Source organism: Hyphomicrobium sp. (assembly GCF_036262015.1).
Lineage (GTDB): Bacteria > Pseudomonadota > Alphaproteobacteria > Rhizobiales > Hyphomicrobiaceae > Hyphomicrobium_C.
Genome location: NZ_DATAJR010000009.1, coordinates 173,015 through 398,769 on the forward strand (window position 1 = coordinate 173,015; position 225,755 = coordinate 398,769).

A 225,755-nucleotide genomic window follows, 5' to 3' on the forward strand; every position below is an offset into this window, starting at 1 on the left:
AGCGTGAAGGCGAACTCCTTGAAGAGCACGCCGGTCAAGCCATCCAGGAAGCCGATCGGCGCGTAGACCGCGGCGAGCGTAATCGTCATCGCGATGATCGGGCTGAACAGCTGGCGCGTGCTGAGCAGTGCAGCTTGAAAGCGGCTCATGCCGGTCTGCATTAGTCGCGTCACGTTCTCGACCACGACAATGGCGTCGTCGACGACGATGCCGACCGATAGCACGACCGCGAGCAGGGTTAGGAGGTTGAGCGAGAAGCCCATCGCCATCATTGCGGCCGCCGCGCCGATCAGAGAGATCGGAATGGTGACGAGAGGCACGAGGGCGCTGCGCCAGGAGCCGAGGAACAGGAATACGATCAGACCGACGATGAGGACGGTCTCGGTGAAGGTCTTGCCGATCTCCTTCAGCGAGTTCTCCATGTAGACCGTGCCGTCGTAGGCGAGGTCGATTTCCGTCCCGGGCGGCAGGTCGGGTTGGATGGCGGCAAGCTCGGCGCGCAGGGCGTAGGCGACCGAGATTTCGTTCGTGCCGGGGAGAGGCCAGACGGAGAGATAGACGGCGTCCTTGCCGTTGTGGCGCACGTTGGCCGTTTCTTCCTCCGAGCCAAGCTCGACGCGACCGAGATCCGCAATGCGGACGATCCGGTCGCCGTCTTCGCGGACGATCAGGCGCTCGAACTCCTCGACGCTCTTGAGATCGGTGTTGGCCAGGAGATCGACCTGAACCTCGGCGCCCTTGGTGCGGCCGACAGCGGCCAGGAAGTTGTTGCGTGTGAGCGCGGCTTCGACCTCATTGGCGCCAAGACCGAATGCAGCGAGGCGGTCGGCATCGAGCCAGATGCGCATGGCCTGCGGCCGCGCGCCTTCGAGACCGACACGCTGCACGTTTGCAATGGTACTGAGCCGCGGCTGGATATTGCGCGAGAGATAGTCGGTAATCTCGGGTGGCGTCATTGTCGTCGAGGTGACGCTCACGTAGAACGTGGCGTAGGGGCGGTCAGCGCGTTGAACTTCGACGACAGGACTTTCGATCTCCTGCGGCAGCTCGCTGCGGATCTGATCGAGACGATTACCGACTTCGGCAAGCGCGACCGTGCTCGGATGGTTGAGCTTGAGACGCGCCGTGACCGTGCTGAGCCCGGCAACGCTGCTCGATTCCACGTAGTCGATGCCGGTGATCGAGGAGACAGCGCGTTCGATGGGCGTGGTGACGAACCCGCGGATGCTTTCTGCCGATGCCCCGACGTAGACCGTCGTGATCATGATCGACGAGCTTTCGATGCGCGGATACTGCTGGATCGGCAGTTGTGAGACGGCGCGCAGGCCGATCAGGACCAACGCCAAGTTGACGACGATGGCGATCACCGGGCGCCGGACGAAGATTTCAATGGCGCGCATGGCGATCCTCAATTGACGCTGACGGCGCCCGTTTCGGGCGTGGACGTGACCTCGGCGTCGACCAGCAGGCCCTCGCGCAGCTTGAACGAGCCGGAGGCGGCGATCAGTTCGCCAATTTCGAGGCCCTTCACGATTGCGATTTCGTCGCCTTGAACCATGCCGGTCTGGACGGGGCGCTGACGGGCGCGGAGCTTTCCGGCCTCGTCGACCAGTACAAAGACGTGCTGTCCGCTCGGGGAGCGTCGCACGGAGGCGAGCGGCACCATAACCGCGGATTGCGGTTTCGAGGTTTCGACGGTTACGTCGACGAATGTACCTGGACGAAGCGCCGATCCCAGGCCCTTCGCCACAGCGCGGAAGCGCACGGCCCGGCTGGTTCCGTCGGCACTGTTGTCTTCGGCGATGATCTCGGCCGTCGCCTCGCCGCCAGGGATGGCGGGATCCGAAATCTTGACCAGAGTTCCGGCGCGGATGGCCGCAGCATCGTCTTGCGCAAGCGAGAAATCGACGTAGGCGTCAGGATCTACGCCCTGAAGCGTGACGATCCTGGTGCCGACGTCGAGGTAGGCTCCAGGCTGCCAATCGATGATGCCGACGCGCGCGCGGAAGGGCGCCGTGATGCGCTTTTTGTCGACGATGACCTGAAGGTTCTGCGCGCGCGCGTTCGCAGCGGCATGCTCCTCACGCGATTTGTCCGTCTCTTGCTCGTTGAACGCAGCGCTGTTGCGGAGGGCTTCGCGGCGCTCGAGCGTGAGCTTCGATAGCCGTGTATCGGCTTGCGCGGCGGACAGCGCCGCCAGTTCCTGGCGGACGTCGAACTGAACGAGAAGGGCACCTTTGTCGACGACTTCGCCGGATTTGAACCCGATCTCCGAGATCATTCCCGCGATCTCGTTTTTGATTTCGACTTGCCGGATCGCCACGACCGAACCGATCGCGCGCGTGGTTGCTCTCCATTGACCCTCGCGGGCGCGAATGGACCGCACGGATTCCATCGGCTCTGGCGTCGTTTGAGAGGCCGCGATGGCATTTTGGATCTCGCTATATTTGTAGAAGCCTAAGCCGCCGCCAATTCCGGCGATGGCGAGGATCACAAATAACCAAGCTAGGGCACGCCTAAGCATGTTTTTCCTCGGGCAATCTGCTCGTCATCAAATCATCGATGCGTTGGTGGAAACGCGCAGGCGAAAGTGTCGTATATACGTTGACCGCACGTATGCGGATCGCCCGGCTTTTTGCCTTGGCCGTACTTAAGACGGCCGGCTCTCCCCGCATCCGACATCGCTATCGGATAATTTTTATGCGTATTTGTGGCGTTTCTTTTGACCTGAGGCAGGGCAAAGGTCAAGCACTAAGTCCGGCATGGGTTTTCCATCCGGCATACCGAAGTATTTTGCGGGGGATATCTGTTGCAGGTTTGCCGCGATTTGGAATCCCGCAGCAGAAAATTAATCCAGTTTCGACTGCGGGCTGATCAATCTTTTAAAGCTGATGTCTGTTCCGACGGCGGTCAATCTGCTGCCGGGCGGATGGCGATCTTTATCGTGTCTGTCGGTGCGCTATTGATCTGGATCGAAAACGGCCCGGAGCCGATTTCGAAGCGGACGCTTTTGCGGATGCTATCGCAGTTCTTGGCACCGGTGTGACCGGTCGTTTCCAAGGGCACTCCGTTCTGCACGACATCGATCCATGCGTGTGTGGAGATCGTCACCTGGTAGTGGCCGGGGGCCGTTGGCGCCTCGAACGTGACCACGCCCGCGAACTTTTCCGCATCGTCGGGTTGCGGTGTGCTGGTGGGTTTGGCGGATAGCGATACCTGCGAAGCGGGAAGTAGCTTCAACGCAATGGCTTTGTCGGTTGGCGGCTTGGGGAGCGTAGCTCCGGACGCGGTCGCCTCGCTGTCCGACGCCTTCATCCAGGAAAGTTCGGTGGCGAGCGGCCACAGGAAGCCCTCGCATCCCGTGGCGTCCGCTGCGGTCGCGCCTGGTACATGCGCCGAGAGCAACGCGCCCGAGCTCGCGATCACGATCAGAAGTTTGCGCATCTTATTTCGCCTGCCCAATTTCTATTCCACTCCGACCATAACATCGGAGGCCTTGATGATTGCCGATGCGGTCATGCCGGCCTTCAGGCCCAATTCGTCGACAGCTTCGTTGGTGATCGACGCCGTTACGATCGCGCCACCGCCGATATCAATCGAGACGTGCGAGGTGGTGGCACCCTTTTTCACGTCGACGATTTTGCCCTTGAGAATGTTGCGTGCACTGATCCGCATGACGGCGTCTCCTCTCCGGTATGGGTGAAATCGCTTCGGGCACCGGGTACCCGAAGCGATCATCCACTAGTAGGTGACGACCGTCTAGAACTTCAACCTCGCGTTGGCGAAGAACTGCCGGCCCGCCTCGGGAAAGCCTTCGGCAAGAGCGTAGTTCTGGTCCGTGAGGTTCGTACCGCCGATGGCGGCAGAGAAGTTGTCGGTGAACTGGTACTCGGCCTGGATGTTCAGCAGGGCATAGGAGCCTGCATGAACGTAGCGCGGAATGAAGGCATTGGCGGGTAACGCCTCGCTCGTCACCACGCTGTAGCGGTCGCTGGCCAGCTCGAGGCTCGGCGTGATCGTGAGGGCTTCGATCGGGCTCCAAGCAACGTAGAGGAATGCCTGGTGCTGCGGGGTGCCCTCCGGTTTGGCGCCTGCGGTTTCGAAGTCCAGATCTCGTTGGAGATAAGTGTAGTTGCCGCCGACGCGGACGCCGGGTGCGATGTCCCAGTCGACGCTCGCTTCGAAGCCGTAGTGTTCGGCGTCGATGTTCTCATACCGATTGATCTGCGCCTTCGTGACCGGATCGCGGGTCGTGATGAACTGGATCGAGTCCTTGAGATCGCTGTAGAACACGGCGGCAGACACCTTCGCTTGCCGGAAAATCGTGTCCGAGAAGCCGATCTCGTAGTTGCGAGCGCGCTCGGGTGCGAGATCCGGATTGGGTGTCACGGTTCCGAAGCGCGTGCTGTAACGCTCGAAGACGGTGGCAAAGCGTGCGCGGTCTGAGACCGAGGCGTGTGCTTTGCCCGTTTCGGAGTAGCTGTAGATTGCGGCCGTCTGCCAGTTCCAGGCGTCATTCGTGTTGACGTCGTTTTGTACGACGCCGGGGCCGCCGAGCGGATTATTTTGCGGCCCGGCCACAAAGTCTTCAGCTTCCTTCACGTCCTGGTAATCGTAGCTCACGCCTGCGACGACATCGAGACGCTTCGTTGCGTGGAAGGTGTTTTCAAAGGCGACCGACCACGTGTCCTCGATGTTGTGCTGCCACGGCTCAACGTAGGGCGGTGCGTTTGGGTTGGTGCTGTCGGGTCGTTGGAAGTTGCGCTCGGCGTGGTTGTCGCGCCGGTAGTGAACCGCAGCCTTGGTCGTGTTCATCGGGATGAGTTCGGTGCCGAACTCCAGGAACCCGCCGTAGGAATAGTCCTCGTAGTCACTATTGAAAGCCGCGTTAGTGGCTTGCTTCGTGTACGGGTCGACAGTCACCGACGGATTGTCGAACGAGCTCAGCCGATTTTCGAAGGTATTGTAGTAGGCGTTGCTCTTGAAATAGGAGGCGTCGCCAATCTGGGTTTTCGACAGAAACGAGAGGCTCGTGATGTCCCAATAGGGCCAATTCCAGTAGCGCTGAGTGATCAGCCGCTCCTTCTCGACGTGGAGCGGAGCGTTCTTCTCGCCGCTCTGCGTCGTGTAGTTGATGCTGTACTCGTCCGTTGCGTTCGGCGTGATGCCGACCTTCGCGTTGACCTTCCAATCGCGGAAATCGGAGAAGTCGCGCGCGCCGCCGTCTTCATATGGGAACAACGGATCGTAGCCAGGCGAACCTGGTTGAGTGGGCTTGAAGTCCTCGGACAGGTTGAAGGAATCCTGGTCGACGATGGTGCCGCTGATCTGCGCGTAATAGCCCTTCTGGCGCGTGCCGGCGTAGGCGTAGCTGCTCCACTGGTTCATGTCGCTCACGTCGCCGTTCATGACGAGACCGGAGCGAGCTTCAAATTCGAACTCTTTCGTCGGCTTGCGGCTGACCATGTTGATCGCGCCACCGAGACCACCAGGGCCATTCAGCACGGACACATAGCCCTTCTGGATCTGGACTTCGGAAAGGTCCGGGGTCAGGAAGCGCGCCATGTCGAGGCGGTTGTCGGCGGGCAAGTACACGCGCACGCCGTCGATGGAGAGCGGTACGCGGAAGCGGTCGAAACCGCGCACGAAGATGTCGCGCTCGTTGCGGCGACCGCCAGCGGAATGGGATGTGACGCCCGGCGCCATCTGCAAGGCTTTATCGAGCGACTGCTTGTTGAAGGTCCACATCGCTTCGTTCGTGATCGTCGAGCCGCCGATCAGGTCGAGCTGGCCGAGCGTGAAGACGCCAATCGCCGGACCTTCGTATCCGACGGCACCATCCCCTTCACTGTCAGAAGAAACGACCGCTCCGCCGCCGCCCGATGACGGTGCGGCTTGGCTTTTAGGCCTTTTGCGGATGGGCTCGGATGGAGCTTGAACGAGAACAGGAGGAAGCGGCGTGGCTTCATCTGCTGTGACGTCTCCGCCTGCGGTGGCGGCACTTGGATCTTGTGCGATGGCTGATGATGCGGCAACGCAAAGACTTACCGCCGAAACGGCGGCTAACACGCACTTCGACATAGAGTTTCCCCCAACTTCTTCGGCCGAGCCTGACGGTAAGCTCGTCCCCCAGTTGACGATATATTCTTAAGAATACAGCGACGGCAATAGAAAATTTACCGTTGAGCGATTGACGCAATCAATGCTGCAAACGCACAAGCGCCGCGCGGGGATCATCCGCGCGGCGCTTGCACTCGGTGTTTCTATTGGGTTCGTGAACTCAGAAGTTCATCTTCGCACCCGTGATCACCATGTCGAAGGGATCGAGTGATGTGACGGTTGCGCCCTCGGTGATGTCGCCTGAGAAGTGACGATACTGCGCGTACAGCGTGAGTTCGGCGTTCTCGAAGTTCTGAATGGCGCCTGCTGCCCAGTAGCTCAGATCGGATGTGTCCGCCGCCTGTGAGAGTCCGACGTCGTCATGGCGGTATTCGACGAAAAAGTTAGTCTTTCCAAGCGAAATCCACTGCCGTTCGATGCCGCCCTGAATGAAGAGCATCGTGCTATCGTCCTGGGCTCCAATCTCCGCGGGTGTCAGGTCGATGTGGTTTTCAGAGTATGCCCCGTAGAGGAAGAGGCCCGTGGGGTTGTGCATGATGACGGCTGCTGCGCCCCACCATTGGCAGTCGCCATTGCCGACGGTGCACTGGGCCGCGTTTGTGACGGAGTCGGTGCTCTCGCCATAGCCGATCTTGGCGGAAACTTTGAAATCGCGAATGTTGTCGTTCTTGTAGGCGAGCGCGATGTCCCACATGTCATCTTCGCCCCAGGCCGCGCTTCCGGTGAAGCCTGCGAAGGTGGGCGTCTCGTATGCGACGATATTGCGAAGACCTGGCTGGCCCGGTGTGCGGTTGTTGAAACCGCCCATGACATTGCCCCAAAGCGTGTTCGCGCCCACGGGCTCCCCGTCGCTACGGAGCTGAAAATTTGCGATGTAGACGCCCGTCGCTTCAGCGTCGGAGACGTTACGTGTGAGTGTGAAGTCGACGTTGTCGAGGAGGTGGTACGTTGCGCTGGCGTCTCTGCCGACGACCAGCTTGCCGACGTCCTTGCTTTTCAGGAACCAGCTCGCGCGACGAATATTTAGCGCGCCCACGGTGCCCGCGGAATTCTGGCTGAAAGTCTTCGAGTCGGCGCCGTTGATGCCCAGCTCGAGTTGGTAGCCTGCGCTCCAGTCGGGAGTGATTTTCGCTTCACCGACGAAGCGGAAGCGATCCTGCTCAAGGCCGTTTGTGCCGACGTAGGCGTTGCTCTCCACGCCGTCGTCCCAGAAGAAGACCGCTTGGTTGACCCAGCCCGAGATCGTGAGGCTGACTTTGCGATTTCCTTTGCGCGCCGTCGTTGCTTCAAGCTCTGCGATGCGCTCTTCGAGATCCGTGCAGCAGCTCCCGCCGAGATCGGCGGCGACACCGGATGCAGAGCATGCGGTTAGACCGGCAAAGATGGAGACAAGGGCTTTTGCAGCTGGCCGAGACATCAGAATCACCCCGCAGAATCAGATGCGGCAAGGATATTTCCTTAGGTATACAGCGCAAGGGACGCTTGAAATTGGCACAGGGTCGACGCGCTCAATTGTGCGCACGCGTGCTATATTTGCAGCGAAACTTGTTTTGGTGCTGTTTCAGCAGGCAGTTTTTGGCAATAATCTTGGACGAGAGCCGCCGTTTTATTGGAGGTCGCGACTCTCCAGCCGTGGTCCGTTCAAGGTTGACTGAAGCGTTGAGGGTTGCCAGCTCCGGATCGCTGGTGGCGTACGCAAAGACTGTCCTCATGCCATGCAGATCCCGGTCGACACGCCGAATGGCACTGCACGGGTTAGGTCGCGAACAAATTGCTACAGTTCCGGTCACCCACCCCGCCGCTCGCAACTCTGACGCTCAATGAATTCAATAAGTTATATGTCACCCAGCCTTGCTTTCTCTTAAGGTTGGCTTAAGGAAGCGGGGCTCGTATCGCCGCAAAACTCCTCTATATGTCTTGCGACGATCCGGGCATCCGGGTTTGGAGGTTTTCTATGAGAGGCAGAGGCGAAGAGACTGTTATCGTCATCGACCGCCATGCACAGGCGACGGAACTCAAGGGCTGGCGGCGGTGGCTCGCAGCGGGCGCAGGCTATCTGATCGTTGCGCTCGTGATGCTGGTTGGGTTGGCGCTTATTGTTGGGCTCGCAATGACAGCGGCCATGGTGCTGATGGTGGCGGTGCCGCTGGCCATCGTGTTGGCGCTGATTGCCTACGCGACAGGCTATCTGAAATTCAACGCCCGCCGCGACCGCTTCTAAGTGCGGGCCGGGTAGGTGTGGCCGGTGACGAGCCGGTGATAGCTCAGCGCCGCGACGACGATGATGGCGCTTCCAACAAGAACCGGTGTGAGCAGGAACATGGGCGTCGCTTGTAATGCGAGCACCACCAGCGGGTCTGCGCCGGCGGGGGGATGTACGGTGCGCGTCACGATCATGGCAGCGATGGCGAGGCCGACACCGATGCCAGCGGCCGCTACGCCGGGACCCAAGATCACGTAGGCCAAGAGGCCTGCTGCAGCGGCAACGAAATGACCGCCGATAACATTGCGGGGTTGCGCGAGCGGGCTTCCCGGCAATGCGAACACCAACACGCAGGATGCGCCGAAGGGTGGGATGAGCAGGGCCAAGTGCCCAAGCGTGGTGAGGGCTGCGAGGCCTGCAATCGTCAAGCCACCGCCGATGCCGGCTGCTGCCGCAGTGAGCCACGGATGTTCGCGCAGCTCACGCAGGCCAGGAATGATCGTGCCGTCGAGCAGGGCTCGCCTGCGTCTGTCGCTCATGGCGCGTCCGTTCTGATGAGAGGGAAACCAGCTAGACGGAAGGAGACGCGGCCGAATTGATCCAGCCGCGTCTCTTGGAGACTTAGCGCTTGAACTTCGCCGCTTCTTCCGAGCCGCCGGTGGCATTGCCGGCGCTGTAGGAGTGGGCACCGACGCCTGCGAGCTTGCCGCCCTGGACGATGAGGTACTCGTTACGGATCGGCTTGTTCGCGAAGTAGCACTCAAGGATCTCACGCACGCCGGCGGCGTAACGCGTTTGCGCGGAGAGCGACGTGCCGGAGATGTGCGGGGTCATGCCGTGATGCGGCATCGTCCGCCAGGGATGGTCCTGCGGTGCCGGCTGCGGGAACCAGACGTCTCCGGCATAGCCAGCGAGCTGGCCGCTTTCGAGTGCGCGCACGACGGCATCACGATCGCAGAGCTTGCCGCGCGCGGTGTTCACGAGATACGCGCCACGCTTGAAGAGCTTGAGCGTCTTGTCGTTGATCATGTGCTCCGTTTCGGGATGGAGCGGACAGTTGAGCGTCACGACATCGCAAGCCGGGTACATGTCTTCGGGCGTCTTGTGATACGTGAGGTTCAACTCCTTCTCGACCGACTCCGGAAGCCGGTGGCGGTCCGTGTAGTGGAGGTGGACGTCGTGCGGCTTGAGGAGGCGCAGAACGCGCAGTCCGATGCGGCCTGCGGCTACCGTGCCGATATGCATGCCTTCAAGATCGTAGGAGCGCTCCACGCAATCGGCGATATTCCAGCCGCCTTTGATGACCCAGTTGTAGGATGGGATGTAGTTGCGGACGAGCGCGAGCATCATCATCACGACGTGCTCGGCGACGCTGTTCGAGTTGCAGTACGTGACCTCGGCAACGGTGATACCGCGGTCCATGGCGGCCTGGAGGTCCGTGTGGTCGGATCCAATACCGGCCGTCACGATCATCTTGAGCTTCGGCGCCTTCGCGATGCGCTCGGCCGTCATGTAGGCGGGCCAGAACGGCTGCGAAATCACGATCTCGGCGTCATGCAGCTCTTGATCGAGCTTTGAGTTCTTGCCGTCCTTATCGGACGTGACAACGAGCGTGTGGCCGGCCTTCTCGAGGAACTTGCGCAGGCCCAGTTCGCCCGAGACGCTGCCGAGCAGCTCGCCGGGCTTGAAGTCGATCGCCGACGGAGTGGGAGCGGTCTGGCCGTCCGGATACTTGGTGATCTTCGGAATGTCGTCGCGAGCGTAGGATTTCGGATATCCGTCGATCGGGTCGTCATAGAGAACACATACGATTTTTGCCATTGGTCTGCTCCTTCATGGAATTGGCCAAGAGGCAGCGCGCGGCCGGCGTGAGCCGGTCGTTGTGCATTCGAATTGTGGCTTGCCGGGCGGCGCTGTTGGTCCGCTTCAGCTCGCTCCTCGCGCTTCCTCGCCGGACATTGTCGTGCCCTTTCCTGGGCTCTTATCTCGGCGCGCGAACACTGAGTTTTAAGGGCCTGTGCGTCAAATTAATGCGCTTCAACGCCTGATCGATCCTGTCTATGACGCAAGTGCGAGATTGGCCTCGCCGAGCGCAAGATCGAGATTCAGTCGTGTCGCGCAGGACATGAGGGCGCGCGCGAGTGGAGGCAGCGGATCTCTGTCGGATGCGACGAGGCCGATGGTCTGGCTGTGAACCGGATCGACGAGGTCGATCAGTGCAAGCTCTTCGCAGCCAGCAAAAATATAGGCAAACGTATGCGGGATGATGCTTGCCCATTCGCCGCTGCAGACGTGTGAACAGACTGCGAGATATGAGTTGGTCGTGACCGTCGGTGCGAGTTTCAAGCCTATCGATTGGGCGAGATTGTTGAGTACGCGGCGGTTCTGCATGCCTTCGTTGAGAAGGCAGAGGTTGGTACTCGCTGCGTCGCGCCAGGAAATCGATTGAGCTCGGCTCCATTGTCCGCCTTTGCTGGTCACGAACAGGTAGCGCTCCTTGTAGAGTGCGGCCTTGCGGACATGCGCGAGCGGCTCGTTTTCGAGATAAGTCAGGCCCGCATCGATCTCGAACTTGTCGAGGCCGCGTTGAATTTCGACGGACGTCATGGCCTGTACGTCGATCGTTACATGCGGATGCTTGGCAGAGAACGGTGCGGTAAGTTTGGAGACTGCCGGCATTGCGGCCGGGATGACGCCGAGACGTAGCATGCCTCTCAGCCCGCCGCGGAACACCTCCACGTCCTGTTTCAGGCTCTCGTAGTCGGCAAGGATCTGAGACGCCCATTCTACGACGCGCTCGCCTTCGGGTGTGAGTCCGATGAAGCGCGGCTCGCGAATGACGAGGCGCATGTCGAGTTCGCGTTCGAGGGCCTTGAGGCCGGACGAGAGGGTTGGCTGCGTGACGTTGCACACCTCGGCGGCTCGTCCGAAGTGCTTCTCGCGCGCGAGAGCGACAAGATAGGTCATCTGGCGAATGAACATGGTCCGGCCTGCCCGATTGCTTGTCGCACACTGCAATTGACTTCAATAATAACCTGATTAAAATAATCAAGTTATGTTGTCGTGATGTCCGCCGACTGTTGCCGCTAGTGGGCAACGATGGCGCTGGGGCTCGTGCCACCTTTCGACATGGAGTAGCCGAGCTCTTCGGCTTTGCCGCGTGCCATGGAAAAGCTCACGCCGAACCCGTCCTTGGTGCGAAGGGTGACGATGAGAGACGTGGGGTCGGACGCCTCCTCGATAGACCAGGAGCCGATGGGGTAGGCGTAGCGAAGAGAGGTATCGCGGAACTGCCGGCGCAGGGCCGCCTCGATGAGGCTCGGCAGCGTCATGACGAGGTTGCCGAGCTCAGCGATCTTGAAGCTGAGGGAGGTTAGTCTGCCGGCTTCGTCCACCAGATTGAGAACGACGGATTTTCCGTCGTCGCTAATATGGTAGGTGGTCAGCTCTCGAACGTCGATATCCATCGACAGTTTCTCCGCGTTATATATATTATGATATAGCGTAAAGCCGTGGGCGGGTCGGCGCAAGGGTAGAACGCCATAGTTTTTACTAGAAAATGGGGCACGTCCGTTTCGCTTCGAGCGAATGGGAGATTGCACTATGTTCAACAGTGATGATCGCTCAGTAGTTAAGATTGGTGGGGCCAGCGCCGCCTTGCACGGAATTGAAGCCGATCGAATCGTCGCTGTTCAGGGCGGTGAAACCGCGGATATCCAAGCCTTGCTGAGCTCTCTGGCAGAGCAATGGTGCGCAAACGGACTGAAAGTGGTCGGCGTGGTCGAGGACATCACGCCTGGTGTGCGCAAGGCCTGTGGAGGCTCTGTCCTACGGAATGTCTGCTCCGGCGCGCGCTATGCCCTCTATCAAGACCTTGGGTCGAATTCCACGGCCTGCTGCCTCGATCCGGCTGGCGTCGCCGACGCGTGTCAGGATGTCATCCGTGAGATGGACGCGTGTGACGTCGTCGTTCTCAGCAAATTCGGGAAACTTGAAGCCGAGCGTTCGGGTTTGCTCGATGCGTTTGTGCGCGCTGGCTTCCTGAGCAAGCCGGTTCTGACGTCTGCCTCGCCCGCGTTCAGCCCGAGTTATCTCGGCTTCGTCGGGCAATTCGGGGCACTCGTTCCCGCGGACGAGAGCTATCTCAAGGCGTGGATGTCTCGCCACCGGCATTAGGCAGGAGCGACGTTCAAGCGTTGCGCGTTTCGCTTATCACGGGGCCGGAGGTTCCGGAGCGTCGGGCTCGGCTGGCTCGGCGTCTTTTTCCGATGCGGGGGCGCGCGGCAACTGGGCGACCCACGGAACCGCGTCCGCGAGGACTTTGCCGAATGCCGTATCCAATGCGGCAACGGCGGACGGTGCATCCACGGCTGATAGCAGCGCCCTCTGATCGAAGACGCGCGAGCCGAGGATCTTTCCGCCAGCGCTGACCAGCTTAACGGTGATCTCCACGTCAGCGGTCGGTTGGGGCTTCATCAGAATTGCAAACTGGCGGATCTCAGTCTGCAGCTGGTCGCTCTGCTCGAGGTTGTCGATTGGGCGCGTTACTGCATCGAAGCAGCCGGAATTCTCGAAGCTTTCAATCACTTTTGCTTGGACGACTGCCGGGATGTTGTCGGTGAACTGGGCCTTCTCGAACGGCGCGCCATCGGGCGGAGCTCCCAGCACGACAACCTTATCCGAGTTGAAGGCCATGGGGGCTGCGGGTTCCGGGACTACGAGCTGCGGACGCGTCGCGCCGGGGCATACGGGCGATCCGCTCCGTGCAGAGAGATTGTAGATTCCGGGTTTGGTCTTCGCGCCGCCGGCGAAGCGTTCCAGGCCGGCTAAGATGCCGTCGATGCGTTCGGAGTTGCGCGAGAGAACGCCAGCAAACGTGCTGATGCCAGCGATGGCATCGTGGAGTGCTGCGCTGTTGTCGTCGATGACCTTGTCCAGGCGGGTCAGGGTGCCGCGCGCCGATTGCGTGAGTGTCTCCGTGCTTTCGGGACCGGCGGTCAGCAGCGGAATGGCGCCGTTGCTCGCGGCGAGGGGGGAGGCTCCGGGCGCGCCGCCAGACAGCTCGATCACCGGCGCGCCGGTCAGGCCCTGGAAGTCCACGTTGACGACGGTATCGGAGCGAACGGGTGCGGACTTATCAACCGCGAGCGTGACAAGCACGTCCTTGGGGGCATCCGGCGAAAGCTCGATGTCCGTTACTTCGCCGACGCGGATGCCGTTGAAGAGAACGCTCGCGCCTTTGACCAGACCGGACACGGAGCTTTGGAACCGGACTTGGAACATTTGCCTGTCGCCGAGACCACCGGTGTTGTGCAGCCAGTAGACGAATGCGAACAGCGCCAGCGTGACCGCGAGGACGAAGGACCCGATCAGGGTGTATCGCGCGTTGGTTTCCATGTTCGGCCTCAGGACTCCGAGTTGGCAAGGCGAGAGTTGAGCGCCGTCGCGCGACGGCCGCGGAAGTACGAGCGGACCCACGGATGCTCGCAGTCGAGCATGGAGGCAACGGATCCGGTGGCGACGACGCGCCCGTCGGCAAGGGCGCCGACGCGGTCGCAGATCGTATTGAGGCTTTCGAGGTCGTGCGTGATCATGAAGACCGTGAGCCCGAGCGTCTGTTGCAACGTTTTAATGAGGGCATCGAAGTCGCCGGCGGCGATGGGATCGAGGCCCGAGGTTGGTTCGTCCAGAAAGACGAGCGCCGGATCGAGTGCGAGCGCGCGAGCGAGCGCCACGCGTTTCGTCATGCCGCCGGAGAGCTCCGACGGCATCTTGTTGTGATCGGCTTTGCGCAGGCCCACCATCTCGAGCTTGGCGGCGGCCATCTCGTCCATGAGGCGCTGGGGCAGGTCGAGGTACTCGACCATTGGAAACTGGACGTTCTGCAGCACGGTCAGCGACGAGAAGAGCGCGCCTTGCTGGAAGAGAATACCCCAGTGGCGTTCGACGCGCTGACGCTCCTCGCGGGTCGCCGTGTCGAGGCGAGTGCCGAGCACCTCGATGGAGCCAGCGCGGCTCGGAATGAGGCCGATGATCGTGCGCAGGAGCACGGATTTGCCGCTGCCGGAGCCGCCGACGAAGCCGAACACTTCACCACGCCGCACGTCGAAGGTGACGCGATCGAGAACCGTCCGGCTGCCAAAGCCGACGACCAGGTCCCGCACGGAGATGACGGTATCTTGGGTCATGGGCTACATGTCTACGGCGGCGAAGAAGACGGCGAACAATCCATCCAGCACGATGACGAGGAAGATGGATTTGACGACAGAGGCGGTGGTCTCGCGGCCGAGCGATTCCGCGCTGCCTTGAACGGCGAGACCTTGCGTGCAGGCGACGATACCGATCACGAGCGCCATGAAGGGCGCCTTGATCATCCCTACCTCGAAGTGGGTCAGCGAAATGGCCTCGCGCAGTCGCTCGATGTAGATGGCTGGGCTCATGCCGCCATAAAACCAGGCGACGAGGCCGCCGCCATAGAGTGCGGCGAGCGATCCGAGGAAAGCGAGCATCGGAAGCGCGATGACCAGAGCGACTATGCGGGGAAGGATCAAGACTTCGACCGGGTCGCGGCCCATGGTTCGAAGAGCATCGATCTCCTCGCGCATCTTCATCGAGCCGAGCTCGGCGGTATAGGCGCTGCCCGAGCGGCCGGCCATCATGATGGCGATGATGAGCACGCCGATCTCGCGCACGACGAGGATGCCGACCATGTCGACGACATAGGCGTCGGCGCCGAACTTGCGGAAATGGAAAAAGCCCTGCTGGGCGATGATGCAGCCAATCAGAAAGGTGATCAGCAGCATGATCGGCACCGCTTGCCAGCCGACGCGATCCAAGTGGTGCAGCGTGGGGGTCAGGCGGAACGTTCGCGGGTTTCGGATCGCGCGCCCAAGGGCCAGGACGACGGCTCCGAGCATGGCAGCGAAGGAGAGAAGCTCGTGACCGAAGCGCACGGTCTGTTCGCCGAGCCATGCGATCCGTTCTTTGAGCGGGGTGATCGATGGCGGCGGGACGGCGCCGTCATGCTCAGTGCGGCGGATCTGCTCGAAAAGGCTCTGATAGCGCTCAGGGAGCCCGACAACGCGGACGGAACCGGTTAGTGCCTCGCGGGCGCGTACCAGGCGTTCAATGAGCCAAGCGCCATAGGTGTCGAGGGCGGTGAGTTGGTGCAAATCGACGGTAACGGGCTTGCCGGCTGGTGTGTTGCGCACGGCCTCGTCGATCAAACCATCCAGATCACGGGCTTGTACAACAGTCCAGGCGCCTCCTGCCGCGAACTCGATTCCATCTGCCCCGGGCCGTGCGATTAGAGAGGGTGGCGAACCCATCTGACTTTCGTCTCCGTCCTGAGGTTGGGAAGGAACGCGCACCACCTACTTCCGAGAAAGACTCACTGTTACGCTTTTAAGCGGGATACCCTCTGTCGCGATAGCCACGTTTTGCTTCGTGCGATCATAGGTGACGATCATGCTGCCGGCGACGCCGCCTGCGATCACGAGCGAGAGTTTCGTGTCTGTGAGCTTACCGGTGACGTTGCCGCCGGCATTGTATGTGCGCTCTTCCCAGTTCCCACTCAAGGCCGTGCCGCTCGCGCTGAGCTTGGAGCGCATCTCGATCTTGTTCTTCTGGCCCTGGCAGCGAACGGCTATGCCGAGCTGAGATCCGCTGCCTGTATAATAGGCGTCGCACTTCAGCTTTTCTGATGTTCCATCCTGGAGCTTGTAAGTTCCGCTGCCGCCCCACGATCCGAGCAAGGGTTCAAAGGTTGGGTCCGCGAAACTTGGCGTCGCGAGGCTCGAGAGAAATGCCGCGGCCGCAAACGCGCTAACGCGCCACCGGTGATAAAGGTGAGCAGGCTTCATGTGTGTCCCTCGGTTTTCCCTCGCAGGCCGGCGCTGTAGCCGACGCTGGCGCACCAAAAGACACTGAATATAGGCGCTACGCAACACGGCATCACGACAAGATCCAGCCTGTCTGTGCCCTTGCCGCGGCCATCTTGCCTCGCGTTGCGTTCGGCGATGCCAAATTCGTCCGAATCAAGATCAACAGCTGTAGGTCACCCATATGTTGGGTTCCTCGTAGCGGCCGATACCGCGTTCGCGATCGATCATGAGGGGAACAAGTGCTCCGTCAATGACATAGGAGCCGGATTCGGGGTATTCCTTCCGGGACCACGTCTCCCAGAATGCAATCGGCTCTTCGACGACCATAGAGCGCTTGCATGGGCCCACGAGCTTTCCCCCCGAGGCGAGGTGGCTGCGAAGCCAGGGGTCGAACGCCTTTCCGTTGTCGTCGGTCCAGGTGATGTAGTCGTCGATGCTGACCCAGGGATGGCGCGCCTTCGACGACGGCCTTACTGCGGCGAGCACGCCGCCCAGGCCCTTGGACTCCGCAAGCTCACGCATGGCTTGCAGCATTCTGCGTCCGTAGCCCTTCGCGCGATGAACGGCCGGGATCGACATAGCGAGGCCTCCCAGCACGGTATGGGAGCCTTTGGCGCGCGCGCCTGTTTCTACAACCCAGTCCCAACCTTCTTGCGGGAGCCCTTCGGCTCCAGACCAGCTCAGGGGAACGCTGTTGAAGACGGCTACGGGATAATCCGTTTCTTCATCGACCAGGCAGAGCTGGTATTCGGGGTATTGTTCGAGAAGGTCCGTGTAAAGCTCGTAGTGAGCGCGAGTATAACTTAGGTATCCCAGGTCGCTCCATGCGGCCTGTTCTATCGAGCTCGCAGCTTTCTTTAGCTCATCGCTGTAGGCGCGGGTACGAATTACAAGACTGGACGCCATGATGCACTCACGCGAGATGACAAGTACAAACTCACAGGCCGATGGATCGACCGCTCGAGTAGCATTGTTAATAAAGCGTTAAATGATTAAAGGCAACGGAAAATAAGTTAACGGATGAGCGCGAGCGACCGATGTTCGTACGGAAATCAACCGTTCATTCACGACATGTTGAAATGGGCGGTTTCATTAAACAATGACTTAGCTCTTCCGGGCGATGCTGCCCTTGAACGGCCATGGTGGGTTTGCAGGGCACATGCTGTTGGGAGATACAACTGGGCTCTACGCGGGCGATCTTCGTCGATTGACGAAGATTATTCGCTCGGCCATCGCGTTTTTCGGAGTGGTTCTGCTCGCGATTATTGCCTTTGCAGGCTGGTCGGCGAACAAATCCGCGACGGACATCGAGCGCACTCTGCTCGAAAACGCCCTCAATCAGAGCATTGCGGCCGTCCTTGATGGCCAGAAGAGTGTCGCCTGGTGGGATGAGGCGGTGACCAACACTGCGGATGGCGCCCTCAATCTCCAATTCGCGGATGACGAATTCGGGATTTTCCTCACCGAGACCTACGGCAACAACGAAATCTACATCCTCGACGCGAACGATACGCCGATCTACGCGTACGTGGATGGCGCACGGAGCAGTCCGGACGCCTACGAAGCGCGGCGTCCTTCTCTCTCGGCGGTGGTCGCGGAGGCGCGTCAGGGCGGACAAGGATCGCCTCTGAAAACGCGTCCCGATGAGTTCGGGCGTGCGCAGACCACGTACAAGATTCTTTCAAGGGCCGTGAAGTCGGCGCAGTGGGCGGGGCATATCGTGTCCGTCGGCGGCAAGCCGGCGGTCGTCGGCGCCATCACGATTATTCCGAACGTCGATTTGAGCCTGCTCCCCGGCAAGCCGAAACTTCTGGTTGGCGTCAACTACATCAACGACGAGTTCATTTCGAAGATCGCACGCACACTTCTGCTGCCCGATTTGAAGCTGACACCGGAGCCGGTAGAGGCCGGTGGCGTGATGTCGGATCCTTTTGTTGCGGATGATGGAGCGCAGGCGGGATATCTGTCCTGGACGACGCGACGCCCGGGTCAGGTGCTTCTTACGATCATCCTGCCGCTCGTTGCCTGCGCGGCGTTTGCGACCGGACTATTGTCGAACCACATGTTCCGGCGTCTGAAGCGTGCTTCAGACGAGTTGACCCAGAGGGAAGCGAAGTCACGCCATGCGGCGAAGCACGATGCGCTCTCCGGGCTGCCCAACCGAACGCACATGGTCGAGGTACTCGAGGAGCGGATTTGCGCGCCTGGCTTTGGCGCGCACGGCGAGCGAGCCATTGCGGCTTATGTTGATATCGATCGGTTCAAGGACATCAACGACACTCTTGGTCACGAGGTGGGCGACAAGCTCATTAAAGCCGTCTCCAAGCGCTTTGCGGCGCATCTGCGGACCGACGATTTCCTGGCTCGCTTCGGCGGTGACGAATTCGCCGTCCTTTGTGTGTCGTCCGATCGCGACGCCGACACGCAGCTGGCTCAGCGCATCGCGGTGGCCCTCGATGAGCCATTCGCTCTTGATGGGCAGACCATTCGCGTAACTGCATCGGTGGGTATGGCCAAGGCTCCGGATCACGGCCGGACCGCGGACGAACTGATGCGGCATGCTGATATCGCACTTTACGAAGCGAAGTCGCAGGGTCGCGACCGTGCGATTTCGTTCTCTTCCGAAATGGCCCGGCAGGTCGAGACGCGGCGCTCGATCGAGGTCGATCTGCGTACAGCGATCGATCGCGAGGAGCTTCGTATCCACTATCAGCCGATCGTGTCCTGCCGGACGGGCGCAATTGTTGGCGCCGAGGCATTGGTGCGCTGGCGCCATCCGTTGAGGGGTGAGATCTCTCCTGCTGTCTTCATCCCGATCGCAGAGGCATCGGGCCTCATGCCGGCGGTAGGAAACTGGGTGCTCGGGCAGGTCTTCAAGGACGCCAAGAAGTGGCCCGACCTCGAAATCGCGCTTAATCTGTCGCCTATCCAGTTCAGCCAGGCGGACCTGGAGGGGACGCTACGCCAGCTTTCGATCGAGCACGGTGTTTCGCCGAGCCGGTTTGTCCTCGAGATCACCGAGGGCGTTCTGCTGGAGGCGACCGAAGAAACGAAATCGGTGCTGCAGTCGCTGCAGGCGATGGGCTTCAAGACTGCGCTCGACGATTTCGGCACCGGTTACTCGAGCTTGGCCTACCTCTGCAACTTCAAGTTCGACAAGATCAAGATCGACCGCTCGTTCGTCAGCAACGTGTCGAATGCCCTCACATCGCGCACGATTGTGCAGTCCGTCGTCTCGCTCGGGCGGGGCCTCGGCATGCAGATCGTGGCGGAAGGCGTAGAGACCGAGTACGAAGCGCTGATGATGAGCCACTTCGGCTGTACGGAGCTGCAAGGCTACTACTTCTCGAAGCCCATCGACTCGAATGCGCTCGAGGCTCTGCTCGAAAATTTCGAGCCGCGGCGTGTTTCGCCCGTGTCGGGTCCGCTGGAACTTGAGCCGCTCGAACTCGGCCGCACGCGCGGCGCGACGGCTTGATTTTTCCCCTGCGTTGAGATTTCTGTGAGCCGCAGAATGCGGAATGCAGGAGCCGGCGCTGGACATGGCGGAAAAGAACGACGCGACTATCCCCACCGGCAACGCCGACTTCCAGTGGTCCGCCTTCGACTCGGAAGCATACTTCCAGCAATACTACGGTGAGCCGCATCCCGACGATGATCGCATCACCCGTTTGGCGGCAAATGCCCTGAAGCATGCATTGCCGGAAGGCCGAGATCTCGAGATCGTCGATGTCGGGACCGGGCCCAACCTCATCCCCTTCCTTTGTGCGCTCCCTCGCGCACGGCGACTCACGGCCTGGGAATTCTCCCGATCCAATATTGATTGGTTGAAAGCAGAGCTCCAACAAGACGCGCTGCGTTCGCAGTGGTTGCATTTCTGGGAAGAGGTCCGCGGGACCTATGAGGCGGACGCTGCATTGCCCGACAATCCGTTGCCGGCACTCCGCGGCAAGTACGACATCACCCAGGGTTCGATCTTCGATCTCCCGCGGGGGGCGTGGGATGCGGCGACGATGTTTTTCTGCGCGGAGTCGATTACGGCGCGGCAAGACGAGTTTGAAGCTGCGTGTGCCGCTTTCGCGGGCGCGGTACGCAGGGGCGGTACGCTCGCAGCGGCGTTTCTGGTGCGCTCGGAAGTCTATGTTGTGGCCGACCGGCCATTCCCGGTGCTGAAGCTGTCTCCGGAAGCGATCGAGAATGCATTCCGGGGGTTGGCAACCAACGTGCGCGCCGACTTGATCGGGATCGTCGATCGCGAGATTCGGAGTGGGTATTCCGGTTGCCTCTTCCTCACCGGAGAGGCTGTCTAGCCTTCCGTTTGCGCCCGTGATCGGGAGAGGTCCGCCCGGACGGACCGGATCATCGCCCGCGCCAGCTCCAGCTTGCGCTCCAGCTCAGCAATCTGTTGAGCTCGCTGCATCGCTTCCGGGCCTGTCTTGTCTGGAAGCGTCGCGCACACCCGGGCCAGGTTCCGCTCGAGGTCGTCGACGATCGTTTCGATCTTCGTTCCGAGCACAAGGCACGCAACGAACGCTTCGTTGAGGGATTGGTCGTTCAGGGTCACCGGCAGTGGTCGAGTTCCGCTCCGGCGTGGGAATGCGATGACGTTGGTCATTGGGGGCGCCTTCGGACGTTGACCTTATCCGTCAACGCCGCGAAGAACGGAAAAGATCCCGCCGTTCGCGTTCGTGGCTCGATCCGTAAGCAAATCGTTAAGAGCTTGATCAGGGCGTGATGTGCTTGCGGCGCAGAAGTCCGCTTTGGGGCGCAAAGAGGAAGGCGGTCAGGAATAGGGCGGCCTGGATGAGGACGATGCAGGGACCCGTCGCGCCGTCGATGTGAAAACTGATGAGCGTGCCGAGGACGCTTGAGCCGACAGCGACTGCCGTGGCTATGGCTAGCATACGCTCGAAGCGATCCGTCAGCAGGTAGGCCGTCGCACCGGGCGTTACGAGCATGGCGACGACCAGGATCACGCCGACCGCCTTGAGTGCGGCGACGATGGTGAGCGCCAAGAGCACGAGCAGACCGTAGTGAATGACGCGGACCGGGAGGCCGATGGCGCGGGCGTGCTGGGGATCGAAGCAATAGAGGAGAAGATCACGCCGTTTGGCGAGCACGACGAGCAGTGTGCCGCCGGCGATGAGGCCAGTTTCGATGGCATCGCGCCAGGTCACACCCAGCATGTTGCCGAACAGAATGTGGTTCAAGTGCTGGTCGGTTTCGATCTTGGTCATGAGCACGAGCCCGAGGCCGAACATGCCTGAGAACACGATGCCCATTACCGTGTCTTCCTTCACGCGGCTGTTTTCCTTGAGGTAGCCTGTGAGGACCGCGCAGGAGAGCCCGGCCGCGAAGGCGCCGACTGACAGCGGAAGCCCCAGGACGAAGGCGATCACGATTCCCGGCAGCACCGCGTGCGAGATGGCGTCTCCCATCAACGACCAGCCGCGCAGGACGAGGTAGCACGAGAGAACCGCGCATACTGCGCCGATCAGAATGGCGATGACGACGGCCCGCTGCATGAACGGGTAGGAGAGGGGCACCACGAAGAAATCGAGGAGCATCTGCATCAGGCGGGTCCTTGCGCCTGGCGGCTCTGCCTACGTGCGGCGAGCACGCCATGTTTCGGGGCGAAGACAAATGCAGCGAGAAACAGCAGCGTTTGCAGCGTGACGATGACGCCACCCGTGGCGCCGTCCAGGAAGTAGCTGATGTAGGCGCCGAGCATGCTCGTGCCCGCACCGAAGGCGACACTCAATATGAGCAGCCGCTCGAAGCGGTCAGTCAGCAGGTAGGCGGTCGCACCCGGTGTCACCACCATCGCGATGACGAGGCAGGCCCCGACGGTTTGCAGGGCGGCCACCGCGGATGCACTCAGCAGCGTGAAGAAGAGCAACTTGAGCGCAACGGGGTTGAGGCCGACCGAGCGGGCATGGCTTTCATCGAAGAACACGACCATCAGGTCCTTCCATTTCAGAACCAGGATCGTGAGCGTGATGGTTGCGGTGATGACGACCTGCAAGGCGTCCTCGTCGGAAATGCCGAGGATGTTTCCGAGGACGATCGACTGCACATTTACGGCTGTGGGGTTGATCGAGACCAGGAGCAGACCCATCGCGAAAAACGACGTGAACACGATGCCAATGACGGCATCTTCGCGCAGCTTCGATTGCTGGCGTACGAACCACATGCCGATGGCGGCCAGGAACCCGGCGAAGAAGGCGCCGAGCGCGAACGGGATCTTGAGCAGATAAGCACCTGCCACGCCCGGTACGATGGAATGGGCAAGCGCATCGCCCATCAGCGACCACCCTTTCAGCATGAGGTAGGCGGAAAGGAACGCACATGTCGCGCCGACCAAGCCGCTGACCCAGATGGCCTTCAGCATGTAGTCGTAGCCGAATGGGACGAGGAGTTCGCTCACGACTCCGCCTCCTCCTTCGTGGCGGGTTTGCGTGTGGCGGTGCCGTTTTGCTCTCCGTAGAAGACGAGTGCGCGCTCGTCGTCGGTCAGAACCGTAACGGAGCGTGGATCGTCGTCGGCGTGGAGTGCGGAACCGGCCAGTCTGAAGTGGCGCAGCACGCCGCCAAAGGCTTTTTCAAGGTTGGCCTGTGTGAACGTCTGTGCGGTGGGGCCAGCGGCCAACAGCGTGCGGTTGATCAGCACAACCTGGTCGCAGAAATCGGGCACGCTGCCGAGATTGTGCGTCGAGACGAGCATGAGGTGGTTGCGCTTCCGAAGATCCCGTAGCAGCTCAATGATTGCGGTTTCGGTTTTTACATCGACGCCGGTGAACGGCTCGTCTAGCAGGATGATCGGACTTTCCTGGGCGAGGGCGCGTGCAAGGAAAACGCGCTTCTTCTGGCCGCCCGAGAGTTCACCGATCTGGCGGGAGCGGAAGGCGGTCATGCCGACACGCTCGAGCGCTTGGTCGACCTTGCGGCGGTCTTCCGGTCCCGGAATGCGCAAGAAACCCATGTGGCCGTAGCGGCCCATCATGACAACGTCCTCGACGAGGACGGGGAAGTTCCAGTCGACGTCCTCGCTCTGGGGAACATAGGCGACTAGATTGCGCTTCAGCGCATCGTTGACCGGCAGCCCGGCGATACGGACCTCGCCTTGCGAGGGGCGCACGAAACCCATGATGGTTTTGAACAGGGTGGATTTGCCGCTGCCGTTGACACCGACCAGGCCGCAGATAGTCCCTGCTTTCAGCTCAAAAGACACATCTTTCAGGGCGGTGTGGCCGTTGCTGTAGATGGCGGTAACGTCCCGAGCAATAATCGAGGGCAGTGTGCCCGGCGTTTCGCGGCCATCTTTCACGAGGTGAAGCCTTCGGCGATCGTTTCAACCGTCGTCTTCAGGAGGTCGATGTATGTCGGCACGGGACCATCTGCGGCGCTGAGGCTGTCGACGTAAAGCACGCCACCGTACTGCGCGCCGGTTTCCTTCGCCACCTGTTTGGCCGCGCGGTCCGAAATCGTGCTCTCGCTGAACACGACGGGGATGTTGTGGGCGCGAACGAGGTCAATGACGCGTTTGACCTGCTGCGGGGTACCCTGCTCGTCGGCATTGATGGGCCAGAGGAAGGCTTCGTGCATGTCGTAGTCGCGTGCGAGGTAGCTGAAAGCGCCTTCGCTGGTGACAAGCCAACGTTGTGCCTCGGGCACCGACGCAATGCGAGCGCGCAGCGGCGCGTCCAGGCCTTTGATCTTGGCCGTGTAGGCTATGGCGTTGGCGTTGTACGTGTTCGCGTTGGCGGGATCGTGCGCGACAAGGGCCTTGCGGATGTTCTCGATGTAGATGAGGGCGTTCGACGGCGACATCCAGGCGTGCGGGTTGGGCTTCCCGGTGTAGGGGCCTTCGGTGATCCCCATCGGCGCGATGCCCTCGCTCACGACCACGCTTGGGACGTCACTGACGTTGTCGAAAAACTTCTCGAACCAGCGTTCGAGGTTCATGCCGTTCCACAGCACCAGATCTGCATCTTGAGCCTTGACGATGTCGTGCGGGGTTGGCTGGTAGTCGTGGATCTCGGCGCCGGGCTTGGTGATGGAGTCCACGACAGCGGCATCGCCGGCGATGTTCTGGGCGATGTCCTTGATGATCGTGAACGTGGTGACGACCCGGAATTTCTTCGGGCCTTCGGCCTTGTCGCCCGGGCTAGGCGTTCCGGAGAGGGCTGCGAGCGCGAGAGCCAGAATGCCGATAACCGCGCTGCCGAGAATTATTCGGCGCGTGCGGCGGTTTTCTGAGTGCGGCATTCAAGGCTCCTGGCGGAACTTACCATTACATGCTTATGCGAATGATTTGCAACTGTCAATGAGGCTCTCCGCGTGGGGTCCGTAGGTTGGACGACGATTCATGTCATAGTCCCCAGTTGGTAAGACGGATCGGGAGAGAACGTTGCATTCCCCGGGCCTTGCGTGCCATGAGCGACATCGGCGGGTCGGAAGAGAGAGGCATGGATGGCCGAGCGTGTTGTGCTTGTTACGGGATCGCTGGCGGAGCCGCGCGTCAAGCGTGTGGCGGAGCAGGTGGCTAGCGACGCGCTCGACCCTGTAGTCGCGAATGTCGGCGTCAAGGTCGCCGCGCTGATGACGACGGATATCGTGGAGCGGCGTCTGACGCTCCCGGAAGGCGCCGACCGCGTCGTGATGCCGGGCCGTTTTCGGGGTGACCTGGAGCGTCTGTCCGATCACTTCGGGACACGTTTCGAGCGCGGGCCCGATGAGGTGGCCGATCTTCCGGAATACCTGGGACACGCGAAAGAGAAGGTCGATCTCTCGCAATACAACATGACGATCTTCGCGGAGATCGTCGATGCAACCCTGATGACCCCCGCGCAAATCGTGGAGCGCTCGCGTATTCTGCGGGCAGACGGCGCGGATGTCATCGATCTCGGGTGCCTGCCGGACAGTCCATTTCCGCATCTCGAAGAGTCCATCGCGGCGCTGCATGCCGATGGCGTGCGGGTCAGCGTCGACTCCTTCAATGCCGAGGAGCTTTCGCGTGCGACCAAGGCCGGAGCCGACTTTCTGCTGAGCCTGTCCGAGAAGACCATCGACATTGCGGACGAAGGCCCGGCGGTTCCGATCCTGGTTTCGGCGGGGGCCGCGGACGCCGCCTCGCTCGACCGCGCGATCGACATGATGATCGCGAAGGGCAAGCCATTCTATGCGGATCCCATCCTCGATCCCATCCATTACGGGTTTGCGGCTTCCGTCGCTCGCTACATCGATCTCAGGAAACGGCGGCCGGATGTGCCGATACTCATGGGCATCGGCAACGTGACGGAACTGACGGACGCGGATACCACCGGCATCAATGCGATCCTGATGGGTCTCTGCTCGGAGCTCGACATTACGGCGGTGCTGGCGGTGCAAGTGAGCCCCCACTGCCGTACGGCGGTGCGCGAGTTCGACCGCGCGCGGCGGGAGTTTTTCGCGGCGCGCAAAGCCAACTCCCTGCCGCAGGGGTTTGGCGGCGGTCTGATGGCGCTGCGCGACCGGAAGGGTTTCGCGACGACGTCCGATGAGATCAAGACGCTGGCGTTGCAGATCCGCGATGCGAACTATCGCATCGAGGTCGCCGAGGATGGCATCCACATCTACAACAAGAACGGGCATCACGTTGCCGACGATCCGTTCAAGCTTTTCCCGCATTTGGATGTCCGGACCGATGCCGCGCACGCGTTCTATCTCGGCGTCGAGACGGCGCGCGCGGAGATCGCGTACCGCCTTGGGAAGCGCTATGCGCAGGACGAGCCCCTGGAGTTCGGGGTGGTGGCGGAGACCAAGGGTTCGGCCGACGACGCGCACCTCATGAAATTCAAGGAAGCGGGGGCGACGCTTCAGAAGGGTGCGAAGTCCGAGCAGGACTGAAGCGACGCTGCGGCAGGGGGAAGCGCAGATGGATCAGGCCAAGGAGCAGGAGCGCGACGGCTCGACGGTGCTCGGTGTGCTGCGGCGAGCCGTCGACATTCGCGCTTCCGAATTCGCGGTCACGCTCGGGTCGTTCATGACCTTCGCGCTCGTGCTGTGTGGCTACTACCTCATCCGTCCCATACGCGAGAATGTCAGCGCGGAGGCCACGGCGGATCAACGGCAGTTCTGGTTTCTTCTGGTGTTCCTCGTGATGCTGGCCGCAGTGCCGGTCTTCGCGTGGATCGTCGCGCGTCTTCCGCGTTCCGCTGTGCTTCCCGCCCTCTACTGGCTGTTCGTCGGGTTGATGCTGTTTTTCTGGGCTACGTTGCGCGGCGACGGTGGAGCAACGCTGGGCGGCGCGTTCTTCGTGTTCGGCAGCGTGTTCAACCTGTTTGTGGTGTCGCTGTTCTGGATTCTGATGTCCGATATCTACGACAGTGGACAAGCCAAGAGGCTCTACGGGTTCATTGCTGCGGGCGGTACAGTCGGTGCGATTGCTGGGCCATTTGCAGCCAATGGGCTGGTCCCGATCGTTGGGCAGGACAATCTCCTGCTGATGGCCGCGCTCGTTTTTGTCGTCGCGGCTGCGTTGTCGGTCGGGCTGAGAACCGTTGCGGGGGGCGTGCGCGATGGGACGGCTTCCGAGCAGCCACCAACACTGCGGACGCTTCTGTCCGGTGCGGAACGCGTGTTTCGCGATCCCTACATATTGCGGATCGCGGTCTACATCCTGATTGCCAATCTGCTGTCGACCTTCTTCTATCTCGAGCAGTCGCGTCTGGCGGGCGAGACAATACGCGACGCTGGCGCGCGCGTTCAGTTCTTCGCCGAGCGTGATCTCATCACGAGCGTTCTGAGCGCATTGGTGCAGGTGTTCGTTACGGGTCGTGTGATGGCGCGGTGGGGCGTGGGCGTTGCCGCGTCCGTGCTTCCGGTCTTGACCGTCGTTGGGCTAGCCGTTTACGCGGCTTGGCCGGAACTGCACGTCGTCGCGGCGATCATGGTCGCCGAGCGGGTGGCTGCGTTCGCGCTCTCGAATCCCGCGACTAAGGTTCTCTACACGGCGGTCGATGTGGACGAGCGCTACAAGGCGCAGAACTTCATTGATACTGTCGTGTATCGGGGAGGGGATGCGCTGTCGGGCGCGGTGTTCAACGGTCTGACGAAAGCGCTGGGTTTGCCGTTGGGCGCTGTGGCGCTCGCGTCCATTCCTGTTGCAGGTCTTTGGTTTGCGCTCTCGCGGCAGTTCGATCGCGCGTTGAAATCACGGCTTCTAGAGCGGGGCGAGGGTTAGTCGTCATCGTCGTCGCACGGCACCGGGTATTCGATATCCGGCTCGATGCAGCTTTCTTCCTGGACAGTTGCCTGCGCGCGATGCGCCACGAGAGTGGCGGCCATGCCGCTCAGCAGGACGATCAGCGCGCATGTGATTTTCAAATTCGCCACGGCGAGCTCCGTTGCGACTTGGGCAGCGAAGAAGCTACGCCTCATCGAGCGCGGGGGAAAGTTTCCGTCGGGAGGCGTTCCGTAGTTGTAAGGTCGTAGGAACCATAGGCGCGGTCAGCGAAGGATCTTCTCGATCTGCTCGCGTGACGGAAGAGAGGGGCTCGGGCCTTTGCTTGGTCCTGGAGCGTTTTTCTTTTTCCGAACCGGCTTCACCGGCTGACCGATATCGGAGCCAATTTTTTGGTTGGGACGTCTGCGCTTAGGGGGTGTCGAGGGCGCCTGCCTCGCATGTGCATTCTTTGCCATCGCTGTCTCACCCGGTCTTGACGGATCCACCCCCCATTTGTTGGCAAGAACGTGAGCCGATTGTGAACGTTCCCTCATGCACGCCCAGCCTGGGGTGTGGGGTGCAGCTGGATTGTCGATCAATGACCAGGGACGGAAAGAGGGAAGGCAATGTTGAGAAGACCCATATCTCCCTCTGCCCGGTTTTCGACGTCGAACTCGTGCATGTACTCGAGTTGTGTTGTGACCGGTATCTTGCCGCACTCGAACGTATAGGTCAGGATGGGGCCAAGCGCAGTGACGCGACCTTCGAAGGGGCCCAACGTGGCGCCCACGCCGCTGTCTCCTGAGATCTGCTGATAGTGATAACCCGCCAGGCCGAGCGTAAATGTCTTGGAGAAGTGCTGGATCAGCGCCCACTCGACGTGGAACTCGGTTCCGGTCTTGTAGTCGGTATCCGGGTTTTCCCAATTGAACGTAAACCCAGTCGCGACCGATATCTCGTGTCCGCGGGCCGGATCGAGCCACGTGACAGCTCCCGTTGTGTCCACGCCCCAATGGTGGAACGACAGATTGGTGATGCTGTCCCTTTCCCACGGTCCGATCGGGACATTGATCAATGCTCCTACCGTCCAGTGCCAATTGCCCTGATGCCAGCCAATTAGAGCGTTCAGAACGGGATCGCCGAGGTTGAAGGTATCGTCGTCGATGTCGAAATGTCTGCCGGGACCGATGATCGTTTGGTTCGGCAGGGTCACGGTTGCGAGCGTATCAATGCCGATGTCGACCTTCTTGGAACCGAAGGGCACCATGATGCCAAAGCCAACGTTGCCGCCGAGGACCTTCTCAGGTGCAATCCACGTCACGATAGGCGCGTTTATGTAGGCTGCGGCGTCGATGCTGACGTCGGCTTCAAGAGTAATGTTGCCGGTCTGGCGCAACGCGATGCCGACGGCGGCTTGGCCGCTCGCATCTCCCGCGTACGCATAATTGAGGTCGGTTAGGTAGGTGCCGGGCGGCGGCACGTAACCGGCCATCGCCGTTTTGGCGCCCAGCAAGTAGAAGCCGGCGGCGTTTTCTGCCGCTTCCACGCTTGTCGTTTGAGCTCCGCAGGCGAATGCGATCACGGGCAATACAGAACGTTTCAACCTCATGGTCGCTCCCATGCAAATGTCCTGCTTACCGGCAATCAGCGAATCAAGGTCGTGTGGGAATTTACTCTGATTTGGACGGCTGGCGGTGGCGCGGCTGCCAGGTGCACCGGGTAATGCTTGAATGCGTTCAAATATACCCACTTGCGAGATAAGCGCGGAACGCTGCGGGTTCTGAGTTTACGTTGCACCAAAGAATGGAACTGGCCGTACTAAATTGCGTTGCAAAACATGGGTTTCAGAGTCAAGAGTTGAACCAACGGGATACGGGAGCTGCCATAACCGGCTTGGAGGCTGGTATGGAACTGTGTTTGTTTCGACCCAAGTGTCGATCGCCCGATTTTTCTTATTTCTCCGAATTCTCAATCGCTTCCTCGCGCCTCCGCGAGACTTTTCATTAATTCATACTCGTAGTGTCTGCTTCGGGAGGATCGGCTATGCTTATGCGCGACCTCGCCACTTCGTCGATGTTGGCGGCATTGGCCCCTGCGCTTGGGGTGGCTTTGTTTTTCCTATTCATTGCATTCACGGGCACTTGATCGGTTAAGGCCGGTTGGGTGCGTGGCTACGATTTCGAGACCATGATTTTCGAAATTGCACAGCGTTGATGAGCGGGACGTTACTTTGTCTGATCACTAGTTTGCATTCGAATTGTCGGCATACACAGAATGCACTTGAAGCTGCGCCTGCAGGCGTCTGGAAGACTGGAGTCAGCGTTTTGCTCTGAGGTTCGCAATGACTGTCCTGCCGGAAGCCCCCACAAGGCCATCCCCTGCTGAAGGTCGCGCTCCAGACGGAATGGTTTTTATTTCCGGAGGAACCTTTCGCATGGGGTCCGACCGGCACTATGCGGAAGAAGCGCCGGTTCACCGGGTAACGGTGGATGGATTTTGGATCGACGTGACACCGGTCACGAATGCCGAATTCCGGCGATTTGTTGATGCTACCGGGTATGTGACGTTCGCCGAGATCGCTCCCAAGGCCGAAGACTATCCCGGAGCGCTTCCGCACATGCTGAAGGCCGGGTCTCTGGTGTTTCAGCCTCCTGGTAGTCAGGTGAACCTGCGGGACTGGAGCCAGTGGTGGGAGTTCCGCTTCGGCGCGAACTGGCGCCATCCCTATGGTCGCGGGAGCTGGACGAAAGGTCTCGACGATCATCCCGTCGTTCATGTCGCCTACAAGGACGCTGAGGCGTACGCCGCCTGGGCGGGCAAGGAGCTTCCGACGGAGGCAGAGTGGGAATTTGCAGCGCGCGGCGGGCTGGACGGCGCCGAGTTTGCCTGGGGCGATGAATTTGCTCCGGAAGGCAAGCATCTGGCGAACACCTGGCAGGGCGCCTTTCCTCACGAGAACCTGAAGCTCGATGGATACGAGCGCACCTCACCCGTGAAGGCGTTTCCGCCGAACGGTTACGGCCTCTACGACATGGTCGGCAACGTCTGGGAGTGGACGACTGACTGGTATGCGCCGAAGCACCCGGCAGATGCTCCCAAGGCTTGCTGCATTCCCGAGAACCCGCGCGGCCCTTCGCGCGACGCCAGCTACGATCCCTGTCAGCCCACCATTCGAATTCCACGCAAGGTTCTGAAGGGTGGCTCTCATCTTTGTGCGCCGAATTATTGCCGACGCTATCGGCCGGCTGCCCGGCATCCCGAACCGATCGACACGTCCACAAGCCACGTTGGGTTCCGATGCGTCGTTCGACGGGCGTGACTGACCCAAGCCGGTAACACAAGGAGAGAGCGCTATGACTTCGAGAGCTTCCCTCGTCCTTACGATAGGCGTTCTTCTTTTATCGCTCGCTGCGGTCCCCGATGCGGATGCACGAAGGATCGGTGGCGTTCACGTCCGGTCGCATGTCGGTCACGTTCACGTTCGTCCGGGTCGTGTCGTCGGGCGCAACTATTGGCGTCGTGGCCGGTGGGTGAATGGTGTGTGGGTTGCGGCTGGAGTCGCTGCGACGGCTGCAGCGGTCGGGACGGCCGGCAACTGCAATTACTACTACCGCAAATGGAAGGGCACCGGCAGCGCGTACTGGCGCAACCGGTACTACGACTATTGCCGCTGATGTGCTCGGAGTGGATCATGTTTCAAAACATTAGATTTGCGCGATTTAGGACCGCACTCGTCGCGTCCGGAATGGTGCTTGTGTTCGGCGGAAGCGCCATGGCGCAGGTGGAGCCGGCGCCTCAACAGCACGTGCCGCTTCAGAAGACCATCGGGCAAGCCAAGACGGAGATCGTACCGTCATTGATTGTGATCAACGCCAACGGTGTGACGCTGCAGGGTCAGAAACTGACGCTGATTGGGGTGTCGCCAAACTCGATCGTGTTCGCGGATCGTCCCGTCCGGGCGGCCGGCCACGATACGACGGCTCATCTCATCGAGGATTGGAACTCGGGTCACGACAACTTTGCGCAAGATCCGCCCAACGCAACGGTGTCAGGGTTCAGCAAGGATGGGGCCAGCATTCGCGATGCGGTTGTCGTTCTCAAGTCACCGAAGCTCGAGGGCGACAAGCTCACATTCGACGTGGATGTGCTGGAAGGCGACTTGGCCGGTGCCGACGGTGCCGCCGCTGTGTTCATCGACATTATCGGGCGGCCCCTGACGCCGCGTTCATTTGCCGGCGCGGCGCGCCGTGGCTATCGCGGTGCGTGGTACGCGGGTGCCGTCGCGGCTCCCATCTACGGCGTGCGCTGCGGCTATTACCCCTTCCCGCCGTGCCGTTGAGGAGTCGCATGTTCGTGCAACGAAGCGAGAAGCCATGATGGCAGGCGGGACGACAAGCAGCTCCAGCGTTCTGGCAGAAGCAGTCGTGCTGCTTGCAGTCATACTGCTTGCGCTGGGTGGCATCTGGTACGGCGCTTCAACCGAAAGCCTGCAGCGGATGTGGCACGACCTCACCGGCCGGCCCGCCGGGCCAATGTCCTTCCGCTTCATCCTGCAGCCGATCATGGCGACTGTTGCGGCCATTGGTGACGGACTCAACGATGCGCGGCTCGGCCGTTCTCCGTACTTCTGGACTGTGCTCAGCAATCCCACGAAGCGCGGTGCACGCCTTCAAGAAGGTCTGGTCTCGACAGCACGGATCATCCTGCTCGGATTGGGCATGGACGCGATCTACCAGATGAAAGTCTTCGGCACATTCTATCCCGTCGAGGCCCTCATCGTCGCGCTCGTGTTGGCCTTCGTTCCCTATCTCCTCATTCGCGGGCCAGTCGAGCGATTGGCAAGCCGATGGATGCAACACTCATCGACCGGGAGCGCGACATGACCGACGGCAAGAAAGTTGGTTCCGGTGGGGTTGAGACGGTCGTCACGCGCGCCTCGAATCCCGATCAGATATCTGTTGAGCTGTCGTCGCGTCGCACGGGCATGTCGTTCCAGCGGACGCGCATGAGCGCCGACCGCACGTTGATGTCGGTGATCCGCACGTCGCTATCGCTGATTTCCTTCGGCTTCACGATCTTCCAGGTGTTCGAGAAATTGCGGGATCAGAGCGTCATCACGCATGCGGGCGCGGCGCGCAACTTCGGCGTCACGCTGGTGCTGCTGGGTATCATCATGCTGATCGGCGGCATCATTTATCACCTGCAGTTCATGGTGCATTTGCGCGAGCAACGGGTGGCGATGGTTGAAGAAGGTCTTGTACACGGTGAAAGCAAATTCCCGCCGTCACTCACACTGATCACCGCGATTATTCTGCTGCTGATCGGGATCTTCGCCATTGTCAGTATGGTGTTTCATTCTGGGCCGTTTGGCTGAGGGAGGAGCGTGCAGATGCCGAGTGGATAGAAGGAGAGCCGGGCGTAGCTGGGGGAAACGAACATCGGGGGGAGGAACGGTCGCATGAGGTAAGGAGTAAGCGTAATGGCTAAAGCACCTAAGGGCGGAAAGTCGGCCAAGCCAAACATCCTCGTCATCTGGGGCGACGACATCGGGCAATCGAACCTGAGTTGTTACACCCATGGATTGATGGGCTATCAGACGCCCAATATCGACCGCATCGCCAAGGAGGGCATGCTGTTCACTGACAGCTACGGCGAGCAGAGTTGCACCGCAGGCCGTTCGTCCTTCATCACCGGACAGAGTGTGCTTCGCACTGGATTATCGAAGGTTGGCATTCCTGCTGCACCGGTCGGCATGTCGGACAAGCTTGTTACCATCGCTGCGTTGCTTAAGGAGCAAGGCTACGCCACAGGCCAGTTCGGCAAGAACCATCTCGGCGACTTGAATCACATGCTGCCGACCAATCACGGCTTCGATGAATTTTTCGGCAACCTCTACCACCTCAACGCTGAGGAAGAGCCGGAGATGTATGATTATCCGAGCGAGAAGGACTTTCCGAATTTCCGCAAGACCTTCGGCCCGCGCGGAGTCATCCATTCCTGGGCGACCGACAAGGACGATCCGACCGAGATGCCTCGTTGGGGCAAAGTCGGGAAACAAAAGATCGAGGATACCGGGCCGCTCAACAAGAAGCGCATGGAAACGTGTGACGACGAGTTTGTGGCAGCGGCATCCGATTTCATCAAGCGGCAGGAAAAGGACGGCAAGCCTTGGTTCGTGTGGCTGAACACGACGCATATGCACTTCATTACGCACACGAAGCCGAAAAGTTACGGACAGGCGGGACGCTGGCAGTCGCCTTACCATGACACCATGATCGACCACGACAACAACGTCGGTCAGATGCTCGATCTGCTCGACGAGCTCGGCATTGCCGATGATACGATGGTTGTTTACTCGACCGACAACGGGCCGCATCGCAATTCATGGCCGGACGGCGGCATGACGCCGTTCCGCAGCGAGAAGAACACCAATTGGGAAGGCGCTTTCCGTGTTCCGCAGCTCGTCCGTTGGCCGGGCAAGATCAAGGCTGGCTCTATCGCTAACGGTATTGTGCAGCACCATGACTGGTTGCCGACATTCCTCGCCGCAGCGGGTGCGTCCGACGTCATCGAGAAGTTGAAGACTGGATACAAGGCGGTCGGCCGCACCTACAAGAACCACATCGATGGCTTCAACCTGTTGCCGTACCTCACCGGCGAGATCAAAGAAAGCCCGCGCCCGTTCTTCTTCTATGTCAGTGACGACGGCGACGTCCTTGGCTTGCGCTATGACAACTGGAAAGTTGTTTTTATGGAGCAGCGCTGCAAGGGCACGATGCAAGTGTGGGCCGAGCCGTTCACGCGGTTGCGCCTGCCGAAGATCTTCAATCTTCGCACCGATCCCTACGAGTTCGCCGACATTACGTCGAACTCATACTGGGATTGGATGATCCACAACGCCTACTTCATCTACGCGGCACAGGCCGCGATGGCGAAGTTTGTGGAGACCTTCAAAGAATTTCCGGCCGTGCAGCGCCCGAACACCTTCACCGTCGATGATGCGATGAGGAAGATGACGGAATCAGCAAGCGGCGACTGAGCTCGATCAGGGCGGCGGGAGCGATCTCGCCGCCACCACTGTTGATGGGTCCAGCAATGACCAGCTGCTCAAAATCTTCGGAACGAAAGCATGTCGAGGGCGTGGGCCATCGACGCGAAGGGTTTACTGCACTCTTCGTGGTACTCGCCGGTCAGCCCGCGAAACCCATGCGGATCATTCGCAAACCGGATGCGCACTGTGCGCTGGTGCTCGGTTATCGGCGCCTTGCAGCTCGTGCACCACGGACCGTGCGGTTCCTCACCGTGAGGCATTCCATCAAGTGGCATGAGACTTTCCCCCGAAAGACCCGTTTTACCCGGTCACGGTTGCATGGGCGGGGTTTCCTTCCAAGGCAAATTTGGTCGCAGCCGGTCGGGTGTGCACGGTTCTTTTCGCGTTCAGCGTGCGCGACCAGGGCGGGCGCCGTTTTGCGGGAGAAATCCGCATGAGTGATATCCGGTCCTCGGCTGACGGTTTGACTTGGAAGCCATTAAGCGACTGGCGCGTCGTGTTCGACGATCGGGCGGCAGCTCGCAAACGAGTCGGCGGGTAGGAGAGGGCTGATGGAAGGCTGGCTGGTGGACATCACAAAAGCAGTCATTCCGGTCATCGACATGATGGCCTTGCTCATCATCGTCGCCGGCACCATCGAGGCGTTTTTTTCGGGCTTGGTTGTTCTGTTGACGTCACGCGCGGGGCATGAGCGGCGGGACGTTTGGCTGCGCTACGGGCGCTGGCTCGTTGCGGGGCTCACCTTTCAGCTCGCAGCCGACATCATCGAAACGTCGATCACAACCGACTGGGAGTCCGTCGCACGGGTCGGCGCGATCGCTGTGATCCGGACGTTCCTCAACTACTTCCTCGAACGTGATCTGGAGGACGTGCGGCGGCGCCAGGACGCGGATGGCGGACGCATTGGCTTTTCACACGCGGCCCAGGCCGCGCCAATAACAGGAGACTAAACATGCAAGCTTCCCCTGCCGTTTTCCCCCCGGGCTCGGTTAGAATGCGTCCGATGCTGGACGCCCTCGCGCGGAACTGGGGGCTGATCCTGCTGCGCGGGATCCTGGCCATCATTTTTGGCATCCTCACCTTCATCTGGCCCGGCATTACGCTCTTGACGCTCGTGCTTCTCTACGGCGCGTTTGCGTTTGCGGACGGCATTCTTTCGATTGTGGCCGCAATTCGCGGCGGTGCACCGGCTCCGCGCTGGTGGCTCGCTCTCGTCGGAATATTCGGCATCGCTGCCGGTGTTCTGACACTGCTCTGGCCGCAGATCACGGGGCTCGTTCTGCTTTACTTCATTGCTGGATGGGCCATCGCGAGCGGGATCTTCGAGATCGTCGGTGCGATCAAGCTGCGCAAAGAAATCGACGACGAATGGCTTCTGATTGCGAGCGGCGTTCTCGCGGTCGCGTTCGGATGCATGCTGATCGCCTGGCCCGGCGCTGGCGCATTGGCCCTTGTGCTGGTTATCGGCAGCTTCGCGATCTTCTACGGCATTCTTTTGGTCGCCTTTGCGATGCGGCTTCGGAAGCACGCGGAGGTGAAGATTTAGGCTGCTGGCTCAGGACCTAGATGCGTGCGGGACGTCCCATTCGGTCCGCCGCGCAGTTGAGCGAGCAGGTTGGTGGAGCGTCTTAGGCAGAGCTGAGGCGCGACGCGACACGCGGATAACCCGCGTGGAGGACGTTGGACCTGTTGCCAGTGTGTACGGGGCAATTGAACTGGAAGCATTGGAGGCGAGGGCAGACAACCTGGAAAGGATCACGCCATGCCGAACACAGAAGATGACGATCAATTAGTTTCTCACACGGATTTCCAACTCGATCGGAGAAGCGTTCTGCTAAGCAGCGGATCGCTGCTCGCGCTTGCAGCGACGGGCACTGCGACTGCCGAGGCGCAAGCCCCGAAACCCGCAGCAACTCCGGGGGGCGCCGGTGGCAAGCCAAACATCCTCGTCATCATGGGAGACGACGTCGGCTGGTTCAACGTGGGTGCCTATCATCGGGGCATCATGTCCGGCAAGACGCCAAACCTCGACAAGCTTGCCTCCGAAGGCATGCTCTTCACCGACTACTATGCCGAGGCCAGCTGCACGGCGGGCCGCGCGAGCTTCATTACCGGAGAGATTCCATTACGGACAGGTCTGACGACGGTTGGCCAAGCCGGCGCTGACGTCGGTATGCCGGACAAAGCCTGCACCATCGCGACGGCGCTCAAAGAACTGGGTTACGCCACTGGCCAATTCGGGAAAAATCATCTGGGTGACCTCAACAAGTACCTTCCGACGTTGCATGGCTTCGACGAGTTCTTCGGTTACCTTTATCACTTGGACGCCATGTCGGACCCCTACTGGTACTCGTTCCCGAACGATCAGGCGTATCGAGACAAAGTCGGGCCGCGCAATATCGTCCATTCGTTTGCATCAGACACCGACGACACGACCGAGCAGCCGCGTTGGGGCAAAATCGGCCAACAAAAGATCCTGGATGAAGGCCCGCTGGCGCCCTATCCCGACATGTCCAACATTCAGAACATGCACGACATCAAGCCCAAGGCCAAATACGACATGGGCACGTTCGACGAGGTGCTGGTTAAGGCGTCGAGCGACTTCATGGACAAGGCCAAGAGGGACGGCAAGCCGTTCTTCGTCTGGCACAATGCGACGCGCATGCATGTGTGGACGTTCCTGGCGCCGAAGTATCAGGCGCTGATGAACAGCGAGACCAACTATGGTCTCGAGGAAGCAGGAATGGCGCAGATCGACGACAGTGTCGGCGCCCTCTTGAAGCACCTGGAAGATATAGGTGAAGCCGACAATACCATCGTTGTCTTCACGACCGATAACGGTGCGGAAGTGTTCACATGGCCAGACGGAGGAATGACCCCGTTCAAAGGCACCAAGGGAACGGTTATGGAAGGCGGCTTCCGCGCGCCGTGTATCGCCCGCTGGCCGGGACACATCAAGCAGGGCACTATCGAGAACGGCATCTACTCTGCCCTGGATTGGTTCCCCACTCTCGTGGCAGCTGCCGGAAATCCCGGCATCACCGACCAACTCCTGAAAGGTGTGAAGCTCGGCGAGCGTAGCTACAAAAATCACCTCGATGGCTACAACCAGCTCGACCTTCTCGAAGGCAAAGGACCGTCTGCGCGCCATGAATTCTTCTATTTCGGCGGGCCGCATCTCGGTGCAATTCGCATCGACAACTTCAAATACCAGTTCTACCAGCAGCCCCAAGGTTGGCCCGGCGCCAAGATCACGACCGACATGCCTGTCATGGTCAACATTCGTCAGGATCCGTTCGAGCGAACGCCTTCGATCGGAGAGCAAAGCCTCAACGATCTCGGCGGCGGGTACATGAATGACTTCTACGCCCGAGAATTCTGGCGCTTCGTGAGCGTTCAGCAGGAGGTCGAGAAATTGGCCAAAACTGCGATCGAATATCCGCCGATGCAAGACCCAGCTTCCTTCAACCTCGATGCGGTGAAGAAGATGGTCGATGCAGCGGTCAAGAACAGGATGGGTCAGTAGGAACGGCACAATGCCGGGCGGTCCGGAGCGGCCGCCCGGTGTGCAGCGAAGTGCAAACTGCAATTGTTGCCTGGGAAGTGCTTATAATTCGGAGACCTGAATGGACGTTCTCAACTGGTCCCTGGCTCGACGGACACTCTTCGCTGCATTTTTCGCCGTTGTCACGGCGTTTGGGTCCGGTGTCGTCTCGGCGGAAGATGCGAAGCGCGACACGCTGCCGTCCTGGAACGATACGGCACCGAAACAGGCCATCGTCGACTTCGTGTCACGAGTCACAAAGGAGGGAGGCGCGGACTATGTGCCTCCCCCGGAACGTATCGCGGTTTTCGACAACGACGGGACACTTTGGGCGGAACAGCCGGTCTACTTTCAACTCGCGTTTGCCATAGACCGCATTGCGGCCCTGGCACCGGAGCATCCGGATTGGGAAAAAACGCCGCCGTTCGAAGATATCCTGAAAGGTGATCTCAAAGCTGTTGCGGCCTCGGGCGAGCATGGGTTGCTTGAGATTATTGCGGCGACGCACTCAGGAATGACGACGGAAAAGTTCGCGGCGATCGTCGACGGGTGGCTCGCTCGCGCGCAGCATCCACGCTTTCATCGGCTCTACACGGACCTCGTTTATCAACCGATGCTGGAGCTGCTCGTGTATTTGCGGGCGAATGGCTTCAAGACCTTCATCGTTTCTGGCGGCGGCGTCGAGTTCATGCGCTCCTTCGCCGATCGCGTCTACGGTATTCCTCCCGAGCAGGTCGTCGGCTCGTCTGGCGTCGTGAAGTTCGAGATGCCTGCCGACGGCAAGCCCGTCCTCATGAAAGAGCCCAAGGTTGAGTTCGTCGATGACGGGCCTGGGAAGCCGGTTGGCATCAACAGGTTTATCGGGCGGCGGCCGATCTTCGCCTTCGGCAACTCAGACGGCGACCTTCAGATGCTTCAATGGACGGCTGCGGGTGGTGGATTGCGCTTCATGGGGCTCGTTCACCACACCGATGCAGAACGCGAGTGGGCCTACGACCGGCATTCGGCCGTCGGCAAGCTCGACAAGGCACTCGACGAGGCGACAGCCAAGGGCTGGACGGTCGTCGATATGAAGACGGACTGGAACGTAGTGTTTCCGCCCGAACGTTAATGAGTGAGGACGTGTAATGGCCTTTTTCCCCACAATGAGATTGAGTAGCACTTCGTTGATTGCAACAGCTTGTATTGCCTCTTTCGCGTTCCCTGGCGCACTGCGTGCGCAATCCGTGACGGCTGAGGAAGCGCGTGCCATTGCAGCAGATGCGTACGTTTACTTCTACCCGATCGTCACGATGGACGTGACGCGCAAGCAGCTTACCAACGTCGAGGCCGGACAATCGGAAATCGGTGGTCCGATGAACGAGTTCGCAAACGTAAAGACGTTTCCGACCGCGGATATGAAGGCCGTTGTACGGCCCAACTTCGATACGCTTTATTCAAGCGGATGGGTCGATCTCACGAAAGAGCCGGTCGTCGTATCAGCTCCCGATACGGGTGGCCGGTACTACCTACTTCCGATGCTCGACATGTGGACCAACGTGTTTGCATCACCCGGTTGGCGGACCACCGGTACTCAAGCGGCCAACTTCCTGGTTACGCCGCCGGGCTGGGACCCGAGCCTTAGACAGAAAATGATCGAGAAGTTCCGCCTTCCCGCGGATATCCAATACATTGACGCGCCGACGCCCTACGTATGGATCATCGGCCGCACCAAGACGGACGGACCCGCTGACTACGACGCCGTGCACAAGATCCAGGCCGGCTACAAAATCACGCCGCTCTCCGAGTGGGGCAAGACGCCCAAGCCGGCTGTTGTGAAGATCGATCCGTCAGTCGACATGAAGACGCCTCCCAAAAAGCAGGTCGATACCATGTCCGGGTCGCAATTTTTCGCCTACGCCGCCGAACTCCTGAAGCTTCATCCTCCGCACATCACCGATCAGCCGATCGTCGCCCAGATGCGCCACATCGGTATCGAGCCCGGGAAGGCATTCGACTTTGCTAAGCTCGATCCAGACGTTCAGAAGGCGCTCGAGAGCGCACCCCAAGACGGCCAAAAACTGATGGCGTGGAAGGTTCCGACGCTTGCCCGCGTCGAGAACGGCTGGTCCATGAACACGGATACGATGGGCGTTTATGGGAACTACTATCTGAAGCGCGCTATCGTCGCCCAGGAGGGGCTGGGCGCCAACCTTCCTGAGGATGCAATCTATCCGCTCAACCTCGCCGATAAAGCGGGCAAGCCGCTCGATGGAGCGAACGCCTATACGATCCACTTCGACAAGGAGACTATCCCACCAGTGAAGGCCTTCTGGTCCGTTACACTTTACGACCCTGAGGGCTTCCAAGTCGCGAATTCTCTGAATCGCTTTGCCGTGTCGAGCTGGATGCCATTCCAAAAGAACGCGGACGGTTCACTCGATCTCTACATTCAAAACGAGAACCCCGGCGCAGGCAAGGAAGCGAACTGGCTGCCTTCACCGAAGGGGCCATTCAATCTCACCATGCGCCTTTATGCGCCGGAGTCCGATGCCCTCACCGGTAGATGGAATCCTCCGCCGGTAGTCCGTGGAGAGACGGCCGCGGTTGGCGCGGGCACCGGGACGGAAGGGCGTCAATAATATCCGAAGAGATGTGAGCCTGAGAGGTGCTGTCATGAAAACGAAGGCCAATGCTTCTCCTGCTGCCGCAAAAGTGCAAACCGGAACGCCCGAGGTTCTTCCTCGGGCGGATTTCCACTTTCCGGGCGAGATCGGGCGCACCTACTTGGAGTCCGATCCCGCGCAGTTTCCGCAGCCTGTGTCCGCACCAAAGGGCGCGCCCAACATTCTGTTGATCCTCATTGATGATTGCGGGTTCGGGCAATTCGGCACGTTCGGGGGCGGGATTCCGTCGCCGACGATGGACAAGCTGGCGGCGGAAGGGTTGCGCTACAACCACTTCCACACCACGGCGCTCTGCAGTCCCACGCGTGCGGCACTGATCACGGGCCGCAATCATCACTCGGCGTCCTTCGCCGGTATCACGGAGCTCGCAACCGGATATGACGGCTATACGTGCATCCTGCCGCGAAGCTGCGGCACGGTGGGCGAGGTCTTACGCCAGAACGGATACATGACGGCGTGGATCGGCAAGAACCACAACACGCCGCCGTGGGAGACGAGCGTGGCCGGACCGTTCGATCGCTGGGCCAATGGTCTCGGCTTCGACTACTTCTACGGGTTCAACGCCGGCGACATGAACCACTGGAATCCGGTTCTGTTCGAGAACCGCAATCTCGTTCCGGCTTCCAGCGATCCCAACTATCACCTGACCACCGATCTTGCCGACAAGTCGATCGCATGGGTGCGCCAGGCCAAGAGCATAGCGCCGGATCGGCCCTATTTCCTCTACGTGGCGACGGGCGCGACGCATGCGCCTCATCACACCCCTGACGATTGGATCGCGAAGTTCAAGGGCAAGTTCGACGGCGGCTGGGACGCGTATCGTGAGGCGACCCTGGCACGGCAGAAGAAGCTTGGCGTGGTGCCGAAGGACGCGAAGCTGACGGAGCGCTCCAAGGGCCTGCCGGCTTGGGATAGCTTGAATGCGGACCAAAAGCGCCTGTACGCGCGCATGATGGAAGTGTTCGCGGGCTATGCCGCCCACTGCGACTATGAGTTGGGCCGCGTCGTGGAGGCCTGCAAGGCGCTGCCCGACGCCGACAACACGCTTATCATCTACATTGCCGGAGACAATGGTGCGAGCGCGGAGGGCGGTCTCGAAGGCTCGCTCTGCGAAAACATGTTCTTCAATGGATTTGCGGAAAAGTGGCAAGACAACATCAAGGTCATCGACGAGCTAGGCGGGCCGAAGCATTTCAATCACTTCCCGTCCGCTTGGGCGCACGCCATGAACACGCCGTTCCAGTGGACGAAACAGGTGGCCAGTCACTTCGGCGGCACGCGCAATCCGCTGATCATCTCGTGGCCCGCACGCATCAAGGAAAAGGGCGGTCTGCGCGAGCAGTTCCTGCATACGATCGACATCGTGCCCACGATCTATGAGGTGTGCGGCATCACCGCTCCCACTGAGCTCAACGGCGTGCAGCAGAAACCAATCGAAGGCATCAGTTTCGCGTTCACATTCGAGGATGCGAAGGCTGAGAGCAAACGGAAGACTCAGTATTTCGAGCTGGCCTGCAACCGTGGGCTCTATCACGATGGATGGATGGCTTCGTCGCCATCCTTTGTCCCGTGGGATCCGAACCGTCAGGATTGGGATCCCGACAAGGCGCCGTGGGAGCTTTATAATGTCGACGAGGACTTCTCGCAGGCGAACGATCTTGCCAAGAAGTTTCCCGAGAAGCTGCGGCAGCTCCAGGACATGTGGTGGGTGCAGGCAGCGAAGTACCAGGTGCTGCCTCTTGATTGGCGCGGCACCATCCGCATGAATGCCGAAGCGATGGGCCGCCCGAGCCTTATTCGCGGTCGTACGACGATGACGTACTACCCTGGCACTATCGGGCTACCCGACGCTGCATCGCCGTCGATGTGCAACAAGTCCTGGACGATCACCGCCGACATCGAGGTGCCGGACGGCAAGGCCGAGGGCATGATCGTGACGCATGGGGGGCTGGAAGGTGGCTACGGGCTCTACCTGCGCGACGGAAAGCCTGTGTTTGTCTACAACTTCCTCAGCGTCGAGCGAACGACGTTCGCTGCGGAGAAGCCACTGCCCAAAGGCAAGACGGCGCTCGCCGTCAACTTCGACTACGACGGCGGCGGCATGGGCAAGGGCGGCACCATCACGATGACCGCCAATGGCAAGAGCATCGCGCAAGGTCGGCTTGCGCGCACCATCCCAATCCAGTTCTCGCTGGGTGAAGGGCTCGATGTCGGGATGGATATCGGCTCGCCGATCGATTTCACCTACACGCTGCCGTTCGCGTTCACCGGAAAGATCGAGAAGGTGACGATCGAGCTTCGGCCGGAGAAGGAGGCTGCGACGAAGCCGAAGAAAGCTGCTTGAAGCATCGCGCATCCGAGGCGCGATTTCGATCGCGCCTCAAGGCACTCAACGGGAGGCATTGATATGAAGCTGGGTTCTGTCGCAGTTGCGGTGACTGTTCTACTCGCGTCCGCCGTGGCCGCTCGCGCCGAAGCGCCTGCCGTGCCAGTCACCGTCGACAATTTCGTTCGGGCGGAGTCGGACGTCTATCTCCAAAACATCAGCAAAGAATACGGCTTCGGCAAGATTGCGCACACGCGCGAGCCTGCGCCGATCGACAATCAGACCGTCATCCGGCTGAACCGCGACACGCTCTATTCCGCCGGAGTGTTCGACCTCGACGCCGGCCCGGTGACGATTACGCTACCTGATGCCGGCGATCGCTTCATGTCCCTGCAGGTTATCAATCAGGATCACTACGTGGTTGGCGTGTACTACGGTGCCGGCTCCCACACGTTCGATAAGGAAAACGCGGGCACACGTTACATCGCGACGGCATTCCGCACGCTGGTCGACCCGAACAATCCCGAAGATCTGGAGAAGGTGCACACCCTTCAGGACGCCATCAAGGTTGAGCAGACCGGCGGCCCTGGCAAGGTCGAGATGCCGAACTGGGACCCAGTCAGCCAGAAAAAAGTACGTGACGCGCTTCTCGTTCTTGCAACGACGATGCCCGATTTCAAGGGCGCGTTCGGTGCAAAGGGGCAGGTCGATCCGGTTCGTCATCTGATCGGCAGTGCCGCCGCTTGGGGTGGGAATCCAGACAAGGACGCGACCTACCTCAACATCACGCCGAAGCAGAACGACGGCAGCACCATCTACGCGCTCGATGTGAAGGACGTGCCGGTCGACGGCTTCTGGTCTGTCAGCCTCTACGACGCCAAGGGCTACTATGAGAAGAATGCGTACAACGCCTACACCCTGAACAACATCACCGCGAAGAAGAGCGAAGACGGTTCGATCAAGATTCAGTTTGGCGGCTGCGACGGGAAGATCCCGAATTGCCTGCCGACCATGCCGGGCTGGAACTACACGGTGCGCCTCTATCGCCCGCGTGCTGAAATTCTGGACGGCTCTTGGAAATTCCCCGAGCCGAAGCCGATGCTCGGCACCGCGGCGGAGGGAACCGGGGGCGGCGAAGGGAAGTGAGCCATGTCCTTCATCGACTACTTTGCGTGCTTCGTTCTGATCTTCCTCCTGGCGACGGGTGTTGCGATCTTCGTCGCGATGGGCATGGCACCCGGCTACATCGCCAGACAACGCAATCATCCTTGGGCCACCGGAGTTGAGGTGGCAGGCTGGGTTACGCTGATCTGTGGATTCGTTCTTTGGCCACTGTCGCTCATCTGGGCCTTCGTCGACGTGCCGCGGCGGGAGGCCCAGAAATGATCGTCTTCCTGTTCAACATCTATCTGCTGATCCTCTTTCTGCTGGTGCACTTCAAGGTCATCTCTTTCAATCTTTTCTGGAAGCTGTCGCCGGTCCTGGTGTTCGTACTGCTCAACATCGGGCTCTTCATTCCGATGGGGTGGGGCGCTCCGTCCGGGCCGTTGCTGTTGACGCGACACTCCGTGCAGATCGTGCCTGACGTGGCTGGAGAGGTGATCGACGTTCCCATCCAGCCCAATGTCGCCATCAAAGCAAACGATGTGCTGTTCCGCATCGACCCCGCTCCGTTCAAGGCCCAGGTCGATGCGCTCGATGCCCAGCTCAAATTTGCCGAGCTGCGGCGCGAGCAGTTCACAACGCTTCAGCGTGGCGACGCCGGGCGCGCTTTCGACGTGCAACAGCGTGAGTCCGAAGTGCAGCAGCTGAAAGCGCAACTCGACGGCGCGCGCTGGAACCTCGACAAGACGACGGTTCGCGCTCCGACCGACGGCTACGTGACAAACCTGGCACTGCGCAAAGGCGCGCGTGTCGCGAATTTTCCGCTGTCGCCTGTGATGGCATTTATCGATACGTCGGAGTCAATTGTCTCCGCTGAGATCGCGCAAAATCACGCGCGCTACATCGAGCCGGGGCAGTCCGTCGAGGTGACGTTCAAGATGTTCCCAGGTCACATCTACAAAGGCCGCGTCGAGAGCGTGCTGCAAGCGATTTCTACCGGCCAGGTAAAGCCCTCCGGTTTTGCGGTAACGCCGCCGAGTGAAGTTGTGTCGGCGCCGTTCATCGTTCGCATCGCGCTGGATGACGCAGATGTTGCAAAGCGTCTCCCCGCTGGCAGCACCGGAGCCGCTGCGATCTTTACCGAGCATGTGAAGGTCACACACGTAATTCGAAAAGTCATGCTGCGCATGCAGGCGATCTTCAACTACATCAATCCGTTTTGATGCTCGGGGGCGAGCCAACGTAGGGAAGGGGGAGAACGAGAAGGAGCCAAGTGATGGCTAAGAGATTTGCGATTGGTTTCCTGGCAGCGCTCCTGGTTTTGACGCAGGCAGCGCTCACGCCGGGCTTTGCCGACGATGACAAGTACTCCAAGCAGCAGCTGGATCAGATGCTGGCGCCGATCGCGCTCTATCCCGACGACCTTCTGACGAATGTGCTGATGGCTTCGACCTATCCCCTGGATATCGTCGCGGCAGATCGCTGGCGGCGCGATCCCCAGAATGCCAAGCTCAAGGGCGAGGCTCTGACAAAGGCGCTCGAGAGCAAGGATTGGGATCCGAGCATCAAGGCGCTCGTGCAGTTCCCCGACGTTCTTAAAATGATGAGCGACAAGCTCGACTGGACGCAGACGCTTGGTGAAGCGTTTCTGGCGCAGCAGAGCGATGTCATGGATGAGATCCAACTTCTGCGTGGAAAAGCCGACGAAGCCGGAAACCTCAAGAGCACGAAGCAGCAGAAGGTTGTGAAGGAGAGTGGCTCCAACGCGCAGCCGATCTACATCATTGAACCAGCCAATCCCGAGACAGTTTATGTGCCGGCGTATGAGCCGAGCGTCTACGGGTCGTGGTGGTATCCCGACTATCCACCCTATTACTGGGGTTATCCGGGGGCCCGTTACGTCGATGGCTGGTTCTGGGGAGCGGGCGTCGCAATCGCAGGCGGCATATGGGGTTGGAACCACTGCGACTGGCACCATCGCGACATCGATATCGATGTGAACAAGTGGAACAACATCAACGTCAACAAGAACAGGGTCATTTCCAACAAGTGGCAACACGATCCTGGGCACCGCGGGCCGGCGCCGTACAAAAACAAGGACGTGCGCGACAAGTTCCAGCAGGCGGATCGTGGCAAGATCGGCAAGGACGACTTTCGCGGGCGTGACCGGCAGGAGGTTCAAGATCGGCTAAAGGACACCGATCATTCGCGCATCGACAACCGAGCGGGACAGGGTGCGCGAGACAAGGTCGGTGATCGCGGGAGTGGCGGTGGGCCGGGAGACAAGGTCAAGGACCGTTCGCCCGGTGGCAACGCCAAGGATCGTGCGGACAATCGTCCGCAGCAGAAGGGCGGCGCCAAGAACGTCAATCGCAAAGCCGACCGTCCTCAGGCAAAAAAGCCATCGCCGGGCGCGCTGAATGTGAAACGCGGAACGGATGTGCGGCGCGACGCTGCGCGTGGGCACGCGAGCCGGGTTTCGATGGCAAGCCGGCCAAATGTCAGCCGCGGTGGCGGCGGGCCTCGCGGGGGAGGCGGACGCGGAGGTGGCGGCCGCCGCCGCTAAGTTCGTGTGGTGCGCAATCAAGGTCTGTTGGAGGTCTCCATGCTCCTCAAGATGAAAAATTCAAATCAACGTCATCCGGTTCTGGTCACGACAGCGGCTCTGGCGCTTGCGCTTTCGTTGTCCGGGGCCGCGTCGGCTCAGGGCACCTATTCTTCGCCGCAGGAGGCGGTCGATGCACTGGTGGCCTCGGTGAAATCGGGGAGCGTAGCGGATATTGTTGCGGTGCTAGGTCCGGAAGGGCAAGGGCTTGCGAGCTCCGGCGACCCGGTGGCGGATGCGTCGGTGCGCGAGCGCTTCGTTTCTGCCTACGATGAGGCGCATCAGTTGCATAAGTTTGGTGATGAGCCGCTAACACTCTACATCGGCCACGAGGACTTTCCGTTTCCGATCCCGCTCGTCGAGGAAGCTGGAAAATGGCACTTCGATACCGCGGCGGGAGCGGAGGAGATTTTAGACCGGCGCATTGGTGAGAATGAGCTTGCTGCGATACAGGTGTTGCGCTCCTCGGTTGATGCGCAGCGTGAGTACGCAGAAACCGATCATGACGGGAAGGGTGTCCAGTACGCGCGGCGCCTTCTCAGCAGTGAGGGCAAGATGGACGGACTCTACTGGCCGACGGCTGAAGGGGAGCCGGAAAGTCCGCTCGGTCCGCTCGTCGCTGAGGCGCGCTCCGAGGGGTACAAGGCCCGGCAAGGTGGCCCGACGCCCTACCACGGCTATTTCTTCCGCGTCCTTTCCGGGCAAGGTAAGGATGCGGCCGGTGGTGCACGAGACTACATCGTGCACGGGCGCATGATCGGCGGGTTCGGTTTGATTGCCGTCCCGGCGGAGTATGCCAATTCTGGCGTGATGACCTTCATAGTCAATCAGGATGGCGTCGTGTACCAGAAGGATCTCGGGCCTCGCACGGGTGCGATCGCTTCTGGCATCACAGCATTTGATCCCGATACCTCATGGTCCCAAGTGCTGGACTAGAAGGTTAGCTCTCGTTCAGAAGCCAGTTGCGATAGGTCTCCGATGGAGTCGCGCTATCTCCGAAGATGGTCGAGGTCGTGCGGGGGGCTGAGGACTCGATCTCGCTGAATTGTTTCGTCTTTCTAGTGTCTTGCAATTGGTGTCTTGGCAAACGGCAAATTGTGATCACATTATGCGCTTCTCTTTCTGCAATGGCCTGGGTCGGTCGACGTGGATGGAAGGGCAGGTGATTTGAAATGGATACGGCAACACTCGAGTCCGGGTCGATGAGCGCGGCGGCGTTTTCCGCTTTCGCATGGGACGATCCTCTCCTGCTCGACGATCAACTCTCCGATGACGAGCGGCTCATTCGCGACACGGCGCGTGCCTATGCTCAGGACAAGCTTCAGCCGCGCGTGATCGAAGACTTTGCGAAGGAAGCCGCCGATCGCTCGATCTTTCGGGACATGGGCGAACTCGGACTTCTCGCATCGACGACGCCGGTCGAATATGGTGGCTCGGGTGCGAGCAATGTGGCGTACGGGTTGATTGCGCGCGAGGTCGAGCGTGTCGATAGCGGCTATCGGTCGATGCTGTCCGTGCAATGCTCGCTCGTCATCTATCCGATCTTTGCGTACGGCTCGGACAGCCAGCGCCGCAAGTATCTCCCGAAGCTGGCCTCCGGGGAATGGATTGGCTGCTTTGGCTTGACCGAGCCCAATGCGGGTTCGGATCCCGGGGGCATGACGGCGCGTGCCGAGAAGGTGGATGGTGGTTACCGTCTGACCGGCACCAAGACCTGGATTTCCAATGCGCCGATTGCCGATGTGTTCATCGTTTGGGCGAAGTCGGAGGCGCATGGGGGACGAGTGCGCGGTTTCGTGCTCGAGAAAGGCATGCCGGGCCTCAGCGCGCCAAAGATCGCCGGCAAGCTCTCGCTGCGGACGTCGGTGACCGGCGAGATCGTGATGGAGGGCGTGGAGGTTGGCGAAGACGCGCTACTGCCCAACATCGAGGGACTGAAAGGGCCGTTCGGATGCCTCAATCGGGCCCGCTATGGCATTTCGTGGGGCGTGTTGGGGGCGGCGGAGCTTTGCTGGCATGCGGCGCGCCAGTACGGCCTCGATCGCGTGCAGTTCGGGCGACCGCTTGCGCAAACCCAACTCTTTCAGAAGAAGCTTGCGGATATGCAGACCGAAATCGCCCTGGGACTTCAGGCGAGTTTGCGCGTCGGACGCCTCATGGACGAGGGCAAAGCCGCGCCCGAAATGATCTCGCTCATCAAGCGCAACAATTGCGGAAAGGCGCTGGACATCGCGCGGCAGGCTCGCGACATGCACGGGGGCAATGGAATTTCCGAGGACTTTCACGTGATGCGGCACATGCTCAATCTGGAGACTGTGAACACGTATGAGGGCACGCATGATGTGCACGCGCTCATCCTGGGGCGCGCACAAACCGGCTTGCAGGCCTTTTCCTGATGGCGGGACCGCTCGAGGGACTGCGCGTCCTGGAACTTGCCCGTATCCTTGCCGGGCCGTGGATCGGGCAGACGCTCGCTGATCTCGGCGCCGACGTGATCAAGGTGGAAGCGCCTGGCGGCGACGATACCCGCGGTTGGGGGCCGCCGTTTATCGCGCGCGACGACGACCGTTCGGCGGCCTATTTTTATGCCTGCAATCGCGGCAAGCGCTCGGTGGTGCTCGATTTTCGAACGGCGGAGGGGCAGGACGCCGCTCGCAAGCTTGCGGCCCGGTCGGACATTCTGATCGAGAATTTCAAAGTCGGCGGACTCAAAAAGTTCGGTCTCGACTACGAAAGCTTGCGGGCTATCAATCCGCGTCTCATCTACTGCTCGGTGACCGGGTTCGGTCAGGACGGCCCGTACGCACCTCGCGCGGGCTACGACTTCATTATCCAAGGGATGAGCGGCTTCATGGACCTCACCGGCGAGCCGGACCGTGAGCCGCAAAAGATTGGCGTAGCATTGGCGGACATCATTACGGGGCTCTATGGCGTGATCGCTATCGAGGCGGCCGTTGCGCAGCGTGAGCGGACCGGCATGGGTCAGCACATCGATCTGTCGCTCTTGGACTGCATGACGGGTGTGCTCGCCAATCAGGCCATGAATTACTTGGCAAGTGGCGTTGCTCCGAGACGTCTTGGCAATGCGCATCCCAACATTGTGCCGTATCAGGTGTTCTCCGCATCAGATGGCCGGATCATCATTGCGTGTGGCAACGATGGCCAGTTTGCGAACCTCTGCGCCACCCTCGATCTCGCACTCAAGGACGACACGCGTTTCGTTACGAATGCCGACCGCGTGGCCCATCGCGATGACCTGATCCCGCTCATTGAAGCGAAGACACGCAAGCGCACGCGCGCGGATCTTTTGGCGGCCTTCGAGCGGGCCGGGGTTCCAGCAGGCCCGATCAATAGTGTTGCCGATATATTTGCCGATCCTCAGATTGAGCATCGACAACTTGAAATCGCTCCGGGTGGCGTTGCAGGCGTTCGCACGCCGCTTAGCTTTTCGGATGCGACGCTCGTTCTGGATCGTGCGGCGCCGAAACTCGGCGAGCATACGTCGGAGATACTGGCTGAGATCGCGAACTTGTAACGCTGAGCGTCGGAAGTGCGCGCTACCGTGTCCCGCTGATGTATTGCTCGAGCTGCTCGATCACGAACTTCTGGTCGCTGATCGTACTCTTCACGAGATCGCCGATCGATACGAGACCTAGAAGGACGCCGTCATCGACAATCGGCAGGTGTCGAACGAGTTTTGACGTCATCAGTGCCATGCACTGTTCGACGGTATAGTCCGGGCGCGCGCAGATGACGTTCGTCTGCATAATGTCGCGGACGCGTGTCTTCGGAGAGGTCCTGCCCTTCAGGACGATATTGCGGGCATAGTGGCGTTCGGTGATGAGGCCGATGAGCTGATCGTCTTCTATGACGACAAGCGCGCCAATATTCTTTTCGGCCATCTCTTTGACAGCATCGAAGACGCTGGCGTCGGGATGGATGGACCAGATGCTGTTGCCCTTTTGGAGCAAGAGATGGCGCAGTGTGGTCATCGAGCGCGTCCGTTGGCTGCTTCCTAGTTTAGTGGATGCGGAGCCGTTCCGCCAGGGAGCGAGGAGCAAGGTCGATGTCTTGAGGGATAGATCGACCGCCGGCAAAGGACTATGGTCGCCGCCCGGTTCAGTTCGTTCGAAAAGGTCGACTCAGATGGCAAGTTTGCAGGGCAAAGTGGCAGTCGTGACAGGTGTAAGTCATGAGGGGCAGGTTGGGCAGGTCGTCGCCAAGGCACTCGCCGATAGCGGTGCCGCCCTTGCGATATGTGCGCGGACCCAAGCCAACGTGGATGCGCGTGCGGCTGAGCTGCGCCAAGGCGGAGCGCGTGTGCTCGGGATCGCCGGTTCGTTGACCGATGAGAGTGCGGTGCAGCAACTCGTTGAGCGTGTCTTGAAGGAGTACGGGAGGATCGACGTTCTGATCAATCTCGCGGGCGGTCTCACACGCTATAAGCCAGCGGTCGATACGACGCTCGAGGACTGGACGAGCGAGATGAACAACAATCTCCTTACTGCATTCCTGACGTCGCGCGCGGTCTTCCCGCACATGAGCAAGGCGGGCGGTGGCGCTATCGTGAACTTCGCACGTTCTGGTTTGGCGCAAGCGAATATGGTTGCCTACAACTGTGCCAAGGCTGGTGTCGAAGCGCTCACCAGGACATTGGCTTTGGAAGGGCGCGATGCAGGCATTCGGGTCAACGCCGTCGCGCCGGGTCTTGTAGACACGGCGTCAAACGTTGCTGTCATGAAACCAACAGATCTGAAGCACTGGACCAAGCGCGAAGACATCGCGGAGACCGTCGTGTTTCTCGCGTCCGCGGAGAGCGCCGGCGTCACAGGCCAGACCATCGCAGTCACGGGGTGGGGGCTGTAGACGCAGTGCAGCGCGTGCAACCTTAATCATCGCAACAATTTAATAGAGCCGCCTTCTGGCACTCTTGGTTGTGGCTCCTTACCTCGGAGGTATGGGACTGCGAGCCCGTGCTGGGCTCGCGACGTCAACCCGAAGGAGGTTGGCAATGGCAAATGGCACAAAGTTGTCTGCCTACTGGCAGGATGTTCTCAATTGTCTGCTCGGCATCGGGCTCTTCTTTTCCCCTTGGGCGCTTGGATTTGCGGGTGAGCATTTCGCCGCGATGAATGCTCACGTTATTGGAGCGATCATTGCGGTGCTGGCTATCGCCGCCATCCTTGCGTTTCAGGACTGGGAGGAATGGATCAGTGTGGTGCTGGGTGCATGGCTGATCGTTTCACCATGGGTGATGAGTTTCAGCACCGTACGCCCCGCGATGCTCACTCATGTTCTGATCGGCATTGCGACTGTCGTGCTGGCGATCTGGTCGTCGACCGAGCATGGGTCGCATCTGCCTGCCCGTTGACAAGGGTATGAGGGGAAGGTTCCCCTCTCTGCGCGGGGCTAAGCTGTGCATTGGGCTCGCCCGGTGAACCGCTCTGTTGGCGTGTTGACCTGGCGCACGGCCTGTTGCCGACGCGGGAGGCAGTGTGATGCGGCTTGAAGAGACCAAGGGCAGGTTCGGATTCCATCTCACCGGCGGGGTAGACGAACCGCCAGCGGCAAGCGCTAACGTCCAGATCTTCGTAAAATCGAGTGCGCTTAGCCGCTCGGCTGACCTTGCGATTTCGCCTCATCTCATGAGCGCGGTTGAAATCGATCAGTTCGTGGACGAGGCTATTGCGTCTCTTCAAGAAATTCGCCTGGACGCGAAGGCTGCGCTCGCAGGAGCCGCTCCGTCCTGATGCTGCGTTGCGGGCGCCAACGTATCGAGAATATCGAGGAGTGCTGTCATGGATGCGAACACATGGGTGGTTGTCGCGAATGTCGGCGCGTCCGCTCCAGCGGCACGCTCAGACAGCTCCGGCGACATGGAGCAGCTCGAGATGATGGAGTTCGTTTTGATGTCGGAGCATGTGAGCCGGGAGGCCGCGGAGGAGGATGCGATGACACGGCGGGCACAACAGGACGGCTGGACCTACTTGGTGTTGCCGAAGCGTGAATATGGCGCGAGCATGCACGTGCCCGAGCGCGCTGTGTAGCAATCATCGCCTCTGTCGTGATGAGAAGGCTGGCCATGGAGGCGGCATCTCCACCCTTCCATGAGGGGAGCACGTGAGTTGGAAACGGCTCGTTCGGGGCAGAGCCCGCCTCAAGGTAGCGTGTCGAAAAAGAGGTAAAGGGCGGCAATCCGGCCGTCCCGGGCAATGATGAAATCAGTCCCGGCGTATGCCGGCGCTTTTCCAGGGCTACCCGACACCCACCGGATCCGTCCGGCATCGCCCAACTCCTCCGGCGGGGCGATCGGCTGATATCGAAAGTCAGGATGAGCAGCCTTGATCATGCCTGCGATGCGGTGGATCTCGTCGCGGCCTCGATATGCCCCGCTGTTGGGGTCGTGGAAGACTGCGTCTTCGTGGAAGATCGCGTCGACTGCTGCGCGTCGACGCGCCGGGTCGTTTTCACCGAATACATCTTCTAGATTGCGGATCATTAGGGTCGATATGCTGTGGGACATGGTTTATTTCCCTTCGGCATCGCGTATGGCATTGCAATGCCTCGGCCCGAAGCTCGGTTGCAGACTTGGGATGGCGCGCCACAGAGGTGCGCTTGGGGGCCAGGCGCCGGCGCTTCTTGCGGTTCCGATTGGAGCGCAGGAATGCTAGTCAGCTGATTGGAGACATGAAACTCAGTCGCCCGAAGACATGAGCGGGTCGGCGGAGTCGAAAAAATATAGCTGGATGAGCAACTTAAATCATAAATTCTGTGTCGCGCCGATGATGGAGTGGACAGACCGGCATTGCCGGACCTTCCATCGCGTCCTGTCGCGGCATGCGCTGCTTTACACCGAGATGGTGACGGCTGAGGCCGTTTTGCATGGTGATCGGGACCGGCTGCTCGGGTTCGGTGCCGAAGAGCATCCGATCGCGCTGCAGCTCGGCGGGTCGGATCCGGCCAAGCTTGCCGAAGCCGCCACAATCGGTGAGGCGTTCGGCTACGACGAAATCAATCTCAACGTCGGCTGTCCGTCGAGCCGCGTGCAGGAGGGCCGGTTTGGGGCTTGTCTGATGGCGGAGCCGGAACTGGTCGCGGCGTGCGCGCGGGCCATGGCGGACCGCGTGCGGATTCCCGTTACGGTGAAGTGCCGCATTGGCATCGACGACCAGGACAGCGAAGCCGATCTTACGCGCTTCATCGCGACTGTCGCCGACGCCGGCATCACGACCTTTATCGTGCACGCGCGCAAAGCGTGGCTCAGCGGACTGTCACCGAAAGAGAACCGCGAGATTCCGCCGCTCGACTACGGCCGCGTTTACCGGCTCAAGTCCGCTCGGCCCCAGCTCACGATTGCCATCAACGGCGGGATCGAAACGCTCGAGGCGTGCGAAGAGCATCTCAAGCATGTGGATGGCGTGATGGTTGGCCGCGCCGCGTATCAAACCCCTTACATGTTGGCAGAGGTCGATCAGCGCCTGTTCGGCTCGGATGCGCCCGTTCTGTCGCGCGGTGAGGCGCTTCAAAAGTTGCTGCCTTACGTGCGCACGCATCTCGCGCAGGGCGGCCGGTTGAATTCCGTCGTGCGGCATATCCTTGGGCTCTATCACGGACAGCCGCGCGCGCGTTTGTTCCGGCGCCATTTGAGCGAGCACGGGGTGGGCGAAGGGCCGGGACTCGACGTTCTGGAGCATGCCATCGCGCTGGCCGAAGGGCGCGCGCAGATGTCCGGTGCGGTCGCCGCCGAGTAGGAGCTTCCGCACATGCTGCTCGGACTGGCCAACGGTGACCTCGCATGGCTTGTGCTCGCCCTGTTGGTGGGTGGCGTGGTGACGGGCTTCCTGGCCGGGCTGCTCGGTATCGGCGGCGGCGGCATTCTGGTTCCGGTGCTCTACGAGACGTTCACGTTCCTGCAGGTGCCGGACGACATCCGCATGCAAATGGTGCTCGGGACGTCGTTCGCCGTCATTGTGCCGACGGCCATCTCGTCATTCCGGGGGCATCTGGCCAAGGGGGCCGTGGACACCGCGGTGTTGAAACGCCTGGGGCCGTTTGTCGTTGCCGGCGTGCTTGCCGGTGTCGTGCTGGTCTCAAGCGTCAGCGGTGCCGCGCTCAAGTGGGTGTGGGTCGTTTGCGGCAGCCTGCTGGCCATCAAGATGGCGCTGGGGCGCGAGGATTGGCGGATTGCCGACGACGTGCCGGACAATGCGCTCGTGCGGCTTACGGCATTTGTGATCGGTGTCATCTCGACGCTCATGAGCATCGGCGGGGGCATGTTCCTCGTGACGTTGTTCACGCTTTGCGGATGGTCGATCCTCAAAGCCGTCGCGACGTCGAGCGGCTTTGGACCGCTCATCGCGGTGCCGGGCCTGCTCGGGTACATTTACGCCGGGTGGGGTAATTCGGAATTGCCGCCTTTTTCGCTCGGCTACATCAGCGTGCTTGGCGCGGCGATCATCATTCCCATGAGCGTGCTCGCAGCGCCGCTCGGTGTGCGCCTCGCGCATGGACTGCCCCGCCGCAAGCTGGAGTTGGCATTCGCGGCCTTTCTCGCGATCGTGGCAACGCGGCTTTTGATTTCGCTGCTGTAGGCGGCCTCAGGTGAGGTGGTCGTAAGCCTGGTCGAAGGCGGCGGCCGAGCCGGATGACGTTCCTGGATAGCCTTGCGCGCGCCAGAAGGCGAAACCGCCGATGAAACCTCCCGCCGTCATGGCGAGCCCCATCATCATCGATTTTCCGGTGTCCGGTCCGCTGCTCATGGCTGTGGCGATGCCGAGACCCATTCCCAGCGTGAGGCCGATGCCGAGATCGGCCCAGCCGCGTGGAATGGAGAGGAGGCGCGCTATGTCTGACAGCACCACGGTCGGAATGTAGAGGATGAGGGCGAGCGTGGGCAGCACCGGGATCGCGAGGAAGATCAGCATCGGTCCCGCTTGGAAGAGTTTGTTATCGACGCCGGTCAGCGCAAAGAGCGCGGCGATGAAGGCGGCGGTACCTGCGAGGCAGGCCTTGAAGTAGGCTTTGCCGCGCGAGGCTTGAACGGCCACTTGCTCGCCGGCCGACTGCGCGGCTTCTTGGATCGCGTCCTGCGCACGCTGCTCGGGACGGGGTGAGATCGTCGGCTTCCGCTGCGTGGCTGGCCCTTTGGCCGGTGTTGTTTTGACCCCGCGGCGGCCGAAGGTTGCCGCCGCTTGTTGTCCCGCAGGCTTGTTCAATGTCATGATCGCCCGTTCCTCTGGAGCGGGCGATCATGAGCAAAATCTGCATCCGCAGGATTAATGCGGTCCGAGGAGCGGCGAGATCCTGGCGGAAGGATTTCCGATTGCTTTATTTAGTCCGTCAAATTTTCTGATTGTATTCGCCGACCTCGGGGAACTTGGCGAGGCGGGCTTCGATGTCGCGGAACATGGCGATCTTGTTCTCCTCCGACACCGGGCTTTCGACGACGATCACGAGCTCGGGCTTGTTGGAGGAGGCGCGCACGAGGCCCCAGGTGCCGTCTTCCAGCGTCACGCGCACGCCGTTGACGGTGACGAGATCGCGGATCTTCTGGCCGGCGACCGTGCCGCCGTTCTTGGCGATGCCTTCGTAGTCCGCAACCACCTTCTCGACGATGCCGTACTTCTTCTCGTCGTCGCAGTGGGGCGACATGGTGGGCGACTGATAGGTCTTCGGAAGTGCGCGGCGGAGATCGGCGATGGTCTTGCCTTCGGCGCGATCGAGCATGTCGCAGACGGCGAGCGCCGCGACGATGCCGTCGTCGTAACCGCGGCCGAGCGGCGGCTGGAAGAAGAAGTGTCCGCTCTTTTCGAAGCCGGCGAGCGCCTTCTGCTCGAAGGTGTAGCGCTTCATGTAGGAATGGCCGGTCTTCCAGTAGAGCGCCTTGGCACCCAGAGACTGAAGCACGGGGTCGGTCATGAAGAGGCCGGTCGACTTCACGTCGGCGACGAAGACCGCGTTCTTGTGGAGGGCTGCGATATCGCGGGCAAGCATGACGCCCACCGTGTCGGCGAAGATCTCGTGGCCTTCGTTGTCGACGACACCGCAGCGGTCGCCGTCACCGTCGAAGCCGAGGCCGACGTCCGCCTTATGCTTCACCACCGCCTCCGCGATGGCATGAAGCATCTTCATGTCCTCGGGGTTCGGATTGTAACGCGGGAAGCTGTGATCGAGCGTGGCGTCGAGAGGGACAACCTCGCAGCCGACCGCTTCGAGAATTTGAGGTGCGAATGCGCTCGCCGTGCCGTTGCCGCATGCGGCCACCACCTTCAGGCGGCGCTTCAGCTTGGGACGGTTCGTCATCGCTTTGGTGTAACGCTCGGCGAGATCGGGCACGAAGATGTATTTGCCGCCGCCTTGCGGCTTGAATGCGCCCGCGAGCACGATTTCCTTCAGGCGGCTCATCTCGTCCGGGCCGAAGGTGAGGGGGCGCGAGAGGCCCATCTTGATACCGGTCCAGCCGTTGTCGTTGTGAGACGCGGTGACCATGGCGACGCCTTCGACGTCGAGCTCGAACTGGGCGAAGTAGGCCATGGGCGAGAGCGCGAGACCGATGTCGTGTACTTCGAAGCCGCCAGCGAGGAGACCGGTCATCAGCGCTTGCTTCACCGAGGCGGAGTACCAGCGGTAGTCATGCCCGACGACGATGCGCTTCTTGACGCCGCGCTCATCGAACAACGCCGCCATGCCAAGGCCGACGGCGTTGAGCCCCATCAGGTTGATCTCTTGCGGGAACAGCCACCGCGCGTCGTACTCGCGGAAGCCGGTGGGCTTCACGAGCGGGAAGCGTTCGAAATCGGCGGTATTGGGGACGAGATCGGCGCGGGGTTTCGGAAACATCGAAAGGCCTTTTCGGGGTTGCCTGCTGGTGGAGGGCGGGAGCATGACGGGGTGTCATGCCGGGTTGCGTCATGCGTCCGGATTGCGGCGAAAACCGGTCCGGAGCCAAGTGCACCGTGTACGGCGCCGTTTATGCACCACGTGCTGCGTTTGCCCCAGCCAGCGGCGCATTAAAACGTTTGGTGAGCTTAATGGTTCACAGGGAAACGCGGTTGCGTCACTCCACCAGCACAAGGCGGCCTTGGCTGATGCCAACGCGTTCGAGGCGGGATAGAAAACTCATGCCGAGCAGGGTCTTCTCCAAGCGACCCCGCTCGCAGACGGCCGCGCGCACGTTGCGCACGGTGATGTGGCCGATGCTGATGCGGTCGAGCATGACGGGTGCGACCGCGGCGACGCCGTTGGCGGTGCTAACCTGGTTGGTGAAGTCGGATGGCTTCAGGCGAAGACCGGCGCGCTCGGCATCTTCATATGTCAATGCAACCATGGATGCCCCGGTGTCGACCATGACGTCGATCGGGCGGCCGTTGATCTCGGCGCGGGCGTAGTAATGGCCGTCGGCGAAGGCTTTCAGCTCTTCGGTGCCGCTCTTTGTGGAGGCTGACTGGATGGCGGGTTCGCCGCTTGCCTCGGCTGCCACGGGAGAGGTGTCCGCAATGCCGAGGACGTTGCCCAGGCCGGTGCGCAAGGTGTCATAGTGCATGACACCGGCAACGAGGATGGCCGCCGCTGCGCCCCAGCTTGCCAGCTCACCCAGTAACGTTCGCGTGCCCGACGAGAGGGCCATGAGACATACGCTCCGGATCAAATTCCGGCGAGATCAGCCCCGCAGGGTCAGGAAATCGCCCGAAAATTCATAGGAGCGCAAACGCTTTAAGAAACTCATACCAAGAAGGTTCTCACTCAACGCACCGGGTTGAGCGACCAGTGCCTCGACGTCCCGGACCTCGAGGGGGCCGACCGACACGGACTTCAAGCGGACGGGTGCGGCGAATGTCGTGCCGTTGGCGGTGGAAACGGGGGTCGTATACGACAACTGCTTGATGTCGATCCCGATGCGCTCGGCATCGGCCGGCTTGAGGACGACAGTCGAGGCGCCGGTGTCCACGAGAAGAGCGATGCTGACACCATTGGCCGCCCCGCGGGCCACGAAGTGGCCGTTGTCATGACGACGGAGGCGGACAGCCTGTTCGCCCGATGGAGCCGTGTCGACCAGAAGCGTGTGACCCGGTGGCAGGACTTCGCCGGCCACGCGGTAGGCTATCGTTTTGAGTTCCGCCCGGTAGGTGTAGGCAACAACGAGAGCGAGACCGATCGCGAGCCAAGTCGCCAGGTGGCGGACTGCGTCCCGCTTGCGGCCCTGATAGTCGCCGCTGACCGTCGCAAGGTAGAGGGCTAGGAGCGCGAGAGCGCCAATGATGTAGATGGCGTTGTCGCCCGCCACAGCGGCCAGTTGATCGGTGTCGCCGTCCAGGCTCCAGAACAGGACGACCAATCCGGCGAGAATGGCGACGAGAATGGCGAGCATTGCACCTATCGTTGTGCGCTGGGTGTGCGGAGCTTGAGCTCCTGCATGATCGTGCGGCGCTCGGCATCGGTATAGGACGACCAGCGGGCGATCTCGTGGCGTGAGCGCCGGCACCCCTCGCAGAGGCCATCTCGCGGATCAATCACACAAATTTTGATGCAGGGCGATTCCATGGGAGCAATTTAAGGGGTCCGGCGGGTGGGCTCAATGGCGCCAGTCCGCGGCAAACGCGCCGGAACGGCCCATTATGCCACACGCGGCGGGCGAGATGTCGGATTGGTCGGCTTGGGCGCGATCCGAAGCCGTGGTTGGCGGTTCGAAGGAGGTGGGGGCACCTGGCGGTGGCGCTCGGCGCCGAGCGGCTGGAGAGGGGCGACGCTTGCCATCACGCGCTTCGGCGGCAGCATGACGCGAACCTCGGTGCCCTTTCGCAGTTCGGAGGTGAGATCGAAAGTTCCGTCATGAAGCTCGATGAGACTCTTCACGATGGGAAGGCCCAGACCTGTTCCGCCCTCGGCCGTTTCGTGGGCCAGTGAGCCCTGTCCGAAGGCCTGGAGAACTTTTGGGATCTCGTCGGCGGGGATGCCGGGTCCGGTGTCGCGGACGGACATGAACTGTCCGCCATCCGAAGTCGGCGCGACCGTTATGCAGATGGAGCCGCCTTTGGGTGTGAACTTGATCGCGTTCGACAGCAGGTTGAGGCAGATCTGGCGCATGGCGCGCACGTCGATCCAGACTTGCGCCAGGTCCGGCGCGACCTCGAGATGGACCTGGAGGCCTTTGCTGCTCGCGCGGAGCGCAAGCAGACGCTGGCTGTCCTCTGCGATATCGCCCAGGTGAGCCCGCTCCTCGACGAGCTCATACCGCCCGGCTTCGATGCGCGAGAGATCGAGGATCTCATTGATAAGCTGCAGAAGGTGGCGGCCGCTTTCGTAGATGTCCTTCGAGTATTCGCGATAGACCGGTGCCGCGTGCTCGCCGAACATCTCGTCCTTCATGACTTCCGAGAAGCCCATGATGGCGTTGAGGGGAGTTCGCAGTTCGTGACTCATGGTGGCGAGGAAGCGTGATTTCGCTTTGCTGCCTGCCTCGGCACGCTTTCTCGCTTCGTCGCTGACGAATTTCTCCTCGTCGAGCTCGGCGATCAGAATGTCTTTCTGGGCGCGGAACGCCAGCATCTGCAGAGTGGTCTGCTGCAATCCCTTGGCGAGGAAAAGGAAGTAGATGTGGACGCCTACGGCCATGGTTGCGAGCGCATAGTAGAAGGGCTCGTGGAGCATGATGAGGCGCGCGGAAACCGCAATCGTCATCGGGACGGTGCCTACGTAGAGCAGGCTCGTCATCGTCGATGTGAAGGTCGTGCGTACTGCGAGCAGCACGATGAGCGAAGCAAAGATGAAGACGTGGGACGAGAAGACGGTTGTCTGTATAGCCGGCGTGCTGTCGATGCCGACAAGCGCAAATCCGGCCCAAACGACGCCGGAGAACAACTCAGCCAGCATGAACTTGCGACGCCAGGGACGCAGGTCAGAGTCGGGACGCGCCTGCGCAACAAAACGGCGGCAAAGCTCGAGCAGGACGACTTTCGACGTGATGACGAGGAGCAGCCATACACACCCTTCCGTCCACGGCGCCCAGAACATCGATGCGAGGGAAAAGATGGCGGCAAGCGCCCAGATCGTGACGGCGGCCGACAGCTCATTGCGGGCGAACATCGCCATGAGCTCATATTCGAACTCAGGCTTGATCTCGCTGCCGCGCGTGAGACGGTCGCGTGCAGCCCTTACGTCCTCGCCGTGGCGCTTGCGAGCCGCGTGACGCTGCCTCAAGTCGACGAGAATCTGTGTTCTTGTCTCTTTATCCATAACTCCGCCGTGCAGGGCTCACGACGGCCCGGCACCCCATTCCCTCCCTGATCGATCCAGGAGCTTGTCGCGGGCCTAGAGGGGGTGATACGTCGTGGGGTCTGCCCACCGTTAATCTCTCCAGAATTCGCTAACGATGGGTTTATCTGCGGCCCGGCGGCTCCCGGCAGCCCTACGTCTGTTCCCGAGGGAACAGGCCGGGGACGGACAGCACGGCAGAATTGAACTTTGTGGCAAATGCGCGTGCGGGAGCGGGCATGAAGCTAACTATCATTGGTTCCAGCGACGCTTTCGGCTCCGGCGGCAAGCTGCAGACCTGCTTTCACGTGGCCTCCAGCAAGGGCGCGTTTCTGATCGACTGCGGTGCGACCTCTCTTACGGGTCTATTTCGGCAAAATATTGATCCGAATAGTATTTCTACGATTTTCATCACCCATCTACATGGCGATCATTTCGGCGGGCTCATCTGGTGGCTGATTCATGCCGTCCACGTCAGCGGACGGACCACGCCTCTGACGGTTGTTGGCCCTTTGGGGCTTGAGGAGCGTTTCAAAGTGGCGGCGGAGGCCCTTTTTCCCGGGTCCACCAAGGGGGAGAGACGGTTCGACCTCATTTTCCGGGCCTACACCGATTTCGAGCCGCTCGAGGAGGGCGGGATCAAAGTGATCCCCTTCGTGGTCAGCCATCCCTCCGGAGCTACGCCCTATGCCCTGCGCTTCGAGGTCGACGGCAAGGTATTGACGTTCTCGGGCGATACGGAGTGGGTGGATACGCTGATCCCAGCGGCAGACGGGGCGGATCTCTTCATCTGCGAGTGCTTTGCGTTCGAGCGCGAGGCACGCTTCCATCTCAACTGGCGAACGATTGAAGCTCATTTGCCCCGCCTCGGCGCGAAGCGTGTGCTGCTGACTCATCTAGGCCCCGAGGCTCTCGCCAATACGCAGTCGATGCGCCATCCCGCGGTGCGTATTGCGGAAGACGGCGCCACACACGACATTTAGCCCGGCAAATAGGGAGAGTTTATCGCGTGACGCGTGCGCTCGGCCGGCTCGTTCGTGAAATCCGGCGCTGTCGGCTTTGCGTCGAAGCGCCTCTTGGAAAGCCGTTGCCTCATGAGCCGCGACCAGTGCTGCGGGTCAGTACGACGGCGCGGCTTGCGATCGTCGGACAGGCGCCGGGAACGCGGGTTCATGCTTCGGGCATCCCATACTCCGATCCATCGGGTCGTCGTCTGCGGGATTGGATGGGTGTCTCTGAAGACGAGTTCTACGATGAAGCCCGCATTGCCATCATCCCGATGGGGTTCTGCTTCCCGGGACTGGATGCAGCCGGCGGAGACCTGCCGCCGCGGCGAGAGTGTGCGCCTCATTGGAGGCCGCGTCTGTTCGCGCTCCTGCCGCAGGTCGAGCTTGTCTTGCTGGTCGGTCTCTATGCGCAGCGCTGGCATCTCGGATCCGATGCCAGACGTTCGATGCACGAGACTGTGCGAGACTTTCGCAGCCTGATGGAGCGCCCCGGCTTGCCGCGCGTCATCCCGTTGCCCCATCCCTCCTGGCGCAACAATTCCTGGCTCAACAAGAATCCGTGGTTCGAAGCCGTGCTGCTTCCTGAGTTGCGACGGAAGGTCGGAGGCCTGATCCGTGATCAGAGTAAAAATAAACCGTTCACACCTGTCGACCATAGCAGTAGAACAAACTGATGTTGCAAGATTCAAATATTCAGGAATTCTATTCCAGCTGAACGGTCCCCATGCTCGACGAAATGGACGTCAAAATTCTCGCGATCCTGCAGGAGGATTGCACCCGGCCGGTGGCGGAGGTCGGCAAAGAGGTCGGTCTTTCGACCACCCCCTGCTGGCGGCGGATTCAGAAGCTCGAAGAGCTTGGGGTCATCAAGCGGCGCGTCGCGGTGCTTGACCCGGTGAAAGTCAACGCCGGAGTTACGGTCTTCATCTCGATCAAGACCGATAAGCACAGCTTGGCTTGGCTCGAGCGGTTTCATGCGGCTGTCGCCGATTTTCCGGAGGTGGTCGAGTTCTACCGGATGTCCGGCGACGTCGATTACCTGCTTCGTGTGGCCGTGCCGGACATTGCCGCCTACGACGTCTTCTACAAGAAGCTCATCTCGAATGTGGAGATCGCCAAGGTCTCGTCCGCATTCGCGATGGAAGAAATCAAGCACACGACCGCGCTGCCGCTGACGTTCGCGCGCCCGCCGTCAGAAAAGCGGTAGACGCGCGACAGCCCGTGCTTGTCATATGACGAGATTGATCCCAGCGAGCGCGAAGCAAAGGAACGCGGCGAGCCCGATGGTCACCAGTGTCAGCGACATGCCGGCGACGCGCAGGTTCAGAATGTGGGGCGTTTGCGAAAGCGCGTATGCGTGCATATAGCGGCCGATCACCAGTGCGAGGCCGAGACTGTGCAACACGATTGATGGCGCCTTCAGGCTCTCGGCAAAGCCGATGAGCAGCAATGCCATCGGCACATACTCAGCGAAGTTGGCGTGTACGCGAGATCGCCGCAGCAACTCCACGCTTTCGCCGACGCCAATCTCGACGCGAGCTTCGCGGCGTTGCGTGATGACGCGGGCTGAAAGCAAAATGAAGAGAAAGGCCAACAGAGAGGCGTAGAAGGCTGTGATCGGCATGGCGTCACCATCCAGACAGCTGGAACCGGAACGAGCTCAACGCGTCGATTCTATCACGGTACGAGAGCTTTCCCGGACCATCCAGCACGGGTTGGTGGCAATCCCACGACAAATCTTCGGTACACGGGTCTCAGGTTTTCGCGGCTGGTGACGGGAGCCGGGTAATGAGGCTCGACGTGTCCCAGCGGCTGCCCCCGTTGGCCTGCACGTCGCCGTAGTAGCGGTCGACCAACTCGGCAACAGAGAGAGACGATCCATTTCGCTTTGCTTCGGCAAGGCAAATCCCGAGATCCTTGCGCATCCAGTCGACGGCGAAGCCGAAGTCGAAACGGCGCTCGTGCATCGTCTTCCAGCGGTTCTCCATCTGCCAGGACTGCGCGGCTCCTTTGGAAATTGTGTCGATGACGGCTGCCACATCGAGGCCAGCGTTTTCGGCGAAGGCGATGGCTTCGGAGAGGCTTTGAACCAAACCCGCAATGGCGATCTGGTTCACCATTTTCGTGAGCTGACCCGCTCCCGCCGGACCTAAGAGGCGGGCCGCTTTGGCAAAGCAGCGGATCAACGGCTCGGCGCTGCGGAAGGCCTCTTCGTCGCCGCCGCACATGACGGTGAGCTGGCCAGCTTCGGCGCCGGCCTGACCGCCCGACACGGGCGCATCGATAAAGGAAATACCACGCTTCGTGCCTTCTGCGTGCAACTCGCGTGCGACGTCGGCAGAGGCGGTGGTGTGATCGATGAAGACAGCGCCCGGCTTCATCGCGGCGAACGCACCCTCGGCGCCGAGCGTGACTTGGCGGAGATCGTCATCGTTGCCGACGCAGGAGAAGACGAAGTCGGCGTTTTTCGCGGCGGAGGCGGGCGTGGCGTGGCGCTCCCCCGCGCCATACGACGAAACCCAGGCTTCGGCCTTGGCGGGATTGCGATTGTAAACCGCAAGCGTCTGGCTGCCTCTGGTCAGGAGATGTCCGGCCATGGGATAGCCCATGACGCCCAAGCCGATCCATGCCACTTTGGCCATGTTTTTCGATCCTTTACTTCGCTCCGGGCAGGGTTGTAACGAATTCCGCCCGGGGCTCAAACATGGAATGCTTGGGTTCGACTTCTCAAGGCTGACCTGAATGGCTGACAGTATGGACCCACAAGCAACCGTCACTCTCGCGGACATCGAGCGCGCCGCCGAGATTCTGAAGGGTGCGGTGGTGAATACGCCTTGCGACCGCAGCTACACGCTGAGCCGCGATCTCGGCGTGGATCTCTGGCTCAAGTTCGAGAATTTGCAGTTCACGGCCTCCTACAAGGAACGGGGCGCGCTGGTCCGGCTTTCGGCGTTGTCCGAAGATGAGCGCTCGCGGGGCGTCATCGCCATGTCGGCGGGGAACCATGCACAAGGCGTTTCGTATCACGCCGGCCGTCTCGGCATTCCGGCGACCATCGTCATGCCGGAAGGTACCCCGGCCGTTAAGGCGGAGAACACGAAGCGCTGGGGCGCGCACGTCATTCTCGAAGGTAAGACGCTGGAGGACGCGGCAATCTTTGCACGCGCGTACGGCGCCGAGCATGGGCTCACGTTCGTGCACCCCTACAACGATCCGCTGATTATCTCGGGGCAAGGAACGGTTGCGCTCGAGATGCTCAATGCCGCTCCGGATCTCGAGGTTCTGATCGTTCCGGTCGGCGGCGGCGGTTTGATTGCGGGCATGGCCACAGCGGCCAAAGCGATCAAGCCGGATATCGAGGTGATCGGTGTCGAGGCTGCGCTTTATCCGTCGATGTACAACAAGATCAAGGGTACGCATCTGCCGACGCGGGGCGATACGCTTGCCGAAGGCATTGCCGTCGCGGAGCCGGGGCCAATTCCGGCCGCACTCGTCAGCAAATACGTCGACGACATCGTGCTCGTCAGCGAGACGGATCTCGAACGGGCGACGTTTGCGTTGCTCATGATTGAGAAGACGGTCGTTGAAGGCGCGGGCTCGGCGGGACTCGCTGCCGTAATGGCTGACCGACAGCGGTGGAAGGGACGGAAGGTTGGCATCGTGCTGACGGGCGGCAACATCGATCCGCGACTGCTCGCCAGCGTGCTTACGCGCGAGATTGCACGGGAAGGGCGTCTCTCGCGTCTTACCATCGATATTCCCGATAGGCCGGGAGAACTGTCGCGCGTTTCGGGCGTGCTCGGGCAGGCCGGCGCGAACATCGTCGAGGTCTATCACCAGCGCGTGTTCACGGATCTTCCGGCGCGCGGCACGGAACTCAATCTCGTTATCGAGACGCGGGATCGTTCGCATCTCGAAGCCGTTCTGGCACGGCTGGAAGCGTCCGGCTATCGCGTGGTGGTCAAGACCGGACAGGTGGGGAGCTAGTTGTCATTCCAGCCGAAGCGGCGACAGCGCACGTCCGGGATGACAACGGGTGCGAGACGTTAGCAGGCGCGATCAGCGGCCTTCGCGCCACCAGGCCATGGCCATCAGCGCGAGGAGCGCGGCGAGGGCGAGGAAGCCGGTGAACATCGGTGTCAGCTTGACGCCCTTGGTCACGAAAGCTTCGCGGTCGCGCAGGCCGATCCAGCCAGAGCCCGCCAGCACGCGGGCGCCCGACATCAGTGACACGCGGGGAAGCGAAACATCCGTGCCGTCCGTCGTGGCGTCGGTGCGGGTCCAATAGATCCCGCCGCCCGTGCCTTCGATCAACGGTTTCAGTTTCTGGTCAGTCGCGACGACCTCGCTCATCTCTCGCGGGTCGACCACGCCGGCGTGGGCAACGGCCGTCAGCATGCCGGACGGCGCCTGCGTCTCGGCCTTGTAGAGGCCTGGCAGTTTCACATCGATGGTCGTCTTCCAGACGCCGGGACGCTCCTTTTCGAGCTGCACGTCCGTGCGCTCGCCGCCGGGCGCCGAAATGGTGACCGGCGAAACGGTGTCCTCGAGCGTGCGGCGCTCGACGGTGAGCTTCAAGCCGCGGGCGGACGCGATCAGGCGCTCCTCTTCGAGATCGGGTTCTTTCATGAGCCAGTGCGAGAGGCGGCGCAGCAGATCGGTATGCGGTCCGCCGCCTTCGTAGCCGCGCGCCCAGAGCCACGCGTGATCCGACGTGAGCAGTGCCACGCGGCCTTTGCCTTTGCGATCGAGCACGAGCAGCGGCTGGTTCTCGGCCCCTTCCATCACGACTCGGCCGCGATCCGGCCGCACCTCGGCCTGGCGGAACCAGTGGCCCCAGGTGGCGGGGCGGTCGGGGCCGATGGCGTTCGCGCCGGCAAGGCCCTGCGTGACCGGATGGCGGAAGCCCTCTTCGGTGATCTTGGCACGGAACGGCTCTTCCAGTACGCGGCCGGTCGGTGCGGCGGGCAGGATCGGAGACAGCGGCGTCCGATAGAGGCTCGTCATTCCAGCGTAGTCGTCGCCGGCTGCGACGAGCACCGCACCGCCGTGGCCTTCCACGTAGCGAGCGATGTTGTCGTAGTAGGCGAGCTGCAGGATGCCGCGATGCTCGTAGCGATCGAAGATGATGAGATCGAAATCCTTGATCTTGTCCGAGAACAGCTCCTTGGTCGGGAAGGCGATCAGCGAGAGCTGGTTGATCGGCGTGCCATCCTGCTTCTCGGGCGGGCGCAGAATGGTGAAGTGGACGAGGTCGACCGCAGCGTCCGACTTCAGGAGGTTGCGCCACGTCCGTTCGCCCGCGTGCGGCTCGCCCGACACCAGCAGCACGCGCAGGTTCTCGCGCACGCCTTCGGCGACGATCACGGCGCGGTTGTTGGCAGGTGTGAGTTCGCCCGGTGCCGTTTCGAGCTCGACCTCGAGAATGTTCGTGCCCGCGTGCGGGAACGGCATTTCGATTGAGACCGGCTCGTCGAGCGCGGCGGCGCGGACCTCGTCGGGGCGGCCTTCGCGGCGGATTTTCAAGTTTACCGGCGCATTGCCGCTCGGGCTCTTGCCGGATTGGCGGACGGCGATCTTGATGTCGCGGGACTGGCCGACGAGGCCGTAGCGTGGCGCTTCGAGCGTTTCGATGCGGCGGTCGAACTCGTGCGGCGTGCCGGTCAACAGCGCGTGAACGGGTGCATCGAAGCCGAGTGCGGAGGCCTGCTTCGGCACGTCGTGCACCTGCCCATCCGTGATCAGGACGACGCCTGCGAGGCGATCAGGCGGTGTGCTCGTGAGCGCCTGGTTCAGGGCGGCGAAGAGCTGCGTGCCCTGTCCCGTCGAGGCTTCGTCCTTGGCGGCGCTCACCCATTTGACTTCGAGGTTCTTGATGCCGCCGAGGCGTTTTTCGAGGTCCGCGCGGATTGCTGCTTTCTGCTCCGGCCGTTTGTCGAGCGCCTGGCTCGTGCTCTCGTCCACGATGACGAGGGCGATGTTGGCGAGGCTTTCGCGCTCTTCCTCGCGTAGCGTCGGGTTGGTGAGCGCAGCGATCAGGGCGGCGAGGGCCAGGCCACGCCAGATGGCGCCGCGGCTACGGCGGAACAGGAGCACGGCGATGAGCACAGCCGCGATGATGCCGGCCGCCCACAGAAGGGGGACCGGAACCAACGGCGCAAACTCGATCGACCAACTCATTCCTGCTTCTTGCTCCTTAGCGGCACCGCGGCCTCACGCTTGGCTCTCGCGGCGCTTCACTCACTGCCCGAGCCGCTCCAGTAGCGCCGGGACGTGCACCTGATCGGCTTTGTAGTTTCCGGTCAGTGCATGCATGACGATGTTGATGCCGGTGCGCAGCGCCATCTCGCGCTGGCTTTCTCCGCCGGGCACCACGGGATAGAGGGGGCGGCCGGTCTTATCGAGGGCCCACGCCGAGGCAAAATCGTTCGACGTGATCATGATGGAGGTCACGCCGTCGGCGCGGCGGGCCTTGCGGCTTTCGCCTTCTCCTTCTGCACTCGCCTCGACCCAAAGCTGACCGCCTTCCCAGCGGCCCGGAAACGAGCGCAGAAGATAGAACGACTTCGTGAGCACGTGATCTTCCGGCACGGGCTCCAGACGGGGCACGTCGAGCGAGCCCAGCACGCGCTTCAGCGCCATGCCGTTCTTGCCCTCGAGCGTCGATCCGGTCGGTAGCCCCGTGCCGTAGTCGCGGGTGTCGAAGATGATCATGCCGCCTTGCTTCATGTAGGCGTCGATCTTCGCGAGGGCGGGCGGCGGCAGCGCTTCGGCGGTATCGAGGATCGGCCAATAGAGAACCGGGAAGAACGAGATTTCGTCCTTCACAATGTCGACGGCGATGGGCTCGCCCGGCTCGACGGCGGTCCGAACAGCCAGGATGCGCGAGAGGCCTTCGAGACCAGCGCGGCTCGTGGCGTCGGCGCTTGTATCGCCCGTCAGCACGTAGCCGAGCGTAACGTTGTCGGTTGCCTTCTGCGCGGTCATCCCGCCCGGAACCTGGGAGATGTCGTCTTGGGGAGACTGAGCGCGCGCGTTCCCTGGGGCTAGTACGGAGGCGGCAATGGCCGCGAGCAACAGCGCACCGGCGGTTACTCCGCGCTGGCGGGGTTTTATCCAGGATGTCAGCGCGCCCAATACGCCGAGGAGCGCCAGCACGGCGAGGATGTCGGCAAAGACGAGGGCTAGAGCTGCCGTCAGGAGCGCGGGGCCCAAGGGCGTCGAAGGCTGGCTTTCGTAGAGCATGCGCGAGGCCCCGGTCAGACGCGGAAGCGGTGCGAGCGTACTCTTGGCGTCGAGTACATTGATCGCGCGCGGACTTCCCTGAGCACCATAGTAACCGGGCGGATGGGTAAGGCCAGCCTGGACTGTCGCGAACTTGTTGGCGGGGATCGCCTCGGCTGTGGGCGGCGGGGGACGGAGGATGCCGAAGCCGTCCAACGTCTGTACCGGCGCGAACGCATCCTGCGCGGCGGACTGGTCGCCCGCGATCGCCTTATCGGCGGCCGTGACCTCCGTGCCGCCCGCCGGTGCCAGACTGCCGAGGGCCGTGATGCGCCGTAACATTTCAACGAAAAGACCGGAGATAGGAAGATTGGACCAGTCGGAATTGGCTGTGACGTGGAACAGCACGATCTGGCCGTTGCCTAGTGTGCTTGCGGTCACGAGCGGCGTGCCGTCGCCGAGGCGCGCCCAAACCTTCACGGCCGGTGTGAGCTGGGCCGGATCCGCAAGCACTTGACGGCTCACGGTCACGTCCTTGGGCACGGGAATACCGGTAAAGAGGCTCGCGTCGTCGAAATCGGCCAGCGGCTGCGGATTGGACCAGGAGAGCGCGCCGCCAAGTGTGCGACCGCCCATGCGGAGCGCCACAGGAAGCAGGTCGTCGCCGCCGCTTTCAAGACGCGGGCCCGCGAAGCGCACGAGAACGCCGCCGCTCTCGACCCAGGCCTTCATCTGCTCTTTCACGTCGCCTGAAAGGGTGCCGATGTCGGCGAGCATCAGGACGCTCGCCTTCTGCTTCAGGACGTTGTCGATGCCTTGCGCGAGGTTGTGGTCCTTGGGGCGGATGATCTCGGCGTAGGGCTGAACGGCCTTTTCGAGATAGTAGAGCGGCGCGAGCAGGGGCTGCGACTGTTCCTGGCTCTCGCCCGAGATCATGCCGACCCGCTGCCATTGAGAGCGTCCGTCGAGGAGGCTCACGGCTCCTGCCGAGTGATCGGATGCGAGTTCCAAGCGCGTGACCTGATTGCGGAGCTCCAGAGGCAGGTCGAACGCAACTTCTGTTCGGGTGGCCCCGGAGGACAGCGTGAAGGACACTTCGCCCAAGCGCTGGCTCCGCGCAGAGAAGGCATCGATGCGGCCGCTGCGGGCCGGTCCGCCCGTGCGCAGCACGGTCGCGACAAGTTTGCCGTTGACGCCGACGCCCGCGGTCAGGCCGAGCGGTTCCTCGCCACCCGTTTCGTCGACGACTGCAAAGGTTCCTTGTCCGGCTGCTTTCTGCAATCCCTCGGCAAATGTCGTCGCATCATGCTGATGGTCGATGCCGTCGGCGAGCCACAGGATATTGGGGGCGCCCGAGTTCATAGACGAAAGGCTCGACATGAGCGTGGCCAGCGTATCCTTGCGATCCGGTGCAAAGGGCTGCGGCTGAAGGGCGGCCAGCGTTGCGCGTGCTTCGCCAGGTGTTTCGAGCTTGAGCGTTCGCGACTTGGTGGCGGGCGCCGTGTCGACGATCATCGCAGGACGGTTCTGGCGCTGGGCTTCGCTCAAAACGTGCTCGGCGAGCGCGGTGCGGCGCGTCCAGCCCGACGCAGCCGACCAGCCGTTGTCGATCACGATGACAACAGGACCGGTGCCGGTCAGCGCGCGGTCGCGCACGGGATTGAGGACCGGTTCGGCCAGCGCGAAGATGACAAGAGCTGCGGCAAGCAAGCGAATGAGGAGGAGCCACCACGGCGTTTTAGCGGGTGTCTTCTCTTCGTTTTCCAGGCCCACGAGAATGCGTGTCGCCGGAAATTCGACCTGTTTCGGACGCGGCGGAACCGTCTTCAATAGCCAATAGATGAGCGGCAGGGTTGCAAGCCCCGCAAGCAGCCATGGATTGAGGAATGCGAGGGCGCCTAAGCTCATGAGCCCTCTGCGGCGCCGGACGCGCTCTCGTTTGAAGCCGAAGCGGGCGACGCCTGCCAGCGATAGCCGCCTTCCTTGCCTTCGAGACGCATGATCAGTGTCAGCAGCGGCTCGGTCGGCGGACGGTCGGTGTGGTGCACCATGAAGGACCAGCCGAGGCGCGTGGCGAGCGCCTGCAGCTCATCACGATGCGCTTTGAGGCGCGACTGATACCGCGCGCGAAGGCTTTCCGCGCGATCGGCGATCCATGTCTCGCCTCCTTCGAGACCAAGGAATTCGGTGCGGCCTTCGTAGGGCAGTGTTTCCTCGGCGGGATCGAGAATTTGAACGAGATGTCCAGTCGCGCCGCTGGCCGCCAGCGTCTCGATGCTTTCGCGCACATGCTCGATGGGGTCGAGGAAGTCGCTGAACAAGAGCAAACCCGAGAAGCGGCTGACGCGCGTTTGCGTCGGCTTGCCGGAGGTGAGTTGCGGTGCGCCGGCATGTGAAGCAATGGCTTCGGCAAGGCGTGTCGAGGCGCGGCGGCTGGATGTGGGCTGGGTCAGGCCGAGGAGGCCGACGCGCTCGCCGCTGCGAACGAGAAGCTCGGCCGATGCGAGCATCAGAACCAACGCGCGGTCACGCTTCGTGACTTGGGCGAGGTGGCTGCGGAAATTCATTGACGGGGAGAGATCGGGCCAGAGCCAGAGCGTATGGGCGGCTTCCCACTCGCGTTCGCGCACGTAGAGATGATCTGAGCTGGCGGAGCGGCGCCAATCGATGAGTTGTGCTGAATCCTGTTGCTCGTAGGTGCGGAATTGCCAGAACGTTTCGCCCGGGCCTGCACGGCGGCGGCCGTGAATGCCGTGCGCGACGGTCTGCGCGATGCGATCCGCTTCGAGCAGAAGATCCGGCAGGCGGTCCGCCACGCTATGCGCGTCACGTTCGAGCGTGAACACGCGCGTGTCGCCGTCGGATGCTGCTTGTCCCGGGAGGTGCGCCTTGAGCGCCATCTCCAGTTACTCCACTGCGCGGGCGAGGCGGGCGATGAGGGGACCCAGCTCCTGGCCCTCGGCGCGGGCTGCGAACGATAGCGCCATACGGTGTTTCAGGACGGGTTCCGCCAGTTCGATGACGTCGTCGATCGATGGGGCGAGGCGTCCGTCGATCAGCGCCTTCGCGCGGACCGCAAGCATCAGTGCCTGGCTGGCGCGCGGGCCGGGACCCCAGGCGATGAAGCGATCGGTTTCGGGATTAGCGCCGGTTCCGGGACGGGCAGAGCGGACGAGCTTCAGGATTGCTTCGACGACCTTGTCGGGCACGGGGATCTGACGCACGAGACGCTGGATCGCCATCAGATCGCCAGCCGTCAGCACCGTCTCGACGTTGCGGTCGTCCGTGCCGGTGGTGGCGTAGAGCATGCGCCGTTCGGCGGCGAGATCGGGGTAGGTCACGTCGATCTCGAGAAGGAAGCGGTCAAGCTGGGCTTCGGGAAGCGGGTAGGTGCCTTCCTGCTCGAGCGGGTTCTGGGTCGCGAGGACATGGAATGGCTGGGGGACGTCGTGCCGGTTGCCGGCGACAGTCACGTGATGCTCCTGCATGGCCTGCAGCAGTGCCGACTGCGTCTTCGGGGAGGCGCGGTTGATTTCGTCCGCCATCAAAAGCTGGGTGAAGATCGGCCCTTTGATGAAGCGGAAAGAGCGGCGCTGGTTGCCCGTGGAGCCATCCTCGAGCACTTCCGAGCCGATGATGTCCGACGGCATCAAGTCCGGCGTGAATTGGATGCGTTTGGCATCCATGCCCAGCACGCGACCCAGGGTTTCGACGAGAAGCGTCTTGGCGAGGCCGGGCACGCCGATCAGGAGGGCATGGCCGCCGGAGAGGATGGTGATCAGCGTGCGCTCGATCACGACGTCCTGGCCGAAAATCACCAATGCGGCCGCTTTGTGGGCGCGCTTTACGCGTTCGGCTGCTGCTTCGAGCCTCGGAACGATTGCTTCGTCAGTCTGGATAACGGTGCTCATGGATTGAGAACGTCCCGGCTCGCAGGTTGAAGGGTGCGCCGCCAGCCTCGACCTGACGCGCATTTCCGGTGATGTGACGGGCTCGCGGGGGCAGCGGTCAAGTTAATACTCGGTAATTGCCTCGGGATACTACCGCCGCGACTGAAAGCTTTGTGCATTACGCCCGATAGTGCTTACTCGATCAACAGCTCGAACACCGCGATGTTCCGGCAATCGATTTTGCTCAAGGCCGCGAGGCTGTTTGATGAACCTCTGCAATTTGGGCTAAATACCTGACGATAACAGCGATTTGACGGCCGAAGGTTTCGAGCGCACTCGATGAACAGGTTAGAGGAGCTTTTGAAACAGGCCGACCCCAAGGGGCCGGCTCCGGTGGAGCGCTGGAATCCCCCCTATTGTGGCGACATCGGCCTGGCCATCTTGCGGGACGGACAGTGGCACTACCAAGGGAGTGCCATCGCAAGGCTGGCCATGGTCAAGTTGTTCGCTCGCGTCCTGCGGCGGGATGAGGACGGGCGCTACTACCTCGTGACGCCGGTCGAGAAGGTAGACGTAGCGGTTGCGGACGCTCCGTTTCTGGCGGTGGAGATGCAAGCCGAGGGAGCCGGGCGCGGACAGTCGCTCCTTTTTCGGACCAACGTCGACGATGTCGTGCGTTGCGGAGCGGATCATCCGCTTCGGTTTGTGACGGGCGATCCCCAGGGGTTCAAACCCTATCTGCATGTGCGGGGACGCCTGGAAGCGTTGGTCACGCGCCCGCTTGTCTATGATCTCGTGGAGCTTGCAGTAGAAGGCGACAACGGCGCTCTCGGCATCTGGAGCGGTGGTGCGTTCTTTCCACTGCCAACGTGATGGCCTAGGGCGCTGATGCGGCCGCTTTTGCTGCCGGAGGAGTCGTGGCAGCGGCTTCCGTGGCCTTGGCCGGAGTTTGCGCGGTGCTGTCCTTGGCCGGCGATGACGGTGGCTTCGCTTTGGCCTTGTCTTTGGGATCGGCCTTCTTGTCGGCCTTGGCTTCCGCCCCCGGGCCGTAACGCTTCGGGCACTGGCGATAGAGGAATTTGTTGATCGATTTGATCATGGGGCGGTGAAAGATCCCGAGCGAATCTTCGAGCTTCGCCGCAGTCCAGATGGTCGATTTGACGTCCGCCGGGCCTTCGATGGTTTCGAGGTTGATCCAAACCTTGTCGGCCTTGCCGTCCTTGAATGTCAGCTTGGGTGCGAGCTTGATGACAACTGGCTTGATCTCGCCCTCGCGGTCGAGGACGCAGTTCACTTCCTGCGCGGGGATGCGCACCGTGTGCTTCGGCTTCGTCAGCGCTGCGATGATATCGGCGCGCTCCAGCTTGATGTTGGCCTTGCAGCGTGCGTCACCGAAGCCCCAGGAAACGCCCTTGCTCTCGCCGCCTTCGAGCGTGGACTTGGCCCACGTTTTCTGCGCATCGCATTTGAAGTCGTCGCCCTTTTCGGACTTTTCCATCACCATCATGCAGAGACGCTTTTCGCAGGCCTTGAGGGCGGGCAATTCCTCGGGCGGCTCTTCGAGCGCGCGTCCAGGCGCGGCTGACATGGTCAGTGCACACAAGAGCGCGGTCAGCCGCTGTGTCCATCTGCGGCGCTGGGCGGAGAACGACCGGGTGCCCATCTTGGCTCCTGACACGAAGGCTTGGACTTTGGTGGAATTGGAAAAGCTTGCCGGTACTGGCATCCGATTGAGCCGAGATTTAGGCCCCTCGCTGAGGTTCCGTCGTCTACCGATGGGACCAAGTGGGACAACCGCCGGGCTTGAAGCGCCGGAAAGCTTGGGTTACCAAGCTTTGTCAACGAACCGAAACACTGGGAGGTTTCTTATGGGGGTCAATACTTCGGGCGGTCATCCGGCAATGGACTACGCCGAGCACACCCGCACGTATGCCAATTTTCTTGCTTGGTCGAAGGTTTTGATCGTTTTCCTGGTCGTCCTCCTGTCGGGCATGGCTTACTTCCTCGTCTAAGCCAACCTCCCCAACTCGCGTTTCCGGCTTCGGACGGCGCCGACTTGTGATTCTGGCGCTGCTCGCCGTCCCGGAATGCCGGTCTCCCTTTGTTGGGAGATTCCACCGGGCCGGTTTTCTGCTGGCCCTTCGCTTCCGCGCCTCTTGGCGCATGCGTGTCAACGGATGGTTCGATGGTTACCATTGCTGTGACGGCCGAGGGGCCGGAAGAACCTCGCGTCGCCGTCTCGCCCGAGACGGTGAAGAAGCTCACGGCACTGGGCGCCAAAGTGCGCGTACAGTCCGGAGCTGGAGCGCGCTCGCGTTTCTCCGATGAGGCTTTGAAAGCCCAAGGCGCGGAGATTGCGGCCACGGCGGCTGAGACGCTGGCCGGGGCCGACATCCTCCTCAAGGTGCGTCGGCCGTCCGCCGATGAAATCAAACAGCTGAAATCCGGCGCCATGGTGGCGGCGATTCTCGACCCTTATGACAGGGCGGGGATCGAGCCGCTGGCAGGGTCCGGCGTGAACCTCTTTTCCATGGAGTTCATGCCGCGCATCAGCCGTGCGCAGTCCATGGACGTGCTGTCGAGCCAGGCAAACCTCGCCGGCTACAAGGCGGTGGTCGATGCCGCTTCGCTGTTCGGACAAGCGCTGCCGATGATGATGACGGCAGCGGGTACGGTGCCGGCTGCCAAGGCGTTTATCATGGGCGTCGGCGTCGCGGGCCTGCAGGCCATCGCCACCGCGCGCCGCATGGGCGCGGTCGTCTCGGCGACGGACGTGCGACCCGCCACGAAGGAACAGGTGCAGTCGCTCGGCGCCAAGTTCGTCGCCGTCGAGGACGAGGAATTCAAGCAGGCCCAGACAGCGGCCGGCTACGCAAAGCCGATGTCGCCCGAGTATCAGGCCAAGCAGGCCGAGCTCGTCGCCAATCATATCAAGGTGCAGGACATCGTCATTACGACGGCGCTCATTCCGGGCCGTCCGGCGCCGAAGCTCGTCTCGGCTGCAATGCTCGCGGCCATGAAGCCCGGTTCGGTGATCGTCGATCTGGCGGCTGAGCGCGGCGGCAACGTCGAGGGCACCGTGCCGGGTCAGGCGGTCGAGGTCTCCGGCGTCAAGATCGTGGGACCGATCAATCTCGCGGGTTCCGTGCCGGTCAACGCCTCGAGCCTCTACGCCAAGAACCTCTACGCGTTCCTCGAGCTGTTCTTCGACAAGAAAGACAAGTCGTTCAAGGTCAACTGGGACGACGAGATCGTGAAGGGCACGCTGGTCGCGAAAGACGGCAAGATCGTGCATCCCAGCCTCGCTCCGCAACCGGCCTGAGGGATCCAGCCATGAAAGCGAAAGTGATTGCACTAGCCGCTGCGATGGCGCTGCTGCCGTCTTTGGCGTGGGCCTCGGGTGAAGGGATCGGCGGGCCGGTGGATCCGTCGATCTATCGTCTCATGGTGTTCGTGATGGCGATCTTCGTCGGCTACTACGTGGTGTGGAGCGTCACGCCCGCCCTGCATACGCCGCTCATGAGCGTCACCAACGCCATCTCCTCGGTCATCGTCGTCGGTGCGCTGTTGGCCGTCGGGCTCGAGCTCGTCGCCGAAGGCACGACGCTGGCGCGGATCTTCGGTTTCCTGGCGCTCGTCATGGCGTCGGTGAACATCTTCGGCGGCTTCCTCGTCACGAGCCGCATGCTCGCCATGTACAAGAAAAAAGATAAAGCCGGGAAGTAGAGGGACAGCAGATGACTGCCAATATCGCCGCTTCTCTCTACCTCGTCTCGGGGGTTCTGTTCATCCTGGCGCTGCGCGGACTTTCGCATCCGGAGACCTCGCGCAAGGGCAATATGTTCGGCATGGTCGGCATGACCATCGCCGTCCTTACGACGCTTGCGGTTTCCAATCCGCAAGACACGGTGACGTGGATTCTGATCTTCGCGGGGCTTGGCATCGGTGCCGCTATCGGTGCGGTGATCGCCAAGAAGATCCCGATGACGCAGATGCCGGAGCTGGTCGCGGCGTTTCACTCGCTTGTCGGTCTCGCGGCGGTGTTCGTGGCCGCGGCCGCGCTCTACGCGCCGGAAGCGTTCGGCATCGGCCATCCGGGTAGCATCGCGGCGGCAAGCCTCGTTGAGATGGGGCTCGGTCTCGCCATCGGTGCCATTACCTTCACCGGCTCGGTGATTGCTTTCGCAAAGCTCTCGGGCCGCATGTCGGGCGCGCCGATTATCCTGCCGATGCGGCATGTGGTGAACCTTGGCCTGTTCCTTGGGCTGGCGTTCCTCATCTACAAGTTCTGCCTATCCGGTGGCGACACGACGCTGTTCTGGGCGATCACGCTTCTCGCGCTCGTGTTCGGCGTTCTCATCATCATCCCGATCGGCGGCGCGGACATGCCGGTCGTCGTGTCTATGCTGAACTCCTATTCGGGCTGGGCGGCTGCCGGCATCGGCTTCACGCTCGGCAACATCGCGCTCATCATCACCGGCGCGCTGGTTGGCTCTTCGGGCGCGATCCTCTCGTACATCATGTGCAAGGGCATGAATCGCAGCTTCTTCTCGGTCATCGCCGGCGGTTTCGGTGGCGAGACGGCTGGACCCGGTGGGGGCGGCGGCGAGCAGAAGCCGGTGAAGCTCGGATCCGCCGAGGATGCGGCCTACGTTCTGAAGAACGCCTCCAAAGTCATCATCGTGCCTGGCTACGGCATGGCCGTGGCCCAGGCTCAGCACGCGCTGCGCGAGATGGGTGACGCCATGAAGAAGGCTGGCGTCGAGGTGAAGTACGCGATCCATCCGGTTGCCGGGCGCATGCCGGGCCACATGAACGTGCTGCTCGCCGAAGCCAACGTCCCCTACGACGAAGTGTTCGAGCTCGAGGACATCAACTCCGAGTTCGCGCAGGCCGACGCCGTCTATGTCATCGGTGCCAACGACGTCGTGAACCCTGCAGCTGAGGACGATAAAACCTCGCCTATCTACGGCATGCCCGTGCTTCAGGTGTGGAAGGCCGCGACCGTGTTCTTCAACAAGCGGTCGCTCGCATCCGGCTACGCCGGCATCGACAATCCCGTGTTCTATCGCGACAACACGGTCATGGTGCTTGGCGATGCCAAGAAGATGACCGAGGAGATCGCCAAGGCGATGGCGCACTAGTGCCATCGCGGCTGCCACGATGAAAATCGGCTATCGGGACCTGCTCGACCGAGCGAACGCGCAGATCACCACTCTCAGTGTGTCCGAAGTGAGTGATCTGCACGGTCGCGGTGAGATTCAGCTCGTCGATCTACGGGACAGGCGCGAATTGGAGCGTGACGGCAGGATCCCGGGCGCGTTTCATTGCCCGCGCGGGATGCTCGAATTCTGGATCGATCCCGAGAGCCCCTATCACAAGCCGATTTTCGCGGAACCTCGTCGCTTCGTGTTCTACTGCGCGAGCGGATGGAGGTCGGCTCTGGCGACAAAGACCGCGCAAGAGATGGGTCTGGCGCCTGTTGCGCATCTAGGCGGCGGGTTCGCGGCTTGGCGAGATGCGGGGCGTCCCATCGAGAGTGTTTCCAAGGGCTAGATCTACCGTGGCGTGCGTGTTTGATCGCGCCGGTCAATGGTCCTCGCGCGCATCAGTCGGCTGATGATTAATGCTGCGCCTGCCAAATGGGATTTATGGCCAGAGGTTTGGGGGCTTCGGAACCCACAAGCGATTGACTGCGGCAACTTTATCCCCTTGCGGCGGAGATCGAGAAGACTCTAGCCTTCGTACTTGGCCTCATCTGAGGGCATCGCTCTATCGAAGGATTTGCGCATGAGGGCCTCGGCACTCCTCATCGGTCTTATCCTGCTTGCGGCCAGTCCGCAGGCCGCGCCCGCGGCCGGTCTTGAGGTCGAGCCGGTCATCGGCGGCAACCCGATGCGCTGCTACGATTATCGCGGCGCCATCGTGCGCACGCTGCAAATGACGGAACTGGGCGACGTGGGGCGCGCCTCCATCATCGCGCGCATGCCCATCATCTCCCTCGATCCAGATCGCTTGGCCGTGCTGCCGCCCAAGATGCAGATCTTCTTCTACATGCACGAGTGCGCGCATCACGTGCTGGGGCACGTGATCAAGCCGACGCTGCAGAGCGAGCGCGATGCGGACTGCTGGTCCATCAACTATGGACGCTGGGCGGGCCTGTTCTCGCGTGCCGACGTGGAGGGATTTGCGCCCTACCTCGCCAGGAGCAACGGATCGAAGTTCGGACACCTGCCGGGCCCGGAGCGGCAGGCTTATCTGCTCAATTGCTTCGATAAGCCTGAAACCGAGCCGGCTCAAAAGCTCGCAAGGCCCTTCAATGTTCCTAGCGATAGCGGGTCGGGATCACGAGCCGCTGGCCAATAGCAATGCGTTCGTTGGTCAGGCGGTTGGCAGCGACGATGTCGCCGACTGGAACGTTGTGACGCCGCGACAGACTATAAAGCGTGTCGCCCTCGCGCACCTCGACGACGTTCGGGGAGAAGCGTTCCGAGCCAACTGAACCGGTCGTGACGCGCTGTGGCTGTGGCTGCGGCCAGTTGTTTCGTGCAGGCTGTTGCCAGCGATTGTTTGGGGCGCTCGCTGAATTGAGGCTGCCGGTCTGGATGTTCTGAGACGCGTAAGGACCGTGGCCGCTGTTGTACGAGGCGTATTCGCGCGGCGTGGGCTGTCCGGGATCGACATAGCGGCGTGGAGCCTCGGCATAAGGACGGCCATACGTGCCGTCGGAGTAGGTGTTGCCGGGGGATGAGCCGTCCGGATAGGCGCGCGGCGCGTCCCGGCGCATGCCTTCGTCAGGACGGGGCGAAAGGTTCGCTGAGGTGGAGAAGCTGTCCTGGGAGCCGGTGCTGCAACCGGCGAGCGCTATCGTGAGGACGGACAGGACCGGCCAAATGGTGCCGATCGAGCGGGACGGGGAACGCATGACCAAAAACTCCGCAAACGCATACAACCTTGAGAAGCGCAGCTTTTGGTTAATGGAGACTTAAGGTCCGGGATCCATTGGGGCGTGCTAAGGGTTTCGATGGGCACGCTGGTGATGTTCGCAACGTGAATTTTTGGAGCGTGAGGGTTGGGGACGATCTTCAAAATCGCAGCGGGAGTGCTTCTGGCAATGGGTCTTCTGGCGACGATCGTTCCGATCATTCAGCGCAAACTCATGTATCATCCCGACACGACCTACTTCACGCCGCAGAGGGCGGGGCTTTCGGTCGGGGTCGAAGAACGCGTCATCCAGACGCCAGACGGCGAGCGCGTGCTCGCCTGGTATGCCCGCGCCAAGCCGGGACTGCCGACCATCCTCTATTTCCATGGCAATGCGGGCTCGCTCGAAACGCGTATCGAGCGTATCCGCAAGTACATGGCGCGCGGCTTGGGCGTGTTCATGATGACGTACCGGGGTTTCGGCGGAAGCACGGGCCAGCCGTCGGAAGTGGCGAATGTGGCGGATGCAAAGCTTGCGTACGATCAGCTAGCCGCGCTTGGTGTCGATCCGGTCGACATCATCATCTACGGCGAGTCGCTCGGAACGGGGGTTGCCGTTCAAGTGGCTGCGGCGCGATCGGCTGCAGGGCTCGTCCTCGATGCGCCGTACACCTCCATGGTGGACCTTGCCGCCTTGCATTACCCCTACATTCCGGGCCGCTGGTTCATGACGGACCGCTACGACACGCGCACGCACATCAAGGATGTCAAAGCGCCGCTTCTCATTCTGCACGGCGAGCTTGATGACATCGTCCCGGTGACGATGGGGCGTGAGATTTTCAATCTCGCGCAACCGCCGAAGGTGATCCGAACGTTCCAGGGTGCCGGACACGCCGACCACTATCTGTTCGGCTCGTACGATGCGCTTTATGGATGGATCGACGATCTAAGACGCGGGCGATACCCGCTTCAGCGTCAAGGTTAGGTGCCCAATCCGATGGTTATGGCGCCGATCAGCAGCAGAGTGCCGTAGACGGCGAGCGGCACGAGAACACCGACGAGATAGGGATAGGCCTTCAAACGGCCCGCCGTCGTCTTGAGGTCGCTCATGATGACGTACCCGCCCATGCTGCGGCGGAACCAGCCCGTTACCTCGCCCTTTTGCCCGATGTGTTTTTTCACCCGCCGCCAGCCGGTGAAGAGGTCGCCGAGCGGTCCCCAGAGCGAGCGGAAGTCGACCGCTATGCGGCCCGTCGGGTCGGCAAAGATCGTGTCCTCGCCGATGACGGAGCCGGCATTCGCGCGCCCGATCACCTGACCTTCGAGACGGACCGGACGGCCGATGACCGGCGAGGCGGCCACGTCGCCCATGAGGGTGACGATGTCGGTGCTGGCCGGTTGCGAGAACGGATACGTGATTGGGATCAGTAGCGCCCAGACAAGTATTGCAGCGGGTACTGCAAGCAGCCCGAGGGTTGCCCATCCGCTGGCCAAGCTGAGGCCCACGCCCGCCACGAGGGTGGCTGCTGGCAAAGCGGGTAGCGCGAGTTCGCGGAGGAATTTTCGCCAGAGGTAAGCCCCATCGACCTTTGCGCGTCGCGCGGCGGCTTCGATGTCGATGTCTTGAAACGGCTGGCGTTTTGCTGCGGCGATGTCGGAGAGGGCTTGGATGCGCTTTCCGGTCAGCGGATGTGTGGAGTTGAGTTCAACGAATTTGGCCCAGGGATTGTAGATATCGAACAGCATGGCATTGGCGGTCGCCTCGGGATGCTGCTTCGAGGCTTCGACGACGAGGCCGAGCGGCGCGGCTCCCTTGAAGTCGACGACGCCCATGTGGCGGGTGGACGCGAGGAGTTGGCGCGTTTGATCCGTGTCGTCGACCTGGGCGATACCGTACGCAATCTTAATCAGGGCATTGGCAAGGTGCCGCGCTTCGACGCGTTCGGCCGCGAAGCTGTCGGCGAGGTATTCGCGCGTCCGGCTCAGGTACAGAAGGATGTACGTTCCGAGCAGGTACATCACGTAGGCCGCGATGCCGATAATGGCGAGGTTGTTCTTGTCCTTCGAGCTCGAGCCGCCGGATTGGCGGCGCGTCAGGCTCGAATACATGACGTACAGCATTTGCACGAGCGTGCCGGCAACCGTCATGACGAGAAAGTCGCGATTGACGATGTGGCCGAGCTCGTGGGCGACGACTGCGCGTGTTTCATCCTCGTTCAGGAACTCGAAAATGCCGTCGGTCAGGACGATGCGCGCTCCAGACCGGAAAACACCATAGGTGAACGCGGTTGGATTACGGTCCGGTATGATGCCGATTGAGGGGACTTCGAACCGGTATTGATCCGCCACCTGGTGCACGATGGCGTGGACGTGCGGATAGCGCTGCTTGAGCTCAGCATCATCGAGGAAGGTGATCTTGTTCACCCACCTCAGCATCAGGTCGGTGAGCCAGGGGCTGACGAAGAAGATTACCGCATTGATGATGATGACGAGGATCAGGGCAAAGCCCGTATCCAGCGATCCCGTTGCGACGAGAGCCGCGATGACAACGCCCGCGACCATTGCGGTCAGGAGCGAGAGCGTTACGAGAGATGCGAAGAAGAGCTTGGCCATGTGCGGACGTTAGTTGAGCCGCGGACCCTCTGCCTAGGCAAGCCAGGACACTGCACAAAAAAATTCGCCGCCGGATTTTCAGCCGACGGCGAATGAAATTCGTTATGTCGCTTGGACGCGCTTAGCGGTTGCCGAAACCGCCGCCGCTGCTGCTGCCACCAGCGCCCGGACCACGGCCGCCGCCACCGGGACCGCCACGGCCGGGACCCTTGGCACCGGGGCCGCCGCGCGTCGCTGCGGGCTTGCCAGGAAGGAGACCCTCGCGCTGCAGCTTCTTGCGCGCGAGCTTACGGGCGCGGCGAACGGCCTCAGCCTTCTCGCGCGCCTTCTTCTCGGAGGGCTTCTCAAAGTAGTTCCGGAGCTTCATCTCACGGAAAATACCCTCGCGCTGCATCTTTTTCTTGAGCGCCTTGAGGGCCTGGTCGACGTTGTTGTCGCGAACGAGTACCTGCAAGCGGTGACCTCTGGTATCTGAATTAGCTGGAAAAAATAGACAGCTCGCGGCCCCGGGGCTCAGCTCCGGCGCTTCGAGCGGAATTGATTTGGCTGGCTTCTATCAAACACCAAGCCAGTTGTCCACGGGCTCCGCTTCCGGATTCTGTGCTTTTCTGCGCCTATGACCGCGGTTTCAGGCGGTTCACGTGGCCCATTTTGCGGCCGGGACGGGCTTCGGGCTTGCCGTAAAGGTGTAGTGCGGCATCCGGCTCGGCGGCCAAAGCCTGCCAATGGTTGACGTCGGCGCCAATCAGGTTGGTCATTGTCACGTCGGCATGACGGGTGGTCGGGCCGAGCGGCCAGCCGGCCACAGCGCGCATATGGTTCTCGAACTGGCTGACGAGGCAGGCGTCCATCGTCCAGTGCCCGGAATTGTGCACGCGGGGCGCAATCTCGTTGACCATCAGCGGTTCGGGCGCGTCCGGTCCGAGATAGAACATCTCGACGCCGAGAACGCCCACATAGTCGAGGGCCTTGGCGATGCCCGCTGCCATTTCGCAGGCCCGTCCGGCGTGGAGGGCCGAAAGCGGGGACGGGACGGTCGAGGTGTCCAGGATGCCGTCCTTGTGCGTGTTGAGCGGCAGATCGTAAAAGCGGATCTCTCCGGACAGGCTGCGGACGACGAGAACCGAGACTTCGTACGCGAACGGTACGAACCCTTCGAGCACCGACGGGGCGCCTTTTAACATCTCGAAGGCGGCGGGTAGCTCGGCCGCGGATTTGATGCGGATCTGGCCTTTGCCGTCGTAGCCGAGGCGGCGGGTTTTCAGGATTCCGGTCTCGCCGACGGCGCGTGCAGCGGGTGCGAGATCCGCAGCGCTGCTCACGGACGCAAACGGTGCAACCGCAATGCCGAGGGCGCTGATGAACGTTTTTTCCTCGAGGCGGTCCTGCGCCACGGCGAGAGCCTTCGGGCCGGGTCGGACCGGCGCTACGGACTCAGCGGCGGCTGCCGCCTCCAGCGGAACGTTCTCGAATTCGTAGGTGACGACATCGACGGTCTCGGCGAACGCGCGGATCTTGTCGGTGTCCTCAAAGGGGCCGACGGTCGCGGAAGCCGCCACATCACACGCGCCGCCCGGGACGTCCGTGTAGATATGGCACTTGAGGCCCAGCTGCGCGGCTGAAAGCGCGAGCATGCGGCCGAGTTGGCCGCCGCCCAAGATGCCGATGGTCGATCCGGGGGGCAGTGCCGTCATCATTCGCTCTTCGGTTCTTCGGCAACGCTCGCAGTCTGGCGTTCGCGGAAGGCCGAGACACGGGCAGCCAGTTCGGGATCGTTCAACGCCAGGATCTGCGCGGCGAGCAGGCCGGCATTGGTGGCACCGGCATCGCCAATGGCCAGTGTGCCGACCGGAATTCCGCCCGGCATCTGCACGATGGAATAGAGGCTATCGAGGCCGGAGAGGCACTTCGACTGGATCGGCACTCCCAGAACGGGAAGCGCTGTCATGGAAGCGGTCATGCCAGGGAGGTGGGCTGCGCCTCCGGCGCCCGCGATGATGACCTTGAGCCCGCGTTCGGCGGCCGAACGGGCATAGGTCACGAGCCGGTCCGGCGTGCGGTGGGCGGAGACAATCTTGGTCTCATAAGGGACCGCAAGCTCGCCCAGGACAGCGGCGGCCAGTTTCATGGTCGGCCAGTCGGACTGGCTGCCCATGATAATTCCCACGTCGGCACGGCGTTTGGTCATTGGTCCGCTACTTCCGAAGCGGGGGCGCATCCCATGACGTCAACGGGTGGCCCCTCGGGAAAACGGGCCTTTTATGGGAGGTCGGGCCGCCTTGCAAGGCGCAAGGCATGGTTTGGTTGGTTCCATGCACCGGCATTTGGTTAATCCAGACACCCTGAGGTCGGATTGAGGGCGGAAGTCCCGACGGGGCCCACCTTTTTCACGGCGCGGCTCGAATCGCCTACTGTTCCGGCGTCCGAGCGTCGGCTCGGCGGGGTGCGGCGTCGACGACGGCAGAGAGACCAATGACATCCCCCTCTTGGACATCCGGCTACGTTGCGGAGCTGGACTACACCCACGGCTACTATCGTGAGATGTGCCCGCGCAATCTTGAACTGGCCATGCTGTCGCGGCAGCAGGCCCACAGCGTCAACCGGCCTCTTCGCTACCTGGAACTGGGGTTCGGACAGGGGCTCTCGCTCAACATTCACGCCGCCGCCAACGAGGGCGAATTCTGGGGCACCGACTTCAATCCAACGCAGGCTGCCAACGCGCGTGAGCTGGCCGCGGCGTCCGGCGCCAACCTCAAGGCCTTCGACCAGTCATTCGCCGAGTTCGCCGCGCGCGACGACCTGCCGGAATTCGACATCATCGTTCTGCACGGCATCTGGAGCTGGATCTCTGACGAGAACCGGCGTGTGATTGTCGATATCGCGCGAAACAAGCTCAAGGTCGGCGGCCTTTTTTATGTGAGCTACAACACCACGCCGGGATGGTCGCCCGCCATGCCGCTGCGCCATCTCATGTCGCTGCACGTCAATCTGGCGACCGGCGAAGCGAACGGTCTCGGCTCGCGGATCGATGCCGCATTGGATTTTGCGGAGCGCGTGATCGATAGCAATGCGCTCTATTTTAGGGCCAACCCCGCGGTGGCGGAGCGGCTCAAAAGCATGAAGAGCCACAATCGCAACTACCTGGCACACGAATTCTTCAATGCCGACTGGCATCCAATGCCGTTCTCCGAGGTCGCGCAGCATCTCGAGCACGCCAAGCTTTCGTTTGCCGCTTCGTCCAACCTCGTCGCCCACATTGACGCGCTGCACCTGACGGCGCAGCAGCAACAGCTTTTGGCTTCGATCTCGCACCCTCTGCTGAGAGAGTCGGTCCGCGACTATTGCGAGAACCAGCAGTTCCGCCGCGACGTTTTCGTGAAAGGGCCGCGCGGGCTCACACCGCAACGACAGCTCGAAACGCTCAAGAGCCAGCGTTTCATGCTGCTGGTTCCTGAGAGCGAGATCACGTTCAAACTCACCGGGCCGGTGGGTGAGGCGCAGCTCCAGACCGAAGTTTATGGTCCGGTGGTGGCCGCGTTGGCGGAGGGCCGGTATGCGCCGAAAGGCTTCACTGAACTTCTTGCTAATCCTTTGCTGAAAGCAGTGGCACCGGCCCAGTTGGCACAGGCGCTTTTTGTCTTGTCTGGCCTTGGACATGCGAGCGCGGCGCACGACGAGCGGGAAATCTCGGCGGTGCGAGGCCGTGCTCAGGCACTCAACCGGCACATCATCGAGCGGGCCGTCCTCGGCGGCGAACTCGGCTTCCTCGCCAGCTCTGTCACGGGTGCTGGCGTGCACCTCGGACGCATCCAACAGCTCTTCTTGCGCTCGCTCGCGAGGGGCAAGCGGACTCCCCAGGAATGGGCGGTCGACATTTGGCCGATCATGGAAGCGCAAAATCAGAGACTTATCCGGGACGGCAAGTCGATCGCGACTGCGGCGGAGAACATCTCGGAGCTTGCGACCTTGGGCCAGGACTTCGCCGGCAAGCGGCTGCCTATCCTCGAAGCCGCGGGCGTAACCCTCCCGGTCAGTGCCGAGGGGGGCGTTGCGCCGAACCTGAGCATTGCTGCGGCCTGACCACACTGGGCGCAGAACCGTCGGCATCCCGGGGGCCACGCCATAGTTTCGGGCCGGGGATAGCTCTAAGTGGTGTCGAACAAACTGGAGACGCGTGATGAGCCGCTTGGCTGTTCAAGCAATGCTGTCGGCGCTGCTTTTGGCGGCTACGACGCCGGGGCTGGCTGAGACCGGGCTGCCGTCCGCGGCGACGGGGGCGCTGAAGACTGATCTGCAGCCGCAATCCGAGCCGGCCAAGGCCGGAAGCACGGCGGCTCCCTCACCGGAGGCCGATGCGACCAGCGCAACGCCTGAGGCCACTCCTGCCGAACCTGCTCCGGATACGAAGGCGGAGGCCGCTCCGGCGTCCGTGATCGAGCCGACAACGCCTGTCGCTGTGGCGGTCAAGTCGCGTCTCAACGCGATTCCGGACGAGGGAACTGACGAAGAAAAGAAGGAGCGCGCGGCCCTTATCGCGTTCTATGGCGCGCGGGCCTATGCGCCGCTGTGGGTCGATGCGAAGGGGTTCACGGCGGACGGCACCGCCGTGCTCGGCGTGTTTCCGGCGGCTGGCGAGTGGGGGCTGGATGCCGCCGATTTCGTGCTGCCAAAGCTCGACGCTCCGAAGGATGGGGAGCTCACTGCGGACGCGCAAGCCGCCGCGGAAACGGACCTCTCGCTCGCCGTCATGAAGTATGCGCGCTACGCCCGGGGCGGCCGCATCATGGATCCGGCCGGACAACTCAACTCCAACCTCGACCGCAAGCCGCAGCTCATCGCGCCGGACAAAGTGCTCGAAGAGTTAGGCGCGGCGACGGATAAGGCGGCCTATCTCGTCGGTACACACCCGCAGCAACCACAGTTCCAGCGGTTGAAGGAAAAGTACGTCGAGGCACTCGCGAAGAACGGCGGCAAGCCGAATGCCGCTACCAAGAAGATCCAGGCCAACATGGAAATGTGGCGCTGGATGTGGGCCGATCTCGGCGACCTGCATTTGATGGCCAACGTGCCGAGCTACATGATCGAGGTGGTCAAGAACGGCGAGACGATCCACACCGAGCGCATTGTGGTCGGCGAGATCGGAAAACAGAGTTCGATCTTCACGCGGCGCCTGCAAGACATCACGTTCCGGCCGATGTGGCGGGTACCCGAGAGCATCAAGGTCAACGAACTCTGGCCCAGCCTGCTGCGCGGCGGCGGGCTGATGCGCCAGTACGGGCTCGAGGTTGAGACCAAGGACGGACGGCGTCTCGATTGGCGCACGATGGATTGGCGCACGCTCGACATCCGCAACTACGAGGTCGTGCAGCCGCCGCAGCGCAACAGCGCGATGGGTGTCGTGAAGTTCTCTTTCCCGAGCCAGCATACGATCTTCATGCACGATACGCCCGACAAGTGGATGTTCAATTCCAAGCAGCGCACGTTGAGTCACGGGTGCCTGCGTCTGCGCAATCCGCTGCGGGTGGCGGAGTTGGTGCTGGAGAATGACAAGGGTTGGGACGCGGCCAAGGTGGCCGAGCTGGCGAAGAGCGGTCCTCTCAACAACCAAGTTTTGATTGAGAAACGCATCCCGATGCACATCGCCTACTTCACGGCGTGGGTGGATGACACTGGCGCGCTCAAGGCCTACAGCGACATTTACGGGCACGAAAAGCGCGTGACCCAGGCGCTGGACGGCAAATGGCAGCAGATTGCCAAGGGGCGCGATCACTTGGCCCCTGTCGAGCCGGATCGCGCGCATCTCGAACCACGCTCCGTCAAGCAGGCCTCAAGCAGATCGAAGTCGGCGAACGACGACTTCCTCGGGTCGTTTTTCGGCGGCGGACTTTAAGGAGCTGGCGCCGCAGGACTACGCGGCGCGCAGCGTGGCGAGGAAGCGGGCGACCTCGGCCTTCAGCGCATTGCTTTCGCTGGACAGCGTGACCGTCGATGACAGTACGGCGGACGAAGCGTTGCCCGTTTCATTCGCGCTTTCATTGACCTCGCCGATGTTTGCCGTGACCTCGGATGTGCCTTTCGCGGCTTCCATGACGTTGTGGCTGATGTCCTGCGTTGCAGTCGCCTGCTCGGCGACAGCGGCCGAGATCGCGTTCGTGATGTCGGATATTTTGCCGATCGTTTCGACGACGCCCCCGATGGTGTCCACGGCATCTTGCGTCGCCGACTGCATGCCCTGAATCTGACTTGCGATGTCGCTTGTCGCCTTGGCGGTCTGAGTGGCGAGGGCTTTGACCTCCTGAGCCACGACTGCAAATCCCTTTCCGGCTTCGCCGGCGCGGGCTGCTTCGATGGTGGCATTCAAAGCCAGCAGGTTGGTCTGCGAGGCGATGCTGTTGATGAGCCCGATGACATCGCCAACGCGCGTTGCCGCGGCCAGAAGCTCCGTCACACGCGTGTTGCTGGCGTTTGCCTTGGCCACAGCGTGAGACGCGGCCTGTGCGCTCTCTGAGATCTGCCGTTCTATTTCTCCGACGGCGGCCGAAAGCTGTTCGGTGGCAGTGGCGACGCTGCCGACATTCCCGGAGGTCACTTCCGACGCGGTGCCGACCATTGTCGACAATTGCTTCGTGGCATCGGCGGAACGGGTCAACTGCTTGGCGATACCCTCGAGTGAGCCAACCGCCGCGGCAACTTTCTCGATGATAGCGCCCACCGTCCCTTCGAATTCCGCTGCCAGGTTGTGCCGTGCGGTGCGGCGCGCCTCGGATGCCTTGCGTTCGGCGTCGGCGTGTTCCACACGAAGGCGTTCGTTCTCTGCTATTCCGTGCGCGAATATGCCGACGGAGCGAGACATGCTGCCAATCTCGTCGGCCCGGTCTGCGCCGGGTACGACACCAATGCCATGGCCTTGAGACAAGCGGGCCATCGCAGTTTCCAGTGCAGCCAACGGGCTCAGGATTCCACGCAGCATGAAGACGAGGGCCATCAGGACGCCTGAGATGGAGAACACGATCGCAGCGTTGGTGATCCAGGCGGTTGTGGTGGCAAACTCCTTTGAGCCTTCGTTGATTTTCTTGGCTTCGTTTTCTATCTGCTGGCCCACGGCCTCCAGCGATTTTTCCAGCTCTTCAAAGCGTGCATTGAACTCGGGCATTGCCGCCAAGGCCTGCTGGCGATCGGTAAACGCAATTGCGACGGTTGCCTGAGCCTTCTCCAGATAGCTCGCGAGCGGGGCGTCTACGCTTTCGAGCGCCTGCTTGATATTGGTCGCAAGTGGAAGCTCTTTGTTCGCCGCAACGATGGCCGCGAAGTCGGCGCTCATGTCCGCAAGGTTTGCTTTGACGTCCTGTTCGGAGGTGCCGAGCTCGCTCGCGGTGAGTGCCGAAAGCACGATGGCGCGCAGGCCGTCGTGGTACATGTCGAGCGTGGTGTGGTTCCGTACGGCCGTAGTGAGGACGACTGAATTGTCCAAGCTATCGATCAAGCGTGAGCGCACGAGAATGCTGGATCCTGACGCGACGAAGGTGGCCAGAAGGCAAAGTCCACAGACAAGGTGTGCGCGGCTCGATAGGGTTTTCGGCAGGAAGGGTAGCGACAACATAATGCGCTCCGTCGCGTGCTATAAACTTTTGTTAGTCAATATCTTACGTCTGATTGTTTAATTTGAAATTGAGTTTTGTTTACCAAAGTCTTTCAGAGCGGAGGCGAAAGCTTGTCTGCTGGGGTCGTCATGAGTTTCTGGGCCGTTTCCAGGGTGTCCGCTTCCTGGGCCGGCTTATCCCAGCGAATGCGATGAATGCGCGGAAAGCGCATGGCCAAGCCGGACTTGTGACGCGACGACGCGAAGATGGCGTCAAAGGCCACCTCCAGCACGAGGCGCGGCTCGACGGCCCGCACGGGGCCGAATTGCTCCGTTGTGTGGGTGCGCACGAAACGATCGATCTCGGCAAGCTCGGCGTCCGTAAAGCCCGAGTAGGCCTTGCCGACAGGGACCAGTTCATGGCCGGGGTAAATGTCTCCGCGCGGAGACCCCTCAAGGGTGGCCTCGGCGATCTCGCGCCAAACGCCGAATGTGTAGTCCGAATAGTAGGACGAGCGTTTGCCCGAGCCGCGCTGAGCGTACATCAGCACGCAGTCGAGCGTCTGGGCGGCGCGCTTCCACTTGAACCAATGGCCGCGCGGGCGCCCCGAGAGGTAGGGACTGGTCCAGCGCTTGAGCATCAGCCCTTCGATCCCACTCTGGCGCGCTTCGCTCCAAAGCGTGTCGAGGTCTTCGCGTGTCGCGAACGGAACGAGAGGGCTGATGTCCGAAAGTGGCGGCCGCTCTTTGGCGTACCACGCTTCGAGGCGTTCGCGCCGGTCCCGGAAACTCAACTCCCGCAGGTCTTCACTGCCGTCGATCAGAATGTCGTAGAGACGCACGTGCGCGGGATGGTCTTTCAGCATCTTCCCGGTCACGGCTTTCCGGTTCAGGCGCTGCTGGAGGTCGTTGAACGGCGCAACGATGCCGCGGCGCGCAACGAGCAGCTCGCCATCGAGCAGAACGTCCAGCCCTTCGAACGCGGCAACGATGTCCGGAAAGGAGCGGGAGATGTCGTCGCCGGTGCGCGAGAAGATGCGTACATGCTCGCCGTGCGCTGCGATCTGCACGCGGATGCCGTCCCATTTCCATTCGGCAGAGAAGTCTTCAGCTGCGAAGTTTGCCCAGTCCTGCTCCTCAATGGCGTGTGCGAGCATGAGCGGCCGGAAGAGAGGTTTGCCGGCGGCATCCGGGAGTGGCCCTTTTCCTTCGAGCCATTGGAAGAGGTTTGTGTAGGGCGGCGCAAGTGCGTGCCAGATCTCCTCGATCTCGGATACGTCGTGTCCGCTCATCTCCGCGAGCGCGGTCTTGGCGAGGCGCGCAGAAACGCCGACGCGCGGCGCGCCGCCGACGAGCTTGAGCAATGCCCAGCGGCCTCGGGCATCGAGGCCATCGAGCAGGTGGCCCAGCGTTGTGGCGATGTCGGCCGGCCCTGCCATCGCCAATGCCGCAACAGTTTCGGAAAGACGAGGCGCCGGCCCGCGTTCTGCTTGTTCCGGCCACATCAACGCAACGGTCTCGGCCGTGTCGCCGACGTAATCCCGCGAGAGGGCGTAGAGAACGGGATCGACGCGCGTTTCGAGAAGCGTCGCAAGGCTGCGCCGCAACGGCAGGCGCGGAAAAAGACCGTCGGTCAGGGCGGCCAGCGCAAAGCCTCGGTCGGGATCCGGCGCCGAGCGGAAGTAGTCGGTGAGAAGAGACAGTTTGCCTTTCCGGGATGGCGTTGTGGTCAAGGTGTCGAGCAGAAGGGCGAACGACTCCACGCGCTACTCTCCCTCGTCCTCGAAGCCGACGAGAGCGAGTGCGCGCGCCTTGAGCCCGCGGCGTCCCAATTCGTAGACGAGGGCGTCATCACGTCCGTGCGTGACCCAAATATCCTCGGCGCCGGTTTCGACCACGGTGTCGATGAGCTCAGGCCAGTCGGCGTGATCGGAAATGATGAGCGGTAACTCGACACCGCTCTGGCGCACGCGTCCTTTGATGCGCATCCAGCCGGATGCGAACGATGTCACCGGGTCTGGGAAGCGGCGGGACCAGCGATCGGATACGGCCGACGGTGGGCACAGGATGAGGGCGCCGGCGAGTTCGGAAGGTTTCCCATCCGGCACGGGGCGAAGGTCACCGAGGTGGACGCCCAAGGTCTGATAGAGCTCGGTCAAGGCGATCATCGCGCCGTGCAGGTAGATGGGCGCGTCGTAGCCAGCGTCGCGGGCGAGCCGGATAACCCGCTGGCATTTGCCGAGACCATATGCGCCGACGAGATGTGCGCGATCCGGATTGCGATGCATCGACGCCAGTAGACGCGAGACTTCGCGGATGGCCGGCTCGTGATGGAATACGGGCAGGGCAAAGGTGGCTTCGGTGACAAAGACATCGCAGGCGATAGGTTCGAATGGCGCGCACGTCGGGTCACTCGCGCGCTTGTAGTCGCCGGATACGACGGCGCGCTGACCTTTCCACTCTAGCACGATCTGCGCTGACCCTAGAATGTGTCCGGCAGGAACGAGGCGAACGGAGACGCCGCCAAGCGTGAGGACCGTACCAAGCGGTGCCGCCTCAAAACGCCCTGCCGCATCGGGTCCGATGCGGGTCTTCATGATTTCGATGGTTTCGGCCGTCGCCAGGACTGCCCCGTGGCCTGGGCGCGCGTGATCGCTATGGCCGTGAGTAATGATCGCGCGATCGACTGGACGCGCAGGATCGATGTAGACGCCGGCGGGCTCGCAATAGAGGCCACGCTCGGTTGGATAAAGCCACTGGTCAATTCCGGCTGCAGGCATTCAACGCAACGCGTATCCGAGGTTCATGCGCGATCTTGCGTGTGAAAACGCAAACTCTCTCTCGCCGGTTTCATCGCTCCGGCGCGATAGCGGGAACCTTCGATATGATGCCGATCTCAACTAATCGCAATCAGGCGATAATGTCGGGCAGAAGCTGATCCTCGACCTTGGTGATCTGGTCTTTGAGGGCGAGCTTCTTTTTCTTCAAACGGCGGACGAGAAGCTGATCGGCTGTCCCGTTGGATTCGAGCGCAAGAATCTCGTCATCGAGCAGGCGGTGCTCGGAGCGAAGTTTAACCAACTCCTCTCGAAGCTCCCTGTCGTTCTGACGTTGCATGTCGCTGCTCGTTCCACATTCGGCTCGCCGCGGTGCGCAAGGTAAATGCGCGCGTCCCGAACCGGCGGGACTATCCTCTCATTTTCCCCCGTACGCAAGCCGGACGAGGCGGCGGCAGAATAAAATCCCTGCTCAAACCGGTGCTTAGCAAATGGTTTACTCTGAAAAGGTGCTTAATCTGCTGTTTGTTCATATGGCGTTACGGATGGACAATCAGTGGCATTTCTGTAACAATCCCCCTGTCTTCAAATCTGCAAAAGGAGGTCAAGGATGGCGCTGTCGGCTCATCTTCAGGAACTCTCAGAGAAGCACCGGCAACTCGAGCGTCGGATTGAAGAGGAGACGTTAAGGCCAGGATCGGACGACCAAGCGATCCGCCGCCTCAAACAAGAAAAACTGAAACTGAAGGACGAGATCGTCAGGCTAGAAACCAATACTCGGCACTGACGCGATTCTGCGGGAGGCTGCGAATAGGTAGCTGAACTGCAGCTACTCTCGCAGTGCTCCCGGTAACCGCTATCCGTTGCCGGACTTGGAACGCGACCAGCGCGTAACGGTTTGCTTGTTCCGCTTATTGCCAAATCCAGCGCTAGAGCATCTTGCGATCCGATGGAATCGGATCGGATGCTCTAGGTTTTTTGATTTGTCGCATTTTCTCGCGACGAACAGGCCTCCACTTCGTCGGAAAATGCTCAGGCCTGTTTGGCCATTTCACGTAGCTTGAATTTCTGCACCTTCCCGGTGGACGTCTTCGGCACATCGGTGAAGACCACGAGCCTGGGCGCTTTGAAGTGCGCGAGCCGCTCGCGGCACCAGATGATCATCTCTTCCTGAGTCGCGCTGGCGCCGGGCTTCAATTCGACGAAGGCGCACGGCGTCTCGCCCCACCTCTCATCCGGTTTCGCAACGACGGCGCACACGGCCACTGACGGGTGTTTGTAGAGAACGTCCTCGACCTCGATCGAGGAGATGTTCTCGCCGCCCGAAATGATGATGTCCTTCGAGCGATCCTTGAGCTGGATGTATCCGTCGGGGTGAAGCACGCCGAGATCGCCCGAGTGGAACCAGCCGCCTTCGAAAGCTTCGGCCGTTGCCTCAGGGTTCTTGAGGTAGCCTTTCATGACGATGTTTCCGCGGAACATGACTTCGCCAATGGTTTCGCCATCGGCGGGGACCTGCTCCATGGTTTGCGGATCCATCACGGTCAGCCCCTCGAGCGCGGGATAGCGAACGCCTTGCCGGGCGCGGCGTGCATCCTTCTCGGGCTTCGGGAGGCCATCCCACACGCTGTGCCATTCATTGAGGGTCGCAGGGCCGTATGTTTCGGTGAGGCCGTAGAGATGCGTGAGGGCGAAGCCTGCTTCGTTCATGTGGGCCATGACGCTTTCGGGCGGCGGCGCCGCGGCGTGATTGAACGCTACGCGATGTGTGAACTCGCGGCGCTCGTCGTCCTTCGCGTTGAGCAGCGTGGCCATGACGATCGGAGCGCCAGAGAGGTTCGTGACCTTATGATCGACGATGGCGTCATACATGGCTTTCGCGCGGACCCAACGAAGGCACACGTGAGTCCCGGCGACGAGTGAAAGCGTCCACGGGAAACACCAGCCGTTGCAGTGGAACATCGGCAACGTCCAGAGATAGACCGGATGCCTGCCCATGCCGGTGGCAATGGTGTTCGCGTAGCACATGAGTGCCGCGCCGCGATGATGGTAGACCACGCCCTTCGGATTGCCGGTGGTGCCCGACGTGTAATTCAGGCTGATCGCATCCCATTCGTCGTCCGGCATACGCCAGGCAAACTCCGGATCGCCTGCAGAGAGGAAGGCTTCGTAGTCAATGTCGGAAAGCGGCGGGCCGAGATCGGGAAACTCGGCGTCGTTGTAATCGATGATCAAAGGGCGCGCCTTCGCGAGGTCGAGCGCCTCTTTCATGAGCAGGGAGAACTCGCGATCCGAGATCAGAAGCTTGCTGTTCGCGTGATCGAGTTGAAAGGCAATGATCGGTGCATCGAGACGCGTATTCAGGCAGTGCAGCACGGCGCCGGTCATCGGTACGGCGTAGTGCGCTTCCAACATGGCCGGCGTGTTGGAGAGCATGACTGTGACGGTGTCGCCGGGCCTGATCCCTCGGTCCACCAGCGCCGATGCAAGCTTGCGCGCGCGCGCGTAGAACGTCGCGTAGTCGGCACGCTGCTTGCCATGGATGATGGCGGTGTGATGCGGATAGACCTTGGCTGCTCGCTCGAATAGGCCGATCGGGGTGAGGGGCTGATAATTCGCCGGGTTTTTGTCGAGGCCGATGGAGTAGGGGTTTTCGCTCATCAGGACTGTCGGTTCTTGTTGGCTGTGTATCGCCCAACGCTACCGAAGCAGCCCGCTGGCGGCAACGCTGTTCCTCGGGCTGATTGTACTTAGTGACGCGTCATTCGTTGCCAGTGCTTTGGGCAGAAGCGACCGGGCTCGCGGATGCCACATTCTGGCAAATATGTGGGTGGGATCGCAAATTGGCTATGAAACGAACCTGACGCCCGGTAGATTCGGGTCGTGTTTCGTCGGGCTCTCTTGGTAGGGGAGGCGGTGGTGACGGATCCCCATTTCGAGACGATCGCGTTGTGGATTGTCGCTATCTTGGTGTTGATGGCGCCATGGGCGTTGCTCTGAGGCGCGCGACAGGTTGCGAGCCGGGCCGGAAGCCCCAAAAAAGCTTGCGGCGCGGACTGGTCCCGCCAGCCGCGCCGATGCCTCAAAACCCTGTGGACTTCCGAGCTGCCGTCTTACGCGGCCATATCCAAAGTATGGCACGGCAAGTTGGAGATCCCCTTAAAAAGTCTGCTTAATAAGCGGTGTGAGCGTAGATCTTTTCTGGAAAATGCCGGATGTGACGGCGGGAGTGCCTCCGATTTCCGGTCGCGGGCGTGAAAAGGTTGCGGCAACTCGTAAGGTTTGGCGGCCTTGAACCCGGTTAGAGGATCGGGCAGGAAATAGTCTGGTCCGGCTCCGCGGGGGAGCGGGGCGGCGTGGGAGGAGGATCTCCAGGTATGAGCGATCGTGAAACGGCCCCCAAGCAGCTCCTGCATTTGGTATTCGGGGGCGAGCTTCGCGATCTCGAGGGAATCGAATTCCGCGACCTGCATGGCCTTGACATCGTTGGTATCTTTCCGAACTACGCGGAAGCGCTGGTGGCCTGGAAGGCCGCCTCCCAAAAGTCCGTCGACAATGCGTCGATGCGCTACTTCATCGTGCACATGCATCGGTTGCTCGAGCCGCTGGCCGGCTCGAAAGTGGATGCCTAAGGCGTTCGACTGAGGGCCGGTGGGGCCCCCAGTGCCGTTAAATCAGGATCCCGCTGGCGATGGCGACTGCACACAATAAACCGCTTCCGGAAGAGCCGCGCGCCCAGCGTAAGAAGGAGACGCGGGCGCTCGATACGCAGTCGCGTCAGCTTTTGAGCCGGTTCCTCGCCGATTGGGTGCGTCCGCGCTGGCGTGAGCTGCTGATCGCGCTCGCTCTGACCGGAGGGCTGGCCGCCGCGACCGGCGCCTATCCGATGGTCATCAAGTTCTCTTTCGACAACCTGCTCGACGGCAATGTCACGTGGCTGCCGTGGGTCCTCGTGGCGATCATTGCGATTACGCTTGCTCGGAGCGTGTTGCTCTATCTGCAGACGGTATCCACGCAGCGCATCGTGCTGCGGCTCACGGCCGACATGCAGAACGTAACCTTCCGGCATTTGATCAACGCCGATTACGCGCGGTTGACGCGGGACACGCCCGGCCGGCTGATGTCGAAGCTCACCAACGACATCCAGTTCATTCAACAAGCCTCGCTTGCGTCGATGAACTCGGTCATGCGCGACACACTCTCGGTCGTCGCGCTGGTCGGGTCGATGTTTTATCTCGACTGGTTGATTTCGCTCGTCGTGCTCGGCGTTTATCCGTTCGCGGTTGTGCCGATCGCCACTATTGCGCGACGTGTGCGTCGTAACTCGACGCGCACGCAGGCCGAGCTTGGCGGGATGACGTCGCTGCTGGCCGAGCACCTTGGTGCAACGCGCCTCATCAAGACGTTCCGCCTCGAGGACTATGCTTCGGAGCGTGTGAACCGCAGCTTTGAAGAGGTGTTTCGCCATCGTCTCAAGGGCGTGGCCGTCAAGGCGCGTCTGGAGTCGCTGCTGGAAGCGCTGGGGGGCGCCGCTGTCGCGGGCGTGATCTGGGTCGCGTACTGGCGCATTTCGAGCGGCGCGTCCACGGTCGGCGATTTCATGGGGTTGACGGCGGCCCTGCTGATGGCCGGGCAGCCGCTAAGGGCCGTCGGCGGCCTTATGGCGCGTGTGCAAGAGGGCCTGGCGGCCATCGAGAGCATTTACGGCATTCTCGACGAGAAGCCCACGAACAAGGATCTGCCGGGTGCCAAGCCTCTGCAGATCGCGCGCGGCTCGATCAACTTCGATCATGTCGCCTTTCACTATGGCGATGAGTCCATTCCTGCCATCATCGATTTCAACCTGGACGTAGAAGGCGGGCACACGGTGGCCTTGGTCGGCCGTTCGGGAGCGGGTAAATCGACGATCGTCAACCTTGTGCCGCGTCTGTTCGACGTGACGGGTGGCGCCATTCGCATTGACGGTCAGGACATCCGCGAGGTCACGCTGGCGTCGCTCCGCTCGTCGATTGCCCTGGTAAGTCAGGATGTTACTCTGTTCGATGACACGATCCGTTCGAATATCGCGCTCGGAAAGCTCGATGCAACGGACGAGGAGATCGTGGCGGCGGCAAAGGCGGCGGCCGCTCACGAGTTCATCCTCAGCCAGCCGCAGGGGTATGCCACGGTGATCGGGGATCGCGGCGTCAGGCTTTCCGGCGGTCAGCGCCAGCGTCTCGCTCTTGCGGCTGCGATCCTCAAAAACGCACCGATCCTTCTGCTGGACGAGGCGACGAGTGCGCTGGATACGCATTCCGAGCGCTTGGTGCAGCAGGCTCTGGCGGATTTCACACGCAACCGGACTTCGATCGTCATCGCCCACCGCCTTTCGACGGTGCAAAATGCCGACCTCATTTGCGTGATGGAGGCGGGAACTATCGTCGAGACCGGCACGCACAGCGAACTCCTCGCGCGGGGGGGAGCCTATGCCCGTCTGGTTCGCGCCCAGCTCCTGTCCGATGTCGACGAGGATACTGCGCCGCTCGGGCTGCCGTTGAATTGAGCCGCTATTCCCGGCGGAAAATCTTGTCGACGATGCGGTTTGCCCAGCGGTGCGAATGCACCCGCGTGGAGATCTCTTTCGGATCGTAGACGGTGGCGACCCACTCATAGAACTCGATCGGAGATTTGGCCGCGTCGGCCAAATAGGCGTCGAACACGAGATCGAGAACACCGGTATCGGCTTGACGGATATGGCCATATCGCAGGGACAGCTGCCGGCGGGCTTTTTTTATCGGTACGCCCCGACGCGTATAAAGGTAGAGCGCGCTCATCAGGCCTACGCGGTCGGCGCCGGACTTACAGTGCATGAGCATGGGATATTCGACGTTCGCGAACAGGTCCCGTGCGGCCAGGAGTTCGGCACGGGTCGGTGCGGCGCGTGAACGGATTCTGAAGTCGACCAGCTTGAGTCCCGCTTCCTTGCAAGCGGCTTGCTCGTAGGCGTAGGTCGAGGAATCGACCTGCCCCCGCAGATTGACGACGGTACGTATTCCGCGACGCGGCAGATCATGAACCTGATGAGGGAGCGGCTGTGCGGCTCGCCAGGCTTCGTCTGACAGGCGATGGCGGTTGGGGAACACGAGCCTGACCAAAAGATGGTCGAGAAGCAGCATGTCCATGTAGCGGGCATAAGGCTCGGCACGCCTGACGAGCGGAGCTGGAAGTGTCGCGGTCACGGCTCGCACTCCCGCCCACGCCGAGCGACGAAGCGCACGTCTTGCCCGTTTCGCGAGAGATGACATCTGTGCCTGGGGTTCCCGCCGATCTGCTCGCGTTTCGGGCAGTGAAGCTGCCAACGACCCGAAAAACGGGCCACTTCCGGGGCTGCGTAGCACTATCTGGCCAGATCTGTCGAACCCCTAATTGACGCCGGGGGCAGATGGTTGCTTTGATGTTGCTTTCCCGATAGGAAATTGGCCGGAACAGGCGCCGGTACGCGGCTCGAGCACGGAGAGGCGAAAGAGCCTGATCGATGGCACAATCGCCAAAGCAAGAGTCGAAGATTGGCCGCTTCGTGGGGCTTCTGGGGGCGCGTTACACGCGCTTTGTGCGCTCGACCTCGACGGCTGTCTACGATCCGCCCGATACGCGGGAGCGCGCCGGTCAACTACACCCCTACATTTTTGCCATGTGGCACGGCCAGTTCGTGCTCATGCCGACGCTGCATCAGGGCGCCTTCAAAGTCTCGGCCATCGCGGCACGGCACAAGGATGCGACCGCCATCCGTGCTCTGCTCGGCGAGTTCGACATCGAAGTCGTGCAAGGGGCCGGAGCGAATGAACGCAAGAAGGACAAGGGCGGTGTCTACGCGCTGAGAACGGCTACCAAGCTCCTGAAAGGGGGCAGTACGTTCTCGATGACAGCGGATATCCCGCCAGGGCCGGCACGAAAATCCGGAACCGGCATTGTCACGCTCGCCAAATTTTCCGAGCGGCCGATCGTCCCGTTCGCCGTCGCCACGTCTCGCTTCATTGCCTTGCCGACATGGAGCCGGATGACGATCAATCTGCCGTTCTCCAAAATGGCGTACGTGATGGGCGATCCGATCTGGGTTCCGGCAGACGCAGATATAGAGGCGCTGGAGCAGCACCGCAAAACCGTGGAAGCCGAGCTCAATCGTGTCACGGAGCGCGCTTACGCGCTCGTCGGGGCCGACATCAAACGGGTGACACCTCCGGCGGCGGGCGAGGGATCAAAAGGCCCCGCTCCGGAGGGGCTCACACTCAAGGGCTATCGCGCAGGAACGCAGCTGTTCGGGTTGGTTGCGCCGCTTTTGCTGGCCGTGCGAGGACGGCAAGGCAAAGAGGATCCCGCGCGGCGCGGCGAACGCTACGGCAAAGCCAGCTTGCCACGTCCCGAGGGGCTGCTTGTGTGGATGCATGCGGCCAGCGTCGGTGAGGCCAATGCCGTGATGCCCGTGATCGATCGCCTGCTCGCGGAGCGGCCGGATATCTCGATCCTTCTGACGACGGGCACGCTCACGTCGGCCGCGCTGGCAAAGCGCAGGCTTCCTCCTCGCGCCATTCATCAGTTCATCGTGCTCGATGTACCAGAGTACGTGCGTGCATTTCTCGATCATTGGCAACCGGATCTCGCCGTATTTGCGGAAAGCGAGATCTGGCCCAACCTCATCATGGAAGCATCGAAGCGCAGTATCCCGCTTGCACTGGTGAATGCACGGATGTCTGCGCGCAGTGCGCGGCGCTGGAAGCGGCTGAAAGGCGTGTCTCAGCCGCTGTTTTCCCGCTTCGATCTCATTCTTGCGCAGAACGATGTTCTCGCTCGAGCCGTTAGCCGTCTGGGCGCTCCGCACGTGGAACCCGTGGGCAATCTCAAAGTCGATGCACCGCCACCAGTGGTCGATGCAGGCGAACTTGATCGCTTGCGTCACGCGTTGAACGGTCGTCCGATCTTCGTAGCAGCCAGCACGCACGATCCGGAAGAGGCTGTCATCGCAGATGCGCACCGAATTCTAGCGGCCAAGCTGCCTGGTTTTTGCACCATCATTGCGCCGCGCCATCCCCGGCGCGGGAAAGCGATCGCGGAGATGCTGCGCTCGAAAGGGCTCGCAGTGTCGATCCGCTCGGCGGGTGAGCTGCCGAGTGCTGGGACCGACGTTTACATTGCCGATACGATCGGCGAGCTCGGTACGCTGTACGCACTGACGGAAGTGGCCTTCGTTGGCGGCTCGCTGATCCCGCACGGCGGGCAGAACCCCGTCGAGGCTATCGGACATCATGCCGTGGTGCTGACTGGTCCGCATTGGAGCAACTTCAGCGACTTTTATCGCGCCTTACTGCGCCACAAGGGTGCCCTTGAAGTTAGGTCGGCGGAGGAACTCGCCGACGCCGTCGTGCTGCTGCATGACAAAGAGGGCGAGCTGCAGAAGATGCGCGCAGGCGCTGCAACGGCGCTGCAATCGCTTGCCGGTGCGCTCGACAGGACGGTTTCCGCCCTGATCGAGATGCTGCCGGAAAGCTCGCGAGTGCGTCGTGCCTCTTGAGGAGCCCAGCTGGTGGTATGCCGGCGAAGGCGAACGTGCGCATTTGGCCGAGCGGCTGCTTGCTCCCGTCGGCGACATCTATGGCGCTGCAGTCGAGCGGCGTTTTAGGAAATCCACGCCCTACCGCTCCGCGCTTCCCGTCGTCTGCGTTGGCAACTTCACGGCCGGAGGCACCGGCAAGACACCGCTCACGCGCTTCCTGATCGAGATGCTGGCGGAGCGGCAGATCTCAGCGGTTTGCCTTTCACGCGGGTATGGCGGTTCGCTTGCGGGGCCCGTTTGGGTTGATCCCGTCCAGCACGGGGCTCATGAGGTCGGGGATGAGCCGCTTCTTATCGCGCGCGGCTTCGGCGGCGTGGCGGCGCGTGTCATGATCTCGCGCGATCGCAAGGCCGGTTGTGCCGCCATTGAAGCCGCCGGGGACGCGCACGCCATCATCATGGATGATGGGCTGCAAAACCCGTCGCTGGTCAAAGACCTCTCCATAGCGGTCGTGGATGCGCGGCGGGGCTTCGGCAACGGGCGCGTCATTCCCGCCGGGCCGCTCAGGGCGCGGCTCGCGTTTCAGCTTGGCCTCGTCGACTGTATCGTCGTCATGGGGACCGATCCCGCGGCGGGCGCGCATTCGATCTTCGAGGGGCTCAAGAAGCAGTTCCAGGGGCCTGTTCTCCGCGGTTCAGTCGAGCCCACCGGTGAGGTGGACTGGCTTGCAGACCGTCCTGTGCTTGCCTACGCCGGCATCGCCAATCCCGGACGCTTCTTCGGGATGCTCGAAGGTTTAGGGCCGCGCTCGCTCGCGACGCGCGCGTTTGCCGATCACCATGCCTTTACGGATCGCGAAGCGTCGGACCTGATCTCGGCGGCGCAGACGACGGGGGCAGTTCTGGTCACGACGGAAAAGGACGCCGCGCGTCTCGTGGGTGCAGTCGGCGCGCGCGCGGAACTTGCTGCACTTTCGCGAACAGTGCCGATCACGGTGAAATTCGAGGAGCGAGATCTCGTGCGCCTGCACGCGCTGATCGACGGCGCGCTCAAGGCGCCGCCGCGAAGCTGAGATTGTCAGGCCTGCCGCTCGCGATTGCGCACGGCTTCGAGATAGCGATTGAGGGAGATGTCGGCCGTCGCGTAAGCTTCCTGTAGCTCAACGCTCCAGTAGCGTAGATCCGCGAGGTCGATCTTCTGGCCGGTCACGGCGCAGCGCACGAAGTCGCCCGGTGCGAGCACCTGGAACTCGCCGTCTAAGTAACGCACCTGGGCTTCGCCCCGAATGCCGAACAGCTTGTCGAAGCGGTTCATGGAACCTCTGGTCTGCAATGCGGCTGGGTCGGGGCCGTAATGGGCGGCTGCCCGAAAGCCCACCCCGTTGACATCGCTGTTTGGCGGGGCGGCGTCAAGGCACGGCCGCGTGAAATTGTTATCAGAAAAGGGAGCCCTGGTCCTTAACGGCGCGTTTGGACGCAGGTGCCGTGGATTTCGGTTGAGAAGGCTTCCCGGACGTCTCCTTTTTGACGGGCTCGGATTTCCCCTGTGCTTCAGCCTGGATACGGCCATCGGCGAACTCGATGTCCAGCCCCTGACCGATGGTTACGGATTGGGCGGAGCGCACCATGGCACCGTCAGCACTGCGCACCAGGGCAAATCCGCGCGCCAGGACGCTGTGGTAGCCGAGTGACCCCAAAAGCTTGGCCTGTCCGTCCAAGACTTGGCGGCGTTGCGTAATTTGCCCGGCGAAGGCGCGGGCCATACGCCGCTCGAGTGTTTCGAGGCGCTCGCCGTATCGCTCAACGCGGAGGCGGATCGGTGCGGGCCGCAGGCGGCCAGCCGCATGCTGAAGGCGTGCGCGACGCACGGATGCGATCTTTCCGAGACAGTCGCGGGCGCGACGCTCGAGGCCGTCCAAGCGATCGGCTGCGCGCGTCAGGCGGTTCTCCAGCAATCGCGGATGGAGACGTGAGGTGATGCGAACGTGGCGCGTATGATGGGCTTGTGTGTTGGCGGATAGGGCCCGGCCGAGGCGCATCGCGGTTGCGTCGGTGCGCTGGCGATGGTGAACGACGAGCGAGCGTGGGCTCGGCAGCCGTCCTGCTATCTGGAAGAAGCGCGTGTGGCAACGCTGGACCCGTGTGCGCAGCGCGCCATCAAGCCGATGGGCAACGCTGTCCAGGCGCTGGCGCGGGAGCGCGGCCAGATCTTCGGCGCGTGGCAAGCCGCGCACCGCCGAGCGCAGATCGCGCCGCAACGCTTCCAGGAGGCGGCGGACGGCGACGCCGAGGCGCAAGCCCAGCTTGCCGGTTTCCTGCAGCAGGTCGGAATGCTTGGGAACGGCCCATTCGGCGGCTTTTGTCGGCGTCGGCGCGCGTGCGTCGGCGACGAGGTCGATCAACGTCCAGTCGGTCTCATGGCCGACCGCGGAGATGACGGGAATGGTGCTCGCCGCCACGGCGCGGACGACGGCTTCATCGTTGAAGCCCCAGAGGTCTTCCAGGCTGCCGCCGCCACGGGCGACGATGAGGACGTCCGGGCGCGGGATGGCGCCGCCGGGTGCAATTGCGTTGAAGCCGCGAATGGCGTTCGCGACTTCCGCCGCGCTGCCATCGCCCTGCACGCGAACCGGCCAGACGATGACGCGCGTCGGAAAGCGTTCCTGGAATCCGTGGAGCATGTCGCGGATCACGGCGCCGGTCGGGCTTGTGACGATACCGACGACCTTGGGCAGGAAAGGCAGGGGGCGTTTGCGCTCTTCTGCGAACAGACCTTCGGCCGCGAAGCGGCGCTTGCGCTCCTCGAGCTGCGCCATGAGCGCGCCGAGGCCGGCAGGCTCCAAAGATTCGATGACGATCTGATACTTCGATGAGCCGGGGAAGGACGAGATCTTGCCGGTGGCGATGACCTCCATACCCTCTTCGGGCTTGATCCGCAGGCGGTTCCAACTGCCGCGCCAGATCACGGCGTCGATCTTCGCCTTGTCGTCCTTGAGCGAAAAATAGCAATGGCCGGAGGCGTGGGGGCCGCGGTAGCCAGACACCTCGCCGCGTAGCCGGACGTGGCCGAATCCCTCCTCGAGCGCGCGTTTGACCGCGTTCGAGAGCTCGGAGACCGTAAATTCTGCGACATTTCCGGCAGGAGACGGGGGGCTGGTCAAAAGAATCGGTCCTCGCTTGTTTCAAGAGCGATAGATGATACACGGTGTGCGAAAAACAATCCGCTTGGTCGATATACAATCCACCGCTAGGGCTTTGACAACATGAACGTTCTTCTGATCGGCGGTGGCGGGCGCGAGCACGCGCTGGCCTGGGCTCTGTCCGCGAGCCCGCTGCTGACCAAGCTCTATGCGGCTCCGGGGAACGCCGGCATTGCCGAGCTTGCGGAGTGCGTGGCGCTCAATGTGGCCGACCATGGGGCGGTGCAACGGTTCGTTGCCGACAAGTCCATCGCATTCGTCGTCATCGGACCCGAGGCTCCGCTCGTGGGCGGATTGAGCGATGCGCTCGCAGCCGCTGGCATCAAGCACTTCGGGCCGTCGCAGGCCGCGAGCCAGCTCGAAGGCTCGAAGGGTTTCACCAAGGATCTCTGCCGCGAGGCCAACATTCCGACGGGCGCTTATGGGCGCTTCAAGGATGCCGCGTCGGCCACTGCGTATCTTGCGGCCCAACCTGTGCCGATCGTTGTCAAGGCGGATGGGCTTGCGGCGGGCAAGGGCGTGGTTGTGGCGACGACACGCGCCGAAGCCGAAGCCGCGGTCGATGCGTGTTTCGCCGGCGCGTTCGGGGCGGCTGGTGCGGAAGTGGTCATCGAGGAGTTCCTGGAGGGCGAAGAGGCGAGCTTCTTCGCGCTTTGCGACGGCACAACCGCGCTTGCTCTGGCGACGGCGCAGGATCACAAGCGCGTTGGCGACGACGACACCGGCCCGAACACGGGCGGCATGGGGGCCTATTCACCCGCGCCGGTGATGACGCCTCAACTTGTCTCGCGAACCATGGACGAGATTATCCGCCCGACCGTCGCGGCGATGGCGGCGCGCGGAACTCCGTTCAAGGGTGTGCTGTTCGCAGGCCTCATGATCACGAAGGATGGGCCGAAGCTCATCGAATACAACGTGCGCTTCGGCGATCCGGAGACGCAGGTGCTGATGATGCGCCTGACATCGGATTTGCTCGCAGCGATGCTGGCAACGGCGGAGGGGACGCTTGATCGCGCCTCGGTTACCTGGCGCGACGATGCGGCGTTGACGGTGGTGCTGGCGGCGAAGGGGTATCCCGGCACGCCGGAGAAAGGGACCGAGATCCGCGGCCTCGATGTGGCGCGCTCTCTTGCTGGCGTTCAGATCTTTCACGCCGGAACGCGGCGTGACGGGGATCGCTTGCTTGCGGATGGCGGTCGCGTCCTGAACGTCACGGCGCTGGGCGCGACGGTCGGTGAGGCACAGGAGCGCGCCTATCATGCGATAGCGAAAATCGATTGGCCCGGCGGCTTCTGCCGCAGCGATATCGGCTGGCGCGCGGTGCTGCGGGAAAAGGCGGGCGGGTGATAGGCGCTGATTTCGTGCATCGCGGATAACAATCGAGCGAAACGCGCAAATCGCGAACGCTCGCTTCGGGGCTTTCAACGCTGTTCAAGGTTTTCGAGGAGTTTCCGGCTGCATTTCCCTAGCGAGCAGTAGCGCGAGGACGAAATGAATGCCGACGGCTGGCCATAAGAGGATGCCGGTCATGCCCCCGGTGATCCCGAGGTAAGCAAGGTAGAGTGCGACGGCGGCACTATAGATCAACATGCCAACGATCGGCGGCCCCGGCCAGCAGGCGACTCCTAGTCCAATCAGAGCGATGCCGGCGACGCGTGCGACAGCGACTGCAATCCCGGCGAGTTCGTCGCCGAGCAACACATGTCCCACGAGAGACGGAGCGAGCAGCAGGGCCACTCCTGTCACGGACTCAGCGATTGCCGCAAAAACGAGTGCCTTCTTCATCGCACGATGTCCACGCACGAATATGGAGTCGTACTCGAACCAGAGCTAGGGACTTGCGTCCGTGTGTTGTTCCGGCCCGAGCTTAAAGGTCAGCTTGTCGATCTTCCCGGTGAACTTGAATGGAACGTCATAGCGATATTCCAACATCGCGACTCCGGTGCGCGTGTCCTCGCCGATGTCGAAGGTTTCGTCCTCCGCGAACGTGACCGGCGTGGAGTGCTCCATGGAATTTCTGGCGGCCTCCTTGCCGTCGACGGAGAGCACTCCCGTGCCGCCTTTGCCGAGACCGGGACTATCGGGCTTGTAGTCGAAGACGATGGTGTGCTTGCCGGGCTCCAGCTCGGGTCCCTCCCAGACGGTGCGCTTGAGGTCGAGTAGATTGTAGAGGAACACGACCTTGCCGCGCCCGACTCCGAACTCTCCCTTGCTGAGGAACAGGCCGTAGCCGCCGAAGCGGCCACCCTGGGTGACGATCATACCTTCGGCACCGCCATCGGGGATCTCGACCTCGGCCGTGATGGTGTAGGGCTTGTTCAGGATGCTTGGTGCGGTGCTGCCTGGCACTCCGCTTAATGTGCCCGAATAGGTGAATTCATTTCGTCCTGCCGTGAGGCTCGGGCGTGGCGTGTTCCAGCGCGCGAGCGTCGAGTTGTCGAGAGGCAGCACATTGTACTTTTTCGCCTCTGCGTAGAAGACGTCCTGCAACTCCTTGAGCTTCTCAGGCATCTTGCCGGCCAAGTCATTGGATTGCGTCGGGTCCTCGTTCACGTTGTAAAGCTCCCAACTGTAACCGGTGATGACGTCCGGCGGCGTGGCGGTTGAAAGCTCCCATGGTAGCGTTGCCGGCGTCGTGCACGCGACCCAATCGTCGTGATAGATCGCGCGATTGCCGAGCATCTCAAAGTACTGCGTGGTGTGCGTCGTCGGCGCGTCGGCATTGGCCTTCTTGAATGTGTAGGCCATGCTCACACCCTCGATGGGCCGCTGCTTGATGCCGTCGATCATGTCTGGCGCCGCGACGCCTGACGCTTCGAGGATGGTCGGCACGATGTCGATGAGGTGATGGAACTGGCGGCGGATGCCGCCGCTATCGTCGATGTGCCCGGGCCAGGAGATGGCGACGCCTTGGGCTGTTCCGCCGAAATGAGACGCCACCTGCTTGACCCACTTGAAGGGCGTGTCCATCGCCCAGGCCCAGCCTGCCGCGAAGTGCGGGAATGTGCGTTCCGAGCCCCAGAACGGGTACCAGAGGAATTGATCTTTGACCGGCACGGCGATGCCGTTGAAGGTCGTGAACTCGTTCGGGGTCCCGTTGATCATGCCTTCGGCGCTCGCGCCGTTGTCGCCACCGATGTAGATAATCAACGTGTTGTCGAGCTCGCCCTGGTCCTCGACCGCCTGAATGACGCGGCCGATCTCATGGTCGGCGTAGGCGAGGTAGGCCCCATACACGTCGGCCTGCCTGATGAAGAGCTTCTTCTCGTCCCAGCTAAGGGAATCCCATTCCGGCAGTCCCTTCGACCACGGCGTGAGCTGGGCATTTTCGGGCATGATGCCGAGACGCTTCTGATTGGCGAAGATGCGCTCGCGCAGCTTGTTCCAGCCCTCGTCGAAGAGGTGCATGTCGCCGATTTTTTTGATCCACTCGGGCGTGGGATGATGCGGCGCATGGGTGGCGCCCGGAACGTAATAGACGAGCCAGGGCTTTGCGGGCGCGAGTTCCTTGTTCTGTTTGATGTACTGGATGGCCTCGTCCGCCATCGCCGTCTCGAGGTTCCAACTTGGATTGTCGCGGAAGGGGAAGATGGCGGTCGTATTGCGATAGAGGTTCGGTTGCCACTGGCTGGCATCGCCGTCGACGAAACCATAAAAGTACTCGAAGCCCAGCCCGTTCGGCCACTGCTCGAAAGGCCCGGCTTGGCTGTTCTGGAAGAAGGGTACGTTGTGGTTTTTTCCGAACCACGAGGTGGCGTAGCCGTTGTCCCTCAGAATGCGGCCGATGGTGCCGGCATCCTTTTTGATGATCGTGTCGTAGCCAGGGAAGCCCGTCGCGATTTCGCCGACGACGCCATAGCCGGAAGAATGATGGTTGCGGCCGGTAATGATGGCCGCGCGCGAGGGCGAGCACAGCGACGTTGAATGAAAATTCGTGAAGCGAAGTCCATTGCGGGCGATGCGATCCATCGTCGGCGTGGGGATCACGCCTCCGAATGTACTCGGTGCGCCGAACCCTTGATCGTCCGTCATGATCAAAAGCACGTTGGGCGCACCCTTGGGCGGCACGACGCGTGGTGGCCACCACGGCTTTGACTGGGAGGCCTTCTCCTCGATCACGCCGCCGAAATTTGGATCGGGGGGCGGGAGCTGTTTGCCGGTGATGGTTGTGGTGGCGCCGGGGGAGCCGGGCTCGCCCGTGATCTGCTGGGCTGTTGCTCGTGTGTCGGTAAGCACGGACAGAGCAATGATGGAGACAGACAAGGCCAGTGCGGTCGTTTTCATGACGCGAACTCCGGCGTTTGCTTCCTTTCGACCTCTCTCCCTCTTAGCCCCCAAAAACTCCCGAAGCTGATCGTCAGCTACCTACGCTGATGCTCATCAGGCGATACTCAACTAAAGTCAGCAATGTTCGTAGACATCAGCACCTGTCCAGATATCCGCACCGGTCGGAGCCGGCGACATCGTAGGGTGACTACGTGCGCACGGTTGCGGCCCAGTCGAGCCAGAGGCGCACGCGGGCTTCGGGATGCGGGGAGGTCATGAAATCGGTGATGACGGCAACGCTATCGGCGCCGGCGGCGAGGATAGGGCCGGCGCGCTCCGGCGTGATGCCGCCGATGGCGACAAGGGGACGTTCGCCGATGCGGCGCTTCCATTCGCCGATCCGCTCAAGGCCTTGCGGTGCCCATTTCATAGCCTTGAGTTTGGTTTCGTAGATGGGGCCCAAGGCGACGTAAGCCGGGTCAGCGCGCAGTGCGATCTCCAGTTCCTCGTCGTCATGCGTCGAGACGCCGAGGGTGATCCCGGCGCACTTGATTGCAGCGAGATCTGCACCCGCCAGGTCTTCCTGGCCGAGGTGCAGATCGGTTGCGCCGAGATCGATGGCGGCCTGCCAATAGTCGTTGACGATCAGGCGACAGCGCGAGGCGCGCGTAGCGTCGAGCGCGGCCGCGATTTCCTCGCGGACTTCGCCGGCCGGCTTGTCCTTGATGCGGAGTTGGATCGTGCGCACGCCGAGCGGAACGAGACGCGCCACCCAGGCCGCGCCGGGAACGATAGGATAAAAGACGTCGGGGGCGCTCGTCGCGATCATCGCAGCCTCACGCGCGATGGCCGCCGGGCTTCGGCGGCTCGAAATCGAAGAAGGGTGTGCCGACCACGGGCGTGGAGGGGCTCGCGCGGTCGCTTGGCTCGATGAGGCCGGCTTCGAATGCGGTGCGGCCCGCTTCGATTGCGTCGGCGAAAGCCGCGGCCATGCGGACGGGGTCGTGAGCCTTTGCGACGGCCGTGTTGAGGAGGATGGCGTCGTAGCCCATTTCCATGGCAGCCGCGGCGTGCGAGGGCGCCCCGATCCCTGCGTCGACGACGAGCGGTAAATCCGGGAAATAAGCGCGCAGCGTTTTCAGAGCCTGCGGGTTGGCGAGGCCGCGCCCGGTGCCGATCGGCGAGCCCCAGGGCATCAGCACGCGGCATCCAGCGGCGACGAGGCGCTCGGCAGCGGAGAGATCTTCGGTCGTGTACGGGAAGACCTTGAAGCCGCGCTTGTTGAGCTCGGTCGCTGCTTCGACGAGGCCGAAGAGGTCGGGCTGGAGCGTGTCGTCGTTGGCGATCACCTCGAGCTTGATCCAGTCTGTTTCCAGAAGCTCGCGCGCCATCTCGGCGGTGGTGATCGCTTCCTTGGCCGTGCGGCAGCCTGCCGTGTTGGGCAGCAGGTGGACGGGAAGAGCACGAATGAGGTCGAGGAAGCGCGCACCGGTGCGGCCGCGCGCCTGCTCGCGGCGCAGCGATACGGTCACGATGCCCGCTCGCGCAGCGCGGATGGCTTCGGTCATGACCTGCGGCGACGGATAGAGCGCCGTACCGAGGAGCAGACGTGACGACACGGTGACGCCGTAGAGCGACAGAGCGGAAGGCGCGGCGGCCTTGGAAAGGGCTTTGAAGGGCTCGTTCTGGTTCATGGCTCAGCCGCCTTGACGGACGGACAGGATCTCGATGCGGTCGGCGCTCATAAGCTTGGTCGACGCACGCAAGCGCTCGGCGACGAATTCGCCGTTTACGGCAGTCGCAACCTTGGTGCCGCCGAAGCCCTGCTCCACGACAAGATCGGCCAGCGTCTCTGCGGCTGTCGCAAGCGCGGCGCCATTGACGGCAATCTGAAGAAGGCTGGTCGTGCTCGTGGTCATGTGTTGTTGTCGTGCCTTCGGCTCTAGGGACGCGTCCCCTGAGGTAAGGGTTTGCGGGCGCTCATGCTAGACGGCAATCTGTTGCTTTCTGCATCTCTGGTCCGCAGGTGGTTCCGTGCCGAAGACATGACTCCCGTGGCGCCCGGGTGTCAATTGGCGGATCTATGCGTATTGGGAGCAGTGATTTTTTACCGGCTGAAACCGGGCGAGCGCAGGCATGCTCGCTCATGCAACTCGGATCGCTTGCTTTTTTGGCTTCGGCGGCGTTTACCACATGCCGAGAGCTTCCTATCGTCCCCTATAAACAGCCGCCGTTTGACCATGATCCGGCCCTAGGCCTCCGGCTTGTTTTCTTTCCAGGATGGCCTTCTCCGGGCCGCTTGTCCGAGGATCCGTTTCCGATGTTCCAAGCGCTGATTACGAGCCGCCGGTTCGCACCACTCTTCTGGTGTCAGTTCCTGTCGGCGTTGAACGACAATTTCGTCAAGAACGCGCTCGTGATCCTGATCCTGTTCAAGGCGGCGTCGGATCAGGGTGGCGCCCTCGTGGCGCTGGCTGGCGCCGTGTTGGTGGCGCCATTCTTCATCCTTTCCGGAATCGGCGGCGAGCTGGCCGACCGCTACGACAAGGCCGTGGTGGCGGAGAAGCTCAAGCGCGCCGAGATTCCCGTGGCGCTTATTGCAGCGGTGGGCTTCATCCTGAACTCGATCCCGGTGCTGTTCGCCGCGCTTTTCTGCTATGGCGTCATCGCCGCGTTGTTCGGGCCTATCAAGTACGGCATCCTGCCGGCGCTGCTCGCGCCGCGCGAGCTACCGGCCGGAAACGCCTTCGTCGAGAGCGCGACATTCGCCGCCATTCTGTTCGGCACGATTGGCGGAGGGATGGCCGCGTCGGATACAAACGGCGTTTGGGTTCTCGCCGGGCTGGTCGTGGGTCTTGCAGTGTTGTGCTGGTTCTCGGCCTCCTTGATCCCGAAGATGGGCGCTGCCGCGCCGGGTCTTACCATCGATTTCAATCCGTGGACGTCGACCGTCGCGTTGATCCAGCATTTGCGCAGTGACCGGCGGCTGTGGGTCGGCGGCCTTATCACGTCCTGGTTCTGGCTTGTCGGCACAGTCGTGCTGTCGCTTCTGCCGGTGCTGATCAAGGACGCCATGGGTGGAGGCGAGAGCGTTACGATCCTCGCTCTGGTCGTGTTCACGATCGGTATCGCAATCGGGTCGGCCATTGCCGCCCGGGCGAGCAAGACGCGCCCCAACCTCGCGCTCGTGCCGATCGGCGCCCTGCTTATGGGCTGCTTCGCGCTCGATCTGGCGCTGACGGCATCGACGCTACAAAAATCGGCCGATGTGGTGACCGTCGGCGCGCTCCTCAGCCGGCTCACGGGGTGGCACATCCTGCTCGACCTCGCGGGGCTTGCCATCGCCGGCGGCTTTTTCATCGTGCCGGCCTTTGCGGCGGTGCAGCTGTGGGCACCAGAAACGGAGCGCGCGCGGACTATTGGCGCGTGCAACGTGCTCTCGGCGTTGTTTATGACGGTCGCTAGTCTCGGGATCGCGCTGCTGCAGTGGGCCGGCGCGGGCCTGGCGCTGCTTCTCGCCGTACTCGGCGCGGCGAACATTGCCGTTATGGTGCTGATCCTTCGGGCCTGGGGCAAGGAAGGTATTCAGGACGTCGGTGCGTTCCTATTCAAAACGTTCATGGGCCTCGAAGTGAAGGGCTATGAAAACTTGCCGCCCGCCGGGACGCGCGCGATCATTGCGCCCAACCACGTGAGCCTGCTCGACGCGCCGATCATGCATTCGATCCTGCCGTCCCATGCGGCGTTCGCGATCGACACGGGCATGGCGCAGAAGAGCTGGATCAAGCCGTTCCTCAAAGTCGTGAAAGCACATTCCATCGATCCGACCAAACCGCTGGGCACGCGCCATCTGATCCAGGCGGTGAAGGGCGGCGAAACGCTCGTGATCTTCCCCGAAGGCCGTCTCACCGTGACTGGCGGTCTGATGAAGGTCTACGACGGTACAGCGATGATCGCGGACAAGGCGGATGCCGTGATCGTACCCGTGCGCATCGACGGGCCGGAGCGCAGCTACTTCGGATACCTCAATCGCTTCCAGTGCAAGAAGGCGCTGTTTCCGAAGACGACAGTGACCATTCTTCCGCCCCTCAAGCTCGCCGTTTCCGAAGGGCTCAAGGGCAAGGCGCGGCGACAGGCTGCGGGCATGGCGCTGCAGGATGTTATGGTCGAGGCGGCGGTTAAAACCGCCAATCTCGATCAGACGCTTTTCTCGGCTCTCGTCGAGGCCAAGGCGACCCGCGATACGGGCAAACCTGCCATCGAAGATCCGCTGGGGACGAAGCTCAGCTACGGCAAACTCATTCTCGGCGCGCAGGTTCTGGGGACGAAGCTCGCTCCGCTCGCGCCTGAGGGTGCGGCCGTCGGCGTCATGCTGCCGAACTCGGCCGGTGTGGCCGTGTGCTTCTTTGCGCTGCAGACCATCGGACGTGTGCCGGCGATGCTGAACTTTACGGCCGGCCCGCAAAACATCGAGGCGGCGTGCACGGCCGCCAACGTCGACGTCGTCCTTACGAGTCGCGTGTTCGTGGAGAAAGCGCATCTCGAAGCGGTGGTGGATAAGCTCTCGGAGAAGCGCAAGGTCGTCTATCTCGAAGACGTGAAGGCGTCGATTAGGCTCGCGGACAAGCTGCGGGGGCTTCTTGTCGGGAGCCGTGCACAGGTCGCACGGGCACCGAACGATCCGGCTGCGATCTTGTTTACGTCAGGTTCCGAAGGCCTACCCAAGGGCGTCGTGCTCTCGCACCGGAACATGCTCGCGAATGCGATGCAGAGCCTGACGCGCGTGGCCGTCAACGGTCAGGACAAGGTTTTCAACGTGCTGCCCGTGTTCCATTCCTTTGGCCTCACGGCTGGACTGGTCATGCCTCTGGTCGCGGGCGTGCCCGTTTATCTCTATCCGACGCCGCTGCACTACCGCATCGTGCCGGAGCTCGTTTACGGCTCCAATGCGACGATCCTGTTCGGTACGGATACGTTCCTCAACGGCTATGCGCGTTGTGCGCATCCCTACGATTTTGCGCGCGTGCGGCTCATTCTCGCCGGGGCAGAAGCGGTCAAAGAGCGGACGCGGCAGATCTACATGGAGAAGTTCGGTGTCCGTATCCTCGAAGGCTACGGCGTTACCGAGACCGCACCTGTGCTGGCAATCAATACGCCGCTCGCCAACAAGGCCGGTACGGTTGGGCGTCTGTCGCCGCTCATGGAGGCGCGCCTCGAGCCGGTTCCGGGCATCGAGGGCGCGGGACGGCTCTATGTGCGTGGGCCGAACGTGATGCTCGGCTACATGCGTGTGGAGAATCCAGGCGTTCTGGAGCCGCCCGCGGACGGCTGGCACGACACGGGCGATATCGTCGCCATCGACGACCAGGGGTTCATTACCATCAAGGGCCGCGCGAAACGGTTCGCAAAGATCGCGGGCGAAATGGTCTCGCTGTCTGCGGTGGAAGCACTGGCGACGGAACTGTGGCCGACCGTCACGAGTGTCGTCGTCGCGTTGCCGGACGCGCGCAAGGGCGAGCGCTTGGTGCTGATGACGACGGACACGAAAGCGACGCGGGATGCGTTCGCGCGGTTCGCACGGCAGAAGGGTGCGAACGAGCTGATGGTTCCGGCGGACATCCTGATCGTGCCGAGCGTGCCACTGCTCGGAAGCGGCAAGCCCGATTACGTTGCCTCGCTCGCGCTCGCCAAGGACCGCATGGCCTCAGCGCCCCGGAAGGCCGAGGCGCTGGTCCCGGAACCTATAGTCGGTCCGTCGGTGTGAAGGGCGGCTTCCGAGCGCCGTTCTAGCGGCGCTCCTTGTCGCGCTGCCAATAAAGGAACGCTGTCGTTACCAGCGCCGTCAGGATGATGGTGCCGATGATATCGCTGCGCTTGATGAACGCGAGCCAGACATCGATGCCGCCGAGCGAGCCGCCGCGGCCGACGAGGAACCCATTGAGCATCATGACGAACAGCACGACACCAGCCGTCAGCAGCGCGGCAGTCACGACCTGAAGCGAGCGCTTCATAGGCCGCGGCATTGCAACCTTATGGCGGCCCACGGCGAACTGCGTGCGATCAGACATGGCGGACTCCCTGCGTTCAAAGCTGCGTTCTGGCTGCGACATACGTTCAATTCTCAAGGCGAATCAGACTGATGACCATGCTACTGCGCCTCGCCAGCGGCGCAACGCTCGCGCTGAGTATAAGAAAGCTTCGGACAAGCTACTTTCTGATCCGAGCGCCGACTCGAACCTCATCGATCTCGTAGTCACCATCGAGGTCGTGTGAGGCAAAATCGAGATGCTGATAGCGCGCAAACAGGACCAGCTCGGGGCTCGCGTAGTACTCGATCCCGGCGAACGAGGTGAGCGTGCTCTCCGTGACGGGCGTGTGGTCGTAGTCGTTGAACGTGTAGATCAAGCCCGCGGACGCGATTAGGAAGCGGCGCAGCGCGTGCCGTCCCTCGAGTCCGACCGTGTGAGCAATGACGCCGCCTGAGTCTTGAGTGGTCGTGTCGTCGATATCGCTCTGGGCCGTCAGCAGAAACGATGTGATTTCGGTTGGACGCCAGGCGAGGTTGGCGTCGAAGAGGAACGCGTCGACGGGTTGCAGGCGTTTGTCGTTGGGTGTCTGGCGGCCATAGCCTACGCTGATGGTGCCGCGCAGAATGGCGCCCGTCGATCCGAAATCCAAGCCTACGCGTGTGCGTGTTCCTTCTGAATCGCGCGGGATGCCATCCGGCGGCAGAACCGCCGCCTTATCGCGTTGATTGAACTCCTGCTCAGCGTAAACCGAGAGCGTGGGCTTGAACTCCCATGCGGCGCGAACAGCCTGCTGCGTTTCGACCGTATCGCGGTCGGCGTTGCTGATGTCGTCGGTTTCTGAATAGGTGCTGTCCGCGACCGATCCTCTCAAGCGGACGGAGAGGCGGTTGAAGCGATGGTTCAGGGCCAGCTCCGCCACATCAACCGTCACGTTTGCGCGTGGACCAATGAGGTTGGCGTCGATCGCGGAGCGATCTTCCTGGCTGTAGCTGTGGCTCGCGAGGCCCTGGATGTTCGTGCGGCTCGAAATGTCGAGGCGGCCGCGCGCTTCGACCGCCCAGGCGCGGTCATCCTCCGACGGGAACTCGTCATAGAAGCTTGAGACGGTGGTGCCCTTGAGCTCGACGGCATGCCGCGACCAATTGGAGACGAGGCGCGCCGTGGTGTTGATCGATGCTGCGATGTCGGAGCGCGCGTCCGGAGAGCTCAGGACGTTGTTGGTCCAGAGGCCGCCGATCTCGGCTTCCGGAAAGAAGACGAAGCTACCGATACGAATGCCGATTGGATCGTATGGCTCGAAGAAGGCCAGGCGCGCCGGACGGCGATCGGTGCGAACGGTATCGTCGATGTCCTCGATCTGGAACAGCAGGGGATCCGGGCCAGCAGGGGGATTGTCGAAGACGTCCCGGTCTTCCGGAGGGCGTGCATCGCGGAGAGGGTCGCCTCCGTCCTCGGGGGCGACCGGCTCGCTGATATCAATGATGCCGTCGTCTGATGCACCGTCGGCCGAAATGTCTCCGTCGACGGCGCCACCGTCTTGCGGGCTTGCGCGGTCATCCTGGGGCGGGGTTCCGGAGGCGTCATCCTCGGTTGTCTGGGGCTCGCCCGGGTCGATATCCACGGCGTCCGAATCTTCGATGGCGCCGCGCAGACGCCGCGGAGGGGTTTCGAAGGCGGTGGCAGGGTCGCTCGTGGTGGCGGCGATGGAACGGCTTCCGGCCCTGGGCGTAGCCGATGGGTAGTCTTGGGCGTTGGCTGATGGCGCGTGCAGGACGGCTGCCACGAGCGTTGCCGCCGCGAAGCCGAACAGGATCAAGCCAAGCCGCCAGACCACTGTCAAAGTGGCGCCCTCATGTGGATCGAACCGCACGCGACGCACACTGAAAAAGCCGGACTGCGAGAGCCCGGCAAACCTGTGGATTCGACAGTAGGGAGCGGCGGTTAACGAGGCCTTAAATAAGCCCTCAGACGGGCTCGACCCTGAAAACCGTGCCGTTGGCGCCGGTGATGCGCACGCGTGTTCCTTTGGGAGCGTCGTCGCCGGTAGCCATCCAGAGCGTGTCGCCGACACGTACTCGGCCGCGACCGCCGGTGATGTCGTCTTCAACGGTTACGATCTGGCCGAAGTACTGCGCGCTGCGCTGGTTGAGGTCCTTGTCCTCACTCTCGACGTTCTGGGCGTTCGTAAAGCGGCGAACCCAGAAAACCGTTGCGACCGAGATCACCGCGAACAGCACGAGTTGCCAAGGGAAGCTCAGGGCTTCCCCTAGACCCACCGCGGTGAGCAGGAACACGAGCACGCCAACGACTGCGGCTGACAGGCCGAACCACAGGAAATGTACGCCGGGAACGAGTGTTTCCAGCGCCATCAGCGCGACACCGGCAATGAACCAGTTCCAGGTGCCGAGGCTGGCGATGAGATCAGAGAGGGCGGACATTGGGATCACCGCGTTTCATGAGGTGTCCGGTATGACCAAGCAGCTCGATCATACCGGATTTGAGATTGGCGAACCAGTTTACGAGCGTGACGAGGGGACGCTCGTCGTGCGGCCTGCCGGGGGCGTCGCGGGAGCCTGAGGTGACGACGCTCCGCCGAATGCTTCGCTTGTGATCTGCGCCAACCCGCCGAGCGAGCCGATGATGGACGACGCTTCGAGCGGCATCATGATCACCTTCTGGTTCGGCGCCTTGGCCAGGGCTTCGAGCGCCTTCATGTAGTTGTTGGCGACAAAGTAGTTGATGGCCTGGACGTTGCCGGACGCGATGGCGTCGGAGACGAGGGAGGTAGCCTTGGCTTCGGCTTCCGCGGCACGCTCGCGGGCTTCGGCATCCTTGAAGGCGGCTTCGCGGCGGCCTTCGGCTTCCAGCACGACAGCCTGCTTTTCGCCTTCGGCCTTGAGAATGGCAGCCTGGCGGAGACCCTCGCTCTCCAGGATCTGGGCGCGCTTCTCGCGCTCGGCCTTCATCTGGCGGGCCATGCTGTCGATGAGATCGCGCGGGGGCGCGATGTCCTTGATCTCGATGCGGGTGACCTTGACGCCCCAGGATTCCGTCGCGGCATCGACAACGTGCAGGAGCTGCGCATTGATCTTGTCGCGGTTGGAGAGCAGCTCGTCGAGATCCATCGAGCCCATGACGGTGCGGATGTTGGTCATGGTCAGGTTGACGATGGCGTGCTCGAGGTTGTCCACCTCATAGGCCGACTTTGCCGCGTTCAGCACCTGGAAGAAGGCGACGCCGTCGACGCGCACCATGGCGTTGTCACGCGTAATGACATCCTGGCTCGGGATGTCGATCACCTGTTCCTTGACGTTTACGTGATGGCCGACGCGCTCGACGATCGGGACGAGAAAGTGGAGACCCGGCATAAGCGTGCGCGTGAAGCGGCCGAAGCTCTCGACCGTGTAGTTGAAACCCTGCGGCACGACTTTCACGGTCGACCACAGCACCGCTGCCGCCAGCACGATCAAGAGAAGGCCGAAGAGCTCGAAGCCGCCAAACATTCCTAAAGTCCTTTCCCGACGAACGATCCGTTCGAATCTATCAGAGCACTGCTTTCTTGCCCTCAAACTAAGAATGTTTGAAGGCGCAGTCAGCGACGATCTAAGGGGATGCTTACTGATTGCAGTGCCGGGGGGAACTGACAGTCCTTAGGGTGTCAGGTTGACGGCACAATCAGATCCAGCCGGACAGTTCGCGCCGTACGACGGCCTCGATGACGTCGATTCCGGCCTGGCTGTCATTGAGCGCGGGGAGATAGGCGAACTTCTCGCCGCCTCCCGCCTCGAAAATGTGGCGGTTCTCGCCGTCCAGCTCTTCCAGGGTCTCCAGGCAGTCGGCGGAAAAGCCGGGGGCTACAAGGGCCAAACGCTTCACGCCTTCGCTCGCCAGACGCTCGACCGTTTTGTCGGTGTAGGGCTGGAGCCACGGATCGTTGCCGAAGCGCGACTGGAAGGTGGTGAGCCAGCGGTCGGCAGGCCAGCCGAGCTTTTCCCGCAGAAGGCGGGAGGTCTTCTGGCATTGGCAGTGATAGGGGTCGCCCTTCGCGAAGTACTTCTCCGGCATGCCGTGGAACGTGGCGATGATGCGCTCCGGTTCGAAGTCGAGCTTTGCGAGGCTCTGCGTCATGGATGCGGCGAGGCGATCGATATAGACCGGATCGTCGTGGTAGGCGGGTGCAACTCGGACTGCAGGCTGCCAACGCATTTTCATAAGGGCACGAAACGCGTGGTCGGCGGCGGTGGCCGTCGTTGCGGCGGCGTATTGCGGATAGAGTGGCACGAGCAGGACGCGCTCGCAGCCGGCCTCCTGAAGGGCCTTGATGCGGCTCTCGGTCGTGGGATTCGCATAGCGCATCGCCCAATCGACGATGACTTGCGGATGATCCGAGAGACGGTCCTTGAGCTTTTCCGATTGTGACCGGCTGATCGTCTTGAGAGGGCCTTCGTCGCGCTCGTTGTTCCAGATGGTCGCGTAGTCGCGGCCTTTGCGGCCGGGACGGACCGTGAGGATGATGAGGTTGAGGATCGGCCACCACTTCCACTTCGGTTCCTCGATGACGCGGTCGTCGGAGAGGAATTCCTTCAGGTAGCGGCGCATGGACCAGTAGTCGGTGCCGTCCGGTGTGCCGAGGTTGAGCAGCAGCACGCCGATACGTCCGTACTTGATATCGGGATGGTTCTTCGGCCAGTTGCTGCGATCCGGCTCGAAGGTGTCCTCCACTTTCCTCAACATTCTAAAGTCGGCTCCCGATTCTCTGCTGCTCGTAAGGGTTGCGCACGCCTTGCTGGATGGCATCCTGTGCGGTTTCAACCGCGGGCCGGAGCTGCGGTTTTGGCCCTTGGACGCTTCTGGACCTCGGGTTCTTCTGCGAGATCGTCGGTCGGATCCCTTTCAACCGCGGCTTTCCACACGGTTGCAATCCTGCGGCCATGGGCCTTGGGACGTTCGGAGAAGAGCATGTCCCCACGCGGCTTGGTGGCGAGCCGAAGGGCCTGTTGGCGCGTCTCTAGCAGGCTTTCGATTTCTTGTCTGTCTTCCAGGGAAAGGGCGGACGGTGGCAGCGCCCTCATTTTCTCCCTCAGTATCGCCAGGTCGTGGTCGTCGCCGAGGATCTGCGACAGCTCGCGAGCCAACGCGACGTGTGCGTCGAAGTGCGCGGGCCACGCCTTCGATACGAGCGACATGTGGCGCCAGAGGGCCTGAACGGATTTGCGCCAGTCGTGAAAGGCTTCGTCGGTGTTTTCTTGGTACGCCCGCTGGCGACGCGCGAGGCCGCGTCGATAATTGCGTACGAGCCCGCGTTCGAGTGTCGAAAAGCAATCCGGCGTGATCTGCCAACGGCGAACACGGCGCAGGGCGCGCTCGAGCTCGGTATCGGTTTCGGCGAGGCCAGTGCCGATGGAGATAGCATTTTGTGCGCGTTGGACGAGGATGGCTGCTTTAAGACGCGCCAATGCATGCGTCGCGTGTCCGACCTCTTCGCTCGTCATAAGCTTGACGATCGTTTCGATCATGACGTGATCGTCGCGCGCGGGCGCTAAGGCCAATCCGATCAAGCGAAAGCGCGCGTTTTCGGCGCGGAATACGTCGTCGCCCAATCCCTCTCGTCCGAGCCGGAGGAGGGCCCGGATCCGCTTCATGCATTTGCGGGCTTCGTGCACTTCAGCGGCGGGATCTTTTTTGGCGCGGATCTGGCTTTGTGCGCGCTCGATCTGCTCAACGGCAATACGGCGGAAGCCTTGTTCGATCGGCTCGCCGAGCTTTAATCGGAAGGCCATAGGGCGGTCCGCTCTCTGCCAGTTCTGGTTCTGGCGGTTATAGCGGGTGTGGCATCCACTTTGCCATGGGGCCAATTGGAAAGGTTGGCAAATATTTTGACTGAGCTCTCAGTCGTCGAGCTGCACAATGGAGATGCAACCTTTTGGCGTCGTTGGAGAATTCTCGGCTGCGCCAGGCGTGACCGGTTTCCATTTGAGATCGGAATCAAAACCGTGGCCCGAGCAAGCTTGCGGCTGGACGTCGGCCTTTTGCGGGGCTGGCTGGCTGCTTATTGTCCGTCCGCCAACGAGGGTCGCTTCGCCGTCTTCTCGGCGGGCTTTCCGCCATTGGTCGAGACTTTGGCGCGCAGTGCACGGAAGGGCGTTGGTACTGCAGGCAGACGGAAGCGCTACCGATGCAAGCCAGAACGTGCGGCCACGTGGATCGACGAGGCGGATCGCGGTTGCTGCCGCCGGCGGTCCGGACGCGATCTGCGGCGGTTCAGTGTCTGCGAGGTGGAGGGCCAGCGTGCGCGCCGTCACGCGGAGATTTTCGTCGGCTCTTACAGCAATGGCTGTCGCGGGTGGCAATGCGGCGGTGTTGGTTGCGACGCCATCTGAGACGTCGGTGGAAATGAGCCGGCGCGAAACAATCAGGCGCCAAGAGCGCGGCGGGAAGATGCGGCGAAGCGGTGCGGCAGCCTTCACGCCCTGGATCAGAACCGCATCGATGCCGGCGAGCGCCGCCAGGGAGCCTTCGCCAGCTACGATCCTCGGCTTTGGTTTTTCGGTCTGTCGCTCGGAGCCGAAGGACGTGCGCCAAGCTGTGTGTAGCGTTTCCACCGACTGTGACGGCACGAGGTCCGGAACTTCGGCGAGATCGAGGATGGCGATTTTCAAGCCGCTCGCTTGGGTTGCGTGGAGTTCTTCCGCTTTGGCGGAGACGGCCGCCAGCCCCGTGACCAAGGCGGTGATTTGGGCTAAGCACAGGATCTTGGCCGACGAGCGGTGCGGTCGTGTCTTGCGGGTTGGGGTGTGCGTCACGGGCACGCGGCATCTCCTCAGAAGCCAAACGGCGACGGCGGCGCTACATTCACGTCCGATTCTGGGGCTATCCTCGAACGAGTCCCCCTAACTGGCAAGGCATTCGAGATCCATGCTCGCAGTCCCCGAGAGAGAGCCATCTGCAAGCCGGTGGGCCTCGCGCACCGCGCTGTTCTCCTTCGGCCTCATCGTTGCTGCCGCGTTCCTGCATCGGCTGTTCGGCATGCCGACGCCGGTTGCGTTCAATTTACTCGTCGTGGCGCTGGGCGTTGCCGTGCTGGCCATTTTGAGCGCGGTTATTGCTGCCGCCATCATTTGGAATACCGGCCGGCCAGGTACGGCACGCGTTCTGTTCGCGGTGTGCTTCAGCCTCGTGCTTCTCGCGGCACCCGTCCTTTACCTGGCCTGGGTCCGCAATTACCCGCTGCTGAGTGACATCACCACGGACTTCGACAATCCGCCCGCGTTCGCAGCGCTCGCCCGGCTTCGCGGCCCGGGCGACAATCCGGTGGGCTATGATCGTGCGTTCGCCGAAGAACAGATGCGGGCTTATTCCGACATCCGGCCGATGACCATCGCGCGTTCGAGCGAGGAAGCTTATGCCCTGGTGGTCGACGCCGTGAAGCGGCTGAGGATGGAGCGCGAGCGCGAGGACCCGCCTGATTTGGAGAAGGGAACGCCTGGGATCATCGAGGCCGTGGATCGCACGTTGATCCTGGGGCTCTATCAAGACGTGGCGATCCGCATCACGGGCGGAGAGGAGAGCGCGCGTGTGGACATCCGTTCGGCCTCACGCTTCGGCCACAGTGACATGGGCCGGAATGCAGAGCGCGTTCGTGAGCTTATGAAAGAAATCCGGGCGCGAGTCGATGCGACGATGCCCACCGCCGAGGATGCGCGAGAAGAGGGTGCCAAGCGCGGTGCTAAGCCGGAGAGAGCTGGCGGTCCCAAGTCGGAAAACCGTCGCAAATCACGAGTCCGCGAGCAATAAGATGCTCGACGTGGGCCTGGACGGAGAGCGCGGCTGCACTCGTTAGCTTCTGGTCGATCGTCGGATAGATGACAGGCACGATGGATTGGATCGTGCCGATGCCGCCGCGTATGGCTTCCAGGATCGACTCCTCGCGCCAGCGGCGATGAAGGAGATAGGCGCGAATGGTTCGCTGTGGCCCATCGAGGCGTCCGCCGTGGCCCGGCAAATAGACATTTTCGGATCGCGCGAGCAACAGCTGTAGCGAGGCGACATAGTCCGACATGGAGCCTTCGGGCGGCGCGACGAGTGTCGTATTCCAGGCCATGACGTGGTCGCCTGAGAAGAGCGTCGACCGTCCGAGGAGCGCGAAGCAGAGGTGGTCGGGTGCGTGGCCCGGAGTATAGAGCGCTTCAAGCCGCCACTCCGGGCCTTCGATCAGCTCGCCGTGAGTTACCTTCACGTCGGGGATGAACACGTAATCGATGAACTCCGCGCCTTGCGGGTTTGTGCTTGGACCGACCGGGGCAAAATCCTCACGCCCATAGCCATAGATCGGCGCATCCGTGGCGGCTTTCAGAGCTGCCGCTCCATCCACGTGGTCGCGATGGGCGTGTGTGATGATGATCTGTCGGATCGGCCGGCCGGCTGCTGCCTTTAGGATCGCAGCGAGATGGGCTTCGTCGTTCGGGCCAGGATCGATAACGGCCAGCTCCGTCATGCCGACAAGATACGTGTTCGTGCCCTTGAAGGTTAATGGGCTCGGATTGTTGGCAACGATGCGCACAATGCCGGGGCTTACGGGGGCAGGCTCGCCGTAAGCGAAGTTCATCGTTGTCTTGAAAGACAGTTCGTGGCTCATCGGCCGGGACCTTAGTCGATCCCAGCCGTTGCGCATAGGTGGCGCCCGGTCGCTCGTCGCGAGAGAGTTTACGAGCGGTTCAGGCTATCCGTTCAGCTGGTAGGTATGCGCGAGCCAGCGATAGGCGGTCGGGCTCTGGCGTTCGACATAGCCGACCGACGGGAACGGCATGTGATAGCCGATGACCGGAATGCGTTCCGCGGCCAGCATGTCGAAGACGCGCTTGCGCGTGGCCGCGCCTTGCTCTTTGTCGACGTCGAACACGCAGTGCCAATCAGGCCGGGTGAGGGACGCCACTTGGTGATGGGCGCAATCGCCCCAGAAGTAGATCGACTGGCCTTCGCTTTCGATGTGGAAGTTCAGATGTCCCGGCGTGTGTCCGTAGGCTTCGATGGCGCGGATGCCTGACACGACATCGTCACCCGGCTTCAGGAACGTGAAGCGGTCGGCGATGGATTTCGTGTTGGCGCGGAACACGGCCGCCAGTTTCTCCAATTCGCCGGTGTGCTTTCCTTCGGGCGCCCAGAAGTCGTACTCGATTTGGCCGATCACGTAGCGCGCATTGGGAAACTGCGGTTTGCCACCCTCCATAAGGCCGCCGACATGATCGGGATGGCCGTGGCTGAGCACGACCACATCGATGTCTTCACGTTTAAAGCCTGCCGGTGCGAGTTCTGCAGCCAGCCACCCCCCGTTTGGGCGCGGCACGAAGCCATTCTCGCCATTGCCGGTGTCGAACAGCACGAGCTCGCGGCCGGTATTGATGATGGTGGGAGTAAAACCCGGCTGATACTTGCCCTCCGGCAGAAGATTGTCGCGCATCAGGGTCCGGACGTTGGCTTCTTCATCGTTGGCGCCAATGATCGGATAGGGGCCGTCGATGAAGACTTCGGAGTCGGCGATCGTCGTCATCTCGAAGTTGCCGAGCTTGAAACGCCAGTGTTTAGGCTGCCACGGACCGAGTTTGGATGCGGCTGCATACGCCGGAACCGACGCTCCGCGCATTGCCAGTGGCGCCGTCGCGAGGGCGGCGGCCGAAGTCAGGATTTGCCGGCGGTCTAGTGCCGCCCTCCTGCTGTCGCCATGATCCGAAATCAACATTGAGGTAGGCTCTCCGAATTGCTATGCGCGATTTACAGAACCTAGCGACGCGGGGGCGGATGCACTTGAACGAACGTGCTGCGAGTTTGTCCCGGAACGAGGAACTGCTGCCGATCTGGCATCTCGATCCGCGCCGCGCGCTGTTCGTCGGGCCGCTCACCTACAACGCTCCGCACGCGCACAGCGTGCCGGTTTATCTGGCTGGCTTGTACGAGCGCTTTCGGCTGCGGATCGAAGGGCGGGCTTGGCAGCACTGTCGTACGGCCGTCATTCCTGCTGGCGTTTCGTACGAGTTCGATGTCGCCGGGCAGCCGTTGGCGGTGCTTTATCTCGAACCTTGTGAAGCGGGATTCGATGCGCTTGTTCCGCTGATGGGTACCTGCCGCGCGGATGGGCGCGCGTTGCTGGGGAGCAGCGGAGAACTCTCGATTTTGCGCGCGCTCTATGAAACGCGCGACAGTGCGCGCTGGACAGATGCTGCTCTCGATAGCTTGCTGGGTTTTTCCAGCTCGCGGGCGAGGCGCGCGATGGATCCGCGCGTTTCTCACGTTGTGGCGGCGCTCGCGAGGAACGATCGAGATACGTCGAGCGCCGCGGTCGCTGCACGTGACGTGGGGCTTTCGTCCTCGCGCTTTCAACATCTCTTCGCGCAGGACGTCGGCGTGCCGTTCCGGCGTTTCCGGGTCTGGCAGCGCTTGCGCAGTGCCATTGGCGAGATCGTTGCCGGCAGCAGCTTTACCGATGCGGCGCATGCTGCGGGTTTCGCGGATCAGGCGCACTTTTCGCGCGCGTTTCGGCGGACTTTCGGCGCGCCGGCCTCTCCGAGCTTGCGCCATGTTCGGCGCGCCTAGCCGTTAAGGCCCGCAGCTTCGAGCGCGGCAGCGACGCGCAGGCAATGATCCTCGCGCCAGGGTGCCGCGATGACCTGGATGCCATAGGGTAGCGCACCCGTCTCACGGACCGGCACGGCAGCGACAGGCAGGCCAACGAATGAAATCGGCTGCGTGTAGATGCCCATATTGGCGCGGAGCGGAACCTCGCGTCCTCCGAGAACAATCGTTTTCTGTCCGAGGCGCGGCGCACTACAGGGCGCGGAGGGTGCCAAGATCACGTCGTGTCGCGCGAAGATGTCCGTCATCGTGTTCTCGAACATGCGGCGGAAGCGCTGTGCGGAGACGTACCAGCTCGCGGGCAGGAGCGCGCCAGCAATGAAGCGATCCCGCGTGTCGGGATCGAAGTCGGCCGGGCATTTCCGTAAGCGTTCGAGGTGGAGGGCACTGCCTTCGGCGTTGGTGATCAGGAACGCGGCCGCGCGGGCTTCGGCGGCGCGTGGAATGTCGATCTCATCCGAAACATCGAGTGCTTTCGCGGCGCGCTCCAATGCGGCCAGCGCGCCCGGTTCGGCATCGGTGCGGAAATAGCCCGTGGCGATGGCAATACGGAGACCGTCTCGTCCCTTCGCAATGTCTGATTGTACGCGAGCAACGGGGCGCCGCGCGCATACGGGGTCGGATGCGTCTTGGCCCTGGAGCGCGTCGTAGGTGACGGCGAGATCCTGGACAGAGCGCGCGAATGGGCCGAGGTGGTCGAGGCTGTCGCAGAAGGGAAAGGTTCCCGTGCGCGGCAGGCGGCCGTACGTCGGCTTCAGGCCATAGAGTCCGCAGAAGGCCGCAGGCACGCGGATCGACCCGTTCGTATCGGAGCCGAGTGAGACCGGCACAAATCCGGCCGCAACCGCCGCCGCCGATCCGCCCGACGATCCGCCCGTCATGCGGGTCGTATCGAGCGGATTGCGTGACGGGCCGTAGTGGGCGTTCTCACCCGTAAAGTCGTACGCGTACTCGCCCATGTTGAGCGCGCCGAGAAGGACGGCTCCTGCAGCCTGCATTCGCTGGACCAATAGCGCGTCGGTCGTCGCCGGGGGATAGGCGGCGTTGATCTTCGAGCCTGCGCGGGTCGGAATGCCGGCGACGGCGTAAAGGTTCTTGACGGCGTAGGGCACGCCCGCCAGCGGGCCGAGTTTGTGGCCGGCGGCACGGCTGCGATCCACCGCTCGCGCTTCCGCTAGGGCACGTTCCGCTGTGATGTCGGTAAAGGCGCCGATCTCTGCATCGCGCGCGGAAATGCGCTCGAGTGCGGCGCGGGTGATCTCCTCGGCGGAGACTTCGCCGCGTGCGAGCGCACAGGTGATCGCTTGGGCGCTTTGAGCCAGGGAAGCGGTCATTCTGATGCGTGCGGTGAAAAGACAGCGGCGGCCTCGGCCGACGTTGCGGCTTCCGTTGCTTCGATCATCTTGGCCATTCCGCGGGCAACCTCGAAGAACATGGCGACGTTGGGTTTCCATTCCGGACGGACCGATATACCCAAATTCTCGGTGGCTCGATCAATGTAATCATTGAGGAATTCGGTCGTCATCACAGGTTTCCTAGGGGTGTGTCGGGCGGATGATAGCGATGCCGACCTCGGTGCCATAGCCTGAACGGCGATTTACCTTCAAGGCTACGTTGCGGGGGCAGACGTGCGACTAAGTTTTCTTGACGGCCTTCGGGGCTGGGGGGCAGTTTTTGTCCTGAACTATCACGTGTTCTGCAGTGGCCTCGCGCCCTATCCTCCGGTTGCCCACGAGTTGCGCTCCTTCATTCCATTCAGTGGGCTCGTGGCGGTCCTGACGTTTTTTCTCGTGTCCGGCTTCGCGCTGTCGGTGAAATTTCTCTCGAAGAACGATCCGCTCGATCTCGTCCGCATCGCAGCCGGGCGATATCCCCGCCTGGTGTTACCGATCTTCGCCATCTGCGCCGTCGTCCACGTTGTATGGATGCTTGGTTTCTTGGCCCCGCCCGTGGAACGCCTTGAAGCGTTCCAGCGCGCGCTGACGGTTGAACCGACCCTCGGCCATCTGCTTCGGTTTTCATTCTGGGATGTCTTCGCGAACTATTCCTCGGCCAAGACCTATGTCGGTCCATTGTGGACGATGCAGACGGAGCTGATGGGATCGTTCCTAGTCGTGGGCGCTCTCCTTGTCGTGGGACGGCTTCCCATGCGCATGGCTGTCATGGGCGTACTGTCTGCCGTTCTCATGGGGTTCGACAATCCGCTTGCACTTTTTGCGCTCGGAGTCGTGTTTGCCGACGCGTTTCAGCGCGGATGGTTCGAAGGCCGGCCCGCGTGGATTGGTGTTGTGCTGATCCTCGTCGGGTTTGCCGCGCCATTGGTATTGGAACCGCACATCAATGCCGCGAACATGATCGGGGTCTCGGCGCTGTTTCTGGGCTGCGTTCTCTTGGCGCCAGTGGCGCGTGCGCTGTCAGGCAAGCTTTCGCGTCACCTGGGCTACATCTCTTTTCCGCTCTATCTCGTGCACGGACCGGTCATGATGATCGTCGGCGCGCCGCTCATGCTGCATTACGGCGTAACCGTCGGTGACAAGATCGCGATCGATCTGTTCGTCGTTGTGTTGTCATTTGCGGCGGCCTATGCCTTCGCGCCAATCAACGACAGGGCCATCGTTATTTCGCGCTGGATCGGCGATGCGATTGGGGGTTTGATGCCTGCTAGAGCCGAGGCGACAAGAGCTTAGCGTATCGCGCTGCCGGATGCTCGGGCTCGCCTCGGTCGGATTACGAGGAAAGGAGCATCGGATGAGCTGGCAACCTTGTGACGACCCGAAGCCCGGCGATGCAGCGTCGTGCGATGCCATCGAGCACATCATCGTGCCGCGGGTGCGTGATCTCGGTGGGTTCGAAGTGCGGCGTGCGCTTCCGGCGGCGGCAAAGCAGATGGTCGGGCCGTTCATTTTCTTCGATCAGATGGGGCCGGCGGAATTCCTGATCGGCAGCGGCATCGATGTGCGGCCGCACCCTCACATCGGCTTGGCAACCGTAACCTATCTGTTCGAGGGCGAGCTGATGCACCGGGACAGCCTCGGCACGGAGCTTGCCATCAAGCCTGGCGAGCTCAACCTCATGTCGGCAGGCCGGGGCATCGTGCATTCCGAGCGGTCGAGTGCCGAGGCGCGGACGCACGAGAGCCGCGTGTACGGCATTCAGGCGTGGGCTGCTCTGCCGAAATCGCATGAGGAGGATCAGCCGGCCTTTGCGCACTACGATGCTCCTTCGCTGCCGCGCATTGCGGGCGAGGGCAAGACCGTCCGCCTCATCATGGGCTCGCTTTACGGAGCGCGCTCCCCGGCTGTGTTTCCGCATCCGTGCTTCTACGCCGAAGCCGTGCTCGCGCCGGGGGCCGTGCTGCCGCTCGATGCCGACTATGATGAACGCGCAGTCTATATCGTTTCGGGCGAAATCGATGTCGCGGGCCAGTCGTTCGGCTCAGGGCGGCTGCTCGTATTCCGGCCTGGCGACCGGATCTCGATCCTCGCTACGTCGATGGCACGTCTGATGCTGGTTGGCGGCGAGCCGATGGACGGGCCGCGGCACATTTGGTGGAACTTCGTTTCGTCGTCGAAAGACCGTATTGATGCCGCCAAGGCGGATTGGAAGGCGCGGCGATTTTCACCCGTTCCGACAGACGTCCAAGAGTTTATCCCGCTCCCGGAGTGACTTGCTGGCGCGGCAGGAAATTTTAGGGCACCGCAGCGAAGAAACACGGTATGCGGCGGGCGTGTTAGGCGCTACTGATAGACCTACCCCCAGGTGGGCCACCAAGCCGGAGAAAATTATGTCCCAGAATCCGTTCGAAATCCCCCAGCAGATGCGCGATCTCGCGGAAAAGAATGTCGATCAGGCCCGGGCGGCGTATGGTCAGTTCATGGATGCGATGACCCAGGCCATGAGTTTCTGGACGAAGACGCTTCCTGCCAATGACATGTCATCTGGCTTCAGAGCTGTGCAGGACCGGGCGACGAAGTTCGCCAAGCAGAATGCGGAAGCCGCGTTCGCTCTCGCAAGCGACCTCGCTAGCGCCAAGGACATTCAGGAAGTGCTCGCGCATCAGAGCCGCTTCGCACAGTCGCAGATGCAAGCCTATGCTCTGCAGGCGCAAGAGCTCGGCCGACTCGTCACTGACGCCATGCAGGGAATGCAGAAGAAGTAAGCTCTCGTCTTGGGCGTGTGACTAGAGAACGCCGACGCATAATTTTGCTTAGAAATATTTTTGGATCGGTGGGCAGGGGAGGGGCACGTAGACGCTCCAAGACTACGGCTGCCCACCTAAGGATCGTACCGAAGACGGACGGTCTTTTTTGATGTTGACATGAACCCCCTTCCCCAATGCACACTCGCGCCGTGATGGTTCCACCGCTCACCCGAGCGTTGGATTAATAGGGAACGCGGTGAGACGAAGTGTCGATGCCGCGGCTGCGCCCGCAACTGTAGACGGCAAGCTTCGAGGGAACTGCCACTGGTGACCCTGTCGCTGGGAAGGCCACTCGAAGCGCTTGAGCCGTAAGCCAGGAGACCTGCCCTCACAAGTCGCCCACCGTGATCCTGCTTCAACAGCAGAGCCCGATACCCGGCTCAAACGTGCGGCGCTACGCAACGCGCTTCGCCAAAGCGCGCGACGAGCGGATGCATCCGGCGATACGGAAACGGCAAGACGCGTTGCGTCATGGCGCGCATGCTTTGACAAAGCCGATGAGCTTGCGGATGAGGATCCGGCTTAGCTAGGGAGCCTGCGTCAGAATCTCAACGTCCGATTTCCAGGTCGCGATGCCGTCGGCTGTTGCGCGGTATGTGGCGTTGCCTACCGCTTCTCCGATCGCAGTATGGAGACCTGCGAACGGTGCGCCGTTGCTTCCGTGAGGTGCCGCAACGACGATGCAGTCCGTTCCCGTTCCCGTGACGAGAACGCCGCCTCGGCGGACCTTCGCATCCATGACGGCCGCAGTCCGGGCTTGCGTAACGATCGACATCGTTTCGAGCAAGGCGGCCTCGGTCAGAGGCTCAGCGATATGAACGAGTGTGTTGATCGTGCCTGGGACGCGAACCTTTTCGAGGCTGCGCTGGCCGACACGTTCGCCATTGGACAGTCCCAAGGTCGTAACGCATGTGGCGACGGCGCCATCGATACGAGCTTGCGATATCTGATGGCGATCGACGTTTCGCGACGTGACCAGCGCCACTGCGTCCATGAGCTTCGCTTCGGAGATGCGCTGTTCAATGTATCTCGTTGCGTCGACGTCTTCGCTCAAATCCGCGTTGCGAACCTCGATCCACGCGACACGCGTGGCGCTACGCAGACCGGGATGCGTCAGCGACCAGCTCAGCATCTGCTGTGGCTTGGGAAACGTCGCGACAAGCAGTCGCGGCTGGCATTCGATCGTGAAGGGAAGGGTCAAGAAAGGAGCCTCGGCAAACGCAGATGGATCAAACGTAAGCGGATAGTCTTGTCGCCCAAGAGTATCGCGATGGACGGTGGGTCGCACAGCGAAACAAAAATTCGCGTTGACAGAGTCTACCTCGGAATGCGTTTCTAGAAGCGTGACGGTGTTGCCATGCGCGCGAGCGCATGGATGACGAAGAGGGAACACGGTGAGACGCGATGAACGTCGATCCCGTGGCTGCGCCCGCAACTGTTAGCGGCAAGTCCTCTCCAAACTATGCCACTGACGCTTCGCTTGAAGCGTCGGGAAGGCTGGAGAGCGACGCTTGAGCCGTGAGCCAGGAGACCTGCCGGCACAAGTCGCCCATCCTCCGTGCGGGACGCTCGGTGGAACGGTTACCCGTAGTGGCGGCTGATGTGCAACCGATTGGGAGCGACGTCAGGTATGGCCGGGGTTTTCTTCACTTCGTGAAAAGATAGAAATCGGGCTCGTTGAGGAGAGCTGCGCCGCGTCGTGGATTATCCGCGGCTCTTCGGCGTTGCGTGTGCCTGTCGCGTCCATCCAGCTGAGCTTGTCGAAGCTCCCGTCCATCATTCGTGACGGGGGAATACTTGTTGTATCGAATTCGCATTGGCGCCACGCAGAGACTGGCGTTCTTGACGCGTGGGCTCCTGTCGAGCAGCGCGGTGCTTCTTGTGCTGATTTCCACAGCTCATGCCCAGCAGACGGCGCTTGCTCTTGAACCGGAAGAGCTTCCACCCGTCGTCGTCGAAGGCGCGACTGTCGAGAAGCCGAAGGTGAGCGTGAAGAAAGGGGACGGTGCGCAGTCCGCTCCCGTTCGGGGGCCGCTGGAGGCAAGTGAAGCCGCCGCGCTGACGTCGGACGCGAACGTTTCAACCGGTGGGAAAACCGTAACCGGTGTACCCGCGCACCAGATCGGCTCTGCGGTTACGGTGGTGACAGGGACGCAGCTTCGCGCACAGCAAGTTCGGAACGCTGCAGATGCGCTGCGCAGCTTGCCGGGCGTGCATGTGAGCCAATCCGGCAGCGGCGGAGGCCTGACGCAAGTTCGCATTCGCGGCGCAGAGGCGAACCACACGCTGGTTCTCATCGACGGGATCGAAGCGAGCGATCCCAACAACGGAGAGCTCGATTGGTCGAACCTGATGGCGGAAGACATCGAGCGCATCGAGGTCATCAGGGGCGCGCAAAGCGGCATCTACGGATCGCGCGCAATCGGCGGTGTCATCAACATCATCACGCGCGGCGGCAAGGGGCCGCTGACGCTGTCCAGCCGGGTGGAGTTCGGCTCCTACGGCACGCGCGATGTGTCTGCGCGAGCGTCGGGAGGAACCGATAGTTTTTGGCTTTCGGTCGCTGGAAACTATCGGGAGCAGAACGACTTCAACTGGTCTATCTATGGCGACGAGGATGATCCGTGGGACAACGGAACCATCAACGTCAAGGGTGGTTTCAAGATCATTGAGGGAATGACCCTCGATTTCGTCGTTCGAGACACGACAAAGAACGTCGACTCGGACAACGAGAGTTTCATTCCGCAAACAGGCCTGAACGGTGCGGTGGACACCGCTGACTCCAGCGTCGCTGATCTGTTCCTCGGGGGTGCGACTCTTCGGTGGGACATGCTAGGCGGAGCTCTGACCCACGTCGCCAAAGCAAATCGTAATACCACCGAAGTGGACTACGAAAGCGAATGGTATGGACCGAGCGCTTTCGACGCCAAGGCGGACACGTTCTCGTATTTGGCCACCTATCGCTTCGCGACACCGTCAGTTTCAGCGAAGCATGCTCTGAGCGGGTTCGTCGAGAATAAGCGCGAAGACTTCACTCCGTTTGCAAGCTATGCCGACCCTCTTACGCGCAAGCGGGAAGCCATCTCCACTGTGGGTGAGTATCGCGGCGAGTATTTCGATCGCGTATTCGTGGACGCATCCGTTCGCCATGACGACAACGATACATTCCGCGATTTCACGACTTGGCGCTCCGGCGTTTCGGTCGTCTTGCCGGAAGTCAACATGCGTCCGCATGCGAGCGTCGGCACCGGCGTTGCACTTCCCGGCATGTTCGAGCAGTTCGGCTATGTCGCGGGGTCTTTCATCGGCAATCCGAATTTGAAGCCGGAAGAGTCGTTCAGCTGGGACGTTGGCGTTGAGTTTTCGGCACTGCGCGGCAAGGCGCTCCTGGACATCACATATTTCAACGCGGATCTGAGCAATAAAATCCAGGGGACGGGAAATTCGATGATCAATCTCGAAGGCGAAAGCCAACGTGATGGCATCGAAATCTCGGGGCGCATTCTTGTGACACGCGCACTCAGCCTCGGAGCGAGCTACACATACCTGAATGCCAAGGACCCGAATGGTCTCGAGGAGATCCGACGTGCGCCTCACTCTGGCCGCGCTGACCTCAACTACTCGTTCGATGAGGGCAGGGGCAATTTCAATCTCGCGGCGATCTACAACGGTGACACTATCGACAACAACTTCGGGACATGGCCCGCGACCCGTGTTCTGCTCGACGAATACCTGCTCGTGAATGCGGCCATTTCCTACGACGTGCAGCCTGGTTTTCAGGTCTTCGGCCGTGTCGAAAACATTCTCGACGAGCGGTATGAGGAGATCTCGGGTTACAACACGCTTGGTGTCGCGGCCTATGCAGGCGTCAAGATCACGCTCGAAGATCCGAACACTGCGGCTTGGGCAAAGTACCGTTAACCCTGGCCGGCACTCGCACCGCATAGGCTTTGCGCGAGAATGCCACTCTTGTACGCCGAAGGATGTCAGCCCTCGGCGTAGCACCCTCCAGAAGATCAATCGGATGCTCGAATGCGACACTTAATATTGCGGATGATCGGATGTCTGGCCGCCTGTATCGGTTTGACGGCGTCCGCGCTTTCGGCTCCTGCAGGCGGTGCGCCGCAGCGTGTCGTTTCCATGAACCTGTGCACGGACCAGCTTGCAATGCTGGTCGCCGGTGAGGGGCAGCTTCACTCCGTGTCCTATCTCGCGATCGATCCGGAGGGTTCCGTTCTGGCGGAGGAGGCCCGGCGCTTCCCGATCAACCACGGGCGTGCGGAAGAAATTTTCATGATGCACCCGGACCTCGTTCTGTCCGGCACGTTCACAGGCCGTGCAACGGTTGCCCTACTAAAGCGCCTGGGCTTCCACGTCGAAGAATTTCCCCCGTCGTACTCGTTTCCGGAGATCAGGGAGCAGGTCCGCCGGATGGGCCGTCTCCTCGGTCGCGAGTCGAGGGCTGAGGAGCTGGTGCAGGAGCTGGATACGCGCCTCACGCAGTTTCCGGATTCGGATCGGAAGAACTGGCGTCCTTTAGCGGCGCTGCACTACGCCAACAGCTACACATCGGGCTCCGGGACGTTGGCCAGCGCCGTCGTCGAGCGCTCCGGATTGGAGAACCTCGGAACGAAGCTTGGGCTGGTTGGGACGATCCGGCTTCCTCTGGAGGTTCTTGTCGCCTCGGCTCCCGATTTGATCATCGGGGGTGTCCGTCCCAGCAAGGCACCGGCACTTGCCTACCAGACGTTTGAGCATCCGGCTCTCAGGGCTGTCCTCGAAGGGGGAGAGCTGACGTCTATTCCCGACAAGTATTGGGTTTGCGGGGCACCGTTCACGGCGCAAGCCGTGGGGCTGCTGTCTGCGCAAGCGCAAGCCTTGCGGGCGAAGCGGGGCACCGGGAAATGAGTCACCGCAGCCTTCTGGCGATCTTAGGCAGCGTCGTCGCGGCGCTGTTTCTTGCGTCCCTGCTGGTCGGGCCAGCTGGGTTGGATCTCGCGACATCGATTGGCGGTCTGTTCAACGGCGACAACGAAGCGGCTCGACTCGTGATGCAGGAGATCAGGCTGCCGCGCGCCATTCTCGGCCTCATGATAGGCGCGACGCTCGGTTTGTCGGGCGCGGTGCTCCAGGGCTATCTGCGTAATCCGTTGGCCGATCCCGGTGTGCTCGGGATCAGCTCGTCTGCATCGTTCGGTGCGGTGATCGCCATCTATACCGGGCTCTCTGCGGCGTTCTCGCTCGCGCTCCCGCTGATGGCGATGGCTGGGGCGGTGGGAGCCGTCGTGCTGATCCAACTCCTCTCCGGCGCCTACGCTGGGACGCTGACGCTGATCCTGTCAGGGGTTGCGATCACGAGTCTTGCCGGGGCGATGACGTCGCTCGCGCTCAACCTTTCTCCTAATCCGTTTGCTGCGCTCGAAATCCTATTCTGGATGCTTGGCTCGCTCGCCGACAGGTCCATGCTGCATGTCTGGATGTCCGCGCCGTTCATGGTTGCCGGATGGGTGATGCTGCTCGCGCTCGGTCGCGCACTGGATGCGCTGACGTTGGGGCGGGATGTGGCTTCCAGCATGGGCATCCGGCTTGCGCGCACGCAATGGCTGGCCGTGCTCGGTACAGCCGCATCCGTTGGCGCGGCGACGGCAGTTGCGGGAGCGATCAGCTTTGTAGGCTTGATCGTGCCGCACATGCTCCGGCCGCTGGTCGGCGCCCAGCCAAGCCGCCTTCTCACCGCCAGCGCATTGGGAGGAGCGGCCCTCATCCTGGCGTCCGACATCGCAACGCGGATCATCGCGCCGGGCCGGGATCTCAAGCTCGGCGTCCTAACGGCGATTGTCGGCGCGCCATTCTTCCTTTGGCTCGTGATCAAGAACCGGAGGAACGTGCTGTGACCATGCTAACGGTTGAGGCTCTGTCGGTCACGCTTGGCACGCGGCAAATCCTGCGGGACGTGTCGCTGTCGATCCGCGGTGGCGAGCTGATTGGATTGATCGGACCCAATGGGGCCGGCAAGTCGACCTTGATCAAAGGCATCCTTGGGCTGCTGCCGGCATCCGGAAACGTTTTGATCGACGGTCAGCCCGTCACAAGCCTGGAGGGTGCCGAGCGTGCCCGGCAGATGAGCTACCTCCCGCAGGATCGGGATGTCGCCTGGCAGCTCACGGCCGCCAAAGTCGTCGAACTCGGACGGACGCCTTATCTGCAACCCATGCGAGGGCCGACCGAAATCGATGCCGCAAAGGTCGCGGAAGCGATGGGCGAAGCCGATGTGCTTCCGCTGCGCGACCGGCCTTTGTCTGAGCTTTCCGGAGGTGAACGGGCGAGGGTGCTGATCGCCCGCGCGCTTGCGCAGGACACGCCTGTTTTCCTCGCCGATGAACCGACGGCGGGTCTCGATCCGGCGCACCAAATCAGCCTTATGCGGGTCTTGTCGCAGCTGGCGCAGCGCGGCCGGATCGTGGTGGCTTCGCTTCACGAGCTTTCGCTCGCCGCCCGATGGTGCACACGGCTAATCCTTCTCGACGGCGGTTCAATCGCTGCGGACGGGGCGCCTGAGGTTGTCCTGACGGAACAGAACCTGGCGGCGGTATACGGTATCTCCGCGTATCTGCGTCACGGCGAGAACGGCCTGATCGTCCAACCGCTCGATACGATCGCGATGGCCTGAGGTGACCGGCGAGGCAAGCGCGGACGCCCCGGTGCGGAGCTGCGCCAGCGAAGTCTTGCTGATTATTGGTGGCGTCGTGGGTCGAGCCGTACCGGCTCTCACCCAACGTTTTGAAGACATTGGTCGGAGCGGGGAGATTCGAACTCCCGACCCCTTGCTCCCGAAGCAAGTGCGCTACCAGGCTGCGCTACGCTCCGCCCGACCTCAATGTCTTGACGTGCTTGAAAAACACTCTTCGCCTGCTCGAGGCGAGCGGAAGAGCGAGGCGGCTTTATAGCGACAGGTCCGGGCTTGGGCAAGCCGGTCTTGCATGTGAATTTTTTCCTTTTCCGGCGGTTGCCCCCGCTCGCGACGCTCACTATGGTGCGGCGCTCAGCTCCCAGCCTCTGGCGATGTGAGCCGACAAGTGGTGGGACGTAGCCAAGTGGTAAGGCAGCGGATTTTGATTCCGCCATTCGGAGGTTCGAACCCTCCCGTCCCAGCCAATCTTTTCAATGGGTTGCATGGTTTTTCCGGTTCTGTTCCCGTGCCGGATACAGGGCGACGCTCCTCCCGTCTCGAACGACACAATCCAGCGCATGGAGCAGCCGCATGGAATTGATGGGCTATGCTGTCGCAAGCTTCCTGGTTGCGTTTCCAGCCTTGTTCTCGATCGTCAATCCGATCGGCGGCGCTCTGATCTACAACCAAGTGACCTCCGGACGATCCGGCAGTGAGCGGTCCGCGCTCGCGTGGCGGGTGGCCGCCTATGCGGCCATCGTCATGCTCGTGTCGCTGTGGGTTGGTGCTTCGCTCATGAGCTTCTTTGGAGTGAGCGTCGAAGCCCTGCGGATCGCCGGTGGCTTTGTCGTTGCCGCTACGGCTTGGGGGATGTTGTCCAATTCCACAGAAAGCGAAATCCGCAAGCATGAGCAGGCCGCGCCTGCGGCCGGTGCGGAGGATGTCGCCTTCTTTCCTCTCACCATGCCATTCACCACCGGTCCCGGGACGATTTCGGTCGCGATTGCCTTGAGCGCGAGCCGGCCGTCGTCGGCTGCGGAGCTCGTGCCGTTCTTTGCGGGATTGTCAGCGGCGGCCTTCGCCGTCGCGATCTTGGTCGGCATCTGCTATGCGTCGGCGGATCGGGTCGTCTCCTTGCTCGGACCGGCGCGCGCGCGCGTGTTGACGCGCTTGGCCGCTTTCCTGCTCCTCTGCATCGGTGTGCAAATTCTGCTCACAGGCGCTCAAGGCGCGATCACGGTCGCACTCGAAGCGGCGCGGATGAACGTTGTGCCCTAATAGCCGCGTGTCTCAGCGCACCTTCGAGGTCTTGCGGGCGTGGGTCGCAACCAGATTGTCGGCGGCCCTGCGATCGCGAAGCGCGACCCAACGACGGCAACTCGCGAGTGCCATAGCGCACGGAGGGGGCGGCAGCGTTTCGTTCGCCTGACTTCCAGGAGATTTGTCGGGCAGTTGGAGGTGATCCGGGATCAGATTGCGGTCCTGATCACACAGCTCAATGCCTTCGGCATCGCGGCCACCGCGCATCGCATCCTCGATGTGGTACCGCTTCCCGCAGACCGATACGTGAGGCGGCAAGTGGGTGCGCTCGAACGAGTCGTAACCTTGCTTGAGATCGGCCCAGAAGTCTTTCCACTGGCTTGTGGCATTGACCGTGACGTTCGCATCGGTCATCCGGAACGGAAATACGTGCACTTGAACGTGTGCCACGCCTCTCCGTAGCGTTGCGGAGACCAACTCATACAGTTCCGCGTTCACGGCGTTGGTCATCGCGAAGCAGCCGATCGAGTCACAGCCACCGTGCACAAGGATGAGGGACCCGTTGCGGCCATTCACACGGTCGAACACGTTCGGATATCCGATGTCCAGAGAGCGGCGCCAGCGATCGCCGTGATGCAGCTGCCGTTCCGTGATGGTGTAGAAGCCCTCCGGTGCCTGGCGGTCTCCTTCGCGCAGCTTGGGACCCAGTGTTCCGGACCAGAAGCAAATGGGGTAGGTCGCAAACGGCACGAAGACGCCGTCTTTTTCAAACCACACCTCGAGCTCGGACTCCGCCTTGAACACGCGGATGATCATGCGCGAGCCAAGGGTGATGCCGCTGGCAGTGAGCCGCGAGAGCAGTGTTTGCGTGTCGGGTGTGCCGGGTAGGGGAAGAAGAAGCCGGCCTTGGCGGGCGGCGCTGCGGCGCTCAAGCCGTTCGGCGGCGGCGGGATCGAACGAGGGGGGAGCGGCTCGCGCCTCGACAAGGGCGAGCGTCTGAATGGCGCTAAGGAGTGCCAGGAAAAGTAAGCGTGCTCCCCCTGATGTCGCCAAATTGCATCCTCCGGTTACGTGTCCTCACCAGAAGCTGAAGAACGGAGTATAGCTCGGCGCGCGCCGATTGCGACGGTCATAGTAGTAATAGTCGTCGCCGTAGTAGCGGTAGTAATCAGGCGCAGGTTGACGCGGACGCTTCTTGATCCCGCCCTGCGGTTCGCCGCTGATAAGAACGACAAAATCCGTGGCTTTTCCGGTTTCCTTGCTCACATCCTCGTCGGAGACGATGATTGACGAGCCCGGCCACACGTATTCCGAGAGGCGTGGCGCGACATCCGGCGGGAGCGTGATGCGATCCAGAGCGGCGGTGGCTGCGCTCAGATCCGTCGGTGGTGGTGTGTGGTCTTTCTTACCGTTCTTGTGCTCAGTACGGTCGTAGTAGTCGTCAAGCTCGCGCGGGCCGGTCGATACGGCCATCCAACGAACGTCGTTTCCGGAGCCCGTATAGTCCACAGCCGTATACACAAACGTGCCGATAGGTTTCTCGGGTTCGGCAATGGTGACGGGCGTATCGAAGACGGGCTCATGACCCTGACGCACGTAGAGATGCTGCTTCTTCAGACTGATGAACACTGAGACGGGGAGCGTCTTGCGTTTTGCCTCCTGAGCGACGTTGACGGCCGCCGTCTTGGCTGCATTTGCCGCAGCCAATTCCGCCGTCGCTGCGGCCAGAGCTTCCGCTGGCGCTTTGTCGTCAGCTTGGGCCTTGGCTACATCCTCTGCCGCTTTCGTCGCAGCCGCAGTGGCCTTGGCGAGCGTGTCTTCGGCCGATTTCTTCTGCTTGTCGGATTTCGCTTCTTCGATCTGCTTCTTCGCGCGATCAACGCGCTCGTCGGCCTTTTGCTTGGCAGACTCCGCCCGCTTCAGCGTTTTGGCCGTCTTTGCACGTTCGGCAGTTTTTGTTTTTTCGACCTTGGCGAGCTCTTCAGAACGCGCCGTTGCGGCTTCCGCCGCCGGCATCTTTTCGGCGGCGGCTGAGCGGAGCGAAGCGAGCAGGGCCTGGCGTTCGGGCCAGTTGCTGACATCGGGCTCAAAGGGATTGCCTTGTTCGTCTTGCTGCCCGCCGTCCGGCGCATAAGCAATTTGCGTCGTAACGGGGCGCGTGCCCGCCACCGTCGGCTTGAAGAGCAAGGGATGGGCAATTTCGACGGGCGCTATGTCGTTGCGTGCCACGACGACGCGCATGCCCAGCTTCGACAGCGGGAAGATTTGCTCTGCGTAATTGTGCGGCAGCCGTACGCAGCCGTGCGAAGCGGGATAGCCGGGCAATGCGCCGGCGTGAAGTGCGATGCCGGACCAGGTGAGCCGTTGCATGAACGGCATGGAGGCGTCGTCGTATAGGTTTGAATAGTGATCTTTGTTCTTCTGCAGGATGCTGTACACGCCGACGGGCGTCTCGTAGCCGGTCTGTCCGCTTGAAATGCGGGCGCGCACGGCTGCGCCGCTGCCGTCGTAGACCGAAATGCGCTGGTCGCGGATCGAGACGACGGCCAGCCTGGGCGGACCCGCGAGGGGCTCCTGGTGCTTGGCTTCCTCTTCCTTCGGTTTCGATTGCTCCGGCTTGCGCGCACGCTGGGGGCGGTAGTAGTCGCGGTCGTAATTGTTATAGCGATAGCGATCGTATCGCTCATACCGGTCGTAGCGGCCGTAGCGATCATAGCTCTGGGCCAACGCTGCGGTCGTACCCGCGATCCCTAGGAGGAGGGCGGTTAGCGTAAGGCTTGTGAAGGTCTTGGATATAAGCCGAGGAAGCATGGATTGACCCGCGAGCTCGAATTTCCCCTGGCGATGTGCCGGTAGTTTAACTCAAAATTCCGGTGCGCGTTCCATCTATTGGCGCGCCGCGCCTCGTGCATTAGTCGCGGGCAACAAGGCTGCTGCAAGGCGCCTAACTTTCCGTGAATTCTGGGGATGTAGGTATGACATTGGTGCTCATTCACGGCGTACCAGACACCTGCCGCGTGTGGTCCCGTTTGATTCAACAACTCCAGGCAGGATCCGTGGAGGCGTTGTCGCTGCCCGGGTTTGGGCACCCGAGACCGACAGGCTTCGAGGCAAACAAGGAAGATTATCTGGCCTGGTTGATCCAGGCTCTGGAGGCCATCCCCGGTCCGCGCGATGTCGTCGCGCATGATTGGGGCTCAATCTTGTTGTTGCGGGTGCTTTCGGTGCGGCCCGACCTTGTCAGAAGCTGGGTTGGCGGCGGCGCACCTTTTACGCCGGACTACACGTGGCACCCGACTGCTCGGCTCTGGCAGACCCCGGGTGCGGGGGAAAAGGCGATGGACCGGCTGACGCCGGATCTTGCCGTAGACATGCTCAGACGGGCAGGGCTTTCCGAAGGCGATGCCCGCGACACGGCGAGCCACATCGATGGAGAAATGCGGGACAGCATTTTGCGGCTTTACCGCTCGGGCCGAGATGTTTTCAACGAGTGGGGCCCCTCTCTCTCCCGTATTGCCGCTCCCGGCCTGGTGCTTTGGGGTGAGCGCGACGCGTATGCGTCATCCGGCTTCGCGGATCGCATCGGCGACATTACGGGCGCGGCTGTTGTGAAACTGGACTGCGGTCATTGGTGGCAATTGGAGCGGGCCGGGGAAACCGCGGCCGCCATAACGTCTTTCTGGCGGCGCGCGGGTCTTTGATTTCAGCCCGGAAGCCGGTTCTTCCGTTTCGTGACGGTACGCGTCAGTCGATCGGGAACAGGCTCGTCGAGGACGCTGTTGAAGGTGCGAGGCAGCACCCAACGCGTGGCATGGAACATCTCATATTTGCGGCGAAGGCCGCTGTCTTGGGGAAGCGCTTCGCGGATCCGTCGAGCGAGCGGTCCACTCAGCTCGCCGTCCGCGTAGGCCATTATTAACGCGTCGGGTATCGAAGTATGCATTACCACTCCCGTGAGCAAATCTCCGGCGTGTCCGGAGCCGCGAGGCAACGCTTCGCGACTCCTCAACAACGGATGAGGTATGCCGTTCCGTCGCCGAAAGTTCCGGGTTCGGTTGATCTAACGTGGCAACCGTGCCCATTGAGCAACAGGTTGCAGTCGCTTACAGCGCCGGAATTTTTCCCGTATGCTCATAGAGGCGCGCTCGTGCGGGCGCCGCTTGGCGTTGCGCAGCTTCGCTTTAGGCCAGCGGTCGTGCAGGGCATGCCAACGTCGCTACCAGTTGGAGCGTGCCATGGCGAAGAAGCTCAAGAAGTCTGAGAAGCTCGATCTGATCCTGTCGGAGCTTTCCAAGCTCCGGGCCGAAATCAACGCGCTAAGCAAGCGTCAGCCCGAGCGAAACGTACGGTCATCCCCGAAGAAGGCGGCGGCTCCGGCACGCAAGACTGCGAAGCCGGCGGCCAAAAAGGTTTCTGCGGCGAGCCGCAAGCCTGCATCAGTGCCGCGTCGGCCTGTGCTCGTTGCGTCGCCGGAGGCTCCGAAGTCGGCTGCAGGTTGAAGATCAGGCGGCGATGGTCGCTGGCCTGCGCGATCCAGTCAGGGCACGCCACGTCATGAACGGGCGAATTTCTGTGGCTTGACCATCGGCGAGGCGCAGAAGAGGCCACGTGCCTTTCTCGCACGCGATGACGTGTGCGGTGATCCACCTGTCGACGACTTCATCACCCGCACCTGCAGGCCGCCAGACGCGATACTTGATCTCGACAATGTCGCCCGGTTCGAGTGCTTCGATGCTTGCCAACATTGTTGCCGCTCCTGGTTTTCGATCGGCTCGAATCCGCTAGTGGCGCGACCATAGGGCTGCAACGTCTCAGTTTCTTGGCACCTTCGGGGCGAGAATAAGAACCGCTTGGCGTGGCGCGCACACTCTTGCCTCCCAGAATTTCGCCACGGTTGTGACCGGATGCGTTGCTTCGAAGTTTGGCAAGCTGAGCCATCCAATATTTCATATTTGTGACGGCGGTTCGCGGCGAAATGGCGCCGCGAACCGCTTCGAGTTTGCGTTGACGTCGTTCCTGTCTCGACGGCTAAAGTGTTGTTGTCCTTGGCTCGTCGTTGGCGAACCTGTTCGTTCGAGCACTCGTTAGTTGGCGCACTTGGGCAGACTTCTCCCGTTGACTTGGAAGGGCGCGCGTCATGCGTGCCCTTTCTTTTTAAGCCCTTCGTCCGTCATCAAATCGTCGTTCACGCGTCATGCGGTTGTTACGTGAATCCGGGATCTCTCTAGGATTGACGGGTTCAATCGCGAGAGGATTGCGGGCCTGCGATGGAATGGACTGCCTTTCTACTCTGCGCCGCCGCGCTGCTCATTCACATGCTGTCCGCAGTGCTCGCGCTCTATCGCACGCGACGGACAACGTCGATCGTGCTGACGGACGAGCAACTTCCTCCGGTGACGATTGTCAGACCCGTGTGCGGGCTCGATCCTTACGACGAGGCAACGCTTCGTTCGACGTTTGCCCTCGCGCATCCCGAGTTCGAAATTCTGTTCTGCTCCGCGCGCGAGCGCGACGCGGCCGTGCCGCTGGTCCGGCGCCTGATTGCAGAACATCCGCACATCAACGCGCGCCTTCTCATTGGTGACGACAAGAGCACGCCAAATCCAAAGCTGAATAACGTCATCAAGGGCTGGGGCGCCGCGTGCCATTCCTGGATCGTGATTGCGGACAGCAACGTTCTGATGCCGCGCGATTACGTTGGGCAGCTCTTCGCGGCCCTGCGCTCCGATACCGGGCTTGTGTGCTCGCCGCCGGTCGGCAGCCGGCCGGATGGTTTCTGGGCGGAAGTCGAATGCGCGTTCCTCAATACCTACCAGGCGCGCTGGCAGCTTTCCGCCGATACGATTGGGTTCGGGTTCGCGCAGGGCAAGTCGATGCTCTGGCGGCGCAATGTACTCGACGCCGCGGATGGTATCCGCGCGCTCGGTATTGAGATCGCGGAGGATGCGGCGGCGACGAAGGTCGTCCGCTCGAAGGGATTGCGCGTGCGGCTCGTGGATCGTCCGTTCGAGCAGCCGCTGGGGACTCGTACGCGGCAACAAATCCTGGATCGTCAGGTGCGGTGGGCGCGCTTGCGGCGGGCGACGTTTCCGCTTTGCTATACGCCGGAGCTATTCACGGGCAGCCTGGTGCCGATTGGCGCCGCAGTCTTCGCGGCCCCGATCGCCGATCTCGATGGTGTCAGCGCGGGGGCGATCGTGGCGGCCCTGTGGTTCGGTACGGAAGCCTTGCTGGCGCGCGCGTCCGGCTGGCACGTGAGTTGGATCTCCCCGGCCGCGTGGTTCGTCCGCGACGTCATGCTGCCCGTGATCTGGCTCAAGGGCTGGATTGGGGATGGGTTCAACTGGCGCGGCAACGATATGACCGTTGCGGAAGCGGAGCAGGGCCGGGCCTAGACGGAGGGTCTCAGCCTCGGCCGCGATAGGGGGCGACGCCCTGGTCCGGAAGCCAAACGCCCTTTGGTAGCTCGCCTGTCTGCCAGAAGACGTCGATCGGAATGCCGCCGCGCGGGTACCAGTAGCCGCCGATGCGGAGGAAGCGCGGTTCGAGCAAAGCGACGAGACGCTTTCCGATCGCGACCGTGCAATCCTCGTGGAAGGCGCCGTGATTGCGGAATGAGGCGAGATAGAGCTTTAGGGATTTGCTTTCGACGAGCCAATCGGCCGGCACGTAGTCGATGACGAGGTGCGCGAAATCCGGCTGACCCGTCACGGGGCAGAGGGACGTGAATTCGGGCGCGGTGAAGCGGGCCACATAGGCCGTGTCGGAATGCGGATTGGCGACGCGCTCGAGCAGCGCCTTGTCAGGGCTCTCGGGGATGGCCGAGGATCCGCCGAGAAGCGTGACACCAGACGGAGGCTTGGTGCTCATGGCTCGCCCTCGCTATTCGGCTGCGAGTTTCGGCAGGGGCGCGCCGGTATAGATGCAGCCCTCGTGGCAGCTATCGCGCGAGACGTGAATCTCCGCGAGCCCCGGGACGCGGTTCTGCAACCGGTTCCAGAGCCAAATCGAGATGCGCTCGAGCGTTGGCAGCTCAAGCCCCTCGACCTCGTTCAGGAGGCGATGGTCGAGAGCGTCATGGGCCTCGGCGATGGCGGCAGCCAGATCGTCGAAGTGGAAGACGAGCCCGGTTTCCGCGTTCGGTTCGCCGTCGATGACGACGCGCGCGCGAAATGAGTGGCCGTGTATCCGCGAATTGGGATGGCCAGGAGGGGCGGACGGCAGGAAGTGGGCCGCCTCGAAGAGGAATTCCTTATAGATGCGCATGGCGCTCAAATAGGGGATTTCGGCCGCTGGCGCCACCCCTCGGAGTGGGGCAACGGGCAGCAGGGCGCGGGTAACGGTTAAGGAATGCCGATCCGCTTGTGGGTCTGGACGGAGAGGCGCCATGCCGGGTTGGCTTTGACGTAGGTCACGGCTGCGGCGGTGTTGGCAGCCAGATCGGGGCCGTCCATGGGGCTCAGGAAGCGGCGCGGGAAATCCAGGTCGAGTAGGCTTTCCGGTGCCAGCCCGGCCTGCGGATAGACAAGCTTCAGTTCGTGGCCGGAGATCTGGCGGAGCTCGTTGCCCGCCTTGGGGCTGACGCAGATCCAGTCGAGACCCGGAGGAAGGGGCAGCGTGCCGTTCGTTTCGATCGCGATCGCAAAGCCGTGCCCATGCAACGCATCGATCAGCGGCGCATCGACCTGAAGGGCCGGTTCGCCCCCCGTCAAGACGACGAAACGTTCGTCCGAACCACCCTGCCAGGCGGCCAAAACGGCCTTGGCCAGATCGGCTGCGTCGCGGAACTTGCCGCCGCCTTCGCCGTCGGTTCCGACGAAATCCGTGTCGCAGAAGGTGCACGCGGCCGTCTCGCGGTCGCTCTCGCGGCCGGTCCAAAGATTACATCCCGCGAAACGGCAAAATACGGCCGCGCGGCCGGCGTTCGCGCCTTCGCCTTGCAGCGTGTAAAAGATCTCTTTGACGGAATACATGCGCAGATCCGTAGATCGTCCGGGCTCCCTGTCAAGCGGCACGCAGTCGCCCTCTGGGTTCGGTTCCTGGGAACTCCCGGCCGAGGAAAGGGTATCTCTTTCGATAGCGAGGCGCAAAAATTGAGGCCCGGCATGCAATGCTCAGTTTGCGGCGCGGAATCTGAAGATCTCAGCTCCGGTGATTTCGACGGCTTGATCGTTCGCTGTAAACGGTGTGGCGAGTACGCGGTGGCGGATGGCGCGCTCAACGATTTCCTGCGTCTCGATTACGACGCGCGGGTCGCCGTTCTCGACAAGGCCAAGGGCGCGGCCGGAGGAAGCAATCGCCCGACCATCACGCCGGCGAGCCTCTGACTGCGGGGCGACAGGCACACGTCAACGCTTGCCTGCCGCCCGCGTGTCTCAGTGTCCTTCGAGTTCGGGTCGGCTGGTTTCGAACAGGAACCAGTGGCGCCGTTCGGTTTCATCGATCCACACTTCGAGAAGGCTCGCAGTCGCGACGTCGTTGTGTTCGTCGGCGAGATCGTGAACGGAACGCAGACGCGTGACGAGATCCTTGTTGTCGTCGCGTAGCTCAGCAATCATGTCGAGCGCGTCGACATAGTCGGCGTCGTTGTCCTTCACGCGTTGCAGCTTGGCGATGTTGCCGATGGAGTGGATCGTGATGCCTCCGATCTTGCGTACGCGTTCGGCAATCGGATCGGTCATGGCAAAGATCTGATCGGATTGCTCATCGAGCATGAGGTGGTAATCGCGGAAGTGCGGGCCGCTCATATGCCAGTGGAAATTCTTGGTCTTGAGATAGATGGCGAACACGTCGGCGAGAAGTTCGTTGAGGGCGCCGGAAAGGTCACGGACGGCGTTGCCGCCGAGGTCGGTCGGAGTTGCGAGCGGGGCCTTGCGGCGCTCGGCAGCTTTCTTCAGATCAGCCTTCGCTTCTGCCATTGGGGGCTCCATCGGGTTGCGGCGGGGGTGCCGTTCCTAAGGTAGGAACCGGACGGAAGGAAGGGAAGCACCCATGCAGGCGTCCGTGAGCCAGGTGCAGGCCAGGCTGGCTCACGGTTAACGCGCGGCTAGCGAAGGGCCAGGTGGATAGCCTCCTCGATGGGTGTCCGGCCACCCGTGTGTCCGCCGCTCACGGCAGGTTCGCGCGGAAGCAGAGGCGGCTGCGCCAGAAAGCGGGGTCTTGTGCCGCGATGAGGCTGGGCGGCGTGCACCAAAAAGGGGTGGCATAGATATACCGTCCCAGCTTCGCCCGATGCCAGCACCTCGCGGCAGTTTGAAGTTTCCGCGAAGTCTGACGCCGCTAAATCGCGCAGTGTCAGGCCCGCGTCGCCGGCTGAGGCTAATCTCCGAGCGATATCGAGGTGCGAGCCGACACGGATGCGGGTCGGTGCATCGTTTTCGCCCACATCCGAGAACAGGAACAGCATAAGAAGCAATCGGCCTCTGGACTGGACGTTCGCGCGCCAGTTCATGAAGTCGGGATCGTCGAAGCCAAAACTCACGTCGATATGCCAGCCAGCATCGCCGGGATCGTGAGGAGAGGGAAAGCGCACAGGGAATGTCCCCATGCTCATGCACGGCAACCATCGTCCTTGGCCCGTCAGTTGATCGAAGGCGCGGTGCAGGATCGGTGTGTTGGCGGCATCGACGAGCGGGCGTTCGGTATACATGCCGAGCCGGATGACGGGGCGGGTCCACGTTGATGGATTGTCGGGATCGCAGCCCGTGTCCCGCCACAGGATCTGCCGCGCGTCTGCGGCCATCGCTTTTGCGAACGCTCGGTCGATTTTAACGAAGCCGTCGTGAATGAATCGCTCGATTTGCGCAGCGCTGAGCGCGCGCGGATTTTCGTCGGTGTTTTGCATTGAAATGCTCTCGTGAATGATCGCGAGCGCACGCCCATGCATTCGGGCGGCGTCTCTCATAGGACCTTAGGCATCCGTCTTCGAGCCCTCGAAGGGCGAGACGATCAGCCTCGGAAGAAGGTCGCTGCGATCTTGAAAGCACTCATCATGGCGTAGCAATTATGGTCGCAAGTGCGTCGCGAGACAACCCTCAGCCAGACTTTGATGCTTGCCAACTCTTCCAGCCATTGGCGCGCAGCTCGCAGGCGGGGCATGTGCCGCAGCCCCAGCCCCAGTCGTGGCGATGGGTGCGGTCGCCCAGGTAGCAGGTGTGCGTGTCCTCGCGGATGAGTTCGACGAGCGCTGAGCCGCCGAGCTCATCGGCCATGGCCCAAGTGCCCGCCTTGTCGACATACATGAGCGGCGTTTGAATGCTGAACGGCTTGTCGAGGCCGAGCGCGATCGCCTGCTCTTGGGCGCGGATGGTATCGTTGCGACAGTCCGGATAACCCGAGTAGTCCGTCTCGCACATGCCGGCGACCAGCGTCGAGATCCCGCGCCTGTATGCGACAGCGGCCGCGTAGACGAGGAACAGCAGATTGCGGCCGGGAACGAACGTCGAGGGCAAGCCGGCAGCCGTCATCTCGATTTCGGCCTCGCGCGTGAGCGCCGTCTCGCTGATGCGGCCAAACTCGGGGAGCGCGATCTCGTGGTCGGGCCCGAGCTTTTCGGCCCACTTCGGAAACGCGCGGCGCATGTGGTCAAGGACGATGCGGCGCTGCGAAAGCTCAACGTCATGGCGCTGACCGTAGGCAATGCCGAGCGTCTCGACGTGAGGATAGCGGTCCAGCGCCCAGGCGAGGCAGACGGCGCTGTCCTGGCCGCCGGAGAAGAGAACGAGTGCACCGTCGGCGGACATCAGAAATTCTTTCCGTCCACGTGGTTGATCCGGATGGTCGTGGGATCGATTTCGTCGATGCAGCGGACGTTGAGCGCAATCGTCTCAGTGCCGTCGGGCATTGTGCCGCGGCCAAAGCTCGTCACGCCGCAGGTCTTGCAGAAGAGGTGATGAATGACGCGCTTGTTGAACTGGTAATCGCTCAACGCCTCCTCGCCCGATTTGAGATCGAAGTCCGATGCCGGGATGAAGGCGAACAGGGTTCCCTTGCGTCGACACATCGAGCAGTTACAACTCAAGGCCTCCGCGATCGGCTCGCTTTTCGCCTCGTAGCGCACGGCGCCGCAGTGGCAGGAGCCATGATAGGTCGTCTTATCGGCCATTGTGCTAGGTCCTCCTGTTATTGGGGCGTCATGTGGGGCGGGTAGGGGCTGCTACCCAGTGGGGTCTTTCCGTGCCCTGCGAACCCGGTTACAACCCGCTCCTGCATTGGCGGACCCGGGCTCTTCAAGGCTCCTGCCGCCGCCGACCTTCCTCTGACAAAAAGCATTTGTCCATCAGACTTCTAAGGAAATTCCCATGACCGCCATTGTCGACATCCTCGGCCGCGAGATTCTGGACAGCCGCGGCAATCCGACCGTTGAGGTCGACGTGATGCTCGAAGACGGCTCCATGGGCCGCGCCGCGGTGCCGTCGGGTGCCTCCACGGGCGCGCACGAAGCCATCGAGCTGCGTGACGGCGACAAGGGCCGTTATCTCGGCAAGGGTGTTCAGAAGGCCGTTGACGCTGTGAACGGCGAGATCTCCGATGCGCTGATCGGGCTCGATGCGGAGGACCAGCGGGGACTCGACGCGGCCATGATCGCGCTCGACGGCACGAAGAACAAGAGCCGCCTCGGCGCCAACGCGATCCTCGGCGTTTCGATGGCAGCGGCGAAAGCCGCGGCGGAGGCTTCGGGCCTCGCGCTCTATCGCTATGTCGGTGGTACCTCGGCGCACGTGCTGCCGGTGCCGATGATGAACATCATCAACGGCGGCGCGCATGCCGACAACCCGATCGATATCCAGGAATTCATGATCATGCCGGTGTCGGCGGAGACGTGCTCCGACGCGATCCGGATGGGCGCCGAGATCTTCCATACGCTGAAGAAGAACCTGAAGGACGCTGGCCACAACACGGGCATCGGCGACGAGGGCGGCTTCGCGCCGAACCTCAAGAGCGCGGACGAAGCGCTGGGCTTCATCATGAAGTCGATCGAGAAGGCGGGATACAAGCCGGGCGAAGATATCTTCCTCGCGCTCGATTGTGCGTCGACGGAATTCTACAAGGACGGCAAGTACGAGCTTCACGGCGAAGGCAAGACGCTCGATAGCGCTGGTATGGTCCGCTATCTCGAAGACCTCGCGACGCGCTTTCCGATCATCTCGATCGAGGACGGCATGGCCGAGGACGACTGGGGCGGGTGGAAGTTGCTGACGGATGCCATCGGCAAGAACGTCCAGCTCGTTGGCGACGATCTGTTCGTCACGAATACCGAGCGCCTGTCGCGCGGCATCAAGGGGGCCACCGGGAACTCGATCCTGGTCAAGGTCAACCAGATCGGCACGCTGACCGAGACGCTCGATGCCGTGAACATGGCGCAACGTGCGGGCTATACCGCCGTCATGTCGCATCGTTCGGGTGAGACCGAGGACGCGACGATCGCCGACCTCGCAGTGGCGACCAACTGCGGACAGATCAAGACCGGCTCGCTCTGCCGCTCGGACCGTCTCGCCAAGTACAATCAGCTTATCCGCATCGAGGGTGAGCTGGGCGGCGTGGCCCAGTACGCCGGCCGCAGCATTCTGCGTGGCGCGCGCGCTGTCTAAGGAGACGGCGCACCGCCTTGCGCTTCACGAGCGATACCATACGAGAGCTTCGGTCTCGACCATCTTGATCCACGCGTTTTTGCAGTCGCTGTAGGCGTGGGAGTCGTCGGTGTGAAGGCTGCGGCAGCGCGCCTTCTCTCGATCGTACGCGCGTGCAACGTCGGGGCGCTGCCGGAGGTAGTCTCTGAACGCCAGATGACGGTCGATCTCGCTCGAGCCGATCTCGTAGCAGTGCAGCTGGACAAGGCGACGCCCTGTGTGCGGGTCGGTTTTCGTGCAATAGCGCCGTCCCGGCAGTCCTAATTCGCCCCACCATTCGTATCCGATGGCTTCGATGGCGTTTCTGTGCCTGTCGAGTTCCGGCAAGCTCGGAACTACCGGTATGAGATCGAGAATGGGCTTGGCGGACATGCCAGGAATGGCGGTGGAGCCGACGTGATGGACAGTCACAACGATCGGCCCCAAAGCCGCCGAAAGCGCAGCGCTGACTTCATCAGCCCTGGCAGCCCAGCGGGGATCGTGTGGCAGCAACTCGACTTGGATCGGGAGCGGTAGCGACATGAAGACCTCGGAGGCGGTACGGCGCTTTACCTCGCTTTAACAAGCGACGTTTTATTGTCTTTTCGTTCCCGGTTCTTATAGCGCGTAACGACGAACACCCGTGCTGCGTCAATCCATATATGATCGGCGAGCCAGGCCGCGGCAGGCGCTGGTGTTGCTTCTCTGCCTAGGTTTAACGGCCTACTTCGCCTATCACACCCTCAAGGGCCGCCACGGCTTCGAGGCGCGAGACAAGCTGCTGGAGCGTGAAAGCGTTCTGCAGTTTGAAATCCAAAGCCTCGAAGCCGTGCGCGCCAAGTTGGAGCGTGATGTCGCGCTCCTGCGGCCCGATCTTCCTGATCCCGATTTCGTTGAGGAGATCGCACGCGAAGTGCTGGGCTTTGCTCATCCGCGTGACCGGGTCCTGATGGACAATTCTCCGGCGGGTTGATCCCTTCTGGAGAGGCTTTGCCGCCAAACAACCCGCGCAAAATACCGACAGATTGGTCGGGCTTGCCTCCTTTTGCGCGTTTGCGGTTTGCACCGCAACATCAGCTGCGCTGGCTTCCGGGCACGCTCGTCGTGTAAGTTTCGTTGTTCGTTGGCAGGGTGGGCCGGAGCCCAGGCCGCTGTTGGGATGTATTGTTTCCGATCTCTCATTCCACACGAGGAGCAGACATGACGGGGAGCAGTCTTGGTCCGGTTGGTGCGGAGGACATCATGTTCTCGCCGGACGAGGAGATTGCCGCCTATCGCAGCATGCTGCTCATTCGCCGCTTCGAGGAAAAAGCCGGGCAACTCTATGCGCTGCAGGCGATCCATGGCGTCTGTCCGCTCTCGATCGGACAGGAAGCTTCAATCGTCGGCATGATGCTGGCGGCGCGCGCTACAGATCCCGTTATCACGGGACACCGCACGCATGGCGCCCTTCTCGCGCGCGGTGTCGATCCGGCACGCGTGATGGCCGAGTTGCTGGGACGTTCGAGCGGATTGTCGAATGGGAAGGGCGGCACGATGCGCATGTTCGCGCCGGAGCATCGGTGCTACGGCGGCCACGGCGATGCCGGGCTTGGCGCCGTGCTCGGCGGCGGACTTGCGTTCGCGTCACGCTATCGTGGCAATGAGGATGTGACGCTTTGCTTCTTTGGTGACGGCGCAGCGCAGCGGGGCCGTGTCGCCGAGGCCTATAAGCTCGCCGCGCAGTGGGCCTTGCCGATCGTCTTCGTGGTCGACAACAACACGGCGGCGCCCGGCGCCAGTATCGTGCTTGGTTCGGTGCCTTCCGCCATCTCCCAGCGGGGCACGCCGTTCGCAATTCCTGGCGAGCAGGTCGACGGGATCGATGTGCGCCGCGCTCGCGCTGCGGGCCGCCGTGCCATCGACCGGGCGCGTCGTGGCGAGGGCCCCACGGTTCTGGAAATGCTGACGTACCGCTACAGAGGCCACGGGGGCATGCCTGCGCGTGCCGGATTGGCGGAACGGCGCATTGAAGACGCTGATCCCGTGTCCAAGGCGCGCGCAAGGATCCTATCGTCGGCGCTGCTCAGTGAGCGAGACCTCAAGGTGTTGGAGAAAGAAGTCAAAGACCGTGTCGCTGCAGCAGCCGCTTCAGCGAAAGCGACACCTGTGGCCACAGCGGCCGATCTGTTCACTCACGTCGAGGCCTGAGACCCACTATGCGTCGTGAAATACTCATGCCTTCCGTGACGCCGTCGATGAAAGACGGAAAGATCTCGCGTTGGCACGTGGCTGAAGGGCAGGCGGTTTCGGCAGGCGATCTTCTGGTGGAGGTCGCGACGTCGTCGGCTACGCTCGAAATCGAAGCCGAGAACGAGGGGCGCGTTGAGCGCATTCTGGTGCCCGCCGGTACGGAAGGCGTGAAGGTCAACACACCGATCGCCGTGCTGTTCGGTTCGGCAACGGCCTCCGGTCCTCGTGCTCCCGCAGTGACCGCGCCGCTGGCTTTTGCCTCGCTCGAGCCGTTGCCTCGCACCAAGCCCGTTTCGCCGGATCGTCCAGTCCCGGTTGCGGCGTTGCTCGGGGCGGGTCCAACATTTCGCGAAGCCCTACGCGATGCGCTCGCCGCAGAGATGCGGCGCGATCCGGAGGTGTTCCTCATCGGGGCCGATGTGGCGCAAAACCGTGGTGCGATGCGTGTCACGCAAGGTTTGCTCGACGAGTTCGGGCCGGAGCGCGTCGTGTCCGCGCCGACGGTGGACGAAGCCGTGCTTGGGCTGGCCGTCGGAGCAGCGTTCGCGGGACTGAAGCCCGTGGTCGAACTCAGCTCGTGGGGCCGGTCGATGGACGTGATCGGTCCGTATCTCGTCAGCGCATCGGAGACCTTCTATCTGTCTGGTGGACGCTTGCCGGTGCCGATTGTTTTTCGCGGAGCAAACGGCTTCGTTCCTGGGATGACGGGTCAGGACGCGCGGTGCGTCGCGGCGCAACTTGTGCAGATTCCGGGCCTCAAGGTCGTTCAGCCGGCGTCGGCGGCTGCCGCCTCGGTGCTGTTGCAGGCGGCCATCCGTGATCCGGGGCCGGTGGCTGTGCTGGAGGATGCGCAACTCTACGGGATGCGTGACACCGCGGCTTTCGGTGACGTTGCCTGGATTGGCGCGGCGCGGATCGCGCGGTCCGGTACCGATGTGACGATCGTGGCGGCTGGCCATGCAGTCCTTGTCGCGCTCGAGGCAGCAGCCGTGCTCGCCCGGGCGGGCGTCGAAGCTGAAGTCGTCGATCTCATGTCTCTCCGTCCGCTCGATCGGGAGGCCGTCGTCTCCTCAGTTGCTCGCACAGGCCGCCTGCTCACTGTCGAGGAGGGGTGGGGCGAAGGTGGCATCGGAGCCGAGATCATTGCTTGCGTCACCAGTAGCTGCTTCCGCGACCTCAAATCTCCACCCCTCCGACTGTCGGGCGCGTCGCTGCCGATGCCGTATGCTGCCGAGCTTCAAGCGTCGGCGCGTCCTGGTCCGGATCAGGTGGTCGGCGCAGTCTTGGCGCTGGTGCGCGGCGCCTAGCCGTAATTTCCATCGTTAAAACAGCAAGATAACGGCATTCTCTTTTGTGCGTGTCGGCGAATCGGCTGCTGATTCGCGCGCTGGGCGGTGCACGGAGGGAGTTTTCGACGGTTTTGTGTGCAACTTGTTGATGAAAGCTTGTGGCGCCGCCGCCACGGGGCCTGTGTTTCCACAGATTCGGGCCTGTCAATTTGGCCAATGCACGGGCATTTTGTGGGGGGCTTCTTGTGACCGGCTCGGACTCGCACGTAGACCAAGAACACGTACAGGCAACACTGCCAGGGATAGTACGTCACGGGGGACTACCATGCATAAATCGTCGGCAACACTCGTCTCGGTTGCGCTCGGCGTCACACTCTTGGCCGGCTGCTCATCCGACGGCGGACTCCTCGGCACTTCGCTCACCACGCAGTCCATCGGCACGAACCCTTCCGGTACGGCCGTCGCTGCGGCTCCGAAAGTCGATCCAGCCTGCTATTCGCTGCAGCAGAAGATCGACACACTGCGCAAGGATGGCCTGACGGAGCGCCTCGAAAAGGCGGCTTCCGGCGGAAAATCGACAAACGTTTCTGTGAAGCGCACGTCGCTGGCCCAGGCTGCTGAGCTCGACAAGGCCAATGCCGAGTTCCAGGCCAAGTGCTCCGCCTTCGGTCCACGGCCAGTGCAGGCAGCAGCGCAGGTCACTCCGGTAGCGAACTCGGCTCAAGTCGTCTCCGCGACGGCGCCGAAGACACAGCCCGCGATTGCCCCGCCAGTCGTTCAGCAGCGCCAGTAAGCGAGCAGCCGAAACTTCAAGACGCCTGACTTGGCTCAAGACGTACCGCGCGTACGCCTTGAGCCGCGCGCATATTTTTTCAGGCAGTGCCGGGGATTTTCCCTTGTTATGCCAAGGTGCTGCATCGCGGCCACACTTTTGCGCGAAAGGCCTGCAATGAGCGGCCAGGGGTTCAATAGCTTGGACGAACCTCTTAACGTGTAGCGTCGACTATGCTTCGAGAGGGCTTCCGATCCATGACTGCGAAGGCGCGCGGCGGCGCATTTCGATTTGCTATTCTAGGCGCCGTTGGAGCCGCGATCGCGGTTTCCGGCTGTGCGTCAGGAGGCGGGAGCGGCCCGACCAGCAAAGCCCTCGCCAACGGCGAGACTTGCGGCTCGATCAAGTCTCAGCTCAACAAACTCGATGCGCGGGGCGTGCCGTCATCCGTGCAGGCGCAGGCGGCCGGCAAGAAGATCAGCGGGCAGCAGAAGGCCGACGCCGATCTCTACAACCGGCTTCTCAATGACTACCTCGGGGCACGCTGCCACGTTTGAGCCGCCTGCTGGCTAAGGCCGGCGTAGGCGCGTTGGGCTTTATCGCTGCCGTCACACGTTCGCGATAATTTCTCCGTACTGCGCAAACGGTGCGCGGGCGTTCCAGTTCGCGTGTCGACAGTTTGCACGATAGTGCTTCTAAGAGACGGCCAAATACGGGGCGCTCCGGAAGCATTTTCAATGGGGAGCGGACGATGGACTACGTACAATGGGCGACTGACAACAAAGTTTGGATCATCATGGTCCTTAACGGCCTCGTGGCGGGCTGGCTCGCTGGCCTTCTGCTCGGCGGCGGGGGATTGATCCGTAACCTCATTGTCGGCTTGATCGGCGCGATTGTCGGCGGGTATCTCGTCGCCGCCGGTCTTCTGACGCTGCCGTACGACTTCGACGCGTATTTCCCGTATGGAAATCAGGTCGTCGTTTCGACGATTGGCGCGATGCTCGTGGTGATTGTCGCCCGCTTCCTCGGGGGGCGCTGACCAACCTGGAAAGGCGCTTGTCGGAGTTGCTCGGCACTGCGGCGGTTTATCCCCTCCTTGGGTCGGTAGGCCGAGGCGAATTCCTGGGCTAAGCTCGGTGATCTCGCGAGTCCTCAGCGGTTCGAGCACACCATGGTCACATTGATCGATAAGCGCTTTCCTAGCGACGCCCCTCGGGTCCGGCACCCCGAAAAGGCGCATCGGCCCGATCAGCCGATGCTACGGAAGCCGGAATGGATCCGCGTGCGCGCGCCCTCCTCGAACGGCTTCCTGGCGACACGCGCCATCGTGCGCAACCACGGGCTGGCGACGGTCTGCGAAGAGGCGGGCTGTCCGAATATCGGCGAGTGCTGGGAGAAGCGGCACGCGACCATGATGATCATGGGCGATACCTGCACGCGCGCTTGCGCCTTCTGCAATGTCGCGACCGGACTTCCGCGCCCGCTGGATGAGGATGAGCCGCAACGTGTCGGCGATGCCGTAGCCGCGCTTGGGCTCGAGCACGTCGTGATCACGTCGGTTGATCGGGATGATCTCGACGATGGGGGCGGCAAGCATTTTGCGGCTACGATTTCCGCGGTGCGCAGCCACGCGCCCGGCACGAGCATCGAAGTGCTCATTCCGGATTTTCTGCGGAAGGCTGGCGCGCTCGATCGTGTGGTTGAAGCGCGGCCGGATGTGCTCAACCACAATCTTGAAACGGTACCCTCGCTCTACGTTCGTATCCGGCCCGGGGCCCGCTATTTCCACTCGCTTCGCTTGCTGCAGCAGGCGAAGGAGATGGATCCGTCTCTGTTTACGAAATCGGGTTTGATGGTGGGCCTGGGGGAGACGCGCGACGAGATCCTGCAAGTGATGGACGACATGCGCTCGGCTCACGTTGATTTTCTGACGATCGGGCAGTATCTGGCGCCTTCTCCGAAGCACGCTGCGGTGAAGCGTTACGTTCCTCCCGAGGAGTTCGCGGATCTGAAGCGGATCGCCCTCGCCAAAGGTTTCCTGGTCGTCGCAGCGAGCCCCATGACCCGCTCCTCCTATCATGCCGGCGACGATTTCCGGCGCCTCAAAGCCGCGCGTGCCGCCGATCTCGCCCGCGCCTCAGACCGTTAGGATCCTCACTTGCCGAATTTCCGCACCGTCCGGCACGTTCCCTTCAAGCCGCGCGAGATGTTCGATGTCGTTGCCGACGTCGAGCGTTACCCCGAGTTTTTGCCGCTCTGTGAGGGACTGACGGTGACAGAGCGCAAGGCCGGCGAGCGGGGCGCGGTGCTGACCGCGACCATGACGGTCGGTTACAAGGCCATCACTGAACGGTTTACGACACAGGTTACGCTCGATCCTGAGGCTGGTGTGATCACGGTTCGCCACCTCGATGGACCCTTTAGTCATCTCGAGAACGAATGGCGCTTCGTTGCAGCAGGCTCGGGCTGCGACGTGCACTTTTCCATCGACTACGCCTTCCGTTCGGCGATGCTGCAGCTGATCGTCGGCGCGGCGTTCGACAAGGCCGTCCGCAGCTACACCGACGCGTTCGAAGGGCGGGCCCGTGTGCTCTATGGGTCGCCCGCCAACGCGTAGGCGTTCAATTGATGGCTTTGTCGCGATTGCGCGCCGTGGCGATGCCTGTCGCGCTTTCGAGCCCCTTCACCCCGGTAAGAACAGCGCTGTCGAGATCGGCATGGCTGAGGTCAGCGCCGGTGAGGTCCGCTCCCGTCAGGTCGGCGTGGGACAGGTCGGCGTTCTTCATGACGGCGCGGGCGAGGTTGGCGCCCTTGAGGTTGGCAAACCGCAAGGACACGTGGGTGAGATCAGCGCCCGAGAGGTCTGTTCCGCTCATGTCAGCGGAATCGAGCTTTGAGCGCCACAGCATCTCGATGAAACCGGTGTCGTTGAAGGGGGCCAGGGACACGCCTGACATGCGGGCGCCTGCGAAGCTGCCGCCACTGAAGACGCCGAAGAGGCGCGCATTGGTGAGGTTGGCGCCGGTGAAGCTCGGCGCCTCGCCGACTGTTCTATCGAATGACGTGGCCGTCGTGGGGCGCAGCAGGCTTGCCCCGGCGAGATTTGCGCGATCGAAGCGCGCGCCAATGGCGTTGACGCGGTCGAGTTTGGCGGCGCGAAGATCTGAATCGCTGAGGTCCGCCCCGCTCAGGTCGGCTCCAAACAGATTCGTCTCCTGGAGACTGGCTTTCTTGAACTTCAGGCCGGCCAAATCGAGACCTGCGAGGTCACGCTTGCTGAAATCGAGGGGAGCCGTGTCGCTGGCCCGATAAAGCTCTTCTGTCACTTGGCGAGCCGTAAGGTCGGCGGCTGCGGCCGGCGCACTTGCGGCGGCAACGGCGAGGATGGCGAGCAATGGAAGCCGGAGATTTTGCGCCACGGAAGACTCTTGGAGCTGGGTTGCCGCACCTTGCCGACGAGACTAGCTATGGTCTGTCCTCAGATCCACTCGCAATTATACGCATGACCATTGTCCGCGGATCCGGGAAAAACGCCCGTTTGCAGCCGAGGTTTGGCCTATACCTCCAACGCGCCGTGTAGCATGCGGAGGGCCGCCTTGACCGTTTCGATACGGATCGCTGACCGACTGCGATCGCCGAAGCGGAACTCCTCATGAGCGACGGGCTTCCCGCGCATGGCGAGCCCCACATGGACGAGGCCAACAGGCTTCGTTTGCGAACCGCCGCCCGGGCCCGCGACACCCGTCACGGCAATTGCGACATCCGCCGCCGAGCCGCGGAGGGCACCGGATGCCATGGCGCGTGCGACCTCGGCACTGACGGCGCCATGGCGCATCAGAAGTTCGAGATCCACGCCCAGGTCGCCGACTTTTGCGGCGTTGGAGTAGGTGACGAAGCCGCGTTCAAAAACATCAGATGCGCCGGGGATTTCCGTGAAGAGCCCTCCGAGGAGTCCGCCTGTGCAGCTTTCGGCGGTGGCGAGTTTCAACGAGCGCGTCCGCATCACGTCGATGAGCCGCCGGACATCGTCAAGAAGGTCATCTGAGAACATGGTTCGGCGCCACGCTTCGTAACGGAGATCGACAAGCAAACAAGGCGCGCCTTTCGGCACGCCTTGAAAGCATATTCAACCGGGGCAATCGTCCGCAAGGAACGGTTGGCTTATTCGGCGATGAGCTTTTCGGCCAAACGCAGCAGGTCGTCGAGCTTGGCGCGTGTTTCAACGCCCATGACGGCGACCGAGCGTGACTGGGCGGCCTGCCAAACCGGATAGGCGTCCTTCAGGACAACCTGGCCCTTCGGCGTCAGATGAAGTCCGCGACCCCGGCGACCGGCTGGCGGATCCATGATGATCATGCCCAGCGCAAGGAGACGCTTGAGGTTGCGAGAGAGTGTCGATTTTTCGATGTCGAGCTCATGGCCGATCTCAACCGCAGTAATGCCGTCGCGCGAGGCGAGTTGAGCGAGCAGCGTGTACTGGCTCGCCGTGATGCCGAGCGGACGCATGGCGTCGTCGTAGAGACGGGTAATGATGCGCGACAACTGGCGCACGCGGGTCGCGAGGCAGGTTGCCGACGTCGTCTCGGCGATGTCTGCAATGTTGGCGTTCCCAGACTGCTCGGTCTGAGGACGCTCGAGCGTATGAGTCATCAGGTTCATGGACTTTGGCCCCCGCGAATCGCTTTTGGTCATACAACCACCTGTTTTGGTGATGCCGCGATTCTGTTTTGAGGGTCAACGCAGGGGCAGTTACTCGGCTGAGGATAAGCCTCGGTGCATCAAACGGGCAGGAGCACTGTTGCCGACGCGAGCGCAGCAATGCCTTCCTTACGTCCGGTAAAACCGAGGCGTTCCGTGGTCGTTGCTTTTACTGCAACGCGAGAGGCCTCGATGCCGAGCATGGCTGCAATCGCGTTCTGCATGGCTTCGCGATGCGGGCCGATCCGTGGTTCTTCGCAAAGGATGGTCACGTCCACGTTGCTCACGCGGCCGCCGCGGGCTGCAATGCGGCGCGACGCGTCCTCGACAAAGAGATGAGATGCGGCGCCCTTCCAGGCAGGGTCCGACGGGGGAAAGTGCTGTCCGATGTCGCCGTCGCCGATTGCGCCCAAAAGGGCGTCGGTCAGGGCATGTAGGGGCGCGTCGGCGTCGGAGTGGCCTTCCAGTCCGCGATCATGGGGGATGCGGACGCCGGCGAGCCACACATGATCGCCCGGGCAAAAGGCATGGACATCGAAGCCGGTTCCCACGCGCGGCTCGAAGTTTTGGCTTGCCGGCCTCAGGAGCGCATCGGCCATGGCCATGTCCTCTTGGGTTGTGAGTTTGAAATTTCGGTTGGACCCCGGAACGAGCGCGACCTCAAGTCCGGCCCACTCAGCGATCGCGGCGTCGTCGGTGAAGTCCGACCGGCCCTCAGCAGCCGCCTTGCGATGTGCGGCGAGGATTGGAGCAAATCGAAAAGCTTGCGGTGTTTGGGCCTTCCATAGGCCCCCGCGATCGACGGTTTCGCCGATAGCTCCATCGCCGCGATCCCGTTTCAGAGTATCGGCTAACGGCTCGGCGGCGATTGCACCGGGTTGACTGTCGAGGGCGGTCAGAACGCGCGCAATGATGTCAGGCGTCACGAAAGGCCGGGCGGCATCGTGGATCAGAACGACGTCAGGTGCGTCTGTTTCCAGTGCCTCGAGGCCGAGGCGCACCGAGTCCTGCCGCGTGGTTCCGCCCAGGACCGGTGGCGTGAGCCGGTCATGACCGGACTGGGAGATGCTTGCTGAATAGAGATCGCGGTCCTCGGGGTGAATGACGACGGTAATCTGCGAGACTCGGGATGCCGCTTCGAAAGCGGCAATTGCGTGCGCCAGCACGGACCGGCCAGCGAGCATGGCATACTGCTTCGGCGCCAAACCTTCGCGGCCCGCGCGGGCCCCGCGCCCTGCGGCGACAATCAAAACGGCTGCTTTCACGAACATTTCCAGTGCATCAGCTTCACTCGGACCGGACTTAGCCCCGGCGCGGCAATAGGGCAATCGGCGTGCCGCGCTTCCCGCTTGCGCTCAGGATTAGGTCAGCATATTGTGCCTAAATCGAAGGCACATAGTTTGTGTGCATAAAATGTAGGCAGATCGCAGGGGCGCGCGGCTTGACTCGGCTTACAATCGGCTCTCATCCCATTGCCAACAATGTATTTCTTGCGCCGATGACAGGCGTGAGCGATCTGCCTTTTCGGCAGCTTGCACATGGTTTTGGCGCGGGCCTGGTCGTATCCGAAATGGTGGCGAGCGCTGAGCTGGTCCACAACCGCGCTGACGTGTTGCGCCGGGCAGAAGGCGAGGGTCTGTCTCCGTTCGTCATGCAACTAGTGGGTTGCGACCCTCACTGGATGGGTGAGGGAGCGCGGATCGCCGAAGCGAAGGGCGCCGACATTGTCGATATCAATATGGGATGTCCGGCCCGCGAGGTGACCGGCAAGGCATCCGGCTCCGCGCTGATGCGCGACCTCGATCACGCCCTCGCATTGATCAAGGCGGTGGTTTCGGCGGTTTCCGTGCCGGTGACGCTTAAGATGCGGCTCGGGTGGGATGACCGCTCCCGTAACGCGCCGGAACTGGCGCGCCGGGCCGAGGACGCAGGTGTCCAGCTCCTCACCGTGCATGGCCGCACGCGGCAACAGTTCTTCAAAGGCAAAGCGGATTGGTCCGCGGTGCGTGCGGTCAAGGAAGCGGTCAAGATCCCAGTCATCGTCAATGGGGACATTACGACCGTCGCCGATGCCCGTGACGCGCTCGCGGCATCTGGCGCGGACGGGGTCATGATCGGGCGTGGTGCCTACGGTGCGCCTTGGCTTCTTGGGCGCGTCGCCAAGGCTCTTGCAGGTTCGGGCGACGCGAAGCCCCCAACGCTGGACGAGCAGCGGCACGTCGTTCGTCGACACGTCACTGCGATGCTTGAGCATTACGGCGATTTTCTGGGGCTTCGGAACGCTCGCAAGCACATTGGCTGGTATCTCGAAACAAGCGGACACCGTGCCGACCACCGCAAGGCCTGGCGTCAGCGTCTTTGCACCGAAGAGAACCCCAACCGCGTCCTCGAGCTGATCGACGCATTCTACGGGGACGCGCCAGAAACAGATGTATTGGAGAATGCTGCGTGAGCAAGAGGTCTGCCGAGCGTGCGATTCCCTTCCGCAAGCCGGTCTTCGACTATGACCTGCTTCTCGGTGTCCTCCCGCATCCGATCCTCGTCATCAGCGACGACAATCGCATCGTCTATGGCAACACGGCGGCAGAGTCGTTTCTGTCGACCAGCCAGACGATGCTGACGCGCTTCCGGCTCGAAGATGTCGTGGCATTCGGCTGTCCGTTACTTTCGCTTGTCGAGCAGGTGCGCGAGAGCGGCTCGACCGTCAACGAGTACGGCGTCGAGATGGCGAGCCCGAAGTTTGCGACGCCAAAGCTTGTCGACGTTTACGCCGGACCGATGGGCGACGGAGCGCCCTACATCGTCATCATGCTGCAGCAGCGCACGATGGCTCAGATGATCGAGCGGCAGCTCACGCATCGTGCCGCGGCCCGATCCGTTTCCGGCATGGCCGCAGTGCTGGCGCACGAAATCAAGAACCCCTTATCCGGCATCAAGGGGGCCGCTCAGCTCCTTGAGCAGAATCTTTCCGACGACGATCGCGTGCTGTCGCAGTTGATCTGCTCCGAGACCGAGCGGATCCGGAACCTCGTCAACCGGATGGAGGTGTTTGGCGACGAACGCCCGCTCAACAAGGAGCCGGTGAATATCCACGACGTGTTGAACCACGTGCGGCGCCTTGCCGAATCCGGTTTTGCGCGCGGAATGCGCATCATCGAGGATTACGACCCTTCGTTGCCACCGATCCCCGGCAATCGCGACAAACTCGTCCAGGCCTTTCTCAACCTCATCAAGAATGCCGCCGAGGCGATCGGGGACGACGAGGACGGCCAGGGGCGTATCATCTTGCAGACCTCGTTCCGGCCGGGCGTTCGGCTTTCGGTGCCCGGTGTCGATGCGCGCATCACACTGCCGCTGATGATTCAAATCGAGGACAACGGCGCCGGCGTGCCGGATCATCTCAAGCCGCACCTTTTTGATCCCTTCGTCACCACCAAACATAACGGCACAGGTCTCGGGCTCGCGCTCGTTGCCAAGATCATCGGCGATCACGGCGGCATCATCGAGTGCGACAGCGAGGGTAAGCGAACTGTGTTTCGCGTCCTTTTGCCGATGCAAGAGCGCAACCGCAAAGACGGTCCAAACGCAGGGCCCGCCGTCAACGACAGGAGAAGCTGACCCAATGGCACGTGGCACCATTCTCATTGCCGATGACGATACCGCCATACGAACGGTGCTGAACCAAGCGCTGGCACGCGCAGGCTACGCGCCTCGAGCGACGGGCAATGCGGCAACCCTCTGGCGCTGGGTCAGCCAAGGCGAGGGTGATGTGGTGATCACGGACGTGGTCATGCCGGACGAGAATGCGTTCGACCTCATTCCGCGCATCAAAAAGGTTCGCCCGGAGCTGCCGATCATCGTCATGAGTGCACAGAACACGCTGATGACGGCTCTGACGGCCGCCGAAAAGGGCGCGTACGAATACCTGCCAAAACCGTTCGATCTGTCGGAGGTCATTGCCGTGGTCGGCCGCGCGCTGGCCGGACAAACACGCCGTCCGCGGGCGACCACGCCTGACATGGAGGCGGAGGAGCTTCCGCTCATCGGCAGATCCCCTGCCATGCAGGAGATTTATCGCGCACTCGCTCGCCTGACACAGACCGATCTCACGGTCATGATCCAGGGCGAGAGCGGCACCGGCAAGGAGCTGGTCGCGCGCGTGCTGCACGACTACGGCAAGCGGCGGCAGGGACCATTCGTCGCCATCAATATGGCTGCGATTCCGCGCGAGCTGATCGAGAGCGAACTGTTCGGGCACGAGAAGGGTGCGTTTACGGGCGCACAGACCCGCACGCCTGGCCGTTTCGAGCAGGCCGAGGGCGGCACGCTGTTCCTGGACGAGATCGGCGACATGCCACTCGAAGCTCAGACGCGTCTCCTGCGCGTCCTGCAGCAGGGTGAGTACACGACGGTTGGTGGCAGGACGCCGATCAAGACCAACGTGCGCATCATTGCCGCGACGCATCGCGATCTTCGGAGCCAGATCCAGCAGGGACTATTCCGCGAGGATCTTTACTACCGCCTCAATGTCGTTCCCCTGCGCCTTCCGCCTCTGCGGGAGCGTACGGAAGACATCGGGGACCTCGTGCGCCACTTCCTGCGCCAGGCCGTGCGCGAGGGGCTCGGTCAGAAGTCTATCGAGACAGCGGCGATCGAACGGCTCAAGTCTCACCCATGGCCGGGAAATGTTCGCGAGCTGGAGAACTTCGTGCGGCGCGTCGGCGCTCTTTATATGCAGGACACGCTGACGCTTCAGATCATCGAGCAGGAGCTGGTGGAGGCTCTGCCGAAGCGCGGATCGACACCGGAGAGCGAGCCCAAGGACTTTTCGGAAATCGTGGAGCGCCATCTCGCGCAATATTTCGCGAGCTTCGGCAAGGAGCTTCCGCCGCCGGGCCTCTATGACCGCGTCATCCGGCAGGTCGAGCATCCGCTCCTGTCGGCGGCACTGGCGGCGACGCGAGGCAATCAGATCCGCGCCGCGGAGTTGCTCGGGCTCAACCGCAATACGCTTCGGAGCAGAATCAAAGCACTCGACATTCGCGTGTTCCGTACTCCGATGCCATGAGAGCAGCGCGCATTGTCGGCATCTAGTGCGAGCAGCAACTCACGGCACGCACGCGGATTCTTCCGCACCTGTTGCCGCGAAGGCGCGTAACATTCGCGCCCGTCAGCGTGACCGGTTTGCACATCCGTCCATCCGCCGCATCGATTGCGTCGCAAGAATGTCACAGTTAGAGTGTCACTTGTGCCCGGCACATGCTCTTGCCGTTGCTGAAATGGCGGTACGTCCCTGGCGGTCATGGAAGTTCGTGATCGGAAGGTAACAGTTGCGCGAATTGTTGGGTACGTCACAGGCGGAAGGTGGAATGGGCGGAGAAGGCACGCCACGCGGCGCGGGGTGGACAGACGGAGCGGCGTCGCCGCTGCTGGACCTGACGGACCGCGCCTTCTGGACGGGTCTCGTTGTCGTCGTCCTGTCGCTGGTCTCAGCGCTGGCGACCTACCTCATTCTGACCGGTCTCACGCCGATTGCACCGCGCGACGAAGTCGTGCTCGGGGCCCTGCTGATCAACGTCATTCTGATCGCAGCCATGATCGGCGTCATCGCCTGGCAGGGCTATGGCATGTGGCGCGCCTGGCGCGCGAAGCTCGCAGGCGCCCGCCTTCACGTCCGGATTGTGCTGCTGTTCTCCATTATCGCGGCAATTCCAGCAATCCTGCTCGCGGTGGCGGCGACAACGACGTTCTCTCGCTCGCTCGATGGCTGGTTCTCGACGCGGACACGGGAGATCATCAACAACTCGGTCGAGGTGGCGCAGGCGTACGTCATCGAGCACGGGCAGCTGCTGCGGACGGATATTGCGAACATGGTGCGCGATATCGATTCCGCGGCTGACCACATCGCGCCCGACTCTCCTGAATTCAAACAGCACATTATTGCGCAGGCGGGACTGCGCGATATCCCGGCGGCGTATGTGCTCGACGGAAAAGGCGATCCTGTCCTTGCGGCCCTGGAAGACAAGGCGCTGCCGTTCACGCCGGTGATGCTCTACGACCTGAAACAGGCGGAGACCGGTCAGGTGGCGCTGTTTACCCCGACTGGGGCGTCCCAGGTGTCGGCGCTCGCCAAGCTCAACCGGTATCCGGATCGCTACCTCTATGTGTCCCGCATGCTCAGTCCCAAGGTCATGGGACATTTGCAGCGCACGGCGCAGAGCGTTGATGACTACAATCGTTTGCGACGGGCGCGCGGCGGGCTCAAGTTCGCGCACGGGCTTATCTACACGATGATCTCGATGACGGCGCTCCTGGCCGCGATCTGGGTCGGTCTGTGGTTCGCAGGCCGCTTCGTCGCGCCGATCCGGCGTCTCATTGCGGCTGCCCAGGATGTGTCGCGTGGCAATCTGGCGGTGGAGCTGCCCGAGCGGCGCGGTGAAGGCGACTTGCGGCGCCTCTCAACGACCTTCAACACGATGACGCGCGAGCTCAAGCATCAGCGCGACGCGCTTGTGACGGCCAATGAGCAACTTCTTGACCGGCGCCGCTTCATGGAGGCGGTTCTGTCGGGTGTTTCGGCCGGCGTGATCGGTCTCGATAGCCAGGATCGGATTACGCTCGTTTCGCGCGCCGCCGAGCAGCTGCTGGCGACGACTGAACGCGAGCTGGTTGGCAAAAAGCTTGTCGATGTCCTGCCCGTGTTGACGCCCGCGCTCGATAGGCGCGAGGAGCCGGGAACGAAGTCACGCGGCGCGCAGGAAATCTCCATCATGATCGGAGACGAGGAGCGCACGTTTGCGGTGCGGGTAACGCGCGAAAAGGCGGGACCGGGGGACGTCGGTTCCGTCATGACGTTCGACGATATCACCGAGCTGGTTTCCGCTCAGCGTACGTCCGCCTGGGCCGACGTCGCGAGGCGGATCGCGCACGAAATCAAGAACCCGCTGACACCGATTATCCTGTCGGCCGAGCGTATCCGCCGCAAATACGGAAAGGTCATCGTCGACGACCGCGATACGTTCGACAAGCTCACAGCGACGATCGAGCGACAGGCGGGCGACATCAAAACGATGGTCGACGAATTCGCATCGTTTGCCCGTATCCCGAAGCCTGTGATGGAAGTCGACGACCTGCGGGATGCGGTGCAGGATTCTGTCATCCTATTCCGCGAGAGCCATGGGGGCGTCGTCTATGGTCTTCATCTCCCCGAGCAACCGGTCAGGGCTTCGTTCGATCGGCGGCTTTTGACACAGGCGGTGACCAATCTGGTCAAGAACGCCACGGAAGCTGTCGAAAGCGCCGTGGAGGCCGAGGCAGGGCGGCAAGGACGCGTGGACGTGGAGTTGCGCGTCACCGAAACCGCAGTCTCCATCGAGGTCATGGACAACGGACCGGGGCTTCCGAAACAAAACCGCTCGCGGCTTCTGGAGCCCTACGTAACAACGAAGGGGCACAAGGGCACGGGGCTCGGGCTGGCTATCGTGCAGAAGATTACCGAGCAGCACGGCGGGCAGCTGCTGCTCGACGATGCGCCTCTGACGCCGAACCGCACCTCCGGCGCCCGGGTTACCTTGTCGTTCCCGATCTCGATTTTGACACCGAAGCCTGCGGCCGGAGATCCGGACGAGGGTCCAATCGAACCGAAGCGCGCCGCAAGCGGCCGCGACATTTGATACGTACCGACACACGACTTTGAGGAGTTGAGAGATGGCTGCAGACATTTTGATTGTCGATGACGAGGCGGACATTCGCGAACTCGTTGCGGGCATCCTGGAAGACGAGGGGCATCGCACGCGGCTCGCGCGCGATAGCGACGAAGCGCTGCGCATCATCGAGGAGCGCCGTCCGCAGCTCGTCATTCTCGACATCTGGCTGCAGGGAAGCCGTCTCGACGGCCTCGAGGTCCTGTCGGTCATCAAGCGGACCTACCCGGAGCTTCCGGTTGTCATCATCTCGGGCCACGGAAATGTGGAGACCGCCGTTACGGCGATCAAGCGAGGGGCCTACGATTACATCGAGAAGCCGTTCAAGGCAGATCGTCTCCTGCTGGTGACATTGCGTGCGCTTGAAGCTTCCCAGCTCAAGCGCGAGGTACGGGAACTCAAGGAACGCTCGACGGTCTCGGCCGAGATGATCGGCAAGTCGCCGGCCATCAACCAGCTCAAAGGCGCCGTCGATCGTCTCGCGCCGACCAACAGTCGCATTCTGATCCGTGGCGCTTCGGGCGCCGGCAAGGAACTCGCTGCGCGGCTGCTGCATCAGAAGTCTCATCGCGCGGATGGGCCCTTCATCGTGCTCAACGCCGCCTCCATGGCGCCGGATCGGGTCGAGGAAGAGTTGTTCGGCACGGAGGATCGCTCGGGCGGTCCGCGTAAAGTCGGCGCCCTTGAGGAAGCCCATTCGGGTACGCTCTATATCGACGAAGTCGCGGACATGCCGCTTGAGACGCAGGGGAAGGTGCTGCGGGTGCTCGTTGAGCAGAAGTTCCAGCGGCTGGGCGGCGCGCAGAAGGTTTCGGTGGACGTGCGAATCGTTTCGTCGACGAGCCGGGACATCGAGCGCGATATGAGCGAGGGCCGCTTCCGCGAGGATCTCTATCACCGCCTCAACGTGGTTCCGCTTCGCGTACCGGGGCTCGCCGAGCGGCGCGAGGACATTCCAGATCTCATCCAGTATTTCGTCAATCAGCTCTCGCAGGCCTCAGGTCTTTCGCCGCGACGGATCGGCGAGGACGCGATCGCGGTTCTGCAAGCTCACGACTGGCCCGGTAACGTCCGCGAGCTACGCAACAATATTGAACGCCTCATGATCCTCGCCGGCGGTGACCCGGGTGCCGTGATCACGGCCGACATGCTGCCCGATGAAATCGGCTCGAACGTTCCGCTGCCCGTCAACGGCGGCGCAGAGCATCTGATGTCTCTGCCGCTGCGCGAAGCGCGCGAAATTTTCGAGCGCGAATATCTCCTCGCGCAGATCAACCGGTTCGGCGGCAACATTTCGCGCACGGCCGAGTTTGTCGGCATGGAACGCTCGGCGCTGCACCGCAAACTGCGTGCGCTCGGCGTCTCGTCCGATCAGCGCGGCGGCGAGCTGAAGGTCGGCTAGCGTTTTCGAACAGCACGCCTGAAACGGGGATGACACTTCCATGACGCGCGTCGTCTATGTGAACGGGCGCTATCTGCCCTACCGCGAGGCCGGAGTGCACGTGGAGGATCGCGGCTTTCAATTCGCCGATGCCATCTACGAGGTGTGCGAGGTGAACGAAGGTCACCTCGTCGACGAGACGCGGCATATGGAACGTCTCGAGCGTTCGCTCGGGGAGTTGCGCATTCCGCTGCCGATGTCGCGCCGGGCGCTCAGTCACGTCATGCGTGAAATTGTGCGGCGCAATCGCGTGCACACAGGCCTCGTTTATCTCCAGGTCACGAGAGGCGCGTCGCCGCGCGATTTTCCCTTTCCGGCAGCCGGCGTTACGCCAACAGTCGTTTGCCTGGCGCGCCGCGTGGATAATGCAAAGCGGGAAGCGCGTGCGGAAAGCGGGCTTGCCGTCAAGACGATGCCGGACATTCGCTGGGGCCGCTGCGACATAAAGACCGTTATGTTGCTGCCGGCCGTCTTGGCCAAGGAGGCGGCTGCCGCCGATGGCGCGCAAGAGGCATGGCTGGTTGATTCCGAAGGGTTTGTTACTGAAGGAGCTTCCAGCAATGCGTGGATTGTCGACAAGTCCGGAACGCTGATCACAAGACCGACCGGAAACGCAATTCTGCCCGGCGTAACACGCAGAACACTTCTTGACCTATTGAGTCGGGAAAAAATCCCGGTTGTGGAGCGGCCGTTTCGGGTCGAGGAGGCGCTGAGTGCGCGCGAAGCCTTTATTACCTCGGCTTCGGGCACAGTTATGCCGGTTGTCTTGATCAATAAGGTCGCCATCGGCAACGGATATCCTGGAGAACTGACGCGCTTTCTGCGCTCAAAATTTCATCAGGCTGCCGAACTTTCTCCCTAGGCGGACAAGATATCAATTCTGCGTGTTGTCCCCGGCCGCGCTCCTGCGTATTGTCTTGTAATCAAGATATGTTAGCTGCTCCTGTGTCGCGAGTTGCTCGGCGGAACTCGTGACCGGTCGAACGATGACGAAACAGTCGGCAGGCGACCAATATCAAAGTCCAGGAAGAGGCTAATAATAAGAGGCAACGAAAGATGGCCGCAGACCGCGCTCAGAACCTTCAGGACACGTTTCTCAACCACGTTCGCAAGAGCAAAACCCCACTTACAATTTTCCTCGTCAACGGTGTGAAGCTTCAAGGCATCGTGACTTGGTTTGACAATTTCTGCGTGCTCTTGCGCCGCGACGGTCATTCGCAGCTCGTTTATAAGCATGCGATATCGACCATTATGCCCGGCGCTCCGGTCCACCTCATGGAGGCGGAGGCAGACGGTCAGCAAGGGTGAGTACGTCCCATCGACCGCAGCACGAAGCCGGACGTTGTGCCGGCCCAGAACGCTCCCAAAGGGGGGCCGAATACGACAGGATCTCGCGAGCAGCAGGCGGACGCGATGCGTACGCTTGTACTCGTGCCTGTTCTGCGTTTGCGCGGAGCCCCTAGCGGGGTCGCGAGGCCCGAGCGCGCAACATCCATGCATTCGCCGGAAGACCGGCTAGCAGAAGCCAAGGGGCTCGCGGAAGCGATCGACCTCAATGTGGTGCAAGCGACGCTTGTGCCGGTGCCGGATCCAAAGCCCGGGACGTTGTTTGGCTCTGGAAAGGTCGAAGAGATCAAGGCGCTCGTCGCGGAGCTGGCAGCGGGGCTCGTCATCGTCGATCACGCGATCAGTCCCGTTCAGCAGCGCAACCTCGAGCGCGCCTGGAACGCGAAAGTCCTCGATCGCACAGGCCTCATTCTCGAAATCTTCGGCCGGCGCGCACAGACGCGTGAAGGCCGTCTTCAAGTCGAGCTTGCGCACCTGAGCTACCAGAAGGGCCGGCTCGTGCGTGCCTGGACGCATCTTGAGCGCCAGCGTGGTGGGCGCGGCTTCCTCGGCGGTCCTGGTGAAGCGCAGATCGAGCTCGATCGGCGCATGCTCGACGAGCGGATCATGGCGATCAAGCGCGAGCTGGAAGGCGTCGTGCGCACGCGCGATCTCCATCGCAAGGGCCGCCGCAAGGTGCCGTATCCGATCGTCGCCATCGTCGGTTATACGAACGCCGGTAAGTCGACACTGTTCAACCGCGTCGCGGGCGCTGGCGTGCTGGCCATGGACCAGGTGTTCGCGACGCTCGATCCCACGATGCGCGAAGTGCGTTTACCATCGGGGCGGCGGGTTATCCTGTCGGACACGGTCGGTTTCATCTCGGATCTGCCGACACAACTCGTGGCGGCGTTCCGCGCTACGCTCGAAGAGGTGGTGGAAGCGGACCTCATTCTGCATGTTCGTGACATCGCGCACGCGGAGACGGATGCGCAGGCCGCCGATGTTGCGGGCGTGCTCGGCGACCTCGGCATCGATACCCAAAGGGCCGACGGGCATATTCTCGAAGTGTGGAACAAGATCGATCTTTTGTCGCCGGTGACACGGGAGGAAGCCCAAGCCTCGGCGCGTTTCCGCTCGCCGCGTCCTGTCCTGATGTCGGCGGCGAGCGGAGAAGGTGTTGATCAGCTTCTTGCAACCATCGATGCGCGGCTCGGCTCTGCCGACGAGGTCCTAACACTGTCGCTGCCGGCTCATGAGGGCCGCATTTTCGCGTGGCTCCATGAGAATGCGCATGTCATCGCTCAGGAGGCCGAGGGCGATATAATTCTCACGCGTGTGCGTATCGCTTCCGAAAAGAAGATGCGGCTCGTTCAGCAGCTGAAGAGTGCGGGGCTGTCCCTTCCGTAGTATACGGACTACCGGCACTCCAGATTGGAGAGGGCAGGGATGTCGGACTCTGCGAAAACGCAATGCTGCGTGGTCGGCGGCGGACCGGCTGGCTTGATGCTCGGTTATCTTTTGGCGCGCGCTGGCGTGCAAGTGACCGTGCTCGAGAAACACGCTGATTTTCTTCGCGATTTCCGCGGTGACACGGTACATCCCTCGACGCTGGAGATCATGGTTGAGCTTGGCCTCATCGATAGGTTTCTCAAGCTACCACATCAGAAAGTGCGCAAGCTCGGCGGCATGTTTGGTGACACGCCGATAGAGATCGCCGACTTTTCACACTTGCCGGTTCGCGAAAAGTACATCGCTATGATGCCGCAGTGGGACTTTCTCAACTTCATGGCCTCTGAAGCCCGGACGTATCCGAACTTCACGCTTCTCATGAATACGGAAGCGACCGATCTGATCGAGGGCGACCATACTGTCATCGGCGTCAAAGCAAAGTCGCCGGACGGGCCCAAGGAGATTTATGCCGATCTTGTGGTGGCGGCCGATGGGCGCGGCTCCGTGCTGCGCGCGCGGGCTGATCTCGCTGTCGAGGATCTGGGCGCGCCGATGGATGCGCTGTGGTTCCGGCTGCCTTTCGACAAGGATGACACGGCGGAGACGATGGGCCGCTTCGGGGCAGGCTCGATTTTCGTAATGCTTTATCGCGGTGACTATTGGCAATGCGCCTACGTCATTCCAAAGGGATCTCTCGAAGAGCTGAAGGCGGGAGGACTGGACGCGTTCCGCGACGCGATCACGGCTGCATCACCCTTCAAACGGGATCGCCTGGATGGGATCACGTCGTGGGATGACGTCAAGCTTCTGACGGTGCGCGTGGACCGGCTCCTGCAATGGTACCGCCCCGGTTTTCTCTGTATCGGTGACGCTGCACACGCGATGAGCCCAGTTGGCGGTGTCGGTGTGAACCTTGCCATTCAGGACGCTGTTGCTACGGCGAACATCCTTGCGCAGCCCTTGAAGACCGGGGCTGTGACTGTGGCCGATCTCCGCGACGTCCAAAAGCGGCGCATGTTTCCGACACGCGTCACGCAGGCTATCCAGGTGGCCGCGCAAAACAACATCATCGGTCCGACGCTGAAACTGCGTGAGCAGCCCGAACCGCCGTTTTTTTTGCGGCTGATGCAGTCCTTCCCAATTCTGCGACGCCTCCCGGCCCGGGTGCTCGGTCTGGGTGTGCGGCGCGAGCACGTTGCGGATTTCATCCGCAACGCCGAAGGTTGAAACCTTGATGTGCCATCCAATCCCTGGTCCCCGTGTCGCAATCCCGCTATAGGCTTGGCTGGAATGCAGGGGACACGATGAGCGAAACGGTGCGGCGGCTTGGAATTCTGGCCGGAGGCGGCGTGCTGCCGCGCGAGATCGCGGACAGTGCCGCGCGGCGCGGCATTCCGGTATCAATCGTGGCCATCGATGGCGAAGCTGACGCGGATTTCTCGGGCTACGCCCTCACGCGCGTGAATTGGGGCCAGATTGGTACCATGGTGCGCGCGCTTAAGGACGCGCGCGTTACCGATCTTGTCATTGTCGGCCGTGTGCACCGGCCAGAGCTTTGGGGATTGAAGCCTGATCTCGGTTTCTTCCGGTATCTGCCGAAGATCGTGAAGATCGTGGCGGCGGGCGGCGACGATGGTGTGCTGCGCCGTGTCGTGCGCTTCTTCGAGCTCCAGGGGCTGCGTGTGATCGGCCCCGGGGACGCGGCACCCGAACTCGTGATTGGAGAGGGACCGATTGGATCTGCACGCGCTACTGCTGCAGATCAAGCGGACATTCAGAAAGGCCTCCGGCTCATCCACGCGCTTGGCGCCTTCGACATCGGCCAGTGTGTGATCGTGTCAGCAGGGCAGATCGTGACCATCGAAGGCGCGGAGGGGACGGATCGCATGATCGATCGAGCCGCGCAGAATCGGCCCGAGCGTGGGCCTTTGGGCGGTGTGCTGGTCAAGCGTCCGAAGCCGGGGCAGGAAATTCGCATCGATATGCCGGCAATTGGTCCGGCCACTGTCACGAAGGTGCGCGATGCGGGGCTTGCCGGTATTGCCGTTGAGGCTGGCAAGGTGCTTGTTGCGGAACGCGCAGAAACGCTGAGCCGTGCCAACGGCGCCAACATTTTCGTCGAGGGCGTTGGCGATCGGGATGCGAGCGATGAACCGCCGGTGCGGTTCCGGCCGCGCGATTTTGCCATGCCGTTCCGGCAGCTCGGCCGCATCGCGGCGGAAGAGCATGCGGTTCACGATGCCATCAAAGGGCTTGCCACACTCTCGGCCCTCGAGCCATTTCGTTGCGGGCGCGGTGCGGTCGTGGTGCGCAATCACGTGCTTGCGGTCGAGTCCGGAGAGGGCGTTGATGCAACTGTGGCGCGCGCGAGCGGGCTTCGTCAGTGGGCCAGTATCACACGTCGCCGCCGTGGCGTGGCGGCCCTTCGAGATATAGCGGACCTTACACCGTCGGTCATCGCGGCTGTCGCATCGGCAGGGTATGCCGGCATCGCCGTTGCGCGCACGACCGGCGAAGACACTCTCGCGCCGCGGATTGCCGAGGCGGACAAAGAGGGCGTTTTCATTTTGTTGCGCGCCGAGGGGACGACATGAGCGTCACGCCAGCGGCTGACACTGGCGAGGTGCGCGTGTTCCTCGTCGCGGGCGAGCATTCCGGCGATGCGCTCGGTGGCAAGCTGATCGCGGCGTTGCGCGAGAAATTGGGCAGCCGCCTCACGCTCGCAGGTGTCGGCGGGCACGATATGGAAGCAGACACGGGGTTCGTTTCCGATTTTCCACTTTCCGATGTGGCCGTCATGGGTCCGCTCTCAATTCTGCGGCATCTGCCGCGCATCGTGAGACGGGTCTATGCGACGGTGGATCGTGCGATTGCATTCGAGCCCGATGTCGTCGTGATTATCGACAGCCCGGAGTTCACGCATCCGATCGCTAAGCGGATCAGGAAGCGCCGCCCGGATATCCCGATTGTCGACTACGTCAGCCCCAGCGTGTGGGCTTGGCGTCCGGGCCGCGCGAAAAAGATGCGGCCGTATGTGGATCATATCCTCGGGCTGCTTCCGTTCGAGCCGGCGGCGCACGATCGGCTTGGCGGGCCGCCCTGCACGTACGTGGGTCACGCGTTGAGCGAACGCATCGACTGGCTGAAAGCACTCGATCCGGAGCCGCTGAGCAAGCGGCTTGGCCTCGCCCCCAATCGGCCCGTGGTTGTCGTCCTGCCGGGGAGCCGGACGTCGGAGGTCGGGCGTTTGATGGAGCCATTCGGCGATACGCTACGGCTCATTTGTGAGCGTGGAACGGCGCCGGAAGTTCTCATGCCGTGCGTCGCGCATGTTCGGGAGCCAATCGAACGTCTGCGCCGGAGTTGGCCGATCCGGTCGCATCTCATCGAAGGCGAGGATGACAAGTTCCGCGCGTTCAAGCTGGCGCACGCAGCGCTGGCTGCTTCGGGCACAGTGACGCTCCAGCTCGCGTTGGCGGGAACGCCGATGGTCGTCGCGTATCGCGTCGATGTGGTTGCGGCGCCGTTCCTGCGCCGGATGATCAAGGCGCCGACAACGGTGCTCGCCAATCTTGTGCTCGGTGAGAACGTGTTTCCCGAGTTCCACCAAGAGAAAAGCTCGCCGGAAAATTTGGCGAATGCGCTGGAACCACTGTTGCGGGATACGCCGGAGCGTCGTGTGCAACTCGCCGCGTTGGCGAGAATTCCGGATCTCATGCACATCGAAAGCGGCAGCCCCAGTGAGGCCGCCGCCAAAATCGTGATCGATTATGCCTTGCTCGGGAAGGGCCGGCGCGCGGGGCCGACGTAAAGTTGGCGCGGACGCCCGATACGCTGCTCGGGATCTTCGATCATTTCCTTCCACTGGGCGATCCAGCCGACCGTGCGGGCGACGGCGAAGAGCACGGTGAACATGGAGACGGGGAAGCCCATCGCGCGCAGCGTGATACCCGAATAGAAGTCGATGTTCGGGTAGAGCTTCTTCTCGACGAAATAGTCGTCCTGAAGCGCGATCCGCTCCAGCTCCATGGCGACGGCCAAGAGCGGATCGTTGCGCTTGTCGAGCTCGTCGAGCACCTGGTGCGCGGTCTTCTGCATCACCTTCGCACGCGGGTCGTAGTTCTTGTAGACGCGGTGACCGAAACCCATCAGGCGGAAGCCGCTCGACTTGTCCTTGGCCTTCTTGATGTACTCGGGGATGCGATCGACGGTGCCGATCTCCTCGAGCATGTTGAGGGCCGCTTCGTTAGCGCCGCCATGCGCGGGGCCCCACAGGCAGGCGATGCCGGCCGCGATGCAAGCGAACGGGTTCGCGCCAGACGAGCCGGCGAGGCGGACAGTCGAAGTCGATGCGTTCTGCTCATGGTCGGCGTGCAGGATGAAGATGCGATCGAGTGCACGCGCGACAACAGGGTTCACGATGTACGGCTCGCACGGAACCGAGAAGCACATCTGCAGGAAGTTCGACGTGTAATCGAGGTCGTTGCGCGGATAGATGAACGGCTGGCCAATGGAATACTTATAGGCCATGGCGGCAATCGTCGGCATCTTGGCGATCATACGATGGCTCGCCGTCTCGCGCTGCCTCGGATCGTTGATGTCGGTGCTGTCGTGATAGAACGACGACAGCGCGCCAACCACGGCCACCATCACCGACATCGGATGCGCGTCGCGGCGGAAGCCAGTGAAGAAGCGCGTCATCTGCTCGTGCACCATCGTGTGGCGCGTGATGGTGTTGCGGAACTGTTTGAACTCGTCGTTGGTCGGCAGCTCACCGTGCAGCAGCAGATAGCAGGTGGCGAGGAAGTTCGAGTTTTCCGCCAGTTCGTCGATCGCGTAGCCGCGATAGAGCAGCTCGCCCTTGTCACCGTCGATGAAGGTGATATGGGACGAGCAGTTGGCCGTCGACGTGAAGCCCGGGTCGTACGTGAAGCAGCCGGTATCGCGATAGACCTTGGCAATATCGATGACGTCGGGTCCGATCGTTCCGCTCCGCACGTCCAGTTGGACGGTCTTGCCCTTGAGCGCGAGCTCGGCCTGACCGGTTGCCACCGTCTTGGGAGGCGAGCTTTCCTGGATGCTCATGCCGCATCTCCTTGATTAAAGGGACCGTCGTTTTGGTCTTTTGACTGATGAACTCGAACGTCGAGAACCCGAATGCTGCGATGCAGTATACCTAGGTGCCCGCCAGTCCGATATCCGAATTGAGGTGGTCTTTTGGGCAACGCTCGAAAACGCGTCAGGGCTTCTGATCGGCGAGACGGGCAAGGGTTTCATCTTTGCCCAAAACACTCATGACATCGAAGACGGGGGGCGAGACCGTGCGGCCCGTCAGTGCAGACCGCAGCGGCTGCGCAACTTTTCCGAGCTTCGCGCCTGTTTCTTCGACGTAGCTACGGACGAGGGCCTCCAGCGCAGAAGCCGTCCATTCCGTAGAGGCCTCGAGACGCGGGCGAAGCGCATCCAGAATCACATGCGCATCAGCATCCATCAGCTTCTTTGCCTTGTCATCAAGGCTGAGCGGCCGGTCGGCGACAATGAAGAGCGCCTGGCTCAGCAACTCGGCGAGGGTTTTGGCGCGCTCCTTGAGGGAGGGGATGGCGGCGAGAAGCGCATCCCATCCCTTGCTCTCGAAGCGGGCTGCAAGCTCGGCGCCCGTCGCAACGCCCGGAATCTGGGACTCCACCTCACGCGCCAGGGCGATGTCCGAGCGCACCGGTGCTTTTGGGTCCACCGGGAGTGCACGCAGGGCCGCGAAATCCAGATGCGGAAGCAACTCCTTGATGCCGGCGAGCAGATCGCTGTCTGCTGCGTTGCGGATGTAGTGCCCGTTGAGGTCGTCCAGCTTCTTGAAGTCGAAGCGGGCGGCGCTCTTGTTGATATCGTCAATATCGAACCAGCGGATCAGGTCCTCGGTCGAAATGATCTCGTCGTCGCCGTGACTCCAGCCGAGGCGCACGAGGTAGTTGCGGAGCGCAACCGGCAGGTAGCCCATCGCGCGGTACTCTTCGACGCCTTGGGCGCCGTGGCGCTTGGAGAGCTTGGCCCCGTCCGCACCGTGAATGAGGGGCACGTGCGCCCAGTCTGGTACGTTCCAGCCCATCCCAAGATAGATCTGCGTTTGCCGTGCGGCGTTGGTCAGGTGGTCCACGCCGCGGATGACGTGCGTCACGCCCATGTCATGGTCGTCGATGACGACGGCGAGATTGTAGGTCGGATTGCCGTCGCTGCGCAGAATAATGAGGTCGTCGAGCTCCTTGTTCTGGAACACAACGCGGCCCTGCACGTGATCGTTCACCACGGTCTCGCCTTCGCGCGGCGCCTTGAGGCGGATCGTATGGGGTGCTCCGGCCGGTGCCTCCGAAGGATCGCGGTCGCGCCAGGGCGAACGGATGGTCAGCGGCTGCTTCGCGGCCTCGGCGGCGCGGCGTTGCGCGTCGATTTCTTCGGCGGTCATGTAGCAACGGTAGGCGCCGCCCCGCTCCAGGAGCGCAAGGGCGACTTCGCGGTGACGATCCGCGCGCGAGAATTGAGAAACAGGCTCGCCTTCCCAATCCAGGCCGAGCCAGCGCAGGCCTTCGAGGATCGCCGCGACGGCTTCCGGATTGTTGCGCTCGCGGTCGGTGTCCTCGATGCGGAGCAGGTACTTGCCGCCCCTTCCTTTCGCGTAGAGCCAGTTGAAGAGTGCGGTGCGGCCCCCGCCAATATGGAGATAGCCGGTGGGCGAGGGGGCGAAGCGCACGACGGGAGCGCCGCCGTCTCTCCGTTCAGTGTTTGTCATGGATGTCCGTGTCCGGTTTGGGCGTTTGGCCCGCCATGTAGCATGGCTGGGCGCCGCGAGACCAGTGTGCATCCGGAGGAGGCGAGAGTACGCGCCGACAATAAGAATCGTGGCCGATCAATGGTCTAGCGTCGAAGGTCGGGAGTGGATCGCGTGGGGGTTGTGTGGACGGGCGGGAGGCGCGTAGGGCCGTTCCAGTCTTGGCTGGGCCTCCTCGCAGCAAGAGTCCTTCGTAGCGATGCGGTGTTGGAGCAGCTCGAACGCGAGCGCGCCCGCTGGTTCGTGTGGCTGCCGGTGGCCTTCGGCGCGGGTATCGCTGGCTATTTCTCTCGGTCGTCGGAACCCAGCTTGCTGATGGCTATTGCGCTGCCGGCAATGGCAAGTGGCCTTGCCGCCGCCTCGCGCAGAGCGGGCTTCTTCTTTGTCCTGTCCCTTACCCTGCTCACGGCCTCGCTTGGATTTGCCGTCGCGAAGGTTCGCACCGAATGGACGCGCGCGCCAGTTCTTACTCACGAGCTGCGTCGCGCGGACGTGACCGGTGTCGTCGAACTGATCGAGCCGCGGCCGGAACGGGGCGAGCGGCTGACACTTCGCGTGACGGACATTCGCGGACTTCCCGCCTCCGAGCGTCCTGAGCGCATCCGCGTGCGCGTGATGGTCAAACGGGAGGGTCTGCAACCGGGCGATACGGTCCGCCTACGCGCGTCTCTACGGCCACCATCCATGCCGGCGCTTCCGGGCGGATATGACTTCGCACGAACCGCCTGGTTTCAAGGTCTCGGCGCTACCGGGTATGCGATCCATGCGGCGGAGATCGTTGCACAGGCGGACGCTCCGGGAACTCTCATGCGAACGGCGCGGGAGCGGATCGAAACGCTGCGGCAGGAGATCGCCGAGCGCGTTCGGTCTGCCGTTCCGGGAGAAACAGGTGCGATTGCCGTCTCACTGATCACGGGTGAGCGCGGCGCCATTACCGAAGAAACAAACGACGCGTACCGCGACTCCGGGATTGTGCACATTCTCTCGATTTCCGGTCTGCACATGGTGATCATGGCGGGGGCCGTGTTTCTCTCGGTTCGCGTGCTTCTCGCGGCGTTTCCCGCCATCGCGCTACGCTACGCGACGAAGAAGTGGGCGGCCGCTGCCGCGTTGCTCGCAGCCGGAGGCTATCTCCTGATCTCGGGCGGATCGATCCCGACGATCCGCGCGTTCCTTATGATCGCGATTATGCTTGTTGCCGTCATGTTTGATCGGCAGGCGCTCGCTATGCGCAACGTGGCGATCTCGGCGTTGCTGGTTCTTGTCGTGATGCCCGAGAGCCTGCTCGATCCTGGGTTCCAGATGTCGTTCGCGGCGGTGGTCTCGCTCATTGCAGCCTACGAAACGGTTCGCAAGAGGGCCGAAGAGCAGGAGCACGACGGCTGGTTCCGTCGGGTGGCTTTCTTTCTCGGCGGGATTGTTTTGTCTACCGTCATTGCAAGTTGCGCCGTGGCACCGATTGGCGCCTATCATTTCCATCGCAGCCAGCAATACGCGCTTCTCGCCAATCTTATCGCCGTTCCGATCTGCAACCTGATCGTTATGCCGGCCGCGCTTTTTACGCTGGTGCTCATGCCCTTTGGCTTCGAGGCGCTTCCACTTGCCGTCATGGCGCTGGGTATCGATGTCATGAGTGACACGGCCCGTTGGGTGGCTGCGCTGCCGGGTGCGGTCATTCATATTCCCGACATTTCGGACGTAAGTTTCGCGCTAATGATCGCGGGCGGCCTCTGGCTCACGATCTGGCAGACGCAATGGCGAGCCCTTGGCCTCGTCGCCATTGGTTTGGGTGTGCTCGTCGCCGGAGGGGGCGAGCGGCCGGACATTCTCGTGGGACGCGGCGGCGAGATGGTTGCGGTGCGGGGCCCTGATGGACGGCTTGCCGCCACAGGTTCGCGGTCCGGCAATTTCGAGCTGACGCGCTGGCTTCAACATGACGGGGACGGCCGTGCGCCACGGGACGTGATACGGGCGCGTGTGTTTCGATGCGACGGTGTCGGATGCACCGCTCAAGTGCAAGGACTTCGGGTGGCCGTCGCGCGGCATCCAGCGGCCGTCACGGAGGACTGCAAAAAGGCGGACCTCCTGATCGCCCAGCCTCGACTTCCGTTTAGCTGTGTCGCGCCTCTTGCGGTGATCAATCGTGGTGCGATCCGGAGGGACGGAACGCATGCCATTTATCTCTCGAAAGAAGCGGGCGAAGAAAGAGCCCGCGTGGCGCGCATCGACACCGTCGCCTCGCGCAGAGGTGACCGGCCGTGGACTCAACGGTACGATAGAGCCCAGCGCTGGTCGCAAGGCTCTGCCTACTCGGAGGCAGTACGAACTACAGGGCGCCCCGACGACGATCAGTAGCGCCGGATGAGACCGACGAGACGACCCTGGATATCCACCTGGTCAGGTCCAAAGATGCGCGTCTTGAATTCGGGGTTGGCGGCTTCGAGGGCGATGGTGGAGCCCTTCTTGCGCAGGCGCTTGAGCGTCGCTTCTTCCTGCTCGACGAGGGCGACGACGATGTCTCCGTTCTCGGCCGTGTCGCAGCGGCGGATGATGACCGTGTCGCCGTCGTGAATGCCGGCTTCGATCATGGAGTCGCCCTTTACCTCCAGGGCGAAATGCTCGCCGTTGGTCAGCAGATCCGGCGGGCAGGCGATGTCGTGGGAATGGTTCTGGATGGCCGAGATCGGCACACCGGCGGCGATCCGGCCCATGACCGGCACCGACACTGTGCGGCTGTCGATCATGTGAGATGGGGGCGGCGGGGCGAAGTTGCGCGCTTTGGTGCCTTCGATCACGCTTGGCTGGAAGCCGATGCGGCGCGGTTCGGCGGTGGACGACTGCGCAGCGGCACCGGAACCCAGCGTTGAGCTTTCCGGCAACTTCAGGACTTCTATGGCGCGCGCGCGATGCGGCAGGCGGCGGATGAAGCCGCGTTCCACCAGGGCGGTAATGAGCCGATGGATCCCCGACTTGGACTTGAGATCGAGCGCATCCTTCATCTCATCGAACGAGGGCGGCACACCGTCGGCCTGCATGCGCTCGTGGATGAAGAGCAGAAGCTCTTTCTGTTTCGAAGTCAGCATTGTGCCTCCCGTGCAAGGCCCCGGACAGTCCTGCCCATTCAAGGCCGAGAGCAATGAAATTGATGCGCGTCGTGCGCGTATGAACATCGCGACGCCCGACGTGCTGCATCGCAAGACTCACCTAAACAAATCGTGAATGTACGCTAATCGTTCTTGCCACGTTCTGCAAGTGTGAATGGAAGTCAGCCTTTTGCTGCCTTGGCTTCTGCGAGCCGGCCCTCGAGAAGAGGGATCAAGGTTTCGGCGGCTTCGCGGCGGAAACCTTCGTATGGTTCGGCCGTACGGTCGCGGTTCGAGAAGATGCACGACGTGCCTTCGATGACCGTCCCAAGCATATAAAGCGCGTGACGGAGGCCCTTGGCGCTCTCGGCGTGTGGCTCGACGCCGAGCGAGATCATGCAGACGTCTACGGCGCCGTCGTAAAGCTGCGTCAGGCCCGTCGCCACTTGCGGCATGTGGCTCGACATTGCCCACAGCTCGAGAAAGAGCGGCGCGGTTTCCGGTGAAACCGAGTCGTCGATGAGCCACGTCACAAGCGCGCGGATGGGGCCCGCTTCATGCGCTTCGAGCGAAGCCACCAGCTCGTCGAAGCGGGTGCGATACCGCTCGAGAATCGCTTCGAGCATGGCCTCCACGAGCTTGTCGCGCGTCGCGTAGTGGTGTGTGACGTTGCCGTAGAAAACCCCAGCACCATCGGCGACAGCCTTAAGCGTGAAACCGGAGAAGCCCTTCTCGGCGAGAACAGCGATGGCCGCGTCGATGATCTTCGTACGCGTTGCCGCGCCCATGCGGTTGGGCTTGCCAGTCGTTTCTGATGGAGGAGCCATCCGGCGCTTATTTCACGAGTTCGCTTGGGCAGGCAAGGACGTGCGGCCGCCCTACGTAGAGATCCGCGGTCGACCCGCGCAAACGGCAAATAATCCGTTATGTCTCGTCTCGCGCGAAGCTTGGTAAAATCACCAAAGTTCTGTTGACTGGCATATATACCAATATTAGGTGTAATCACCAGTGTATGTGAGATTCGGCTGATTTCCGGGCGCTTTTGCCCGGCTTGTGCGGGGCGTGGCCGGCTACTCCCGGTGGGAGGCGAACTCCAGAAAAATAAATCGAGAAACAGTCTGCGAACGGGGCGTTCGTGGAAGCGAGCCGGTGCGCGCTTCCACCGTCCCGCGATTGGGGGAACGAATGATTGCCTGCCGAGTGGGGCTTGCCGGGGCGGTGCTGGCGCTCGTAGCGATGACGGGTTCGGGGAACGCGTGGGCAGCGAAGTCGGCGGGCTGCACGGCCGTCAACAACGGCGCGATGAATGGATTCATCGACAACGGCACATGGAGCTTCAGGTCGAGCCCCATCAAAGGGTTCGTGACGGGCGACAAGCTCACATTCAACGTCACTGCCAACCATACGGCGGCAACCTCGGTCATTCTCTCGGGTTACCTCTACAGCAAGGGCGTCCTAACGATGAACTTGTTCGACGGGAGTACGGGTTTCACGAATATGGTGCTGATCGGTACGGGAACGGAGACCGCTGGCCCGATCGATTTCTCGCCGACCGAAGCGGACGAGTTGGAGGCCGACTTTGGTGTCGGCGCGTTCATGGGCGGTAGCTTCACCGGCGCGTTGATCGTCACATGCGATGGCCCCGACATTCCCGAGCCGGAAACGAATGACTCTCAGAAGCTTCGCTCGCTGCAGAAGAGCGGAACGAAAACTGGCGCGCAGGTCGCGGGCAGCGCCTACTCAGGCATCATCGGTGATGCTATCTCGCGCGGCATGACGACTGCGAGCGGCACGATGCAACCGCCGCAAGCCGGCGCGCGTCCCACGGGAGCCTCGGGCCTTGGCATGGGCGAGGAACGCACCGCGGAGACGGGCGCTGGGCGCCGTTCGCGCCTCACGCCATGGGTGAACGGACGCTTCAGCGAAAGCGGCGACGACAGCAACATCGACTGGCAGCATACGACCGTCGCAGCGGGTGCGAGCTATGCGGTGGCGCCCGGCCTGCTCGTCGGCGCATTCGGCGGGTATGAGAAGCTCGACTTCGAACAGAAAAATATCGATGGCGATCTCGACGGTGACGGCCGCACGGCGGGTGCCTATATGGCGTGGCTGCTGGCACCAGCGCTGAGGCTCGATGGTGCCATCGCCCACACGTGGCTCGATTACGATGCGACGGCGGGTACGGCCTCCGGCGATTTCGACGGCAAGCGCTGGCTGTTCCTGACCCGTCTCTCGGGTGATCACGTGGCGGGCCGCTGGACGTTCACGCCGTCGGCGGAGGTGTTCTGGCTGCACGAAACGCAGGATGCCTATACCGATACGCTTGGCACTCTCCAGGCCAAGAACAGCTTCACCAATGGCCGCGCGAACGCAGGCCTGCAAGCGGCGTACGCAATCCCGCTGTCGCCCTCGACGATGCTCGCTCCCTACGCCGGTATCTATGCCGACTACTACTTCGGCATGGACGATGACGGCACAGCATTGTCGGTGATCGGCATCGGCGACGGCTGGGCGGCGCGTGCAACCGGTGGCCTCACGCTCTCGGGCATCGAGGGCTGGTCGCTCTCGCTTGGCGCTGAAGCCGGCAACCTCGGCGGCGAAGGGCCCGAGTTCTGGACCGGACGCCTCGGCGGAGCGGTGAATTTCTGAGTGTGCGTAGGTTTTAAATACGACGTTTCGAAGTGAGCACTATGTTGGTGGCCCTGGCAGACATGCCAGGGCCATTTCCATTCAGTGCGTGAGGCGTTGGATTTTGACGCTGTCACCGGCTTTGGCAGGTGCTGCATCCGGCTCGCGCAGGATCAGGCAGTCGGATGTCGCGAGGGCGCTCAGAAGTGAGCTGTCTTGTGACGGCATCGGCGCGACGGTGAGGTGACCATCGGCGCTGCGGGCGAGCTTGGCGCGCATCAGGTGCAGGCGCGGACCATTGGCATCGAGCGGCTGCGTCAGGATGGCGGTCTCGCTTTGGCTCGTGTCACGCGGCATGCCGAGCAAGGCGTGGATGAGCGGGACGAGAAAGACGCGCGCCGTGATCAGCGCCGACACTGGATTGCCGGGAAGTCCCAGAACGCGCATTTCATCGAGCTTGCCGAACATCAGCGGCTTGCCGGGGCGAAGCGCGATTTTCCAGAACGTGAGATCGAGACCCTGCTTCTTCAGCACTGGCCCCACGAGATCATGATCGCCCACGGATGCGCCGCCGATGGTGACGAGGATGTCTGCTCCGCGGGCGTTGGCAATGCGAAGAGCGAGAGCGTCCTCGCGGTCGGGTGCGATTCCGAGCGGACGCGCGAGGCCGCCTGCGCGCGTGACGAGCGCTTCAAGACCGACGGGGTTTGACGACACGATCTGATCTGGCCCCGGCACGGTCCCCGGGGACACGAGTTCGTCGCCGGTTGCGAGAATGGCGACGACCGGACGGCGGGCGACGGGCACCTCGCCGTAGCCCATGGCGGCAACGAGTGTCACCGTGTGCGCATTGAGACGATGGCCACGCTTCAACAGGACGTCGCCTTGCGAGAAGTCGTTTCCGGCGGGGCGAATGTTGGCGCCTGCGGCCGTGGCGTCGATGGCGGTGATAAGGTCGCCTTCGCGCGTCACGTCCTCTTGGATGACGACGGATCCGCATTCAGCGGGAACGGGAGCGCCAGTGAAAATGCGGACCGCCTGTCCGGATGCAACTGCGCCGGAGAAGCCACGGCCCGCGGCGGACTCGCCGATGACGGTCCACTTCGTCCCGATCGGCGCGTCAGCTTTGCCATGGACCGCGTAGCCATCCATGGCGGAGGCCGCGAACGGCGGCTGCGTGTACTTGGCCGTAAGATCCTGAGTGAGAACCCGGCCGTCCGCTTCGGTGATGGGCACCAGCTCTTCCGTTGGCGACGCGATCCCGTCGAGAACTCGAGCGAGTGCAGTCTCCACCGGAAGAAGCGCCATCCAATCAACTCCCACGGGACTGGGCCGTGTAGTCTCCCGAACGGCCGCCGGTTTTCTGTGCGAGGCGGATGCCGGTGATCTCCATGGCGCGGTCGGCGGCCTTCAGCATGTCGTAGATGGTGAGCGCGGCGACCGAGACGGCGGTGAGGGCTTCCATTTCAACGCCGGTCGGACCGGTGACGCTCACCTCCGCGCGGATATGCAACCCTGCGGGTTTTTCGCTCGGCGCGAATTCCACGGCTGCTTTGCTGAGCGCCAGTGGATGGCAAAGGGGAATGATGTCGCTCGTCTTCTTGGCGGCCATGATGCCCGCAATGCGCGCGGCGGCGAGCACGTCGCCCTTCTTGGCATCGCCCGAGATGACAAGCGCGAGCGTCTCAGGCTGCATGGAAATGAAGCCTTCAGCAATCGCGGTGCGCTGCGTTGCCTCCTTGCCGCCGACATCCACCATGAGGGCGCGGCCCTTTTCGTCGAGATGCGTGAGCTTGCCCATCAGGCCGCCTCCGGAGCCAGTAGCGTACGCGTTGCGGCGGTGACGTCAGCCTGGCGCATGAGGCTTTCGCCGACCAGAAACGTTTCGACGCCGACGCGTTTGAGGCTCGCTATGTCGGCGGGCGTGAAGATACCGCTCTCGCCGATGACGATGCGATCCTTCGGTACGCGCGGGGCGAGCTGCTCGGTGGTCGCGAGTGTCGTCTCGAAGGTCTTCAGGTTTCGATTGTTGATGCCAATGAGGCGGCAATCGAGCTTCAAGGCGCGATCCAGCTCGTCCGCATCGTGCACCTCGACGATGGCGTCCATGCCCCAATCCTTGGCGGCGCCCGCGAGATCGGCGGCGAGGGCGTCATCCACTTCCGCCATGATGATCAGGATGCAGTCGGCGCCCCAGGCGCGGGCCTGCACCACCTGATACGTGTCGATCATGAAATCCTTGCGCAGCACCGGCAGCGAGACTGCGGCGCGGGCGTTTGTCAGATATTCGGGTGCGCCTTGGAACGACGGGCCATCCGTCAGGATCGAGAGGCAGGCCGCACCGCCCGCTTCATAGTCGCGGGCGAGGGCCGGCGGATCGAAGTCGGCGCGGATGAGGCCCTTCGAGGGCGAGGCCTTCTTGATCTCAGCGATCAGCGCCGGTTTGCCTGCGGCGTGCTTGGCTTCGAGCGCGGCTGCGAACGGGCGCACACGCGGGGCAGACCGCGCGTATTCAGCTAACACCTGCAGCGGCAGTTCAGCCTGCGCGGCGGCCACTTCCTCGCGTTTGTAGTGCGTAATCTTTTCGAGAATATCGGCCATATCGAGCTTGTTGTCAGAGGTCCAATGGGTTCCTAACCGCTGAGCGGCTAAAGCGAAGTCTCCAAGATAGCACGCCAGCGGCTGATCACATGGTTATCGCGCAATCGGCTCACGCTGCCTGTTGGCTGACGGAGACCAGCCTGTCGAGCGCCGCGGCTGCGCGGCCGGAATTGATGGCATCTTCCGCCAGCGCCACGCCCTCAACGAGCGAAGCTGCCTTGCCCGCGACAACCAAGGCCGCGGCGGCGTTCAGCAGTACGATATCCCGATAGGGACCCCGTGCGCCGCCGAGCAGATCCTTCAGCGCCCTGGCGTTGTGTGCGCCGTCGCCACCCTTGAGCTCGGCAAGGGAGACGCGCTGCAGCCCTGCCTCTTCCGGCGTCACTTCGAAGGTCGTGATCTTGCCACCTTCGAGCGCAGCGACCGTTGTCGGGCCGGTGGTCGAGAGCTCGTCGAGGCCGTCGTGTCCGTGCACGATCCAGGCTCGCTCGGATCCCAGCGCGCGTAGCACCTCAGCGATCGGCGTTACCCACTCAGGGGAGAAGACGCCGATCACGTGACGGCGAACGTTGGCGGGATTGCAGATGGGTCCCATGAGATTGAACATGGTGCGCACGCCCAACTCCGCGCGCGCCTCGGCCCAGGCCTTGAAGGCTGGGTGATGGGCCGGAGCCCAAAGGAAGCCGACGCCGGCATCCTCGATGGCCTTCTGGATGAGAGCGGGGCCGCAATCGAGCTTCACGCCCAGCGCCGAGAGAACGTCGGACGCGCCGGAAAGGGACGAGACGGAGCGATTGCCGTGCTTGGCAACCTTGAGCCCGGCGCCGGCGGCCACGATTGCCGAGCCGGTCGAGACGTTGAAAGTGCCGTGTCCGTCGCCGCCGGTGCCGACGATATCGATGGCATCGGAATCTGCGGGGACCGTCGTCATCTTGGCGCGCATGGCGCGGGCTGCGCCTGCGATTTCGTCCACGGTTTCGCCGCGCACGCGTAGGCCCATGAGGAATGCGCACTTCTGGGCCGTCGTGCCTTCGGCCGTCATCAGCTCGATGGCACGCGCCATCTCATCGGACGAGAATGTCTGTCCTGCGGCGACTGCCTGCAGAATGCCCTTGACCCCGGCCGTGCTGCTCATGTCCCCCGTGCCTTTCGCTCAAGCCGCGTCGCGCGGGCGCGAGGCGTTGCGCCGGCGCGGCGAGAGGCCTGCGATGTCGAGGAAGTTGGCGAGCAAGGCGTGCCCCTGCTCGGAGGCGATGCTTTCCGGGTGGAACTGCACACCGTGCACCGGATGTGTCTTGTGCATCAGGCCCATGATGATGCCGTCGCTCGTCTCGGCATTCACCTCGAGGCAGTCGGGAAGGCTTTTCCGCTCGACAATCAGCGAGTGATAGCGCGTGACCTCGACCCGCGGTGGGAGACCCTTGAAGACGCCCTTGTCGGTGTGCGTGATCGTCGACAGCTTACCGTGCATAGGCTCCGGAGCGCGGATCACCTTGCCACCGTAGGCCTGGCCGATGGCCTGATGGCCGAGGCAAACGCCGAGGAGCGGAATCTTCGAGCCGGCCTTCTCGATCAGCTCGAGGCAGACGCCGGCCTCGTTCGGCGTGCAGGGTCCCGGCGACAGCACGATTGCCTTCGGCTTCATCTTGATCACCTCGTCGGCGGTGATCTTGTCGTTGCGGATCACCTCGGAGGTTGTGCCGAGCTCGCCCAGAAAATGGACCAGATTGTAGGTGAAGCTGTCGTAGTTATCGATCAGCACGAGCATGGACGGGCGCCTCGCGGGACTGGCGGACGCCGGACTGTCCTGACGTCGCAATGACCTGATGTGGGTGTAGAAACCCACGGAGCAAGCGTCAAGCTTGCGACAAAACAAGAACCCCCAAGCGTCAAGCGCGGCCGTCCCCAGGGTATCGCCGACGCGTGGGCGGGAAGGGCTCCCCCCGGGGGCTGGAACCAACTATAAGGGCTGCCATGACCCAGCTTGATACCATGAAGCCGAACCCGCGCGTCGCCGTCGGCGCGCTGAGCATCTCGAATTCCGCGCCGATCGTCGTTTTTGCCGGCCCCTGCCAGATGGAAAGCCGGGCGCACGCGCTCGAAATGGCGGGTGCGCTGAAGGAAACTGCGACCCGCCTGGGTCTCGGGCTCGTCTACAAGTCGTCCTTCGACAAGGCCAACCGGACGTCGCTCGGCGGGAAGCGGGGCATCGGGCTCGACGCCGCCATCGAGGTGTTCGCCGAGATCCGCGAGAAGCTCGGCCTGCCCGTCGTCACCGACGTGCACGAGAAGGAGCAGTGCGCGGCTGTCGCCCCGGTGGCGGACGTGCTGCAGATCCCAGCCTTCCTGTGCCGCCAGACGGATCTTCTGGTGGCGGCTGCCAAAACGGGCCGCGTCGTCAAAGTAAAGAAGGGGCAGTTCCTGGCGCCTTGGGACATGAAGAATGTCGTGGCCAAAGTGGTTGGGTCGGGGAATCCCAACGTGCTGCTGACCGAGCGCGGCTCGTCGTTTGGCTACAACACTCTGGTGGTGGACATGCGCGGTCTGCCGCAGATGGCCGAGACCGGAGCGCCGGTGATTTTCGATGCGACCCATGCCGTGCAGCAGCCCGGCGGGCTCGGGGGCAGCTCAGGCGGCGACCGGCGGTTCGTACCGGTTCTGGCTCGGGCGGCCGTGGCGGTTGGCGTCGCGGGTCTCTTCATTGAGACGCACGAAGCGCCGGATACTGCGCCTTCGGACGGGCCGAACATGCTGCCGCTCCGCGATTTCGAACCGCTGATGAAGGACTTGATGGCGCTCGACGCGCTGACCAAGGCCCGCGCGGCCTAGCGCGTTAGGTTCCGAACAGTGGCTGGAGAAGGCGGGCAAGCCAACCTTTGAACTGCGGTTTGTGCTCGCTGGCCATCAGGCAGATGCAACCCTGCTCGGGACAGGCAACGGGAGCGTGATCCGTGCCTTCGTCGATATCGGATACGTCGCCGACATCATATTTGCCGTGCTCGTCGCTGTAGCTGCCGCGAAGCACCAGTGTCATTTCCTGGCCCACATGGCCATGCTCGGGAAGCGCTGTCCCGGGGGCGATCTTGAACAGTCTGAGGTCGCCGCATGCGCCGTCAGACAGCCGCACGCAATGGGTCCAGATTCCCGGAGCGACGGAGTGCCAGGCCATCTGATCGAGACAGGGGCCGACGCAGGTCACGAGAAGCTGCGGGATCTCGCCCGCGCTCAACACGCATTTCGATTTCGAGATTTCGTGCTCGGCTTCGCCGGCTCGCATGGCGATCACGGGCGGTGGCGTGGCCATAGGCTGCGGTTCGAGGGTATCGAAGAGGGCGACGCCGATCTTCTGCATCTTGCGCACTTCGGCGCAGCACTTCGGGCACATCGCGAGATGCGAAGCGATGACACAGGCGAACGCCTCCGGCTGGCTGCCCGCCGAGCAGCACATCAGGGAGGAGATGTCTGGGTGATGCGTGATTGTCATTTATCTCAAGTCCTCAAGCGCATCGCGGATCTTTTGGTATGCAAGGCGCATGCGGGATTTAACCGTTCCCAGCGGCAAGCCGAGCTTGGCCGCGATTTCGCTGTGCGACAGGCCTTCCACGAAAGCCAATGTCACGACTTCGGCCTGATCCGAGGGAAGCTCGGCCAGCATGGCCCGGACGCGCTCGCCGCGCTCGCGCTCCGACAGCTCCTCATCGGGAGCCGGATCGGGTGATGGCTGCTGGTCGTTATCCTCGGGCAGAGGTTGCCATGCGACCTCTCTACGAAGGCGATCAATCCTCAGATTGCGGGCGATCGTAAAAATCCAAGTTGTCGCACTGCCTTTGTCGTCGGAATACAGCGACGCCTTCCGCCACACGGTGAGCAAGGTTTCCTGCGCAAGCTCCTCGGCGGTGCTTGCATCGGCTCCCTGGCGCAGCATGTAGGATTTGACGCGGGGGGCGTAAGTCTGAAAGAGCGCCTTGAAGGCCTCGACGTCGCCGTTTGCAGCTACCCGTTGCAGGAGATCAGCCATAGTCCTCGGAGCATTCACGGCGAGGGATCGCAGGACGCGTCCCCCTTCTAGGACCTGGAGCATACCGGAACCTCGCTGTCGCGCCAGCGGCGTGCACAAAATCAAGGCGCTTGCCGTGTTTCATGCCCTACGCAGACGGTGCGACATTGGATTTGCCCCGTAGGGCGGCCCGGCGCCGCAAATCTGTAGACGGGAAGGAACCGAACCTGTGAAGATGGTCCCGTAGCCCGACAACCCGGTGAAAAATGCCGCAGCTCACGCTGACCGAAATTGCCCTTTTGCTTGCGGCGATGGCCATCGCGCCGGCCATCGCGCGACGTTTCGGGATCGGGACAGTACTTGGCTACCTGCTGGCCGGGATCGTGCTCGGCCCGTATGGCTTCCGGCACGTGTTTTCCAGCCATGACGCGCACGAGATTCTAGAGCTCGCCGAATTCGGCATTGTGCTGCTCCTGTTCCTGATCGGCCTCGAGTTGAGGCCGCGGCGCCTCTGGGCCATGAGGTCGGCCATCTTCAAGGTGGGCGGCGCGCAGGTGATCGCCTCGGCCCTTGCGCTTGCGGGTATCGGCCTGGCGTTCGGATTGGCCTGGCAGACCGCGCTATTCATCGGATTGGCGCTTGCGTTGTCGTCGACGGCGTTCGCGCTTCAGGTGCTGGAAGAGCAGGGGGATCTGGCGGCCCGGCACGGACGCCTCGCGTTCGCGGTGCTCTTGTTCCAGGATCTCGCCGCCATTCCGCTCATCGCGCTCGTGCCGCTGTTTGCTTCGCGCGCCCCCGAATTGCATGAGGCCATGGATCTGACGGCTGCAGCGCGCGGCCTCGGCATCATCGTGGCCGTCGTCCTGATCGGACATTTCGTTCTCGACAAGCTACTGCGTGTCGTGGCGCGCACGAAGGTCAAGGAGGCCATGACGGCTGCGGCGTTGCTGTCGGTCGTGGGCGTGGCCATGCTCATGCAGATGGCCGGGCTTTCGGCGGCGCTGGGAGCCTTCATCGCCGGCGCATTGCTTTCGGAAAGCTCCTACCGCCATCAACTTGAGGCTGACCTACAACCTTTCCAGGGCCTGCTGCTCGGTCTCTTTTTCACGGCCATCGGCATGTCGCTCGATGTCCGGATCATTGGTGCGGAGCCCGCAAAGGTGTTTGGGCTCGCGGCGGCGCTCGTCCTCGTCAAAACCGTGATCCTGTATGGGCTCGGCCGCGCCGTGGGGCTTGGCGACCGCCCGTCGCGACGCCTCGGTCTGTCGCTGAGCCAAGGTGGTGAGTTCGGGTTCGTTCTTCTGACGGCGGGTGTGGCCGCGGGCGTCGTGACCAATGCGACGAGCAATTTTCTCATCGTCGTCATCACGCTCTCGATGGCCGCAACTCCGCTGCTGCTCGGGTTGGAGAAGCTTGGATCGCGCTTCAAGAAAAGGCCAGCGCCTGCTTACGATGCGCTTCCGTTGCGGGACGAGCATGTCGTCATTGCCGGGTTCGGGCGGTTCGGACAGATCGCGGCGCGTGTTCTGCGCGGCAAGAAGATCCCGTTCATTGCGCTCGACATTTCGGCGGAGCAGATCGACCTAGTGAAGCGCTTCGGCGCACAAGCTTTCTTCGGCGACGCCAGCCGAGCGGAGATCCTGGAGGCCGCGCAAATCGCAAAGGCGCGGGCCTTCATTCTGGCGATCGACGATGTTGAAGCCTCTCTGCGGGCAGCGGAGCTGGTCCGGCAGCGGTATCCTGACGTGCCGATCTTCGCCCGTGCGCGTAACCGCAATCATGCTCACCGACTGCTCGATCTCGGCGTGACCAACATTCAACGCGAGACGTTCTTGTCCGCGCTGGAGATGACCCGCGAAGTCCTGGTCGGTCTCGGCTACAGCGAGCGCGAAAGCGAACGCGTAACACGGACATTCCGCGAGCATGACGAGCGGCGCCTGATCGAGGACTACGCCGATTACAGTGACATGGAGAAGCTGCAAGCGAAGGCGCGCAGCGACGCCGCCACGCTGGAACGACTGTTCGCCGAGGACGCGGAAGAGGCCGAGGAAAGTGACGACGCCAAGTCCGCCAAGCCGATCAAGCTTGCCGCCGCTGAAAAGGCTCCCGAAAAGGTTGAAACCGCGGCCGAGTGAATGCCTTGATCCGCTTCATTTTTTCACGGGTCCGTGGGCCAGAGGCAAAATGCGGCGGTTTTTCAGAGGGATGTCGGCGCGTCGCGGGCTCAGCGCGGTAGACGGCGCGGCGTCCCCCGGCTAAATGTGCCCGCATAATCTATGCGGGAAGGACTGAGCGAGCATGGGCGAGGCGCAAGACACGAAGCCGGCAACGAGCACCCGGGAGATGGCTAACGCAATCCGTGCTCTGGCGATGGATGCGGTTCAAAAGGCCAATTCGGGTCACCCCGGCATGCCGATGGGCATGGCCGACGTGGCCACGGTGCTGTTCACTGAGGCGCTTCGGTTCGATCCCAAGGATCCGGCGTGGCCCGATCGGGACCGTTTCGTGCTGTCGGCCGGCCACGGCTCCATGCTGCTTTACTCGCTCCTCTATCTCACCGGCTATCCGGAGATGGAGATCGGCCAGCTCGAGAATTTCCGTCAGCTCGGCTCGAAGACGGCCGGCCATCCCGAGTACGGCTACGCGCCGGGCATCGAGACGACCACCGGTCCGCTGGGGCAGGGCATCGGCAACGCTGTCGGCATGGCGCTGGCAGAGCGTCTGCTCAATGCCCGCCTCGGCGATGATCTCGTCAACCACACCACCTACTGCATCGCGGGTGATGGCTGCCTCATGGAAGGCATCAGCCACGAGGCGATTTCGCTCGCGGGCCATCTGAAGCTCGGTAAGCTCATCGTGCTCTGGGACGACAACTCGATCTCGATCGACGGCCCGACGAGCCTTTCCGTCTCCGACGATCAGGTCAAGCGTTTCGAAGCCTCGGGCTGGAACACGATCCGCGTCGACGGCCACGACCCGAAGGCGATTTCCGCGGCTCTCGCGAAGGCCCGCGCCGACAGCTCGAAGCCGTGGCTGATCGCCTGTAAGACCGTGATCGGGTACGGCGCGCCGACAAAGGCCGGCAAGTCGTCGACGCATGGCGAGCCGCTCGGCGTCGACGAAATCAAGGGTGCGCGTGAGAAGCTCGGCTGGAGCGCGGCTCCGTTCGAGATCCCGGCGCCCGTGCTCGAAGCCTGGCGTACAGTCGGCGCAAAGGGCGCAAAGGAAAACGCCGCTTGGAAGGCGCGCCTCGCCAAAGGCCCGGATGCGGCAAAGGCCGCATTCGAAACGCCTGTCGCGACGTCGCGCGCCAAAGCCATTGCAAACGCCATCGCTGCGGCCAAGGCGCAATTTGCGGCTGACACCAGCAAGCGCGCGACGCGTGTCTGGTCTCAGCTCACGCTTGAGCATCTCGTTCCGGTTGCACCGGAGCTGCTCGGCGGCTCGGCGGACCTCACGCCGTCCAACGGAACGCGCACCAAGCATCACAAGGCGGTCGAGCCCGGCAACTTTACCGGTGACTACATCCATTACGGCGTGCGCGAGCATGGCATGGCCGCAGCCATGAACGGCATCTCGCTCCACGGTGGCTTCATTCCCTACGGCGCCACGTTCCTCGTCTTCACCGACTACTGCCGTCCGTCGATCCGGCTGTCGGCGCTGATGCATCAACGCGTCGTCTACGTCATGACGCACGACAGCATCGGCCTCGGCGAAGATGGTCCGACCCATCAGCCGGTCGAACATCTGGCAGCGCTGCGTGCGATTCCGAACCTTCTCGTGCTGCGTCCCGCCGATGCGCTGGAGACGGCGGAGGCGTGGGAGATCGCGCTCGGTCATCCGACGCGTCCGTCCATTCTGGCCCTCTCGCGCCAAGCGGTGCCCACGGTGCTGCGCACCGACACGACGGGCGAAAACCTCTCCGCGAGGGGCGGGTATGTCGTGAGCGGCGGCGCGACGCGCGATGTGACGCTGATTGCCACGGGATCGGAAGTGGGTCTTGTTGCGGAGGCCGCTGCAGCACTCGCGAAGGATGGCATCAACGCCGCTGTCGTTTCGTTGCCGTCGTTCGAAATCTTCCGCGCGCAGCCGAAAGCCTATCGCGATGAAGTGCTCGGCTCGGCGCCGCGCATCGCTGTCGAAGCGGCCGTCGCGCAGGGCTGGCACGAGTGGCTGCGCCCTGAGGATCGCTTCATCGGCTTGTCGGACTTTGGTGTGTCCGCGCCCGGCCCGAAGGTCTTCGAGCACTTCGGCCTCACTGCGCCGAAGATTGCCGAAGCTGCGCGCAGCGCTGCGAAGAAGGGCTGACTGGAATGAATCTCGACAAGCTGAAGACGACAGACGGGCTCGATCTCGCCGGCAAGCGGGTGCTCGTGCGTGCCGATCTCAACGTACCGGCCAAGAACGGCGTCGTAACGGATGCGACGCGCCTCGCGCGCGTTGTGCCCGGCCTCAAGGATCTCGCAAATCGCGGCGCCCGCGTGATCGTGCTGTCGCACTTCGGCCGCCCGAAGGATGGGCCAGACAAGGAAAATTCCTTGGCGCCGGTTGCGGCCGAGCTGGGCAAGCTCGCGGGGCTGCCTGTTTCGCTGGCGCCTGATTGCGTCGGCGAAGCCGCTGACAAGGCGGTGTCGTCTCTCGGAAACGGCGGGATCATCGTTCTCGAGAACACGCGCTTCCATAAGGGCGAAGAGAAAAACGATCCGGAATTCGCTGGTGCGCTCGCGGCGCTTGGCGATCTTTTCGTCAACGATGCATTCTCGGCGGCACATCGCGCACACGCTTCTACGGAAGGTCTTGCCCGCCTGCTGCCGGCCTACGCCGGGCCGCTGATGATGGAAGAGATCAATGCGCTGCGCACGGCGCTCGAACAGCCGAAACGTCCGGTGGCGGCCGTGGTCGGGGGTGCCAAGGTTTCGACCAAGATCCCGGTGCTCACCAATCTCTCGGCCAAGGTCGACAAGCTGATCATCGGCGGCGGCATGGCGAACACCTTCCTGCTCGCGGGCGGTGTCGAGATCGGAAAGTCGCTGGCAGAGCCGGATCTTGTCGAAACGGCGCGCGAGATCATGCACGCGGCGAAGTCGCGGAGCTGCGAGATTGTGCTGCCACAGGATGTGGTGGTTGCAGCACGCTTCGAGGCCGGTGCGCCGTCGCGCACGGTGGCGACGATCGACGTCCCGAAGGACGAGATGATCCTCGACGTGGGGCCGAAGACCGTGGCGCACTACGTCGACGTGCTGTCGCGTTGCGAGACGCTGCTGTGGAATGGCCCGCTCGGTGCCTTCGAGATCGCGCCGTTTGGCGAGGGTACGTTCGCGCTTGCTCGCGCCGCTGCGGAGCGCACGAAGCGAGGCACGCTGGTTTCGGTTGCGGGCGGTGGCGATACGGTTGCCGCCCTCAATGCTGCTGGCGTAACCGATGACTTCACCTATGTATCGAGTGCGGGCGGGGCTTTCCTTGAATGGCTCGAGGGCCGCGAGTTGCCGGGCGTGATAGCGCTGGCCCGCTAGCCGAGAACGGAATCCCCATGCTTGCAGAACTCCATCTCTATCTCGGTGTGGCGCTTGCAGGTCTCGTGAGCTTCCTGAGCCCTTGCGTTCTGCCGCTCGTTCCGCCCTATCTCGGCTATCTCGGCGGTACAACCTTCGAGGAGCTGTCGCACGAGAAGGGGCTCGAACGCACGGTCTGGCGCCGCGTGGTGCTGGCATCGGTGTTCTTCGTGCTCGGCTTCACGACGGTGTTCATTGCGCTCGGCGCGAGCGCATCTCTCATCGGCCAGCTCATTCAGACGTGGCGTGCCGAACTGTCGTTCGCTGCCGGTATCGTCATCATCCTGTTCGGCCTGCACTTCCTGGGTTTGTTTCGCATCCCGCTGCTGATGAGCGAGAAGCGCTATCACGCGAACCACGAGGGCGCGAGCTTCGCTGGCGCTTATGTGATGGGGCTCGCGTTCGCCTTCGGCTGGACGCCGTGCATCGGACCGATCCTGTCGACGGTGCTAGCGCTGGCCGCCAACGAAGCGAGTCTCGGCGCAGGTGTGCGTCTACTCGCCGTCTACTCGCTTGGGCTGGGCATTCCCTTTGTGCTAGCCGCGGTTGCGATCCGGCCGTTCCTGAGCTTCATGCAGCGCTTCCGCCGCCATCTGGGGCTCATGGAAAAGATCATGGGTGCGCTGCTCGTGCTGACCGGTATCGCCTTCCTCAACGTGTTCGACTGGTTCTCCATCCAGGCGCTCGGCCAGTGGCTGATCGAGACGTTCCCGGGGCTGGCGCGCGTCGAGGAATTGATGACACCCGAAAAGCTGCAGCAGGATCTCCGCAATTTCACGCCGGGAGGCTGAGCCCGTGACGGCCATCGCGCTTACCATCGCCGGGTCGGACAGCTCCGGTGGGGCGGGCATCCAGGCCGACCTCAAGACGTTCACGGCGCTCGGAGTCTATGGTGCTTCGGTGATCACAGCGATCACCGCGCAGAACACCATGGGCGTGCAGGGCGTGTTGACGCTGCCGCCGGACATCATCGCGGCGCAGATGACGTCGATTGCGTCCGACCTTTCAGTGGGTGCCATCAAGACGGGGATGCTGGGCGATCGCGCCACGGTGGAGACTGTCGCGAATGGGCTTCGCGAATTCGCCGGCGTTCCGCTCGTCATCGATCCGGTGATGGTGGCGACCAGTGGGGACGTGCTGCTAGCGCCGGATGCGATCGATGCGGTGCGGACGCGCCTCTTTCCGCTTGCGGATGTGGTGACGCCGAACCTGCGAGAGGCGGCCCGCTTGCTCGAGGCTCCGGTCGCGTCCTCTCTGGACGAGATGGAGCGGCAGGCGGAGCACTTGCTCGCGCTTGGAGCTAAGGCCGTACTCATCAAAGGCGGCCACGGCGACGGGCCTGAGGCGATCGACATTCTTGCTTCGAAAGACGGGTTCCGGCGTTTTTCAGCGCCGCGCATCGCAACGCGCCACACACATGGGACTGGCTGCACGATGGCTGCGGCGATCGCCGCGCGCCTTGCGGAAAAAGACACACTTGTTGCGGCTGTTGCGGCGGCAAAACAGTACGTATGGCAGGCCATCGATGCCGGGCGTGCGCTCAATATCGGCAAGGGCGACGGTCCTGTTGACCATATTTTCGCTTTTCGGAAACAGTGACTGTTGCGCCTCTGCATCGCTCGGGTCGCAATGCGTTTTGCCCATCTTGTAAGCGGCTCGGGGTTCTGCAACTCTCCCGTCCGTGCAGCGCCGGCGTCGGGGGGCGATCGAGCCGCGCACAACACTACCACTACTCTCTTTGGGGGGAGCTGACCGGCGATCAGGGACGCTGTTCGGCTCGGCAAAAAACCGGTCCGGTTCTTCCGGGCCGGTTTTTTACTTTTCCGCATTGGCTTTGGCCGGCTCTCCCTCTCGCGCCTCTTCAACGGCTCTGGTAAACGGCCGCCCAGCGAACGAGCATCGAGCTAGCGAACGCGGACGGGCGGAATGGACAAGCGCGCCAACGACAGGCAGGGAGGCGGCTTCGAAGATTCGATCCGCACCTCCTACAGTCTTCGGCTCGGGGCGTTCTATGGCGCGCTCTTTCTCGTCTACGGCGTGCATCTGCCTTACCTGCCGGTGTGGCTCGACTGGCGGGGGCTGACGGCGGAGCAGATCGCCGTCGTCACAGCCGCGCCCTTCTTTCTGCGCGTCTTCATCACTCCGTCGGTGGCGATGCTGGCCGACCGAACGGGCCAGCACCGATCGATCGTCAATGGGCTCGCGTGGCTCGTGCTCGTGCTCGCGCTCTTGCTCACGCAGATGGAGAGCTTCTGGACGATCTTCCTGCTTGCTCTTCCATTTGCGATCTCCCTTTCCACCATCGTGCCCCTGACCGAGACCATCGCTGTAGCCGGCGTGCGTGCGCATGGGCTCGACTACGGGCGCATGCGCCTTTGGGGATCGATCACATTTGTCGTGGCGGGCTTTATTGGCGGTTGGCTGATCGACCATACCAGCGCCAACGCGGTGATCGGGTGCATTCTCGCCGGCGCAGTCGCGATCGTCGGGTTTGCCTGGCTGCTACCGCAACCCGGCGCCTCGCCCCCCATGGCGCGTGGGGGCAGTCTCGAAGAGGCTGGGAAACTCGTGAGCTCCCCTGTGTTTCTGGCTTTCCTTGTTGCGGCCGGATGCGCCCAGGGCGCACACGGCATGTTCTACACGTTCGGCGCGCTGTCCTGGCATGCTCAAGGCATCTCGACCGCCTGGGTCGGAACGCTATGGGCTATCGCAATTGTCGGCGAGGTGGCGCTCTTCGCCTATTCCGGAAACGTCGTCCGGCGTTGGGGGCCGGAGATCCTCCTCGTGGCCGCCACGGCGGCCGCGATGCTGCGCTGGGCTGCGATGAGCCTGTCTCCGCCGCTTGCCGCGCTGATCCCACTGCAAACGCTGCACACGCTCACCTACGGCGCGTCGCACCTCGGCGCGATGCATTTCATTTCCCGCGCGGTGCCAGAGAGCGCGCAGGGTACGGCGCAGGCGCTCTATGCAACGGTGGCTTCGGGGCTACTGATGGGTGGCGCGACATTGACCTCCGGGTGGCTGTACGCTCGTGTCGGAGGGCACGCCTATCTCGCAATGGCCGCCTTGGCAGCGATTGGTTTTGCCGGAGCGCTCTTCGTTCGCGTGCACTGGCGCGGGGGCGCACTGTGGCAAGCGCCTGCTGCGGCATGAACCGCAGCTCTTCAACCCCAAAGCTGTGTTGAGGGCGGTTGCAGCAAGCCGTTTTCGAAGCGGATGGGCGGATTGCGATCCTCGGCCAGAAGAAGTGGCCCATCCAGATCGACCCAATCGGCGGTTTGCGCGAGCAGAAACGCGGGTGCGACGGCCAGAGACGTGGCGACCATTGAGCCCACCATCACTTTGAGCCCGGCTTCGTTCGCCGCCTTCTGCAACGCCAGGGCTTCGGTCAGTCCACCGGCCTTATCGAGCTTGATGTTTACAGCGTCGTACCGGTGCATCAGATCTGCGATATCGGCCGACGTGTGCACGCTTTCGTCGGCGCAGACGGGGACGGAGTGCGCCAATCCTTCGAGCATATAGTCTGCGCCTGCCGGAAGTGGCTGCTCGATCAACTCGAAGCTCGATTCATCGGCCGCGGCGAGAAACGGGCCTAGCATATCCTCGGTCCAGGCCTCGTTGGCATCGGCGACGAGCCGCGCATCCGGGCGGGCCTGTCGCACGGCTGCCATGCGCTCGATGTCGCCCGCTCCGCCAAGCTTCAGTTTCAGGAGACGATGGGTCCTTGCATCCGCCGCCGCGCGAGCCATTGCCTGCGGTGTATCGAGGCTCAGCGTAAAGCAGGTTTCGACGGCCTCGAGGGGTCCGACGCCTGCGATCTCGGCGGCCGTGGTCCTTCTCGACTTGGCTTCGAAATCCCAGAGCGCACAATCGAGCGCATTGCGTGCGGCCCCAGGGGGAAGCGTTGCGGCAAGAGCTTCCCGGCTCGTGAACGCATTGGGCGCACGCTCCGCCTCGGCGATCGTCGCGGCGACGCTCTCCGGCGTTTCACCGTAACGCGCGTAGGGCGTGCACTCCCCGCGTCCCGTGATCCGCCCGTCGGACACTGCGACCGCGACCACAACAGCTTCCGTTTTGCTGCCGCGCGCGATGACGAACGGCACCTTCAGCGGAAAGCGCTCGATGGACAGGGAAAGAGAAAGTGCGGGCATCCAGCGTTCCGGAGATGGCGGCGCTCGGTCAGGCGATGCGCCCGCTCACATGCGCGAGGAAAAGATACACCCGTCCCATGTCGGAGAGGAGGTGGCCGCTGACCGCGCGGCCCGAGGGATCGCGCTGTTCTGCATCGCGGCGGATGTTTTCGAAATCCACGAGGTAGTGATTGACCGTGCGCTGCAGATCGGGATCGGTGCGGTAGCGCAGGCTCAGATCGTCGAAGATCGCGCGCCCTTCAGGGGTGTAAATGCTGCGAACCATGACGCCGCGTTGCCCTGCGCCGATGCGTTGCCAGAGAGCGGCGGTTGTGGCTGGATCGAGGGCGCGGGCAATGACATCGATCTGATTATGGAACGGTATCGATACAGGGCTCGGCTGGACGTGCGCGGGATGCGCGCTGGCAGCCTGATGGTGGCCTTCCTCGTCGCGGGAGGCGCGCGCCAGGAGATCGCCCAGCGACCATCCCTCGCGGCTCTCGCCCCCGGGGGCCGGTGCTCCCGGTCTGGGCAGGGCCTGATAGGGCGAGGGACGCGGATCGCCGCCCCAACCGCCCTGTGCAGGGTTGCTCGAGGCTGCAAGGGTGTTCAATGAGCGGCCGGTCGGGTCGGCGGCACGCGTTTCGGCGCTATAGCTTCCGGTGAGCGTAGGAAGTCCCGGCGTGCCAGGCTGCGGCGGCTGCGGCATCGTCACGTCGCGGCCCGCGAGCGAGCGCGTGGTGAGATTGGAGAGTTGCTCGATAGCGCGGAGCTGATCCTGGAGCGCGCGACGCATAGCATCCGCGTTCTCGCGGGTGGCCGCCGGAAGACGGTCCATCTGCTCCTTGAGACGCATCTGCTCGGCAGCGATATCTGCCGCGGCACGGCTTGCGCGCTGACGCACCTCGTCGGACGTTTGGTCAATGCGGCTGTTGAGCGTCGACAACTGTTCCGAGACGACGTTCGAAATCGACGAGAAGCGAGAGCGCAGCTCCTCGAGTGCCCGTTCGCCTTCTGCGCCGGCTTCGATCCGAAAACGCTCGAGGTCTTGGATCGCGGTATGCTTGGCTGCTTCCGCGCTGGCCCGAAGCTGCTCGGCAGCGGCACGTGCCCGCTGCTCGGCGCTCGTGAGAGAGCCTTCCATCGTGGACGAGAAGCCCTGGACGAAGCGGCCGAATTCATCTGCCTTGCCTGTGAGCTTGTCCATTGTGCTCGTCAGCTCGGCGTGCCGGCCCTGCAGCGTGGACTCGATCTTGTAGTTTGCGTTTTCGAGCGAGTTGGCAGCGCGCAGGATCGCCTGCCCCTGACCCTCGAAGCGGTTGGTAACGGAATTGACCTGTGACAGAAGGTTTTCCGACACGCGCTTCAGCATCTCGGACTGGCCCGCCAGACCTTCGATAGCCTTGAGTGACTGGCGGGTGATGTTCTCGCTCGTCCGGCGGACGGAGTTGATGCCGTGCATCAGGCTCTCGTCGAGGTGGACGGCTTGGCGCGCAATCGTATCGCTGAACGTGCGGGCATGATTGTCGAGGGCGGAGGTGAGGGCGCGCGCCTTCTCCGCGACGGCCGAGTCGATTGTCATCGTCGAGCGGACGATCGAGTCGTCGAACGACTTGAGCCGCTGGCCGAATGCGGCATCCAACGCTTTGGTCCGCTCGACGAGCTGAATGTCGAGCGCCTGTGCGCGGTTCGTGAGAGAGGTATCGAGTGCGCGGGCGTATTCTTCGAATACGAGCTGCAACTTTTCGGTGCGATTGCTCAGAGACGTGTCGAGAGTCGTGACATAGCCCGAGATGGCATCCTGGAGCTGATCGGTCCGTGCGCCCAACGCCATGGCGAGGCCGGACGTGTAGCCTTCGAGCATGGTCTGGAGCTGCTCGGTCTTGCCACCAAGCGTATGCTCGAGGCGGTCGGTGCTCTGGCCGACAGCAGATTCCAGTGCAGTGAGGTTTTCGCCCGCACCTTGGATGATGCCGGCGAGCTTGACCTGCTGGTTCGAAAGCTTGTCGATCAGGGTCGGGATGTCGGTGCCGAGTGTCTTCAGTGTTTCGGTCACGCGCTCGCTCGTTGACAGCAGCGAGGTGCGTTCGCCTGCGAGCTCCTGGATGAGGCCGCGGATCTTGCGCTCGTTCTCTTCGTAGGAGCGCTCGAGTGCCGTGACCTCGTTGTGAACCAGAGCCTCAAGTTCACCGGCGCGGCCAAGAGCGCGCGAAATGGCGTCGTTCATGAACCCGACTTGGCGCCGGACCGCCTGTCCGAGCGAGGCCACGGATTGCTCGGCCATACGATCGGGCTCAGCGAGGCGGATCGCGACTTCGGTCATCGTCGAAGATCGCAGCCTCAGCTCGTCGGATCGCCACGCCAGCAGGGCCAAGGCCCACAGGACTGCAATTGGAACGATGATGGCCGTTGCGGTGAGGAACGTGGTCGGCTTCTCTAGCAGCGACCATAGCGTTGCGCCGGCTTCAAGCTCCGCGCGGACGATCAGCCACGAGAAGATGAGGCAAATGAGCGTCCACCCCGTCGTAGCGATGGCGGCATACTTGAAGGGAGTCGTCGACGGCTTCTGCTCGAGTGCGTAGATCAAGCCGCCGATGGACGGCGCATCGTCGTTGGCTGCGATGGTGCCGCGCGGCGGGCCTGCCGGACGGCGGCGCGCCATGCGGCGGACGGCGGGCTCGAGCGGCGTGGCTTCGACCTGTCTCTCTTCCAACGCGCGGTCCGCACTGATGGTTGCTGGCGGAGAGGCCGGGACTGGCGCGCGGTTGGACATTGGGAGCGGAGGAGGCAAGCGATGATTTGCGGCGGCGGCCGGCGAGCCGAGATTTGGCGCCGCGGTTGGTGGCGAAAGTTGCGATAGCGCGTCGGCAAAACTGGGTGGTTCGCCTGAGGGTTTCGCCTGGTCACCCGATTTCAGGGGGGGAGGCATGAACGGTGCCGCAGGGGATTTGCCCGCGTCTACCGATGCGCCTTCCCCGGGCGCCGCTTTCTGAGCGGCAACCGCGCCTGATTTCTGTTCCTGAGCCATCCACCCGTCCGAGCCGGATCAAGTACCGGCAGCCCCAAGACCATATACCGCAGTCCGAGGCTTGTGCTCAAACGGGTTTTCTCCCGTAAGCAGCCCCATCAACGCCCTTTTTAGGCTGGCGCGGCGCCGACGCGCGCATCACAGCCGAGTAGGCTGGGTTTGGGGCCAAATGAAGTTCGCCCGGGTTCTGCGCCCGGAAATCAGGGCCTAATGGAATATCTGCACAGTCTTAACAATTGAAGACAAATCATTTACAATGTTTTAGTACGTCTTGCTCAGAATGAAACTTAACTGTTTTGAAGCAATTCTAATCATTCCGCCCGCCGATGGGCCTGCTTGGACTGCCTCAAACCCAACCTTCCTGCGACAGGTCTGCACCTTATGGGCCCCCTGAGACAGCGCTTCATCGTAACCGGCCGCGACCGGTTAACGCGGGCCAACGAGCTGCCGCCGCCTGGCGCCGAGCTTGCCGGACCTATCGATCGCGCGCATCTCGGCCGCTACACGCTCGGAAGCCTTACCCTCGAGCGCGAAGTTCTGGGCCTCTTTCTTGCGCAGTTGCCGCTCAGCATCGAGCAGCTTCGCTTCGCGGCGACTGACCGCGAATGGCAGATTGCGGCCCATACCATCAAGGGGTCCGCGAAGGCCGTCGGCGCTTGGAAAGTCGCCACACTCGCGGTCGAAGCCGAACAAACGTCGGGTGTCGCCGACGAAGAGGAGCGCGAACGGCTGCTGGCTGCGCTCGAGGAAGCCTGCGACGCGCTCGAGGGCTACGTCGCCGAGGTTTTCCCTCCCGAGAAGATCCACGGCTGAGATCGCACCGCTCGCTGAGCAACCTCATAAAAATCCTGAAATCAACCGCTGTTACGTCTCCGTTCGCTGTTTGACGGCGCGACGAGGCGAAGCTTGAATTCAAAGGGCTAGATCTTTAATCCTGCCGGCGACCTTGCTCGTAGGAGGAGCGACGTGGAAATTTGGAGTCGGCCGTCTCATGGTTAAATTGACGTTTATACAACCCGACGGCGCGAGCCAGACAGTGGAAGTAGAGCCGGGTTTGACCGTGATGGAAGCGGCTAAGCTCAACGACATCCCGGGAATCGAGGCCGAGTGCGGCGGCGCGTGCGCGTGCGCGACGTGCCACGTTTACGTCGAAGGGGACTGGGTAGAGAAAACCGGCAAGCCTGCCGACATCGAAGAAGACATGCTCGACTTCGCCTTCGACGTGCGCAAGGAAAGCCGTTTGAGCTGCCAGATCAAAGTGACGCCGGAGCTCGACGGCCTCACGCTGCGCGTGCCGGCGAAGCAGTTCTGATACGCGCTTTGGCGCGAGCCCGCCCGAGAGCGAAGCTGGAGGTTACACATGGCATTGGACGAAGCCGGTCAGATCGCGGATCCCGGCGTAACCGAGATCGACGCCATCGTCATCGGTGCTGGACCTGTAGGCTTGTTCGCCGTTTTCGAGCTCGGGCTCGTCGACATCAAGACGATCGTTATCGACATTCTCGGCAAACCCGGTGGGCAGTGCTCCGAGCTCTACCCTGAAAAGCCGATCTATGACATTCCGGCGCTGCCGACGGTGACGGGCCAGGAGCTGACCGATCGGCTCATGGAACAGATCAAGCCGTTTGGCGCGCAGTTCGTGTTCGGCGAGCGTGTCGACGAGCTCACGCGCGGCGAGGACGGCCGCTTCCATCTCAAGACCGACGCTGGCCGCGAGATCAAGGCAAAGGTCGTCGTCATTGCGGCAGGCGGCGGATCCTTCACGCCGAAGCGTCCGCCGCTCGAAGGCATCGAGGCTTTCGAGGGCTCATCTGTATTCTATGCGGTACGCCGCATGGAGGAGATGCGGGGCAAGGATGTTCTGGTCGTTGGCGGCGGCGATTCCGCGCTCGACTGGACTCTCAACCTCGCATCCGTCGCGAATTCGCTGACCTTGCTCCATCGTCGCGACGAGTTCCGCGGAGCGCCACACTCGGTGGAGAAGATGCGCGCGCTCGTTGCCGAAGGCAAAGTGCGTCTCCTCATCGGTCAGATGACCAAGTTGCACGGCGAGGGCGGCGCTCTCGAAGCCGTGACTGTCAAGACGGCCGACGGCGAGGAGCGGGTGACGGCGACCGCCATGCTGCCGTTCTTCGGTCTGACCATGAAGCTTGGTCCAGTGGCGTCGTGGGGTCTGAACCTCAACGAAAACCTGATCCTGGTCGATACGGAGAGATTCGAAACCAGTGAGAAAGGCATCTTCGCCATCGGAGACATCAACTGGTATCCGGGCAAGTTGAAGCTCATCCTGTCGGGTTTCCATGAGGCCGCGCTGATGGCCCAGCAGGCGCACAAGTACGTGTATCCGGATAAGAAGCTGCTGTTCCAGTACACGACGTCGTCGTCGAACCTGCAGAAGAAGCTCGGCGTGAAGTAAGTGCCGCGCGTTGCGGCGGCCCAGGTCAGCGGCCTGCGGTTGAGCGCTCGTAGATCAGCGCGAGTTTGGCGAACTCGCGCACAGTCAGACGCTCGGCGCGGAGTTCCGGCGAGATCCCGGCGACTTCCAGTAGCGCTTCAGGATTCGGAACGAGCGTCTTCAGCGAAGCTCTCAGCATTTTGCGCCGCTGGCCGAATGCGGCCGCAGTGACCTTGCCGAGTGCCTTGACCGAACAAGCGGGCTGAGGCTCCGCGCGCGGGGTGAAGACGACGACAGCGGATGACACTTTCGGTGGCGGTGTGAACGCCTCGGGTTTCAAAGTAAGCGCGATGTGGGGCTCGCTGCGCCACTGCGAAATCACAGACAGGCGGCCGTACTCCTTGCTCCCGGGCGCGGCGACGATGCGCTCCGCGACCTCCTTCTGGAACATCAGCACCATGCGGTCCCACCACGGTGGCCAGGGCTCCGTTTCGAGCCAGCCGATCAGCAGCGTCGTGGCGGCGTTGTAAGGTAGGTTCGCGGCGATCACCGCCTTTTCTTTGCTGCCAACCAGAGCGCGCCAGTCGGAATCGAGCGCGTCGCCTTCGTGAACACGCAATTGACCGGGGTAGCGCGCCTCGATTTCTGCGAGCGCAGGGAGACAGCGCGAGTCGCGCTCGACGGCCACGACGCGCGCGGCGCCTTCCAGAAGAAGGCCACGTGTCAGACCTCCGGGACCAGGGCCAACCTCCACGACCGTCCGGCCGGCGACGCTGCCGCCAGCGCGCGCAATGCGGCGTGTGAGATTGAGATCGAGGATGAAATTCTGGCCGAGACTTTTCTTGGCCGCGAGGTCATGCCGACGGATCACATCGCGCAGCGGATCGAGCCCGTCGGGGCTCGCGCCGGGGCGTTCGTTCAGAGGCTCGTCTGCGGTTGCGTTGGCACTCATCCTGCGTGTTCGCTTCGATTGGTCATGCGCCGCGCTGCCATCGTATCGGCAAGGCGCAGCGCTTCCACCAGGCTCGAGGCACGGGCCTGGCCCGTTCCCGCGATAGAAAAGGCCGTCCCATGATCCGGAGAGGTGCGCACAAACGGCAAGCCGATCGTGACGTTCACGCCGGTGTCGAAGGCCAGCGTCTTGATCGGGATCAGAGCCTGGTCGTGATACATCGCCAGCACCGCATCATAGGTTTCGCGCGCGGCCGCGTGAAAGAGTGTGTCAGCGGGATGTGGACCGGTCACCGCCATTCCGCCATCGCGAAGCGCTGCAATGGCAATTGCGATGATGCGCTCGTCCTCGTGGCCGATTTTGCCATCCTCGCCAGCATGAGGATTGAGCCCGGTCACTGCGATGCGCGGATTGGCGATGCCGAAATCGGTCTGGAGCGAACGGTGGAGACACTGCGCGGTGGCGACGATGCTGCGCGAGGTGATTGCCTTGGGCACATCGGCCAGCGGGATATGCACGGTCAGCGGTACGACTTTGAGCTCGGACGACGCGAGCAGCATGACGGGATGCACATCAGCGGCACCGAACAGCTTCTCTGAGAGCGCGCCGAGAAATTCCGTGTGGCCAGGGTAGGGAAATCCCTCGGCCATGAGTACGCTTTTGGCGATCGGGTTCGTTACGACAGCGCGCGCCTCTCCGCGTTGGACGGCTGCAACGGCCTGCTCGATGGACGCGATGATTGCTGCGGCATTGGCCGGATCCGGTTTTCCGGCGGCGACCACCGCGGCGCACGGAACCGCGATAACAGGCAGATGCGTCGCGAAGGCGGCCAAGCCTTCCGCCAAAGACGAGACCGTCTTGATTGTAACCTCGTAGCCGAGCGCACGCGCACGCGCGCCGAGCGCGTCCGGATCGCCGAAGAATACGAACGGAGCTAGCGAACGGCGGTTACGCTCGACCCAAGCCGTTAAAGTGATATCGGGCCCGATCCCCGCGGGATCACCCATCGTCAAAGCGAGCGGCGCCGATGCCAGCTGCCCGCTATCGGAGGTCACGGTCATCAGCGGATCTCAATGGCCGCGTCCTGCCGCAGGTCCTTGAGGTGCTTCTGGGCGAGAACTTCGAACTCCTTCTGGCGGAGCTCGGCCTGCGCGTTTTCGCGTGACGACATGTCCGCGTTGCCGTCGAGCGCCTTGCGGCCGCACAGGGCCCAAAGCTCGACGCCGCTTCCGCTGACGCTGGCGGGCAGCAGATCGCCGTCGCGTGCGTTGAGCAGCAGGCTGCGAGTGGGCTCCGGAATGGCCGACGGCTTACGCGTTCCCATATTCTCGTGCTTGGCGCCTGCGACAGACGCCGCAAGCCCGGCCATTGATGCGCAGCCCGAATATTGCCGCTGCAGCGCATCGGCTTCGGCGATGCGTTGGGCAATGACGGACTGGTCCACGGACGCCGGGAGCGGAAGCGTAATGCGCTGGACTTGCAACTCGACGTTATCTTGCGCCATGGGCGTGGTGGCCATGAGCTGGTCGACGTCGCGTTCGGTGATGGCGACGAGGTGGCCGAAGCGGCGGCGTATCACTTCGCGCCAAGAGATTTCGGCGCGGAAACGATTGCGCATCGTCTTGATGTCGACGCCCATGCCCTTCATGTGCTGGCCGAACTGATCGAGCGTCATCTTGTTGCGTTCGGCGATGCCGCCGATCACCCGATCGATCTCACTGTCCTCGGCCACGGCGTTGAGACGCTTGGCTTCCTGGATCTTGAGTTTCTCGTTGATCAGCTCGTCTTCAGCTTTTTTCCGCGAGCCGGCGACCGCTCCAGAGCGCGCTTCGCGTCTCAGCTGCTCGATCATGTTCTCCTGAAGCTGCTTCACGTACTTCGTCTGCAGGGCACGCGCTTCTTCTTGCGATTGGACGTTGTTCTTCTGCAGCAGCTCCTTGAAGCGCTCGTTGGTTTTCGGGTCCTGAACAATCTGCTTCCAGCGCGCTTCGGCCTTGGCCTTGAGGTTCTCTCCGCCGCCACCGCCACCCTGCATAGCAATGAAGGAGGCGCGCTGCTCAATCTCGTATGCGGTGATCGGCTCGTCGTTGACGAGGATCGCGATCGACTGACCGCCGCCCTTCGTTTTCGACGACTTCGATCCGCTTCCCCCCTCAGCGGGATTGGCAAGCTCGACCGTGCGACCGGCTGGCTGCTTCTTCGGTTCGGCACCGGCAGAACTCAGAGCGGCGCTCAGTGCGAGCGTGCACGAAGCGAGGAGGAGGGTACGAAGAGTTTCAATCATCGATGATGTCTCGCCAGCTGAGCACGGGTCACGGCGCGACCGGATGAACGAACGCGTGCTTCCCGACGCCGCACTAGCACTAAGGCTTGCGTTTCAGAGAATAGGGCCAGACCGGGACATGCGCAAAGGCCTCGGTTTTTATCCACACTAACCGTGGCGTGGCTAAGGCAATGGGCCTGAGGACGAGGAGAAGCAGAGCCTCAAGATTAACTACGGTGAACCAATGACGCCGCCGCGAGCCGAAGCGTCCTCGCCGCCGAGGGTATCGACAACGTTCGTCGAGTAGGCGAATCCGCCGAGGTGCTTGAGCTCGAAGCGCAGCATGACCACTTGATCCGGCCGGATGTCTTGGAGCGGATCGGTAATAAAGGTCTCGGTGTAGGTGGCGCTCAGCATGAAGCACTCGTCGAGGTAGGCGAGGCGGATGGAGTCGGTCAGCACCTTGTCGTTGTCGAGATCGTAGCGGATCGCGCCAGTCAGCGTCCAGCGATCGGTCAGCCTGAGGGTGGCGAACCCGAGAATGTCTTCTTCCTGTTCGAACCTCAGGGTGTCTTCGTTGAAGACCTCTCCGTAGGTATAGGTAACCTGTGTCAGCAGCGGGCCATAGTTGAACGCCGCCGTCAGATCTTCACGCCGGAGCGTCAGGTCGTCCTCGTCGAAGCGGGACTGTGCAATGACCCGGAACACGTCGGTGGGCGCGAGATAGAGACCAAGTACGTAGTCGGACTTGTCCGTTTCGAGACCGCTCCTGGGATTGAAGAGATCCACTTCAGGTTCGTTGTAGGCGTTGTCACCGCTCAGATGGTAGCTCTGACCGGCCAGCACGCGGGCGTAGCCCACGGGTCCTTGGAATGTGTACTGCACGCCCACGTTGGCGCGTACGCCGGTCTCTAGGCGGTCATAACCAGAGAACTTGCTGGTCTCGAACAGGTTGGTGTCGTCGAAGATCAAGCTCTTGGCGTCCTCGTCCGGCAAACCTTCCTGACGCACGCTCGCATTGTGGGCCACAAGCTGGCCGATCGGTTCGATGACGTGCGAAGTCGAGCCAAGGCTTGCCACCCACGGATACGCAACCGTGACCCCGCCCGTCGCCAAGCCGCGCAGGAAGGTGTCATCCAGATTGCTGTTCACGGCATCGAACGGATCGTCGTCCTCGAAGTTGATTTGGTAGATGTCGCCCCGCAGCTCGCCAAAGGGCGTGTAGGTGATGCCCACCGCATCCGTAAACCGGCGGCGCCATTTCACTTCCGTCACGACGCGGTTCATGTCCTGCGAGACGAGACCGATTGCGGCGTTGCTCGAGTCAGAGCGGGACAAGCTCAAGGCATTCGAGGTCCACGTGAGCTCGCCGCCGAGCACAGGATCCTGGAACACATAGTTATGATCGATGATCGGATGAACCAACGACTCCGTTGAGTCGTCGTCGTTCACGAGCAGGCCGCCAAACTGGTACAGCTTGGCACTGAAATAGCTGCGATCCGACAAGCCGCGGAGCCACACATCGTTGACGCGGTCCGTCAGCAGGATGCTGTCAAGCTTGTAGAAGCGGCGGAAGGAGTCGTCGCTCTCGGCGATCACGTTCCAGCCATAACTCCACCAGCTCGACAACGAGAACTTGCCGTGCGTCTCGATGCTTCCGCGCCAGCCTTCGAGGTTCCTGTTGACGGGGGCCGGAAGGCCGCCCGCATCCTGGTCGATGCCAGCGAAGATTATGTTGTACTCGCCATTGGCGAGCTTCTGGCGCCACTCACCCTGCCACATCACGCCCTGTTCGCTCATGTAGCGCGGGGTGAACGTGAAGTCATAGCTCGGCGAGAGCGCGAAGTAGTACGGCAGCTCCACGAACACGCCGAGGTCGCCCGAGTTGCCGTAGGACGGCGAAAGGAAGCCGCTCTTGCGCTTCACGGACGGATCGGGGTGCTCGAAGTAGGGCAGATAGCCGACCGTGATTCCGTAGAACTTCAGCTCGGCGTCTTGATAGGAAATCGTCTGCTTGGCCTGATCGTGGATGATGCGCTTGGCACCGATACACCAGAGCGGAGGTACGTTGCCTTCGCTTTTGCACGGGGTGAACGTCGCTTCGGAGAATTCGGTGACGTTGCCCTCGCGGCGCTCGCCACGCTCGGCTGTGATACGGGAGTCGTCGCGCGTGACCACCGAAAGCGACTGGACGAAGCCGTCGCGGAAATCATCGGTGAGGGTGTAGTTGTCGGCGCGGATGATGTTGCCGTTCGCCTCCTTGAGCTCAACGTTGCCCGAGGCGGTAAGGGTGTTCGCGGACTGGTCGTAGATGACCTTGTCGGCGGTCAACACGTTCTTGTTGTAGTAGATTTCGACGTTGCCGCGCGCGATCACGCGATTGCCGTTGTTGTCGTAAATCAGCTCATCGCCCTGCAGATAGAGCGGCAGCGACTTGTCGAGCTTTTGCGGCTTGCCGAAAACTCCACCCGGCTGTTCCGGGAATGCGGTGCCGCTATCGGAGAGAAGGCCTTTTTGCGTGGTCTTTTGAGCGTGGGCAGCCATCGGCGCGCCCGCGACCAAGCCTAAGCTGAGCGCCAGGGCCAAAGCCGGACGGACGAACGCAGACGAGCGCAACCGCCCCCATTCCGCCGCCTTTACGCGGGGAAACGAAGCGTAGAACTCAGTGCATGGCGCCAGCAATGTGCGCGCAACACGCATCACTCAGCCGTCCTCCTGGTGCAAGAGCACCGTCACTGAAACAAGAATGGCGAGAAGCACCGGAACCCATACCGCCGCCCAGATAGGCGCCAGTCCTGCCGTCCCGACTTGCCTTGAAATCTCCGCGAAAAGGAAAAATCCAAAGCCCCCGATCATTCCAGTCACAACCATAGTCTGGATCCCACCGGAGCGGAATGACCGCAACGACACAGTTGCCGCCAAAAAGACCATTGCGATGCAGAGGAGCGGGCGGGTCAGCAGGAGTTCATATTGCATTCGCAAGTGTTTTGCAGAAAGCCCTGCCCTCTCCGTAACATATATCAGGTCAGGTAACTCCCAGAATGAAACGGAGATCACCGTTCCCAGGGCGTCCACCACGCGCTCGGGGGTGAGGTATGTGGGGAGGAGGTACGTACCGAAATTTTCCGGCTCCCGACCGACCCGGGATACGAGCGCGTTCTTGAGCACCCAGAACCCGTCATCGAGGGTCGCCTGCTTGGCGTCGACACGTTCCGAGAAATCCCCCTTCCTGTCGTAGACGAAGGCAGTGACGGTGGTGAGCTCAGTCCCTCGGCGGCGGGCCGAAGCCGCGTTCAGGATGGACTGGCCGTCGGCGCCGTCCTGGCGCAGCCAAGTGCCGGAATTTCCTCGTCCCAACACGCTCGATTCCCGCCCAAAGGCTTCCGAGAACAGTTTCTCTGATTTGTCGCGAGCCGCGGCGGCGAGGGGATTGAAGAGGGTCGAACTCATGACGCCCAGCATCAGCGCAACCGCCGCGCCGGGCTTGAGAAATTGCCAAACGGACATGCCGCCGGCACGCATGATGGCCAATTCGCTTTTCCGGGCCAACATGAGGAGTGCTGCAATCGATCCGACCAGCACGGCGAAGGGCAAGAGGATCTCGGTGTAGGCGGGCAACCGGAGCATGGTGATCCAGGCCAAGATGTAAGCCGGGACGCTGCCGTACTTGCCTGCCTGGCGCAGCATCTCCACGAAATCGATCATGAAAATCAGGACGGTGCACAATGCGAAGACGGCGAAGATCGCCGTCAGGAAGCGCATGCCGATGTAGATCGATAGGGTCGAGATCCGGGGCACCGAGGTCAGCTCCCCGTTTGGGCGGCAGCCACGCCGCGGCGGCGTGAGAACCGCTGCCGGATCTGTCCCCACCAGGTGGTGACAAGATCACCGATCCGGTCAAGGAAAGCGGGGCCGGTCGAGAAGCGCGCGCCCTGAACAATCAGCACGAGGGCCGCACCGATCGCGGCTATCGGAATGAGATAGAGAACTGGCACGGCGGTTGGGTTGATGGTGACAATGTTATTGAACGCCAAACCACCCAATCGGAGGCCGACGCCGAGCAAGAAGCAAACGCCCATCCGCACATGCCGGTTCTGGCGGGTGCTCTGGGCTTGGCCAACCATAGCGATGGCGAGCAGCACAAAGGCGATGGGATAGAGTGCGCCCGAGAAGCGCTCATGCAACTCGGACCTGAAGCGGCCGCGCTCCGTCGCATCGGTCTTCTCGGCCGGATCCGGATTGACGAGCTCGCTGTAGAAGCGTTCGCGGGCCCTCAACTCCTGCGGTCCATCGCGCTTCTTCTCCATGCTGTTGAGATCAACGGCATATTTGTCGAAGGCGATGATCTGCGTTGGCTCCGTGATGTCGCCGTCGCGGCTCAGGATGTGTCCATCCATCATGAACAGATACGTGCCGCCGTTGTCCTCGACCAAAACCCCTTTGTCAGCCAGATAGGACTGCGCCTTCTTGGGATCGCGCATGTCATGCATGACGAGGCCGCGCAGCGTTCCGTCCTGCTGTCGCTCGCGGATATGGAATGTCAGGCCCTTTTCGGGAGACGAGAACCGGCCGGGCTGGATGACCTGGGTCAACAGGTCGGTACGGACTTGCAAGACGAGGTCTCGCAACTGCCGCTGGCTCCAGGGCGCCGCAAGATGGTTGATAAACGTCAGAAAAGCCGTGATCAGCAGGGCGAGCGTCATCAGCGGCTTGGTGATCGTCCAGGCGGTGGCACCCGACGCCGTGAGAACGATGATTTCGCTGTCGCTGTTGAGGCGGTTGAGCGTGTGGATTGCGGTGATAAGCAGCGCGAACGGCGTGATGACCGCAATGAAGCTCGGCAGGCCGAGCGTCGTCATCTTGATGAGCGTGAGCCCGCTCTGGCCCTGACTGGTGACGACATTGAGCTCGCGCAAAGCGAGCGAGATCCAAACGATACCGACCAACGACAGCAGAACAAGCAGCAGGGCGCTGGACGTCTGCCGGAAGACATATCGTGAGAAAATCGTCATATGACGTCGTTCACGCTCGGCTTCGGCGCGGCCAACGGCAAGACGGATTGGCCGGCGGGGCATGCACGAGCGTGACCTTGCGGTTCAACGCCGGCAACCCTCCGTACGATGTCGTCTCCGTGGCCCACGTCCAGATTCCCCCTAGTGTGATGATCGAGAAATTCGCCCTATTTGGCCACGAGGTACCGAGCGAATTTCTCGATCTGAATCACACTAGCAAATCATAGTCCTGCTAGTGTCCCTTTGATTCCGAAGCTCGCTTGGTACCCAGCCGCGAGCTCTGGCGAACTTCGGAATCGGGACACTAGTGCCGGTTCGTTCCATGCGAGAATGGCGGAATTTCGGCTGTTCTCCAAGCCACTAGCCGAGGGAAGCTCATGCCGGCGAGATGGCAAAACGCGCCGATAGCCCGGCCGCTGCGCCGGTGCGGATATTAATCCTGGCGCCATAGTTTTAGGGCGCTTCCGGCTTGCACTTCCCCCGCAAGCGTCTAATTTCCACAGCGAAGATCGAAATGCACCCAATCGTAACGCGCATTGCCGCGGCATGCGCCGGCGTCGGGCCAACAGCCTCGACGGCGTGTGCGCCGGATGGAGAAGCTGCGCGCTCATCCGGCCCCTCCCAAATTTCTCGAGGAGCACCACCCACCTATGTCCACCCCGTTTGAAATTACCTTCGCTCGGCTCGACGCCGCGCCGCTGTCCACCTGCGTTGCTTTCGCCTGCCAGGATCTTACCCTGTCGCCGGCGGTCCAGAGCCTCAACACGAAAAGCCAGGGGCTGCTGCTCAAGGCGGCCGAGGCGGGCCAGTTCAAGGGCAAATCGAAGACGTCGATCGAGATCCTCGCGCCCCAGAAGCTCGACTGCCAGCGCCTGCTGCTGATCGGCGCTGGGAAGGCGGGCGACAATACGGAGACGGATTGGGCCGGCATCGGCGGCTACGCACTCGGCCAGATCTCCGCGCGTAAGACAACCGAAGCCAGCCTGGTCGCGGAAGTGAGCGGCGCCGATTTGAAGCCGGACGCGCTCGCCGCCACGCTCGCGTTCGGCGCGCTGCTGCGCCATTACAGCTTCCGCAAGTATCTGACCAAGAAGAATGGCGAGGAAAAAGACAACGACAAGGAGAACGGCAGCAACGGAGCGGCGGACGCAAAGCCGGCCCAGGATCGTCTGACCAAGCTCGTCATTCACTGCGCCGATCCCGACAAGGCCCGCGCCGCCTTCGAAGACAAGCGCGCGCTCGCCGACGGCATCTATTTCGCACGCGATCTCGTCAACGAGCCGGCCAACGTGCTGGGCCCCGTGGAGTTTGCCGAGCGCGTGAAGGAGCTTGAGCGGATCGGTCTCGAGGTCGAAATCCTCGATGACAAGCAGCTCAAAGACATGAACATGAACACGCTGCTGTCGGTGGCGCAGGGCAGTGCGCGCCCCGCACGCGTCGCCATCATGCAGTGGCACGGCGCTAAGTCGAAGCGCGCAAAGCCACTTGCCTTCGCAGGCAAGGGCGTCGTGTTCGACACCGGCGGCATCTCGATCAAGCCCTCGGCCGGCATGGAAGACATGAAGGGCGACATGGGCGGCGCGGCGGCCGTCGTCGGCCTTATGTACACGCTCGCCGAGCGCAAGGCGCCGGTGAATGCGGTCGGCATCATCGGCCTCGTCGAAAACATGCCGTCGGGCACGGCAACGCGCCCGGGCGACATCGTCGTCTCAATGTCGGGCCAGACGGTCGAGAACCTCAATACCGACGCGGAAGGCCGTCTCGTGCTCGCCGACGTGCTCTGGTACGTGCAGGAACGCTTCAAGCCGCGTTTCGTCATCGATCTCGCGACACTGACGGGCGCGATCATGGTCGCGCTCGGCAAGGACTTCGCAGGTCTCTTCGCGAATGACGACAAGTTGGCCGATCAGTTGCTCGCGGCGTCGAAGGTCACGGGAGAGCGGATCTGGCGGATGCCGGTCGACAAGGTCTACGACCGGATGCTCGATAGCAAGAACGCCGACATGAAGAACATCGGCGGGCGCTGGGGCGGCGCGTGCACGGCGGCGGCATTCATCCAGCGCTTCATCAAGAAGGATACGCCGTGGGCGCATCTCGACATCGCCGGCACGGCGATGGACGCGCCCAAGAACGAGATCAACACCAGCTGGGGTTCCGGCTGGGGCGTGCAGCTGCTCGACCGGTTCGTCGCCGACAACTTCGAGAAGGGCGAGAAGTGAGTTTTGGTGCGCGGGCCGGAGCATGACATCTGGCCCGCGCGCTGATTTCTATAACTATTCGTTATTCCGATCTGATCTTAGTGTATTTTCCATAATATATATTATGCGAATGATGGAGCTGGCCATTTGGGACGGAGCCAAGTCGTCAGGCTGCGGATTTTGATTCCGCCCTTCGGCTTCTACGGTAGACCTTCTTCCGCCGTTCGTACGCACGCCGCGATCACCGCTGCGTACACTGACGCCACGAAGCCGGTCAGCACATTCACGCTGATCACGATACCGATCAGCCGTGCCCATTCCTGCCCCATGACCGCCGTCAGCAGCGTCACGATGAAATCGTCGAAGGCCTGCTTCAATTGGAAGAACAGCTCGCTGACCTGACTGACGGATGGCTTCTGGGGAAGCTCCCAGACAAGCTTCCAGCCGATGTCCCCTACGCTCGCCGTACCGAGGATGCCGAAGGCCGCCAAGGCCGCGATCCCTGCCGAGAACGCGAGTCCGAGCGGCGGCGCCAGCCGGAAGTAGCCCCAGCGCCAGGGCTGCGCACGGAACGAAACCGATAGCGCCCTGAGCGCGCTCGAGCCCGCGTAAGTGGTAAGGCCGAACACAACAGCGACCCAGAGCAGGCGATTGCTGTCCGTCCCCGCGAAGGTGAACACCGCGGCGAGGCCCGCCAGCACGCCCTTCATCAGGGCCTCAACCGTGCCCACCAGCCCAACCAGGAGGATGCGCGGCGTGCGGGCACCTTCAAAGTAGAACGGCAGCTCGAAAAACAGCCGCTTCGTTTCAAGCCGCAGGCCGAGCACGAAGCTCAGCGCAGCCGTGACGCCCGCGAAGAGAAAGGGATGATAGTAGCCGAGCATCGCGATGCCGGCGACCGCGGCGATCTCCGCCGCCATGATCACGGCGTTCAACAGAATGCGAATGATGATCATGGGTGTGGCGGGCGCAATCCAGGGCCAAGGGTCGGGCTCGTAGCGAGCTATTTGGCTCCCTCCGAGTCCAGAACGTCCGTCGACCTTAGCGTGAAGCGGCGTGCCGGACCACGCCCGTCACTCGAGCGCCGAGACGGTTGTCTCCGGTTTGCAACGGGCTTCGCCTGACCTGGCCAAGGTGGCGTTGAATGGGAACGTGCGGCGGAACATGCGGAACTCGCCGCCGGTGTCGCCTGCGATCTGAAGCTGCTTTGCGACGGTGTCGCCGCTCATGTTGACGAGGTAGGCTTCGACGACATAGGGCTCCGTGCCCTTGGCCAGCTCGAGCTTGCCCTTGAAGAGCGTGACGCTGCCGCTTGCGTCGCCGGCATCGAGCTTCAGTGCGGTGTCGCCGCAGCGTTGCTCTGACCCGGTCACCTCGACGCCGCACCATCCCGTCGCGCAGCGAGCGACATCCAAGGTGAGCGTGCAAGGCTTGTCGCCGCAATCGGGCCCACGCCGTGCGATTTCGTACGTGCGGCCCTCCCAGCGTCCGGAGATGTCTACGGCTGCTTGTTCCGGCGCGGGCGCTGTTTCCGCCGCGCCATCACCCGCGAGGCCAGCCCCCGCCGTAGCCAGAACACAAAGTGCAGCGAAGCTCGAAACAATCCGAATGCCCCGTGTTCCCATGCCCATGACGCGAAATCGCACCTCCACAAAATTGATCACGGAGCCGATCAAATCAGCGGGCGCGGGCGAATTTGTGTCGCGCTTTCTCCTCATTGCCGGCATTTGCCTCCTGATCTCCCTCGCTGTTCCAACAGGACTCGTCGCCCTTGTCGAGGGCGTTGGCGCGATGCCCCTTCCCTTCAATCTCCATGTGGTCGATCAGCGGCTGCCGGGCATCTTCAAGCTGCACATGCTGGCGTCAGGTGCGGTGCTCGTCCTCATTCCGCTCGTCATCGCGACGCGCCGCACTCGCGCATGGCATCGGCCTCTCGGACGGGTGACGGCTGTGCTGGTCATCGCCGGGGCCCTGACATCGTTTCCGGTGGCCTACGAGAGCACCTCCGTGCTGCCGGCCCGGATCGGCTTTGCCGCGCAGGGCATTGTCTGGCTCGGGCTGGTGGTGGCGGGTGTCATCGCCATCCGGCGGAAAGATCGCGCGCGGCACGCGGCCCTCATGCTCGCCATGGCGGCTGTGGCTTCGGGTGCGATCTGGGTGCGGCTGACGACGGCTGTCGTGACGGCGTGGGATCTTCCGTTCGATCCGATCTACGCCTGCGCGACGTGGCTGGGCTGGCTCATCCCCTTGGCGCTGGCGCTTGCTCTCGCACCAATTTCGCTTCTGCCGCGGCGAGTTGCTTCACGCAGGGCTCTCGCCACCTGAGACGGGCTCTAGTACTTTGTTTTGTCGTGCTTCTTATCGGAAAACCGGTTCCCACTTTTCCGGAAGCACTCTAGGTTCGGGCCGAATTCTCATCCTGAAGAGCGGCCAGGACCTCAATGAAACCTTCCAAAGACATCGCGCGGCTGATCGAGATCATGGCGGCGTTGCGCACGCCCGTCACCGGATGCCCGTGGGATCTCGAGCAGACCTTTGCGACGATCGCGCCCTACACCATCGAGGAAGCCTACGAGGTGGCCGACGCGATTGCCCGCTGCGATATGCCGGACCTCAAGGACGAACTGGGGGATCTGTTGCTGCAGGTCGTCTATCACGCGCGCATGGCCGAAGAGCAGCACGCCTTCGCGTTCGGCGACGTCGTGCAAGCAATCACCGCCAAGATGATCCGCCGCCATCCGCACGTGTTCGGCACTGCAGAAGAGCGCGCTGCCGGTGCTTCACCCGGCTTCTGGGCGAAAATCAAGGCGGAGGAGCGCGCCGCGAAAGCAGCAGAACGCCCGTCCTTATCTCCGACATCGCAGTCATCGCCGGGTGTTTCACTTCCGACGAGCCGGCGCGGAGAAGGGCTTCTAGCCGATGTTTCGCTTTCGCTGCCTGCGCTCACGCGGGCAATCAAGTTGCAGGACAAAGCCGCGTGCGTTGGCTTCGACTGGCCATCGCTTGCGCCGGTGTTCGACAAGATGCGCGAGGAGCTCGCGGAGCTGGAAGACGTGGCTATTCCCGCCGATCCGCGCGGTGCCAATCCCGATGGAAGTGCGGAGACGACCGCCAAGATTGCGGAGGAGTTCGGGGACCTCCTGTTCGTAATGGCGAACGTCGCACGCCACCTCAAGCTCGATCCGGAAACGGCGCTACGGGCGGCCAACGACAAATTCGTGCGCCGCTTCCGGCATATCGAGGACCGCCTCGCCGAACAGAACCGTTCCCCGGATGATGCGACGCTTGCGGAGATGGATGCTCTCTGGGACGAAGCGAAGGCGCGAGAGCGCAGCTCAACATAAAACAAGGGGCGGATGCGCAATGCGCTCCGCCCCAAGTTCAGAATTCCCGCTGCCGATTTGCCGGTTCTTCTTTAGATGTCGAGAGTGTGGTCGAGTTCCCACTGCGTGAAGTGGGTCGAGAACTGGTTCCACTCGCGTTGCTTCAGCTTGATGTAGGAGCTTGAGAACTCCTGGCCGAGCGCCTCCCTCAGGCTCTCGTCCTTTTCGAAACTGCGGATCGCGTCGAGCAGGTTGAGCGGTAGCTTCGGCGCGTCCGTCACCGTATGCCCGTCCTGGTACATATCGATGTCGTAGCGCTTGCCGGGGTGGCAGTTGTTGTCGATGCCGTCGAGGCCGGCTGCCAGAATCACGGCCTGAAGCAGGTAGGGGTTCACCGCACCGTCAGGGAGGCGAAGCTCGAAGCGGCCCGGGCCGGGGACGCGCACCATGTGGGTACGGTTATTGCCCGTCCAGGTTACGCTGTTCGGCGACCACGTCGCTCCCGAGATCGTACGCGGCGCGTTGATGCGCTTGTACGAGTTAATGGTCGGGTTGGTGATGGCAGCAAGCGCCTCGGCATGTTTCATGATGCCACCGAGGAAGTTGTAGCCCTGCTTCGAGAGGCCCATTTCATCGGTTTTGTCGGCGAACATATTGATCTTGCCGGTGGCCGCATCCCAAACGGAGATGTGGGCGTGGCAGCCATTGCCGGTCAAGGTTGGGAAGGGCTTCGGCATGAACGTTGCGCGCATGCCGTGTTTCTCGGCAACCGACCTAGCCATGAACTTGAAGAACGCATGACGGTCTGCGGTGAGCAGCGAGTCGTCGAAGATCCAGTTCATTTCGAACTGGCCGTTCGCGTCCTCGTGGTCGTTCTGGTAGGGTTCCCATCCGAGCTCAAGCATGTAATCGCAGATTTCAGCGATGACATCATAGCGGCGCATGAGAGCCTGCTGATCGTAGCAGGGCTTCGAGCCTTGATCCTTGGCATCCGAAATCGCGGTGCCGTCGGGATTAATAAGGAAGAATTCGCACTCGACACCCGTCTTGATGCGGAGGCCCATCTTAGCAGCCCGGTCGACGAGCTTTTTCAGGACGACGCGTGGAGACTGGGCGACCGGCTTATTTTCCATCGCGCAGTCGGCGGGGACCCAGGCCACCTCCGGTTTCCAGGGGAGCTGGATCAGCCCCGCTGGATCGGCCATCCCGAGCATGTCGGGATGAGCCGGTGTCATATCTAGCCAAGTCGCAAATCCTGCAAACCCGGCACCGTCCTTTTGGATATCGCTGATCGCCGCGGCGGGTACCAGCTTAGCGCGCTGGTACCCGAAGAGATCCGTGAACGAGATCATAAAGTAGCGGATCCCGCGCTCTTTGGCGATTTGAGCCAAGTCCATTGCGCCTCCCCCGGAGACATTTGTTTGTATGTTCATGTTATTTGTTCCTGAACATTTGAGCCTTTAGAATTTGCCTTGGCCCGGGATCCAGCTTGTTCCCGCCAGAGGAACGCGCGCCATGGCGGCGGCCTCGAGTGTGAGCGCACAAAGATCTTCCGGCTCGAGATTGTGAACGTGGTTGTGCCCAGCCGCGCGTGCGATGGTTTGCAGCTCGAGCGTCATCACCTTCAGGTAGTTGGCGAGGCGGCGGCCGGCACGGACCGGATCGAGGTGCTTTGCAAGCTCCGGATCCTGGGTCGTGATGCCCGCAGGGTCGCGTCCCTCATGCCAGTCGTCGTATGCGCCCGCCGTTGTGTGGAGCTTCTGGTATTCGGCTTCGAGAGCGGGGTCATTATCACCGAGAGCGACGAGCGCTGCGGTGCCGACCGCCACTGCGTCGGCGCCGAGAGCAAGAGCCTTGGCGCAGTCGGCACCGTTGCGGATACCGCCGGAGACGATGAGCTGCACCTTGCGATGCATGCCGAGGTCCTGCAGCGCCTGCACAGCCGGACGGATGCATGCGAGCGTCGGCTGGCCGACGTGCTCGATGAATACCTCCTGCGTGGCAGCGGTGCCGCCCTGCATGCCGTCGACGACAACGACGTCGGCACCGGCCTTCACTGCAAGTGCGGTGTCATAATAAGGACGTGCGCCGCCGACCTTGATGTAGATCGGCTTCTCCCAATCGGTGATCTCGCGCAGCTCAAGGATCTTGATTTCGAGATCGTCGGGACCGGTCCAGTCCGGGTGACGGCACGACGAGCGCTGGTCAATTCCCTTCGGCAGCGTGCGCATCTCTGCGACGCGATCGGAGATCTTCTGGCCGAGCAGCATGCCGCCGCCGCCGGGCTTCGCGCCCTGACCGACGACAACCTCGATGGCGTCCGCGCGGCGCAGGTCGTCAGGATTCATGCCGTAGCGTGACGGCAGATACTGATAGACCAGCGTCTGGGAGTGACCGCGCTCTTCCGGCGTCATGCCGCCGTCGCCGGTCGTGGTGGAGGTGCCAGCCAGCGTTGCGCCGCGGCCGAGGGCCTCCTTGGCGTTGCCCGAAAGCGCGCCGAAGCTCATGCCCGCAATGGTAATCGGGATCTTGAGCTCGATCGGCTTCTTGGCAAAGCGCGTTCCGAGCGTGACGGCCGTCGAGCAACGCTCGCGATAGCCTTCAAGCGGATAGCGCGACATGGAAGCGCCGAGGAACAGCAGGTCGTCGAAATGCGGAAGCTTGCGCTTCGCACCCGCGCCGCGGATGTCGTAGATGCCCGTCTGAGCGGCGCGACGGATCTCCGACAGCGTATAGTCGTCGAAGGTCGCGGATTTGCGGGGGGTGGTCGGGGGATTATGGTAGCTCATCAGTATGCGTCCGCGTTATCGATGTTGAAGTTGTAGAGCTTACGAGCCGAGCCGTAGCGCTTGAACTCCGACGTCTTTACACCGTTGACGCCGGCCTTCTTCAGAAGCGCAGATAGCGCGTCGTGATGCTCCGGGCGCATTTCCTTCTCGATGCAATCTGCACCGAGACTCTTCACGCTACCGCGGACGAAAAGTTTGGCTTCGTAGATCGAGTCTCCAAGCGCATCACCGGCATCGCCGAGTACGACGAGGTTTCCGGTCTGTGCCATGAAGGCCGACATGTGGCCGATATTGCCTTTGACGACGATATCGATGCCCTTCATCGAGATCCCGCAGCGCGAAGACGCGTTGCCTTCGATGAGCAGGAGGCCACCGCGGCCGGTGGCGCCGGCGTACTGGCTGGCGTCGCCTTTAACGACCACCCTGCCCGACATCATGTTCTCAGCAGTTCCCGGGCCGGAAGAACCGTGCACGACCACAGTCGCCTGCTTGTTCATGCCGGCGCAGTAATATCCGACGGGACCGTGGATATTGACGGTGACGGGAGCGTCGATGCCGGCAGCGACCGCGTGTTGGCCGCGCGGATTGAGGACTTCCCAATCGGTTTCGTTGTTACCTTCCTTGAGCTTATGCAGGTCGTGGTTGAGCTCGCGGAGCGGCGTTTTCGCCAAATCAATTGATCTCATTATTAGCGCTCCCAGAAATAGACGGTGGCGGGCTCGGGCTCCCAGACTTTCGCATTCTCGATACCGGGAAGGTTCGCGAGAGCGCGATACTCGGATCCAAAGGCCACGTATTGATCGGTTTCGGCGAGGACAGCCGGCTTGCAAGCAATCGGGTCGCGAACGACGCCGAAGCCGTTCTTTGTGCCGACGACGAAAGTGAAGAAGCCGTCCAGATCCTCGAGGCTCTTTTCGAGCGCCTGGCCGAGGTTCAGGCCCTGGTTCATGCGCCACGTGATGTAAGCAGCGGCGACCTCGCTGTCGTTCTCGGTCTCGAACGTCATGCCGTCGTGCTTGAGGTTGCGACGCAGGTTGTTGTGGTTCGAAAGCGAGCCGTTGTGCACGAGGCACTGATCGGGCCCGGTCGAGAACGGATGTGCGCCAAGCGTGGTGACGGCGGATTCCGTCGCCATGCGGGTGTGACCGATGGCATGCGAGCCGGACATCTTCGCGAGCGCGAACTGCTTCGCGACTTCCGTCGGATAGCCGACTTCCTTGTAGATTTCGATGGAGTCACCGCGGCCCATGATGCGCACGCTCGGGAAATTCGAGCGGATCGCCTCGCGAACAGCGTCGACCTTGTCCGCAGCGCAGGTCAGCACGGCGTGAGTCGACTTCACGTCGAGGTTCACCGATCCGCCGATTTCCTTTTCGATGGCCTTCGCGAGGCCTGCGAAATCCGTTGTGGGGTTCGGCGACTGCAGCGTGACCTTCGCCTTACCCGATGCCGGAGCGCCGTAAACGGCAAAGCCGGCCGAGTCCGGACCACGCTCGCACATCGTTGCGAGCATGCCCGCCGTCAATTCTCCAAGGCGCGGCTCGAGGGCCTTGTCCTTGATGAATAATCCTACAATTCCACACATGGGCTAATCACCCCCTGCTTTCTTTTGTTGTAGCTTGAATGATATTAGCAGAAAGTTTCCTGTCATTCAATTACTATCTACTACTATTAAGAAAATATTCCTGCTGTGAAAATTTTTGTTACCCACGCCGCCACTTTTCGTAATTCATGCGGGCGATCCTGTAGGCATCCGGAATGGAGAGTGCCCAGACGAACAGTCCCAGCGCCGAGCGTCCGATGAAAGATTGCTCGGGGGTAGTCGTGTGCCAGGACACCAGCGCCAGCAGCAGCGCAAAGAATGCGAAGCCGAATCCCCGCTGCGGCTGGCCGATGGCAACGTGACCTGCGCCTGGCATCAGAACCGCGAATGCAAGAACCATGTATGGATTGATGGGAGCGCGGGTCTCAGTCATGCCGCGACGCTTTCTTGAGCAAAAGCAGCGGCATGCAAGCTCTCAATTTGGCGAAGAACGGACTGGAGCGCTGCAGCCGGCACCGCCCCCTTGTCAAAAACTGCCTGTCTCAGCAGCAAATGATCACCGCGGCGGCCCTCGTCGGCTTGGCGGATGATGCGCAGACCCTGGCGGGTCACTGCGATTTCCTTGACAAGCGGGTCCTGCAGGATGTCTGCGATCGGACCAGATAATTTTGCGAGCAGTGCGCTGGCCCTTGCGGTTTCACCGCGAATGATGACTTCTGAAGGAAAGCCCGCCGGTGGTTCGATGACGTGCTCGAACTCGCCCGTGAGGCTGTAGAATTCATAGTTCGATGGCCGCACGAGAATTGCGAATCCGGCGTTGGCCGGCATGCGCGCGAGAACCGTTGTTTGAAGCCAGAGCTGCGGCAGCCGGCGCATGGTCATCGTATCGCAGATAAGACGCACGTCGACGTTGCGGTCTCCAATGCGTCCGCTGATGCGCGGGAAGCTGTCGCCTTCATGAGAGAGGGTATGACGATCGAAGAGGCTGGTGCATTGGCCGAGCAGAGCTGCGCGGCTCGCTCTCAACGCCCGGTGGTCCCTCACGGCGATCCAGCCGAGGGTCCCTGTAATAGTGCAGACAATCAAAGCCGTTGAAATGAGCGACACGTGTTGGATGCCTTCAATTCAGTTTCGGTTCTGCAGTTTTTTTTGGGGGGGCGCGCGGCAGTAATTCCTGCCGCGCGCCAATCTTAGTGCCGATCAGTAGCCAACCGGCTTCGGCCACGGCATCGTGAACTGCGCGCCGCGCTTCACGAACTTGTAGCGATGGAACGCGAACCACAGCGAGGCGACGATGTAGAACACGAGCATCGCGACGAGCTGCGTGCCGTAGCCCAGGAACACCGCAAAGTACGTTGCGGAGCACAGGAGCAGGAGCACGATCGCCGGCAGCGGATGGAACGGGTGCACATAGCCCCGATTGATCGTGCCGAGCGGCCACTTCTGGCGGAACATCATGACGTTGATCGCCATGAACGTGTACTCGAGCAGACCCGACAGGATCGAGAACGTGATCACCTGATCGAGCGGTGCGAAGTACGCGAACACAAGCGCCACCGGCACAAGGAACACGATCGAGCGGTAAGGCGTGCGATACTTCGGATGCACGGCACCGAACACCTGCGGCAGATAACGGTCGCGGCCCATGGAGAACCAGGCGCGCGAGGCGTCATTGATGCAACCGTTGGCGGAAGCCAGCGTCGAGAAGATGGTGCCGATGAAGAGGAGCACCATGAGTACGGTGGAGTCAGTAAGACGGGCCGCATCGAACAGCGGTGTCACAGCCTGCCCCAAGTACTCCCACGGCATCAGACCCACGCAGACATACCAGGTCATGGTCGCTGCGATGAGAAGCGTGATGATGCCGGTCATCGTGCCGAGAGGCAGAGCGCGCGCAGGCGAGCGAACCTCTTCGGCGGCCTGTGTCGTTCCCTCGATGCCGAGGTAATACCACATGCCGAAGTGAAGTGCGGCCAGCACGCCGAGCCACCCGTAGGGCAGGCCGGTCAACAGCTGGTCATGCTTCATGTAGGCGCCGGTCCAAGGCTGAACCGAGAAGAAGAGGATCAGAATGGCGATGAAGGCGATAGCCGTGATCACGAGATTGAACGTCAACGTGGCGTACACGCCGCGATAGTTCAGCCATGCGAGGAACATGATCGTGAGCACGA

At 62.2% G+C, this 225,755-nt stretch carries 212 protein-coding genes, 2 tRNA genes, 1 pseudogene and 2 riboswitches (2 of these 217 running past the window's edge); of the genes and pseudogenes, 103 read left to right on the forward strand and 112 right to left on the reverse strand.

Going from position 1 to position 225,755, the window contains the following annotated elements:
* The 6 genes from VHO05_RS16335 to VHO05_RS16360 form a co-directional block, all read right to left on the reverse strand.
* Positions 1–1,400 carry the beginning of an efflux RND transporter permease subunit gene (locus tag VHO05_RS16335; RefSeq protein ID WP_329647678.1) on the reverse strand. Its footprint begins 1,675 nt before the window's first position, so 1,400 of the gene's 3,075 nt are visible here — the first part of the coding sequence; its start codon is at positions 1,398–1,400; its stop codon lies beyond the left edge, outside the window.
* An 8-nt stretch (positions 1,401–1,408) separates the two neighbouring features.
* Positions 1,409–2,524, reverse strand: coding sequence for an efflux RND transporter periplasmic adaptor subunit (locus VHO05_RS16340; RefSeq protein ID WP_329647679.1), 1,116 nt, complete (start codon positions 2,522–2,524; stop codon positions 1,409–1,411).
* A gap of 386 nt (positions 2,525–2,910) precedes the next feature.
* A complete protein-coding gene (locus VHO05_RS16345) occupies positions 2,911–3,444 on the reverse strand; it encodes a hypothetical protein (protein ID WP_329647680.1) in 534 nt (177 codons plus the stop codon).
* A 21-nt stretch (positions 3,445–3,465) separates the two neighbouring features.
* Positions 3,466–3,675, reverse strand: coding sequence for a TOBE domain-containing protein (locus VHO05_RS16350; RefSeq protein ID WP_329647681.1), 210 nt, complete (start codon positions 3,673–3,675; stop codon positions 3,466–3,468).
* A gap of 84 nt (positions 3,676–3,759) precedes the next feature.
* Positions 3,760–6,081: a TonB-dependent receptor gene (locus tag VHO05_RS16355; protein ID WP_329647682.1), complete on the reverse strand. Its 2,322-nt coding sequence runs from the start codon at positions 6,079–6,081 to the stop codon at positions 3,760–3,762.
* A 199-nt stretch (positions 6,082–6,280) separates the two neighbouring features.
* Positions 6,281–7,537 (reverse strand): porin, encoded by a 1,257-nt coding sequence (locus VHO05_RS16360; RefSeq protein ID WP_329647683.1) that lies wholly within the window; start codon positions 7,535–7,537, stop codon positions 6,281–6,283.
* A 537-nt stretch (positions 7,538–8,074) separates the two neighbouring features.
* On the opposite strand from VHO05_RS16360, the gene VHO05_RS16365 reads away from it, so the two are divergent.
* On the forward strand, positions 8,075–8,341 hold the full coding sequence (locus tag VHO05_RS16365) for a hypothetical protein (RefSeq protein WP_329647684.1): 267 nt from the start codon (positions 8,075–8,077) through the stop codon (positions 8,339–8,341).
* On the opposite strand, the gene VHO05_RS16370 is transcribed toward VHO05_RS16365, so the two are convergent.
* The 4 genes from VHO05_RS16370 to VHO05_RS16385 all read right to left on the reverse strand — a co-directional run bounded on the left by VHO05_RS16370 (position 8,338) and on the right by VHO05_RS16385 (position 11,790).
* Entirely contained in the window at positions 8,338–8,862 is a 525-nt protein-coding gene (locus VHO05_RS16370; protein ID WP_329647685.1) for an HPP family protein, read from the reverse strand. The genes VHO05_RS16365 and VHO05_RS16370 overlap by 4 nt on opposite strands.
* A gap of 82 nt (positions 8,863–8,944) precedes the next feature.
* The gene (locus tag VHO05_RS16375; RefSeq protein WP_329647686.1) at positions 8,945–10,144 is read right to left on the reverse strand and encodes an NAD-dependent formate dehydrogenase; all 1,200 of its coding nucleotides are present in this window, start codon (positions 10,142–10,144) and stop codon (positions 8,945–8,947) included.
* A gap of 237 nt (positions 10,145–10,381) precedes the next feature.
* A complete protein-coding gene (locus VHO05_RS16380) occupies positions 10,382–11,305 on the reverse strand; it encodes a LysR family transcriptional regulator (RefSeq protein ID WP_329647687.1) in 924 nt (307 codons plus the stop codon).
* Between the two features lie 104 nt (positions 11,306–11,409).
* The gene (locus VHO05_RS16385) at positions 11,410–11,790 is read right to left on the reverse strand and encodes a hypothetical protein (RefSeq protein ID WP_329647688.1); all 381 of its coding nucleotides are present in this window, start codon (positions 11,788–11,790) and stop codon (positions 11,410–11,412) included.
* A gap of 136 nt (positions 11,791–11,926) precedes the next feature.
* Here VHO05_RS16385 and VHO05_RS16390 point away from each other — a divergent pair, with 136 nt between their 5' ends.
* Positions 11,927–12,499, forward strand: a complete 573-nt coding sequence (locus VHO05_RS16390) for a DUF2478 domain-containing protein (protein WP_329647689.1) — start codon at positions 11,927–11,929, stop codon at positions 12,497–12,499.
* 36 nt (positions 12,500–12,535) lie between these two features.
* Here VHO05_RS16390 and VHO05_RS16395 read toward each other — a convergent pair whose 3' ends face one another.
* The 5 genes from VHO05_RS16395 to VHO05_RS16415 all read right to left on the reverse strand — a co-directional run bounded on the left by VHO05_RS16395 (position 12,536) and on the right by VHO05_RS16415 (position 17,112).
* A complete protein-coding gene (locus tag VHO05_RS16395; protein WP_329647690.1) occupies positions 12,536–13,720 on the reverse strand; it encodes an ABC-type transport auxiliary lipoprotein family protein in 1,185 nt (394 codons plus the stop codon).
* Between the two features lie 8 nt (positions 13,721–13,728).
* On the reverse strand, positions 13,729–14,511 hold the full coding sequence (locus VHO05_RS16400) for an ABC transporter ATP-binding protein (RefSeq protein ID WP_329647691.1): 783 nt from the start codon (positions 14,509–14,511) through the stop codon (positions 13,729–13,731).
* Between the two features lie 3 nt (positions 14,512–14,514).
* Complete coding sequence (locus tag VHO05_RS16405) at positions 14,515–15,651, reverse strand: MlaE family lipid ABC transporter permease subunit (protein WP_329647692.1); 1,137 nt, start codon at positions 15,649–15,651, stop codon at positions 14,515–14,517.
* Between the two features lie 45 nt (positions 15,652–15,696).
* The gene (locus VHO05_RS16410) at positions 15,697–16,185 is read right to left on the reverse strand and encodes a hypothetical protein (protein WP_329647693.1); all 489 of its coding nucleotides are present in this window, start codon (positions 16,183–16,185) and stop codon (positions 15,697–15,699) included.
* A 180-nt stretch (positions 16,186–16,365) separates the two neighbouring features.
* The gene (locus VHO05_RS16415; protein ID WP_329647694.1) at positions 16,366–17,112 is read right to left on the reverse strand and encodes a transferase; all 747 of its coding nucleotides are present in this window, start codon (positions 17,110–17,112) and stop codon (positions 16,366–16,368) included.
* 301 nt (positions 17,113–17,413) lie between these two features.
* Between VHO05_RS16415 and VHO05_RS16420 the strand changes: the two genes are divergently transcribed.
* Together VHO05_RS16420 and VHO05_RS16425 are read left to right on the forward strand one after the other, a co-directional pair.
* The gene (locus VHO05_RS16420; protein ID WP_329647695.1) at positions 17,414–19,684 is read left to right on the forward strand and encodes a bifunctional diguanylate cyclase/phosphodiesterase; all 2,271 of its coding nucleotides are present in this window, start codon (positions 17,414–17,416) and stop codon (positions 19,682–19,684) included.
* Positions 19,685–19,748: 64 nt separating this feature from the next.
* Positions 19,749–20,516 carry a hypothetical protein gene (locus tag VHO05_RS16425; protein ID WP_329647696.1) on the forward strand — a complete coding sequence of 256 codons (768 nt, stop codon included), beginning with the start codon at positions 19,749–19,751 and terminating at the stop codon, positions 20,514–20,516.
* On the opposite strand, the gene VHO05_RS16430 is transcribed toward VHO05_RS16425, so the two are convergent.
* The 5 genes from VHO05_RS16430 to VHO05_RS16450 form a co-directional block, all read right to left on the reverse strand.
* Positions 20,513–20,821, reverse strand: a complete 309-nt coding sequence (locus VHO05_RS16430) for a hypothetical protein (protein ID WP_329647697.1) — start codon at positions 20,819–20,821, stop codon at positions 20,513–20,515. The genes VHO05_RS16425 and VHO05_RS16430 overlap by 4 nt on opposite strands.
* Before the next feature lie 109 nt (positions 20,822–20,930).
* Complete coding sequence (locus VHO05_RS16435; protein WP_329647698.1) at positions 20,931–21,779, reverse strand: metal ABC transporter permease; 849 nt, start codon at positions 21,777–21,779, stop codon at positions 20,931–20,933.
* On the reverse strand, positions 21,779–22,597 hold the full coding sequence (locus VHO05_RS16440) for a metal ABC transporter permease (RefSeq protein WP_329648186.1): 819 nt from the start codon (positions 22,595–22,597) through the stop codon (positions 21,779–21,781). The genes VHO05_RS16435 and VHO05_RS16440 overlap by 1 nt, the downstream gene beginning before the upstream one ends.
* A 32-nt stretch (positions 22,598–22,629) precedes the next feature.
* The gene (locus VHO05_RS16445) at positions 22,630–23,532 is read right to left on the reverse strand and encodes a manganese/iron ABC transporter ATP-binding protein (protein WP_414653792.1); all 903 of its coding nucleotides are present in this window, start codon (positions 23,530–23,532) and stop codon (positions 22,630–22,632) included.
* Positions 23,529–24,473: a metal ABC transporter substrate-binding protein gene (locus VHO05_RS16450; protein WP_329647699.1), complete on the reverse strand. Its 945-nt coding sequence runs from the start codon at positions 24,471–24,473 to the stop codon at positions 23,529–23,531. Before VHO05_RS16450 ends, VHO05_RS16445 begins: the two co-directional genes overlap by 4 nt.
* A 204-nt stretch (positions 24,474–24,677) precedes the next feature.
* On the opposite strand from VHO05_RS16450, the gene VHO05_RS16455 reads away from it, so the two are divergent.
* Together VHO05_RS16455 and VHO05_RS16460 are read left to right on the forward strand one after the other, a co-directional pair.
* Entirely contained in the window at positions 24,678–26,093 is a 1,416-nt protein-coding gene (locus VHO05_RS16455) for a DUF6513 domain-containing protein (RefSeq protein WP_329647700.1), read from the forward strand.
* A 28-nt stretch (positions 26,094–26,121) separates the two neighbouring features.
* Positions 26,122–27,429 carry an NTP/NDP exchange transporter gene (locus VHO05_RS16460; protein ID WP_329647701.1) on the forward strand — a complete coding sequence of 436 codons (1,308 nt, stop codon included), beginning with the start codon at positions 26,122–26,124 and terminating at the stop codon, positions 27,427–27,429.
* Here the strand turns inward: VHO05_RS16460 and VHO05_RS16465 are convergent.
* Both VHO05_RS16465 and VHO05_RS16470 read right to left on the reverse strand, forming a co-directional pair.
* Positions 27,426–27,581, reverse strand: a complete 156-nt coding sequence (locus VHO05_RS16465) for a hypothetical protein (RefSeq protein ID WP_329647702.1) — start codon at positions 27,579–27,581, stop codon at positions 27,426–27,428. The two genes, VHO05_RS16460 and VHO05_RS16465, sit on opposite strands and share 4 nt — an antisense overlap.
* A 425-nt stretch (positions 27,582–28,006) precedes the next feature.
* Positions 28,007–29,020, reverse strand: coding sequence for a SphA family protein (locus tag VHO05_RS16470; RefSeq protein WP_329647703.1), 1,014 nt, complete (start codon positions 29,018–29,020; stop codon positions 28,007–28,009).
* Positions 29,021–29,815: 795 nt separating this feature from the next.
* On the opposite strand from VHO05_RS16470, the gene VHO05_RS16475 reads away from it, so the two are divergent.
* The 19 genes from VHO05_RS16475 to VHO05_RS16565 all read left to right on the forward strand — a co-directional run bounded on the left by VHO05_RS16475 (position 29,816) and on the right by VHO05_RS16565 (position 50,242).
* A complete protein-coding gene (locus VHO05_RS16475) occupies positions 29,816–30,730 on the forward strand; it encodes a formylglycine-generating enzyme family protein (protein ID WP_329648188.1) in 915 nt (304 codons plus the stop codon).
* Between the two features lie 34 nt (positions 30,731–30,764).
* Positions 30,765–31,085, forward strand: a complete 321-nt coding sequence (locus tag VHO05_RS16480) for a hypothetical protein (RefSeq protein ID WP_329647704.1) — start codon at positions 30,765–30,767, stop codon at positions 31,083–31,085.
* 17 nt (positions 31,086–31,102) lie between these two features.
* Complete coding sequence (locus VHO05_RS16485) at positions 31,103–31,750, forward strand: hypothetical protein (RefSeq protein ID WP_414653794.1); 648 nt, start codon at positions 31,103–31,105, stop codon at positions 31,748–31,750.
* Positions 31,751–31,787: 37 nt separating this feature from the next.
* Positions 31,788–32,294 carry a hypothetical protein gene (locus VHO05_RS16490; RefSeq protein ID WP_329647705.1) on the forward strand — a complete coding sequence of 169 codons (507 nt, stop codon included), beginning with the start codon at positions 31,788–31,790 and terminating at the stop codon, positions 32,292–32,294.
* Positions 32,291–32,785 carry a DUF202 domain-containing protein gene (locus VHO05_RS16495; protein WP_329647706.1) on the forward strand — a complete coding sequence of 165 codons (495 nt, stop codon included), beginning with the start codon at positions 32,291–32,293 and terminating at the stop codon, positions 32,783–32,785. The genes VHO05_RS16490 and VHO05_RS16495 overlap by 4 nt, the downstream gene beginning before the upstream one ends.
* Positions 32,786–32,890: 105 nt before the next feature.
* Positions 32,891–34,450, forward strand: coding sequence for an arylsulfatase (locus VHO05_RS16500; protein WP_329647707.1), 1,560 nt, complete (start codon positions 32,891–32,893; stop codon positions 34,448–34,450).
* A gap of 563 nt (positions 34,451–35,013) precedes the next feature.
* Complete coding sequence (locus VHO05_RS16505; protein WP_329647708.1) at positions 35,014–35,412, forward strand: DUF1622 domain-containing protein; 399 nt, start codon at positions 35,014–35,016, stop codon at positions 35,410–35,412.
* A gap of 2 nt (positions 35,413–35,414) precedes the next feature.
* On the forward strand, positions 35,415–36,008 hold the full coding sequence (locus VHO05_RS16510) for an HdeD family acid-resistance protein (protein WP_329647709.1): 594 nt from the start codon (positions 35,415–35,417) through the stop codon (positions 36,006–36,008).
* A gap of 216 nt (positions 36,009–36,224) precedes the next feature.
* Positions 36,225–37,988, forward strand: a complete 1,764-nt coding sequence (locus VHO05_RS16515) for an arylsulfatase (protein WP_329647710.1) — start codon at positions 36,225–36,227, stop codon at positions 37,986–37,988.
* Positions 37,989–38,088: 100 nt separating this feature from the next.
* Positions 38,089–39,117, forward strand: a complete 1,029-nt coding sequence (locus tag VHO05_RS16520) for an HAD family hydrolase (protein ID WP_329647711.1) — start codon at positions 38,089–38,091, stop codon at positions 39,115–39,117.
* Between the two features lie 34 nt (positions 39,118–39,151).
* Positions 39,152–40,627: a DUF1254 domain-containing protein gene (locus VHO05_RS16525; protein ID WP_329647712.1), complete on the forward strand. Its 1,476-nt coding sequence runs from the start codon at positions 39,152–39,154 to the stop codon at positions 40,625–40,627.
* A gap of 34 nt (positions 40,628–40,661) precedes the next feature.
* Positions 40,662–43,016 carry an arylsulfatase gene (locus VHO05_RS16530; protein WP_329647713.1) on the forward strand — a complete coding sequence of 785 codons (2,355 nt, stop codon included), beginning with the start codon at positions 40,662–40,664 and terminating at the stop codon, positions 43,014–43,016.
* A gap of 63 nt (positions 43,017–43,079) precedes the next feature.
* Positions 43,080–44,144 (forward strand): DUF1254 domain-containing protein, encoded by a 1,065-nt coding sequence (locus tag VHO05_RS16535; protein ID WP_329647714.1) that lies wholly within the window; start codon positions 43,080–43,082, stop codon positions 44,142–44,144.
* Between the two features lie 3 nt (positions 44,145–44,147).
* On the forward strand, positions 44,148–44,384 hold the full coding sequence (locus tag VHO05_RS16540) for a DUF3302 domain-containing protein (RefSeq protein WP_329647715.1): 237 nt from the start codon (positions 44,148–44,150) through the stop codon (positions 44,382–44,384).
* A complete protein-coding gene (locus VHO05_RS16545; protein ID WP_329647716.1) occupies positions 44,381–45,325 on the forward strand; it encodes an HlyD family secretion protein in 945 nt (314 codons plus the stop codon). Before VHO05_RS16540 ends, VHO05_RS16545 begins: the two co-directional genes overlap by 4 nt.
* Positions 45,326–45,378: 53 nt before the next feature.
* Positions 45,379–46,668 (forward strand): DUF3300 domain-containing protein, encoded by a 1,290-nt coding sequence (locus tag VHO05_RS16550; RefSeq protein ID WP_329647717.1) that lies wholly within the window; start codon positions 45,379–45,381, stop codon positions 46,666–46,668.
* Positions 46,669–46,707: 39 nt separating this feature from the next.
* On the forward strand, positions 46,708–47,643 hold the full coding sequence (locus VHO05_RS16555; protein WP_329647718.1) for a DUF2950 domain-containing protein: 936 nt from the start codon (positions 46,708–46,710) through the stop codon (positions 47,641–47,643).
* Between the two features lie 236 nt (positions 47,644–47,879).
* Positions 47,880–49,103, forward strand: a complete 1,224-nt coding sequence (locus tag VHO05_RS16560; RefSeq protein WP_329647719.1) for an acyl-CoA dehydrogenase — start codon at positions 47,880–47,882, stop codon at positions 49,101–49,103.
* Positions 49,103–50,242: a CaiB/BaiF CoA-transferase family protein gene (locus tag VHO05_RS16565; protein ID WP_329647720.1), complete on the forward strand. Its 1,140-nt coding sequence runs from the start codon at positions 49,103–49,105 to the stop codon at positions 50,240–50,242. Before VHO05_RS16560 ends, VHO05_RS16565 begins: the two co-directional genes overlap by 1 nt.
* A 22-nt stretch (positions 50,243–50,264) precedes the next feature.
* Here VHO05_RS16565 and VHO05_RS16570 read toward each other — a convergent pair whose 3' ends face one another.
* Complete coding sequence (locus tag VHO05_RS16570; protein WP_329647721.1) at positions 50,265–50,699, reverse strand: CBS domain-containing protein; 435 nt, start codon at positions 50,697–50,699, stop codon at positions 50,265–50,267.
* A gap of 175 nt (positions 50,700–50,874) precedes the next feature.
* Here VHO05_RS16570 and VHO05_RS16575 point away from each other — a divergent pair, with 175 nt between their 5' ends.
* From VHO05_RS16575 to VHO05_RS16590, 4 genes are all read left to right on the forward strand, one after another.
* A complete protein-coding gene (locus VHO05_RS16575) occupies positions 50,875–51,573 on the forward strand; it encodes an SDR family NAD(P)-dependent oxidoreductase (RefSeq protein ID WP_329647722.1) in 699 nt (232 codons plus the stop codon).
* A 145-nt stretch (positions 51,574–51,718) separates the two neighbouring features.
* Positions 51,719–52,078 (forward strand): SPW repeat protein, encoded by a 360-nt coding sequence (locus VHO05_RS16580; protein ID WP_329647723.1) that lies wholly within the window; start codon positions 51,719–51,721, stop codon positions 52,076–52,078.
* A 127-nt stretch (positions 52,079–52,205) separates the two neighbouring features.
* Entirely contained in the window at positions 52,206–52,457 is a 252-nt protein-coding gene (locus VHO05_RS16585) for a hypothetical protein (protein WP_329647724.1), read from the forward strand.
* A 48-nt stretch (positions 52,458–52,505) separates the two neighbouring features.
* Positions 52,506–52,754, forward strand: coding sequence for a hypothetical protein (locus VHO05_RS16590; RefSeq protein ID WP_329647725.1), 249 nt, complete (start codon positions 52,506–52,508; stop codon positions 52,752–52,754).
* A 110-nt stretch (positions 52,755–52,864) separates the two neighbouring features.
* On the opposite strand, the gene VHO05_RS16595 is transcribed toward VHO05_RS16590, so the two are convergent.
* Positions 52,865–53,230, reverse strand: a complete 366-nt coding sequence (locus tag VHO05_RS16595; RefSeq protein WP_329647726.1) for a nuclear transport factor 2 family protein — start codon at positions 53,228–53,230, stop codon at positions 52,865–52,867.
* A gap of 223 nt (positions 53,231–53,453) precedes the next feature.
* Here VHO05_RS16595 and dusA point away from each other — a divergent pair, with 223 nt between their 5' ends.
* Both dusA and VHO05_RS16605 read left to right on the forward strand, forming a co-directional pair.
* A complete protein-coding gene (gene dusA, locus VHO05_RS16600; protein WP_329647727.1) occupies positions 53,454–54,458 on the forward strand; it encodes a tRNA dihydrouridine(20/20a) synthase DusA in 1,005 nt (334 codons plus the stop codon).
* A gap of 12 nt (positions 54,459–54,470) precedes the next feature.
* A complete protein-coding gene (locus VHO05_RS16605) occupies positions 54,471–55,298 on the forward strand; it encodes a sulfite exporter TauE/SafE family protein (protein ID WP_329647728.1) in 828 nt (275 codons plus the stop codon).
* 6 nt (positions 55,299–55,304) lie between these two features.
* Here VHO05_RS16605 and VHO05_RS16610 read toward each other — a convergent pair whose 3' ends face one another.
* From VHO05_RS16610 to VHO05_RS16635, 6 genes are all read right to left on the reverse strand, one after another.
* A complete protein-coding gene (locus VHO05_RS16610) occupies positions 55,305–55,928 on the reverse strand; it encodes a hypothetical protein (protein WP_329647729.1) in 624 nt (207 codons plus the stop codon).
* Between the two features lie 118 nt (positions 55,929–56,046).
* Complete coding sequence (locus tag VHO05_RS16615) at positions 56,047–57,546, reverse strand: phosphomannomutase/phosphoglucomutase (RefSeq protein WP_329647730.1); 1,500 nt, start codon at positions 57,544–57,546, stop codon at positions 56,047–56,049.
* A gap of 217 nt (positions 57,547–57,763) precedes the next feature.
* Positions 57,764–58,333, reverse strand: coding sequence for a retropepsin-like aspartic protease family protein (locus VHO05_RS16620; protein ID WP_329647731.1), 570 nt, complete (start codon positions 58,331–58,333; stop codon positions 57,764–57,766).
* Positions 58,334–58,366: 33 nt separating this feature from the next.
* Positions 58,367–59,074 carry a retropepsin-like aspartic protease family protein gene (locus VHO05_RS16625; protein WP_329647732.1) on the reverse strand — a complete coding sequence of 236 codons (708 nt, stop codon included), beginning with the start codon at positions 59,072–59,074 and terminating at the stop codon, positions 58,367–58,369.
* 5 nt (positions 59,075–59,079) lie between these two features.
* A complete protein-coding gene (locus VHO05_RS16630; RefSeq protein ID WP_329647733.1) occupies positions 59,080–59,247 on the reverse strand; it encodes a DUF1289 domain-containing protein in 168 nt (55 codons plus the stop codon).
* Positions 59,248–59,319: 72 nt separating this feature from the next.
* The gene (locus VHO05_RS16635; protein ID WP_329647734.1) at positions 59,320–60,939 is read right to left on the reverse strand and encodes a HAMP domain-containing sensor histidine kinase; all 1,620 of its coding nucleotides are present in this window, start codon (positions 60,937–60,939) and stop codon (positions 59,320–59,322) included.
* Between the two features lie 257 nt (positions 60,940–61,196).
* On the opposite strand from VHO05_RS16635, the gene VHO05_RS16640 reads away from it, so the two are divergent.
* The 3 genes from VHO05_RS16640 to VHO05_RS16650 are packed head-to-tail and all read left to right on the forward strand — an operon-like array spanning position 61,197 to position 63,171.
* Positions 61,197–61,940 carry an MBL fold metallo-hydrolase gene (locus VHO05_RS16640; protein ID WP_329647735.1) on the forward strand — a complete coding sequence of 248 codons (744 nt, stop codon included), beginning with the start codon at positions 61,197–61,199 and terminating at the stop codon, positions 61,938–61,940.
* A gap of 26 nt (positions 61,941–61,966) precedes the next feature.
* A complete protein-coding gene (locus tag VHO05_RS16645) occupies positions 61,967–62,638 on the forward strand; it encodes a uracil-DNA glycosylase family protein (protein WP_329647736.1) in 672 nt (223 codons plus the stop codon).
* Positions 62,639–62,688: 50 nt separating this feature from the next.
* Entirely contained in the window at positions 62,689–63,171 is a 483-nt protein-coding gene (locus VHO05_RS16650) for an Lrp/AsnC family transcriptional regulator (protein ID WP_329647737.1), read from the forward strand.
* Between the two features lie 21 nt (positions 63,172–63,192).
* On the opposite strand, the gene VHO05_RS16655 is transcribed toward VHO05_RS16650, so the two are convergent.
* Positions 63,193–63,588: an MAPEG family protein gene (locus VHO05_RS16655; RefSeq protein WP_329647738.1), complete on the reverse strand. Its 396-nt coding sequence runs from the start codon at positions 63,586–63,588 to the stop codon at positions 63,193–63,195.
* Positions 63,589–63,718: 130 nt separating this feature from the next.
* Complete coding sequence (locus VHO05_RS16660) at positions 63,719–64,606, reverse strand: NAD(P)-dependent oxidoreductase (RefSeq protein WP_329647739.1); 888 nt, start codon at positions 64,604–64,606, stop codon at positions 63,719–63,721.
* 100 nt (positions 64,607–64,706) lie between these two features.
* Here VHO05_RS16660 and VHO05_RS16665 point away from each other — a divergent pair, with 100 nt between their 5' ends.
* A complete protein-coding gene (locus tag VHO05_RS16665) occupies positions 64,707–65,951 on the forward strand; it encodes a threonine ammonia-lyase (protein ID WP_329647740.1) in 1,245 nt (414 codons plus the stop codon).
* Between the two features lie 72 nt (positions 65,952–66,023).
* Here the strand turns inward: VHO05_RS16665 and VHO05_RS16670 are convergent, their stop codons facing one another.
* From VHO05_RS16670 to VHO05_RS16685, 4 genes are read right to left on the reverse strand one after another with little or no spacing between them, the layout of a single operon-like run.
* Positions 66,024–68,144 carry a hypothetical protein gene (locus tag VHO05_RS16670; RefSeq protein ID WP_329647741.1) on the reverse strand — a complete coding sequence of 707 codons (2,121 nt, stop codon included), beginning with the start codon at positions 68,142–68,144 and terminating at the stop codon, positions 66,024–66,026.
* 60 nt (positions 68,145–68,204) lie between these two features.
* Positions 68,205–71,096: a DUF4159 domain-containing protein gene (locus VHO05_RS16675; protein WP_329647742.1), complete on the reverse strand. Its 2,892-nt coding sequence runs from the start codon at positions 71,094–71,096 to the stop codon at positions 68,205–68,207.
* Complete coding sequence (locus tag VHO05_RS16680) at positions 71,093–72,088, reverse strand: DUF58 domain-containing protein (RefSeq protein WP_329647743.1); 996 nt, start codon at positions 72,086–72,088, stop codon at positions 71,093–71,095. The genes VHO05_RS16675 and VHO05_RS16680 overlap by 4 nt, the downstream gene beginning before the upstream one ends.
* Positions 72,089–72,094: 6 nt before the next feature.
* The gene (locus VHO05_RS16685) at positions 72,095–73,099 is read right to left on the reverse strand and encodes a MoxR family ATPase (protein WP_329647744.1); all 1,005 of its coding nucleotides are present in this window, start codon (positions 73,097–73,099) and stop codon (positions 72,095–72,097) included.
* 318 nt (positions 73,100–73,417) lie between these two features.
* On the opposite strand from VHO05_RS16685, the gene VHO05_RS16690 reads away from it, so the two are divergent.
* On the forward strand, positions 73,418–73,951 hold the full coding sequence (locus tag VHO05_RS16690; protein WP_329647745.1) for a DUF1285 domain-containing protein: 534 nt from the start codon (positions 73,418–73,420) through the stop codon (positions 73,949–73,951).
* A gap of 4 nt (positions 73,952–73,955) precedes the next feature.
* Here the strand turns inward: VHO05_RS16690 and VHO05_RS16695 are convergent, their stop codons facing one another.
* Positions 73,956–74,741 carry a hypothetical protein gene (locus VHO05_RS16695; protein WP_329647746.1) on the reverse strand — a complete coding sequence of 262 codons (786 nt, stop codon included), beginning with the start codon at positions 74,739–74,741 and terminating at the stop codon, positions 73,956–73,958.
* A gap of 205 nt (positions 74,742–74,946) precedes the next feature.
* On the opposite strand from VHO05_RS16695, the gene VHO05_RS16700 reads away from it, so the two are divergent.
* The 6 genes from VHO05_RS16700 (at position 74,947) to VHO05_RS16725 (ending at position 79,444) form a co-directional block, all read left to right on the forward strand.
* The gene (locus VHO05_RS16700; RefSeq protein ID WP_329647747.1) at positions 74,947–75,090 is read left to right on the forward strand and encodes an aa3-type cytochrome c oxidase subunit IV; all 144 of its coding nucleotides are present in this window, start codon (positions 74,947–74,949) and stop codon (positions 75,088–75,090) included.
* Between the two features lie 173 nt (positions 75,091–75,263).
* Positions 75,264–76,400, forward strand: coding sequence for a Re/Si-specific NAD(P)(+) transhydrogenase subunit alpha (locus VHO05_RS16705; RefSeq protein WP_329647748.1), 1,137 nt, complete (start codon positions 75,264–75,266; stop codon positions 76,398–76,400).
* A gap of 11 nt (positions 76,401–76,411) precedes the next feature.
* Positions 76,412–76,804: a proton-translocating transhydrogenase family protein gene (locus tag VHO05_RS16710; protein ID WP_414653795.1), complete on the forward strand. Its 393-nt coding sequence runs from the start codon at positions 76,412–76,414 to the stop codon at positions 76,802–76,804.
* 11 nt (positions 76,805–76,815) lie between these two features.
* Complete coding sequence (locus VHO05_RS16715) at positions 76,816–78,222, forward strand: NAD(P)(+) transhydrogenase (Re/Si-specific) subunit beta (protein WP_329647749.1); 1,407 nt, start codon at positions 76,816–76,818, stop codon at positions 78,220–78,222.
* Positions 78,223–78,241: 19 nt separating this feature from the next.
* A complete protein-coding gene (locus tag VHO05_RS16720; protein WP_329647750.1) occupies positions 78,242–78,634 on the forward strand; it encodes a rhodanese-like domain-containing protein in 393 nt (130 codons plus the stop codon).
* A 234-nt stretch (positions 78,635–78,868) separates the two neighbouring features.
* Positions 78,869–79,444, forward strand: coding sequence for a hypothetical protein (locus tag VHO05_RS16725; RefSeq protein WP_329647751.1), 576 nt, complete (start codon positions 78,869–78,871; stop codon positions 79,442–79,444).
* Here the strand turns inward: VHO05_RS16725 and VHO05_RS16730 are convergent.
* Positions 79,404–80,003, reverse strand: coding sequence for a LysM peptidoglycan-binding domain-containing protein (locus VHO05_RS16730; RefSeq protein ID WP_329647752.1), 600 nt, complete (start codon positions 80,001–80,003; stop codon positions 79,404–79,406). The genes VHO05_RS16725 and VHO05_RS16730 overlap by 41 nt on opposite strands.
* A 147-nt stretch (positions 80,004–80,150) precedes the next feature.
* Between VHO05_RS16730 and VHO05_RS16735 the strand changes: the two genes are divergently transcribed.
* Positions 80,151–80,987, forward strand: coding sequence for an alpha/beta hydrolase (locus VHO05_RS16735; protein ID WP_329647753.1), 837 nt, complete (start codon positions 80,151–80,153; stop codon positions 80,985–80,987).
* Here the strand turns inward: VHO05_RS16735 and VHO05_RS16740 are convergent.
* The 4 genes from VHO05_RS16740 to purE form a co-directional block, all read right to left on the reverse strand.
* On the reverse strand, positions 80,984–82,615 hold the full coding sequence (locus tag VHO05_RS16740) for a zinc metalloprotease HtpX (protein ID WP_329647754.1): 1,632 nt from the start codon (positions 82,613–82,615) through the stop codon (positions 80,984–80,986). The genes VHO05_RS16735 and VHO05_RS16740 overlap by 4 nt on opposite strands.
* A gap of 121 nt (positions 82,616–82,736) precedes the next feature.
* Complete coding sequence (gene rpsU / locus VHO05_RS16745) at positions 82,737–83,069, reverse strand: 30S ribosomal protein S21 (RefSeq protein WP_329647755.1); 333 nt, start codon at positions 83,067–83,069, stop codon at positions 82,737–82,739.
* A 160-nt stretch (positions 83,070–83,229) separates the two neighbouring features.
* Entirely contained in the window at positions 83,230–84,312 is a 1,083-nt protein-coding gene (locus VHO05_RS16750; RefSeq protein WP_414653796.1) for a 5-(carboxyamino)imidazole ribonucleotide synthase, read from the reverse strand.
* Positions 84,309–84,803 carry a 5-(carboxyamino)imidazole ribonucleotide mutase gene (gene purE, locus VHO05_RS16755; protein WP_329647757.1) on the reverse strand — a complete coding sequence of 165 codons (495 nt, stop codon included), beginning with the start codon at positions 84,801–84,803 and terminating at the stop codon, positions 84,309–84,311. The genes VHO05_RS16750 and purE overlap by 4 nt, the downstream gene beginning before the upstream one ends.
* A gap of 284 nt (positions 84,804–85,087) precedes the next feature.
* Between purE and VHO05_RS16760 the strand changes: the two genes are divergently transcribed.
* Both VHO05_RS16760 and VHO05_RS16765 read left to right on the forward strand, forming a co-directional pair.
* A complete protein-coding gene (locus tag VHO05_RS16760) occupies positions 85,088–86,695 on the forward strand; it encodes a class I SAM-dependent methyltransferase (RefSeq protein WP_329647758.1) in 1,608 nt (535 codons plus the stop codon).
* A gap of 97 nt (positions 86,696–86,792) precedes the next feature.
* On the forward strand, positions 86,793–88,505 hold the full coding sequence (locus VHO05_RS16765) for a L,D-transpeptidase family protein (protein WP_329647759.1): 1,713 nt from the start codon (positions 86,793–86,795) through the stop codon (positions 88,503–88,505).
* A gap of 18 nt (positions 88,506–88,523) precedes the next feature.
* On the opposite strand, the gene VHO05_RS16770 is transcribed toward VHO05_RS16765, so the two are convergent.
* The 4 genes from VHO05_RS16770 to VHO05_RS16785 all read right to left on the reverse strand — a co-directional run bounded on the left by VHO05_RS16770 (position 88,524) and on the right by VHO05_RS16785 (position 93,311).
* Positions 88,524–90,215, reverse strand: coding sequence for a methyl-accepting chemotaxis protein (locus VHO05_RS16770; RefSeq protein ID WP_329647760.1), 1,692 nt, complete (start codon positions 90,213–90,215; stop codon positions 88,524–88,526).
* A gap of 92 nt (positions 90,216–90,307) precedes the next feature.
* Positions 90,308–91,957 carry a cisplatin damage response ATP-dependent DNA ligase gene (locus tag VHO05_RS16775; protein WP_329647761.1) on the reverse strand — a complete coding sequence of 550 codons (1,650 nt, stop codon included), beginning with the start codon at positions 91,955–91,957 and terminating at the stop codon, positions 90,308–90,310.
* A gap of 3 nt (positions 91,958–91,960) precedes the next feature.
* Positions 91,961–92,974, reverse strand: a complete 1,014-nt coding sequence (locus VHO05_RS16780; protein ID WP_329647762.1) for a ligase-associated DNA damage response exonuclease — start codon at positions 92,972–92,974, stop codon at positions 91,961–91,963.
* Between the two features lie 130 nt (positions 92,975–93,104).
* Complete coding sequence (locus VHO05_RS16785; RefSeq protein ID WP_329647763.1) at positions 93,105–93,311, reverse strand: YdcH family protein; 207 nt, start codon at positions 93,309–93,311, stop codon at positions 93,105–93,107.
* Positions 93,312–93,581: 270 nt separating this feature from the next.
* Between VHO05_RS16785 and VHO05_RS16790 the strand changes: the two genes are divergently transcribed.
* Positions 93,582–93,758: a YdcH family protein gene (locus VHO05_RS16790; RefSeq protein WP_329647764.1), complete on the forward strand. Its 177-nt coding sequence runs from the start codon at positions 93,582–93,584 to the stop codon at positions 93,756–93,758.
* Positions 93,759–94,003: 245 nt separating this feature from the next.
* On the opposite strand, the gene VHO05_RS16795 is transcribed toward VHO05_RS16790, so the two are convergent.
* Positions 94,004–95,632, reverse strand: coding sequence for an acyl-CoA synthetase (locus VHO05_RS16795; protein WP_329647765.1), 1,629 nt, complete (start codon positions 95,630–95,632; stop codon positions 94,004–94,006).
* Positions 95,633–96,348: 716 nt separating this feature from the next.
* Between VHO05_RS16795 and VHO05_RS16800 the strand changes: the two genes are divergently transcribed.
* Both VHO05_RS16800 and VHO05_RS16805 read left to right on the forward strand, forming a co-directional pair.
* On the forward strand, positions 96,349–96,603 hold the full coding sequence (locus VHO05_RS16800; protein WP_329647766.1) for a DUF4170 domain-containing protein: 255 nt from the start codon (positions 96,349–96,351) through the stop codon (positions 96,601–96,603).
* A 59-nt stretch (positions 96,604–96,662) separates the two neighbouring features.
* Complete coding sequence (locus tag VHO05_RS16805; RefSeq protein ID WP_329647767.1) at positions 96,663–98,513, forward strand: ABC transporter ATP-binding protein; 1,851 nt, start codon at positions 96,663–96,665, stop codon at positions 98,511–98,513.
* A 4-nt stretch (positions 98,514–98,517) separates the two neighbouring features.
* Here VHO05_RS16805 and VHO05_RS16810 read toward each other — a convergent pair whose 3' ends face one another.
* On the reverse strand, positions 98,518–99,189 hold the full coding sequence (locus VHO05_RS16810) for a fused DSP-PTPase phosphatase/NAD kinase-like protein (protein WP_329647768.1): 672 nt from the start codon (positions 99,187–99,189) through the stop codon (positions 98,518–98,520).
* A 296-nt stretch (positions 99,190–99,485) separates the two neighbouring features.
* Between VHO05_RS16810 and VHO05_RS16815 the strand changes: the two genes are divergently transcribed.
* Together VHO05_RS16815 and lpxK are read left to right on the forward strand one after the other, a co-directional pair.
* Entirely contained in the window at positions 99,486–101,516 is a 2,031-nt protein-coding gene (locus tag VHO05_RS16815) for a glycosyltransferase N-terminal domain-containing protein (protein ID WP_329647769.1), read from the forward strand.
* Complete coding sequence (gene lpxK, locus VHO05_RS16820; RefSeq protein WP_329647770.1) at positions 101,506–102,570, forward strand: tetraacyldisaccharide 4'-kinase; 1,065 nt, start codon at positions 101,506–101,508, stop codon at positions 102,568–102,570. Before VHO05_RS16815 ends, lpxK begins: the two co-directional genes overlap by 11 nt.
* Positions 102,571–102,575: 5 nt before the next feature.
* Here the strand turns inward: lpxK and VHO05_RS16825 are convergent, their stop codons facing one another.
* On the reverse strand, positions 102,576–102,812 hold the full coding sequence (locus VHO05_RS16825) for a DUF2093 domain-containing protein (RefSeq protein ID WP_329647771.1): 237 nt from the start codon (positions 102,810–102,812) through the stop codon (positions 102,576–102,578).
* Positions 102,813–102,933: 121 nt separating this feature from the next.
* Entirely contained in the window at positions 102,934–104,658 is a 1,725-nt protein-coding gene (xseA, locus tag VHO05_RS16830) for an exodeoxyribonuclease VII large subunit (RefSeq protein WP_329647772.1), read from the reverse strand.
* A 102-nt stretch (positions 104,659–104,760) separates the two neighbouring features.
* On the opposite strand from xseA, the gene purD reads away from it, so the two are divergent.
* A complete protein-coding gene (gene purD / locus VHO05_RS16835; protein WP_329647773.1) occupies positions 104,761–106,044 on the forward strand; it encodes a phosphoribosylamine--glycine ligase in 1,284 nt (427 codons plus the stop codon).
* A gap of 84 nt (positions 106,045–106,128) precedes the next feature.
* Here the strand turns inward: purD and VHO05_RS16840 are convergent, their stop codons facing one another.
* From VHO05_RS16840 to thiS, 5 genes are all read right to left on the reverse strand, one after another.
* Positions 106,129–106,482 (reverse strand): hypothetical protein, encoded by a 354-nt coding sequence (locus tag VHO05_RS16840; protein ID WP_329647774.1) that lies wholly within the window; start codon positions 106,480–106,482, stop codon positions 106,129–106,131.
* A 45-nt stretch (positions 106,483–106,527) separates the two neighbouring features.
* Positions 106,528–108,981, reverse strand: coding sequence for an arylsulfatase (locus tag VHO05_RS16845; protein WP_329647775.1), 2,454 nt, complete (start codon positions 108,979–108,981; stop codon positions 106,528–106,530).
* 190 nt (positions 108,982–109,171) lie between these two features.
* The gene (locus tag VHO05_RS16850) at positions 109,172–109,792 is read right to left on the reverse strand and encodes a thiamine phosphate synthase (protein ID WP_329647776.1); all 621 of its coding nucleotides are present in this window, start codon (positions 109,790–109,792) and stop codon (positions 109,172–109,174) included.
* A 7-nt stretch (positions 109,793–109,799) separates the two neighbouring features.
* On the reverse strand, positions 109,800–110,657 hold the full coding sequence (locus VHO05_RS16855) for a thiazole synthase (RefSeq protein WP_329647777.1): 858 nt from the start codon (positions 110,655–110,657) through the stop codon (positions 109,800–109,802).
* Between the two features lie 3 nt (positions 110,658–110,660).
* Positions 110,661–110,882 (reverse strand): sulfur carrier protein ThiS, encoded by a 222-nt coding sequence (gene thiS, locus VHO05_RS16860; RefSeq protein WP_329647778.1) that lies wholly within the window; start codon positions 110,880–110,882, stop codon positions 110,661–110,663.
* A gap of 401 nt (positions 110,883–111,283) precedes the next feature.
* On the opposite strand from thiS, the gene VHO05_RS16865 reads away from it, so the two are divergent.
* Complete coding sequence (locus tag VHO05_RS16865; RefSeq protein ID WP_329647779.1) at positions 111,284–114,727, forward strand: acyl-[ACP]--phospholipid O-acyltransferase; 3,444 nt, start codon at positions 111,284–111,286, stop codon at positions 114,725–114,727.
* 22 nt (positions 114,728–114,749) lie between these two features.
* Here VHO05_RS16865 and VHO05_RS16870 read toward each other — a convergent pair whose 3' ends face one another.
* From VHO05_RS16870 to VHO05_RS16900, 7 genes are all read right to left on the reverse strand, one after another.
* Entirely contained in the window at positions 114,750–115,031 is a 282-nt protein-coding gene (locus VHO05_RS16870) for a hypothetical protein (RefSeq protein WP_329647780.1), read from the reverse strand.
* 139 nt (positions 115,032–115,170) lie between these two features.
* Positions 115,171–116,826: an outer membrane beta-barrel protein gene (locus tag VHO05_RS16875; protein WP_329648191.1), complete on the reverse strand. Its 1,656-nt coding sequence runs from the start codon at positions 116,824–116,826 to the stop codon at positions 115,171–115,173.
* A gap of 130 nt (positions 116,827–116,956) precedes the next feature.
* The gene (locus VHO05_RS16880) at positions 116,957–117,430 is read right to left on the reverse strand and encodes an NfeD family protein (protein WP_329647781.1); all 474 of its coding nucleotides are present in this window, start codon (positions 117,428–117,430) and stop codon (positions 116,957–116,959) included.
* A gap of 78 nt (positions 117,431–117,508) precedes the next feature.
* Entirely contained in the window at positions 117,509–118,495 is a 987-nt protein-coding gene (locus VHO05_RS16885) for an SPFH domain-containing protein (RefSeq protein ID WP_329647782.1), read from the reverse strand.
* Positions 118,496–118,667: 172 nt separating this feature from the next.
* Complete coding sequence (hemH, locus tag VHO05_RS16890) at positions 118,668–119,726, reverse strand: ferrochelatase (RefSeq protein WP_329647783.1); 1,059 nt, start codon at positions 119,724–119,726, stop codon at positions 118,668–118,670.
* Between the two features lie 74 nt (positions 119,727–119,800).
* The gene (locus VHO05_RS16895; RefSeq protein ID WP_329647784.1) at positions 119,801–120,772 is read right to left on the reverse strand and encodes a CHAD domain-containing protein; all 972 of its coding nucleotides are present in this window, start codon (positions 120,770–120,772) and stop codon (positions 119,801–119,803) included.
* A gap of 108 nt (positions 120,773–120,880) precedes the next feature.
* Positions 120,881–121,801, reverse strand: coding sequence for a hypothetical protein (locus VHO05_RS16900; RefSeq protein WP_329647785.1), 921 nt, complete (start codon positions 121,799–121,801; stop codon positions 120,881–120,883).
* 106 nt (positions 121,802–121,907) lie between these two features.
* On the opposite strand from VHO05_RS16900, the gene VHO05_RS16905 reads away from it, so the two are divergent.
* Positions 121,908–122,786 carry a DUF1499 domain-containing protein gene (locus VHO05_RS16905; protein ID WP_329647786.1) on the forward strand — a complete coding sequence of 293 codons (879 nt, stop codon included), beginning with the start codon at positions 121,908–121,910 and terminating at the stop codon, positions 122,784–122,786.
* Here VHO05_RS16905 and VHO05_RS16910 read toward each other — a convergent pair.
* Entirely contained in the window at positions 122,719–123,627 is a 909-nt protein-coding gene (locus VHO05_RS16910) for an MBL fold metallo-hydrolase (RefSeq protein WP_329647787.1), read from the reverse strand. The genes VHO05_RS16905 and VHO05_RS16910 overlap by 68 nt on opposite strands.
* A gap of 84 nt (positions 123,628–123,711) precedes the next feature.
* The gene (locus VHO05_RS16915) at positions 123,712–124,728 is read right to left on the reverse strand and encodes an MBL fold metallo-hydrolase (protein ID WP_329647788.1); all 1,017 of its coding nucleotides are present in this window, start codon (positions 124,726–124,728) and stop codon (positions 123,712–123,714) included.
* 59 nt (positions 124,729–124,787) lie between these two features.
* Between VHO05_RS16915 and VHO05_RS16920 the strand changes: the two genes are divergently transcribed.
* The gene (locus tag VHO05_RS16920; protein WP_414653799.1) at positions 124,788–125,579 is read left to right on the forward strand and encodes a helix-turn-helix domain-containing protein; all 792 of its coding nucleotides are present in this window, start codon (positions 124,788–124,790) and stop codon (positions 125,577–125,579) included.
* On the opposite strand, the gene VHO05_RS16925 is transcribed toward VHO05_RS16920, so the two are convergent.
* The gene (locus VHO05_RS16925) at positions 125,576–126,952 is read right to left on the reverse strand and encodes an AtzE family amidohydrolase (RefSeq protein WP_329647790.1); all 1,377 of its coding nucleotides are present in this window, start codon (positions 126,950–126,952) and stop codon (positions 125,576–125,578) included. The two genes, VHO05_RS16920 and VHO05_RS16925, sit on opposite strands and share 4 nt — an antisense overlap.
* Complete coding sequence (locus VHO05_RS16930; RefSeq protein ID WP_329647791.1) at positions 126,949–127,143, reverse strand: DUF4089 domain-containing protein; 195 nt, start codon at positions 127,141–127,143, stop codon at positions 126,949–126,951. Before VHO05_RS16930 ends, VHO05_RS16925 begins: the two co-directional genes overlap by 4 nt.
* Before the next feature lie 103 nt (positions 127,144–127,246).
* On the opposite strand from VHO05_RS16930, the gene VHO05_RS16935 reads away from it, so the two are divergent.
* The 3 genes from VHO05_RS16935 (at position 127,247) to VHO05_RS16945 (ending at position 129,777) form a co-directional block, all read left to right on the forward strand.
* Positions 127,247–128,305 carry an acyltransferase family protein gene (locus VHO05_RS16935; protein WP_329647792.1) on the forward strand — a complete coding sequence of 353 codons (1,059 nt, stop codon included), beginning with the start codon at positions 127,247–127,249 and terminating at the stop codon, positions 128,303–128,305.
* Between the two features lie 61 nt (positions 128,306–128,366).
* Positions 128,367–129,284, forward strand: a complete 918-nt coding sequence (locus tag VHO05_RS16940; protein ID WP_329647793.1) for a pirin family protein — start codon at positions 128,367–128,369, stop codon at positions 129,282–129,284.
* 118 nt (positions 129,285–129,402) lie between these two features.
* The gene (locus tag VHO05_RS16945; protein ID WP_329647794.1) at positions 129,403–129,777 is read left to right on the forward strand and encodes a phasin family protein; all 375 of its coding nucleotides are present in this window, start codon (positions 129,403–129,405) and stop codon (positions 129,775–129,777) included.
* 178 nt (positions 129,778–129,955) lie between these two features.
* A riboswitch (cobalamin riboswitch) is annotated at positions 129,956–130,163 on the forward strand.
* A 182-nt stretch (positions 130,164–130,345) separates the two neighbouring features.
* On the opposite strand, the gene VHO05_RS16950 is transcribed toward VHO05_RS16945, so the two are convergent.
* Complete coding sequence (locus VHO05_RS16950) at positions 130,346–131,020, reverse strand: adenosylcobinamide amidohydrolase (protein ID WP_329647795.1); 675 nt, start codon at positions 131,018–131,020, stop codon at positions 130,346–130,348.
* 129 nt (positions 131,021–131,149) lie between these two features.
* Positions 131,150–131,373: riboswitch (cobalamin riboswitch) on the forward strand.
* Positions 131,374–131,661: 288 nt separating this feature from the next.
* Between VHO05_RS16950 and VHO05_RS16955 the strand changes: the two genes are divergently transcribed.
* The 4 genes from VHO05_RS16955 to VHO05_RS16970 all read left to right on the forward strand — a co-directional run bounded on the left by VHO05_RS16955 (position 131,662) and on the right by VHO05_RS16970 (position 136,489).
* On the forward strand, positions 131,662–133,740 hold the full coding sequence (locus tag VHO05_RS16955; RefSeq protein ID WP_329647796.1) for a TonB-dependent receptor plug domain-containing protein: 2,079 nt from the start codon (positions 131,662–131,664) through the stop codon (positions 133,738–133,740).
* Positions 133,741–133,851: 111 nt separating this feature from the next.
* Positions 133,852–134,727, forward strand: a complete 876-nt coding sequence (locus VHO05_RS16960; RefSeq protein WP_329647797.1) for an ABC transporter substrate-binding protein — start codon at positions 133,852–133,854, stop codon at positions 134,725–134,727.
* On the forward strand, positions 134,724–135,713 hold the full coding sequence (locus tag VHO05_RS16965; protein ID WP_329647798.1) for an iron ABC transporter permease: 990 nt from the start codon (positions 134,724–134,726) through the stop codon (positions 135,711–135,713). Before VHO05_RS16960 ends, VHO05_RS16965 begins: the two co-directional genes overlap by 4 nt.
* Entirely contained in the window at positions 135,710–136,489 is a 780-nt protein-coding gene (locus VHO05_RS16970) for an ABC transporter ATP-binding protein (RefSeq protein WP_329647799.1), read from the forward strand. Before VHO05_RS16965 ends, VHO05_RS16970 begins: the two co-directional genes overlap by 4 nt.
* A gap of 120 nt (positions 136,490–136,609) precedes the next feature.
* Here the strand turns inward: VHO05_RS16970 and VHO05_RS16975 are convergent.
* Positions 136,610–136,686 (reverse strand) — tRNA-Pro (locus tag VHO05_RS16975).
* A gap of 213 nt (positions 136,687–136,899) precedes the next feature.
* On the opposite strand from VHO05_RS16975, the gene VHO05_RS16980 reads away from it, so the two are divergent.
* Both VHO05_RS16980 and VHO05_RS16985 read left to right on the forward strand, forming a co-directional pair.
* Positions 136,900–136,974: transfer RNA gene (locus VHO05_RS16980), tRNA-Gln, on the forward strand.
* Between the two features lie 106 nt (positions 136,975–137,080).
* On the forward strand, positions 137,081–137,767 hold the full coding sequence (locus tag VHO05_RS16985) for a MarC family protein (RefSeq protein ID WP_329647800.1): 687 nt from the start codon (positions 137,081–137,083) through the stop codon (positions 137,765–137,767).
* Between the two features lie 12 nt (positions 137,768–137,779).
* On the opposite strand, the gene VHO05_RS16990 is transcribed toward VHO05_RS16985, so the two are convergent.
* Together VHO05_RS16990 and VHO05_RS16995 are read right to left on the reverse strand one after the other, a co-directional pair.
* Entirely contained in the window at positions 137,780–138,802 is a 1,023-nt protein-coding gene (locus VHO05_RS16990) for a murein L,D-transpeptidase family protein (RefSeq protein ID WP_329647801.1), read from the reverse strand.
* A 24-nt stretch (positions 138,803–138,826) separates the two neighbouring features.
* Positions 138,827–140,560, reverse strand: a complete 1,734-nt coding sequence (locus VHO05_RS16995; protein ID WP_329647802.1) for a L,D-transpeptidase family protein — start codon at positions 140,558–140,560, stop codon at positions 138,827–138,829.
* 164 nt (positions 140,561–140,724) lie between these two features.
* Between VHO05_RS16995 and VHO05_RS17000 the strand changes: the two genes are divergently transcribed.
* Positions 140,725–141,450 carry an alpha/beta hydrolase gene (locus VHO05_RS17000; protein WP_329647803.1) on the forward strand — a complete coding sequence of 242 codons (726 nt, stop codon included), beginning with the start codon at positions 140,725–140,727 and terminating at the stop codon, positions 141,448–141,450.
* A 2-nt stretch (positions 141,451–141,452) separates the two neighbouring features.
* Here the strand turns inward: VHO05_RS17000 and VHO05_RS17005 are convergent, their stop codons facing one another.
* Entirely contained in the window at positions 141,453–141,692 is a 240-nt protein-coding gene (locus VHO05_RS17005) for a hypothetical protein (RefSeq protein ID WP_329647804.1), read from the reverse strand.
* A 292-nt stretch (positions 141,693–141,984) separates the two neighbouring features.
* On the opposite strand from VHO05_RS17005, the gene VHO05_RS17010 reads away from it, so the two are divergent.
* Positions 141,985–142,248 carry a hypothetical protein gene (locus VHO05_RS17010; RefSeq protein WP_329647805.1) on the forward strand — a complete coding sequence of 88 codons (264 nt, stop codon included), beginning with the start codon at positions 141,985–141,987 and terminating at the stop codon, positions 142,246–142,248.
* 3 nt (positions 142,249–142,251) lie between these two features.
* Here VHO05_RS17010 and VHO05_RS17015 read toward each other — a convergent pair whose 3' ends face one another.
* Entirely contained in the window at positions 142,252–142,494 is a 243-nt protein-coding gene (locus tag VHO05_RS17015) for a hypothetical protein (protein ID WP_329647806.1), read from the reverse strand.
* Between the two features lie 522 nt (positions 142,495–143,016).
* Between VHO05_RS17015 and VHO05_RS17020 the strand changes: the two genes are divergently transcribed.
* Complete coding sequence (locus tag VHO05_RS17020) at positions 143,017–144,144, forward strand: ceramide glucosyltransferase (RefSeq protein WP_329647807.1); 1,128 nt, start codon at positions 143,017–143,019, stop codon at positions 144,142–144,144.
* A gap of 10 nt (positions 144,145–144,154) precedes the next feature.
* On the opposite strand, the gene queF is transcribed toward VHO05_RS17020, so the two are convergent.
* The 3 genes from queF to queE form a co-directional block, all read right to left on the reverse strand.
* Positions 144,155–144,619, reverse strand: coding sequence for a preQ(1) synthase (gene queF / locus VHO05_RS17025; RefSeq protein ID WP_329647808.1), 465 nt, complete (start codon positions 144,617–144,619; stop codon positions 144,155–144,157).
* Between the two features lie 12 nt (positions 144,620–144,631).
* Positions 144,632–145,015, reverse strand: a complete 384-nt coding sequence (locus VHO05_RS17030) for a 6-carboxytetrahydropterin synthase (RefSeq protein ID WP_329647809.1) — start codon at positions 145,013–145,015, stop codon at positions 144,632–144,634.
* Between the two features lie 77 nt (positions 145,016–145,092).
* Positions 145,093–145,722 (reverse strand): 7-carboxy-7-deazaguanine synthase, encoded by a 630-nt coding sequence (queE, locus tag VHO05_RS17035; protein WP_329647810.1) that lies wholly within the window; start codon positions 145,720–145,722, stop codon positions 145,093–145,095.
* Between the two features lie 132 nt (positions 145,723–145,854).
* Here queE and VHO05_RS17040 point away from each other — a divergent pair, with 132 nt between their 5' ends.
* Complete coding sequence (locus tag VHO05_RS17040) at positions 145,855–146,076, forward strand: hypothetical protein (RefSeq protein WP_329647811.1); 222 nt, start codon at positions 145,855–145,857, stop codon at positions 146,074–146,076.
* Positions 146,077–146,124: 48 nt separating this feature from the next.
* Here VHO05_RS17040 and VHO05_RS17045 read toward each other — a convergent pair whose 3' ends face one another.
* From VHO05_RS17045 to VHO05_RS17060, 4 genes are all read right to left on the reverse strand, one after another.
* Positions 146,125–146,667, reverse strand: coding sequence for a DNA starvation/stationary phase protection protein (locus tag VHO05_RS17045; protein ID WP_329647812.1), 543 nt, complete (start codon positions 146,665–146,667; stop codon positions 146,125–146,127).
* 128 nt (positions 146,668–146,795) lie between these two features.
* Complete coding sequence (locus VHO05_RS17050) at positions 146,796–147,593, reverse strand: phytanoyl-CoA dioxygenase family protein (RefSeq protein ID WP_329647813.1); 798 nt, start codon at positions 147,591–147,593, stop codon at positions 146,796–146,798.
* A gap of 190 nt (positions 147,594–147,783) precedes the next feature.
* Positions 147,784–148,491: a 7-cyano-7-deazaguanine synthase QueC gene (gene queC / locus VHO05_RS17055; RefSeq protein WP_329647814.1), complete on the reverse strand. Its 708-nt coding sequence runs from the start codon at positions 148,489–148,491 to the stop codon at positions 147,784–147,786.
* Entirely contained in the window at positions 148,491–148,853 is a 363-nt protein-coding gene (locus VHO05_RS17060) for a GFA family protein (RefSeq protein WP_329647815.1), read from the reverse strand. Before VHO05_RS17060 ends, queC begins: the two co-directional genes overlap by 1 nt.
* 196 nt (positions 148,854–149,049) lie before the next feature.
* Here VHO05_RS17060 and eno point away from each other — a divergent pair, with 196 nt between their 5' ends.
* A complete protein-coding gene (eno, locus tag VHO05_RS17065) occupies positions 149,050–150,339 on the forward strand; it encodes a phosphopyruvate hydratase (protein WP_329647816.1) in 1,290 nt (429 codons plus the stop codon).
* A 24-nt stretch (positions 150,340–150,363) separates the two neighbouring features.
* On the opposite strand, the gene VHO05_RS17070 is transcribed toward eno, so the two are convergent.
* Entirely contained in the window at positions 150,364–150,900 is a 537-nt protein-coding gene (locus tag VHO05_RS17070) for a GrpB family protein (RefSeq protein WP_329647817.1), read from the reverse strand.
* A 151-nt stretch (positions 150,901–151,051) separates the two neighbouring features.
* Here VHO05_RS17070 and VHO05_RS17075 point away from each other — a divergent pair, with 151 nt between their 5' ends.
* The 8 genes from VHO05_RS17075 (at position 151,052) to VHO05_RS17110 (ending at position 157,267) form a co-directional block, all read left to right on the forward strand.
* Positions 151,052–151,330 carry an FtsB family cell division protein gene (locus VHO05_RS17075; protein WP_329647818.1) on the forward strand — a complete coding sequence of 93 codons (279 nt, stop codon included), beginning with the start codon at positions 151,052–151,054 and terminating at the stop codon, positions 151,328–151,330.
* 227 nt (positions 151,331–151,557) lie between these two features.
* Positions 151,558–152,547: a thiamine pyrophosphate-dependent enzyme gene (locus VHO05_RS17080; protein WP_329647819.1), complete on the forward strand. Its 990-nt coding sequence runs from the start codon at positions 151,558–151,560 to the stop codon at positions 152,545–152,547.
* 8 nt (positions 152,548–152,555) lie between these two features.
* Positions 152,556–153,896, forward strand: coding sequence for a pyruvate dehydrogenase complex E1 component subunit beta (locus VHO05_RS17085; RefSeq protein ID WP_329647820.1), 1,341 nt, complete (start codon positions 152,556–152,558; stop codon positions 153,894–153,896).
* 307 nt (positions 153,897–154,203) lie between these two features.
* Positions 154,204–154,671, forward strand: coding sequence for a hypothetical protein (locus VHO05_RS17090; RefSeq protein WP_329647821.1), 468 nt, complete (start codon positions 154,204–154,206; stop codon positions 154,669–154,671).
* A gap of 236 nt (positions 154,672–154,907) precedes the next feature.
* Positions 154,908–155,207 (forward strand): hypothetical protein, encoded by a 300-nt coding sequence (locus tag VHO05_RS17095; protein WP_329647822.1) that lies wholly within the window; start codon positions 154,908–154,910, stop codon positions 155,205–155,207.
* Between the two features lie 194 nt (positions 155,208–155,401).
* Complete coding sequence (locus tag VHO05_RS17100; RefSeq protein ID WP_329647823.1) at positions 155,402–155,689, forward strand: GlsB/YeaQ/YmgE family stress response membrane protein; 288 nt, start codon at positions 155,402–155,404, stop codon at positions 155,687–155,689.
* A gap of 132 nt (positions 155,690–155,821) precedes the next feature.
* Positions 155,822–156,799, forward strand: a complete 978-nt coding sequence (gene lipA / locus VHO05_RS17105) for a lipoyl synthase (RefSeq protein ID WP_329647824.1) — start codon at positions 155,822–155,824, stop codon at positions 156,797–156,799.
* A 9-nt stretch (positions 156,800–156,808) separates the two neighbouring features.
* Positions 156,809–157,267: a type II toxin-antitoxin system RatA family toxin gene (locus tag VHO05_RS17110; RefSeq protein WP_329647825.1), complete on the forward strand. Its 459-nt coding sequence runs from the start codon at positions 156,809–156,811 to the stop codon at positions 157,265–157,267.
* Between the two features lie 4 nt (positions 157,268–157,271).
* Here VHO05_RS17110 and VHO05_RS17115 read toward each other — a convergent pair whose 3' ends face one another.
* The 4 genes from VHO05_RS17115 to VHO05_RS17130 form a co-directional block, all read right to left on the reverse strand.
* On the reverse strand, positions 157,272–158,069 hold the full coding sequence (locus VHO05_RS17115) for a pentapeptide repeat-containing protein (RefSeq protein WP_329647826.1): 798 nt from the start codon (positions 158,067–158,069) through the stop codon (positions 157,272–157,274).
* Between the two features lie 137 nt (positions 158,070–158,206).
* The gene (locus VHO05_RS17120; protein ID WP_329647827.1) at positions 158,207–158,701 is read right to left on the reverse strand and encodes a nicotinamide-nucleotide amidohydrolase family protein; all 495 of its coding nucleotides are present in this window, start codon (positions 158,699–158,701) and stop codon (positions 158,207–158,209) included.
* A gap of 110 nt (positions 158,702–158,811) precedes the next feature.
* Positions 158,812–159,309 carry a MarR family winged helix-turn-helix transcriptional regulator gene (locus VHO05_RS17125; protein WP_329647828.1) on the reverse strand — a complete coding sequence of 166 codons (498 nt, stop codon included), beginning with the start codon at positions 159,307–159,309 and terminating at the stop codon, positions 158,812–158,814.
* A gap of 119 nt (positions 159,310–159,428) precedes the next feature.
* Positions 159,429–160,619: a bifunctional 2-C-methyl-D-erythritol 4-phosphate cytidylyltransferase/2-C-methyl-D-erythritol 2,4-cyclodiphosphate synthase gene (locus VHO05_RS17130; RefSeq protein WP_414653801.1), complete on the reverse strand. Its 1,191-nt coding sequence runs from the start codon at positions 160,617–160,619 to the stop codon at positions 159,429–159,431.
* A gap of 170 nt (positions 160,620–160,789) precedes the next feature.
* Between VHO05_RS17130 and dusB the strand changes: the two genes are divergently transcribed.
* From dusB to lpxB, 12 genes and pseudogenes are all read left to right on the forward strand, one after another.
* Positions 160,790–161,800 (forward strand): tRNA dihydrouridine synthase DusB, encoded by a 1,011-nt coding sequence (dusB, locus tag VHO05_RS17135; protein ID WP_329647830.1) that lies wholly within the window; start codon positions 160,790–160,792, stop codon positions 161,798–161,800.
* A gap of 434 nt (positions 161,801–162,234) precedes the next feature.
* Positions 162,235–162,330: pseudogene (locus VHO05_RS20265) on the forward strand (histidine kinase dimerization/phospho-acceptor domain-containing protein); the annotation flags it as partial.
* Positions 162,331–162,387: 57 nt separating this feature from the next.
* On the forward strand, positions 162,388–162,966 hold the full coding sequence (locus tag VHO05_RS20270; protein ID WP_414653813.1) for a two-component system sensor histidine kinase NtrB: 579 nt from the start codon (positions 162,388–162,390) through the stop codon (positions 162,964–162,966).
* 4 nt (positions 162,967–162,970) lie between these two features.
* Positions 162,971–164,416 (forward strand): nitrogen regulation protein NR(I), encoded by a 1,446-nt coding sequence (gene ntrC, locus VHO05_RS17145; protein ID WP_329647832.1) that lies wholly within the window; start codon positions 162,971–162,973, stop codon positions 164,414–164,416.
* Between the two features lie 301 nt (positions 164,417–164,717).
* A complete protein-coding gene (locus VHO05_RS17150) occupies positions 164,718–167,021 on the forward strand; it encodes a PAS domain-containing sensor histidine kinase (protein ID WP_329647833.1) in 2,304 nt (767 codons plus the stop codon).
* Positions 167,022–167,055: 34 nt separating this feature from the next.
* Positions 167,056–168,453, forward strand: a complete 1,398-nt coding sequence (locus VHO05_RS17155) for a sigma-54 dependent transcriptional regulator (RefSeq protein ID WP_329647834.1) — start codon at positions 167,056–167,058, stop codon at positions 168,451–168,453.
* Between the two features lie 40 nt (positions 168,454–168,493).
* Positions 168,494–169,354: a D-amino-acid transaminase gene (locus VHO05_RS17160; protein ID WP_329647835.1), complete on the forward strand. Its 861-nt coding sequence runs from the start codon at positions 168,494–168,496 to the stop codon at positions 169,352–169,354.
* A gap of 194 nt (positions 169,355–169,548) precedes the next feature.
* The gene (gene hfq / locus VHO05_RS17165; RefSeq protein ID WP_329647836.1) at positions 169,549–169,800 is read left to right on the forward strand and encodes an RNA chaperone Hfq; all 252 of its coding nucleotides are present in this window, start codon (positions 169,549–169,551) and stop codon (positions 169,798–169,800) included.
* 105 nt (positions 169,801–169,905) lie between these two features.
* Positions 169,906–171,228, forward strand: a complete 1,323-nt coding sequence (gene hflX / locus VHO05_RS17170) for a GTPase HflX (protein WP_329647837.1) — start codon at positions 169,906–169,908, stop codon at positions 171,226–171,228.
* A 39-nt stretch (positions 171,229–171,267) separates the two neighbouring features.
* Entirely contained in the window at positions 171,268–172,497 is a 1,230-nt protein-coding gene (locus VHO05_RS17175; protein ID WP_329647838.1) for an FAD-dependent oxidoreductase, read from the forward strand.
* Between the two features lie 77 nt (positions 172,498–172,574).
* Entirely contained in the window at positions 172,575–173,864 is a 1,290-nt protein-coding gene (locus VHO05_RS17180; protein ID WP_329647839.1) for an LpxI family protein, read from the forward strand.
* The gene (gene lpxB / locus VHO05_RS17185; RefSeq protein ID WP_329647840.1) at positions 173,861–175,081 is read left to right on the forward strand and encodes a lipid-A-disaccharide synthase; all 1,221 of its coding nucleotides are present in this window, start codon (positions 173,861–173,863) and stop codon (positions 175,079–175,081) included. Before VHO05_RS17180 ends, lpxB begins: the two co-directional genes overlap by 4 nt.
* Here lpxB and gltA read toward each other — a convergent pair.
* Both gltA and gltX read right to left on the reverse strand, forming a co-directional pair.
* A complete protein-coding gene (gene gltA / locus VHO05_RS17190; protein WP_329647841.1) occupies positions 175,039–176,355 on the reverse strand; it encodes a citrate synthase in 1,317 nt (438 codons plus the stop codon). The genes lpxB and gltA overlap by 43 nt on opposite strands.
* A gap of 154 nt (positions 176,356–176,509) precedes the next feature.
* Positions 176,510–178,051, reverse strand: coding sequence for a glutamate--tRNA ligase (gltX, locus tag VHO05_RS17195; RefSeq protein ID WP_329647842.1), 1,542 nt, complete (start codon positions 178,049–178,051; stop codon positions 176,510–176,512).
* 246 nt (positions 178,052–178,297) lie between these two features.
* On the opposite strand from gltX, the gene VHO05_RS17200 reads away from it, so the two are divergent.
* Entirely contained in the window at positions 178,298–180,445 is a 2,148-nt protein-coding gene (locus VHO05_RS17200) for a ComEC/Rec2 family competence protein (protein WP_329647843.1), read from the forward strand.
* Here VHO05_RS17200 and lexA read toward each other — a convergent pair.
* Together lexA and VHO05_RS17210 are read right to left on the reverse strand one after the other, a co-directional pair.
* Positions 180,439–181,173: a transcriptional repressor LexA gene (gene lexA / locus VHO05_RS17205; RefSeq protein ID WP_329647844.1), complete on the reverse strand. Its 735-nt coding sequence runs from the start codon at positions 181,171–181,173 to the stop codon at positions 180,439–180,441. The genes VHO05_RS17200 and lexA overlap by 7 nt on opposite strands.
* Positions 181,174–181,355: 182 nt before the next feature.
* The gene (locus VHO05_RS17210) at positions 181,356–182,000 is read right to left on the reverse strand and encodes a TetR/AcrR family transcriptional regulator (protein ID WP_329647845.1); all 645 of its coding nucleotides are present in this window, start codon (positions 181,998–182,000) and stop codon (positions 181,356–181,358) included.
* Positions 182,001–182,358: 358 nt separating this feature from the next.
* Here VHO05_RS17210 and VHO05_RS17215 point away from each other — a divergent pair, with 358 nt between their 5' ends.
* Positions 182,359–183,822: an autotransporter outer membrane beta-barrel domain-containing protein gene (locus tag VHO05_RS17215; RefSeq protein WP_329647846.1), complete on the forward strand. Its 1,464-nt coding sequence runs from the start codon at positions 182,359–182,361 to the stop codon at positions 183,820–183,822.
* Between the two features lie 81 nt (positions 183,823–183,903).
* On the opposite strand, the gene glp is transcribed toward VHO05_RS17215, so the two are convergent.
* From glp to VHO05_RS17240, 5 genes are all read right to left on the reverse strand, one after another.
* The gene (gene glp / locus VHO05_RS17220) at positions 183,904–185,109 is read right to left on the reverse strand and encodes a gephyrin-like molybdotransferase Glp (protein ID WP_329647847.1); all 1,206 of its coding nucleotides are present in this window, start codon (positions 185,107–185,109) and stop codon (positions 183,904–183,906) included.
* A 4-nt stretch (positions 185,110–185,113) separates the two neighbouring features.
* Complete coding sequence (gene moaC / locus VHO05_RS17225; RefSeq protein ID WP_329647848.1) at positions 185,114–185,602, reverse strand: cyclic pyranopterin monophosphate synthase MoaC; 489 nt, start codon at positions 185,600–185,602, stop codon at positions 185,114–185,116.
* Complete coding sequence (gene trpC, locus VHO05_RS17230) at positions 185,602–186,402, reverse strand: indole-3-glycerol phosphate synthase TrpC (protein ID WP_329647849.1); 801 nt, start codon at positions 186,400–186,402, stop codon at positions 185,602–185,604. Before trpC ends, moaC begins: the two co-directional genes overlap by 1 nt.
* Before the next feature lie 109 nt (positions 186,403–186,511).
* Positions 186,512–187,537 carry an anthranilate phosphoribosyltransferase gene (trpD, locus tag VHO05_RS17235; protein WP_329647850.1) on the reverse strand — a complete coding sequence of 342 codons (1,026 nt, stop codon included), beginning with the start codon at positions 187,535–187,537 and terminating at the stop codon, positions 186,512–186,514.
* Between the two features lie 18 nt (positions 187,538–187,555).
* Positions 187,556–188,170, reverse strand: a complete 615-nt coding sequence (locus VHO05_RS17240) for an aminodeoxychorismate/anthranilate synthase component II (RefSeq protein ID WP_329647851.1) — start codon at positions 188,168–188,170, stop codon at positions 187,556–187,558.
* A gap of 206 nt (positions 188,171–188,376) precedes the next feature.
* Here VHO05_RS17240 and kdsA point away from each other — a divergent pair, with 206 nt between their 5' ends.
* Positions 188,377–189,231, forward strand: coding sequence for a 3-deoxy-8-phosphooctulonate synthase (gene kdsA / locus VHO05_RS17245; protein ID WP_329647852.1), 855 nt, complete (start codon positions 188,377–188,379; stop codon positions 189,229–189,231).
* Positions 189,232–189,235: 4 nt separating this feature from the next.
* On the opposite strand, the gene VHO05_RS17250 is transcribed toward kdsA, so the two are convergent.
* A complete protein-coding gene (locus VHO05_RS17250) occupies positions 189,236–189,886 on the reverse strand; it encodes a ChrR family anti-sigma-E factor (RefSeq protein WP_329647853.1) in 651 nt (216 codons plus the stop codon).
* Positions 189,887–190,420, reverse strand: a complete 534-nt coding sequence (locus VHO05_RS17255; protein WP_329647854.1) for a sigma-70 family RNA polymerase sigma factor — start codon at positions 190,418–190,420, stop codon at positions 189,887–189,889. It abuts the gene before it with no gap.
* A gap of 245 nt (positions 190,421–190,665) precedes the next feature.
* Between VHO05_RS17255 and VHO05_RS17260 the strand changes: the two genes are divergently transcribed.
* From VHO05_RS17260 to VHO05_RS17285, 6 genes are all read left to right on the forward strand, one after another.
* Positions 190,666–192,534, forward strand: coding sequence for a monovalent cation:proton antiporter-2 (CPA2) family protein (locus tag VHO05_RS17260; RefSeq protein WP_329647855.1), 1,869 nt, complete (start codon positions 190,666–190,668; stop codon positions 192,532–192,534).
* Positions 192,535–192,697: 163 nt separating this feature from the next.
* A complete protein-coding gene (gene tkt / locus VHO05_RS17265) occupies positions 192,698–194,707 on the forward strand; it encodes a transketolase (protein WP_329647856.1) in 2,010 nt (669 codons plus the stop codon).
* Between the two features lie 5 nt (positions 194,708–194,712).
* Entirely contained in the window at positions 194,713–195,912 is a 1,200-nt protein-coding gene (locus tag VHO05_RS17270) for a phosphoglycerate kinase (protein WP_329647857.1), read from the forward strand.
* A gap of 17 nt (positions 195,913–195,929) precedes the next feature.
* A complete protein-coding gene (locus tag VHO05_RS17275) occupies positions 195,930–196,742 on the forward strand; it encodes a cytochrome c biogenesis protein CcdA (protein ID WP_329647858.1) in 813 nt (270 codons plus the stop codon).
* A 4-nt stretch (positions 196,743–196,746) separates the two neighbouring features.
* Positions 196,747–197,550, forward strand: a complete 804-nt coding sequence (gene thiD / locus VHO05_RS17280) for a bifunctional hydroxymethylpyrimidine kinase/phosphomethylpyrimidine kinase (RefSeq protein ID WP_329647859.1) — start codon at positions 196,747–196,749, stop codon at positions 197,548–197,550.
* Positions 197,551–197,877: 327 nt separating this feature from the next.
* The gene (locus VHO05_RS17285; protein WP_329647860.1) at positions 197,878–199,104 is read left to right on the forward strand and encodes an MFS transporter; all 1,227 of its coding nucleotides are present in this window, start codon (positions 197,878–197,880) and stop codon (positions 199,102–199,104) included.
* 11 nt (positions 199,105–199,115) lie between these two features.
* On the opposite strand, the gene dgcA is transcribed toward VHO05_RS17285, so the two are convergent.
* Together dgcA and VHO05_RS17295 are read right to left on the reverse strand one after the other, a co-directional pair.
* Positions 199,116–200,102 (reverse strand): N-acetyl-D-Glu racemase DgcA, encoded by a 987-nt coding sequence (dgcA, locus tag VHO05_RS17290; protein WP_329647861.1) that lies wholly within the window; start codon positions 200,100–200,102, stop codon positions 199,116–199,118.
* 28 nt (positions 200,103–200,130) lie between these two features.
* On the reverse strand, positions 200,131–202,794 hold the full coding sequence (locus VHO05_RS17295) for a hypothetical protein (protein ID WP_329647862.1): 2,664 nt from the start codon (positions 202,792–202,794) through the stop codon (positions 200,131–200,133).
* A 696-nt stretch (positions 202,795–203,490) separates the two neighbouring features.
* Between VHO05_RS17295 and VHO05_RS17300 the strand changes: the two genes are divergently transcribed.
* The 3 genes from VHO05_RS17300 to VHO05_RS17310 all read left to right on the forward strand — a co-directional run bounded on the left by VHO05_RS17300 (position 203,491) and on the right by VHO05_RS17310 (position 205,525).
* Positions 203,491–203,922, forward strand: a complete 432-nt coding sequence (locus VHO05_RS17300) for an Hpt domain-containing protein (RefSeq protein WP_329647863.1) — start codon at positions 203,491–203,493, stop codon at positions 203,920–203,922.
* Positions 203,923–204,100: 178 nt separating this feature from the next.
* On the forward strand, positions 204,101–204,421 hold the full coding sequence (locus tag VHO05_RS17305) for a 2Fe-2S iron-sulfur cluster-binding protein (protein ID WP_329647864.1): 321 nt from the start codon (positions 204,101–204,103) through the stop codon (positions 204,419–204,421).
* Positions 204,422–204,469: 48 nt separating this feature from the next.
* Positions 204,470–205,525, forward strand: a complete 1,056-nt coding sequence (locus tag VHO05_RS17310; RefSeq protein WP_329647865.1) for an NAD(P)/FAD-dependent oxidoreductase — start codon at positions 204,470–204,472, stop codon at positions 205,523–205,525.
* Between the two features lie 25 nt (positions 205,526–205,550).
* Here the strand turns inward: VHO05_RS17310 and rsmA are convergent, their stop codons facing one another.
* From rsmA to lptF, 6 genes are all read right to left on the reverse strand, one after another.
* A complete protein-coding gene (rsmA, locus tag VHO05_RS17315) occupies positions 205,551–206,456 on the reverse strand; it encodes a 16S rRNA (adenine(1518)-N(6)/adenine(1519)-N(6))-dimethyltransferase RsmA (RefSeq protein WP_329647866.1) in 906 nt (301 codons plus the stop codon).
* On the reverse strand, positions 206,453–207,517 hold the full coding sequence (gene pdxA / locus VHO05_RS17320; protein WP_329647867.1) for a 4-hydroxythreonine-4-phosphate dehydrogenase PdxA: 1,065 nt from the start codon (positions 207,515–207,517) through the stop codon (positions 206,453–206,455). Before pdxA ends, rsmA begins: the two co-directional genes overlap by 4 nt.
* Positions 207,517–208,740 (reverse strand): peptidylprolyl isomerase, encoded by a 1,224-nt coding sequence (locus tag VHO05_RS17325; protein ID WP_329647868.1) that lies wholly within the window; start codon positions 208,738–208,740, stop codon positions 207,517–207,519. Before VHO05_RS17325 ends, pdxA begins: the two co-directional genes overlap by 1 nt.
* A 210-nt stretch (positions 208,741–208,950) precedes the next feature.
* The gene (locus VHO05_RS17330) at positions 208,951–211,419 is read right to left on the reverse strand and encodes an LPS-assembly protein LptD (protein ID WP_329647869.1); all 2,469 of its coding nucleotides are present in this window, start codon (positions 211,417–211,419) and stop codon (positions 208,951–208,953) included.
* A 3-nt stretch (positions 211,420–211,422) separates the two neighbouring features.
* A complete protein-coding gene (lptG, locus tag VHO05_RS17335; protein ID WP_329647870.1) occupies positions 211,423–212,517 on the reverse strand; it encodes an LPS export ABC transporter permease LptG in 1,095 nt (364 codons plus the stop codon).
* A gap of 5 nt (positions 212,518–212,522) precedes the next feature.
* Entirely contained in the window at positions 212,523–213,731 is a 1,209-nt protein-coding gene (lptF, locus tag VHO05_RS17340) for an LPS export ABC transporter permease LptF (RefSeq protein WP_329647871.1), read from the reverse strand.
* Between the two features lie 650 nt (positions 213,732–214,381).
* On the opposite strand from lptF, the gene VHO05_RS17345 reads away from it, so the two are divergent.
* Positions 214,382–215,950 (forward strand): leucyl aminopeptidase, encoded by a 1,569-nt coding sequence (locus VHO05_RS17345; protein WP_329647872.1) that lies wholly within the window; start codon positions 214,382–214,384, stop codon positions 215,948–215,950.
* Between the two features lie 179 nt (positions 215,951–216,129).
* Here VHO05_RS17345 and VHO05_RS17350 read toward each other — a convergent pair whose 3' ends face one another.
* Both VHO05_RS17350 and VHO05_RS17355 read right to left on the reverse strand, forming a co-directional pair.
* Positions 216,130–216,885 (reverse strand): hypothetical protein, encoded by a 756-nt coding sequence (locus VHO05_RS17350; RefSeq protein ID WP_329647873.1) that lies wholly within the window; start codon positions 216,883–216,885, stop codon positions 216,130–216,132.
* Positions 216,886–217,002: 117 nt separating this feature from the next.
* The gene (locus tag VHO05_RS17355) at positions 217,003–217,593 is read right to left on the reverse strand and encodes a hypothetical protein (RefSeq protein ID WP_329647874.1); all 591 of its coding nucleotides are present in this window, start codon (positions 217,591–217,593) and stop codon (positions 217,003–217,005) included.
* Positions 217,594–217,627: 34 nt separating this feature from the next.
* On the opposite strand from VHO05_RS17355, the gene VHO05_RS17360 reads away from it, so the two are divergent.
* Positions 217,628–218,254, forward strand: a complete 627-nt coding sequence (locus VHO05_RS17360) for a DUF2306 domain-containing protein (RefSeq protein WP_329647875.1) — start codon at positions 217,628–217,630, stop codon at positions 218,252–218,254.
* Between the two features lie 116 nt (positions 218,255–218,370).
* Positions 218,371–219,273 (forward strand): nucleoside triphosphate pyrophosphohydrolase, encoded by a 903-nt coding sequence (gene mazG, locus VHO05_RS17365; RefSeq protein WP_329647876.1) that lies wholly within the window; start codon positions 218,371–218,373, stop codon positions 219,271–219,273.
* A 71-nt stretch (positions 219,274–219,344) separates the two neighbouring features.
* On the opposite strand, the gene glnT is transcribed toward mazG, so the two are convergent.
* The 7 genes from glnT to VHO05_RS17400 all read right to left on the reverse strand — a co-directional run.
* Positions 219,345–220,685, reverse strand: coding sequence for a type III glutamate--ammonia ligase (gene glnT / locus VHO05_RS17370; protein WP_329647877.1), 1,341 nt, complete (start codon positions 220,683–220,685; stop codon positions 219,345–219,347).
* 27 nt (positions 220,686–220,712) lie between these two features.
* Complete coding sequence (locus VHO05_RS17375; RefSeq protein WP_329647878.1) at positions 220,713–222,041, reverse strand: FMN-binding glutamate synthase family protein; 1,329 nt, start codon at positions 222,039–222,041, stop codon at positions 220,713–220,715.
* Entirely contained in the window at positions 222,041–222,727 is a 687-nt protein-coding gene (locus VHO05_RS17380; protein WP_329647879.1) for a GXGXG domain-containing protein, read from the reverse strand. The genes VHO05_RS17375 and VHO05_RS17380 overlap by 1 nt, the downstream gene beginning before the upstream one ends.
* Positions 222,728–222,729: 2 nt before the next feature.
* Positions 222,730–223,626: a glutamine amidotransferase family protein gene (locus VHO05_RS17385; RefSeq protein ID WP_329647880.1), complete on the reverse strand. Its 897-nt coding sequence runs from the start codon at positions 223,624–223,626 to the stop codon at positions 222,730–222,732.
* Positions 223,627–223,744: 118 nt separating this feature from the next.
* Positions 223,745–224,017 carry a hypothetical protein gene (locus VHO05_RS17390; protein WP_329647881.1) on the reverse strand — a complete coding sequence of 91 codons (273 nt, stop codon included), beginning with the start codon at positions 224,015–224,017 and terminating at the stop codon, positions 223,745–223,747.
* Positions 224,014–224,691, reverse strand: coding sequence for a hypothetical protein (locus VHO05_RS17395; protein ID WP_329647882.1), 678 nt, complete (start codon positions 224,689–224,691; stop codon positions 224,014–224,016). Before VHO05_RS17395 ends, VHO05_RS17390 begins: the two co-directional genes overlap by 4 nt.
* 93 nt (positions 224,692–224,784) lie before the next feature.
* Positions 224,785–225,755 carry the 3' portion of an APC family permease gene (locus tag VHO05_RS17400; RefSeq protein WP_329647883.1) on the reverse strand. It continues 415 nt past the right edge of the window, so only the last 971 of its 1,386 coding nucleotides appear in the window; its start codon lies beyond the right edge, outside the window; the stop codon is at positions 224,785–224,787.

Excerpts from the sequence above, each read along its gene's own strand:
- VHO05_RS16340 (WP_329647679.1), bottom strand. The coding sequence starts at position 2,524 with ATGCTTAGGCGTGCCCTAGCTTGGTTATTTGTGATCCTCGCCATCGCC.
- VHO05_RS16345 (WP_329647680.1), bottom strand. The coding sequence starts at position 3,444 with ATGCGCAAACTTCTGATCGTGATCGCGAGCTCGGGCGCGTTGCTCTCG.
- VHO05_RS16350 (WP_329647681.1), bottom strand. The coding sequence starts at position 3,675 with ATGCGGATCAGTGCACGCAACATTCTCAAGGGCAAAATCGTCGACGTG.
- VHO05_RS16355 (WP_329647682.1), bottom strand. The coding sequence starts at position 6,081 with ATGTCGAAGTGCGTGTTAGCCGCCGTTTCGGCGGTAAGTCTTTGCGTT.
- VHO05_RS16360 (WP_329647683.1), bottom strand. The coding sequence starts at position 7,537 with ATGTCTCGGCCAGCTGCAAAAGCCCTTGTCTCCATCTTTGCCGGTCTA.
- VHO05_RS16365 (WP_329647684.1), top strand. The coding sequence starts at position 8,075 with ATGAGAGGCAGAGGCGAAGAGACTGTTATCGTCATCGACCGCCATGCA.
- VHO05_RS16370 (WP_329647685.1), bottom strand. The coding sequence starts at position 8,862 with ATGAGCGACAGACGCAGGCGAGCCCTGCTCGACGGCACGATCATTCCT.
- VHO05_RS16375 (WP_329647686.1), bottom strand. The coding sequence starts at position 10,144 with ATGGCAAAAATCGTATGTGTTCTCTATGACGACCCGATCGACGGATAT.
- VHO05_RS16380 (WP_329647687.1), bottom strand. The coding sequence starts at position 11,305 with ATGTTCATTCGCCAGATGACCTATCTTGTCGCTCTCGCGCGCGAGAAG.
- VHO05_RS16385 (WP_329647688.1), bottom strand. The coding sequence starts at position 11,790 with ATGGATATCGACGTTCGAGAGCTGACCACCTACCATATTAGCGACGAC.
- VHO05_RS16390 (WP_329647689.1), top strand. The coding sequence starts at position 11,927 with ATGTTCAACAGTGATGATCGCTCAGTAGTTAAGATTGGTGGGGCCAGC.
- VHO05_RS16395 (WP_329647690.1), bottom strand. The coding sequence starts at position 13,720 with ATGGAAACCAACGCGCGATACACCCTGATCGGGTCCTTCGTCCTCGCG.
- VHO05_RS16400 (WP_329647691.1), bottom strand. The coding sequence starts at position 14,511 with ATGACCCAAGATACCGTCATCTCCGTGCGGGACCTGGTCGTCGGCTTT.
- VHO05_RS16405 (WP_329647692.1), bottom strand. The coding sequence starts at position 15,651 with ATGGGTTCGCCACCCTCTCTAATCGCACGGCCCGGGGCAGATGGAATC.
- VHO05_RS16410 (WP_329647693.1), bottom strand. The coding sequence starts at position 16,185 with ATGAAGCCTGCTCACCTTTATCACCGGTGGCGCGTTAGCGCGTTTGCG.
- VHO05_RS16415 (WP_329647694.1), bottom strand. The coding sequence starts at position 17,112 with ATGGCGTCCAGTCTTGTAATTCGTACCCGCGCCTACAGCGATGAGCTA.
- VHO05_RS16425 (WP_329647696.1), top strand. The coding sequence starts at position 19,749 with ATGGCGGAAAAGAACGACGCGACTATCCCCACCGGCAACGCCGACTTC.
- VHO05_RS16430 (WP_329647697.1), bottom strand. The coding sequence starts at position 20,821 with ATGACCAACGTCATCGCATTCCCACGCCGGAGCGGAACTCGACCACTG.
- VHO05_RS16435 (WP_329647698.1), bottom strand. The coding sequence starts at position 21,779 with ATGCAGATGCTCCTCGATTTCTTCGTGGTGCCCCTCTCCTACCCGTTC.
- VHO05_RS16440 (WP_329648186.1), bottom strand. The coding sequence starts at position 22,597 with ATGCTGAAGGCCATCTGGGTCAGCGGCTTGGTCGGCGCGACATGTGCG.
- VHO05_RS16450 (WP_329647699.1), bottom strand. The coding sequence starts at position 24,473 with ATGCCGCACTCAGAAAACCGCCGCACGCGCCGAATAATTCTCGGCAGC.
- VHO05_RS16455 (WP_329647700.1), top strand. The coding sequence starts at position 24,678 with ATGGCCGAGCGTGTTGTGCTTGTTACGGGATCGCTGGCGGAGCCGCGC.
- VHO05_RS16460 (WP_329647701.1), top strand. The coding sequence starts at position 26,122 with ATGGATCAGGCCAAGGAGCAGGAGCGCGACGGCTCGACGGTGCTCGGT.
- VHO05_RS16470 (WP_329647703.1), bottom strand. The coding sequence starts at position 29,020 with ATGAGGTTGAAACGTTCTGTATTGCCCGTGATCGCATTCGCCTGCGGA.
- VHO05_RS16475 (WP_329648188.1), top strand. The coding sequence starts at position 29,816 with ATGGTTTTTATTTCCGGAGGAACCTTTCGCATGGGGTCCGACCGGCAC.
- VHO05_RS16480 (WP_329647704.1), top strand. The coding sequence starts at position 30,765 with ATGACTTCGAGAGCTTCCCTCGTCCTTACGATAGGCGTTCTTCTTTTA.
- VHO05_RS16485 (WP_414653794.1), top strand. The coding sequence starts at position 31,103 with ATGTTTCAAAACATTAGATTTGCGCGATTTAGGACCGCACTCGTCGCG.
- VHO05_RS16490 (WP_329647705.1), top strand. The coding sequence starts at position 31,788 with ATGGCAGGCGGGACGACAAGCAGCTCCAGCGTTCTGGCAGAAGCAGTC.
- VHO05_RS16495 (WP_329647706.1), top strand. The coding sequence starts at position 32,291 with ATGACCGACGGCAAGAAAGTTGGTTCCGGTGGGGTTGAGACGGTCGTC.
- VHO05_RS16500 (WP_329647707.1), top strand. The coding sequence starts at position 32,891 with ATGGCTAAAGCACCTAAGGGCGGAAAGTCGGCCAAGCCAAACATCCTC.
- VHO05_RS16505 (WP_329647708.1), top strand. The coding sequence starts at position 35,014 with ATGGAAGGCTGGCTGGTGGACATCACAAAAGCAGTCATTCCGGTCATC.
- VHO05_RS16510 (WP_329647709.1), top strand. The coding sequence starts at position 35,415 with ATGCAAGCTTCCCCTGCCGTTTTCCCCCCGGGCTCGGTTAGAATGCGT.
- VHO05_RS16515 (WP_329647710.1), top strand. The coding sequence starts at position 36,225 with ATGCCGAACACAGAAGATGACGATCAATTAGTTTCTCACACGGATTTC.
- VHO05_RS16520 (WP_329647711.1), top strand. The coding sequence starts at position 38,089 with ATGGACGTTCTCAACTGGTCCCTGGCTCGACGGACACTCTTCGCTGCA.
- VHO05_RS16525 (WP_329647712.1), top strand. The coding sequence starts at position 39,152 with ATGAGATTGAGTAGCACTTCGTTGATTGCAACAGCTTGTATTGCCTCT.
- VHO05_RS16530 (WP_329647713.1), top strand. The coding sequence starts at position 40,662 with ATGAAAACGAAGGCCAATGCTTCTCCTGCTGCCGCAAAAGTGCAAACC.
- VHO05_RS16535 (WP_329647714.1), top strand. The coding sequence starts at position 43,080 with ATGAAGCTGGGTTCTGTCGCAGTTGCGGTGACTGTTCTACTCGCGTCC.
- VHO05_RS16540 (WP_329647715.1), top strand. The coding sequence starts at position 44,148 with ATGTCCTTCATCGACTACTTTGCGTGCTTCGTTCTGATCTTCCTCCTG.
- VHO05_RS16545 (WP_329647716.1), top strand. The coding sequence starts at position 44,381 with ATGATCGTCTTCCTGTTCAACATCTATCTGCTGATCCTCTTTCTGCTG.
- VHO05_RS16550 (WP_329647717.1), top strand. The coding sequence starts at position 45,379 with ATGGCTAAGAGATTTGCGATTGGTTTCCTGGCAGCGCTCCTGGTTTTG.
- VHO05_RS16555 (WP_329647718.1), top strand. The coding sequence starts at position 46,708 with ATGCTCCTCAAGATGAAAAATTCAAATCAACGTCATCCGGTTCTGGTC.
- VHO05_RS16560 (WP_329647719.1), top strand. The coding sequence starts at position 47,880 with ATGGATACGGCAACACTCGAGTCCGGGTCGATGAGCGCGGCGGCGTTT.
- VHO05_RS16565 (WP_329647720.1), top strand. The coding sequence starts at position 49,103 with ATGGCGGGACCGCTCGAGGGACTGCGCGTCCTGGAACTTGCCCGTATC.
- VHO05_RS16570 (WP_329647721.1), bottom strand. The coding sequence starts at position 50,699 with ATGACCACACTGCGCCATCTCTTGCTCCAAAAGGGCAACAGCATCTGG.
- VHO05_RS16580 (WP_329647723.1), top strand. The coding sequence starts at position 51,719 with ATGGCAAATGGCACAAAGTTGTCTGCCTACTGGCAGGATGTTCTCAAT.
- VHO05_RS16585 (WP_329647724.1), top strand. The coding sequence starts at position 52,206 with ATGCGGCTTGAAGAGACCAAGGGCAGGTTCGGATTCCATCTCACCGGC.
- VHO05_RS16590 (WP_329647725.1), top strand. The coding sequence starts at position 52,506 with ATGGATGCGAACACATGGGTGGTTGTCGCGAATGTCGGCGCGTCCGCT.
- VHO05_RS16595 (WP_329647726.1), bottom strand. The coding sequence starts at position 53,230 with ATGTCCCACAGCATATCGACCCTAATGATCCGCAATCTAGAAGATGTA.
- dusA (WP_329647727.1), top strand. The coding sequence starts at position 53,454 with ATGAGCAACTTAAATCATAAATTCTGTGTCGCGCCGATGATGGAGTGG.
- VHO05_RS16605 (WP_329647728.1), top strand. The coding sequence starts at position 54,471 with ATGCTGCTCGGACTGGCCAACGGTGACCTCGCATGGCTTGTGCTCGCC.
- VHO05_RS16610 (WP_329647729.1), bottom strand. The coding sequence starts at position 55,928 with ATGACATTGAACAAGCCTGCGGGACAACAAGCGGCGGCAACCTTCGGC.
- VHO05_RS16615 (WP_329647730.1), bottom strand. The coding sequence starts at position 57,546 with ATGTTTCCGAAACCCCGCGCCGATCTCGTCCCCAATACCGCCGATTTC.
- VHO05_RS16620 (WP_329647731.1), bottom strand. The coding sequence starts at position 58,333 with ATGGCCCTCTCGTCGGGCACGCGAACGTTACTGGGTGAGCTGGCAAGC.
- VHO05_RS16625 (WP_329647732.1), bottom strand. The coding sequence starts at position 59,074 with ATGCTCGCCATTCTCGTCGCCATTCTCGCCGGATTGGTCGTCCTGTTC.
- VHO05_RS16630 (WP_329647733.1), bottom strand. The coding sequence starts at position 59,247 with ATGGAATCGCCCTGCATCAAAATTTGTGTGATTGATCCGCGAGATGGC.
- VHO05_RS16635 (WP_329647734.1), bottom strand. The coding sequence starts at position 60,939 with ATGGATAAAGAGACAAGAACACAGATTCTCGTCGACTTGAGGCAGCGT.
- VHO05_RS16640 (WP_329647735.1), top strand. The coding sequence starts at position 61,197 with ATGAAGCTAACTATCATTGGTTCCAGCGACGCTTTCGGCTCCGGCGGC.
- VHO05_RS16650 (WP_329647737.1), top strand. The coding sequence starts at position 62,689 with ATGCTCGACGAAATGGACGTCAAAATTCTCGCGATCCTGCAGGAGGAT.
- VHO05_RS16655 (WP_329647738.1), bottom strand. The coding sequence starts at position 63,588 with ATGCCGATCACAGCCTTCTACGCCTCTCTGTTGGCCTTTCTCTTCATT.
- VHO05_RS16660 (WP_329647739.1), bottom strand. The coding sequence starts at position 64,606 with ATGGCCAAAGTGGCATGGATCGGCTTGGGCGTCATGGGCTATCCCATG.
- VHO05_RS16665 (WP_329647740.1), top strand. The coding sequence starts at position 64,707 with ATGGCTGACAGTATGGACCCACAAGCAACCGTCACTCTCGCGGACATC.
- VHO05_RS16670 (WP_329647741.1), bottom strand. The coding sequence starts at position 68,144 with ATGAGTTGGTCGATCGAGTTTGCGCCGTTGGTTCCGGTCCCCCTTCTG.
- VHO05_RS16675 (WP_329647742.1), bottom strand. The coding sequence starts at position 71,096 with ATGAGCTTAGGCGCCCTCGCATTCCTCAATCCATGGCTGCTTGCGGGG.
- VHO05_RS16680 (WP_329647743.1), bottom strand. The coding sequence starts at position 72,088 with ATGGCGCTCAAGGCGCACCTCCCGGGACAAGCAGCATCCGACGGCGAC.
- VHO05_RS16685 (WP_329647744.1), bottom strand. The coding sequence starts at position 73,099 with ATGAGCACCGTTATCCAGACTGACGAAGCAATCGTTCCGAGGCTCGAA.
- VHO05_RS16690 (WP_329647745.1), top strand. The coding sequence starts at position 73,418 with ATGAACAGGTTAGAGGAGCTTTTGAAACAGGCCGACCCCAAGGGGCCG.
- VHO05_RS16695 (WP_329647746.1), bottom strand. The coding sequence starts at position 74,741 with ATGGGCACCCGGTCGTTCTCCGCCCAGCGCCGCAGATGGACACAGCGG.
- VHO05_RS16700 (WP_329647747.1), top strand. The coding sequence starts at position 74,947 with ATGGGGGTCAATACTTCGGGCGGTCATCCGGCAATGGACTACGCCGAG.
- VHO05_RS16705 (WP_329647748.1), top strand. The coding sequence starts at position 75,264 with ATGGTTACCATTGCTGTGACGGCCGAGGGGCCGGAAGAACCTCGCGTC.
- VHO05_RS16710 (WP_414653795.1), top strand. The coding sequence starts at position 76,412 with ATGAAAGCGAAAGTGATTGCACTAGCCGCTGCGATGGCGCTGCTGCCG.
- VHO05_RS16715 (WP_329647749.1), top strand. The coding sequence starts at position 76,816 with ATGACTGCCAATATCGCCGCTTCTCTCTACCTCGTCTCGGGGGTTCTG.
- VHO05_RS16720 (WP_329647750.1), top strand. The coding sequence starts at position 78,242 with ATGAAAATCGGCTATCGGGACCTGCTCGACCGAGCGAACGCGCAGATC.
- VHO05_RS16725 (WP_329647751.1), top strand. The coding sequence starts at position 78,869 with ATGAGGGCCTCGGCACTCCTCATCGGTCTTATCCTGCTTGCGGCCAGT.
- VHO05_RS16730 (WP_329647752.1), bottom strand. The coding sequence starts at position 80,003 with ATGCGTTCCCCGTCCCGCTCGATCGGCACCATTTGGCCGGTCCTGTCC.
- VHO05_RS16740 (WP_329647754.1), bottom strand. The coding sequence starts at position 82,615 with ATGGCCAAGCTCTTCTTCGCATCTCTCGTAACGCTCTCGCTCCTGACC.
- VHO05_RS16750 (WP_414653796.1), bottom strand. The coding sequence starts at position 84,312 with ATGATGACGGCACTGCCCCCCGGATCGACCATCGGCATCTTGGGCGGC.
- purE (WP_329647757.1), bottom strand. The coding sequence starts at position 84,803 with ATGACCAAACGCCGTGCCGACGTGGGAATTATCATGGGCAGCCAGTCC.
- VHO05_RS16760 (WP_329647758.1), top strand. The coding sequence starts at position 85,088 with ATGACATCCCCCTCTTGGACATCCGGCTACGTTGCGGAGCTGGACTAC.
- VHO05_RS16765 (WP_329647759.1), top strand. The coding sequence starts at position 86,793 with ATGAGCCGCTTGGCTGTTCAAGCAATGCTGTCGGCGCTGCTTTTGGCG.
- VHO05_RS16770 (WP_329647760.1), bottom strand. The coding sequence starts at position 90,215 with ATGTTGTCGCTACCCTTCCTGCCGAAAACCCTATCGAGCCGCGCACAC.
- VHO05_RS16780 (WP_329647762.1), bottom strand. The coding sequence starts at position 92,974 with ATGCCTGCAGCCGGAATTGACCAGTGGCTTTATCCAACCGAGCGTGGC.
- VHO05_RS16785 (WP_329647763.1), bottom strand. The coding sequence starts at position 93,311 with ATGCAACGTCAGAACGACAGGGAGCTTCGAGAGGAGTTGGTTAAACTT.
- VHO05_RS16790 (WP_329647764.1), top strand. The coding sequence starts at position 93,582 with ATGGCGCTGTCGGCTCATCTTCAGGAACTCTCAGAGAAGCACCGGCAA.
- VHO05_RS16795 (WP_329647765.1), bottom strand. The coding sequence starts at position 95,632 with ATGAGCGAAAACCCCTACTCCATCGGCCTCGACAAAAACCCGGCGAAT.
- VHO05_RS16800 (WP_329647766.1), top strand. The coding sequence starts at position 96,349 with ATGAGCGATCGTGAAACGGCCCCCAAGCAGCTCCTGCATTTGGTATTC.
- VHO05_RS16805 (WP_329647767.1), top strand. The coding sequence starts at position 96,663 with ATGGCGACTGCACACAATAAACCGCTTCCGGAAGAGCCGCGCGCCCAG.
- VHO05_RS16815 (WP_329647769.1), top strand. The coding sequence starts at position 99,486 with ATGGCACAATCGCCAAAGCAAGAGTCGAAGATTGGCCGCTTCGTGGGG.
- VHO05_RS16825 (WP_329647771.1), bottom strand. The coding sequence starts at position 102,812 with ATGAACCGCTTCGACAAGCTGTTCGGCATTCGGGGCGAAGCCCAGGTG.
- purD (WP_329647773.1), top strand. The coding sequence starts at position 104,761 with ATGAACGTTCTTCTGATCGGCGGTGGCGGGCGCGAGCACGCGCTGGCC.
- VHO05_RS16840 (WP_329647774.1), bottom strand. The coding sequence starts at position 106,482 with ATGAAGAAGGCACTCGTTTTTGCGGCAATCGCTGAGTCCGTGACAGGA.
- VHO05_RS16845 (WP_329647775.1), bottom strand. The coding sequence starts at position 108,981 with ATGAAAACGACCGCACTGGCCTTGTCTGTCTCCATCATTGCTCTGTCC.
- VHO05_RS16850 (WP_329647776.1), bottom strand. The coding sequence starts at position 109,792 with ATGATCGCGACGAGCGCCCCCGACGTCTTTTATCCTATCGTTCCCGGC.
- VHO05_RS16855 (WP_329647777.1), bottom strand. The coding sequence starts at position 110,657 with ATGAACCAGAACGAGCCCTTCAAAGCCCTTTCCAAGGCCGCCGCGCCT.
- thiS (WP_329647778.1), bottom strand. The coding sequence starts at position 110,882 with ATGACCACGAGCACGACCAGCCTTCTTCAGATTGCCGTCAATGGCGCC.
- VHO05_RS16865 (WP_329647779.1), top strand. The coding sequence starts at position 111,284 with ATGTTCCAAGCGCTGATTACGAGCCGCCGGTTCGCACCACTCTTCTGG.
- VHO05_RS16870 (WP_329647780.1), bottom strand. The coding sequence starts at position 115,031 with ATGTCTGATCGCACGCAGTTCGCCGTGGGCCGCCATAAGGTTGCAATG.
- VHO05_RS16880 (WP_329647781.1), bottom strand. The coding sequence starts at position 117,430 with ATGTCCGCCCTCTCTGATCTCATCGCCAGCCTCGGCACCTGGAACTGG.
- VHO05_RS16885 (WP_329647782.1), bottom strand. The coding sequence starts at position 118,495 with ATGTTTGGCGGCTTCGAGCTCTTCGGCCTTCTCTTGATCGTGCTGGCG.
- hemH (WP_329647783.1), bottom strand. The coding sequence starts at position 119,726 with ATGTTGAGGAAAGTGGAGGACACCTTCGAGCCGGATCGCAGCAACTGG.
- VHO05_RS16895 (WP_329647784.1), bottom strand. The coding sequence starts at position 120,772 with ATGGCCTTCCGATTAAAGCTCGGCGAGCCGATCGAACAAGGCTTCCGC.
- VHO05_RS16905 (WP_329647786.1), top strand. The coding sequence starts at position 121,908 with ATGCTCGCAGTCCCCGAGAGAGAGCCATCTGCAAGCCGGTGGGCCTCG.
- VHO05_RS16910 (WP_329647787.1), bottom strand. The coding sequence starts at position 123,627 with ATGAGCCACGAACTGTCTTTCAAGACAACGATGAACTTCGCTTACGGC.
- VHO05_RS16915 (WP_329647788.1), bottom strand. The coding sequence starts at position 124,728 with ATGTTGATTTCGGATCATGGCGACAGCAGGAGGGCGGCACTAGACCGC.
- VHO05_RS16920 (WP_414653799.1), top strand. The coding sequence starts at position 124,788 with ATGCACTTGAACGAACGTGCTGCGAGTTTGTCCCGGAACGAGGAACTG.
- VHO05_RS16925 (WP_329647790.1), bottom strand. The coding sequence starts at position 126,952 with ATGACCGCTTCCCTGGCTCAAAGCGCCCAAGCGATCACCTGTGCGCTC.
- VHO05_RS16930 (WP_329647791.1), bottom strand. The coding sequence starts at position 127,143 with ATGACGACCGAATTCCTCAATGATTACATTGATCGAGCCACCGAGAAT.
- VHO05_RS16940 (WP_329647793.1), top strand. The coding sequence starts at position 128,367 with ATGAGCTGGCAACCTTGTGACGACCCGAAGCCCGGCGATGCAGCGTCG.
- VHO05_RS16945 (WP_329647794.1), top strand. The coding sequence starts at position 129,403 with ATGTCCCAGAATCCGTTCGAAATCCCCCAGCAGATGCGCGATCTCGCG.
- VHO05_RS16960 (WP_329647797.1), top strand. The coding sequence starts at position 133,852 with ATGCGACACTTAATATTGCGGATGATCGGATGTCTGGCCGCCTGTATC.
- VHO05_RS16965 (WP_329647798.1), top strand. The coding sequence starts at position 134,724 with ATGAGTCACCGCAGCCTTCTGGCGATCTTAGGCAGCGTCGTCGCGGCG.
- VHO05_RS16985 (WP_329647800.1), top strand. The coding sequence starts at position 137,081 with ATGGAATTGATGGGCTATGCTGTCGCAAGCTTCCTGGTTGCGTTTCCA.
- VHO05_RS16995 (WP_329647802.1), bottom strand. The coding sequence starts at position 140,560 with ATGCTTCCTCGGCTTATATCCAAGACCTTCACAAGCCTTACGCTAACC.
- VHO05_RS17000 (WP_329647803.1), top strand. The coding sequence starts at position 140,725 with ATGACATTGGTGCTCATTCACGGCGTACCAGACACCTGCCGCGTGTGG.
- VHO05_RS17005 (WP_329647804.1), bottom strand. The coding sequence starts at position 141,692 with ATGCATACTTCGATACCCGACGCGTTAATAATGGCCTACGCGGACGGC.
- VHO05_RS17010 (WP_329647805.1), top strand. The coding sequence starts at position 141,985 with ATGGCGAAGAAGCTCAAGAAGTCTGAGAAGCTCGATCTGATCCTGTCG.
- VHO05_RS17015 (WP_329647806.1), bottom strand. The coding sequence starts at position 142,494 with ATGTTGGCAAGCATCGAAGCACTCGAACCGGGCGACATTGTCGAGATC.
- VHO05_RS17020 (WP_329647807.1), top strand. The coding sequence starts at position 143,017 with ATGGAATGGACTGCCTTTCTACTCTGCGCCGCCGCGCTGCTCATTCAC.
- queF (WP_329647808.1), bottom strand. The coding sequence starts at position 144,619 with ATGAGCACCAAGCCTCCGTCTGGTGTCACGCTTCTCGGCGGATCCTCG.
- VHO05_RS17030 (WP_329647809.1), bottom strand. The coding sequence starts at position 145,015 with ATGCGCATCTATAAGGAATTCCTCTTCGAGGCGGCCCACTTCCTGCCG.
- queE (WP_329647810.1), bottom strand. The coding sequence starts at position 145,722 with ATGTATTCCGTCAAAGAGATCTTTTACACGCTGCAAGGCGAAGGCGCG.
- VHO05_RS17040 (WP_329647811.1), top strand. The coding sequence starts at position 145,855 with ATGCAATGCTCAGTTTGCGGCGCGGAATCTGAAGATCTCAGCTCCGGT.
- VHO05_RS17045 (WP_329647812.1), bottom strand. The coding sequence starts at position 146,667 with ATGGCAGAAGCGAAGGCTGATCTGAAGAAAGCTGCCGAGCGCCGCAAG.
- VHO05_RS17050 (WP_329647813.1), bottom strand. The coding sequence starts at position 147,593 with ATGCAAAACACCGACGAAAATCCGCGCGCGCTCAGCGCTGCGCAAATC.
- queC (WP_329647814.1), bottom strand. The coding sequence starts at position 148,491 with ATGTCCGCCGACGGTGCACTCGTTCTCTTCTCCGGCGGCCAGGACAGC.
- VHO05_RS17060 (WP_329647815.1), bottom strand. The coding sequence starts at position 148,853 with ATGGCCGATAAGACGACCTATCATGGCTCCTGCCACTGCGGCGCCGTG.
- eno (WP_329647816.1), top strand. The coding sequence starts at position 149,050 with ATGACCGCCATTGTCGACATCCTCGGCCGCGAGATTCTGGACAGCCGC.
- VHO05_RS17070 (WP_329647817.1), bottom strand. The coding sequence starts at position 150,900 with ATGTCGCTACCGCTCCCGATCCAAGTCGAGTTGCTGCCACACGATCCC.
- VHO05_RS17080 (WP_329647819.1), top strand. The coding sequence starts at position 151,558 with ATGACGGGGAGCAGTCTTGGTCCGGTTGGTGCGGAGGACATCATGTTC.
- VHO05_RS17085 (WP_329647820.1), top strand. The coding sequence starts at position 152,556 with ATGCGTCGTGAAATACTCATGCCTTCCGTGACGCCGTCGATGAAAGAC.
- VHO05_RS17090 (WP_329647821.1), top strand. The coding sequence starts at position 154,204 with ATGCATAAATCGTCGGCAACACTCGTCTCGGTTGCGCTCGGCGTCACA.
- VHO05_RS17095 (WP_329647822.1), top strand. The coding sequence starts at position 154,908 with ATGACTGCGAAGGCGCGCGGCGGCGCATTTCGATTTGCTATTCTAGGC.
- VHO05_RS17100 (WP_329647823.1), top strand. The coding sequence starts at position 155,402 with ATGGACTACGTACAATGGGCGACTGACAACAAAGTTTGGATCATCATG.
- lipA (WP_329647824.1), top strand. The coding sequence starts at position 155,822 with ATGGTCACATTGATCGATAAGCGCTTTCCTAGCGACGCCCCTCGGGTC.
- VHO05_RS17120 (WP_329647827.1), bottom strand. The coding sequence starts at position 158,701 with ATGTTCTCAGATGACCTTCTTGACGATGTCCGGCGGCTCATCGACGTG.
- VHO05_RS17125 (WP_329647828.1), bottom strand. The coding sequence starts at position 159,309 with ATGAACCTGATGACTCATACGCTCGAGCGTCCTCAGACCGAGCAGTCT.
- VHO05_RS17130 (WP_414653801.1), bottom strand. The coding sequence starts at position 160,619 with ATGTTCGTGAAAGCAGCCGTTTTGATTGTCGCCGCAGGGCGCGGGGCC.
- VHO05_RS20270 (WP_414653813.1), top strand. The coding sequence starts at position 162,388 with ATGGAGGTGTTTGGCGACGAACGCCCGCTCAACAAGGAGCCGGTGAAT.
- ntrC (WP_329647832.1), top strand. The coding sequence starts at position 162,971 with ATGGCACGTGGCACCATTCTCATTGCCGATGACGATACCGCCATACGA.
- VHO05_RS17150 (WP_329647833.1), top strand. The coding sequence starts at position 164,718 with ATGGGCGGAGAAGGCACGCCACGCGGCGCGGGGTGGACAGACGGAGCG.
- VHO05_RS17155 (WP_329647834.1), top strand. The coding sequence starts at position 167,056 with ATGGCTGCAGACATTTTGATTGTCGATGACGAGGCGGACATTCGCGAA.
- VHO05_RS17160 (WP_329647835.1), top strand. The coding sequence starts at position 168,494 with ATGACGCGCGTCGTCTATGTGAACGGGCGCTATCTGCCCTACCGCGAG.
- hfq (WP_329647836.1), top strand. The coding sequence starts at position 169,549 with ATGGCCGCAGACCGCGCTCAGAACCTTCAGGACACGTTTCTCAACCAC.
- hflX (WP_329647837.1), top strand. The coding sequence starts at position 169,906 with ATGCGTACGCTTGTACTCGTGCCTGTTCTGCGTTTGCGCGGAGCCCCT.
- VHO05_RS17175 (WP_329647838.1), top strand. The coding sequence starts at position 171,268 with ATGTCGGACTCTGCGAAAACGCAATGCTGCGTGGTCGGCGGCGGACCG.
- VHO05_RS17180 (WP_329647839.1), top strand. The coding sequence starts at position 172,575 with ATGAGCGAAACGGTGCGGCGGCTTGGAATTCTGGCCGGAGGCGGCGTG.
- lpxB (WP_329647840.1), top strand. The coding sequence starts at position 173,861 with ATGAGCGTCACGCCAGCGGCTGACACTGGCGAGGTGCGCGTGTTCCTC.
- gltA (WP_329647841.1), bottom strand. The coding sequence starts at position 176,355 with ATGAGCATCCAGGAAAGCTCGCCTCCCAAGACGGTGGCAACCGGTCAG.
- gltX (WP_329647842.1), bottom strand. The coding sequence starts at position 178,051 with ATGACAAACACTGAACGGAGAGACGGCGGCGCTCCCGTCGTGCGCTTC.
- lexA (WP_329647844.1), bottom strand. The coding sequence starts at position 181,173 with ATGCTGACTTCGAAACAGAAAGAGCTTCTGCTCTTCATCCACGAGCGC.
- VHO05_RS17210 (WP_329647845.1), bottom strand. The coding sequence starts at position 182,000 with ATGGCTCCTCCATCAGAAACGACTGGCAAGCCCAACCGCATGGGCGCG.
- VHO05_RS17215 (WP_329647846.1), top strand. The coding sequence starts at position 182,359 with ATGATTGCCTGCCGAGTGGGGCTTGCCGGGGCGGTGCTGGCGCTCGTA.
- glp (WP_329647847.1), bottom strand. The coding sequence starts at position 185,109 with ATGGCGCTTCTTCCGGTGGAGACTGCACTCGCTCGAGTTCTCGACGGG.
- moaC (WP_329647848.1), bottom strand. The coding sequence starts at position 185,602 with ATGGGCAAGCTCACGCATCTCGACGAAAAGGGCCGCGCCCTCATGGTG.
- trpC (WP_329647849.1), bottom strand. The coding sequence starts at position 186,402 with ATGGCCGATATTCTCGAAAAGATTACGCACTACAAACGCGAGGAAGTG.
- trpD (WP_329647850.1), bottom strand. The coding sequence starts at position 187,537 with ATGAGCAGCACGGCCGGGGTCAAGGGCATTCTGCAGGCAGTCGCCGCA.
- VHO05_RS17240 (WP_329647851.1), bottom strand. The coding sequence starts at position 188,170 with ATGCTCGTGCTGATCGATAACTACGACAGCTTCACCTACAATCTGGTC.
- kdsA (WP_329647852.1), top strand. The coding sequence starts at position 188,377 with ATGACCCAGCTTGATACCATGAAGCCGAACCCGCGCGTCGCCGTCGGC.
- VHO05_RS17250 (WP_329647853.1), bottom strand. The coding sequence starts at position 189,886 with ATGACAATCACGCATCACCCAGACATCTCCTCCCTGATGTGCTGCTCG.
- VHO05_RS17255 (WP_329647854.1), bottom strand. The coding sequence starts at position 190,420 with ATGGCTGATCTCCTGCAACGGGTAGCTGCAAACGGCGACGTCGAGGCC.
- VHO05_RS17260 (WP_329647855.1), top strand. The coding sequence starts at position 190,666 with ATGCCGCAGCTCACGCTGACCGAAATTGCCCTTTTGCTTGCGGCGATG.
- tkt (WP_329647856.1), top strand. The coding sequence starts at position 192,698 with ATGGGCGAGGCGCAAGACACGAAGCCGGCAACGAGCACCCGGGAGATG.
- VHO05_RS17270 (WP_329647857.1), top strand. The coding sequence starts at position 194,713 with ATGAATCTCGACAAGCTGAAGACGACAGACGGGCTCGATCTCGCCGGC.
- VHO05_RS17275 (WP_329647858.1), top strand. The coding sequence starts at position 195,930 with ATGCTTGCAGAACTCCATCTCTATCTCGGTGTGGCGCTTGCAGGTCTC.
- VHO05_RS17285 (WP_329647860.1), top strand. The coding sequence starts at position 197,878 with ATGGACAAGCGCGCCAACGACAGGCAGGGAGGCGGCTTCGAAGATTCG.
- dgcA (WP_329647861.1), bottom strand. The coding sequence starts at position 200,102 with ATGCCCGCACTTTCTCTTTCCCTGTCCATCGAGCGCTTTCCGCTGAAG.
- VHO05_RS17300 (WP_329647863.1), top strand. The coding sequence starts at position 203,491 with ATGGGCCCCCTGAGACAGCGCTTCATCGTAACCGGCCGCGACCGGTTA.
- VHO05_RS17305 (WP_329647864.1), top strand. The coding sequence starts at position 204,101 with ATGGTTAAATTGACGTTTATACAACCCGACGGCGCGAGCCAGACAGTG.
- VHO05_RS17310 (WP_329647865.1), top strand. The coding sequence starts at position 204,470 with ATGGCATTGGACGAAGCCGGTCAGATCGCGGATCCCGGCGTAACCGAG.
- rsmA (WP_329647866.1), bottom strand. The coding sequence starts at position 206,456 with ATGAGTGCCAACGCAACCGCAGACGAGCCTCTGAACGAACGCCCCGGC.
- pdxA (WP_329647867.1), bottom strand. The coding sequence starts at position 207,517 with ATGACCGTGACCTCCGATAGCGGGCAGCTGGCATCGGCGCCGCTCGCT.
- VHO05_RS17325 (WP_329647868.1), bottom strand. The coding sequence starts at position 208,740 with ATGATTGAAACTCTTCGTACCCTCCTCCTCGCTTCGTGCACGCTCGCA.
- VHO05_RS17330 (WP_329647869.1), bottom strand. The coding sequence starts at position 211,419 with ATGCGTGTTGCGCGCACATTGCTGGCGCCATGCACTGAGTTCTACGCT.
- lptF (WP_329647871.1), bottom strand. The coding sequence starts at position 213,731 with ATGACGATTTTCTCACGATATGTCTTCCGGCAGACGTCCAGCGCCCTG.
- VHO05_RS17345 (WP_329647872.1), top strand. The coding sequence starts at position 214,382 with ATGTCCACCCCGTTTGAAATTACCTTCGCTCGGCTCGACGCCGCGCCG.
- VHO05_RS17350 (WP_329647873.1), bottom strand. The coding sequence starts at position 216,885 with ATGATCATCATTCGCATTCTGTTGAACGCCGTGATCATGGCGGCGGAG.
- mazG (WP_329647876.1), top strand. The coding sequence starts at position 218,371 with ATGAAACCTTCCAAAGACATCGCGCGGCTGATCGAGATCATGGCGGCG.
- glnT (WP_329647877.1), bottom strand. The coding sequence starts at position 220,685 with ATGAACATACAAACAAATGTCTCCGGGGGAGGCGCAATGGACTTGGCT.
- VHO05_RS17375 (WP_329647878.1), bottom strand. The coding sequence starts at position 222,041 with ATGAGCTACCATAATCCCCCGACCACCCCCCGCAAATCCGCGACCTTC.
- VHO05_RS17380 (WP_329647879.1), bottom strand. The coding sequence starts at position 222,727 with ATGAGATCAATTGATTTGGCGAAAACGCCGCTCCGCGAGCTCAACCAC.
- VHO05_RS17385 (WP_329647880.1), bottom strand. The coding sequence starts at position 223,626 with ATGTGTGGAATTGTAGGATTATTCATCAAGGACAAGGCCCTCGAGCCG.
- VHO05_RS17390 (WP_329647881.1), bottom strand. The coding sequence starts at position 224,017 with ATGACTGAGACCCGCGCTCCCATCAATCCATACATGGTTCTTGCATTC.